This is a genomic window from Serratia proteamaculans (assembly GCF_004684015.1).
Classification (GTDB): Bacteria; Pseudomonadota; Gammaproteobacteria; order Enterobacterales; family Enterobacteriaceae; genus Serratia; species Serratia proteamaculans_F.
On record NZ_SRIA01000018.1, the window covers coordinates 56,826 to 286,226 of the forward strand.

A 229,401-nucleotide genomic window follows, 5' to 3' on the forward strand; every position below is an offset into this window, starting at 1 on the left:
GGCTGTCACGGCAGCAGGGCTGCGCGTTGTGGGTATCAGCGGTTGCAGAGATGAGCGGCAAAAACGTGCCATAGCCCGTGCCGGGCTGCCGTTATTGAACGAAGGCAAAGGCCAGAAGATGGCCGCCCCGGAAGCGGCGCCCGCGCCAGCCCCGGTGGTGGATCCCAACGCCCCCGCCAAGACGCGCATCATCAGTACCCCTGTTCGTTCCGGCCAACAGATTTATGCCCGCAACAGCGATCTGATCGTGACCAGCAGCGTCAGCGCCGGCGCTGAATTAATTGCCGATGGCAATATTCACGTTTACGGCATGATGCGCGGTCGTGCGCTGGCTGGTGCTTCAGGTGATACACAGTGCCAGATTTTTTGCACGCACCTGGGTGCTGAGCTAGTCTCTATCGCAGGGCAGTACTGGTTGAGCGACCAAATCCCGTCCGACTATGTCGGGCAGGCAGTACGACTCAGCCTGTTGGATAACGCTTTAACCATACAACCTTTAAATTAAGCCCTTTTGACAAGGAATCCATTTCATGGCACGCATTATTGTTGTTACATCGGGTAAAGGGGGCGTTGGCAAGACCACTTCAAGCGCGGCCATCGCTACCGGCTTAGCCCAAAAAGGGAAGAAAACCGTGGTGATCGATTTCGATATCGGTCTGCGGAATCTTGACCTGATCATGGGCTGTGAACGCCGGGTTGTTTACGATTTCGTTAACGTCATTCAGGGTGATGCCACACTGAACCAGGCGTTGATCAAGGACAAGCGCACAGATAACCTGTTTATCTTGCCAGCTTCGCAAACGCGCGATAAAGACGCGCTGACCCGCGAAGGCGTTGAGAAGATCCTCAACGATTTGGGCGAGATGGATTTTGACTTTGTGGTCTGTGACTCTCCGGCAGGTATCGAAACCGGCGCGCTGATGGCCCTGTACTTCGCGGATGAAGCCATCATCACCACCAACCCGGAAGTTTCCTCAGTACGTGACTCCGACCGTATCCTGGGCATTTTGTCTTCCAAATCCCGTCGCGCTGAAAGAGGCGAATCGGCGATTAAAGAACACCTTCTGCTGACTCGCTATAACCCGGGCCGCGTGAGCCGTGGGGATATGCTGAGCATGGAAGACGTACTGGAAATCCTGCGCATTCCTCTGGTCGGTGTTATCCCGGAAGACCAGTCCGTGCTGCGGGCCTCCAACCAGGGTGAGCCGGTGATCCTTGATGCCGAATCAGACGCTGGCAAGGCCTATGACGATACCGTTAGCCGCTTGTTAGGGGAAGAACGCCCCTTCCGCTTCATTGAAGAAGAGAAGAAGGGTTTCCTGAAACGCCTTTTTGGGGGATAAACCATGGCATTACTAGACTTCTTTCTGTCCCGCAAAAAGCAGACAGCCAATATAGCCAAGGAACGGCTGCAGATTATCGTCGCGGAGCGTCGTCGGGGGGACAGTGAGCCCCCGTATCTGCCTGATTTGAAACGCGATATTCTGGCGGTAATTTGCAAATACATTCAAATCGACCCTGAAATGCTGCACGTGCAGTTTGAGCAGAAAGGGGACGATATTTCGGTGCTTGAACTCAACGTGACATTACCGGAATCGGAAGAAGTAACTAAATGAGCGTGACGCATTAATTACCCCCTGTGTATTTCATACAGGGGGTAACTGTATGCATAACCAGTTATTGAGATGAAAAAGAGTTAATAATCGTTTTTATCCTTTGGGATTAATCTCAATTAATCTTGCGTCACGGTTGTTTAAAGTAAATGCTGCCGGTAAGAGTCTCTACTTCGATTATTTATAATAAATAATCAGAGCAGAGTTTCCTTACCCTGCCCCAACGTTTTCACAGCCCGATTAATAATCCTTCAAAATGTCCTGAAGGGGGGCCGCTAATAAATCACCGCGCCATCCGCTGACTAATTCTGGCAAATTGTCGCCAACCTTCAATTTCCAATGCCAGTTAAGCAACTGGTTAATCTGCCGACGCGATGCCAGCAATTCGCTGCTCAACCCGCTTTGCTCACTGGCAATGACGATCGCCGCTTTGATTTCCTTAAACACTTTCTTATAACCCGGCTGATCGATCAGGTTCGGTAACGGCTCCGGCAACGCCGACTCTTCCAGCTCAGCGGCCTCTGCCACCAACGCCACCAGCGTTTTACCGTGATAACGAATTTCCGGGCCGCTCAGCCCCAGCGAGTCCAGTTCACCCAGCGAGGTCGGCATATGACGCGCTACCTGCCAGAGGTTCTCCTCACGTACCACGAAGTTCACCGCCAGGTCACGCTCACGCGCCTGACGCAGTCGCCATTCGGCCAGTTTCTGCAAGCAACCCAACTGGCGTGGACGTAATTGCCAGGCGTTGGTGATTTCACGGTAGGCCAATTCCGGCGCCAGCGTCTCGCTACGGCGTTGACACAACAGCAGGCATTCATTGCTGGCAGCCGCCGTCCAACCGACCTCTTCCGTCTCCTGCACCAGCCGTTTGGCCATTGGCAGCAGATAGAACACGTCAGCAGCGGCGTAGACGCACTGTTTTTCCGTCAGCGGACGCGCCAGCCAGTCGGTCCGGGCTTCGCTTTTATCCAGTTCCACCTGCATATACTCCGCCACCAGGGTAGCGAAGCCACAAGACATCGGACGACCGGTAAAGGCTGCCAGGATCTGGGTATCCACCATTGGCGTCGGTAGCGTTTTGAACGCGTTGAGGAACACTTCCAGATCCTCACTGCCGGCGTGCAGGAATTTCACCACCTGAGTGTTGCTCAGCAGCTCGATAAACGGCTGCCACTGCTTGATTGGCAAAGGGTCAATCAGGGAGAGTTGTTCACCATCGTATAACTGAATCAGGCCTAACTGCGGATAGTAAGTGCGCGTTCTGACAAATTCGGTGTCCAGCGCAATCTGGGCATGGTTTTTCGCCTGCTCGCAGACCTGCTGCAATCCGGCATCGGTAGTGATCAACTGATAGTTCAAAACGTCATTCTCTTGGTCGCTTTCATGATTCAAACACAACAACGCCGGCATTCACCGGCGTTGTTGATCTGTAAGGCGTAGATGATAGCCTAGGCGGCATCGGCCGCCACAGGTTTTTTCTGCTCATCACGCAGTTCTCGCCGCAAAATTTTACCGACGTTAGACTTCGGTAACTCATCGCGGAACTCAACAATTTTAGGCACTTTATACCCGGTAAGCTGCCGACGACAATGGGTCAACAGCTCTTCTTTGGTCAACGAGGCGTCTTTCTTCACCACGCAGATCTTGACCGCTTCACCGGAGACGTCACTTGGCACGCCAATCGCCGCGCACTCCAACACTTTAGGGTGCTGACTGACCACGTCTTCAATCTCGTTCGGGTATACGTTGAACCCGGAAACCAGGATCATGTCTTTCTTACGATCGACGACGCGCACAAAGCCCATCTCATCCACTGTAACTATATCGCCGGTCGCGAGCCAGCCATCTTTCAACACTTCATCAGTGGCATCCGGCCGCTGCCAGTAGCCTAACATAACTTGCGGCCCTTTAACCCACAGTTCGCCCGGCTCGCCGACCGGCACATCATTGCCGTTATCATCCACCAGCCGAATATCGGTGGAAGGCACCGGAAGACCGATGCTGCCGCTGTAGTGTTTCAAATCGTGCGGGTTACAGGTCACCAGGGGGGCGCATTCAGTCAGGCCATAGCCTTCCAGCAGGTGCTTGCCGGTGGTTTTCTCCCACTTGTCCGCCACCGCTTTCTGTACCGACATACCGCCACCGACCGAGAAGCGCAGCGTCGAGAAATCGAGCTGATGGAAGTCAGCATTATTCAGCAGCGCATTGAACAAGGTATTCACCCCACTTAATGCAGTGAACGGATAGCGTCCCAACTCTTTCACTAGCCCCGGAATATCACGCGGGTTGGTGATCAACAGATTACGGCCGCCTAATTCGATGAACAGCAGGCAGTTAACCGTTAACGCAAAGATATGGTAGAGCGGCAATGCGGTGACGATCAGTTCCTGACCGTCGCGGAACAGCGGCTCGTAGGCGGCTTTGGCCTGCGCCACGTTGGCCTGCATGTTACGGTGCGTCAGCATCGCGCCTTTCGCCACGCCGGTGGTGCCACCGGTATATTGCAGGAACGCCAGGTCGGAGTTGATGATATCGGGTTTGACATACTGCAGCCGGCGTCCGCGCTGCAAAGCGCTGCGGAAAGAAATGGCGGCCGGCAGATGGTATTTTGGCACCAGCCGCTTGATGTATTTCACCACAAAGTTAACCAGTGTACCTTTGGCGGCGGACAGCTGGTCGCCCATGCGCGTCAGGATCACGTGTTTTACCTGGGTGTTGAATACCACTTTTTCCAGCGTGTGGGCGAAGTTGGAGACGATCACGATGGCACTGGCACCGCTGTCGTTCAGTTGGTGCTCCAGTTCACGCGGCGTGTACAGTGGGTTAACGTTGACCACCACCATACCGGCTCGCAAAATGCCAAACAACGCAATCGGATACTGCAACAGATTCGGCATCATCAGGGCAACGCGGTCACCCTTCTGCAGACCCAGTTCATTTTGCAGGTAAGCGGCAAAAGCTCGACTGCGCTCTTCCAGCTTGCGGTAGGTCATGACCTCACCCATGTTCATGAAAGCGGGTTGATCCGCGTAACGCTTAACCGCATTTTCAAACATTTCGACCAAAGATGAATAACGATCGGCGTCGATCTCTGCCGGAACATCTGCCGGGTAACGTTTTAACCAAACCTTATCCAAGGTATTACTCCTGAAATCATTATTCATTATCATCGCAGCCCCTAAATATGCAGCTAAACCATAACAATATTTTAACTCAGCAGACCAGTTTGAGTTTTAAACAATATTAAGGTTGCGATGTACATCACTAATTGGCGCCGTTTCCCTGCACCAAAAGAAAAAGGCGGCCAGAGCCGCCTCAAATTGCTAACAATGTTCTTTACGATTACAAGCCCTGATCTGAGGGCTGATATAAACAAAGAATTATGTCTTCTGATTTACCCCAAACACCCGAAAACCACGTTTTTCGGGTGTTTGTCATTAGACTAAGGCGGCCGGAGCCGCCCTATCAAAATTGTTAACTTCTCGCGAACACTACTCGGTAACGATGGTTTGCACCTGCGCCGGACCAGGATTGTACCATCCGTAGCCCACGCCCCAGCCGGGTCCCCAGGTACCGCTACGCCAGCCCCATGGCCCCATCGGCGCCGGCGGCATCATCACCTGCTGGCTAAGGTGCCAGCGTTTATAACCGGTGGCGTTCATGGTGACAAACTTGTACGGCGTCATGCCAATCTTGCCGTCTCTGACGCCGGTAATTGGTCCCACCACGGTAACCAGCTGACCTTTGAAATCAACCGGCTCCAGGAAACCGTTAACCGAGGCCAACAAGCGCCCCCGTGACGGCTCGCCCAAAATCGGCCGGGCACCGGAATCGAGCGGTACGGCGGCAATTTCCAACACCGTACGCCCCTGCTCATTGGCGACATTCACCACGGTGCCACCAAAGCGGGCCTCTGCTCCCACAAACAGGTTCGGCGCATTCTGCACCGAGGACAACTGCTGCACCGGCGTTTCTGTGCTGCCTTTAATTGCGTCGGGTACGGTAACACAGCCCGACAGTGCCAGCGCGCCACCGGCAATAGCCAGTAGCGCCATTTTTTTACTTACAGTGCGGGTTAGCATCGTCGCAATCTCCTGAAATAGCTGTAACTTTGACATCAGTTCACCGAGCAAGTTGCAGTTCATTCGTATGCCGATCGCCAGCAAAGCACAATAGGTCGCGCTATTCACGCCCCGGCAATTTTTTCCAGGTGACTTCATTACGCAGGTAGGTCGGCTCGGCATTTTCTACCGCGACCGCCTGCCCCTGTTGCCAGGCATGCAATGCCAACGGCAGCATATCTTCCGCCTGCGGCAATAACATTTGACCATCGCTCAAGCTTAACGAGGAACCGGTGACCAGATCCGGATAGGTTTGCCAGCCGGTACCAACATGCGCCCAGTGCCCCTGCAGACCTTGTGCACGCACCAGCGCCTGCGGGGGTGAAAGTACCGCTTCACCTTCGCTTTCCAGCCAATGGCCGTCTTGCTGACGTTCAAACTGGCCCCAGTAAACTTCACCCATGCGCGCATCTATCGCCGCCAGCACACGATCAGCCCCGGTGACGCGCCAGGCACCTTGCGCCATGGTCTGCAACGTGGAGATACCCAATAACGGCAAGCCGGCACCCAGTGCCAAACCCTGCGCGATACCGATGCCAATACGCACGCCGGTAAAACTCCCCGGCCCACGGCCAAAGGCCAAAGCATCAAGTTGATTAAGCGTGACGCCGGATTCCGCCAGCACTTGCTGCACCATAGGTAAAATGCGTTGCGTATGCTCACGTGGGCACAGTTCAAACAGGGCGTGGATTTCGCCTTGATTCCAGATGGCAACGGAACAGGCTTCCGTCGCCGTATCGATCGCTAAAATTCGCGTGGACATGCCAACCTCAGGCGGGAAAAAAACAGGGTTTTTCATACAGGGCGCGCATTGTAGCACAGCCCTGTGGTCACGCCTATCCGCTAGCGCTCCGCCTGCAGGAAGGCAATCGCCTGGGCAATATCACGGGTGCGTGGCGTCGGCGGCAGGCTGTTGAGGAACACTTCGCCATAGGGCCGCATCACCAGGCGGTTATCACAGATCACCAGCACGCCACGGTCATCGGTATCGCGGATCAAGCGCCCAACCCCTTGTTTCAACGTGATGACCGCATCCGGCAGTTGCACGTCGTTAAACGGATCGCCACCGCGCAACCGGCAGTCCTCAATCCTTGCCTTCAACAAGGGATCGTCCGGCGAGGTAAACGGCAGTTTGTCGATGATCACGCACGACAGGGCATCGCCACGCACGTCGACCCCTTCCCAGAAACTGCTGGTCGCCACCAGTAACGCATTGCCGGACTCAACAAACTGCGCTAACAGTTGGCCCTTACTGGTTTCCCCCTGCAACAGCACCGGTAAGGTCATGGTTGCACGGAATTCTTCCGCCAGTTCACGCATCATCTGGTGCGAGGTACAGAGGAAGAAACAACGGCCGTTATTGGCCTCAATCAACGGCCGCAGCATACGCGCCAATTGCCGGGCACCACCCGGTTGGTTCGGTGACGGCAAAAAGCGCGGCACACACAGCAATGCCTGTTTGGCATAGTCGAACGGGCTGGCCAGCAGCAAGGTTTTGGCCTTATTCAGGCCCAGACGGTCGGTAAAATGCCCCATTTGTTCATTAACCGACAAAGTTGCCGAGGTAAAAATCCAACTGCCTGGTTTCTCATCCAGCAACTCACGGAAACGATCGGCCACCGTCAATGGCGTCAGCGCCAAAACAAAATGGCGCGAGTTGCACTCGTACCAGTAGCTGAAACCCGGTTCTGTCACTTCTTTCAAACGTTTGAGCCGTGCACGGTACAGCGTGGCGCGTTCGAAGGCGGCATCCAGCAAGGCTGATCGCCCAAGGGACAGCTTGACTACGTCGTAGCAGAGTTCGAGCGCATCATCGAGCAACAGCAAGGCGCGCTGCACATTAGGTTGGCTTAATACCTCACGCAGATTGCCGCGAAAACCTGGCTCACCCAGCATTAAGCGGAAATCCTGCGTACTTTGGCTAAGACGGTCGGCGCTTTTTTGAAGCTGCGCCGCGTCACGTACTTCGGTACGGTAAGCAATGGAAATGTCTTTGGCCAGATCCAGCAACTGGCGGCTGGTTAGCTGTTTGCCGAAATACTGGCTGGCGATGTCCGGGATCTGATGCGCTTCATCGAAGATCATCACATCGGCCTCGGGGATCAGTTCGGCAAAGCCGCCCTCTTTCACGACCATGTCCGCCAGGAACAAATGGTGGTTCACTACCACCACGTCCGCATCCATAGCACGGCGACGGGCTTTGACCACAAAGCAATCTTTATACAACGGACAGTCGCTACCCAGACAGTTATCGTTGGTGCTGGTCACCAGTGGCCAGACAAAGCTGTCTTCTGCCACGTCGCTGCAGCTGCTGATGTCGCCCTCTTTGGTCATTGACGACCATTTGCGCAGATGAACCAGGTCGATCAGCGCCTGTCCGGCCAGTTCACCACCGGCCATCGACTGCTGTTCCAGACGCTCCAGACACAGGTAGTTGGATCGCCCCTTCAACAGCGCCATCTTGCCTTTGTAGTTCAGCGCCTTGGCAACGGTGGGCAGATCGCGTGCATAAAGCTGATCCTGCAGTGCTTTTGAACCGGTGGAAATAATCACTTTGCGATCGGCCCGCAGTGCCGGTGCCAGGTAGGCGAAGGTTTTACCGGTGCCGGTGCCCGCTTCGACCACCAACTCCTGCTTGAAGTTAATGGCTTCGGTGACCGCTTCCGCCATCTGCCGCTGTGCTTCACGCGGTTTGAAACCCTTGATTGCCTGCGCCAGGGCGCCGTCTGTTGCGAAATCGTCTGTCACGCTATCTCTCTGCCGGTATTATTCAGCGTTGATTATGCCAATCCTGCCGCGCGGCTACCACCGACTTTAACGTCGAGTATTTCTGCCGATGGCTGTGATACCCTACACGCGACTATGATATGGAGATAACCGAATGAATATTGAACGAATTGATCCTGCCGATCGCTGGTCTGAAGCCGTAGTTCATAACGACACTGTTTATTACACCAGCGTGCCGGAAAATCTGGATGATGATGCGACCGCGCAGACCGCTAACGCCCTGGCAGCGATTGACATGATCCTGACCCGTGTAGGCTCCGATAAAAGCCGGGTGCTGGACGCCACCATTTTTCTGGCCGACGGCGCTGACTTTGCTGCGATGAATGCCGCCTGGGATGCCTGGGTGGTTGCCGGTAGCGCCCCAGTGCGCTGTACCGTGCAGGCCAAATTGATGAACCCGAAGTACAAGGTTGAAATCAAAATTATTGCCGCGCTGTAAAGTAAAAAACCGCAGACGATAACGCCTGCGGTTTTATTTTGTCGCATTTGCTGCTGATTAAGCCAGTTTGATGATCACCATTCCCGCCAGTAACAGCACCAGACCAATCCAGCCTTTGGCATTCAATCGCTGACCAAACAGGATCCAGCCGGCAGCGATTGTCGCGGCGATACCGAAACCGCCCCACAGCGCATAGGCAACCGACAGGTCAATCCCCTTCACCGCCTGCGCCAGCGCACTGAACGCCCCCAGTACCGACAGCAGAGACAACAGACCCAACCAAATTTTGCGGAAACCGTCCGACATCTTCAGGAAAATGTTGGCGATAATCTCCAGCACGATCGCCAACCCCAGAAAAGCAATGTGGTACAACTCAAGCTGTTGCATGGTTGTCACCTCGCGGAGTTGCCTGTTTTCGTGGTTTGCGGGTGCCGGACTTCACCAACATGATACCGGCAATCAACGTCACCAGACCCAGCACCTTCAATGCCGAGATAGGTTCGTCAAACCACAGCACGCTAAACAGGGTAATAAACAGGATACCGATACCTTCCCACAGCGCATAGGCGACGCCCAGAGCAACTCGTTTTACCGCCATCGACAGCATCACATACGACGCGGTGATCATGACATACATCACTATATGGCCGGTCATGCCGCCGCTGACGCTGGCGTATTTCATTGACAGGGTACCGATAATTTCGGTGACGATGGCCAAACCTAAAAAGATCCAATAAATCATAATTTCTCTCCAAAACGGCGAATAACGCACGCTAAGGCATATTTATCCCGATTTATCTCGTCAGACAGGCGTAAACAGGCGCTGAAGACGCAGAGATCCCTGGGGATAAACTGACCCAAACGTAATAAAAATGTTTGCCCGGTTACGCGAAATGACGGAGGACTGAGCCTGTCACCAGCACCGGTTAAGGGAGAAAGACGCTATAGCTCGCTGCACCAGTGATGCTCACTGGCAAGGATGGCAGACAGGAAAAGCTGGCAGGTAGAGGTTCTGAGGGTAATTCCATTAGTTGTCATCATAAGTATTCTCTATTCTCAGCCGCACATAATCTTGTTACACGGAGTGCGATTTGCCCAATATCCTCATCAAGTAAAATTTCAACTGCAATAGTTGTACCATAGCAATAATCATAAAGCAAACCGCCATTTTCACAAAAACAGCAAAAAAATAGTCTATAAATAAGAAAGTTAACTAATTTAAAAATAAAAAAAGGCCCAACAAGCCGTTGAACCTTCGTTTAAGTTTGGCCGACCAAATAATCGCCAAAACCAGGCCCGGTGCGGGTTACGCCGTGGCGCCACTCACCGCAGTACGTGCCAGTTCAGTGATGCGCGCGTAGTCACCATTTTCCAACGCGTCGGCCGGGACCAACCAGGAGCCACCGATACACAATACGCTTTTCAGCGCCAGGTAATCACGGTAGTTACTTGGGGTGATGCCACCGGTCGGGCAGAAACGTACCTGCGGAAATGGGCCGCCGATCGCCTGTAGTGCCTTAACCCCGCCGTTGGCTTCAGCCGGGAAGAACTTGAACTCACGCAGACCGTGATCCAAACCCAGCATCAGTTCTGAAACGGTGCTGATACCCGGAATCAATGGAATGCTGCCCGCGGTAGCAGCTTTCAGCAGCGCCTCGGTCAGGCCAGGGCTGATGGCGAATTGCGCACCGGCTTCGGTCACCGCCTGCAACTGCTGCGGGTTAAGCACCGTACCGGCACCAATAATCGCCTCCGGCACCTCAGCCGCGATAGCGCGGATCGCGTCCATAGCGCAGGCGGTACGCAAAGTGACTTCCAATACACGCACGCCACCGGCGACCAGCGCCCTGGCCAGCGGCACCGCATGTTCCAGCTTATTAATCACAATCACCGGAACTACCGGACCGGCGGTCAGGATCTGTTCTGCGCTGGTTTTCCAGTTTTTCATCGTTACTTCTCCATTACTTACGGGTTATCAATGGCACGCCCCTGCCACAGGGCCCCACGGAGTCTCGCGGGCGTCCGGCCGTACCCCAAGTGATGTTGCGCCCCGGTCGTGCGGGCAAAAAAATGCCGGCAGATAAACTGCCGGCCGGGTGGTTATTCGAACTCGTTCCAGGAACGGCCATCGCGGGTGATCATCGCCACCGAGGCTACCGGGCCCCAGGTACCGGACTGATACGGCTTCGGCGCTTCGTTATCCGCTTTCCACGCGTCCATGATAGAGTCTACCCACTTCCAGGCTTCTTCCACTTCGTCACGGCGCACAAACAGCGCCTGGATACCACGCATAGTCTCCAGCAACAGGCGCTCGTAGGCGTCTGCCACGTGCTCCTGGTTGAAGGTCTCTGAGAAACTCAGATCCAGCTTGGTGGTTTGCAGACGATGTTTGTGATCCAGGCCAGGAACCTTGTTCAACACCTGGATCTCGATGCCTTCATCCGGCTGCAGACGAATGGTTAATTTGTTCTGCGGCAACTGCTGGTAAGAATCGCTGAACAGGTTCAGCGGTGGGTTCTTGAAGTAGACCACCACTTCGGAGCATTTGGTCGGCAAACGCTTACCCGTACGCAGGTAAAACGGCACACCGGCCCACTGCCAGTTGTCGATATCGACACGGATAGAAACGAAGGTTTCGGTGTTGCTGCTTTTGTTCGCCCCTTCCTCTTCCAGGTAGCCAGGGACCTTTTTGCCCTGCACAAAACCGGCAGTATATTGGCCGCGCACCGTGGTTTCGCGCACATTGGTCTGATTGATGCGACGCAGTGAGCGCAGCACCTTCACTTTCTCATCACGAATACGGTCGGTGGTCAGATCCGCCGGGGGTGACATGGCGATCATGGTCAGAATTTGCAACAGGTGGTTCTGGATCATGTCGCGCATCTGGCCGGCCTGGTCAAAGTAACCCCAACGACCTTCAATACCCACCTCTTCCGCTACGGTAATTTGCACGGAGTCGATGGTACGGTTGTCCCAGTTGGAAGCAAACAATGAGTTGGCAAAACGCAGCGCCAACAGGTTCAATACCGTCTCTTTGCCGAGATAGTGGTCAATACGGTAAACCTGAGTCTCGTTGAAATACTCCGCCACCTGATCGTTGATCACACGGGAAGATGCCAGATCGGTACCGAGCGGTTTTTCCATCACTACGCGTGCCGGCTCGTGGTTCAGCTTGGCTTCGCCCAACCCCTTGCAAATTGCGCCGAAAGTGCTGGGCGGCATGGCAAAATAGTTGATGGTGGTGCGATGTTTCTGGTCCAGCATTTTGCCCAATTTGGCAAAGTTCTTGCTGTCGTTGACATCCAGGTTGCAGAAATCCAGGCGCGCACTCAGCGTGGCCCAAAGTTCGTCATCGAGTTTTTCTTTCATAAAGGTGCCAAGCGCTTCCTTGACCACCTTGATATAGGCTTCTTTATCCCACTCGGCACGGCCGACGCCGATAATACGGGTATCCGGGTGGATATGACCGGCTTTCTCTAACTGGTACAGGGAAGGCAACAGCTTACGACGCGCCAAATCGCCTTTCGCGCCGAAAATAACCAGGTCACACGCCTGGGCTGTAGAGGTTACCGCCATGTTCATCTCCTCGTTGCAGGATATTTGTAATTTTCTTACATTACTAATGTACTCTCTTTGACTACGGCCAGTAAACCCGGATCAAAAGTAGAAAAAAAGCCCCAAAAATTGCAGTGTTATGCGCTATCGGTAGGAAACGCCGCTGGCTGAACTAAAAACTGTAATTTTCTGTCTTTTTTGATGCTCTTTTACCATTATGAAAGTTAGACACAGGTCATGTTCTGATGAAAAAACTCTGCATACCCTCTGTCGACACTGCCAACGGTTACCAGCACGTAGTATATTTTCACTAAACCGGCATTGATTTCTCCTTTGATTGAAATCGACAAAACCCATGAGTGACTCTCGTTATATGAATACGCTGGAAAAAATCCAGAGCCATCTGGAGCTGCTGAGCAAATCTGAACGGAAAGTCGCCGAGGTGATCCTCGCCTCCCCGCAGACCGCCATTCACTCCAGTATCGCGACGCTGGCCAGAATGGCGGACGTTAGCGAGCCCACCGTCAACCGCTTTTGTCGCCGTCTCGATACCAAGGGTTTTCCCGATTTTAAACTGCATCTTGCCCAAAGCCTGGCCAACGGCACCCCGTACGTAAACCGTAACGTGGAGGAAGATGACAGCGTGGCTTCCTATACCGGTAAAATTTTCGAATCCGTGATGGCCAGTCTTGATACAGTAAAGGCAAATTTGGATATTGCAGCAATCAATCGTGCGGTTGACTTGCTTACCCAGGCAAAAAAAATCTCTTTCTTCGGTTTGGGTGCCTCGGCAGCCGTGGCCCACGACGCGATGAACAAATTTTTCCGCTTCAATATTCCGGTGGTCTATTTCGATGACATCGTCATGCAACGCATGGGATGCATGAATTCCAGCGAAGGGGATGTAGTGGTACTCATCTCACACACTGGTCGCACCAAGAACCTAGTGGAAATGGCGCAACTGGCACGTGAAAACGATGCCACGGTCATAGCCATTACCTCCCGCGACACCCCACTGGCTCATGAAGCCACGCTGGCATTATTGCTCGATGTACCGGAAGACACCGACGTTTATATGCCGATGGTATCGCGAATTGCGCAATTAACGCTCATCGACGTGCTGGCCACCGGATTTACCTTGCGTCGAGGGGCCAAATTCAGAGATAACTTGAAGCGGGTCAAGGAAGCGTTGAAAGAATCGCGCTTTGATAAGGGTGTAGTTATCCCCAACAGTTTCGACTCGTAACCGATGTGAAAAAAACCTGTCGTTCAAAGTCATCTGAACGGCAGCATTAGAGGCAGTACCCTGTAAAACGCTCATGCGGGTAACCCGAGTGAAATATCAGTGTAGTAAAATTACATTTCACTCCTGGTTTCGTTATCCGACGTTATCGCAACACCAATAATTTGCTTCACCAGTCAACGGAGTAATACATGTCCAGACGGCTCAGAAGAACCAAAATCGTTACCACCCTGGGTCCGGCTACTGACCGCGACAATAATCTGGAAAAGATCATTGCCGCCGGCGCTAACGTAGTTCGGCTTAACTTTTCCCACGGCACTGCAGAAGATCACCAGATCCGCGCTGACAAAGTGCGCGAAATTGCTGCCAAGTTGGGACGCCACGTCGCTATTCTGGGTGACCTGCAAGGGCCGAAAATTCGTGTTTCCACCTTTAAGGAAGGCAAAATCTTCCTTAACATCGGTGATAAATTCCTGCTTGATGCCAACATGTCCAAGGGCGAAGGCGATAAAGAAAAAGTCGGTATCGACTATAAAGGCCTGCCTGCCGACGTGGTACCCGGCGACGTACTGCTGCTCGATGACGGCCGCGTACAGCTGAAAGTGCTCGAAGTTCAGGGCATGAAAGTGTTTACCGAGGTCACCGTTGGCGGCCCGCTGTCCAACAACAAAGGCATCAACAAACTCGGTGGCGGCCTGTCAGCTGAAGCCCTGACCGAGAAAGACAAGGCCGATATCGTCACCGCGGCAAAAATCGGCGTCGACTACCTGGCGGTTTCCTTCCCGCGTACCGGCGAAGATTTGAACTACGCACGTCGTCTGGCGCGTGATGCTGGCTGCAACGCCAAGATCGTGTCCAAAGTCGAACGTGCCGAAGCCGTTTGCAGCGACGAAGCCATGGATGACATTATCCTGGCCTCCGACGTAGTGATGGTGGCCCGTGGCGATTTGGGCGTCGAAATCGGCGATCCGGAACTGGTCGGCATCCAGAAAAAACTGATCCGCCGTGCCCGTACGCTAAACCGCGCCGTGATTACCGCGACCCAGATGATGGAGTCGATGATCACCAACCCGATGCCGACCCGTGCCGAAGTGATGGACGTGGCAAACGCCGTGCTGGACGGTACCGATGCCGTAATGCTGTCTGCTGAAACCGCGGCCGGTCAGTACCCGGCAGAAACCGTGGCGGCGATGGCACGCGTTTGTCTGGGTGCAGAGAAAATCCCAAGCATCAATGTCTCCAAACACCGTCTGGACGTGCAGTTCGACAACATTGAAGAAGCCATTGCCATGTCTTCAATGTACGCGGCCAACCACCTGAAAGGGGTTACCGCCCTGATCGCCATGACCGAGTCAGGCCGCACCGCGCTGATGATGTCACGTATCAGCTCCGGTCTGCCGATCTTCGCCATGTCACGCCATGAGCACACGTTGAACCTGACGGCGCTGTACCGCGGCGTGACGCCAGTGTACTTCGACAGCCATAATGATGGCGTTATCGCGGCCAATGACGCAGTTAACCGTCTGCGTGATAAAGGCTTCCTGGTCTCCGGCGATCTGGTGATCGTTACCCAGGGCGACGTGATGGAAACCGTGGGTACCACCAATACCAGCCGTATCCTGCGCGTCGAGTAAAATACCCTGCTGCCGACCGTTAACGCGGTCGGCATTTTTTTACGCTCCCCCTTCCCCCTGATAAACTCATCTCCAGTCGCCGCTACGGCGAGCGGACAGTCATCGATTGCACATTTAAGTAAGCTGCCATAACGAAAAGGCCAATCCCCCTGAGAGAACTGGCCTTTGGCGTAGAGAAAGAATGTCGCTTAGCGGTATAAATCATCGCGTGAATAAGGTTCAATTTCACCTTCTTTACGCGTTTTCAATAGTTTGAGGATCCAGGTGTATTGTTCCGGGTTCGGCCCCACCAGGTTCTCCACTTCTTCATTCATCCGACGCGCAATAGTGTGGTCATCGGCGGTGGCCAAATCGTCCATCGGCGGGCGAATGTAAACATCCAGCATGCTGGTTTTGCCGTCGTAAACCGGGAACAAGGGCACAATGGCCGCGCGGCAGACCTTCATCAGTCGTCCCACTGCCGGCAGCGTCGCCTTATAGGTGGCGAAGAAGTCGACGAACTCACTGTGTTCGGCACCGTGATCCTGGTCGGGCAGATAATAGCCCCAATAGCCCTGGCGCACTGAACTGATAAAGGGTTTGATGCCGTCATTGCGCGCATGCATCCGGCCGCCAAACTTGCGACGCACCGTATTCCACAGGTAGTCAACCAACGGGTTGCTCTGGTTGTGGAACATCGCCGCCATCGGCTGACCGCGAGCCGCCATTAACATCGCCGGAACATCCACTGCCCAGCCATGCGGCACCAGAAAAATCACGTTACGGCCTTCTTCACGGATTTTATCCAGCACCTCTTCACCGTGCCAGCGAACGCGCTTCAACACTTTTTCCGGTTTGGTGCAGGCCAGTTCGGCCATCAGGATCATCGACTGCGGTGCGGTGGCAAACATTTCATCAATGATGTGCTCACGCTCATTTTCCGGCACTTCCGGCAGGCAATACAGCAGATTGATGCGCGCACGACGTCGTGCACCTTTAGCCACCTTGCCGGCCAGCTTGCCAACGGCACCCAGCACCGGATCGCGCAAGCGCGCAGGCACCAATGAAATACCGGCCATCAGCCCGGTTCCCAGCCAAACGCCCCAGTAGCGCGGGTGGTAAAAGGCTTTCTGAAATTGCGGGATGAACTCTGAGTTAGATTTTTTTTCGTTTTGCATGCACAAGCTCTTAACTTAGCGGTTCGGCTAATCATAATTGCAAAGGTTGATTTTGCAATTATCCACGGCGAAGCGCCAATATAAAACAACATCGGCCCGAAATCAGGCCGATGGTATCACTGGCGCACAGCGCCCAAACAAGGGATTAATCCAGCTGCAACTGCGGGGTGACTTCCTTCACCTGCGCCAGATAATCACTGCGATCTTTACCGGTCAGCCCTTCAGAGCGCGGCAGTTTCGCCGTCAACGGGTTCACCGCCTGTTGGTTGGTCCACATTTCAAAGTGCAGATGTGGGCCGGTAGAGCGGCCGGTGTTGCCGGACAACGCAATACGATCGCCACGCTTCACTTTCTGACCTGGCTTAACCAACAGTTTTTTCAGATGCATATAACGCGTGGTGTACTGGCGACCATGACGGATAGCCACATAGTTACCCGCAGCACCACTGCGTTTGGCGATCAGTACTTCACCGTCACCCACGGCCAGCACCGGGGTGCCAACCGGCATCGCGAAGTCGACGCCTTTATGCGGCGCAATACGCCCGGTGACCGGGTTAACCCGGCGTGGGTTGAAGTTTGAGGAAATGCGGAATTGCTTCATGGTCGGGAAACGCATAAAGCCTTTCGCCAGGCCTGAACCCTGACGATCGTAGAATTTACCGTCTTCGGCACGAATAGCGTAGTAGTCCTTACCGCCGGTGCGCATGCGCACACCCAGCAACTGGCTCTGCGCACTCTTGCCATCAAAGTGTTCGCGAGACATTAATACCGAGAATTGATCGCCCTTGCGCAGTTTGCGGAAATCCAACTGCCATTGCAGTGCTTTGATCACCGCATTGATTTCAGCACGGCTCAGGCCGGCGTTAGCGGCGCTGGTGACAAAGCTGCCGTTGAGTCGGCCGCTGATCACATTATTGCGCCATTCACCCTGTTGCGATTCCTGACTTTCTTTAAAACTGTTGCCCGCACGATCGTAAGTGCGGGTTTCACGGCGGGACACTTCCCAGGTCAAACGCTGCAGGTCACCGGCATCATTCACTGTCCATGACAGCTGTTGACCAATTTTCAGATTACGCAGATCACGGTTCTGCGATGCCAACAGGGTGACGTCCGACATATCGATGCCATATTGGGTCAGGATACTGCCCAGGGTATCGCCAGTGGAAACCACATATTCATGCACGCCATCCTCGCCGGCGACCTTCTGGTCCAGCTCATCCTGTGGGATGTCATCATCGGGGGTGGCTTGGTCAAGATCGATCGGTTCACTGGCTTCTGGCAGCAAGGATCGTAACTGGCTGGACTCTAATTCGATACTCTTAACGATGGGGTTATGTTCTGGGTGATAAACAAAAGGCCGCCAGACGGCAACGGCCAATGTAACCACTGTCAACGACCCCAGCATGACGCGGTGGGGCCGTGGCAGGTTGTTATACGCCAGAGCGATAGTTTTGACTATCTGCTGCACTCGATTTTATCCTCATAATCTTTACTTCAGGCAGCTCACGTACTGGTTTGACAGCTGTGTCAGGAAGTTCCCGTAGCTGTCTTTCCCCAGTGCGATGCCGGTGCCCAGCGGATCCAGCGTTCCAGAACGCACTTTGGTCCCCTTGGCAACCGCATTGATTACGGCTGGCCTGAATTGTGGCTCAGCAAAAACGCATACTGCTTTCTGCTCAACCAACTGTGTTCGAATTTGGTGTAAGCGCTGTGCCCCAGGCTGGATTTCGGGATTAACGGTGAAATGGCCCAACGGGCTCAAACCGAAATGTTTCTCAAAATAGCCGTAAGCATCATGAAAAACAAAATATCCCTTGCCTTGCACAGGCTTGAGCATGTTACCAACATTTTTGTCAGTTTGCGTCAGCAGATTCTCGAACTGGCGCAGGTTTGCGTCTAATTTGTCTTTATTTTGCGGCATAAGTTCCAATAACCTGTCGTGAATCGCGATCGCGGTCACTTTTGCCACTTCTGGAGACAACCAAACGTGCATGTTATATTCGCCGTGATGGTGTCCATCCCCCTCATCACTTTCAGCATGATTATGCGTATCTGCTGCATGATCATGACCGTGTTCATGGTCATGGTCGTCGTCTTCGCCCTTCATCAGCAGAGGTTTCACCCCACTCAATTCACTGATGGCTACCTGGCGATTAGCCGATATGGAGACTAAAGGCTTGGCCAGAAAAGCTTCCATATCCGGTCCCACCCACACCACCAGATCGGCGGCACGCAGGCGCTGGATATCGGAAGGCCGCAGCGCGAAATCGTGTGGCGATGCGCCATCCGGCAGCAACACTTCGGTCGGCGTCACGCCATCGGCTATCGCCGCGGCGATAAAACCCACTGGCCGTATAGAAGTCACCACCGCCGCAGACGCGCTGCTCAGTGGCCCGGCCATCATCAATGCGCTGGCCAGCAGCGTGCGCTGCAACCATTTATTTTTCTGTGCCATTATCTGTAATCCCGTCGTTTTCATCAGCGAGGCGTGATATTATAACATTCGGTTAGTTCTGCAAAATGTAATCATGAGATGTCCACACTGACAACGCTAAAAAATATCTCCGTCTCCTTTGGTAACCGCAAGGTACTGTCGAATATTTCGCTCAGCCTGCAGCCGGGCCGTATTCTGACGCTGCTCGGCCCCAATGGCGCGGGCAAATCCACGCTGGTGCGAGTGGTTCTGGGGCTGATTGCGCCCACCGAGGGAACACTGGAACGCGAGCCTGGCCTGCGCATTGGTTATGTGCCGCAAAAATTACACCTCGATGCCACCCTGCCGCTGACCGTCAGCCGCTTTATGCGCCTGAAGCCCGGCGTCAAAAAGGCCGATATTCTGCCAGCGCTTAAGCGCGTTCAGGCGGCCCACCTGCTCAGTCAACCCATGCAAAAGCTTTCCGGGGGTGAAAACCAGCGCGTATTGCTGGCTCGGGCGCTGCTGAACAAGCCACAGCTGTTGGTGCTGGATGAACCCACCCAGGGCGTTGATGTTAACGGCCAACTGGCGCTGTATGACCTGATCGACCAGTTGCGTAAAGAGTTGGGCTGCGCGGTATTGATGGTGTCTCATGACCTGCATCTGGTGATGGCGAAAACCGATGAAGTGCTGTGCCTCAACCAACACATCTGCTGTTCCGGCGCGCCGGAAGTGGTTTCGATGCATCCTGAATTTATCGCCATGTTCGGCAATCGCGGTGCGGAACAACTGGCGGTCTATCGCCACCACCATAACCACCGTCACGACCTGCAAGGACGAATTGTGTTGAAGAAAACCGGGGGCCGTGAGGCATGATCGAACTGTTATTACCCGGCTGGCTGGCCGGAGTCCTGCTGGCCTGCGCCGCCGGTCCGCTTGGCTCATTTGTGGTCTGGCGACGGATGTCCTATTTCGGCGATACCCTGGCGCATGCCTCATTGCTTGGCGTGGCTTTCGGTCTGCTGCTGAACATCAATCCCTTCTATGCGGTGATTGCCGTGACGCTGGTGTTGGCTCTGGTGCTGGTGTGGCTGGAGCGTCGCCCGCAGCTTTCCGTTGATACCCTGCTCGGCATTATGGCGCACAGCGCACTTTCATTGGGGCTGGTCGTGGTGGCGCTGATGTCGAACGTGCGGGTCGATCTGATGGCCTATCTGTTTGGCGACCTGCTGTCGGTCACCCTCACCGATATCTGGATGATTGGCATTGGCGTGACTGTCGTGCTGCTGATCCTGTGGTGGCAATGGCGCAACCTGCTGTCGATGACCGTCAGCCCGGAGCTGGCGCATGTCGACGGTGTTAATCTGGTGCGTGCGCGCACCGTGTTGATGCTGGTGACGGCCTTGACCATCGGCCTGGCAATGAAGTTCGTCGGTGCGCTGATCATCACTTCACTGTTGATTATTCCTGCGGCGACTGCACGCCGCTTCGCCCGCACGCCGGAGCAAATGGCCGGATACGCGGTGCTGGTTGGTGTGCTTGCCGTAACCGGCGGGCTGACCTTTTCGGCCTTCTACGACACCCCGGCCGGTCCGTCGGTGGTCTTGAGCGCCGCGGTGCTGTTTGTTTTAAGCTTATCCAAGAAGCAGCAAGCCTGACCTCGGCTGCCACCGATGTCAAAAAGGGCCGCAATTGATTCAATTGCGGCCCTTTTTTAATGCAGAGAGTTGTCTTACTCTTCGCGCACCATGCCAAAGTGTTTATAAGCATGATTGGTCGCCATGCGCCCGCGCGGTGTGCGCTGGATAAAGCCCTGCTGGATCAGGAAAGGCTCGATAACGTCTTCGATAGTTTCCCGCTCCTCACCAATCGCCGCCGCCAGGTTATCCAGGCCAACGGGCCCGCCAGTGAACTTGTCGATAATCGCCAGTAACAGCTTGCGGTCCATATAGTCAAAACCTTCGGCATCGACGTTCAACATATCCAGCGCCTGCATCGCCACTTCGCCATTGATTACACCATTGGCGCGAACTTCGGCAAAGTCACGCACCCGACGCAGTAAACGGTTGGCGATACGCGGAGTACCGCGCGCGCGACGAGCTACCTGATGGGCCCCCTCTTCCGACAGATCCAGTCCCAGGCAATTAGCGCTGCGTGAAACGATGTGCTGTAAATCGGCGATCTGATAAAACTCCAGACGCTGCACAATACCGAAGCGGTCACGCAGCGGTGAAGTCAGTGAACCGGCACGGGTGGTTGCGCCCACCAGTGTGAACGGCGGTAAATCGAGTTTGATCGAGCGAGCGGCCGGGCCTTCGCCAATCATGATATCCAGTTGGTAATCTTCCATCGCCGGATACAACACTTCTTCTACTACCGGAGAGAGGCGGTGGATTTCATCGATGAACAGCACGTCGTGTGGTTCGAGGTTGGTCAGCATTGCCGCCAGATCGCCCGCCTTCTCCAATACCGGCCCGGAAGTGGTGCGCAGGTTAACGCCCATTTCGTTGGCAACAATGTTGGCCAGCGTGGTTTTACCCAGCCCCGGCGGACCGAAAATCAGCAGGTGGTCCAGCGCGTCGCCACGCTGCTTGGCCGCCTGAATAAAGATTTCCATCTGCTCGCGGACATGTGGCTGACCGACGTACTCCGTCAGCAGCTTCGGCCGGATGGCGCGATCAAGAATTTCTTCTTCATTGATCGGTTCGGCAGAAATCAGGCGATCGGCTTCAATCATTCTCTACCCCTTATCGGCGCTTACAGCGCGGCGCGCAATGCGTCGCGGATCAGGGTTTCGCAATCGGCGCCAGGCTTGGCGATTTTGCTGACCATACGGCTGGCTTCCTGCGGTTTGTATCCCAATGCCACCAGCGCCGAGGCAGCTTCGGCTTCGGCATCCACTTCGGCGACTTGCGCTGCGGTGGGCAGCGCAATTTCACTGCTGCTGTTGAACAGATCGCCATTAAGCCCTTTGAAGCGGTCTTTCATTTCGACCACCAGGCGCTCAGCGGTTTTCTTACCGACACCCGGCAATTTCACCAGAGACGTGATCTCTTCGCGTTCAACGGCACTGACAAACTGCTGTGCAGACATGCCGGACAAAATAGCCAGCGCGAGCTTTGGCCCTACGCCGTTGACTTTGATCAACTCGCGGAACAGCGCACGCTCTTGTTTATCATTAAAGCCGTACAGCAATTGTGCATCTTCGCGCACCACGAATTGGGTAAACACGATAGCCTCTTGCCCCAGTTCCGGCAGCTCATAAAAGCAGGTCATCGGCATATGCACTTCATAACCCACACCGTTTGCCTCCAGTAACACCAGCGGCGGCTGCTTTTCCAGAATAACTCCTCTGAGACGACCTATCATTTACCCTCCTGCAGAATTCATGAGCATGACCTGCTGTCATGCCGTGCTGGTAAAGCTTATAACATAAAAAAGGCTGGATGAATATCCAGCCTAAGTTTAATAACAAAGTGGCCTTCAAGCCCGAGATACCCGGGCCTAGCGCACCGAGGGGCGCTCCGGCGGACAAGCCGCTACGACCCCTTCGGCACGCTCTCCCTAATAACAAACTTTATCTGGAGCCTGTATATCACCGATCAAGCGCTACTTTAAACGCCCACGCGCCAGGTTCAATCGCCCTTCACTCATCCGCAACACGTTTTGGCTGAGATGGCAGTGGGTAATGGCGATGGCCAGCGCATCGGCGGCGTCAGCCTGAGGATTGGCCGACAGTTTAAGCAAGGAGCGCACCATGTGCTGCACCTGCGCTTTTTCTGCCGCGCCGGTACCCACCACCGTTTGTTTGACCTGGCGTGCCGCATACTCAAACACTTCCAAATCCTGGTTCACGGCAGCGACAATGGCCACGCCGCGCGCCTGTCCGAGCTTGAGCGCCGAATCCGGGTTCTTCGCCATAAACACCTGTTCGATGGCAAAAAAGTCCGGTTTGAACTGGGTGATAATTTCGCTCACGCCCGCATAAATCAGCTTTAAACGGGTCGGCATGTCATCCACCACGGTGCGAATACAGCCGCTGGCCACATAGGTCAACTGGCGGCCTTGCTGGCGAATAAGGCCGTAACCGGTGATGCGCGATCCGGGATCGATACCGAGAATGATCGTCATCCCTACACCCACCTTGCGTTAAGCATTAACTTCGCCAGGCGCTGCCACCAGACAGCGCCGTACCTCAAGCCGATTACAGCGTTGCTGCAACTTCGTCGGAGATCTCACCGTTGTGGTAAACCTCCTGCACGTCGTCACAGTCTTCCAGCATGTCGATCAGGCGCAACAGTTTGGGTGCGGTTTCCTCATCCATATCGGCCTTGGTCGATGGGATCATGGAAACTTCTGCCGAGTCGGCAGTGAAACCGGCGGTGGTCAGGGCATCTTTCACTTCGCCGAGGTTTTCCCAGGCGGTGAAGACGTCAATGACGCCGTCGTCGTAGCTGACGATATCTTCGGCACCGGCTTCCAGCGCCGCTTCCATCACTACGTCTTCATCCAGACCCGGTGCGTAAGTGATGACGCCCTTCTTGGTGAACAGGTAAGCTACGGAGCCGTCGGTACCCAGGTTACCACCGCATTTGGTGAAGGCATGACGCACTTCGGCCACGGTACGGTTACGGTTATCACTCAGGCATTCGATCATGACGGCAGTGCCGCCCGGGCCGTAGCCTTCATAAATGATGGTTTCCATGTTGGAATCATCATCACCACCCACGCCACGCGCGATAGCACGGTTCAGGGTGTCGCGCGTCATGTTGTTGGACAGCGCCTTGTCAACTGCCGCACGCAGACGCGGGTTAGCCCCTGGATCGCCACCGCCCAGTTTCGCGGCGGTCACCAGCTCGCGAATAATTTTGGTGAAAATTTTACCGCGCTTGGAATCCTGCGCTGCCTTGCGGTGCTTGGTGTTGGCCCACTTACTATGACCTGCCATAAAAAATCTCCGAAAAAAATTACTGGACTGAATTAATCACAAACTCTTCAATCGCCTGCTGATTGCTCCAGGACTTGGTCAACTTCACGGCCTGCGCCGCCTCAAGCCACTGGTAGGCGTGATGTTCGGTAATCACCGGATCGCGCTCTTCAGGCAAAGCCAGACAGAACCAATGCTCTTTATTGCGCGTGGTTCCCGGGGCATAGCGATGTCGCAAATGGACAAAGAGTTCAAACTCCACACAGCGCTGGCAATCGAACAACGGCAGATTCTCTGCTTCGATATCGATGCCGACTTCTTCCATGACCTCACGCCGGGCGGCATGCGGCGGCGACTCATCTTCCTCCAGGCTGCCGGTCACCGACTGCCAGAACTCAGTATCATCGCGCCGCTGTAACATCAGCACCCGGCCACTGGAGATGGCATAAATCACTACCAGAATAGACTCGGGTCGCTTGTAGTTCATCACTCGCTCTCTTGTTCAGAGGCTTTCTTCACCACACAAATGCCCAACTCCTGCAGCGACGCCGGGTTGGCGAAGCTCGGCGCTTCGGTCATCAGACAGGCCGCCGCGGTGGTTTTCGGGAAGGCGATGACGTCACGAATGTTGTCGGTACCGGTCAGCAGCATCACCAGACGGTCCAGACCAAAAGCCAGGCCGGCGTGTGGCGGCGTACCGTACTTCAGCGCGTCCAGCAGGAAGCCAAACTTCTCGCGCTGTTCGTGCTCGTTAATACCAAGAATGCTGAATACCGTCTGCTGCATTTCGCTGCGGTGAATACGCACCGAACCGCCGCCCACTTCGTAGCCATTGATGACCATGTCGTAAGCGTTGGCAATCGCCGCGGTTGGCGTGCTGGCCAGCTCTTCCGGGCTCATGTCACGTGGTGCAGTGAACGGATGGTGCATCGCCGCCAGACCGCCCTCGCCGTCCTCTTCGAACATTGGGAAGTCAATCACCCACAGCGGTGCCCAGCTATCGAGTTTGGTCAGTTGCAAGTCACGACCCAGCTTCAGACGCAGTGCGCCCATCGCATCGGTCACAATCTTGAAGCTGTCGGCGCCGAAGAACAGAATGTCGCCGGACTGTGCGTTAGTGCGCGCCAGGATCGCTTCCAGCACTTCGGCGCTGAGGAATTTGGCGATCGGGCTCTGTACGCCTTCCATGCCGGCAGCACGGTCATTGACCTTCAGCCAGGCCAGACCTTTGGCGCCATAGATGTTAACGAAAGCGCCGTATTCGTCGATCAGTTTACGAGTCAGCTGCGCGCCGCCAGGAACGCAAATCGCGGCTACGCGGCCTTTGGCATCGTTAGCCGGGCCGGAGAACACTTTAAACTCGACGTCTTTCACCAGGTCGGCCACGTCCACCAGTTCCAGTGGGTTACGTAGATCCGGTTTGTCCGAGCCGTAGCGACGCATCGCTTCTTCGAAGGTCATGATCGGGAAATCACCCAGATCTACGTTCTTCACGTCCAGCCACAGTTCGCGCGCCAGTTTCTCCATCACTTCACGCACCAGTTCGGCGGTCATGAATGAAGTTTCCACGTCGATCTGGGTAAATTCTGGCTGACGGTCAGCACGCAGGTCTTCGTCGCGGAAGCATTTAACGATTTGATAGTAGCGATCGAAACCGGACATCATCAGCAACTGCTTGAACAGCTGTGGTGACTGCGGCAACGCATAGAATTTGCCTTTATGTACGCGGCTCGGCACCAGGTAGTCACGGGCGCCTTCCGGCGTGGCTTTGGTCAACATCGGCGTTTCGATATCGAGGAAGCCATGGCTGTCCATAAAGCGGCGCACAAAGCTGGTGATTTTGGCGCGGGTTTTCAGACGGTCAGCCATTTCCGGACGACGCAGATCCAGGTAGCGATATTTCAGACGCGCTTCTTCACTGTTGACCTGGTTGGAGTCCAGCGGCAGAGGCTCGGAACGGTTGATGATCTCCAGAGCGTGGGCGAACACTTCCACTTCGCCAGTGGCCATATCTTTATTGATCTGGCTGTCCGGACGAGCACGCACGGTGCCGACGATCTGGATGCAGAATTCATTGCGCAGGTCATACGCCTTATCGAACGCGGCCTTCTGGTCCGGATCGAAAAACACCTGCACGATGCCTTCGCGGTCGCGCATATCAATAAAGATCAGGCCGCCCAGATCGCGACGACGGTTGACCCAACCACACAAAGTGACTTCCTGGCCCACGTGAGACAGATTCAACTGCCCGCAATATTCAGTACGCATACGCTATCCTTTTGGCTTAAGCCGATGCCGCGCGGGCTTTAGCGCCTGCCACGCGGCTGATTTCTGATAATTTCTGATGAACTCTACTTATTACCCGGTTTGAAGTCTGTTGCATACCAACCTGTACCCTTTAACTGGAAACCGGTGGACGAAATCAACTTGGTTAACGCGGGCTGCCCACACGCCGGACAATCTGTCAGCGGCGCATCGGAAAATTTTTGCAGTTTCTCTAACCGAAGGCTGCAAGCACCACATGCATATTCATAAATCGGCATAGGTCGTCGGAGTAAAGTGTGTTGAAAAAAGGCGATCATTATAAAGGAAATTCATGCGCCAGATAAGTGCGAACACAGCTTTGTTGCAGCACTAAATGACGTGTTTTTGCCCGAAGTAACACATTGATTAACAAATTTCCCATTAACCCGTGACGCTTTTTTCACGTAGCCTGAATCAACTCCTGTTTAGCGCGCCAGCTCACCTGCGCGTATTTTATCCACCTCGTAACGAGATATTCCCATGTTAAAACTTGATGCTCAAACTACGGCCCTGGTATTGATTGATTTGCAAAAGGGCATTCTGCCTTACGCCGGTGGACCGCACAGCGCCGAGAGCGTGGTTGCCCATGGCGCTCAACTGGCGGCACATTTTCGTTCGCTCGGTGCGCCGGTTGTTCTGGTACGCGTCGGTTGGTCAGATTCCTTTGCCGAAGCGCTGAAACAACCGGTGGACCAACCCTCCCCAGCGCCTGCAGGCGGGTTGCCGGCCAACTGGTGGGAATTCCCTGAATCGCTGGCGGTTAGCGACAGCGATATCCTGGTGACCAAACGCCAATGGGGCGCATTTTACGGCACCGATCTGGACCTGCAACTGCGTCGCCGCGGCATTAAATCCGTCGTATTGGGCGGCATTTCCACCAACATTGGCGTGGAGTCAACCGCCCGCGCCGCCTGGGAACACGGCTACGAGTTGGTGATCGCCGAAGACCTGTGCAGTGCATCAAACGCGCAAATGCACCAGTTTGCCTTCGACAACATCTTCCCGCGTCTGGCACGCGTTCGCAGCACCGGCGAAATTCTTGCCGCATTCGGCGAGTAACGCTAACTTGTAGGGGCGCCGCATGCTGCGCCCGCGTTTGACTGACAGGGATAATTAAGGAAGATGCCAGCTTGATGTATATCGGACTCCCACAGTGGCAACACCCGGCCTGGAATCGTATCGGACTGCGCGATCTGGCGGATTACAGCCGTTACTTTAACTGCGTGGAAGGCAATACCACCTTCTACGCATTACCGAAACTGGAAATCGTCCAGCGCTGGCGCGACATGACCACCGATGATTTTCGCTTCTGTTTCAAGTTCCCTGCCACCATCAGTCATAAGGCGGCGCTACGCAACTGTGACGCCGATCTACAGGCCTTTTACCAATGTCTGAGCCCGGTGCATCAGCGCATTGGTCAACTGTGGCTGCAACTGCCTGCCGCGTTTGGCCCGGCGGAGTTACCGGCACTGTGGCAATTTTTCGACGCCTTGCCAAAAGAGTTTACCTACGGGGTGGAAGTCCGCCACCCGGCATTCTTTGGCAAGGGTGAAGAAGAACGACTGCTGAATCAGGGGTTGCATCAGCGGGGGATCAACCGGGTGATCCTCGACAGCCGCCCGGTGCATCACGCCCTGCCCAACAGCGCGGCAGTGCGCGATGCCCAACAGAAAAAACCCAAACTGCCGGTACACGCACTGGTTACCGCCAACCATCCGCTGGTGCGTTTTATCGGTGGCGACGTGTTGCAGGATAATCTGCGCTGGTTCGACGCCTGGCAACAGAAACTGCCCAGTTGGCAAGCCCGGCATCAGCCCTTCCTGTTTATCCATACGCCGGATAACGGCGATTCTCCGCAACAGGCGCAGAAAATCTGGCAGCAACTGCATCAGGCTATTCCGAATTTACCGCCCCCACCGGACTGGCCCGAGCAGGATGCACTGTTTTGACCTATTAATCTGACCAATAGCATCAGATTTTTCCTCGCGACAGTGAATGCAATGGCGGCTATGATGCTGGCTGCCAGTTTTGGTTAGGGAATGGAGTTAAAAATGGTAAGCGCGCTTTATGTCGTGCTCGGCGCACTGTTGTTGATCAAACTCTCTTATGACGTGGTTAGGCTAAGGATGCAATACCGTGTCGCTTACGGAGACGGCGGGTTTTACGAGCTACAAACCGCCATCCGCGTTCACGGCAACGCCGTAGAATACATCCCTATCGCCGCCGTTTTGCTGGTGATTATGGAGATGAACGGCGCTGAAGTCTGGATGATCCATATTTGTGGCCTGATGTTGATGGCTGGTCGTCTGGTGCATTATTACGGTTTACGCAATCGTGAAGTCCGCTGGCGTCGTTCCGGCATGGCTGCCACCTACCTTTCGTTGGTGTTAATGGTGCTGGCTAATATTTTCTATCTGCCGTGGGACATTATTTTCAGCCTTCATTGATCCCCGTTCGACCTCAGGCGGTTACGCCGCCTGCTTCCGCTGCTCTTTCCTGCCATTTTCTGTTAGCATATGCGCCTTCGAATTCTGAACTGATTTGCCGCCATGCCAAACCGCGATACTCTTTTTTCTGCCCCAATCGCCAAACTGGGCGACTGGACCTTCGACGAACGCGTCGCTGAAGTCTTCCCTGACATGATCCAGCGTTCCGTTCCCGGCTATTCCAATATCATTTCGATGATTGGCATGCTGGCCGAACGTTTCGTTCAGCCCGACAGCCAGGTGTATGACCTTGGATGTTCACTGGGCGCCGCAACGCTGTCGATGCGAAGGAATATCAAGGTGGCGGGTTGTAACATCATTGCCGTCGACAACTCCCCGGCCATGGTTGAACGCTGCCGCCGCCATATTGACGCCTTCCGCGCTGAAACGCCGGTCGAGGTGATTGAGGCCGACATCCTCGATATCAAAATCGAAAACGCCTCGATGGTGGTACTGAACTTCACCCTGCAATTCCTTGAGCCGGCGGACCGTCTGCGTCTGTTGGAACAGGTGTACCGCGGGCTGCGTCCGGGCGGCGCACTGGTGCTGTCGGAGAAGTTCAGTTTTGAGGATGCCGACGTCGGCGAGTTGCTGTTCAACATGCACCATGATTTTAAACGCGCCAACGGCTACAGCGAACTGGAAATCAGCCAGAAACGCAGCATGCTGGAAAACGTCATGCTGACCGACTCCGTAGACGCCCACAAAACGCGTCTGAAACAGGCCGGTTTTGAACATGCGGAAGTCTGGTTCCAATGCTTTAACTTCGGTTCACTGATCGCCCTGAAATCGGGAGCCGCCGCATGATTGAGTTTGGTGATTTTTATCAGCGCATCGCGAAAAGCAATCTCAGTCACTGGCTCGATACCCTGCCTGCGCAGCTCAGCGCCTGGCAGCGTGAGTCGCTGCACGGCAAGTTCAAACAGTGGTTTAATTCAGTTGAACACCTGCCGGCACTGACGCCAACCCGTTTGGATTTACTGGATGGCGTGCGTGCCGAGATGGACCCTCCTCTGTCACCAGGTCAGTTGGAAGGCATCGAAAAGATGCTGCGCACCATGATGCCGTGGCGTAAAGGGCCGTTCTCACTGTATGGCATCGATATCGACACCGAATGGCATTCCGACTGGAAATGGGACCGCGTTTTACCGCACATTTCACCTCTGGCCGGTCGCACCATTCTTGATGTCGGCTGCGGCAGCGGCTATCACCTGTGGCGCATGCTTGGCGCTGGGGCACATCTGGCGGTCGGCATCGACCCGATGCAGCTGTTCCTGTGTCAGTTCGAAGCGGTACGTAAACTGCTGGGCGGCGATCAGCGCGCTCATCTGTTGCCACTCGGCATTGAGCAACTGCCGGAACTGGCCGCCTTCGATACGGTATTTTCGATGGGCGTGCTGTATCATCGTCGTTCGCCGCTGGATCACCTCTACCAGTTGAAAAACCAATTGGTGAGCGAAGGTGAATTGGTGTTGGAAACGCTGGTGATAGAAGGCGACCGCAATCAGGTATTGGTACCCGGCGATCGCTACGCGCAAATGCGTAACGTCTATTTTATTCCGTCGGCCGAAGCGCTGAAGTGCTGGCTGGAGAAGTGCGGTTTCGTCGACGTGAAAATCGCCGACATGTGTGTGACCAGCACTGAAGAGCAACGCCGCACCGACTGGATGACCAGCGAGTCACTGGCCGAGTTCCTCGATCCTAACGATCCGGGTAAAACCATCGAAGGTTACCCTGCTCCGCTGCGTGCCGTATTGGTGGCGAGAAAGCCTTAAGCCAAAATGAAAACAGCGTCATCATCCCCTATGCTAGCGGAGTGATGACGCCATCCTTTCTTACTTTCGTAAGGCTTCCAGTAAATCCTTTTCCAGCACACCGCTGGATTTGCATTCGAATGGTTTAACCTTGTCATTACCGTCCGACGTAGTCAGCCCCGCCACACCGGTAACCTGTACCATGACATGGCTGCCTTCTCCGGCAGAATAAACCTGTACCAGAATGCGGTACTCCTGCGTCAAATTTGAAGGCGTCGCTTGCACGCTACAATCCAGATAAAGCCCTGCCAGCTCGCTATCGCTGCCGGAGAACCCGACAACCCCCAGGTGGCGATCCGTCAGCGTTGGCGTTATCCCTTTATCGCCAAGAACAGCCACCACCCGGTCAAGCAGTTCATCGGGTTTTCTATTGCCGATTAACGCGGCATTGGCGGAGTCGGGCAAGCCAGGGTCAGTGGCAGTGCTGCCGCCTGCGGGCTGATTGCCGGTTTTTGTCGGCCCATAAACCGATACACACCCCGTCAGCATCAGCATCAGCATCATTGTTAGTCGTCTCATCGCTCACCTGTAATACAAGGTTGCACAGGCGCTTAAGCTGCAAACCAGGCATAAAATAATCATAAAACGCATACGCTCTCCTTAGCGATAATAGGCCGCGACACAGCCGGATAATGAAAGGCAGGCCACCAGCAGGCAAATAAAATAGAACTTCATACTTCCTCCTTAACTACACAGTTTCCCTATGATGAATTCGGCCATTCAACGTGGCTCGTAGCAAAGGTTACTGCATCAGGAGGTAGGCGGTCGCGCCAGGACGTTTGTGCCAGCCATGGCAGGACGATGTGGAGGGTTTTGTTCGATACCAGCTTGATTTATAAATGTAAAAAACCCGGCAACTTGCCGGGTTATGGTGTTCATTTACGGGCCAATCGACCTTTCAGTCTGAAAGCGGCTTAGCTATGCGGTTTGCGCCAAGGGATCGACCAATGCCAGTGAGTTTTTCATCGCCTCGACCATTTCGCCATCCACGCAATAATGGCTAAATTCATCAAACTCACTGTCTGAACACATGGTCACGCCGGCTTTGCGATAACGCATGGTCGAAGGCACCGCATGACCGGATGAACTGTGCAGCTCCTGAATACCGATATCGACAAATTTATGCAGATTGCTCAAGCGCACGCCGGCACCGGCCATAATGACCGGCCCCTGACTGGCCTGCAGCAGGTCACGCAGCAAGGGTAAACCCAGCTCCGCATTTTGCTGCTGGCCGGAAGTCAGGATCCGCGCCACGCCCAACTGAGTTAGTTGACTGAGCGCGACCATCGGGTTCTGGCACATATCAAACGCGCGGTGAAAGGTCACCGCCATATTGCCACTCAAGCGCATCACTTCGCGCATGCGCGGCAGGTCGATATGCCCTTCTTCATCCAGCATGCCGACCACCACACCGGCAAAACCCATATCGCGGATCTGTGCAATATCATGCTTGATCACATCAAAATCTACCGCACCGTAGCAAAAATCCCCACCGCGCGGACGAATAATAGGATGCACCGGCACGCTGACTCTGTCGCGCGCCAGGCGTAATGAGCCGTAGCTGGGTGTCAAACCGCCCTCGCTCGGGCTGGAGCACAATTCTATGCGATCGGCACCTGCCCGCTCAGCCGTCAGCGCGCAATCGACGCTATAGCAACAAACTTCCAGTTTTATCATTGTCACCCCCAGATGACGGCTAACCTGCGACGGCAATTGTTAATTTTTCAATTTATCTCTTAGGCTGATAAAGAGGTATCAACCTATACAGGGTAGTAACTATGGCATTCAATTTTGATCAATGGGTAGACCGTAGTCACAGTGACAGCGTTAAGTGGGATAAATATCGCGACCGTGACATTATTCCACTCTGGGTCGCCGATACCGACTTCCCGTCACCGCCGGCCATCATCGACGCATTACAGCAGCGCGTAGCACATGCGGTATTCGGCTACAGTCATCCCTCACCCGAACTTATTGAGGTTTTTACCCGCCGCATGCTGGAACATTACGGCTGGCGTATCAACCCCGAATGGCTGATTTTCCTGCCCGGTCTGGTTTGCGGTCTTAATTTATGCGTGCGCGCTTTTACCACTGAGGGCGAAGGCACTCTGGCACCCTCCCTGATTTACCCCCCGTTTCGCAAAGCGGCAAAATTCGCCGGACGCACCCAGTTGCCGGTGCCGTTGACGCTGCATGACCGTCGCTGGCTGTTAGATTTCAGCTCTATCAGCGGGCAGCTCAGTGGTAAAGAGAAATTACTGTTGTTGTGCAACCCGCAAAACCCGGGCGGCACGGTTTATCGCCGGCAGGAGCTATTGCAGCACCATGAATTTGCCCTGGCCCATGAGCTGATAGTCTGTTCGGACGAAATTCATTGTGACCTGTTGCTTGAGCCCGGCTGCGAGCACATCCCCTTTGCCAGCTTGAATGAAGACGCCGCCCAGCGCAGCATCACGCTGATGTCACCGTCTAAAACCTTCAACATTGCCGGGCTGGGTGCCTCTATGGCGATTGTTCCCAACCCGCAGTTACGCCAGAAGCTGACCCGCGCACGCAGCGGCATCGTGCCGGAGGTGGACGTACTGGCGCTGGTTGCCGCCCAGGCTGCCTACCAGCATGGCCAAGACTGGCTGGACGCGCTGTTGATTTATCTGCGCGACAATCGTGATTTGGTGACCGAGCGTATTAATGCCATGCCCGGTCTGTTGCTGCAGCCCATTGAAGCCACTTATCTGGCCTGGATTGACTGTAGCCAACTGGCGGTCGATAACCCGCACGCCTTTTTTGAACAGGCTGGCGTCGGGTTGAGTCCGGGGCTGGATTTTGGTAACCGCCATTTTGTTCGTTTGAATTTCGGTTGTCGGCGCGAACTGCTGACTCAGGCGCTGGATCGCATGATGCTGGCGACCCAGACGCTGATGCCAAATTAGGCTTGCTCGCTGGCAACGATCTCCCGGATGGAATAAGGATGAAATTTGATAGTCACCGTCCCATCGGTGATCGCCAGCGTCGGGTTAGGCAAACGTTCGCCCTCACCCTGCGGTGAACTCTGTTTCAATTTAATCCCAGGTGCCAACAACGCTTCATCGGGCAGATGACTCAACGCTCGCGCATACAAGGTGGCAGGTTCACCACTCAGCACCAGCTCCACATGTTCCCAGCCCTCGTGCGGATAACGTTTATCGCCGGGATAAGGCAGCTCCACGCAGTCGATCAACCATGGTCCAACCTTGAGCGGTTGCTGGAGATCAAACAAACAAATAGGACGGCCATTAATCATCGATTCTGACAACAGTGAGCCGCACTGCAGCAGCCCCTGTCGCCAGCGATCGGCCGTGGTGTTTTGATGGCAACGTACCGAGATATGATCCGCCGTAAACTGGGACAAATCCAAATGCAGCTTTTCGGCGAACCGGCTCAACGCCAGTTCAAAGCGGGGTAAATCCAGCGCTAAATCGTTAAGTTCGGCCATCGCCGGGAGAGTGCTCATAACGTCCTCGATACTGCGGAAAGCGGTTTTCAGGAGGTGTAATTTACACGTCTGAGGCGCTGCTAGCCACCCGGCTGACGCGGCAAGTTAATCTTTTTTGCTCTCAAATGGCACGACAAGATAAAGTGGCGACTCGCTGAACATAAAAAGCACAAAAGAATAATTTTCACGTTTTTTATTACACTGCGATTTTACTTTTTAAGATTTTAATTCCTGATAAAGGCTATGGCATAAGTTTATAGCTTTTTCTTATGACCAAAGCACTGAAGATATTGCTAACTTATTAAGCCAGATCATTCACACTTGCCGATATTCATAAATGCTTAAAAAATAGTTAATTCATACGTAGCAAAAAAACGATTCAGAATGAATGCCCATTAAAACAGAAACATCAACAACTTGTTAACTAAAGGCTTTGTAATAAACCAGACATGAGAATCTTCCTAAACGCGAGCGCGGTAATTGCTTGAAAATATCAATTGAGCTACTTTAGTGAAAATTGAGTCAGAGATAATCACTTATGTTCCTTTTAATAGTTTCTTTGCTATTGGTAGTTATTGCTGCCTATGCGATATATCGTCACTTTAAATCACGTCGTAATAATACGCTGGATGCCGGCCGCCGAAACAAAAAACACTAGTCCTGCTGATTCCATGTTATCCCACCCCTATTTTTCTCGTATGCCGTTCACTCTGCCGCCATCACTCATTGCAGGCAGGCATTAATGAATCAGGACTTTCACCTAATCCCCCCGCGCCAACTGCTGACGTAACCCACCAAATCAGTTACAATTACAGGCTGTTTTGTGGTGGGCCGCCGTCTTGACGCGCAGCCAAAAAACCACCTTTGAATCCCGCAGGGGCATGGCATACGGCCCCTCGTTCGTCATTAAGGTAACCCGGTGAATATTCAGGTTCTTCTTTCAGATAAAGTCAGCCAGGCGCTGATTGCCGCAGGCGCGCCAGCCGATTGCGAAGCGCAGGTCCGTCAATCAGCCAAAGCACAGTTTGGTGATTATCAGGCCAATGGCGTGATGTCCGTCGCCAAAAAACTCGGCATGCCGCCGCGCCAGTTGGCGGAAAAAGTGGTGCAACTGCTTGACCTCGGCGACGTCGCCGGCAAAGTGGAAATCGCCGGCCCCGGCTTTATCAATATTTTCCTGAACAGCGAATGGGTTGCCCAGCAAGCCGATCGCGTGCTGAGCGCGCCAAAACTGGATATTGCGCCGGTCAAACAGCAGACCATCGTTATTGACTACTCTGCCCCCAACGTGGCGAAAGAAATGCACGTCGGTCACCTGCGCTCCACCATTATCGGTGACGCCGCCGCACGTACCCAGGAGTTCCTGGGCCATAAGGTGATCCGCGCCAACCACGTTGGCGACTGGGGCACCCAGTTCGGCATGTTAATCGCCTATCTGGAAAAAATGCAGAACGAGAACGCCAGCGATATGGATCTGTCCGACCTGGAACAGTTCTACCGTGAAGCGAAGAAACACTATGACGAAGACGCCGATTTTGCCGAACGCGCTCGCGCCTATGTGGTGAAATTGCAAGGCGGCGATCAATACTGCCTGAAGATGTGGCGCAAGCTGGTCGACATTACCATGGCGCAAAATCAGCTGACCTATAACCGTCTGAACGTCACCCTGACCGAAGACGACGTGATGGGTGAAAGCCTGTACAACTCGATGCTGCCGGGGATTGTTGCCGATCTCAAGGCCAAGGGTCTGGCGGTGGAAAGCGAAGGCGCCACCGTGGTATTCCTCGATGAATACAAGAATAAAGACGGCGAGCCTATGGGCGTCATCATCCAGAAAAAGGATGGCGGCTACCTGTACACCACTACCGATATCGCCTGTGCCAAGTACCGTTATGAAACGCTGGGTGCCGATCGCGTGCTGTATTACATCGATTCGCGTCAGCACCAACATCTGATGCAGGCCTGGACCATCGTGCGCAAAGCCGGCTATATACCGGACTCGCTGTCGCTGGAACACCATATGTTCGGCATGATGCTGGGTAAAGACGGCAAGCCGTTCAAAACCCGTTCAGGCGGCACGGTGAAACTGTCCGACCTACTGGATGAAGCAGTGGATCGCGCCGGCAAACTGATCGCCGAGAAAAACCCGGATATGCCGGCAGAAGAAATGCAGAGCCTGGCCAATGCGGTTGGCATCGGTGCGGTAAAATACGCCGACCTGTCAAAAAGTCGGACTACCGATTACATCTTCGACTGGGACAACATGCTGGCGTTTGAAGGCAATACTGCACCTTATATGCAGTATGCCTATACCCGCGTTGCCTCGGTGTTCAAACGCGCCGGTGTCGATGAAAGCAATCTGACCCTGCCACTGGTAATGACCGAAGAGCGTGAAATCACGCTGGCAACCCGTCTGCTGCAGTTTGAAGAAGTGATCACCACCGTGGCGCGTGAAGGCACCCCACACGTGATGTGTAGCTACCTGTATGACCTTGCAGGCCTGTTCTCCGGCTTCTACGAACACTGCCAGATCCTCAATGCAGACAGCGAAGAAGCGCGTCAGAGCCGCCTGAAACTGGCACTGCTGACCGCCAAAACGCTGAAGGCCGGTCTGGATACGCTGGGTATCGAAACCGTCGAACGTATGTAACCTCTCGGGGTTGAATACTAGAAAGGGTCGCCATGGCGACCCTTTTTTATGCTTTGGCGACGGCAATATCCGTTACGCCACCCGGCGGGCAAAGTCGCGTGGCCGGAAACCCAGCCCAGCCAACACGCCAAAGTAAGCCACCACGCCGGTGACCACCACGACCGCCAGACGCAGCAGGCGTTCCAGCATATTGCCCTGATCCCAGGCCGGCATTAGCCACATCACGCCGACCAGCACCACCGACATCACCAGCACCGCGATCACCAGCTTGGTCAGGAACAGCGCCCAACCCGGCTGCGGGTGGAAAATCTTCTGTTTACGCAATTGCCAGTACAACAGCGAAGCGTTAAGGCAAGCCCCGAGACCGATCGACAGCGAAAGCCCGGCATGTTTCAGTGGGCCGATAAACATCAGGTTCATCACCTGGGTCAAAATCAGCGTGATGATGGCGATTTTAACCGGCGTTTTAATGTCCTGGCGCGAATAGAATCCTGGTGCCAACACCTTGACCACGATTAACCCCATCAGCCCGACCGAATAGGCCACCAGCGCACGCTGAGTCATGGCGGCATCAAAGGCACTGAACTTGCCGTACTGGAACAACGAAACGGTCAACGGCTTGGCCAGAATACCCAGCGCGATAGCACTCGGCAGCGCCAGCAGGAAGCACAGCCGCAGGCCCCAGTCCATCAGGCGGGAATATTCGTCGTGGTTACCGCTGGAGAAACTTTTTGCCAGCGACGGTAACAAAATAGTGCCCAATGCCACACCCAACACCCCTGAAGGAAACTCCATCAGACGATCGGCATAGTACATCCAGGAAACCGACCCTGAGACCAGGAACGAGGCAAAAATGGTGTTGATAATCAGTGAAATCTGACTAACCGAAACGCCAAAAATCGCCGGTCCCATCTGACGCATCACACGCCATACGCCGGCATCACCAAGTTTAATGCGCGGCAGCACCAGCATGCCGATCTTCTTCAGGTGCGGCAGCTGATAACCCAGCTGCAGTACCCCACCGACCACCACCGCCCAGGCCAGCGCCATCACCGGTGGATTGAAGTATGGCGCGGCAAACAGCGCGAAACCGATCATGCTGACGTTCAGCAAGGTTGGCGCAAACGCCGGGATCGAAAAACGGTTCCAGGTATTGAGGATCGAGCCGACCAGCGAGGCCAGCGAAATCAGCAAAATATAGGGGAAGGTAACGCGCAGCAGCGACGACGTCAGAGCAAACTTGTCCGGTGAATCGACAAAGCCCGGTGCGGTAATGTAGATAACCCAGGGGGCGGCCAGCATGCCCAACACCGTGACCAGCGCCAGTATCAGCGTCAACAGCCCAGAAACGTAAGAGATAAAGGTACGCGTCGCCTCTTCACCCTGCTGGCTTTTATATTCGGCCAGGATCGGCACAAAGGCTTGAGAGAAAGCGCCTTCGGCAAAAATGCGCCGCAGCAGGTTGGGCAGTTTGAACGCCACGAAGAAGGCATCTGTTGCCATTCCGGCACCAAACACCCGCGCCACGATAGCGTCACGGGCAAAGCCCAGCACCCGCGAAAACATCGTCATAGAGCTGACGGCGGCCAACGATTTTAGTAGGTTCATGTGGTTTTTCTGATGTGCCCTGTAAATGTCGACGCCTGCATCAGCAGGCGTCAGTAAAACTATCGGCTAAGTTTACTCATCCGCGGCAGAATAGCTACCGCCATATGTTACATGGGGTTACCTTATAATCCGGCATCAAGCAGCAGTTTTTCAATCACCCTTTGAGCAGCAATCGCCTGCTCTCCGGCGGTTTCCGGCACCGTCTGGTTGCTGACGGAAGTGATGAAATGGCGAACTGCACCGTCAAAACCGCGCTGTGCCAGGGTGGTCTGCCAGCCTGGTGCCGGTTGCTCCAGCACACCTTGCGAGTCTTCCCGCAGCCACTGGCGCATATCGTTCAACTGATAGACCGCGCTGCCGGTTACTGCCTGCACGCTTTCGCGCTGGCTGCCGGCCCGGCGATGCATGCTGGTGGTCACCAGCGTTTCACCGCACTCAAAATGATGCTCGGCATACATCAACTCACCGGCCGCCGTGGCTCGCAGGCTACCGCTGAGTAATTTTCCTTCATTGCCACCCAGCCACAGCGCGGTATCCACCACGTGCAGATAATCGTCCAGCAGGGTAAAGCGCAGGCTATTTGGCCCAACGCTGTCGGCACGGTGTTTGTCCATGCGAATCGATGCCGGTTGCTGCATCTGTTGCTTCAGCTGACGATACAACGGCGCAAAGCGACGGTTAAAACCCACCATCAGCGTTTTACCCTGCTTTTCAGCCAGGGCGATCAACTGCTCGCCCTGCTCTACCGTCTCCGCCAGGGGTTTGTCGACATAGACGTGAACGCCGTAACGCAGTAATTCGCTAATAACCTGAAAATGGCTGGCGGTACTGCTGTGCACGAAAACGGCATCGCATTGCTGAGCCAAAGTGTCCAGCCCGGAAAAACAGGCCATCCGATAGCTGTCGCAAAGCGGTTGTGCCTTTTGCTGGTTGGGGGAAAAACCGCCGACCAGCGTCCAGTCCGCCGCCTGACTCAGGATCGGCAAATAGGCTTTTTGTGCAATGCCGCCCAACCCCACGACGCCAACGCGTAACTTAGTCATTCGCTCTCCCGCAGCAATAGCGCCTGCAATTGCTGTTTTAACTGTGCCACTTCGTTTTCCAATACGCTGACGCGCTGGCTCAATTCAGTGTCATTGGCCGGTGCTGCTTCTGCCGGTGCCTCGTCAATCTCGCCGCTGAACAAATGCATAAATCGGCTTTCACGCTTACCCGGCTCGCGCGCCAGACGCACCACAAAGGGGCCATCCTCCCGGGTGCTCAGGTTCGTCAGCACCTGCTCCACTTCAGTAACGTCATTAAACTCATGCATGCGGTTAGTGCGGGTGCGAAGTTCACCGGGAGTTTGCGCGCCACGTAACAACAAGGTGGCGATCACCGCCAACTCGGCGGCAGACAGTTTTAGCTGACCAAATTCCGAATTACAGAAGCGGTGCTCATACTTGACCACTCGATTACCGAAGCCGCTGAGGGTGCGCAGAAAATGTTTCTTTAGCAACAGGTCGAGAATTTGCTGAACTTCGCTTTCCGTCAGTTCCATCACCGGCTCGCGGTTGGTTTTCTGGTTGCAGGCAAGCTGGATGCCATTGAGGGAAAGGGGATATTGGTCCGGGGTAGTCACCTGCTTTTCCAGCAGGCAGCCAATCACCCTGGCTTCTTTAGCGCTTAATTCATATTTCATTATTTGGCCTCAGCGTGGCGGTAGCCATTCTTTATTGGTTAATGCCGTCAATACGTGATCCTGCCACTGCCCGTCGATCAGCAGATAGTCCTTGGCATAACCTTCACGTTCAAATCCCAGGCGGGTCAGCAACGCGCCGCTGCGCTGATTGTGCGGCATATAGTTGGCCATAATGCGGTGCATTCGCTGCTGACGCACCATATAACGGATAGCGGACTGCAGCGCTTCATACATCAGCCCTTGCCCCTGCCATTTTTCGGCCAGCGAATAGCCAAGGAAACAGGCATGGAACGAACCGCGCAGCACATTGCTGAAGTTCGCCACGCCCTGCACTTCATGTTCTTCCGGATCGAGCAGGATAAAGTAGTAGGCGCTGCCCTGCTTTTGCATTTCGGTGATCATCCCCAGCCGCGCCTGCCAGCCGGAAGGATAACAATGGCTTTCATCCCGCACCGGTTCCCAGGGCTTAAGGAAGGCTCGGTTTTCGGCATAGTATTCGGCCAACCGGTAGGCGTCGCGTTCATGGACTAAACGGACAACCAGCCGATCGGTGGTGAGGCGTACTTTTGGTGATGCAGAGCGGTAGCCAAACATCATTTCCCCCGCGGTCAGAACGGTTCGATAAGAAGTATTTATTGGGCGCATGTCTGGATATTCATCCTGCGACGAACCTATCATGGGCCATTATTTTTTAAACAGCGGCGCAGAACCGCACTTACCCTCATTTAATATAACCGTAGCCTGCCCCGGAGGTAAAACCCCGACAGCTCAGTAAATAAGCGATTGGCTATTTTACGGCTATTTTCGTGCTGTTTTGCTGCTTAGCTAACGTATTGACGATAAAAAAATATTATCTTCCCCGCCCCTATCGGCAATCCGGGATTGGGTACAAACTAGAGCGGTCGCACTCCTCTCCCCCTTAATTGCTCGTGGTGAAGCATGTCTCTGGTATCGCAAGCTCGGAGCTTGGGTAAGTATTTTCTATTACTCGATAACCTGTTAGTGGTTTTAGGTTTTTTTGTGGTTTTTCCGCTTATTTCGATTCGCTTTGTCGATCAGCTTGGCTGGGCGGCCGTGGTGGTCGGTGCCGCTCTGGGTTTACGGCAATTGATCCAGCAGGGGTTGGGCATTTTTGGCGGGGCGATCGCCGACCGATTTGGTGCCAAACCGATGATCGTCACTGGCATGCTGATGCGCGCTGCCGGTTTCGCCACCATGGCCATGGCCGATCAACCCTGGTTACTGTGGTTTTCCTGCGCCCTTTCCGCCCTCGGTGGCACCTTGTTTGACCCACCGCGCACCGCGCTGGTGATTAAGCTCACCCGTCCGCATGAGCGTGGCCGTTTTTACTCCCTGTTAATGATGCAGGACAGTGCCGGGGCGGTGATTGGCGCCCTGATCGGCAGTTGGCTGCTGCAATATGATTTCCACTTCGTTTGCTGGGTCGGCGCAGGCATTTTCGTGTTGGCCGCGGGCTGGAACGCCTGGCTGCTGCCGGCATACCGTATATCTACCGTCCGCACCCCAATGAAGGAAGGCATGATGCGCGTACTGCGCGACCGCCGTTTCCTGACCTACGTGCTGACGCTGACCGGCTACTACATGCTGTCGGTACAGGTGATGCTGATGCTGCCGATCGTGGTCAATGAAATTGCCGGTTCACCCACGGCGGTAAAATGGATGTATGCCATCGAAGCCGCGCTGTCGCTGTCACTGCTGTACCCACTGGCTCGCTGGAGCGAAAAACGTTTTCGGCTGGAACAGCGGTTGATGGCCGGCCTGCTGCTGATGACCCTCAGCCTGATGCCGGTTGGGCTGGCAACCAGTCTGCAGGGCGTGTTTACTCTGATCTGTTGTTTCTATCTCGGCTCCATCATCGCCGAACCTGCGCGTGAAACCCTCAGCGCCTCGCTGGCCGATCCACGCGCACGCGGCAGTTACATGGGGTTCAGCCGTCTGGGGCTGGCATTGGGCGGCGCTCTGGGCTACACCGGTGGCGGCTGGATGTACGACACCGGTCATGCGATGAATATGCCGGAACTGCCGTGGATACTGCTGGGTATCGTGGGCTTTATTACCCTGTTCGCCCTTTACTGGCAGTTCAACCCACGCAGCAGCGCGCCGGCGATTGCTCCAGGAGGCTAAGGTTTATCTCTAAGTTGCCAGAAAATCAGCCAAATTTCCGATAGCTGCTATCCTGATAGTAAAAACATAAACCGGAGAAGTTGGCGATGACCGATGAATCAAAATTACCGCAGTTGCTGGAACACATGGTACTGAACCTGCGTATGCTGTACGCGCGCTCAACCCTGGTAGAAAAAGCGCTGGCCCATATCATTGCAGGAAATGCCGACCTGAAGAGCGACATCATCAAACAGTTGCAGATAGTCAACGCCAGCAACGAACGGGATAAAATCGATCTGGAAGAGGCTCGTATGCACCTGATAGAAGTGATCAATTCGGTTCCAACCAAAAAATAACGCCTGCTTTGGCCCGCGTATTTTGCGCGGGCCATCCAACAATTACGCACCTTCCAACAAGAACTCTTCGCGACAGCCTCAGTATGCTGTGATAACTATTGCTGTTAAAACCTGACAACGGGAGCAAGCATGAAACTGTTTATCTACGATCATTGCCCATTCTGCGTTAAAGCCCGCATGATTTTTGGCCTGAAAAATTTGCCCGTCCGCCTGGTCACCCTGCTCAATGATGATGAAGCGACACCAGTCAGCATGATTGGCAAGAAAATGGCGCCTATTTTGCAGAAGGATGACGGCAGCTACTTACCGGAAAGCATGGATATTGTGCATTACGTCGATCAACTCGACGGTAAACCCCTGCTGACCGGTAAAACCAACCCGGCGATCGCCGACTGGCTACAGCAGGTCGGTAGCTACAGCCTCAACTTACTGTGGCCGCGCTTTGCCAACGCCGACTTCGAAGAGTTCGCCACTGATCGTGCACGCCAGTACTTTACCGATAAGAAGCAGGCCTCAATCGGTGACTTTTCCGCGCACCTTGCCGACAGCGCCGATCTGATCGCTCAACTGGAAGCCGACCTCCAGGTGCTCTCCGGGCTGATAGCCTCCCCTGATGCAGTGAACGCTACCCTGTCGGAAGACGATATTCACCTGTTCCCACTGCTGCGTTCGTTGTCGATCGTCGCCGGGCTTACGCTGCCGGATAACGTAGAAGCCTATCGTAACCATATGGCGCAGCGCAGTGATATTCCGCTGCTGTTCGATATGGAACAGTGATCCCCCGCAATAAGGATATAGCGCGCAAATGTTGAAAATGGTGTTGGTTACCGCCCGCGATCGGGCGAGGCTGAAAGAAATCTCCGCAGTGTTGATCCGCTACGGATTGCAGGATGTGATTCGCCTGCTGGGTCTGGGCACCCTGTTGAGTGCCGCTGAGGGCGGTGGCGAGTCGCAAGATAGCCAAACCCTGCCGCAACGCTTGCGTGCCGCGCTGGAAGCGCTGGGTCCGACCTTTGTCAAATTCGGCCAGATCCTGGCGACCCGCTCAGACCTGTTGGACTCAAGCTGGACCGACGAACTGGATCGCCTGCACAGCCAGGCGACCACCCTGGCCTGGAGCGAACTGGCACCGCAAATCAACGCCGATTTGGGCGGTGACCCACACCACCTGTTTGACGAGTTTGACGAAACCCCACTGGCTGCCGCGTCAATGGCACAGATTTACCGCGCCCGCCTGCACAGCGGCGAAAAGGTGGTGATCAAGGTGTTGCTCCCTGGTCTGGCGAAAACCATTCACGCCGACTTACGCCTGCTGGCCTACCTGGCGGAAACCGTCGAACAACAGAGTCCGGCACTGGCCCGCTACCGGCCACGCCAGATGGTGCGAGCGCTGGCAACCGCGCTGAATCACGAGCTGGACTTGACTCATGAAGGTAATAACTGCGAACGAGTCGCTCAGCAATTTGCTCCGCAGCCCGAGGTGGTGATCCCGAAAATTTACTGGCAGTGGTCATCGAAACGTCTACTGGTGCAGGAGTTTTTGCCCGGCATCGCGCCGGAAAATCCGCAGCAATTGGCCAGCGCCGGTTTTGATGGCCCGCTGCTGGCAAGGCGTGGCGCACAGGCCTTTATGAAAATGGTGCTGGAGCACCGGCTTTATCACGCCGACCCGCACCCGGGTAACGTGATGGCGTTAGCGGATAACCGCGTCGGCTTTATCGATTTCGGTATGGTCGGCCAACTTTCCGAACGGCGGCGCAATCAGTTACTGCTGTTGCTGCAGGCCATTGCCGAGCGGGAGTCCGGCGGTATCGTCAATACCTTGATCGCCTGGTCGGACAGCGATCCTCTGGATCTGCTGGATTTGGAACTGGCGGCGCAAAACTTTCTCGATAAGCAGGCTTCAGCCACCCTGACGCTGGGTAAGGCGTTGACCGACTTACTGGTGATGGCACGTGAACATCAGTTGGCACTGCCACCGGATCTGGTGTTGCTGTTCAAGGCGTTAATCACCGCAGATGGCGTGTTGCACCGGCTGGATCCCAACTTCGATATCATCGCCACCCTGAAACCGATGCTGCAACAGGTGATGCTGCAGCGTTACACCCCTGAAGCGGTGCGTCGGCGGATGCTGGCGCTGGGCGGTGAAGCACTGGACGCGGGCGAAGAACTTCCGCAAACCCTGCGCCTGCTGATGCGCCGACTAAAACGCGGGCAGATCAGTGCCGATATCAACCTCAAGAACATCAGCCAGCTAAGCCATGCGCTGGAGCGGGCTGCCGTCACCCTGGCCATTGCCATAGTGACCGCTGCCTTCACGCTGGGCCTGGCACCCTACCTGATGCAATCCTCAGTGCGGCTATGGGGCATTCCACTGTTTCCGGCACTGGGTGCGCTAGCCTGTCTGGGGGGAGTATTGTTGCTGGCATTGCGTTTACGCCGCTGAACAGTTTCGGTGTTATCCGATAGGTCGTGACAAGTTTCCCGCGCATTATCAATATTATCCCATGTTCTGAAAGTGGCGCGGTATACTGCGCCCATGTCAATCGGGGCGGATAGATAGGCCCCCTACACGTGAGTACTTATGAAAAAAATTATGATGGGTGTGGCAGCCCTGGCATTTGTTGGCGCATTGGTCGGCTGCAATCAGCTGACCCAATACACACTTAGCGAGCAGGAAGTGAACGACTACCTGCAAAAACATAATGATTACCAGAAGCAGATAGGCGTGCCGGGATTACTGGACGCCAATATCGTGCTGACGCAGTTACAGAGCCAAATTGGTCGCAGCGAGCCAGGTAAGGTCACCCTTTCCGGTGACGCGAAAGTGAATATCACCTCGATCCTCGGCCCACAGACTGCGGATCTGAAGCTGACGCTGAAGGCACAGCCGGTCTATGACCGCGAGCAAGGCGCGGTATTCCTGAAGGACATGGAATTGACCGACTATAGCGTGCAGCCGGAGAAAATGCAGACGGTGATGAAGGCACTGACGCCTTATTTGAATCAATCGTTGAAATCCTATTTCAACCAGAAACCGGCCTACGTGCTGAACCCGGATAACAGTAAAACCGAGGCGATGGCGAAGAAACTGGCGAAAGGACTGGAAGTGAAACCGGGTGAATTGGTGATCCCGTTCACCGACTAAGGCCGGCAGTTTGCAACAAAAAGCCCGCTGATAAGGCGGGCTGAGTATTTCCAGTCAGGTAACCAATACCGGCCCCCGCTGAAACTTGCGTTACTACTGTGGTTCGCTGTAGGTAATCTTACCGGCGTTACAGTCCAGGACCACGTTATAGGTTTTATCCTGTTTGGTGCCGCGAACCGTTAAAGGCACCTGCCAGACGGCATCTTTACCGGTAATGGCCTCTGGACTAATCCAGGCTATCGGGGTGGCCGTGCCCAGCAGCTTTTTATCAGCTTCCCAGCGCGTGATGCGGTTTTGCAGAAAATCGCGTTTCACCTGAGCGGCAACGTCCGCCGGTTGCAGGCCCGCGCATTGCGCGACTTTGGCGCTACGTTGCTCCTGCGCCTGCACCGTGGTGGTTAACCCCGCCATGGCCAACAGTGCTACCGCCAAACTCAGTCCCGTTGTTTTCATATTCCCTCCAGTTGTGATTAACGCTATCCGCAGGCGCTGGCCCTTGGCTCACAACTGGTCTGGCTAAAGATCAGCGTTTGGCGAAGGTGATGACAAACAGCTCATCGAGCCCCGGATAGATTTCCTTGATCACCTGCTTCAGTTCGCTGAGCGACATGTTTTCCTGCCGGGCATGCAGCTCGGTTAACCCGTCCAGGCGCACCGGTGTGACTGACAGCACTTCAATCTGGCAGAAAAATACGTTGTCTTCATTGCGGCTTACGCGCAATACCTCACCGGGCTGAAAGTGGGATTCACTGGCGTCCCTAATGGTAATGGTCTTGCGCCCGGTCAGAATGTCTGGCTCAAAACGACTGAAGAAAGTTATTCCACGGCTCATTCTAGATCCTTTTTCATCACATTGCCGCAACATAAGTCATTATGCTGCCTGCTTTTCTGACGCAGATCCCTCTTTAGTGGTAGCGACAGATTTTTCCGTTTTCACTTTGGCAGTTTTCTTGGGTGCTTCTGTCGGCGCAGCGCCACGCAGAATTTGCCCCAACACGTCTTTATTCTCCGCCAGGAAGAAGCTCAGCCCTTCACGCTGCTCATCATCCAGAGTCAGGGGTGACTGCTGCAGCCATTCACCGAGGCTATCCGCCAGATCCAGCATTTTGTCGTAAGCGTCGGCTTCTTTCTTGGTTGCGAAAGTCATCTTTTCCTCACCGTTTCTCACCACCACATATTTAACTTCTACGGCCATGTGTGCATTCCTCAAAGGTTAGAATACTGTATTTTTATACAGTATAAGGTGATTTTACGCAGGGATGCAAGCGCCCCCCTGACGCGACTTATTTCAACAACTGCACCTTGCAGTTCTTACCCTTGATTTTGCCCTGCTGAAGCTGTTGCAGTGCCTTGCGGGCGCTTTCCTTGCGGATCGCCACATAGGCATGCACCGGGAACATGTCGATTTTGCCCACTTCCGCCGCCGTCAGCCCGGCATCGCCGGTTAATGCGCCAAGAATGTCGCCTGGACGGATTTTTGCCTTGCGCCCACCGTCGATGCACAGGGTGACCATTTCGGCTTCCAGCGTGGTATTGCCCGCCCCGCTCAGCTCAGACACCGGTGCCCACTTAACCTTGGTTTGCAAATAGTCTTCAATGGCATGTGCACGCGTCATTTCCTGCGGTGTACACAGGCTGATCGCCTTGCCGCTCAAACCGGCACGGCCGGTACGACCAATGCGGTGTACATGCACTTCCGGATCAAATGCCAGCTCGTAGTTGACTACCAGCTCCAGCTCTTTGATATCCAGCCCGCGCGCGGCGACGTCGGTTGCCACCAACACTCGGCAACTGCGGTTGGCAAAACGCACCAGCACCTGGTCACGATCGCGCTGTTCCAGATCGCCATGCAGCGCCAGCACGTTAATGCCGCGAGATTCCAGCGCCTCATATACGCTCTGACAGTCACGCTTGGTGTTACAGAACACCACGCAGGAAGCAGGTTGGTAATGGCGGATTGCCGATACCAGCACTGCCGGGCGCTGATCGCGGGTGGTTTCGTAGAAACGTTGTTCGATGGTGGTTTGTTCTTCACCGTCGTCCACTTCCACATTTAACGGGCTGCGCTGCACGCGGGCGCTGATACGTTCAATACCGCTCGGATAGGTTGCCGAGAACAGCAGCGTTTGGCGCTGTGGCGGCGTGTAGCTGATCACGTCATCGATGTCATCGGCGAAGCCCATGTCCAACATACGGTCAGCTTCATCCAGCACCAGCACTTTCAATTCGTCCAGTACCAGCGTTTTCTTGCGCAGGTGCTCCTGAATGCGTCCCGGCGTCCCCACCACGATATGCGGAGCGTGCACCAGCGAGTCAAGCTGCGGCCCCATCGGCTGGCCGCCGCACAGGGTCAAAATTTTGATGTTCTGGGTGAAGCGCGCCAAACGGCGCAGTTCTTTGCTCACCTGATCAGCCAGCTCACGTGTCGGGCACAGGATCAGCGCCTGCGCAGCCACCTGGGCGACGTTAATTTTGTCCAGCAAACCGATGCCGAACGCCGCCGTTTTACCGCTGCCGGTTTTTGCTTTGGCACGTACGTCCTGCCCATTGAGGATAGCGGGCAGTGCGGCGGCCTGCACCGGTGTCATTTCGGCATACCCCAGTTCGTTGAGGTTGGCCAACTGTTCGGCTGGCAGCGGCAGGGAAGAAAAAGATACTGTGCTCACGGCGATAACTCTTTATGGCAAATGGAATGGCGGCACGCTCAAGGCAGCACCGAATCAGCCGCAGATGATAACAGAGATAGGCTGGATTACGGATTTCACGCATAAAAAAAGCCACCTGGGGCCGTTTTTGGCCGCCATAGCGGTCGGCGGATGGCCTTCGGCTTCACACGCAAACGTTTTCGTATATACTACTGGCCCATTATCAGACCGCGTTACACGCCACAGATCCAGGTACGAGACTATGTTAACTATTGGAACCGCCCTGCGCCCGTCCGCCACCCGCGTTATGTTGCTCGGCTCCGGCGAGCTGGGTAAAGAAGTGGCTATCGAATGCCAGCGTTTGGGCCTCGAAGTCATCGCCGTCGATCGCTATGCCGACGCCCCCGCCATGCATGTGGCACACCGCAGCCACGTGATTAACATGCTGGACGGCAACGCGCTGAAAGCCGTGATCGAGCAGGAGCGTCCTGACTATATCGTGCCGGAGATCGAAGCCATCGCCACCAGCATGCTGGTTGAACTGGAACAGCAAGGACACCGCGTGGTGCCCTGTGCCGAGGCAACGCGCCTGACGATGAACCGCGAAGGCATCCGCCGCCTGGCTGCCGAAACCCTCGGGCTGCCCACCTCCAGCTATCGCTTTGCCGATGGCGAACAGGCTTTCCGGCAGGCGGTCGAGCAAATCGGCTACCCGTGCATTATCAAGCCGGTGATGAGCTCTTCCGGCAAAGGCCAGAGCCTGATCCGCAACCCGGAACAGCTGAAAACCGCCTGGGATTACGCCCAGCAAGGCGGTCGTGCCGGTGGTGGCCGGGTGATTGTTGAAGGGCTGGTGAAATTTGATTTTGAAATCACCCTGCTGACCATCAGCGCAGTCGATGGCGTGCATTTCTGCGCACCGATCGGCCATCGGCAGGAGGACGGCGATTACCGCGAATCATGGCAACCGCAGCAGATGAGTGACCTGGCTCTGAGCCGCGCGCAGGCAATTGCAGAAAACGTGGTGAAGGCGTTGGGCGGTTTTGGCCTGTTCGGCGTTGAATTGTTTGTCTGTGGCGACGACGTGATCTTCAGCGAGGTTTCACCACGCCCGCACGATACCGGGATGGTAACGCTGATTTCACAAGACCTGTCAGAGTTTGCGCTGCACGTGCGCGCTTTCCTCGGTCTGCCGATTGGTGCCATTCGCCAGTTTGGCCCTTCTGCTTCGGCGGTGATCCTGCCGCAGCTAATCAGCAGTGACCTGCGCTTTGGCGGTCTGGATCGCGCGCTGGTCGGCCACAATCAACTGCGTTTGTTCGGCAAGCCGGAAATTAACGGTCAACGTCGGATGGGGGTTGCGCTGGCTACGGCAGAAAATGTAGAGCTGGCGGTGGAATCGGCCAAACGTGCCGCGGCTGCGGTGGTGATTGAAGGTTAACGCTTTGGGGCCGGTTTGCCGGCCCCGGCAACATCAATAGTTTTCGTCTTCTTCCGAGTCATCATCAGCCTGGTCATCCGGCCGTTCCTGATACTCTTGCTCGTCGTCTTCGTCATCAAACATGACGCTAACCTGGTCACCCTGATGTTTTTCGCGGATTTCCTGCGCGACGCGCGCGATGGCTTCACCACTGCTCATGCCTTGTTCCATCAACAGATGGATACGATCTGCAGCTTCCTGCTGCTCTAGATGACTCAGTGACGGCATACCTGCAAGCATGTGTTTCTCTCCGGCAAAATGGAGGCTGAGTATACGCCTTAAACCGACGGATCCCAACGCCTGTTATTCAGTAGCCTGCAGGGAATGAGGATCGCCATGTCGCCATTGCTTCAGGCGATGGAGCCAGAGGAAAACGTGCCAGCCCTGTTTGAGGCCGCGCGCGTTATCAACCATCGCCCTATCGATGCCAAGCTGAAAGAATTCATCGGTGATGCGGCACTGGGCCGCTAACTCGGGTTCACGGCGAATGCTGTGACAAATGCCCAGGGCTTCACGGGTAATCTGCCAGTGGAAGGCTGGCCGGATGTCAATTTTATCGGCATAGCGACGGTTCAGCGCCACCAGCATAGCCACTATTTTCATGTAATGGCGCTGATACTCGACGTTGGCCTTGCCTGTGCGGCGGCGATTACTGATCGATTGGTCATGCACCCGCTGGCGATACAGCGCTTTGCTAAGGTATTTAACCCGCTGCGCATTGAACATCACCTCAGTCGTCCAGGGAATATCCTGGTGGTGCAAGCCCGGTTCGAAATACAGTTGGTGCTGCTTAATAAAATCAAGACGATAAACCGCCAGCCAAACCACATGAATAAACTTTCTTGATTTCAGTGCGCGCTCCAGCCATTGCACGCCGCTAATAACATCGGTATCCCCCAATCGATTTTGCGGAATAATCGGCTGCAATTCATCGGCATCGGTGAAATAACGTTCACCATTACACTGCATGACATCCAGTTGATTTTTCTCGGCCATTTCAATCAACGTTGAATACATATCAGGCGCCAGTAAATCATCAGCATCGGGGAATGCTACATATTTACCTTGTGCAACCGCCAGTCCGGCATTACGCGCACAGGATACGCCGGCATTACGCTGGTCAATCACGGTAATATGCGAGTATTGCTGCGCATAGCGGTGGGCGATATCACCAGAGCCATCGGTGGATCCATCATTGACGATGATTACCTCCAAACGACGCTCTTTCTGGGCCAGCAGTGACGCCAGAAACGGCTCAAACAGTTCACCCACGTTGTGCAACGGAACAATGACACTTAGCATTAGGGACATAGGCAGCTCTTCGCAAAAAGTAACGAATGAATATTTCTATTTTTAAAAATATCAGGGTGCATTTAAATTAAATAAGGCACTTGCCAAGCGACAGCGTCACAGGCATAAATGCGTCTTGTTACCATTTATATTTTAAGATCTGTGTTTTCACAGACGAGTGATAACAAGCAAAAACAATAACCGAATGAAACTAATAGTGAAGTTTAGGATTTGAAATTGAAATCAACGAATCCAAGAATTGTCTTAACCACTCACTGATGTCGTTTTTAACATATTGGATTATAGCCAAAGTCGCAAAAAATGCTTCATTTGCAAAATTGTTTACTCATCGTTTATGTGAAGTGTGCTTATGCGCCTGATGCCAGAGCATGCGTCAGCCGGTTGAATATGGCAGAATAGCGGGCAGAAACCGCCGCCCCGCCAGTCAGGTTTATTGAGGCCCATGAGCACAACCGCACCGAATCTTAAGTCTTTACCCTACACCCGCACCGCCCTGCTGGAGCTGTTTGCCCCACTGGCCTCACAGCCTTGGGCGATGTTGCTCCATTCCGGTTTTGCCGAGCACTCACATAACCGTTTCGATATTCTGGTGGCGGAACCCTGTGCAACCCTGACCACACGCGGCCCCGTTACCGAGATCCGTCGCGGTGAAGAGCATTGGTCGTCGCCGGAAGATCCTTTCAGCCTGATCCAGCAGCAGTTGGAACAGCAGAACCTGCACCCGGATGTGAATGCCAGTCTGCCGTTCCAGGGCGGCGCCCTCGGGCTGTTCGGTTACGATTTGGGCCGCCGGGTAGAGAAACTGCCGCAGTGGGCACAGGCAGATATCACGCTGCCGGATATGGCAGTCGGCATTTATGACTGGGCGCTGATAGCCGATCACCACCGACAGACGCTGACATTACTCAGCTATGATAATGCAGAACTGCGCTGGCAATGGCTCCACAATCAGCAGCCTGCGCCAGGGGCAACATTTACCCTGACCAGTCCCTGGCAGGCTAATATGACGCGGCAGCAATACGGGGAAAAGTTCCAGCGAATTCAGCATTACCTGCGCAGTGGCGACTGTTATCAAATCAATCTGGCGCAACGTTTTGCTGCCGATTATCAGGGCGATGAATGGCAAGCCTTTCAGCAATTAAGCGCCAGCAACCGCGCCCCCTTCTCAGCTTTCCTGCGCCTGCCGGATAACGCCGTGCTGAGCGTTTCACCCGAGCGTTTCTTGTGGCTGGAAAACCAACATATTCAAACCCGTCCGATCAAAGGTACCCTGCCGCGGCTGGCTGATGCCGGGCAGGATGCGCAACAGGCGCAACGTTTGGCAAACTCCAGCAAAGACCGCGCAGAGAACCTGATGATTGTCGATCTGCTACGCAATGATATCGGCCGCGTCGCCGAACCGGGCAGCGTCGAGGTTCCCGAACTGTTCGTGGTCGAACCCTTCCCGGCAGTACATCATCTGGTCAGCACCATCACCGCCACTCTGCCGCAATGCACTCCGGCGACCGAACTGTTGCGCGCCTGTTTCCCTGGGGGATCCATTACCGGGGCGCCCAAGGTACGAGCGATGGAAATTATTGAAGAGCTGGAGCCGCAGCGACGCAACGCCTACTGCGGCAGCATTGGCTATATCAGCGCCTGCGGTACCATGGACACCAATATCACTATCCGCACCTTGATCACCGAAAACGGCCGTATTTACTGCTCCGCCGGGGGCGGTATCGTGGCCGACAGCCAGGAACAGGCGGAATATCAGGAAACCTTTGATAAGGTCGGCCGCATTCTGCCGCAACTGGGGGAGTTTATCGCTTCGTGAACCAACCCACTTATCCGGCCTCGCTGGCGGCCTTTATCAGCCGCTTTCAGCTGCAACTGCCACAGGCCTCGCAGATTTCACATAACGTTCGTCCGGCCGCGGTGTTGATCCCGATTATTTGCCGCCCCGAACCCACCCTGTTGCTGACCCGCCGCGCCGACACGCTGCGCAAGCATCCGGGCCAGGTAGCGTTTCCGGGCGGTAAAACCGACGCTGAAGACGCCTCGGCGATTATCACCGCCCTGCGTGAAGCTCAGGAAGAAGTTGCTATCCCCCCCCAAGCCGTGACCATTCTGGGTCAACTGGCCCCGCTCGACAGCAGCACCGGTTTTCAGGTGACCCCGGTGGTTGGCTTGATCTCACCCGATGTGCAATTTTTCGCCAATGAAGACGAAGTGGCCGAGGTTTTTGAAATGCCGCTGCACGAGGCGTTGACGCTTTCGCGCTATTATCCGTTGGATATTCACCGCGGCGGTCATTCACACCGCATTTATCTGTCCTGGTATCAAAGCCAATTTGTCTGGGGAATGACCGCCGCCATCATTCGACGACTGGCACAGCAGGTCAGCATTTAACGCCAATAATGTGACACTGATCACAAGCCAAACGGTTACCTGCGCAACAGGCGTGGGTAAAGCGATCGGCATCACTTCATCGGTGTGCTTTTTAAACTACCTTTCTGGCTATCAGAGTTTTAAAAAAACTGTAAACCCTCTCTTCAACCTTACGAAATACCTGTAAAATAGCGCAGTCCGGAATAAACCACTATTTCAGCAGGGTTTAAGCTGGCCGCGTTCAGCAACGGAAGCTGGCGCGATTGCCATTAACCGAGTTTAGGCAACGGATGTTCCACGAGCGGCCGAATGCCTGCGGCAATCAGTAAAAAACTAACACCAAGGATTATTTTATTTCATGCGAAAAAGGCAGCCAAACCCGTGCGGCCCTTTTACAATATCGCAGTTCCCTGCGCGGTTTTTAACCGCTGCAGCCATAACAATATGCCTCTAAGGAGTTTTAGCGTGATTAGCGTTTTCGACATGTTTAAGATCGGCATCGGCCCGTCCAGCTCTCATACGGTTGGACCGATGAAAGCCGGCAAACAGTTTGTCGACGATCTGGTAAATCAAGGCCTGATGCCTTCTATCACGCGTGTTGCCGTAGATGTTTACGGCTCACTCTCATTGACCGGTAAAGGTCACCATACCGATATCGCTATCATCCTCGGCCTGGCCGGTAATATGCCGGATACCGTTGATATCGATAGCATCCCGGGCTTTATTCGCGATGTAGAACAACGTCAACGCCTGATGCTGGCCAACGGCCTGCATGAGGTTGATTTCCCGCGTGATGGCGGCATGGTTTTCCGCAGCGACAATTTGCCGCTGCATGAGAACGGCATGCAGATCCACGCCTTCGCCGGGGATAAACAGGTTTACAGCAAGACTTACTACTCACTCGGCGGCGGTTTTATCGTCGACGAAGAGAACTTCGGCAAAGCCGACGCACACGAGCTGAGCGTCCCTTATCCGTTCAGTTTTGCTCGTGACATTCTCGCCCACTGCCGTGATACCGGGCTGTCCTTTTCCGGCCTGGTGATGCAGAACGAATTGGCTCTGCACAGCAAGCAGGATATCGAAACCTACTTCGGTAACATTTGGCAGACCATGCGCGCCTGTATCGATCGCGGTCTGAACACCGAGGGCGTACTGCCGGGGCCACTGCGTGTGCCACGTCGTGCCTCCGCGCTGCGCCGCATGCTGGTGTCTTCCGACAAGCTGTCCAACGACCCAATGAACGTGATTGACTGGGTCAACATGTTCGCACTGGCGGTCAACGAAGAGAACGCGGCCGGCGGCCGAGTCGTCACCGCACCGACCAACGGCGCCTGTGGCATCGTGCCTGCCGTACTGGCTTACTATGACCACTTTATTGAATCCGTCAGCCCGGATATTTATATTCGTTACTTTATGGCAGCGGGCGCAGTAGGCGCACTGTACAAGATGAACGCCTCTATCTCCGGTGCCGAAGTGGGTTGCCAGGGTGAAGTGGGCGTGGCCTGCTCGATGGCCGCAGCCGGCCTGGCCGAACTGCTGGGTGCCAGCCCGGAGCAGGTTTGCATCGCGGCAGAGATCGGCATGGAACACAACCTGGGGCTGACCTGTGACCCGGTTGCCGGCCAGGTTCAGGTTCCTTGCATTGAACGTAATGCCATTGCTTCGGTGAAGGCGATCAACTCAGCGCGTATGGCGCTGCGTCGTACCAGTGAGCCACGTGTCTCGCTGGATAAAGTCATCGAAACCATGTACGAAACCGGCAAAGACATGAATGCCAAATATCGCGAAACCTCTCGCGGTGGTCTGGCAATCAAAGTGCAGTGTGACTGACCCGCTAACCCCGCCTTCACGGCGGGGTTTTTCTTGCTGTAACCCCCGGCTAATCAAATCATTAGCGCCACTTAGTGACAACGTCACGTAGAATATTCAAAAAACCTGTTCCCCCTATCCCACAGTTAACCAACAATTTAGCCCTCTGTTTCACCAAATTTAAATAATTTACTGGGTTAACATCACTCTTGTATAACGACAGGCTAGAATTAGCCAAGTATCATTCAGGGCAGTTTGGCCTGACGGTGATTCAGGGCTGGCTTACCGAACAAGGATTTAGCGATGTTGATGACCCAATTTGCCGTGACCAAATACCGCTATTACCGTTGGCTACTGGCCGGGGCGGTCGGGTTGGCTATTTTGCTGTTATCGCTCTACACCCGTTATTATCAAGAGATTGGCACCATTGAACAAAACCGGCAGGTGCTCGCCACCCGTACCGTCGCCAAAATTAACGATCTGCTGACACCGGCAAAGCAACAGGCCGAGCGCTCCATGCCACTGCTGGACTCCCCTTGTGAGGCCGTGATGCCAACGCTGCGTTTTCGCGCTGCGCAAAACCAGGCCCTGCGGGCAATGCTGCTGGTTAAAGACGGCGTTATTTACTGTTCCAGCCTGTTTGGCACCCGTAAGTACGTTTTCAGCGCTATTTTGCCCAGCGTAGCAAACGATGACGCGAAGCTGGTGTTGCGCCCTTCACTCTCTGTCGCCAAAGGCGTACCGACGCTGATCATGTGGACTCCGACGCAGACTGATAACCACAGTAACGGCGTGTTGCACGTGTTCAATATTGAGCTATTGGCGAACTTCCTGCTGGAGCCTCAGGAACCCTATGCACAGCGAGTGGTGCTGAACGTCGGCAACTACAGCCTGGAATATGGCCGCCGGGAAATCTTGCGCAGCGATACCCTGACAGCCGACCTGCGCTATACCGCAAAATCTACTCGATATCCGTTTTCTATTTCACTGTTCGGCCCTCAGGCCAGCATGTTGGCGCTAGCGGCGCTGCCGCGCCATATCCCGCTGTCGTTGCTGATCAGCCTGCTGGCAGCCTATGTGGTGTATCTGCTCACCGCTAACCGCATGAGCCTGTCGTACCATATTGGTCACGCCATTTCCCACCGCGAATTCCGCGTTTACTGTCAGCCAATCATCAATGCTGAAACCGGCCGCTGTGTCGGGGTTGAGATGCTGCTGCGCTGGAAAAACAAGCGCCAGGGCTGGATCTCTCCCGACGTGTTTATCCCGCTGGCGGAGCAGCATGGCTTGATTATCGCCCTGACCCGTTACCTGATGAACACCGTGGTGGAAAACCTGCAGTTGTTCCCCCCACGCCCATCGTTTTATATCAGCATCAACGTCGCGGCTGAGCATTTCAACGGCGTGACCATTATCGATGATATCCGCCGCCTGTGGCTTCCCGCCCATCCCATGCCTTCGCTGATGCTGGAACTCACCGAACGTACCGCCTTGTCGGAAATTCAGTATGAGCAAATCAAAACGCTGAAAGAAATGGGCATCATGCTGGCCATCGACGACTTTGGTACCGGGCACAGCTCACTCAGCTATTTGAAAAAACTCAGCCCTGATGTCTTGAAAATCGACCGGGGTTTCACCGCCGCCATTGGTACCGATGCGATTAACGCCACCGTCACCGATACCATCATTACCCTGGCACAACGGCTTAAGCTGAAACTGGTGGCTGAAGGGGTAGAAACCGCTGAACAGGCCGATTACCTGCGCTCACGCGAGGTCAATTCATTGCAGGGATTCTATTTCGCCAAGCCAATGCCCATCAATGTCTTTCCATTGTGGTTACAGCAGTATGAGTCTCGGTTGAGGGCGGCAAATCAGCGGAAGGAACAGGAAAGCAAGCCGGAGGCGTGATGCCTCCGGCCCGTAGGTTACTGGTGCTCCTCGTCGTGAGGCTCAACTTTGGTAATACGCACCAGTTCAATGCGGTACTCGGACAGGGCAACGACTTCGAAACGCAGTCGGTTAAGCTCCACCGTTTCGCCCACTGCCGGCATTTGGCCGTAATGGGACAGCAGGAAGCCCGCCAGAGTGGCGAAGTCCTCCGTCGGACTGACCAGATCGTCGCAGTTCAGCGCCTGCTCCAGTGAGTGCAGATCGGCGCCGCCCTTCACCAGCCAACTGGCGTCTTCCACCACGATATCCGGCGTTTCATCCTCGTCCGGGAATTCACCGGCAATGGCTTCCAGCACGTCCAGTGGCGTGACCAGCCCCTGCACAACACCAAATTCATTGGTGACCACCACCAGACGTCCCTTGGCACGGCGCAATACCGCCAGCAGGTTAATCACGTCCATGGTGTCCGGCACCACAATCGGTGGCGTACGCGCGGCAAACTCGGCGATATCTTCGCCCCGCTCGACTGCCACCAGCAGATCCTTGGCACGCACCACGCCGATAATGTCATCCAGCGAGTCGCGGCAGACCGGGAACAGGCTATGCGGCGTATCCAGCAGTTGTTCACGCACCTCTTCACGGGAACGATCGCAATCCACCCATGAAATATCGGTGCGCGGCGTCATCACGCTACGCAGTGAACGCGAGGCCAGCGTCAACACGCCACTGATCATATAACGTTCTTCCTCGGCGAAGGTTTCATTCACCGGTAGCGGTGCCGCTTCGTCCGTTTGCTGCGCGCGCTGCTGCCCCATCAGGCGCATGATCGCCTCTGCGGTGCGTTCACGCATCGGACGATGAGCCTGATGTTTGATAAAGTTACGACGGGCAATTTGGTTAAACAGCTCGATCAGGATCGAGAAACCAATCGCGGCATACAGGTAACCTTTAGGAATATGCAAACCAAAGCCTTCGGCGATCAGGCTCAGACCAATCATCAACAGGAAGCTCAGGCACAGCACCACAATAGTCGGGTGCGCATTGACGAAGTTGGTCAGCGGTTTGGAAGCCACCAGCATCACCACCATGGCGATGACAACGGCGGTCATCATGACCGGCAGGTCGTTCACCATGCCCACCGCGGTAATCACCGCGTCGAGTGAAAACACGGCGTCAAGGATCACAATCTGTACTACCACCGCCCAGAATTTGGCGTAGCCCCGGTTGGCGCCATCCTGATGCGTTTGCCCTTCCAGCCGTTCGTGCAACTCCATGGTGGCCTTGAACAACAGGAACACACCACCGAACAGCAGGATCAAATCACGACCGGAGAAGCTGAACTCCCCGACGCTAAACAGCGGCGTGGTCAGCGTCACCATCCAGGAAATGACCGACAACAGGCCCAAACGCATAAACAGCGCCAGCGACAGACCGAGTATACGTGCTTTATCACGCTGCTTCGGCGGCAGTTTATCGGCCAGAATGGCGATAAACACCAGGTTGTCGATACCCAGTACGATTTCCAATACCACCAGTGTCAGTAACCCAGCCCAAATTGAGGGGTCCATTAAAAATTCCATATCAGACTCCGAAAAAAAGACAGGATGGCCGAGCGGTGCTCAGGCGTGACGATGCCGACGCAGGAAAGGCGCGGACAGAAATAGCAAGATATCGGGATTGCAGTACCGGGGGATGGCCGAACGGCCGTGTGACTTGTACTACGCCAACAGGTGGCGGGTGGAACCTTGAAAAACAGTAACTTCGGTGACAGTCCATAGGGTGGGCTGAGGCCCTTCACTCCTAAATATGAAAGAAGAAATACTCTAGCAGGAATTTTTTTGCCGGCAAAGAAGCTTTTTTACCTTCTGCATCGTCTTGTAACAGCTCTGTTGTTTAATTCCGCAAACACCGGGTTAGGAGTAATCCGAGCGCTCAATAGCAGAGCAATGTCACAAAATTTATTTTTTCACTCACTAAAATAAATGGCGCTGACGTGGATTCACGCGCACAGGCTTTTGAAACTGCGCGAGAAATGTTAACGGCGGGTTTCCAAATTTCTACCATAATGTATCTGAACCACGGAAGTGACTGCCAGCAAGAAAATGAACTGAACAAACACAATCCGTGCATGAAGTTCAATGAGGAGGTAGCGAGTGGCAATAGCTATTATCATCGGCACACACGGGACCGCAGCAGAACAATTGCTGAAGACCACGGAAATGCTATTGGGCGAACAGGATAACGTCGCTTTTATAGATTTCGTCCCCGGTGAAAATGCCGAAACGTTAATCGAGAAATACAAGGGTAAAATCAGCGGGCTCGACACCAGTGGTGGCGTCCTGTTCCTGGTGGATACCTGGGGCGGCAGCCCGTTCAACGCGGCCAGCCGCATCGCCGTCGATAAAGAGAACTATGAGGTCGTCACCGGGGTTAACATTCCGATGCTGGTGGAAACGTTCATGGCACGAGACGACAACCCTGGCTTCGACGAACTGGTCGCGCTGGCGTTGGAAACCGGCCGTGAAGGCGTAAAAGCGCTGAAAAAACCGGCCGAAGAGAGTGTTAAGCCCGCGGCACCACAAAGTGCTCCTACCGCAAAACCCGCCGCCCCTCAGGCGCCGCTGGGTCCCAATGACCATATGAAAATCGGCCTGGCCCGTATCGATGACCGTTTGATCCACGGTCAGGTCGCGACCCGCTGGACCAAGGAAACCAACGTCAGCCGCATCATCGTGATCAGTGACGAAGTCGCCGCCGACCACGTTCGCAAAACCTTGCTGACTCAGGTTGCCCCGCCGGGCGTCACCGCACACGTGGTCGACGTGGCGAAAGCCATCCGGGTGTGGAACAACCCGAAATATGCCGGCGATCGTGTGATGCTGCTGTTCACCAATCCGACCGACGTCTGGCGTTTGGTGGAAGCCGGCGTGGATATCAAGTCGGTGAATATCGGCGGCATGGCGTTCCGCCAGGGCAAAACCCAGGTGAATAATGCCGTCTCGGTTGACGAAAAAGATATCGAAGCGTTTAAGAAATTAAACGAGCGCGGTATTGAATTGGAAGTTCGTAAAGTCTCGTCCGACAGTCGGTTAAAAATGATGGACCTGATTAACAAACTCAATTAATGGCGACAGCCAATAATTATTTTACTCAGAGATCTTTGGTCATAGGAGAAGTGCAATGGAGATTACCACTCTTCAGATTGTACTGATATTTATCGTTGCCTGTATCGCCGGGATGGGTTCCGTCCTCGACGAGTTTCAGTTCCACCGTCCGCTGGTCGCCTGTACCCTGATCGGCTTTATTCTCGGTGACATGAAAACCGGTATCATCATCGGCGGTACGCTGGAGATGATCGCCCTGGGCTGGATGAACATCGGTGCGGCGGTAGCGCCAGATGCGGCGTTAGCGTCAATCATTTCCACCATTCTGGTTATTGCCGGCGGACAAAGCGTCGGTGCCGGTATCGCCCTGGCCATTCCGCTGGCGGCGGCCGGGCAAGTGCTGACCATCATCGTGCGTACCCTGACCGTGGCCTTCCAGCACGCGGCAGACAGCGCGGCGGAGCGCGGCAGTTTGCGGGCCATTACCTGGCTGCATATCTCTGCCCTGCTGCTGCAGGCGATGCGTATTGCCATCCCGGCGGTTATTGTCGCTATCTCGGTGGGCACCTCTGGCGTTCACGCGCTGCTTAACTCGATCCCTGAAGTCGTCACCAGCGGCCTGAACATCGCCGGCGGGATGATCGTGGTGGTAGGTTACGCCATGGTGATCAACATGATGCGTGCCGGCTACCTGATGCCATTCTTCTACCTCGGCTTCGTTACCGCTGCCTTCACCAACTTTAACCTGGTCGCCCTCGGCGTGATTGGCGTGGTGATGGCGGTGCTTTATATCCAGCTCAGCCCGAAATACAACAAGTCTCAGGTAGTCCAGGCTGGCCCGGCAAATGCCAACGACCTCGATAACGAACTCGACTAGGAATAGGTGAGAGAAATGGTTGATACAACAGCTCAAAAGAAACTCACGCCGGCCGATATTCGCGGTGTGTTTATGCGCTCGAATCTGTTCCAGGGTTCATGGAACTTCGAACGTATGCAGGCGCTGGGTTTTTGCTTCTCGATGGTGCCGGTGATCCGTCGCCTGTACCCGGAAAATAACGACGATCGCAAACAGGCGATCAAACGCCATCTGGAGTTCTTTAACACCCACCCTTACGTGGCGGCACCGGTACTTGGCGTTACCATGGCGATGGAAGAACAGCGTGCTAACGGTGCACCTATCGACGATGCGGCCATCAACGGTATCAAAGTCGGTTTGATGGGGCCTTTGGCCGGTGTCGGCGACCCGATTTTCTGGGGCACCGTACGTCCGGTGTTCGCTGCGCTCGGCGCCGGTATCGCCATGAGTGGCAGCCTTCTGGGCCCGATTTTATTCTTCGTCCTGTTCAACCTGGTGCGCCTGTTGACCCGCTATTACGGCGTGGCCTACGGTTATCGCAAAGGGGTGGATATCGTTAATGATATGGGCGGCGGCTTCCTGCAAAAACTGACGGAAGGAGCGTCCATTCTTGGCCTGTTTGTCATGGGGGCGTTGGTTAACAAGTGGACGCACATGAATATCCCGCTGGTGGTGTCGAAGATCACCGACCAGACCGGGCATACCACGGTAACCACGGTGCAAACCATCCTCGATCAGTTGATGCCGGGCCTGGTGCCGCTGCTGCTGACCTTCGGCTGTATGTGGCTGCTGCGCAGAAAAGTGAATGCGCTGTGGATCATCATTGGCTTCTTCGCCATCGGTATCTTCGGTTACTGGGTAGGTCTGCTGGGTCTGTAAGCGTTTAACCGCCGGGGGGAAACCCCCGGTTTTTTTATTTGTGGAGTTGAAAGATGTCGCTGACCGATGGCGTATTACTGATTTTCACCGCGCTGATGCTGGTGTATGCGATTTACGACGAGTTCGGCATGAACCTGCTGAAAGGCAAAACCTTGCTCAAGGTGCAGTTAAAGCGCCGTAATCGAATTGACTGCCTGATTTTTGTCGGCCTGATCGCCATTCTGCTCTACCGAAATGTCACCACCCAGGGTGCGGTATTAACCACCTGGCTGCTTATTTCTTTAGCACTGATCGCAATTTATATTTCTTATATCCGTTGGCCCAAGATGTTGTTTAAGGCGCAAGGTTTCTTTTATGCCAATGCCTTTATTGAATATAACCGGATTAAAGCCATGAATTTATCCGAGGATGGCATCCTGGTGATAGATCTTGAGCAGCGTCGGTTGTTGATTCAGGTTACTCAATTAGACGATCTGGAAAAAATCTATCATTTTTTCGTTGAGAATCAGTGAGTAAAAATAGCCTTAATCCTGCCCCGTGTTGCCCTGCGCTGTATGTGGATAATTAATCATCAGCGCACATGGCTACCTGATGATTATTTACGCAATATTGTTGCACTCGCCTACATTATATTCCTTCCTATACACTTCATTAATGAAAACCATTATCAATTTCAAACCAATGTCCATGGGGAATAAGGGTTGTTGGTAACGGAATTAATATGCTATGGTTGCGCCGTCATTGGGGAGTAGCCGGTTTCTGGACAATAAAGCGCCAGAAACGCCCGTATCAACATACTCGTTTTATTCATTAAAACGTGGTGCGGGCAGCCAGGTAAGGTTGGCGAGACCATAGACACGTAACTCCGTCGTATGGTTGGGGGTGGGTTACGTGTATATGGAGCCGCCCGGCCGAGGTTATTTCACATGAACTTGTCAGCTACACTCATTCTCGCTTTTGGCATGTCTATGGATGCGTTCGCCGCATCGATTGGCAAAGGTGCCAGCCTGCATCAGCCCCGTTTTCGTGAAGCGCTACGCACCGGACTTATTTTCGGTGTGGTAGAAGCCATTACGCCGATTATCGGTTGGGGCATCGGCTTGTTCGCCAGCCAATACATTATGGAATGGGATCACTGGGTTGCCTTCTCGCTGCTGTTTATCCTCGGTATGCGCATGATCGTCGAAGGCGTCAGGAACCGGCCTGACGAAGTGGAAAAAGTGAAGCGTCACGGTTTCTGGTTATTGGTCGCCACCGCCATCGCTACCAGTCTCGACGCCATGGCTATTGGTGTCGGCCTGGCCTTCCTGCAAGTGAATATTGTCCATACCGCCATGGCCATTGGCTGCGCTACCATGATTATGGCCACCCTGGGCATGATGATAGGCCGCTTTATCGGGCCATTGCTCGGCAAGCGCGCGGAGATCCTCGGCGGCGTGGTACTGATCGGTATCGGCTTCAATATTCTGCTGGAGCATTTGGGCTATCTGGCCTGATAACGCTGAACCCAAAGAAAAACCTGCCAATGGCAGGTTTTTTCGTTTCTGGACGGTCAATCAATCAGGCTGGCGACGGTACAGCGCTATAACAAAATCGGTTTCGCAGGCAAAGGCTTCACAACCACTCAAATGCTGCTGCACCTCAGGAGAGGCACGCCAGGCGAAAGGCGTCATCTGCAGCAGGTTGGCCGCCTGCTCACCCGGCAGCGTCATCGGGTACGCCAATGACTCAACTCGTTCGCAGTCAAAACCGGCAAACTGCTCATCCTGTTCGACATGCAGTTGCACCTGCTGATACACCTGCTCTTTCAATTGATACAGATGACGCGGGCCAGGCGATACCGTTACCACCACACCACCGGGTTTCACTACCCGAGCCAGTTCTTCGGCTTTGCAAGGGGCGTAAATACGCAGTATGGCGTCCAGAGAAGCATCGGCAAACGGCAGACGATGGCTCGACGCCACGCAGAATGAGACTGCCGGATAACGCTTGGCCGCATAGCGGATCGCCACCTTGGCGACGTCCAGACCATAAACGGTGATATTACGCTGCTGTGTCAGCCGGGCAGCCACTTCCGCCGTGTAATAACCCTCACCACAGCCGATGTCCAGTAACGCCTGCGCATCACTCGCCAACGCCTGATCCAACAGTTCGGCCACCCGCTGCTGCAAGGGTTGATAGAAACCCGCATCCAGGAACGCACGCCGCGCCTGCATCATTTCCGCGCTGTCTCCGGGCTGCTTTGAGCGCTTGTGCTGTACCGGCATCAGGTTGACATAGCCTTCTTTGGCGCAGTCAAACTGATGGTTAGCGTCGCAACGCCATTGCAGATGAGAAAGGTGAAGCGGCTGATGACACAGAGGGCACTGATAAGACATGGCTTGGATTCCAGAGAGATACGGCGCGGCTAGTCTAAAGAAGCCTTCTGTACGATGCAAGGCAGATGCCGCAAGCCCCTAGCCAGCGAGGAAAAAAACTGGCTACACTGACGTTAACTTTTCTGATGCAGGTAAAGACGTGATATGACCGATTTTTCCCCACTGCTCAACGCCATCCCGGCCATTCAGCACGGTTTCGGCAACAAAAGTGCGCTGCTGCCAGGCCATCTGTTGGCCTATCGTTCTACCCTGCCGGAAAAAAAACAGGTGCATGGCACTCGCATTGTTGACGTGACACAGGCGACGCAACAATGCGGAGAAGCCGATGGCTTCTATACCACTGAGCCCGGCATTCTGCTGAGTGTGTTAACGGCAGACTGCCTGCCGGTGATTTTCAGCCGCAACGACGGCTCTGCGATTGCTGCCGTCCATGCCGGTTGGCGTGGCCTGCTGGATGGCATACTGGAGCAATTGGCAGCGCGTATCAGCCGTGATGACTCAACGGCCAACTGGGTGGCTTCCATCGGCCCTGCCGCCGGCCCCTGCTGTTACGAGGTCAACGAGGAACTGGTCGCAAGGTTCAAGCAACAGCTACCCCTGCCCGCAGCCTTAATCAGCCCCCGCTATCGCCATCTGGACCTGGCCGCCATTGCCGAATCCAAACTGCGTGAACTGGGTTTTGCCGCCGTTGACCATGCAGGGAGCTGTACCATCTGTACCCCCAATACCGATCCGCACCAACCACAGCGATTTAAATACACCAGCTACCGTCGCAACAGCCACCGACGCGAGCAAGATCCTGCCCATCCGGGCATTACCGGGCGAAATCAGTACGCAGGGATTATTATTACCCGCGGATAACAGAAACGAAAAAACCCGCACTAAGGCGGGTTTTTTGTACAGCTGACGCTGATTAGATTGCAGTAACGTTTACTGCAGATGGGCCTTTCTGGCCATCTTGGATTTCGAACTCAACGTTCTGGCCTTCAGCCAGGGTTTTGAAGCCGTTACCCTGGATTGCAGAGAAGTGTACGAACACGTCTTTGCTGCCGTCAGCTGGAGTGATGAAACCGAAACCTTTAGATTCGTTGAACCACTTAACTTGACCTTTGATCTTTGCCATCTTGAGTATTTCCTTTGGATTGTTTAAACCGCCCGGAGGCGTTACATAGACAAACTAGAGTCGTTACTGCTTGAGGCACTAAGATAAGGATCGGCAGAGAAGCGGTATTCAACGCTAACGTTTTTACTCAGAACTTCTTTACTGAAAATGCCACACATATACAGAACTGTACCTCGTTTTACCCAGATGCGTTATCACATACTCTGTATTCGATGGCAAGCCATTTTTAATCACTGGTGGAGCTGTCGCACATATTTGAAACGGTCGAGAGCAACATAAGCTTAAATAGACTAAAAGATGTTGAAGCCTTAGCTATTTTCTGCTTAACAGTGTCGCCCCGCTACACTCCGCACCCTGACTGAATTTTAACAATTCTTTCATCCGATTGACCAATGTATGTTGCAACATATAACGCCGGACAGGCGCTTAGAACGTTAAAAATTTTGAATCTTTATGGAATTTCTTATAAAACTTTTGAATATCGATGAACGGGTACATTTGATATCGGATGATCCGACCATTGGGTCGCCATCCGGACGGCCCAACGCTGGCACCGCCTCACGTCTGCGAGCTCACCCGCATGTGAAAACGAAATAATACTGAAGATCATTATTGCCCTCAGCGAGGGTGAGCACAATTTATGCAACAGGGAACTCGCGACAAAAATCAAATAGCGTGCCACTTTTGGGTGCATAAGCATGCAAAATCAGAATTTACGCACTATTGCCGTGCAGTGGTAGAGAAATACATTACTGATTAAGGGGGATAAATAACGGCAATAATCCTGAGAACAGTGGGAATCCATAGCTGAATTAAATCTTGAAATCCGCATAGGTATTTACTCGGTCAATAACAATGCCCTGTGAACATATTTATTTTATCTTTTCCTGCGCTTTGTCCCTATTCATGCCAACAGGTTAGGTCAGGTGCCGGATAAACTGGGCCCTGCACCAGCGAATGGCTACAACCCGCATTGGGACTGGCCTGCAGGCGGTGACGATAACCGTCCCCGCCACACAGAGCCAGAAATAACGCTTAAGAGTTAGCTTCAAGCGCAATGCGCTCGCCAATTTTGATGGGCCGGAACTGATGCTGCTCAATTCCCGCCGCACTCAGAGCCAGATTTAATTGCTGCGGCGGTTCATCCAATGACTCATCGGCCAATTCAAAAACCCCCCAATGGATCGGGATGACCCGCGGTGCATTTAATTGTTGATACAGCGTCACCGATTGCTGCGGATCCATATGCTGTTCCTGCATGAACCAACGTGGTGCATAGGCGCCAATCGGTAATGCCGCCACGTCAAACGGCCCTAAACGGGCTCCAATATCAGCCAGGCGATCCGAATAACCGCTGTCTCCGGAAAAATAGAAACGCAGCGCCGGGTGATGGATCACCCAGCCGCACCAGAGGGAACGATTACGGTCCCACAGGGTGCGCATGCTCCAGTGACGCGCCGGCGTGCAATGGAAAGTCAAATCACCCAACTGCAGGTTATCCCACCAGTCCAGCTCTTCGACCCGCTGCAGCCGGTAACGCCGGAACCAATTTTTCAGCCCCAGGGGCACAATGAAGGTCGCGTGCGGAAAACGCCGTGCCAACTGCCGCACGGTGCGCCGATCGAGATGGTCATAGTGATTGTGTGAAATTAAAACCACGTCCACCGTCGGCAACTGTTGCACCGTCAACGGCGGCGGTGTCTTACGCTTCGGGCCATAGAAACTCAGTGGCGATGCACGTTCAGACAATACCGGATCGATCAGGATGTATCGACCATCGAGACGCAGCAGCATTGAGGCGTGCCCCAGCCACCAAATGCTGTTATCACTGCCGCCAAGGTCGGCACGTTGCCACCAGCGCTGGGTAAACTGCTGATAGCCCATCTGTGGTGGTTTGGGCAATCCTTGCTGTTTACGCTCATCCTGCCAGCGTTTCAAATCCCCATCCTGGCGCTGTGAAGGCTCCGGGTTGCGGAACCCCTGCGGGGTATGGTGAGTTTTGCCGGCATCATAGTAACGATTGGTTATCTTCAAATTGCTCTCCCGACCACTGCGGACACCCAACACGGGCAGATGGATACCATAACAAGATACTCGATCAGCGTGCTTTGTGAACCGTGCTCACCTTGGAGTGACCTTTTCGGGTTTTGTGTTGTCACAGTCCCTGTGAGAATGCCAGGGCCGACTAGAGCCTGTTAAGCATCTCTTAAGATCCTTGTGATTTACTTATAGGACATTCAGAAAAGGAGAAGTTATGAGCCGTTCTACATCACGCAAGTCAGGTGTTCGACTGGGCCGTATCCGCAGCGCGATGCTGGCACAGATGCAGTATTGGAAAATGTATGCCGCGATGAAACTGCGCCGGGTACGCGTACCGGCACCGCTGGTGCTATTGTTTGGTGCGCTGGTGAGTTTCTTCATGCTGGGCGTGCTGATGTTAAGCGTGGTGGCTATCGATGTCATCACCACCCTGTTCCTGCTGTGCAGGAAGCTGTTGGGATTGGGCCGCGCCACCCCAGGCAATGCCTTTATGCCACGCAGCTAATGGATGGAACGGAGGCGCCAGATAGCGCCTCCGTTAAAAATTACCGTCTTACTTTAGCGCCCTTGCGGCGCGTCAGCATAAAACCAATCCACAACAGCAAGATCCACACCGGCATCAGTAATACCGAGATACGGATCCCCTCGCTGAAATACATGATCACCAGAATCAGGCTCAGGAACACCAGGCACAGGTAGTTGCCGAAGGGGTACCACAAGGCCTTGAAGACCGGGATCACGCCCTGGCGGTTTTTCGCCGCACGGAATCGCAGGTGTGCCAGACAAATCATCACCCAGTTAATCACCAGGGTGGACACCACCAACGCCATCAGCAACTCAAACGCCTTGCCTGGCATGACATAGTTGATCAGCACGCCGACGGAGGTCACCAGCGCCGACAGTGCGATTGACAACACCGGCACCCCGCGTTTATTTACCCGGGTCAACGCCTTGGGAGCATTCCCCTGTGTCGCCAGGCCAAACAACATACGGCTATTGGCATAGACCCCGCTGTTGTACACCGACAGCGCCGCTGTCAGCACCACCACGTTCAGCAGGGTCGCCACCAGGTTGCTGTTCAGCGCATGGAAAATCATCACGAACGGGCTGCCGCCTTCCACCACTTTGTGCCAGGGATAAAGTGAAAGCAGTACCGTCAGCGAGCCGATATAAAAAATCAGGATGCGATACACCACCTGATTGGTGGCCTTGGGAATACTGCGGCGCGGATCGGCCGCTTCGGCGGCGGTAATGCCCACCATTTCCAGCCCACCGAATGAGAACATGATTACCGCCATTGCCATCACCAACCCTTCGATGCCGTGTGGCATAAAGCCGCCCTGCTCCCACAGGTTGTTGATACTGGCTTGCGGTCCCCCGTTGCCGCTGGCCAATAGCCAGGCACCGAAAACAATCATGCCAACAATCGCTACCACCTTGATAATGGCAAACCAGAACTCGGTTTCCCCGTACAGCCGTACATTCACCAGGTTGATCAGATTGATCAGGACAAAGAATACTGCGGCGGAAACCCAGGTCGGGATGTCCGGCCACCAATATTGAATATAGATCCCAACCGCGGTCAGTTCGGCCATGCCGACCAAAATGAACATCGCCCAATAGTTCCAGCCGGAAAGAAAGCCAGCGAAATCACCCCAGTATTTATAGGCAAAGTGGCTGAACGACCCGGCGACCGGCTCTTCAACCACCATTTCCCCCAACTGACGCATGATCAGAAAAGCGATAAAACCGCCGATGGCATAGCCCAGCAGTACCGAAGGGCCCGCCATTTTAATGGTCTGTGCAATGCCGAGAAACAGGCCGGTACCAATGGCGCCGCCCAGGGCGATAAGTTGTATATGTCTGTTTTTTAAACCGCGTTTTAGCGGGGTATCCTGCTGCTGACCGCCCATCTTATCCTCATATGGCGTGGGATCCTGTCGCTTTTGCACAAGATTTCGCCAATCAATAAATGTATCTGCGGGCGGCTTTTTAACACTTAACCCCGTGAGCATCAAGGAGTAGCGCCCCGGCAAGGATGGCCAGGGCGCTATTTTATACTGGGAAGAATCATAAAATGAGGAGGTTTTTAGCCGGACAGGCCGCACAACTTGGTCAGATTGCGCGCACCAATCATCAGCGTGGCGACGTAGGATTGGCGGCGTGTCACCACCTCTACCGCTACACGATCGTTTTGATATTTTATCAGATAGGTTGATGGCCAGCCCTGTCGGCGCTGACCAAAGCTTTCGGCGTGACGATCGATTGCCGCATGGGCAACCACCAGATGAGACAAGTTTTTATCACCTTTAATAATGCGCTTCATAAACAGGCTCCGCCAGAGACAAGTTCTGTTGTCATAAAAAGGGAAAGTCATCAGTAATTCTGGTGTTTCAACATACCACTTCGTTAGTTTGCTGGCTCAGCAGGAAGCAGATCATCGCTGCGCGCAGTGGGCTATTGCTGTCCGCCTGCCACTCGCCACGCTGGGTGATCATGCGCGCCTGCCATTGCGGATTATCGCTTTGGGCATCGGCATTCAGACTGATTTTATTGGCGCAGATAATCGGCCAGGCATCGGAGGGATTCTTGCAATAATCTTTACCTTTAACGCCGCCGTAGGGATACCATTTATCCGGGTTTTCTCCGGTAATCAACGCAATGCTGCGATTCACTTCGGCGTCGCTTTCTTCGTACCATTTAATCATCGGCTTTATCCATCTTTCGTAGAGTTGGCGCTACATTACGACGTCAATACGACAGATTTATGACAGTACGATGGCTTTTCATATTATCTATACTAATGTTTTTCGGAGCAACGCGGGTGGCAACACCACCCGGCAGGAAGTTTGATTAACGCTCGGGGATAAAACCTTTGAAATCCAGCGCTGGACTGAGATCGTCATCGTCCGCCACGCCATCGCCGCGCGCGCTTTGCGCCAGGCTTTTCAATAATGCGGTTTGTTGACGCTGTTGCTCGGCAATTTCCTGCAGCAGGCGGATCTGCTCATTGGCTCGCACACTGGCGCGATTCACCAGGAACCAGATCCATAATCCCACCAGGACTGCCAACAAGGCGATAACCAGTGACCCCAGACTATTTGGACCAAAACCTAAATCGTACATGGACAACCCTATCTACTGCTAAAAACAGGCGGACATCTTAGCACTCCGGGCACCGGCACGAACATCCTGATAGAAAATTGTTACGCACCGCTACGCAACTCACCAGGGAACGAAACGGGTAACGGAGCAAACTCCCAACGCAAATGTGCCCCCCTCATCGCAATAGCTATCTAACGCCAACAAGTAAAAGAACAGGCAGGCAGCAAGGAAAGCTATTATCACGAGGACTTTTTTCCGTAACAAATTTAGCAGCCTCATTGTTATCTTGATAATTTGTTCCGAATGTATCACAGCCAACTTAAACGAACTTTAACCTGTCGTTTAGAAACCAGCGTCAGAACCACTTTTCAGATTGTTACCATTGCAGCCGGTTCTTCCGCATGGCTATATCGCAACGACGATAAATAACAAGGAGTCACAATGGGTAAGCTGATTAAGTGGGCGGTTCTGCTGGCGGTGGTTTATGGCGCGTTTTTGTTCTCGGGATATGGCGTATTGGTCGGCAGCAATAAAAACGTCGGGGGATTGGGATTGCAGTGTAAGTACATGACGGCACGCAACCTGGTGATAGCCCAGTATCTGCATGGTGACAACGGCCTGATTGGCGTTGCCGACTGCCCGCTATTCAAGAAAGTCGAAACGGTGGTGGATTAATCACCACCGCTCAAACCGTCGCTCAGCGGCGGTTCCCCATCAATTGCGGGTAAACTTCATTTCAATCAGCGCGATCGCTTTTTCAATCGCCCGCCGGGTCACGGGATCGGCACCGGCTGGGTGAGTGGTAAAATCGATGCTTTTCAACTGGCTGGCCATCTTGTCCCGCACCTCGGTAGGCGCGATGACATCGATAACATCCAGGATCTGTTTGATCACCAATTGGCAGGCAACCAGGTCGGAAGCCAATTCCTGATCGTTGTTCAGCATGTCGGACATAATACCTTTCCTTCTTGATTCAGACGCCGCACACAATAGCATGCCAACTGGCGCTTTGCTGCCCCTTGGCGGTTTGCCGCTGAATTTTCAGCGTTATTGCGCATTGGCCGTCAAAACACCCGGCTGAATTGACCTATACTTGAGGCTTGAGCGACGCGCATTTCGGCGTCTCCCTCCCCCCAACAGGAGAAAGTTATGGCAAACCACAATGTGAAATCCTGGGCTACCGTGCGTGAGACCTCGGTTGAGATCGCCGAGGCTATTTTTGAATTGGCGAAAAATGACGAGGTTTTGGCTCAAAAAATCTGGGAAGAAGGTAGCGACGAAGCGTTGCAAATGGCCTTTGCCAAAACCAGCGCCGACCAGCTGTACTGGGGCGAAGAAACCGTGGAGCGGAAAAACGTCTGATCGGCAAACGCTCACCAATAAAAAGCCCGGGTCACTGATTGCCCAGGCTTTTTCGGTAGTCTGTCAAACCCCTTTTGGGGTCATGTTCTGCCCTGATTTCACGGCTCTTCACCTCCCACACCTTCCGCATTATTCATTCTCATCACCGGTGTCACCATAAAAGCGGCTACACCTACAATTACAACCAGAGTAATAATCACTGTCATTAACATGCGATCACCCCATCAACGCTGAATTGTCACGGCTGACTCTGCTTAGGCTGTTATTTGTTGCGACCTGACCCACTTCGGTATCAGCGGCAGCGGGCAATCCCAGATTAGCCGTTTTTCGTTTCGAATGACAAGCCACCTGACGATGGTTTTTCCGAATAATTTCACCCTGATGTCGGCGGCTTTTTTGTCCGGGGCAGCAAGTTGTGTATACTTCAACGCTATGTAGATCTCACACAGACGCACTGATGATACAAGAACACCACCTCTCATTAGTCTGCGCCCTCAGTAAATGGGTCGAAACTCACCTTGGAAGAGTGATCCATCTCGAAGAGTTGGCCGAGTACTCCGGCTACTCTCTGTGGCACATGCAGAAGTTGTTCAAAGAAGCGACCGGGATTTCGCTGGGCAAGTACATCCGCGAACGCAGGCTGGCCGGCGCGGTTTACCAGTTGCGTAGCAGTGATGCCTCTATTTTCGACATCGCGCTCGATTTTGGTTTTGGCTCACAGTCACACTTCACTTATATGTTCAGAAAGCGCTTCGATATCACGCCTTATGATTTTCGTCAGGATTTAAGCGTGGATCTGCATATCGCCCCACCGCTGCACGTCATTCATCAAAAAACTGCCTGACCGACTTTCCCGCCATCGTTAACGGCGGGTTAATGCACCCACAGCACCACCACCAGACCAATCAACGCGGGCAATGCCTGTACCCTGAGAATTTTACGGCTGGCCGTCAGCCCGCCAAATACGCCCGCCACCAGCACGCAGCCGAGGAAAAATAGCTGCACTGCAGGCTCGTCTCGCCAGACGCCCCATGCCAGTCCTGCCGCCAGAAAGCCGTTATACAGCCCCTGATTGGCCGCCAACACCCGCGTTGCCGCAGCAAACTCGGCGGTAGTGGCGAACACGCGTCTGCCCGTGGGCTTCTGCCAAAGGAACATTTCCAGGATCAGGATATACAGATGAATCGCGGCAATGAGCAGCACTATAATATTAGAAATAATTATCATTTTATTTTACAGGGTTAATCAGGTATCAGGTTTAACAAGTATAACCACACTCTGAACATTGCGAATATATAGACATAAAAAAACCCGCCAGGGCGGGTTTATTGCATAATCATTCAGAGTTAGTTTAGTACAACAACCAGCATCGCTGCGATCGAGATCCAAAACGCCGCCGTTGCAATAACAACATGGGATAATCTTGCACGATAGAGTACTTGGCTCATAATGACCTCACAGGCTTCTGACTAGCGGTGGACAACATCACTTCTTGAGATTTATCTTAATCCACTGCTCCGACCTTTTATTTGCGCCAGATCACTATTTACCAGATAAACTATATTTACGCCAAAACATGGAATTTCGATCACATTAATTTAACGTTAATAGAGCGAAATGAATAAAACCATTAGTTTGTTATAGCCTGATGATATCAAACATCGCTCCAGGGCAGGCGGGGCGCGGCCATACGCGGGCCACAATAGCCAACAACATCGGGAAAACGCCTATTCCCCTGCTCCCAGTCATGCTGCGCACGGGCAATCTCAACCTTGTTGTGCCCGACAAAATTCCACCAAATGAGAATCTCTTCGCTTAATGGGACTCCGCCGATTAATAATCCCCGACTTCCTTTGTTGGCATGTAACCCGATACGGTTAAGATTCTTACCTAAATAGGCAAACTCATCGGGTGAAAATTTTTCATCATTAAGCTCAAATGCACCAACAAGGGGCAAAAAACCTATTTCAAAATCCTCTCGCAGGGGTAACTGCAAATAGCCGTCGGCCTGCCATTCCAGGTCAATGGCGATTAATGGTGAAAAAGTAATCACCGGGGAGTGATATTGTTCAAACTCCCCGACCAGTAAAGTATGTTTGACGCCTTCACGTTGCCAGCTCGGCAAGTCCGGATAATGATCAAAGCGCGGTGCCATATCGGCATGTTCAGCGGGTAACGCGATCCATAATTGCGCAGCATGCAAGCGGCGTTGTTCCCCTGTCGATTGTTCGGTATGCGCGATACCGCGCCCTGCGGTCATCAAGTTAACCTGTCCGGGACGTATCACCTGTTCACTGCCCAGGCTGTCACGGTGCAATACTTCCCCTTCAATCATCCAGGTAAAGGTCTGCAGACCGATATGCGGATGCGGCCCAACGTCCATACCGGGTGAAGCGCCGCTGAAGACCGAGGGACCAGCATGGTCGAGAAAGCACCAGGCTCCCACCGTGCGCCGTTCACGGGTAGGCAAGGCACGATTAATCCCTATGCCACCGACTTCGGCGTTGCGTACGGCAATACGTTGGATCTGACGGACACCGTCAACCACGGGACAATCACGGGAAGATGAAGAATGAGTTGGACGGGAATTGCTCATGATAAAACGCCTCCAGAACGTCACACAGGTAAGTGAACAGCTGGATGCCAGCTTAGCATGAGCCGGCATCCAGAACGCAACCTGTGCGGCCCTGGCGCTAAGACGACTTGATATAGCAGCCTTTTACATCGACTTCATCGCGCGCATGCTTCAGATCGGAGAAGTAAGTCACACCAAAGAGTATTGATACCACCAGCAACACGGAAACCAGTAAGCCGATAACAGCCAACAGCTTGGTCTCGTCGTGGAGATTATGCTCCATTTTATCCCCTGCATTAAAAGACGTCATGTCAGCCACAGTGTCACTGACAGCGTAAAGATGATCAGGGAGCATGACGCTATCGCCAGCACAATGACCGCAAATTGCGCATCTCCCAAAGTTTCACGGTAGTTTTTATCTTGTGAGGTATTACGTTGTTGTTTCACAGAATCTATCTTAACTCATCACGCGTTAACGTTTTTGTGAGGGATACTTGATAAACAGTCCGCCATTGCGGGTTTGTCAGATTCCGCGTCCAATACCGCTCAGACCTCAAGAGTGGCAAGACGCTATCAACTTTCTTCGCCAGGGTCAACATTGCCCCAGACTGAGATAGCGAAGACCCTATCGCATTCCAAAATCTTATTACAACAAGAAAATAATTAGCCCAACTTATACCAAATCAAATAAAAAAGCCCGACCAAAGATCGGGCTGGGAATCAATCTATGGCGTTACTGCGGAATACGCAGTACCTGCCCTGGATAGATTTTGTCCGGGCTAGACAGCATTGGCTTGTTCGCTTCGAAAATCTTGTTGTACAGATTGGCGTTGCCATAGACTTCTTTGGAAACCGCGCTCAGGGTGTCGCCCTTTTTCACGGTATAGAAGCGGCTTTCTGCCGCAGCCTGTTCAACCGATACCTTGTCTTCCACACCGCTGATGCCGGCCACATTACCCACCGCCACCAGGATCTTCTCTTTCAGTTCCTGACTGACTGCGTCGCCGGTCACCACGGCTTTACCGTCAACCACCTGCACATCAACCTTATCGATACCCGGCAAACCGGTTTTATTGAGGTGATCCTTCAGCTTGGCGCTTTGGTCTTCGGCAGTGGCATTGCCGGTCACTGTGTCCCACAGTTTTTCGCCCGCTTCTTTGACGAAGTTAAACAAACCCATATTCACTCCTTTCGATGGTTACAATGTTGCATTGACTTAAGGCTTGTTAAGCTTAGCACTGCAAGAGGGATATTCAATTGGCCCTGAGGTATTAAGCGGTTAGAGTAATCCGAAAGTGCCCTCTTTAGCTGCCAATCTGTCCAGTTGCACATTCCCCAAGATGAAACAATCGCCGACTTTACCTACAATAGGGTTACGGAAGGATGGGTGAAGGACGTGAGACGCGATGTACGCCTTGGTGATGTTTGTCTGTTATCTGGATGGTGGCTGCGCCGATATCGTGGTTGACGTACTGCGCGATGAACGCCAGTGCCTGATCAGCATGAAAGAACAGAACCTGCGCCATGCCGGTTGTTTTCCGTTTGAAGATTTTATCGACGGTTTCTGGCTCCCTGCCAACGAATATGCGCCGATGTAAAACTTTGGCCGTCTTTTCCGCTATTTTCATCTGAGGAATTTCTGAATTCGCCGGAAAAGTGCCACGCCGACAATGCTTTATGCCGCCAGTTTGCTAAATTGCTTCACCCGAACGATATGGAGACGGCGTGATGCCTGGATCTACCTCCTCAAACGAACATTATGAAGCCCTGTTACGCGACGTCAGCCTGGTAGTGGGCGGCGCGGTGATCCAACTGATCAATCTCAATAAAAAAATTTCCGGCAATAATATTTTGGCCCATTTGGTCAACGAGATTGAGCATGAGACCAATCAGCAGCGCTTTGTCACATTGCGCTCGGCAATTGAAGTGATGGGGCAAGCCCCGAAAGGATAACCGCCCAATAATAGAAAAGGCAGAGCTTGCGCTCTGCCTGGTTACCTTTTAGATCCCGACACAGGAAAGAAGGTAATAGCGTTGAAACTTAGAAGCGATAAGTCAGGTTCACTGCCACGATATCGTCGGTGCTCAGTTTCAGCTTGTTATCGTCGTTCAACTGGTTGATTTTGTAGTCAACATAGGTGTACATGTTTTTGTTGAAGTAGTAAGTCGCACCCACTTCCACGTATTTCACCAGATCGACATCGCCAATCCCTTCGATATCCTTGCCTTTGGACTGCACGTAGGCCAGAGATGGGCGCAGACCGTTTTCAAACTGGTACTGGGCCACGACTTCGAAGTTCTGCGTTTTGTTGGCGAAGCCCGCCACACTGTTGACCTCAATAGGCGTCATATTACGCGTTTCGGCATACATGGCAGCCAGGTATACCTGGTTGGCATCATATTTAACGGCCGTAGTCCAGGCTGTTGCACTGTCGCCTTTGCCGTAAGCCAGTTCTTTCTGCTTACTGGTACGGTTGGAGTCGGAGAATGCCGCCGCCACGCCAATGCCAGAACCACCGATGTCCTGGTAATCCAGGGACATACCGTAACCGTCACCGTTTTGTTTGGTCACGCCACGGCCATCACCGTCGTTTTTACCCTGGTACTGCAACGCAACACTCAGACCTTCAACCAGGCCGAAGAAATCACGGTTACGGTAAGTTGCCAGGCCGTTGGAACGTGCGGTCATGTAGTTGTCGGTGTAGCTATAGGAGTCACCGCCGAATTCAGGCAGCATGTCGGTATAGGATTCTGGGTCGTACACCACGCCGTAGTTACGGCCATAATCGAATGAACCGTAGTTGGCGAATTTCAGCCCGGCAAAGCCAAGACGGGTTTTGGTGCCCGCAGTACCCTGCGCTTCGTCGTGGTTGGCCTGAACGTTGTATTCCCACTGGCCGTAACCGGTCAGTTGGTCATTGATTTGCGTTTCGCCTTTAAAACCGAAACGGACATAAGTCTTGTCGCCATCTTCGGATTTATCATCGCTGAAAACATGTTTGGCCGATACGCGACCATACAGGTCGAGTTTATTGCCATCTTTATTATAGATTTCAGCCGCATTGGCAAAGGAGGTGATTGCCCCGAGGGCAATAGCTAAGGCTAATACACTGCGTTTCATCATTTATTTTCCTAGATATTATAATTTTAATTCCTGCCCATCACGCCCAATTTATGATTTGGGCTGTGATCTTTATCATTTAGCGTTTTATGAGCGCCCCTAATAAAGGAGCCATGTGACATTAGCATCATGAATCCCAACTTCAAATAAAAAAGTTCATAAAACACCGTGGATAAAGCATGTTTATTTGTAAAAAAATATTACAATCACCACATCAATCAAACCATTGATTATCATTGAATTTTGCCACATAACTTATAACCAAATTGGTGCATTGCACCATTATGGTGCAATTTAGTTTCTTTTTGTATGCTTTCCACGCGATTCATAAATACCATGAAACTTAGCATGGTTATGAATAACGTTACTTATTTCACATTTTTATCTGAGTAAAGTCATTGAGTCGATTTAGGGTTGTCTCTCGGGTTTTAAGGCAAGCTTTTACCGATTCGAATAATTAATTCGATTCAAACGACCAAAAATCAAAATGGGAGAGAGGTAAAGATAAAAAAGAAAAAATAAATCACAGGATATAAATCAGAAGGAATAAGAGAAATGAGCAGCATGATATACCGGATTTATTTAAGGCTGCAGCCAACATCGCTACAGCCTTAAATACCACAAGAATAAAACCGATTTATAAAACGTCTGTTCAATACAGCGTGCTACGTGGTGCCTCCACCAGCACCATGCCGGCACGCAACCCAAGCGCAACCCCAGGATTAGGGAACAATATCCATTCGCTGGCATGCTGAACCCGGTACTCTTCTCCCGGTTGCTCACACAGCAGCGTTCCCTGCTTCAACTCGGTAAAGTTGGCAGTATCATCACTGAGATGCAGCCTGAAGTCTTCACTACGCTTGATCAGCGAACGCTCAACGCGGAATAGCCGCAAAGCATCCCCCGTTCGTTGCGGTAAAGGCTCATCACTCACCGCCGTCTGCAAAGCACGGTTAATCGCGGCAAACTGCTGTAGATCGTTGTTGCCAAACGGCCGCGCCTTGCCCAGCTCCAGCGTGCAGCTGGCAGCACCGGCATGCTCGCTGGAAAAATGACTGAAGGTGCCGCCCGGCGCACTGTGGATCACCAAGGCATCCAGACCGGCCGCATCCAGCATGGCCAGCATGTCTGCACTGTAAGGCCGCATCTGGAAGGGCAGAATGCCAAACCGCGGCAGGTGCGAGTCGCGGATTGCCGTATGCAGATCATAATGGAAGCGAGCAGCGCCCTCATCGGCGAAAAACTCCGTGACCGTCTGCTCCAGTTGCTGTGCCCGGGCGGTTTCACCACTGTGGTCAAAATCACGATGGCGGCCGCCAAACATCCGGTTCATGTCACTGTGCAGATAACGCTTTCCGGCGCGCATCGCCGCCGGGTTACCCAGCACCACCAGCAGTCGAACCGCCAAGGGGCGATCGCCGTTGAGCAGGTCTTTGACCAACTGATTCAACAGCTCAATGGGGGCAGTTTCATTGCCGTGGATGCCGGCAGAAACCACCACCGCCTGCTGATAATCCTGCTTAGGGCTTATCTCCAGCAAGCCCTCCCCCAGCCAGCGCCAGCGCAAATTCGCATTCTCACCCTGTTGCTCAGCGGGAACCTGTCCCGCCAGTGTCAGGGCCAACAAATCAAACATGGTGGCTCCACCTATTGTTGGAAAGGATAAACCGAGCCCAGCCCGAGGATGGTCGTCAGGGCATCCAGCGCATCGCGCCCTTCGCGCAGCAGTTGCGGGTCGGCCAAATCATTCTGCGTCAGGCGATCGCGGTAATAACGATCAACCCACTCATTGAGCGTGGCGAACAGACTGTCGTTCATCATTACGCGCGGATTAACCGCCCGCAGCTCCTGCTCATTGAGCGCCACACGCAGCCGCAAACAGGCTGGTCCGCCGCCGTTACGCATACTTTCACGCAGATCGAACACCTTGATTTCATCAATAGGTCCGCCGCTGGCCACCATCTCGCTCAGATAGCTCCAGACGCCGCTGTGCTGACGCGACTCTTCCGGCACCACGATCATCATCTTGCCGTTGGGCTTGGTCAGGATCTGACTGTTAAACAGATAGGTTGCCACCGCATCCGCCACGGAAACCCGCGTCGTCGGCACCTCAATCGCCACCAGTTCACTGTCCAGCGTCGCCATCTTGCGGCGCACTTCATCCAGTGCCTGTTGCTGCCGATAAAAAGCCTGCTGATGATGGAACAGCACGTTCTGGTTGCTGACGGCAATCACGTCGTTATGGAACACGCCCTGATCGATCACCTCCGGATTCTGCTGCACAAACACCGTGTGCTGCTCGTCCAACTGGTGCAGACGGGCAATCGCCTCCCCGGCTTCACGCGTCTGGCGCGCCGGATAACGCGTTGGGGCAATTTCGCCGCCAAACTCCTGACGGCCGTAAACAAACATCTGCACGCTGCGTTTAGCGTAGTCGCCGCCCAGGCGGTTGTGGTTAGCCGCACCTTCGTCGCCAAACAGCGCCACCTGCGGCAAAGCCTCATGGTGGGCGAAATGGCGCGGGTCGTTAAACATGGCTCGCAGTACGCCAGAGGTGGTTTCAGCCTCAATCGCGCGATGGAATTTATTGTTCAGATTAGCGGCGGTGAAATGCACCTTGCCATCATGACTGTCCGCCGAAGGTGACACCGTGGCCGCATTGGCGGTCCACATGCAGGAAGCGGAACTGAGCGCGGACAGCAGACGTGGCGACTGCTGCATGGCTTGCGCCAACACGCTTTCATCGCTACCGCTGAAGCCCAGTTTACGTAACATCGGCACATGCGGGCGTTCCTGCGGCGGCAATACCCCCTGCTGGAAACCGAGATCGGCCAACGCCTTCATCTTCAGCAAGCCCTGCTTGGCCGCCAGCTTCGGGTTCGACACGCTATTTTGGTGTTGGGTCGAAGCCTCATTACCAAACGACAATCCGGCATAGTGATGCGTCAGGCCCACCAGACCATCGAAATTGACTTCATATCCTGACATGCTGTTCTCCTGATATTGTAGGGGCGCTGCATGCTGCGCCCCTACAGTAACAACGCTGCGGCTTGAAAAGCGGCGGGTAAAACTTAATTAAATGACAGCCCCGGCGACAAACTGGTCGGTAACGTCAAACTTTCGCTTTCCAGCGACGCCATTGGCCAGGCGCAATAATCCGCCGCGTAATAGGCGCTTGGGCGATGGTTGCCCGAAGCCCCCACGCCGCCGAACGGTGCCGCACTGGACGCACCGGTCAACGGCTTGTTCCAGTTGACGATACCGGCGCGCGCTTCCAGCAGCAGGTGATCAAAGCGCTCACGCTGCGGCGATACCAGACCGACCGACAGGCCATAACGCGTCTGGTTGGCGATACGCACCGCTTCATCAAAGTCGTTATAGCGAATGAGGGTCGTCAGTGGGCCAAAGTACTCTTCGTCCGGCACGTCACGCACGCCGGTCACGTCAATAATGCCGGGGCTGAGCAACGCGCTGCCGCTTTCCAGGCGCTGCATGGTCAGCAAGGCTTTGCCGCCCAGTGACAGCAGGTGATGCTGTGCCGCCAGCATTTTTTCTGCCGCCGCTGAAGAGATCACCCCGCCCATAAACGGCTGAGGCTCCGCATCCCAACGTCCGATGCGCAACGCACTCGCCACCTGCACCAAACGCTCGATAAAGGCATCGCCCTCACTGCCGCGTTTCACCAGAATGCGGCGTGAACAGGTGCAGCGCTGACCGGCGGAAATAAACGCCGACTGGATCGCCAGGTTGACCGCCGCATCGCAGTCTTCAATCTGGTCAACAATCAGCGCGTTGTTGCCGCCCATTTCCAATGCCAGGATCTTTTCAGGCTGCCCCGCCAACTGACGATGCAGGTGATAACCGGTGCCGGCGCTGCCGGTAAACAGCAGGCCGTCGATATCGGTGCTGGCGGCCAGCGCTTCGCCGGTTTCACGTCCGCCCTGCACCATATTGATCACCCCGGCAGGTAAACCGGCCAGTTGCCACAGCTTCAGCGTTTCCTCGGCGGTTTGCGGCGTCAGTTCGCTCGGCTTGAATACCACCGTGTTACCCGCCAGCAGGGCCGGTACGATGTGGCCATTAGGTAAATGGCCGGGGAAGTTATAAGGCCCAAACACCGCCAGCACGCCGTGTGGCCGGTGGCGCAGCACCGAAGCGCCATCCGCCATCGCGGTTTGGCTAACGCCGGTACGTGCCTGGTAAGCGTGCAGGGAAATCGCCACTTTGCCGATCATCGCCTGAACTTCGGTCAGCGTTTCCCAGCGCGGTTTGCTGGTTTCACGGCTGATGGTGGCCGCCAAATGCGACTTGTGCTCTTCCAACAGCGCAGCAAAACGTTTCACCAGTTGTTCGCGTTGTTCAAACGGAGTGCGCGCCCAGGCAGGAAATGCAGCACGAGCCGCTTCGCAAGCGGCGGCCACATCGCTGCCGTCGGCGGCGTTAGCCTGCCACAGCGGCTGATTGTCGACCGGGTCGGTTTTGCTGAACTCAGCACCACGGCCCTGCTGCCAGGCGCCATTAATAAACAGTGCAGGATGTGACATTACGCTTTCTCCTGTGCAATAAGGGGGATAACCCGCACCGGGCTGCCTTGCTCAACGCCCAGCGCCGCAGCGGTGGCCGCATTGAGGTGCAGACGATCGTCATACAGCTCGGCATTGACCAGCAGTGCGCGGTAATTTTGATAATGATCGTTGGCCACCAGATGAACCGGCGCATCGGCGCGCATCGGCGTTTCATCCAGCACCACTTTAACCAGGCGGCTTTGCTTGACCGCGCGGATATGGTCGATTTCCGCTTCCAGCGTCGGGCCACCGTCGAAAATATCGACATAGCCTTGGTAACGCAGGCCTTCCGACTCCAGTACCCGGCGCGCCGGTACCGTCTGCGGGTGCACTTCACCAATCACTTTTTGCGCGTCTTCGGCCAGGAAATCGACATACAGCGGGTGTTTCGGCATCAGCTCGGCGATAAACGCCTTCTGACCGGTGCCACTCAGGTAGTCCGCCTTGGCGAACTCGATGGAAAAGAAATGATTGCCAACGCTCTCCCAGAATGGGGAACGGCCGTTTTCATCGGAGAAGCCACGCATTTCGGCAATCAGGCGCTCAGAGAAACGCTCACGGAAGGCGGCGATAAACAGGAAACGCACCTTCGACAGCAGCTTGCCGTTTTCGCCGTGACGGTAGTCCGGATCGAGGAACAGCGTGCACAGTTCGGAATGGCCGGTGTGATCGTTGCTGAGGAACAGCGTCGGCACCGATTTATACACATTCAACTGCTTGGAGGCATGCACCTGAGTGCCAACCCGGAAGCTGTACCAGGGTTCGGTCAGGCCAACGGCCACTTCAATGGCGCAAACCCCGACCGCCTGTTGGCGATCCGTGTCTTCCAGCACAAACAGATAACACTGCTCACCACGCGGAAGTTCGCCTTGCCAGGTTTTTAACGCCCGCTCAATGCGTGCCAGCAAGGTATCTTCGTCTTGCGGCAGGGAAGTGAGACCGATGCCGGACTTACCGGCGAGCGTCAGTAAATCAGCCAAATCGCGACGCTCTATAGGGCGAATAATCATCATAATGCGAACCTCTTCTTAAACAGGCTGCGCCGGTGAAGGCGCAGCCCCGGTATTAGCTGCAAATTCGCGCCACGGCTCGCGCGAATCGCGCCAGCCCCTCTTTCACATCCTGCTCAGGAATGATCAGCGAAGGAGTGAAACGCACCACATCCGGGCCGGCGATCAAGGCAATCACGCCTTCTTCGTTGGCCAGTTGGGTGATCTGTTTCGCTTTACCGGCGTAATCCTGAGTCAACTGGCAGCCAATCAACAGGCCGCCACCGCGGATTTCAGAGAAAATCGGGTATTGTTGGTTAATCTTGTTCAGGCCATCGAGGAACCACTGATGCCGTTGCTTAACCCCTTCCAGCACTTCCGGCGTGTTGATGATAGAGAACACCGCCCCCGCCACCGCCGTCGCCAGCGGGTTGCCGCCGTAGGTGGTGCCGTGGGTACCGACGCTCAGGGTTTTAGCCAGTTCGTCCGTGGTCAGCATCGCGCCGATAGGGAAGCCGCACCCCAACGCTTTCGCGGTAGTCAGCACGTCAGGCACCACACCGTATTGCGTATAGGCGTACAGCTCGCCGGTACGGCCCATGCCGGTTTGCACTTCGTCAAAAATCAGCACCGCGTCGTGACGGTCGCACAGCTCGCGCAGCCCCTGCAGGAAGGCTGGATCGGCCGGCAACACGCCGCCTTCGCCCTGAATCGGCTCAACGATCACCGCGCAGGTGTGGTCGCCTATCACTTCAGCGGCCGCCGCCAGATCGTTAAACGGCGTGTGGGTGATGCCGCCCGGCAATGGGGCAAAATCTTTCGAATATTTTGGCTGGCCACCGGCAGACACGGTAAACAGCGTGCGACCGTGGAAGGCGTTGTTAAATGCCACAATCTGGTTCTTGCTGCTGTTGCCCTGGTCCAGCGCACGCTTACGCGCCAGCTTCAACGCCGCTTCGTTGGCTTCCGCCCCGGAGTTACAGAAAAACACTTTGTCGGCAAAGGTGGCGTCAATCAGCTGTTTGGCCAAACGCAGTACCGGTTCGTTGGTGTAGCCATTGCCCAGATGCCACAGCTTGCCCGCCTGCTCCACCAGCGCCGCCGTCACCACCGGATGAGCATGGCCCAACGCGTTGACCGCGATGCCGCCGGCAAAATCGATGTAAGACTTACCCTGTTGATCCCAGACCTGCGAACCTTCTCCCCGTACCAGAATAAAATCAGCGGGGGCGTAAACCGGGACCATCCAGTCATCGAAAGACTGGCGGGTAACTGCGATTGGCTGTTCCATAATGACCTCATAACTTCAGCAAAGACTGAATTTTGACTGTAAGGGCCGCTCCAGCCCGCATGTCCCGCAACAAAACAACAAAAACTGCGCCGTGAGTTCGACTTTTCGACCGGTGATAACTCTGCCTTTCACCGTCTATTCAGAAACAAATCTGTTACATCAAACGCGTTTTTCGCTATTTATGCCGGGTATCGGGTCCTGGAACGGGGAATAAATGTTAACGAGCAGTTAAAATACATGCCGTTTGATAAAGAGTGTAGAGCAGCTATCGTGCCAAACTGGGATTTTTGGCGAATTTTGCGTTTTTTTTCGCTAAAACAACGGCTTACAATGCATACTTATTCAATAAATATGCATTGGTAATGAATAATTGAAAAAATAAGGCTAAAAATCATCGTTGACCGCGAAATCCTATTCAATTACAAAAAACTTCAATATTTCTGATCGCGCTCGCAAAAATAATTTGACCCGATCTGCGCCCGATCACACTTTCGCCCCACTTCGGTGCACAGAATGCACCAAACACGGGCAAAGCCGCGCCAGTTCAGGCTCGGCGTGCTCCTGTGTGAACCATCATCGGGCGTATCTGCGAGTAACTTCCGCGCCAGATCTCATATTTGTTAACTTACTGAACAAATTGTTGACAGTCCGGGGGCGCAATAATAGGTTAATTTCAATGGAACACGTGTTCCATGATGAAAAAACACACACCACATCGACTGCACAGCATCGGGGTTATCATGGCTCATTTCTGCTTGCGTACTAACCATAGGATCACCGGGGCCGCACTGGCCGTGCTGCTGGCTCTGCCCGTTTCCGCCAGCGCCAACACCCGCATTACCTTCGCCAACTATTTGCCGAATGATTACATCAACAAGGTGATTAAAGACTTTGAGGCGGCACATCCGGACATCCAGGTGCAGTCGTTCAAATGCGGCTTCGCCGACTGTCATCAAAAACTGACCACCGCGCTGGCCGTCGGCCAAGGCGCCGCCGATATTTTCAGCGTCAGCACCATCAAGCTGGGCAGTTTTGCCAACTCCGGTGGCCTGAACAACCTGAGCGCTCCACCGTTCAGCATCGATAGCCAGGGCTGGCAGTTTGATCCCTCGATGATCAGCCTGGCGAAGGGCAACGATGGCAACATCTATGGTGTACCTTACGACACCGGCCCGGTGATCATGATCTACCGCAACGACATGGTGCAGAAGGCTGGCGTGAAGATTGAAGACATCACCAAAAGCTGGGACAGCTTTATCGCCTTTGGTGAAAAACTGAAAAAAGAGCAAGGCGCCTATCTGCTCCCGGCGGCCACCAGCCTGATCAACCCGCTGGTGGTGGGCATGAACAGTGAACCGGGCAAGCCGGTATACACCAAAGACGGCAAACCCAATCTCGACTCCCCGCAGATCAAACAGCTGATGACGGTGATTAAAACGCTGTATGACAAAGGGCTGGCGGCCTCGCTTGACGGCTCCACCAACTCGCAGGAATACATCAAACTGTACCGTCAGGGGAAACTGTTTGCCGATATCGACGGCCCCTGGGACGAAGGCCGCATCGAGCAGGAATTGGATCCGGACGGTGCCAAAGCAGGGTTGTGGCGCGTGACCGGCGTGCCGGGCAATATCAAGGTCAATGCCGGTGGCACCACGCTGGTGATCCCGAAGCAGAGCAAAAATGCCCAGGCGGCCTGGCAGTTCATTCAATACTTTATGCAGCGTGACGTAGTGATCGACGCGGCGAAAACCGCCGGTACCCTGCCTGCCCGCCTCGACGTGTATAACGCCCCCTACTTCGACACACCGAGCAACATACTCGGCGGTCAACATTCGATGCGCTACTACGCCAGCCTGGTGCCGGATCTGAAACCGGTCGCCTCATCGCCGGAAGATAACATCGCCAACGAAATCCTTAACGAAGCGGCGAAGAAAATTCTGGTGCAGCATCAGGACATCGACAGCACCCTGCGCGATGCCAACAAGCTGCTCGAGCGCCGGATGCGCGCTTTGTAATCATCAGATACGGCGGTCAGTCGGCCGCCGACTTTATGTTTTCCGTCGGTTCGGGGAGTCTATGCGTAAGCGATTTTTCAAAGGGCTGCTGCACGATCACCGCACCGCCTACCTGCTGCTGCTGCCGTTTATGCTGCTGTTCGCGGTGTTCAACGCCTTCCCGATCTTCTTCTCGGCGTTTCTGTCCTTTCAGTCGTGGAACCCGGTTAAAGGCCTTAGTTCGATGAAGTTTGTCGGGCTGGACAACTTTTACTATGCCTTCACCGACGATGCCTTCTGGGTGTCGCTGGTCAACACCATCAAAATTACGCTGGTGTCCGGTATTTGCCAGCACCTGTTTGCCATCACCCTGGCCTATTCATTGCTGCACATCATCGTGCGCGGCAGACGCTTTTTGAAGGCGGCGATCTTCCTGCCCTACATCACCTCTTCCGTCGCCGTCAGCTTGATTGTGTTCAACCTGTTCTCCCCGGTCGGCATGGTTAACGAACTGCTCAGCGGGTTAGCCACCCGACTGCACCTCGGCGCGCTGGCGGCTGCCTTGCCGATCAACTTTTTTGACAGCGACTGGATCCGCTTCACCATCGCCAATCAGGTGACCTGGAAGTTTACCGGCATCAATACCGTCATCTACATGACCGGTCTGGCGTCAATCTCACCGGACCTGTACGAAGCGATAGAACTGGACGGCGCGGGCCGCTGGCAAAAATTCCGCTATATCGCCCTGCCGCTGTTGGCGCCCTTTATCTTCTTCGCCACCTTGATGACGCTGATCGGCAATATGCAATTGTTCAATGAACCGATGATCCTGACGCAAGGCACCGGCGGCGTCGACAACAGCGGCCTGACGGTATCGATGTACGTGTACAAAACCGGTTGGTCCTATCTGGATATGGGCACCGCTTCGGCGATCTCCTGGATCCTGTTCCTGTTGATTGCCGCAGTCAGTGCTCTGGTGTTCTGGGGCTTTGGCAAACGGGGAGGATTGAACAATGAACGCTAACGGCCGCCGTTTTGACACTGGCAAACTGGTGATTTACCTGCTGGTCTCACTGTTTGCTTCGCTGTCATTATTCCCGTTCTATTGGTCGGCCCTGCTGGCGACGCAGGACACCCGCAGCATCATGGGCATGTCGCTGCGCTTTGGCAGCCATCTGCTGGAAAATTATCGCGGGCTGGAACAGCAAGTGCCCTTCACCCACGCGCTGCTCAATACCCTGTATGTCACTGCCATGGCGACGCTGACCAGCGTGCTGGTGTCCGCCGCCGCGGGCTACGCCTTCAGCGTTTATCAGTTCAAGGGCAAAAAGGTGCTGTTCACCACCCTGATGCTGACCATGATGGTCCCCAGCGTGGTCAACCTGGTGCCCTATTTCTTCGTGATCAAAAGCGTTGGCCTGCTCGATCAGTTCGCCGCCGTCTGGCTGCCCGCCGGGGTCAACATCTTCGGCATTTTCCTGGTACGCCAGTACGTCAGCTCCTCGCTGCCCAGCGAAATCCTCGACAGCGCACGTATGGACGGCCTGAACGAGCTGCAAATCTTCCTGCGTATCGGCTTGCCGCTGATGCGCCCGGCGCTGCTGACGGTGGCGATCGTGGTAGTAGTCGATACCTGGAACAACTTTATGCTGCCGCTGGTGGCGTTGCAGTCGCCGGATAAACAAATTCTTCAGTTGGTATTACGCAGCCTAAGCGGTGCCACTGCCACACCGTGGAACCTGGTGATGACCGGCAGTTTTCTGGCGATCGTGCCGCTGCTGATCGCCTTTATCTTCTCGTCCAAACAAATGATGGAGAGCCTCACCCGTGGGGCGGTCAAAGGGTAACTTATGCAATCAATCGATATTTACCGCGTTAACGGCGCGGCCGAGCGCCAACAGGTGATCCTGTTTGCCAGCGCAGAAAGCCAACTGCCCGCCACATTGCAAAATGCCGGGCTGCAACAGGCAGCCGTCGGCAGGCTTTATCCGCTGGGCGAAAACCGTTTTGCCCTTAATATCGGCACGCTGCTGACCCCTGCCGCGCTGCAGGATGCCGGGGCGGTGATCGCCGCCGGGCAAAAAGACTACGGGCTGCAACAGCTCCGCCTGACGCTGGCCCCAGAGCTGCCGGCAGATGCCGAGAACTGGCGCTGGTTACTGTTCGGCCTGCGGCTGGGCGCTTATCATTATCAGCATCACGCCAGCGCCCGGCTTGCCGACCCAACCCTGCCACTGGGCAGCGAGGATGCGGCCACCCAGGCCCTGTGCGACTGGGCCAATCTGCATGCCGAGGGCGTGATCATTGGCCGCGAACTGATGAACAAACCGGCCAACATTCTCTACCCGGAAAGCTTTGTAGAAGCGGTAGCACAGTTGCCCTTCCGTCATCTGCGCCAGGAGGTATTGGGGGATGAACAAATGGCGGCACTGGGCTTCGGCGGCCTGCTCGGCGTAGGCCAGGGCAGCGCCCGCGCCTCGCAGTTGTTAATTCTCGATCACCGCCCGGCCAACGCCCGCCACACGCTGGCGCTGGTCGGCAAAGGCGTCACCTTCGACAGCGGCGGTATCAGCATCAAAGGCGCGGCACGCATGAGCACCATGAAGTTCGATATGGGCGGTGCCGCCGCAGTGGTGGGTGCAATGCGCATTATCGACGCATTGCAATTGCCAATCCGCGTCATTGGCCTGTGCGGGCTGGTGGAAAACATGCCCTCCTCCCGTGCCCAGCGCCCCGGCGACGTTGTCACCATGCACAACGGCAAATCGGTGGAGATCATTTCCACCGACGCCGAGGGCCGCATGGTGCTGGCGGACGTCATCAGCTATGCCCAGCAACGCTTCCAGCCGGATTACCTGCTGGATATCGCCACCCTGACCGGCGGTGCCGGCGTGGCATTGGGCAAGGAATATGCCGCCATGATGGGCAACGATCCGGCTTTTCTGGCACAGGTCACCCAGGCGGGCCAGGCCAGCGCAGAACCGGTGTGGCCGATGCCGCACGGCGGCTGGTATCACGGCGTGCTGAAGTCTGAATTTGCCGACTACCGCCACGGCGGTGAAGATCCGCACGGCAGCCCGTGCGTGGCGGCGACCTTTATCAGCGAGTTCGTACAACCGGGCCAACGTTGGGCGCATCTGGACATCGCCGCCATGTCGACCGATATGCCGCACCGCAAGCTGTATGCCAACGGCGCGTCCTCATTCGGCGTGCTGCTGCTGGCACGACTGAGTTCCCTGCTTGCCGAAACGGAGCACTGATGGCTTACGTAGAATTGCTTGATATCAACAAACGTTATGACAACGGCTATCAAGCCGCCAGCAACGTGAATCTGCAGGTGGAAAAAGGTGAATTTGTGGTGCTGCTCGGCCCGTCGGGCTGCGGAAAATCCACCACCCTGCGGATGATTGCCGGGCTGGAAACCCTGTCCTCCGGCGAATTGCGCATCGACGGCGAACGCATGAATGAAGTGCTGCCCAAATACCGTGATATCGCCATGGTCTTCCAGAGCTATGCGCTGTACCCGCACATGACGGTGTACGACAACATGGCGCTGTCGCTGAAAATCAAAGGCATGGCCAAAGCAGAGATCGCCAGCCAGATTGCCGCCGTCGCCGAAATGCTGCATCTGAGCGAGTTTCTGCAGGTCAAACCCGGCCAGCTTTCCGGCGGCCAACGGCAGCGGGTGGCGCTCGGTCGGGCAATCGTCCGGCGGCCGAAGGTATTCCTGTTCGATGAACCGCTGTCCAACCTCGACGCCAAACTGCGTAACCGCATGCGTCAGGAACTGTCGGCGCTGCACAAGGCCATCGGTGCCACCATTATCTACGTCACCCACGATCAGGTGGAAGCAATGACCATGGCGGATAAAGTGGTGATCATGAACCAGGGCAAAGTGCAGCAAATCGGCACGCCGCTGGATCTCTACCACCGCCCGGTTAATCGTTTTGTCGCCGAGTTTATCGGCTCACCGCAGATGAATCTGTTTGAAGTTCAGCTACAGGTGCAGGGGGATCAGATTATGCTGCAAGGCGATTCTGGCCTGGTGCTGCCGCTGGCCGCCGCCGACTTTCCGGCGCTGAGCAAGCGGGACGGAGCCTGGCTGACGCTGGGCTGCAGACCGGAAGCCTGTCGTATCAGCGAGCCGCTGGCAGAACCGCATCTGACCGGGACGCTGGTATACAGCGAAAATCTGGGAGCAGAGAGCAACCTGTTCGTGCAAGGCGACAATGGCGCGCAATACATCGTGAAGCAGCATACTCAGTTGCAGCACGCTCAAGGGCAACCGCTGGCGGTAACGCTGGACACCACTGCGCTGCACTTTTTTGATTCGCAAACCGGCGAACGGCTGGCATCACAGGGGGAAACAGTGTTACCGAGCAGCATTCTGTGAGATCCTGTTACCGCTGTGCGACCCGACCGCAGCGCCCTGTTTTCTGTTGAGTATGCGCACCATGTCGATTAAAAAAGTCACCTCTCACGATGTCGCCCGCGTTGCCGGCGTTTCACGCACCGTGGTTTCCCGCGCCTTTTCCAATCAGGGCCGGGTATCGCAGAAAAACCGTGAGCTGGTCATGCGCGTTGCTGGCCAACTGGGCTACGCCCCGGATGCCATCGCCCAGAGCCTGCACACCGGCAAAACCGGCTTTGTCGCGGTGGTGGTAAACCACTTTCATGACCTGTCCGACCTGGAGTTTTTCGACCGTTTGGTGGAGCAGTTGCAAAACAGCAACCGGCAGGCGGTGATGATCCGGCTGGAAGGCATCGAAGATCCGGCCGGCTACCTAAAGCAAACCATTTCCTATCACGTGGATTCTGCCGTGGTATTCGCCGACCATATCAGCGCCCGCGCCGCCAAGGACCTGTTTCGCGTCGCCACGCCGATTATGCTCAACGGCCTGGCGGCTGATGCCCTGTGCGATGCGCTCAACGCCGATGAGGCCCCCAGCCTGCAACAATTGGCGGCGCTGATGGCGCAAAAGGGTCAACAACGGGTGGCGGTGCTTGGCGGACGCAGCAGCGCCAAAGGGGAACAACTGCGCCAACAGACCTTTTTAGCCCAGGCGGCGCAGCAGCACTTGCAGATCGTGGCCCAGCTCAGCGGGGATTACAGCTATCTGAGCGGTTTCAAACTGGCGCCGCAGCTGCTGGCGGCACAGCCGGCTCCGCAGGCGATCTTCTGCACCGCAGACTCCATGGCGATGGGGGTGATGGATTATATTCGTTTGCATACGTCGCAGCAGATCCCGCAGGACGTCGCGGTCTACGGCTTCGACGATATCCCGATGGCCGCCTGGCCAAGCTACCAACTGACCTCGGTACGGCGGGATATCAGTGCGATGATCGCCGCCATTGTGCAACTGATCGAACTACGCAGCAGCAGCCCGCAGGCCGCGCCGCAGCAGGTGACCATTCCCACCGAACTGGTGGTGCGCGCCTCCTGTTAATTAACCCCGCCTTTCAGCGGGTAGTCATCATCTCGGCGTCGCGTAATTCCGGTGCTGCCATGCCGGTTTGCCACAGCCAGTATTGGATCGGGCCGGGGCAATTAAGGCTGACCACCTTGTGGTTGCCCTGCTTATCAACAGCATGGATCGTTACCCCTTCGGTATAACCGTCTTTCAGGTAGTCCAAATCCTCTATCGCTTCATACACCGCCTGATCCAGCGTCATGCCCATCTTCATGTACAACACCACGGCGCGACTGGTGCCGCAGCGGATGGTCATTTCCCCGGTGTGAGTGCAGGCGCAGGCTCCATAGCGGCTGTCGGCATAGGAGCCGCTGCCGATGATTGGACTATCCCCCAAACGCCCCGGATATTTCCATGCCCAACCCGAAGTGGACGTCGCGGCGCTGAGCGTGCCGCCACCATCCTGCGCTAAAAATACCGTGGTATCCCGCACCCGCTCCGGGTCAGTGGCGTTATTCGACAGCCCGGCCAGCGGAATATTCGGCCAGTCACGGCGCTGCTCGGCACTCATCGCCTGCTCCAGCTTTTCCCACCAGACGCGTTTGGAGTCGGCAATCAGATTGTCACCGGCCAGCGCACCGATTTCGGCGGCAAAACGTGCCGCCCCGGCACCGACCAGGATCTCGTGATTAAGGTCTTCCATCACCCGATACGCCACCTCCACCGGATGCAAATAGCCCTGCAATGCCCCTACTGCGCCGGTGCGCAAGCTGTCGCCGTCCATCACCGAGGCATCGAGTTCCATCTCACCCAACACGTTGGGCCAGCCGCCATAGCCAACGGTGCGCACACTCGGATCCAACTCCACCAGCTTGATGCCGTCAACGATAGCCCGCAGGCCGTTGTGCCCCTGCTGCAACCGTTCGGCCGACAGACCGATGCCCGGATGTCCTTCAGAGTTTGCAATCACAATCATAGGGTTCTGTTTCCTGCACGGCGTTAAGCGCCAAAAAGAGGCACCGGGTTATCCGGTGATCGACGTCAATGGAACACGTGTGCCATTGGTGTTTAAAAAGTATCTTCGCCCCGTAGAAAAGTCAAACTCAGGCGGCCGAAAGCGTGGCTTGGCACGCCTTTTCTCAACGTGCTGTCGGCCCAGCAAACGTGCATCCTTCAACTACACTGTGATCTCGACCGAAAAGCGCTTGAGGAGCCATGATGTCCAAGAAAACTGTAGATCCCACCCAACCGGCCGCACAGCATGATATTCGCACCTTTCTGGATGCGTTGAACGCCGGTGGTGGCAAGCCGATGGAACAAATGAAACCGAAAGAGGCGCGCAAAGTGCTGGAGGGCGCGCAGCGTAGCGTCGAAGTGCCGCTGCACGAGGTCGAAATCAGCGAGAAAACCATTCATGTCGAGGGGCAGGATATCCTGCTGCATATCGTACGACCGGCCAGAATCAAGGAAGCACTGCCGGTGTTTATGTTCTTCCACGGCGGCGGCTGGGTGCTGGGCGACTTCCCGACCCATGAACGACTGGTGCGTGATTTGGTTTACAGCTCGGGTGCCGCGGCGGTGTTCGTCAACTACACCCCGTCACCGGAAGCCCATTACCCGACCGCCATCAACCAGGCCTACGCCGCCACCGAATGGGTGGCCGAATACGGCGAGAAAATCAACGTTGACGGTTCGCGCCTGGCGGTGGTCGGCAACAGCGTCGGCGGCAATATGGCGGCGGTGGTCAGCCTGATGGCCAAAGAAAAAGGCACCCCGGCGCTGCGCACTCAGATCCTGCTGTGGCCGGTAACGCACGCCAGCTTTGATACCGACTCTTATCACCAGTTCGCCGAAGGCCACTTCCTGACCCGCAATATGATGAAGTGGTTCTGGGATAACTACACCACCGATAAAGCGCAGCGCAAAGAAATCCACGCCTCGCCGCTCAATGCCACGCTGGAACAGCTAAAAGGCCTGCCGCCGGCACTGGTGCAAACCGCTGAACTGGACGTGCTGCGTGACGAGGGCGAGGCCTATGCCCGGCTGCTGAATGCCGCCGGGGTTGAGGTCACTTCCACCCGCTACAATGGGCTGATCCACGATTATGGCCTGCTAAACCCTATCGCCCATGTCCCGGCGGTGCATTCCGCCCTCCATCAGGCCGGACGAGCGCTGAAGCATTATCTGGCCTAGAGCCTACCGGGCAGCCTTGCCTGCGGGTTCGAGCTGCCGGATCAGTTTGGCCAGGGTTTTGATCGCCGCCTCGTGCTTGTCGCTCCAGTCAAAAGAGGCGTTCAAACGGAAGCAGTGGTTGAAATGGTTGCCGGTGGTGAACATTCTGCCCGGCGCGATACTTACCCCCAATGCCAGCGCTCGCTGGTAGAGTTCCATCGACGACAGTGCCGGATCCAGCTCCAGCCACAGGAAGTAGCCACCGTCCGGCTGGCTGACTTTGACGGTCGGCGGGAAATGGTGGGCGATCGCCTGGCGCATCATGCTTTGGCGCTGCGCCAGCAAGCGGCGCAGACGCCGTAGGTGGGTATCATAGCCGCCGTGCAGCAGATAGTCGGCAATCGCCAGCTGGGTCGGCACGCTGGTCGAGACGGTACTCATCAGCTGCAACCGTTGGATCTGCTGCGCGTAGCGCCCCGCCGCCACCCAGCCAACACGGAAACCCGGAGCCAGACACTTGGAGAATGACGAACAGTGCAAGACTTGCCCATCGTTGTCCCACGCCTTGGCCGGCTGCGGCCGCTCGGCGCTGAAATACAGCTCGCCGTAAACGTCGTCCTCAATCAGGGAAATCTGCCGCTCACGCAGTAAACTCACCAGCCGCTGCTTGTTGTCGTCCGACAGGCTGGCCCCCAGCGGGTTTTGGAAGTGAGTCATCAACCAACAGGCCTTGATCGGGTACTGCTCCAGCGCCTGCTCCAGTGCATCCAAATCGATGCCGTCTTGCGGGTGAGTGGCAATCGCCACCGCCTTCAGACGCAGCCGTTCCAGCGCCTGTAACGCGCCATAAAACGCCGGTGACTCAATCGCCACGTAGTCCCCCGGCTGGGTCACCGCCTGCAGGCTGAGGCTCAATGACTCCATCGCCCCGGCGGTTATCACGATTTCGTCCGGGGCCACCTGCATACCGCTCAGCGCATAACGCTGGGCAATATGACGCCGCAATGCTTCATTGCCGGGCGGCAGATTGGCCAGTGAACTGTGCGGCGTAAACTTGCGTGCCACGCTGCTCAGCGCCCGCGCCAGCTTGGGTTGAGCAAATAAGGTGGCATCGGGAAACGCCGAACCAAAGGGCACAATCGCCGGATCCTGGCACGCCTGCAGCACGTCGAAAATAAAGGTGTTGATATCCACCTGCTCGCTCAGCAACAGCTTCTCGCCGTGTACCGGCTGCGGCAGCGGCTGCGGGCGCGCCGCCACGTAATAACCGGACTGCGGCCGCGCGACGATCCAGCCCTGGCTCTCCAGCAATTGATACGACTGCACCACCGTCATCAGGCTCAGTCCGGCACGCTTGCCGCTCTCACGCAGCGACGGCAGCTTGTCCCCCGCCCGCCATACCCGGTTTTGGATTTGTTCACGAATCTGTTGCGCAAGCTGCTCGTATCTGGTCATAGGCCTTAACTGTTATATGAAAAAGTGAAATAACTGTCACTATTATAGCCACTGTACTCCGTGCTTAACTTGGCGCCAAGCTTTCCACCAAAAAATTACCGCTATACTGAAGAGGCCATTTTATGTACAACCCAAGGAGGCGCCATGCTGGGTCTTGATGCACTGGAACTTGCCAGAATACAGTTCGCCTTCACCGTTTCTTTCCATATCATTTTTCCGGCGATTACCATCGGCCTGGCCAGTTATCTGGCGGTACTGGAAGGGTTGTGGCTGAAAACGCGTAACGAAACCTACCGCGACCTCTATCATTTCTGGTCAAAGATTTTCGCCGTTAACTTCGGCATGGGCGTGGTGTCCGGTCTGGTGATGGCCTATCAGTTCGGCACCAACTGGAGCTTCTTCTCCGAGTTTGCCGGCAGCATTACCGGCCCATTGTTGACCTATGAAGTGCTGACGGCCTTCTTCCTCGAGGCCGGTTTCCTCGGGGTGATGCTGTTCGGCTGGAACCGTGTTGGCCCCGGCCTGCACTTCTTCGCGACCTGCATGGTGGCGCTGGGAACGCTGATTTCCACCTTTTGGATCCTGGCCTCCAACAGTTGGATGCAAACGCCACAGGGCCACGAAATCATCAACGGCCAGGTGGTGCCGGTCGACTGGCTGAAAGTGATTTTCAACCCGTCATTCCCATACCGGCTGTTGCATATGTCGACCGCCGCCTTCCTGTCCTCAGCGTTCTTTGTCAGTGCCTCCGCCGCCTGGCATCTGCTGCGCGGGCGTGACACTCCGGCAATGCGCAAAATGCTGTCGATGGCAATGTGGATGGCACTGATTGTCGCGCCGATACAGGCGATGATCGGCGATGCCCACGGCTTGAATACGCTGAAATATCAACCGGCAAAAATCGCTGCTATCGAAGGCCACTGGGAAAACCCGCCGGGTGAAGCCACCCCGCTGATCCTGTTCGGCTGGCCGGATATGCAACGTGAGGAAACCCGCTTCAAGCTGGAAGTCCCTTACCTTGGCAGCCTGATCCTGACCCACAGCCTGACCGAGCAGGTACCGGCGCTAAAATCCTTCCCACCGGAGGACCGGCCGAATTCCACCGTGGTGTTCTGGTCGTTCCGCATTATGGTGGCGCTGGGCATGCTGATGATACTCGCCGGGGTCTGGAGCCTGTGGCTGCGCTGGCGCGGTGGCCTGTATCAGTCGCGGCCGTTCCTCTACTTCATTTTGTGGATGGGGCCTTCCGGTTTGCTGGCACTGCTGGCGGGCTGGTTCACTACCGAGATTGGGCGTCAGCCGTGGGTGGTGTATGGCCTGCTGCGCACCAAGGATGCGGTCTCCGCACACGGTGACCTGCACATGAGCATCAGCCTGCTGGCGTTTATCCTCGTCTACTGTTCGGTGTTCGGCGTGGGCTACTCCTACATGATGCGGCTGATCCGCAAAGGGCCGCAGCAGCATGAAGTGCATGAAGATGACACCGAAGGCCGACCGGCGCGTCCGCTGTCTGCGGTGAAAGAAACTCTGGATGACAGGAGCTGAGCATGGGCATTGATCTTCCGCTGATTTGGTTTGTGATCATCGTGTTCAGCACCATGATGTACGTGGTAATGGACGGCTTTGATTTGGGTATCGGCATCCTGTTCCCCTGGGTTAAGGACAGCGGTGACCGTGATGTGATGATGAACACCGTCGCCCCGGTGTGGGACGGCAATGAAACCTGGCTGGTACTGGGGGGTGCGGCACTGTTTGGCGCCTTCCCATTGGCTTACGCGGTGATCCTCGACGCGCTGGCCATTCCGCTGACCCTGATGTTGTTTGGCCTGATCTTCCGCGGCGTGGCCTTTGAGTTCCGCTTTAAAGCCACGGCAGAAAAACGCCACATCTGGGACAAGGCGTTTATCTGGGGCTCCCTCTTCGCCACCTTCAGCCAGGGGGTAGTGGTAGGTGCCATTATCAACGGTTTCCCGGTCAACGGCCGCACCTATGCCGGTGGCGCTCTCGACTGGCTGACCCCGTTCGCGCTGTTTTGCGGGCTGGGGCTGGTGGTGACCTATGCATTGCTCGGCTGCACCTGGCTGGTGATGAAAACCGCCGGTGACCTGCAGGCCCGCATGTACCGGTTGGCAACCCCGCTGTTGGTCATCCTGCTGCTGGTGCTGGCGGTGGTCAGTATCTGGACGCCGATGGCCCACCCGGAGATCGCCACCCGCTGGTTCTCACTGCCGAATCTGTTGGTGCTGCTGCCGGTGCCGATCCTGGTGTTGCTCAGCGCCTGGGGCATTCAACATGGGGTGAAAAATGCGGCGCACTACTCGCCCTTCTTGCTCACCCTGCTGCTGGTGTTCCTCGGCCTCAGTGGTCTGGGCATCAGTATCTGGCCGCTGTTGATCCCACCGTCCATCACTCTGTGGCAGGCCGCCGCGCCACCGCAAAGCCTCGGCTTTATGCTGGTGGGTGCGCTGTTTATCATTCCGATTATTTTGGTTTACACCTTCTGGAGCTACTACGTGTTCCGCGGCAAGGTCAGCCATGAACAGGGTTATCACTGATGAGGGAAGAAACTATGCAGGATAAAACCGCACCTGTACCGGCGCCCTGGTGGAAACGCATTGGCTGGCTGGTGGTGATCTGGAGCGCCAGCGTGCTGGGGCTGTTCGCAGTCGCTTCAATGTTCCGCCTGCTGATGAATGCCGCGGGCATGAGATCGCATTAACCCAGGCGTTGTCTGGCAAGCGTGGGCGGTAAAATGCCCACGCTAATAACTAAACCGGTTTACGCCCCATCGCACTGAGAAAACGCTGTTGCAGGCGCAGCAACTCCCCCAGTTCCAGCACGCGATAGTCGATACCAAAACGCGGTGCCACCTCGGCAATGATACGGCTTAATGCCGGGTAATGCCGGTGACTCCAGTGCGGGAACAGATGGTGGGTCAGGTGCAGATTGGCGCCGCCCAACCAATAGCCCAGCCAGCGCGGTCGCGGGAACCAGTCAAAGGTCGTGGCGAACACATGATGATACCAGCCATGCGCTAATGGTCCCTGATCCGGTGCCTGATAAAATTGCGCCTTGGCCCAGTGGGTGCCGATAATCAACATCACGAACAGCAATGAGGACAACATCTGGCTGAGCAGATAAACCAGCAGGATCTGCCCCACGCCGATCGCCGGCGGCAGCAAATAGCACGGGATCGCCAGCGCCAGTATCAGGTGCGCTGCTTTGCCCGCCAGAAAAATGCTCCAGCCGCGTAGACCCTGTTGTGCCATCCTCGCCCTGACCCGGGTTCGCCCTGCCCGATCCAGCCAGTCGAAAAGCCAGATGTAATACGGAAAGGTCATCGCCGCCACCAACGGCCAGTAAAAGCGCTGCGCGCGCATAAAGGGCCGCCAACGCTGGAACGGCGTCTGGCGCAATACGCCATTGGCGTCGATATCGGGATCGTAATGTTCGATATTGTTGTGCGCGTGGTGAAAAATAACGTGCCGTACCCGCCAGCAATCGGGATCCAGGCCGAGCGGGATACTCACCAGGCCATTCAGCCAGCGGTTGGCCCAGGGCTGCCGGAAAAACGCGTTGTGCGACGCGTCGTGCACCACGTTGACCGTGAGGAACATGCCGATGAAAATAAAACCGAAGTAGCAGGCAAAAAAGCCCCAGAGATTCTGTTGCTGCAGGCTCACCCCATAGCAAAGCGCGCACAGCGCCAGCAGAGAAAGCACTTTCGCCAGCATGCCGCGGTCGGCAAAACGATGGTCGTGATGATCTTTCAGATACTCCTGCGCGGCCTGCATCAGCGCACGATGCAACCCGCTGTCATCCCGCTTGAAGGCCAACGGACGCAATGGCTTCATGGCTGCCCCATCCGGCGTAAGAACTGCTGTTGCTGCGCCAGCAGTTCGCGGTAACCGATGCAGCGGTAATTCATGCCGTGCTCAACCGCCAACTGCGCCACCATGGCGGCCAGCGCCGGATAATGGCGATGATTCCAGCCGGGAAACAGATGATGGGTCAGGTGATAATTCAGCCCACCGGTCAGGTGCTGCAACCCACTCGGCGAAGTCTGCCAGTCGCAGGCGGTTGCGAAATTATGGCGATACCAGCCATGTGGCATGCTGTCGCCCTCCGGGGCCGGATAAAATTCGGCCTGAGCCCAATGGGTACCCAGCAGCAGAAACACCACCAACAACGAGGCGCACATCTGGCTAAGCGCATAGGCCAGCAACACCCACGGCCAACCGATACCGTTCTGCTGGCACAGCACCAGAGGTATTGCCAGAACCAGCAACAGATGGCCTATCTTGCACAGGATAAACACAGCCCAGCCGCTACGGCCCGGCAAAATGTTCTTTTCATGCAGCGGGGTTTTACCCAGGCGATCCGACCAGTCGAATATCCAGGCGATATAGGGCAAGGAGAGTGCAGCAATCAACGGCCAGTACAAGTGCTGATAACGCATATGCTTGCGCCAGCGCTGGAACGGGGTCTGGCGGAAGAAACCATTCTCTTCGGTATCCAGATCGTAGTGTTCAACATTGGCGTAAACATGGTGATATTCCACATGGCGCACCCGCCAATAATCCGGATCCACCCCCAGCGGCAGCGTCACCAGCCGCCCTGCCAGTCGGTTGGCCCAAGGAGCACGTAGAAAAGCATTATGCGAAGCATCGTGGTTAACATTCACGTTGAGCAACATGCCCATCATCACGAACAAGAAATAACAGGCCAAAAATGTCCAAACCTGCTGCTGCATCAGGCTCAGCGCATAAAAGCCCACGCACAGCACCAACAACAGCGCCGCCTTCGCCAGGCGCCAACCGTCGGCATAGCGATGGTCACCGGCCAGATAGGCATGAGCCGCCCGTTTAAGCGCACGATGGAACGCCTGTTCACCGTCGGCGGGAAACTTCAATGGTGCCAGTGTGTCAGCCATGGGGTTCCTCCACCGGCGCCGGAGCGCTTGCCCGACCCCAGCCCAGCGCCACGCAAACACCGTGCAATGTGAGTAGGGCCATCGCGAGATGCCAATAAAGCGGCGACCAGCCCAGATAACCGATAAACAGCAGCGGAAGAGTCAGGGTAATCATCAACCAGGCAACAATCGCCCAACGATGCCCTTCGGTCATGCCGCCCAGCGCCATAGAACCCAACGCCAACAACACCAGCAGCGCCATCTGCGGCCAGCTGATATCGCTGTAGCCATAGCCGTACTGGTCAACATAACCAATCACCAGCGCAAACAGCAGCATTGCGCCGCTGAACACACTAAGCGCCGAGTAGTGAAAACGGCCGCTGCTCGCCCTGGGCCGCCAGCGCAGACGGAAATAGCGCAGGAATGGCAGATTGCTGGCCCAAAACGGATTGGCGGACGGCTTATCGCCGCTGACGCCATACACAAACGGCGTTTGCGGCAGGCTGGGGCAAAAAGTGCCGAACAGCTTGTCCCAGAAAATAAAGCTGCCGCCGAAGTTCTGGTTCGAATAGGCCATATCTTTAACGTGATGCACCCGATGGTGCGCTGGCGTCACCAGTATGTACTCCAGCCAGCCAAGTTTGGGGGTCAGCGCATTATGGTTAAACAGCTGGATGCTGTAGTGCAGGATTGAGACCGTGACAAACACCGACAACGGCACACCCAATACTGCCAGCAGCAAAAAGAATGGGATCGAAGTCAGTGACGAATACCAGGAGTTGCGTACCCCCAGCGACAGATTGAAATGCTCGCCCTGATGATGCACCACATGCACCGCCCACAGCACACGCAGGTAATGATGCAAGCGATGCAACCAGTAAAAACCGAAGTCCCATGCCAGCAGGGCAAACAACCACATCAGCACCGGTGGCCAACTACCGAACAAATCCAGGCTGAAGTGCGCCGCCACATAGCCGTAGCAGGTGATTTCCAGCCCGCGGAACAACCACAGCATGATATGGCCGGAGTTCAGATTGAACACCAGATCGTGCCAGTTGACCTGCCGCCGCTGTGCATACTGCAGCACCAGCGCCTCGCCAATGACGACAAACAGCATGAACAGGATCGGCATCGCCAGTTCGCTCATCCTATCTCTCCTTTAGTGACGTTACGTCGCCAGCTTTCTTTACGCTGAACCAACCAGCCGGCCAGAAATGCCAGCAACGCCCCGCTAACCAGATCGACCAGCAGATGGCGGCGCAGTTGCAGAATGGAAAAGGCAATCGCCAGCGCCCATAACATTAACAGTGCCGTTCTCGCTTTACGTTGCCGACAGCTCAGCGCCCACACCGCCAGCACCGTCAGCGCCATATGTAACGACGGCAGGCAATTTTGCAGCGAATCCACCTGGGTCAGCGCCGCCAGCAGTTTTGAACTCGCGCCGACTCCGCTGTCCGGCGGATAAGCCATAGTGGTCGGCCACAGCAGGTAGACCGCCCCGGCCCCCAACGCCGCCAGCTGCATCGCGGCACGCAACCATTTAACCCGCGGGATGGGTGCCAGCAAGTAGCCCAGAGGAATAATGATAAAGAAAGACAGGTATAGCCAAATCGCCGTCGGGCTAAAGGGGATCCAGCGGTCAATCGCCGAAGGTGGGAGCAGCGTGCCCGCGCCCTGAAAGTGGTCGGTAAAGCTATAGACTATCCCGACAAATCCCCAGCCCAACAGCATTTGCCACAGCCGGTACGGCAGCGTTTTCATCATGCCGCTACCTGCCGGATAATCCGCCTTCTCTTGAGATCAAACTGCGGCATCACCGCCTGCGTACTCAGTTGCCACTCCAGCCCTGCGCTGGCGATGCCGTGGCGTTCAAACAAGGCAGCCAGCTGCTGCTGACAGTGTGCCAGCTCTGTCTCGCTACAGTCGGCAATCAGTTGCAACTGCCGCACGCCAGACTGGATGAGGCGATAATCGCTGGTCAGCGGCAGTGCATTGGCAATTGCCCGGCTGCACAGATCGGCAAACACCACCTGCGGCCGACCAAAGGCATCCGGCAACATCAGTTGATCGTCACGCCGTCCTTCTATACGGGCAATCGCCATTGACGACTGCCCACAGGGGCAAGGCTCCGCCTGCCTGACCAGCACGTCGTCCAGCCGATAGCGCACAATCGGTTGGGTGCTACGGGTGAAGTCGGTGATCAACGGCGTAAAGCGCTGCTCATCAATCCATTGGGGTTCGATATGCAAAAACTCTTCGTTCAGGTGCAGGGTGCCGTGCGCGCAGGTGGCGGCGAGGAAGCCTTCGGTAGCCTGATAGACCTCCCCCACCGCCGGGAACACCTGCGCCAGCAGTCGCCGGTCTTGCTCTTCCAGCACCTCGGCTACCGAAATCACCTTTTTAACCTCGAGCCGAATTTTTCTGGCCAACACCGCCAGCGCCAATGCACGTAGCACCTGCGCTGGTGCGACGATAATCGTCGGTGCCTGTTGCTCCAGCCGCGAGAACTGTTCGGCAAAGGGAGCAAAGAGATCGTAAAACTCCAGGCTCAGCCAGCGGTTGTTGACGCTGTGATACAGGTTATTGTCCGCCCGCAGAAACAGCGCCACGCGCTCACCGGCAAACAGCCCATCCGGCAGCATTTTCGCCAGCATGCCACCGGCCCAAAGGCTTTGTTCATGCGGGCTGACGACAAAAATACCGCGTTGGCCGGAAGTGCCCGACGACAGGCCCACGCTGTATTTACCGATTTTCGGGCTGAAATCCCGCTGTTGTTCGCTGCGTCGTGCGCAGGCCAGCAGTTGATCGCGCTGCAGCCCGGCGGTATTCATTTGGTCGAATTGCGCCATCATCAGCGCCTTGTCCATCTGCGGCCAGGTGGCGATGGCTTGCCGGTTGAAGCGGCTGAAATAAGGACTCTTCGCCAGCACACGGCGTGCAAACCGCCTGAGTCGTTTGGCCTGGTATGCCTCCAGCGCCTGGCGGTCAGCAAAAGTTAAGCGACGGGTACGGAAGTAATACCACAGCGTCATCAGCAGGTTCATAAATCCCCCTCATGACAGAGTAAAATATTCGCGTTGCCGCTCGCCCACAGCTGATTCAGCCGCTCCAGCGTACGGTAATAGGCGTTGGCATCGTCCATCACCAGATTGGCCAAGCGCGAAGGCCCGCGCAATTGCTGATAACTCAGCGGCGACCAGGCCGCGTCGCTGGCCAGCAGCGTCCAGCCATCCTCGGTGAGGATAAACGCGCCAATATGCCCTGCCGCATGCCCCGGCAAATCAACCAGCAGGATCTGCCCTTCACTGCCCGGCAGCACATAGCCGCGCTCGAAAGGGGCCAGTAGCGCAGGCAGACTGACCGGTGGGAAACCCTCGATAAACTGCTGACGGCTCTCGAAATCTTCTGGGATCAGGCCAGGGATAAAAGCGCGTTTTAACGCTGCAAAGCCGCGTAAAGTGCGGGTTCGCCGCCAGCCTTCGCCAGAGCAGATAAAATCGAGGTGTTTGAAATCACGCAGCCCGGCAATATGGTCGGCGTGAAAGTGCGAAATAATCAGCGCCTGAATATCATTGGCGGCGTAACCGGCAGACAGCAACTGCTGGCTCAGCGACTCACGCGGGTCGAAATACACCGGCGTCATTTGGCGATAGATACGGAAAATGCCAGACTGCGTCTGCTGCTGGAAATAGTGCGCATAACCGGTATCCCACAGCCAGCGGCGCTCTCCCACCTCCAGCAAATAGGCACGGGCCGGGAATTTACACACCCGAAAACCGGCACCGCGCAGCGCCATACAGCCGATATGGGTACAGTAACCCACTTCAAAAACCGTAACCTTAGCCATGGGGCTGCTCTCCTTGCCGTTTGAGCCAGTCGCCGGTGATGCGGATCCCCTCTTCCATCGAATAGCGCGGCCGATAACCCAACTGTTCCACCGCAAGGGTTTGGCTCAGCGTCATGTCAAAATGCACCGCCGCCACGCTATAACGCGTCAGCATGGGTTCTCTGCCGGTAAAACGGGCCAGCAACTCCAGCCCGCCCGCCAGAGCGTACAGCAAGGAATAAGGCACCGCCTGCAGCCGATAACTCAGCCCCAGTTGCTGACGCAGCAGCGAATCCAGCATATCCGCCAACCGCTGCGGTTGGTGATTGGTGATGTTGTAGGCCGCGCCGGATGGCAACCCGTGCTGGCGGCTGGCCAGAACCATCGCATGCACCACGTTAAGTACAAAGGTCAGATCCAATACCGCTTTACCACCGCCAGGCAACCGTAATACTCCGCGGTCGCGATCCAGCTGTTGCAGCAGCCGTGGCACAATCACCCGGTCGTGCGGGCCGAACAGCCCTCTGGGCCGCAGAATGATATAGGTAGTTTGCGGGTAACGCGGCACCAGTGCCTGCAGCCGCTGTTCCGCGGCATACTTGCTGGCAGCGTAATGGTTGGCGAAACGCCGGGCACGGTAGCCTTCTTCAATATTCTGCTGCGGCCGAAAATCGAAATAGATTGCCGGGGTGGAGATATGAACAAAACGCCGGACGCCGCAGTCCCCTGCCGCCTGCGCCAGTTTTTCGGTCGCAACCTCGTTAGCCTGACAGAACTCTGCCTGACTGCCCCAGGGGGAGGATTTTGCCGCGCAGTGCCAGACCCAATCGCAACCGGCCATCAGTTGACGACACTGCTCCGCCGTGGCCTGCGTTAAATCCAGCGGGCTGAACTCGGCCCCCAACTCACGCAGTGCCTGCCCAGCGCGGCTATCGCGCCCGGTGCCATGAACCTGATGGCCCGCCTCCAGCAACCACTGCGCCGCGTTACGGCCCAGTCCGCTGGTGGCCCCGGTGACCAGCACCTTCATGGCAGCAGCACCATGCCGGCCAGCGACAGTCCGGCGGCGGTGCCGATCAGCATCACCGGTTTGCCTGGGTTAAATCGCCCGCAGGTAACCGCAGCGTGTAGCGCCGTGGGGATAGACGCCGCCACCTGATTACCGTGAAACCGATAAATATCCACCAGTACCTCAGGAGGAACGTGCAGCCGCTTGCGCATATGTTCGAGCGACAGGTGGCTCGCCTGATGCGGCACCACCGTGGCGATCTGCGCCAGCGTCAGGCCGCTGGCGGCCAGCAACCTGGCAAGATAATCCTCGATCAATGCCGATGCCTGGCGGAACAGCTGTTTGCCCTGCATATGAAACAGGAAATCGCTGTTATTCATACCGGCGCGCGGGTTGCGCCGCGTACCGCCGGCCCGGATCTCGCACAGTTCACTGCCCTCGGGATAGGTTTCCACCAGACTGGCCAGAATACCGCTGCTACCGTCGCCGCGCTCGACGATGACACAGGCCGCACCGTCGCCAAATATCAGCGAAGATTCTTCGTGCTGCCAGTCAATACCGCGCGAAGCCAAATCGGCGGAGACAATAGCAATGCGCCGGTAGGTACCAGCATTCAGCAGCCCGGCGGCCACCTGCATGGCAGAGATAAAACTGACGCAGCTGCTGTTGATATCGAAACCGGCGGTGCCCGGTGCCAAACCGGCCACTTTAAGAATATGCGCAGCGGTGCAAGGCAGGGCCTGCACTGAAATTGCGGACGCGGAAATCAGCAGATCGATTGATTGTGCATCGATGCGGCAACGGGTTAAGGCATTCTGCAATGCGGCGACAGCCAGCTCAGCCTGGCTGGCATCATCGGCGGCGTGAAACCGGTAACTGATACCGGAGCGTTTCTCGACGTAGCCGGCCGGTTTGCACAGCAGACTGTCCAGCGCAGAGGAGTCGACTCGGTTGGGTGGCAGTGCTGCTCCCGTGGCAATGACTTTCAGCGGCAGCAACGCGGGTGAACAAGATTGTATTGTCATGATTATTGTTAACTAACCTGAATATCCATAAAGCGATCTCCCGGCGCTATCCTGGCGGCAGCGGCGAGTCATCCCCGGTTTTAAATCCCAAAGTGCCCGCAAACGCGAGCTATTGATTGTTGTTATGCACTGCAAACAGCCGGCAGCCGCCGACGAATAATTGTAACAATACTGAGATAGCAAGTTTACGGCAAGGAAGCAAGAATGGGCAAATCGGTGGGAATTATCTGGCGTGGCTATTAGGGAAGTAAAAGGAGACAACCAATGTGACCAACGGCAGGGCGCCAATCTTCAACAGTTCAAACACCTGCCTGATGGATTCATTTTGATCCCAATACGCGTGGGCAACAAAAACGCCCACGCTGATAACGAAGATACCGCACAACACCTGGCGCGCCAGACGAAGACGTTCCATTTCGTCAAACACCAATGCTGGATCCAAATAAAGTGTTTCCGCATCCACCTTCGCATTTTGATTTTGGATGCTCATGGGAAAACCCCCACCACCTGACCTACCGCCTCCAACACCTCACCGTTCTCGCGCACAATGCCAAGAGAGGAGCCGTCTTGTTTCACCCACTGCTTGTCAGCAATACTGATTAGCGCAAAAGCCAAGCGGATCACATCCGTTTTCTTCATCCCATGCCGCTGTGCAATATCGTTCAGATTGTCATCAATTTCATTTGATAACCGAATTGGCAAACTACGCATACCCCACCTCCTGTGGCTGTCAGTTAGTGGAGAAAAGCTTACTTCACCAGCAATTATTGTTCAATTAGCGAACTGCGTAACGCTTCGCAAATTCAGCAGGTTGCGCTAAAAAAATGCCTTATCGAACTGGCAAATATGAAAAGCCAACCTATTGCTGTCAGGTATTAAAAGAGATCGGATTTTCCTGCCCACAGACTGCCGCTCACAGCTGCCAAACCTGCACTATACTCCCTGTGCATCGTCAATGATTGACGGACGACGCCAAGGGTCGGCCTGTTGCCGGCCTTTGTCTTTTTTGAGGATAAGCAATGCAAAAATCCCCCGCTCACCGCAAGCACCTGACGCGCACCGAGGTTACACGTCTGCTGCAACAGGCCGCTGCCGGCCGCGCCCCCGAGCGCGACTGCTGCCTGATCTGGATGGGTTTTATCCACGGTTGCCGCGTCAGCGAACTCAACGGCCTGCGCCTGGCTGACCTGGATATGGAAAGCGGTTGTGTTTACATGAACCGGTTGAAAAATGGCCTTTCCACCATTCATCCGCTGGAAGCGACCGAAAAACAGTTATTGACCCGCTGGCTGGAGAAGCGCCAGTCGTGCCGCAATCTGGAAGATGAAGAGTGGCTGTTTTTGTCGCAAAAGGGTTACCGGCTGTCGCGCCAGCGTATCTACCGCATGTTGCAGGCCTACGGTAAACAGGCCGGATTGGCGGTGGCTGCGCACCCGCATATGCTACGCCATGCCTGTGGCTATGCTCTGGCCGATAACGGGGCCGATACACGAGTGATTCAGGACTATTTGGGGCACCGCAATATTCAGCATACCGTGCTGTACACCGCCGCCAATTCAGGCCGGTTTAAACATCTTTGGAAGGATGAAAAAACAGAAGAAAATGTTACTTTTTGAGTCAAACTGACACATAACTTAAGAATGTCCTGAAAAAAAGTCAACAACTGACGAAGGGTTATTTTATTTTTTTTTAAAATTCTATGATTATCAATTGATTAAGTAGTTGCCTGCATTATACCAAACTCATCACCCGCATGAAGTTTCAGCCGAAAACAGCCTATTGCATTATTTATTAATTTTAAAAAAAAATAACAAACCAGCAATTACCTCTGTTAAAACACCTTCCGTGGTGTTTTACACTGCTAAAACCACAAAATAACCCAGTGAACAACACTACTCACTTAATGTGACATTATGACTCAAAGTGTCACTTTTTCAGCTGAGCGCCAGCCTGCCGGGCCAGCGCGCAGCAAAAAAACTAGCGGCGGTTACGCACCAGTTGGTAGCGGCGAGTCAGATACTCCAGCGGTACGCTCCAGATATGTACCAGACGGCAGAACGGGAACAGCACGAACAGCGTCATGCCCAGCACCATATGCAGTTTAAAGATCGGCGCAACCCCCACCAGATACTCTGATGCACCGGCGTGGAAGGTCACCACCGCCTGCGCCCAGCCCACCAGCTTCATCATCTCGCTGCCGTCCATATGTTGGGCGGAGAACGGAATAGTCAGCAGACCAAGGCATACCTGCACCACTAACAGCGTCAGGATCATGATATCGGCAAAGCTGCTGGTCGCCCGTACCCGTGGGTTGGTCAAACGGCGTTTCAGCAGCAGCGCACCACCGATCAGGGTCATCACGCCGCAGGCACCCCCGGCGATCATCGCCAGCTTCTGTTTCACATCAATCGGCAGGAAGGATTCGTACATCCAGTGCGGTGTCAGCATACCGAGGAAGTGCCCGGCGAAGATACCCAAAATACCGATATGGAACAGGTTGGAGGCCAGCCGCATGCCCTTTTTGTCCAGCATCTGGCTGGATCCGGCGCGCCAGGTGTATTGGCCGTAATCGTAACGCAGCCAACTGCCGATCAGGAAAATCGCGCCCGCCAGATAGGGGTAAATATCGAAGAAGAACTGATTTAAAAATTGCATGATTAGCGTCCTTTGGTTCCGGTTAGCGCATCCGTCAGGTTCAGGTATTGCGGGGCCACCGCGCCGGCGAAACGCCGTTGGTGGGCTGCCTGTTGGGCCGAAGCACACCCTTCGTCACCGAGAAACTTGATCTGTTCCTCTTCCCATACCGCGTCCAGCGCCTGCGGCGTGTCATCGCGGGCTTCTTTGGCTACCTGGGACGCCAGCGTTTGTGCCTGTACGTCACTGCCGGACAGCGCCAGCAGCAGATCAAACAGCACCGCATACGGGCTTTCCCGCTGTTGTAATCGCGCGCCCAGCAGCGCCAGGATCGGCGCGATGTCCTGCAACCCTTCGGTGGCCTGTTGCTTGCTGCGGCTGGCAAGATACTCCAGATACAACGGCAGGAAGTCCGGCAGTTCGCGGCTGTCGATCTCCAGCCCGGCTTCACGGTATTGCGCCATCAGATCGACCATGGCCTGGCCGCGATCGCGCGACTCACCGTGCACATGTTCAAACAGCAACAGCGAGGTGGCTCGCCCCCGGTCGAACAGTTCACAATATTCGGCCTGCACGTCCAACAACGGGCGGGCGCAAAAACGGCGAATAAACAGGATCAACTGCGCGCTGCGGTGTAAATCCAGTTCGCTGGCCGGTTCCAGCGCTTCCACCAGCGCCTGTTGATGGTCAAACAACGCCTGCTCCGGGTAGTCCAGCAGGCGGGCAATCACTTTCAGGCTGATCATGAGGCATCCTCCTGACGAGTCGTTTTTTGGCTCACATCAATAGCGTCAATGCGGCGGCTGTTGAACAGGTTGAATTTACCGTCGCTGCCGTGGCAGCCGTCGCCAAAGCTAAAGCCGCAGCCTTTGCTTTCCGGGAAGGCTTCACGCGCCAGTTCGCGATGGCTGGACGGGATCACAAAACGGTCTTCGTAGTTGGCGATCGCCAGGTAGCGATACATCTCTTGCGCCTGCGCTTCGCTCAGTCCCACCTGCTCCAGTGCGCTGGTGTCCAGCACGCCGTCAACGGTTTCTGCCCGTTTGTAATGGCGCATCGCCAGCATGCGCTTGAGCGCCAACAGCACCGGCGCGGTATCGCCGGCGGTCAGCAGGTTGGCCAGGTACTGCACCGGAATACGCAGGCTTTCCACGTCCGGCAGTACGCCACTGTGCGCCAGCTCACCGGTATCGGCGGCGGATTGAATTGGTGACAATGGTGGTACGTACCATACCATCGGCAGCGTGCGGTATTCCGGATGCAAAGGCAGCGCCAGCTTCCAGTCCATCGCCATTTTGTATACCGGCGACTGCTGGGCAGATTCGATCACCCCTTGTGGAATGCCGTCGGCCAACGCCTGGGCAATCACCGCCGGGTCATGCGGGTCGAGGAAGATATCCAGTTGGCTCTGGTACAAGTCTTTGTCATTTTCGACCGCTGCCGCCTGCTCGATGCGGTCAGCGTCATACAGCAGCACGCCCAGATAACGGATACGCCCCACACAGGTTTCCGAACACACCGTCGGCTGGCCGGATTCAATGCGCGGATAGCAGAAGATGCATTTCTCGGACTTGCCGCTTTTCCAGTTGAAGTAGATTTTTTTGTACGGGCAGCCGGTCAGGCACATGCGCCAGCCGCGGCATTTATCCTGATCGATCAGCACAATGCCGTCTTCGCCACGCTTGTAGATAGCGCCACTCGGGCAGGTCGCGACACAGGCCGGGTTAAGGCAGTGTTCGCACAGGCGCGGCAGGTACATCATGAAGGTGTTTTCGAACTGGCCGTACATCTCCTTTTGCATATTATCGAAGTTTTTGTCCTTCGAACGCTTGGAGAATTCGCCACCGAGGATCTCTTCCCAGTTCGGGCCATTTTCAATCTTCTTCATGCGCTGGCCGGTGATCAGCGAACGCGGACGGGCGATCGGCTGATGCTTGCCCTGCGGCGCGGTATGCAGGTTCTGGTAGTCGTAGTCGAACGGCTCGTAATAGTCGTCCAGCGCCGGGACGTCCGGATTGGCGAATATCTTCGACAGCAGACCGACGCGGCCGCCCATGCGCGGCTCCAGCTTGCCGTTGATTTTACGGATCCAACCGCCCTTCCACTTCTCCTGATCTTCCCAGGCGTGCGGATAGCCCACACCTGGCTTGCTTTCCACGTTATTGAACCAGGCATACTCCATACCCTCGCGGCTGGTCCAGACGTTTTTGCAGGTCACCGAACAGGTGTGGCAACCGATGCATTTGTCCAGGTTCAGCACCATGCCAACTTGTGAACGAATTTTCATTTTGCTTTCTCCTGCTGGCTACCCTGCGAGTCGTCATTGCCTTCACCGTCTAACCAGTCGATGCGGTTCATCTTGCGCACCACCACAAACTCATCGCGGTTGGAGCCGACGGTGCCGTAATAGTTGAAGCCATAGGCCAGCTGCGCGTAACCGCCGATCATATGGGTCGGTTTCGGGCAGACGCGGGTCACCGAGTTATGGATACCGCCGCGCTGGCTGGTGATTTCCGAACCGGGAATATTCACGATGCGTTCCTGCGCGTGGTACATCATGGTCATGCCAGTCGGAACGCGCTGGCTGACTACTGCCCGCGCCGTCAACGCGCCGTTGGCGTTAAAGGCTTCAATCCAGTCGTTGTCCTCAATGCCCAGATCTTTGGCATCTTCTTCACTCATCCAGACGATCGGCCCGCCGCGCGACAGGGTCAGCATCAGCAGGTTGTCGCTGTAAGTGGAGTGAATGCCCCACTTCTGGTGCGGCGTCAGGAAGTTCAGCGCCTTCTCCTTGTTGCCGTTCGGTTTCTGGTTCAGCAACGGCTGCGCGGCACGGGTGTCGATCGGCGGGCGGTACACCAGCAGGCTTTCGCCAAAGGCACGCATCCACTCATGGTCCTGATACAGTTGCTGACGGCCGCTGAGGGTGCGCCATGGGATCAGCTCATGCACGTTGGTATAACAGGCGTTGTAAGACACATGTTCATCTTCCAGGCCTGACCAGGTCGGGCTGGAAATGATCTTGCGCGGCTGGGCCTGAATATCACGGAAGCGGATTTTTTCATCTTCCTTGTTCAGTGCCAGATGGCGGTGGTCACGACCGGTCATCTTGCCCAGCGCGTCCCACGCCTTGACCGCGACCTGTCCGTTGGTTTCCGGCGCCAGCGCCAGGATCACTTCGGCGGCATCGATGGCGGTTTCAATCTTCGGCCGACCGGCCGCCGGGCCATCCGCCTTCACGTAGTTGAGTTTTTTCAGGAAGTCGACTTCGGTCTGGGTGTTCCAGCTAATCCCTTTGCCACCGTTACCCAGCTTGTCCAGCAACGGCCCCAGCGAAGTGAAACGCTCGTAGGTAGCCGGGTAATCACGCTCCACCACCATAATATGCGGCGCGGTAATGCCCGGGATCAGATCGCACTCGCCTTTCTTCCAGTCTTTGACGCCGTAAGGCTGCGCCAGTTCGGCGGCCGAGTCATGCTGAATAGGCAGCGTCACCACGTCGGTTTCCTGACCCAAATGCCCGACACACACCTCGGAGAAGGCTTTGGCGATGCCCTTGTAAATCTCCCAGTCACTTTTCGAATCCCAGGCCGGATCGACCGCCGCCGACAGCGGGTGAATAAACGGATGCATATCCGAGGTATTCATGTCGTCTTTTTCGTACCAGGTGGCGGTCGGCAACACGATGTCGGAGTAAAGACAGGTACTGGACATGCGGAAATCAAGCGTCACCACCAGATCCAGTTTGCCTTCGCCACCGTTATCCCGCCATTCCACTTCCTCGGGTTTGGCGCCGCCCTGTTGGCCCAGATCCTTGCCCTGAATGCCGTTTTCGGTGCCCAGTAAATACTTGAGCATGTACTCGTGGCCCTTGCCGGATGAGCCCAACAGGTTGGAACGCCAAACGAACAGGTTACGCGGGAAATTCTGCGGATTGTCCGGCTGTTCGGCAGCAAAGTTCAGGCTGCCTTTTTTCAGTCCTTCGACGGTGTAGTCCAGCGGCGACTGACCGGCGGCTTTCGCCTGCGCCGCCAGATGCAGCGGGTTGGTGCCCAACTGGGGGGCCGACGGCAGCCAGCCCATGCGCTCGGCGCGCACGTTTAGGTCAATCAGGCTACCGCCAAAGTGGGTCTTGTCCGCTAACGGCGACAGCAGCTCTTCGGTGCCGACGGTTTCATAGCGCCACTGGCTGGAATGGTTATAGAAGAACGAGGTGCTGTTCATATGGCGCGGCGGACGTTGCCAGTCAAGGCCAAACGCCAGCGGCAGCCAACCGGTCTGCGGCCGCAGCTTTTCCTGGCCGACGTAGTGCGCCCAGCCGCCGCCGCTCTGGCCGACGCAGCCGCAGAAGATCAGCATATTGATCAGGCCGCGATAGGTCATGTCCATGTGGTACCAGTGGTTGACACCGGCACCGACGATAATCATCGAACGGCCATGGGTTTTCTCGGCGTTATCGGCAAACTCACGGGCAATGCGGATGATATTGTGGCGTGACACGCCGGTGATCTGCTCGGCCCAGGCCGGGGTATAGGCTTTGATGTCGTCATAGTCGGTGGCGCAGTTGGCGTCGTTCAGACCACGATCGAGGCCGTAGTTGGCCAGGGTCAAATCGTAAACGCTGGTCACCAACGCCTCGCTGCCGTCCGCCAGGCGCAGGCGTTTGACCGGCAGCTTGTGCAGCAGGATCTCGTCCAGCGCCACGCTGTTGAAATGTTCGCTCTCGGTACTGCCGCTTTTGATACCGCCAAAATAAGGGAAGCCGACTTCGGCCACGTCGTCATGTGCGCCCAGCAGGCTGAGTTGCAACTCGACTTCCTGCCCGTCTTCACCGGCGCGCTGTTCCAGGTTCCATTTGCCCTGCTCGCCCCAGCGAAAGCCAATCGACCCCTGCGGTGCCACCAGCTCACCGTTGCGCTGATCTATGGCGACGGTTTTCCACTCAGGGTTGTTTTCCTGCCCCAGGCCATCCACCAGATCGGCGGCACGCAGCAGGCGACCGGCGGCGTAATAGCCTGCTTCACGCGGTTCGAGCATCACCAGCATCGGCATATCGGTGTAGCGGCGCACGTAGTCACGGAAATAGCCCACCTCACGATCCAGGTGGAACTCTTTGAGCATCACGTGGCCCATGGCCAGCGCCATGGCGCTGTCGGTGCCCTGTTTCGGATTGAGCCACTGGTCGCACAGCTTGGCGACTTCGGCATAGTCCGGCGTCACCGCCACGGTTTTGGTGCCTTTGTAGCGCACTTCGGTGAAGAAGTGGGCGTCCGGGGTACGCGTCTGCGGCACGTTGGAGCCCCAGGCGATAATGTAGGAAGAGTTGTACCAGTCGGCGGATTCCGGCACGTCGGTCTGCTCGCCCCAGGTCATTGGCGAGGCTGGCGGTAAGTCGCAGTACCAGTCGTAGAAGCTCAGGCAGGTGCCGCCAATCAGCGACAGATAGCGGGCGCCGGCGGCGTAGGACACCATCGACATCGCCGGGATCGGTGAGAAGCCGATAATGCGATCCGGGCCGAAGGTTTTGGCGGTGTAGACGTTGGAAGCGGCAATCAGTTCGTTCACTTCCTGCCAGCTGGAGCGGACAAAGCCGCCGCGTCCGCGCGCGACCTTGTAGCTTTTGGATTTTTCCGCATCGCTGACGATCGAGCCCCAGGCATCGACCGGGTCACTGTGCAGCGCCTTGGCCTCCCGCCACAGTTTGATCAGGCGTTTGCGCATCAAGGGGTATTTCAGTCGGTTGGCGCTGTACAGATACCAGGAGTAGCTGGCGCCACGCGGGCAACCTCGCGGTTCATGGTTGGGCAAGTCTGGCCGGGTACGCGGGTAATCGGTTTGCTGGGTTTCCCAGGTCACCAGGCCGTTTTTCACATATATCTTCCAGCTACAGGAGCCGGTGCAGTTCACCCCATGGGTGGATCGCACAATCTTGTCGTGCTGCCAGCGGCTGCGATAGCCGTCTTCCCAGTCGCGGTTGGTGTTCAGCGTCTGGCCATGTTCGCCAGAAAAGGGTTCCGCCAACTGCTTAAAATAGCGGAATCGGTCTAGAAACTTGCTCATCCGGAGTTCTCCTGAAAGCTTTTAATATTTTTACCGTTAAAGGAACGGCATTGCTCAATCTGCCGCCAGCCTACTGAGGCCAGAACTGGGGCAAATTGATTGCGATCAAGAGAACGGAGGGAGAATAACGGTGGCGGCGGCGTGCCTACCCCTAAAGTATCAGGGCATAAAGTGGCGTTAATTGATTGAAAATAGAATAAAAATCATGATTTGGATATTCGAGGGGATGTACTGCGAAGTGAGTCAGGGTATTTGGGGGTAGGATGCGGGCGCGTGCCCGAGATACCCGGGCCTAGCGCACCGAGGGGCACTCCGGCGGACAAGCCGCTACGACCCCTGCGGCACGCTCTCCCTAATAACAGGCTTGTGAGTCTGCTTACTGATTAACCTGCATCCATCTCATGGCCGATCCACTCGCCACTGTCGCGATTAATCACCCGCAGATACTGCTCATACTCCTGTTCACCGTAGAACAGGTTCAGCAACGGCGTTTTATAAAATGACTGCCACATTTGCCCCAGCATGATTGGCCGACGCGGCACATAAATGTTCTCGATCAGGTTATAGCCGGTGGCCATCAGCATGAAGCACAAGAAGAAGTAGTTAAACCTGCCGCGAATGAACGAGCTCTGATGAGCCACGTAGTAAAACAGCAGGAATACCGACGCCACGCTGGCATAGCGACTGGCCGCCTGCAGCGAACTGGAACACAGGAACACAAACACCACCAGCCAGGCTGCGGTGTTTTTGATGTCCCCCGCCTGGTTACGCATCGGATTCGCCAGCATGAAGATCCCGAGAAACAGCGCCGGGAACAGCACGATCAGGAAGTTAATCATCCCATTGGCATTGCCGGAGGTCAGGTAATCGCTGGCATACATGCCGGAGGTATAAACGTCGGAGTAACTGTTAATGCCAGAAATCGTAATATGAGAAAGGATAAACGGCAGTGCGAATTTGGCGGTCAGCAACGCAATGGCGCTAAACACCACCGTCAGCAGGCGATTTAGCCGCATGACCCGGCTACACAGAAACACCCCGACCAGCAGCATGCTGGAAAAGTGAGTCAGCATGGCAAATAACATCAGGCCGGCGGCCAGCGGCCGATGCTGCTTATGGCAAAACAGCACCATCGCCAGCGTCATCACCGCCATCGAAAAGCCAAAACGCAGCCCCATGCCGATGATAAACGGGTTGATCAGGAACAATACCGCCAAATGCAGCAATACAAACTGCCTGGCTGAAAACACCTTGCCGGAGTGCAGCATGACAATATTAAGCGCGGTGAGATAACAGTAAACCGACAGGCCCACGTACAACCCTGGAATGACATAAAAAGGGATACCCAGGGTTTTGAAAATATAAAAGTTGGCGTACAGCACCACGTCCACCTTGCCCGCAATGACATCGCCCAGGCGGGTGGCCGAGTTAATCGCATCATAGTTGGCAAAGTGACGGTAGAGATCGGCCAATGGCGGGATCTTGATAAAGAAGAAGAAAAAACACAGTGCAATCAGCAAATAAGCCACCGTGTTTTTCTTTCCTGCCCGCAGCGTGCCTATGCTGTGCAGCAAGGCAAACAGCGGTACCGTCAGCAGCAGCACGCTGCCAATCAGCGTAGAACGTTCAAAGCGCATAATCATCCTCTGGAAAGGGTTGTTCTCTTATCTGTGTCACCGGCAATTCAGAACGGCACGCCACGGAAAAACACATTGCGGATGATATTTTTCATATACACCCCTGCCATCAGGCCGCTATTGACGTAGATAATGCCCTTCAGCCCATACAACACCCCAGCCAGAGGGTTCTTGCCGTCGGTAATGATGCGCGAGTTAATGCAGGTGTGGCGCAGACGCATGATGTTGCGCGCCCGGGGCGATATCTGCGGCATCAATCGCTTTTCAAACTGCATTTTATTGCGGTATCCCAGGATGCCTTTCGGGCTGGAGGTAATGCGCTCCCCCTCATGGTCGTTGTGCACGGCCAGACGTTCATGCAGCGTGCCGATGTTCGCCCCGGCCGCCAACAGCCGGTACAGGAAGATATGATCCTGATAGCGCGGAGTATTGAAGAAGCCGCGCACGGCGATCGCCATGCTACGCCGCAGCATGATCATCGGCGTGTAGGCCACACCGGCCAGCATAAAGTCTTCCAGCCCTGCGCAACGCGCCCGGTAATAATGCTCGGCGCTGATCTGCCCATCTTTTAGAATATCCATGTCGCACAGGCTGACGTCGTAATTGCCCTGCTGCATAAACGCCAACTGGCGGGCGATTTTCTGCGGGTGGTAGTAGTCGTCATCATCCAGAAAGGCAATGTACTCGCCGCGTGAGCGCAGGATCCCGCTGTTACGCGCCTGCGCGCCACCACCGTTGTGGCGACGTGGGTAGTAAATGATCTGTCCCTGCTCGATATAACCGGCCAGGCGTTCGCGGGTCGCCAGGCGTTGTGCATCGCCCTGCGGATTGTCATCCACCACGATAATTTCCAGCGGACGATGGGTTTGCGCCAGCACGCTATCAATGGCGCGTGCCAGCAGTTCACTGCGGCCATAGGTGGGTATGATGACGCTGACGGTAATACTCATAGTTTGAATTTGCCTGTAGGGGGCGAATAAATTCGCCCCGATTGACATGGGCGCTACATGCTGCGCCCCTACACGATGGAGAAATAGACGCAAGCGGCGCCGCTATCCGCGCAGGTTATACAGCCGGGCCATCAGGTAGTAAGCCAGCGGGCTGCGGTAGAACAGCCGGTTCTTGCGGCTCAGCATTTTGCGCTCTTCGGCACGCAGACCGGAGTAGCGGCGTTTCAGCTCGCGGGTTTCGCGCAGCGCGTCACGCAGCCCGAAAAAGTCCAGCCCCACCAACAAACGTGCCTTCAGCGTGGTGACAAAAAGTACGGAGTACAGCCCGTGTCCCACGCCCTCACGGCGGCCCGTGTCGGCGCCGTCGAGCGCATAATCCAGGTCATCCAGATCGCGTCGTTTGGGCGCGCGGGTAATACCGTTCGGATTGGCACGGTAACCCACCAACGGCGTGTCGCAGACCACGATGCGTTGCGCCTTCAGGTACAACTGCGGGATTAACTGAATATCTTCGAAATTGCGTCCCGCCGGGAAGCGTGCCTGATCGAACAGCGTTCTACGGTAAATACGCGCCCAGGCGAACCACATACTGCGGTTGAAGCTGTCTGCCAGCAGCGCCATATGCGTATCATGCTGCTGGGGGGCGGCATTGCCGGGAACGATCGCCATAGTGCCGTCCGGCTGGATCTTGCCGTTATTGATCGCCGAGAAACGCTGGGCGTTGAAAGCCACGATGTCTGCCTGCGGGTTATCTGCCAGCAAGCGCCCCAAAATGCTGAAATACCCTTCCAGCAGCACATCGTCAGAGTCGAGAAAGCCAACATAGCTGCCCTGCGCATGGGCAATGCCACTGTTACGCGCCTCGCTCAGCCCCTGGTTTTGCTGACGCAGAATGCTGACCTGCAGTTTGTGCTGCGGATAGCGGCACAGCACCTCTTCGGCAATGCCGATGGCGTCATCCGGGCTGCCGTCATCCACGATGATCACTTCCGCCCAGTCCGGCAGCTGTTGCAGCACTGAGCACAGGCAGGCCTCAATATAAGCCTCGACCTTATACACCGGAATAATCAGGCTCAGAGTGGTATTCATGATCGGTTATCCTTGGTTTTCTTTTTGACGTTGCACCCACACCGCCCGGCTGCCCATCGACGGCAATTGGGCCTCAATCTGCCGCTGCCCCTGTGCCTGCCAGCCGCTCGGCAGGTCAAAGCGCGCTGACATTGGCCGGTAGTAAGGGTTAGCGATCAGCACCAGCCCCTGCTCGCCATTGATAAACAGCCTGGCCGGAATGGCGGTATTGTTGCCCTGCAGCAGGGTGCTTTCGCCGGAAAGCAGGTAAGGGTTAAAGCTGACAATCTGCTGCGCCACGCTGGCTACCCCCTGCCAGATAGCATCAAACTCCTGCTGGCTAAAGCCACCGCGTTGGCGCTTGTAGAACAGGTCGGTATAGGAATAAAACAGGATGCCTTTAGCGCCGCCAATCAGCCCCAACCAGGCCTGATTGCGCATTTCCGCCTCGGTGGGTTGGCGCGGTTTGCGGCCAGGTGCATAAGCGGCGTGATCCATAATCTGCATCACCAGCCAGGCTCCTTTGACCTGCCGCGCGACCTGGCTGGTAATGCGGCTGTACTCCAGCGTACGCGTCAGATCGGCGTCTCTGCCAACCGGGTAAGGATCGCTGGCCAACACGTCCGAACTGTTGAAATAGGCGTTGAGCGTGCCGGTCTTGTCCAGCACCTGGAACGTCAGGTGATCCGGATCCAGGCGTTTTACCTGCAGATGCTTTTGCTCAATCTGCGGCACATATTCCGGCCCCAGTTCGTCGTTGATATACCAGGCCAGCAGGTTCGGCTGGTGTTTGAACCTTTCCACATAGCTCGCGGTCAGTTGCGGGTAGCTCATTTGGGTTTCCGGCGCGAACCGGGTACCGGCGTACATGTCCTTGAGCGAGAAAATGACCTGCAAGCCATACTGCTGGGTTTTGCGGAAATAGTTATCAGGATCGCGACCGGTCCCGTAGTTGTAATTGAGCAAGGTGTTGAAACCGGCATCGCGGATGCGCGTCAGATGCTCATCCGTTACCATCTCACCGTACATATAAATACCGAGCGGGAAGAATCGCTTGCCCTGTTTCAGGGTATAACCCTGCGCATCCAATGCCACTTTGGCCTGTTCACGACCGACGCTGATCGGCATTTCGCTTCGCTGGCTGCGCTGGGAAGCCACATCCGTCACCTGCTGCTGCAGCCGATACTCCCCGGCGGCCAAATCGGCCGGCAGTGGGAATTCCACCTGCTGTTTGCCACTAATACGGTAACGGCGGCTGTCGTGCTTCACGGCCGTGTTTTTGTCGTCGACCAGCGTGCTATCCACCTGCACCTGCTGTGGATCCACCACTTCGATCAGGCTCGATGCCGTCCCCTGGCCGCTGCGCATCTGGTATAACTCCGGTGCCACCGGCTGCTGACAGGCATAGACGTCATCAAACCAGGCGCTGCCGGTGGTACCCCGGCGCAGATAAACACCCAGCACCACCTTCACCGCGCGCGGCGGCACCCGAAAATCCCCCGTGACCGGCTGCCAGCCGCTGGTGCCCAACAGGCCCTGCGGATAGCTGCCGGCTAAAAAACGCTCCTGGCTGTCGTAACTTTCGATAAACACCCCGGCGCCCTGATTCTCCCCTTTGCCCTTCAGGTTCTCACCGCGCACCCAGGTGCCAAAGGCCAGTTGCTGACCCGGTTTGACCGACAGCGTCTGCAGCATGTTGTGGTAGTTGGCGGGGTTGTGATTTTGATAAAACAGGCTGCTCTGACCACCATGACCGCCCGCCACCACCTGTGCGGAAGCCAGTGACCAGCCCGCGCCGCCCTGCTCAAAGCCGGGATCCTGCAGCAGGTTGTTGCTGCAGGGGGCAGCAGTAGCCAGCCCGGATCCCGCCAGCAGGCAGGCGGTGGTTAGCTTGCTGAGTTTCATTGTCTTTTCATCACCGCGTTGTACAGATAAGAGAAAAACAGATAGCAGGATTTCTGGTAGGAAAGCCCCAGATGACGGCGATAAATCTGCCATTGCCAGTCGGCCGCCTGAATTTTATTGCCGGATAACGACTGCGCAGAAAGACGGTAAAAGGCCAGCGGCTCGGGAATGCAATACGCCAGATGGTTACGCGCTTTTTCCAGCACCGACAGCCACATCACGTAGTCCTCGTGACCGACCTTGCTTTGGTACACCTTGCCAACCTGGCGCTGGTTGTACATCCCGGTCAGGTTGCCGATCCAGTTGCTTTTCAGCATGTCCTGGTAAGCGATGATCTCCCCGGAACCCCGGTAGTTTTTCACCCGCGCCGGATCATCTTCGAAGGTGTAATAGTGTGAGCACACCACGTCATAGCGGTCGGTTTTCAGGATGCCGACCTGGCGTGCCAGCTTGTTGGGGTGCCAGACATCATCACTGTCGCAGAAGGCAATATAATCGCCGCGCGCCGCTTCAATCGCGATATTGCGGGTTTCGGCCACGCCCTGGTTGGTGCTGTTGCGGATGTAGGTCAGACGATCGTGAATAAAGGGTTTCACCACCTCGGCGGTCTGATCGGTGGAGGCATCGTCGATCACATACAGGTGATAATCCTGATAGGTCTGGTTGAGCACCCCGAGGATCGACTGTTTGATAAAACCTGCGGCGTTGTAAGCCGGCATGATAACTGAAACTTTTTCCATCTTAACCTCCAGCGATAAGCTGTTGCCATTGGGGATAAATCCGCTCAGGGATGAACTGCTGCGCCCGCTCCAGCGAGTGCAGAGAAAAGCGCTGCCGCAATTCGCCATCGTCGATCAGCGCCAGCGTGCGTTGGCTGAAGGCCTCGATATCGCCCTCCGCCACCAGATAGCCATTCCTCGCGTCATCGATCAGCTCGGCCGGCCCGGTCAGGCAGTCAAATGCCACCAGCGGCAGGCCGAAGCTCATGGCTTCAATCAACACCATCGGCAGCCCTTCGTAACGCGAGGTCATCAACAGCATTGCCGCCTGTCGATAGTGGCCGGCAATGTCCTGGGTCGCCGGCAGCAACTTCACCTGTTCAGCCAACCCGGCGGCATCAATCTGCTGCTGTAACGCAATGCGATCCGGACCATCACCGACGATATGCAGTTGCCACCCTGCCGTTTGCTGTGCCACCCGTTGCCAGGCGGCTATCAGGCGATCAAATCCTTTCTGATGGCACAGCCGACCGACCGCCAGCGCCACCGGCTGTTGCAGCTTCGGCTGCGGCGATTGCACCGGGAAGGGGGAAACGTTTTCGATCACCTGACATTTGCGTTCCGGCACCCAGCGGCTGATGGTGGCCAGATCTTTCTTCGTCAGCAGTACCGTGCGGTCGCCCAACCGATAAACCAGCACCTTTAGCCACTTCATCGGCCAGGCATATTGATGGAAGCTGACGTGTTCACTCAGCAGCAGGCGGCTGTGCGGGCAAAGTAAACGCAGGTAGGGCACCATCAGCGACGAGAGTTTTCCCATCGAAACGGTGACTATCACGTCATAACGGCCACGCCGCAGAAACCACGCCAACCGCCAGGGCCACAGCAGCGTTCTGCCGGGCATAAAGCGCAAGTTCACCGCAGAGTTCAGCGGGTAAAAGGCCCGCTCACCGCTGATCGACACCAGATCCACCTGATGCCCCAAACGCGTAGCCAGCGCATTGGCCAGGCTGCTGGCGACCCGCTCGGTACCGCCTTTTTCGGCGATGTTCTCAATCACAATCGCTACTTTTCGTTGCTGCATGTCATCTCCGAAATCCCTCACGGGCGCTGCGTAACAGACGTCCCCCCAACGGAAACAGCCCTAGCCTGGCCAGGCAGTCACCGTACAGTTTGATCGCCCTGAACTTGCTGCTCAGAGCCTGGCGTTCCGTACGCGATGAGTAATAGTTGAAAGCCTGCAGGTTCTCGCTATACAGCGAGGCCAGCAGATGTTTGCAGGCAAACCCGCTGATATAACGGCCACTGGCGTGCAGGTAGGCATCAATAAACTGTTCGCTGTCGTCCAGGTTCATCCGGCAACGATCCGTGTCGGCATCGCCGCAGCGGATAAACACCCCAAGCCCTTCGTCGAAGGCCACTCTGGCCCCCAGATTGGTGGCATTGACCAAAAACCCCCAATCCTGGTACTTGTAGAGGAACTCCGGGAATAGAAACCGTCGGTCATCTTTTTTACGCAGGCTGATGGTGGAGGTGCGAATATCCCCCATGTCGAGAAATAAAAAATCCGCCCCTGCCGCCCCCTCCTTGTAATCGAATCGATAGCTGCGAATATTTTTGTCACTCACCGTGGCGTAATTACCAAAAATAATGTCCAGCCGGGTGTCCTGATGGCGTTCCAGGCGGCGGATAATATAGTTGGTACTAAAGGAGTCCTCCGGCTCCAGAAAGAAAACCACTTCCGCACGCGCCAGACGAAAACCGGTATTACAGGAAACCGCCGTGTTACTGCGAATTTTATTTTCATGTAATCGTGCCCGGCGGTTGGCGGCCAATAAGCCGCGCATATTATCCAGTTCTGATTTATCGGAAGCATTATCAACCACGATAATTTCATAATCGAACCCCGAGCAGGCACTGGTCATCCGGACTAGTGTGGCGGCCAAACTGGCTGAGTTATTAAAAACGGGCATGACAATCGATAAGTCCATTTATTACCTCAACAATATATTATCATTTGGCAAAACAGCATTATTGCCAACGGAATAGTTTGTTATCCCAGAATTTCCTTGTCCGGTTATTACCCCCCGTCCTGACGCGGATAAAATCCGCGCAGCCTACCGGTTATTCAACTACTCCTGGAAATAACCTCCCCACTCCTGTTCTATGGTTTCTGGCGTCAGCCTTTGCAGACCGGCCCCCGGGGTGAATGTCAGCTCGCCAAAATAGATACGTTGCTGCACCTGATAAAAATCGACACGTACATAAGAGAATTGCTCGGCGACCTGGTGTGCCAACGCCAGCATCTGTTCCAGCCGGCAGGGTTTATCCATCGGCACTTCGCTGTTGGGCACGCCCAGGCGGATTTCGGTGCGGTTCCAGTCGGCGTCAAAAAAGTCACGCCGGTGATCAATAAAACGCTGATAATCAATCTGGATGAAAAACCGCACTTCACCGCCGCGGTTAAAGCAGTGGACCTTGATGTCATTCGGCGTCTTGCCGTCTTCCAGCAACATTTTTTCCACCATCACACAGGGCGGAATATCCTTATAATGGCGCTCGCGGTAAACCTGATAAAAATTCTGTCGCAGCCAACTGTTGGTCAGCACTCTTAACTCATTAAAACTGGTCTGGCTTTTATCAAATACCAATTTGTTATAGCCACTGCCGTGGTTGGCTTTAATAACGAATGCATCAGGCAATGCCTCATACATTTCCTCAGTCAATTCTTTTCCCTGTGCGTAAAGCTCAATCAGGTACTCTTCCCCCCACAATTTTTTAATATACTCCCGCACCTGATACTTATCAGATAATTGCGTGTACATCGCCAGAGGATAGACTTTTCTTCGCATCAGTTTTTCGCTATACCCCACCGGCTTGGCCAGATGCGGCATCTTGCGAAAAAATAATGCGTACTTTAACTGATGATATAGTGCATCGGGTATATTACGGTAAAAACCCTCCACCAGATTATTTAGCATAAAGTTCTCGCACCTTTCCTATTAGTTGAGGTAAACAACGGTAGCAGGTCACCTGCAGCCGGGTAATTTGTCCTCTCCTGAAAAAACCATTAAGTACAAAAAATGAAATAAACTCGGTGATCAGCGTGGCAACCGCCGCGCCCGCAATGCCGTAACGCGGGATCAACACCAGATTCATCAACACATTGGCCAAGGCGGCCAGCGGCATTTTTATCGCGATAAACCGGTAGCCGCCAAACAGCACAATCGCCCGATAGGACACGGTGCCCATCACCGAGAACAACGACGTCACCGAACACAACGCCAGGATGGTGGCAGTTTCACGGTAACTGTCGCCAAACATCAGCGCCACTATTGGCCCGGGAAGCAGCGAAAGCAGCAAAATCACCGGCATCGAAAGCAGCAGCACCACCAGATACAACAGCCGGATCTGCCCTTCCTGTTCGACCTGCGTGCGGGCATTCGCCACCCCAGGCATCATCGAGGTGATCAGCGCAATCGGCACGAAGATCCAGCCCTGACTCAGGGTGATGGCGGCGCTGTACAACCCAACGCTATGCTCCCCCAGATAGTTGCCGATCATGATCTGATCGATTCGGGTGTAGATGACTATCGACAGACCCGAAACCGCCAGCGGCAACCCCACTTTCAGCAGGTAACGCCCATAACGCCGTTGATGCCGCCGACCGATCGGCCGCATACCCCCTTGCTCACGACGAAACAGCACCCAGCGCACCGCGTAGGGGAGCAGGCTGCTGAGCACATAAGGCACGGCAAACCACTCCAGCGGCAGTTTGGCATGCACCAGCGCCAGCCGCACAATGATCGACAGCAACAGCGCCAGGTTGTTGATCAGCGTATTCAATTTCGATTTCAGCAGGGCGTCGTAATAAATTTTATAAACGTCCTGTACCGAGAAATAGGCGCTGATCAGCATCAACGCCATCATGATCTGGCTGGTACGATCCTGCGTCAGCAGCGCCCAGGCCATCAGCGGTATGGCGATCAACGCGAACAGTTGCCGTCGCAGACGCATCGAGGCCAGCATCAGCCGGATGCCGCTGTGTCGATGCCGGGCGACACGGTTAAACAACACCGCGTCGGCCCCCAGCTGTACCAGCGGTACGGCGATGGCGATCACCGACAGCAGGTAGTTAATCAGCCCGTATTGCGCCGGCCCCAGGTAGCGCGCTACGTATACCGAAACAAAAATGCCTGACAGGCTCAGCGATATCCGTTCCAACATCAGCCACAGGGAGTTCATCAGCATCGCTTTCATGCGGTTACTGGACCTTTTCCTGATGGCTGGGGTAAGCAAAGGCATAGTAACCGGCATCGGTGGCGGTTTTCTTCACCATACCGTTGAGGATCACCCCTTTAATCGTCACCCCGTTCTGCTCGAAGCGACGGATACTGGTCTCAATCTGTCTGACGGTGTTGACCTCAAAACGCACCACCATCAGCGCCGTACCGGCATGATGGCCCACAATGGCGGCGTCGGTTACCGCCAGTACCGGCGGCGTATCGATCAGCACCAGATCGTAGTTTTGCCCCGCCCAGCGCAGGAAGTCGGCAAAGCGCTGATGCATCAGCAGTTCAGACGGATTCGGTGGCACCTGGCCGCGTGGCACAAAGTCCAGATTGGCAATATCGGTTTTCTTCACCGCCTGGTCTGACGCGACCAGTCCGGACAGCATGTCTGACAGCCCATCCTTGGCGCTGTTGTTCAACCAGCGGTGCAAGAAGCCTTTGCGCATGTCGGCGTCGATCAACAACACCCGCTGCCCTGCCTGAGCGATCACCACCGCCAGGTTGGTGCTGGTAAAGCTTTTGCCACTGGCGGGGCTGGCACCGGAAACCATCAGAATATTGTTTTTGGCCTCCATCATGGCGAAATGCAGGCTGGTGCGCAGGCTGCGGATCGCCTCGACGGATAAATCTTCCGGTTGCTCTTGCGCCAGGATTGGCAACTTGCCGCTGCTGCTTTTGGTCAACAACTGTTGCTGAGTGCGATTACGCTTTTGCTGCCATGGCGACAGCGGCACCGTGGCGTACACGCTGATGCCGCGTTTTTCCAGCGTATCGGTGTCACCGATGCCGCGATGGAGCGCCGCGCGCAATACCACCACCGAGGCTGACAGCACGCCCCCCATCAACAGGGCAAAGAAAACGATCATCGCTTTTTGCGGTTGCACCGGGCGCAGACCGGTTTCCGCCTCATCGATAATGCGGATGTTGCCCACCGTGCCGGCCTTGCTGATGCTCAACTCCTGCTGTTTGTTCATCAGTTGCATATAGACCTGCTGGTCCACCTGCACGTCCCGGGTTAAACGCAGAATTTCCTGCTGGGTTTTCGGCAGGCTTTGTACCTGCTTGCCCAGGCGGGATTTCTCCGCTTCCAGCGTGGCACGCTTTTCCAACAGCGCCCGATAGGCCGGATGCACGCGGGTATAAAGCTTGGAGATTTCCGCTTCTTTGAAGGTCAGCTCATTCAACTGACCTTCCAGTTGAACCTGGGTATCCAACACCGATTTAGCCTCAAGCGACAAATCCACCGAGTCGTTTTGCTGACGGAACTGATTAAGCTGATTTTCGGCGTTGTTCAGCGAGCTTTGAGTACGCGGCAACTGTTCGTGCAGGAAGGCCAGCATGCGCTGGGCCTCCTCGGTTTTGCGATCCACATTCTGTTGCAAATAGTTGTCGGTGATGCTTTTGAGCACCGCCTCCGCACGCTGCGGATCCTCCCCCGCCAGGCTGAAGGTCATGATGCCGCTTTCCTTGCCGCCGGGGGCGACGTCGAGCATGTTGCGCAGGTCGTCCACCGCTTTCTGGCGCGGCACGTTAACCAGGGTGAAGGTAGTACCCGGCAAGGCTTCCAGCGCGGTCACATTGATGGCCCAACCGCTTTGCTGCAAGGCTTGTCCCACGCTGCCGCTGAACAATTTCTTGCCGTCATGGCTCAGGCTGTAACGCTGTTGATCTTCTGCGGTCAGAGTCAGTTCCTGGCCCTGCATGACCGCCGGCACCTTCATGCCGGAGATGTTCAGCACCGGCGGCGTTTCACCGCTCAGGCGGGCGATGCCCTTGCCAAACAGCGGGAAGTAGTCCGGGCTGATACGCACCGTCAGACCAAGATCGTCGACGGTTTTGCCAATCACGTAGCGCGATTTCGCCAGCGAAACTTCGTCCTGAGTCGCCGAGTTCTGCCCGATAGATCCACCAATAGAGCTGTCCAGCGTTTCACGCAGCAGTGAATCGCCCGAGAGCTGCTTTTCCACCTGCACCAGTGCGGTGGCCTGATAGATGGGCGTCGCCATCAGCGCATAAGCGCAGCCCAGAATACCGGCGACGCCGGTGACCAGCAGAATGCGCCAGCGGTTATCCCACAGCGGGCCAATCAGGCGTTCCCACTCCAGTTTGTCGTCCTGTTCAGCCATCACAATTGGCAGTGCGTTGTTTTTCATCATCAGTATTCCTTAAGTCACCGTTACGGGTTTACCAATTACGGACCCGCAACGTGGCCTCGCTAAGGTCGTTAAAGCTGGAAATGGTCGGTGCCAACTGGCTGATCAAACGGTTCCAGCGCGCGATCGGCGCCGCAGTGACGTACACCACGTCGTAAGGTTCCAACTGGAATTCGGTGCCCATCGCCAGCGCGGAGGCATCAGACAGATCAAACTGGTACAGCGACGCCAGCCGCTGTGGCTGTTTGCCGCCATTCGGGCGGATCACGAACACGCCAGTGGCATCGGCCACCGTTTGACTGATCCCTTCGGAGCTGCCCAACGCCTCGGTCAGCGTCATGCCACTGCGATCCATTTTCAGCGTCGACTGCTTACCGACCTCGCCCATCACAAAGACTTTCAATTCGTCGTTGCGCGGCACATACAAAATATCGCCCGGCTCCAGCAGATGGTTCTGGCTGATATCGCCGCGCTGCATCAGTGCCTGCAGGGAAATCGGCTGCTCTTTGCCCTGATGCGTCAGCACCACATTGCGCCAGTCGGCGTTATCGGTCAGCCCACCGGCGGCATTGATTGCATCAAGAATGGTCAGCGGCACGTTGGTCACCGCCTGCTGCCCGGAGGTTTTCACTTCGCCGGTCACATAGACTTTCTGCGAGCGGAAGGCGGCAATGCTGACGTCGACCTGTGGACTTTCCACATAGGTCGCCAGGCGTCCGGCGATCTGACTGCGCACTTCGCTGACGGTTTTACCTGCTACCTTCACCCGGCCGATGTAGGGGTAGAAGATCGCCCCGTCGGCATGCACCCAGTTGCCGGTGTCGCTGGCGCTGCGGTATTGCCCCGCCGGGGTGGTCAGTTCCGGGTGGTCCCAGACGGTAACGTTAAGCACATCGCCGATACCGATACGGTACTGATAGCTTTGCAGACGCTGATCCAGCGCCAGATTTGGCCGCGCTACCGGTTCTACCCGGCGCATTTTTTGCAATAGCAGCGGCGTAACGCGATACACCTGGACCTGCTTGTTCAAATCGAAGTCTTCGTCCTGCTGAGTCACCTTTTCTTTGCCCTGTGTCGGCAGGTGGGACCCTGGAAATGCGGTGCAACCGCTAAGCAAGGCGCAAGACAGCACCAAAGGCATCAAGTGAAGGTTCATAGCTGTACTCGGAGAAAACGGGCCGCCTTTGCAGCCCGTCAGATGAATGACAAAGTTGTCTTTAAAAACTGAGATACCCGGGCCTAGCGCACCGAGGGGCGCTCCGGCAGCTAAAGCTGCTACGACCCCTTCGGCACGCTCTCCCTAATAACAGGCTTTGTCAGAAGCCCGTTGGGGATTAACGATCGGCGGTAGGATTATCGGTAAAGATTCTTGCCTGGCGCGGTTCATGCAACAGGGCAAAATAACCGAAGAAACAAAATACAAAGGCCAACAGCATCAGGTGGTCCGGTGTCTGCAGCACTTCACTGCAGATGCCGACACAGGCCAGTGTGACCGCCAACATGCAGCTCATCGCCAGCGCCTGGCGTGCATTGAGGCCACGGCGCATCAGAATATGATGCAGGTGATCGCGTCCGGCCTTGAACGGGCTCTGGCGACGTATCAAACGGCGTACCATCACGGTCACCATGTCCATCAGCGGGATGGCGATTAACCACAGTGCGGTCACCGGTCGTATTACCGCGTCCTCACCCTGGGTGGCGACAATCAGCAACCACAGCACGCTGAAACCAATCACCATGCTGCCGGCATCACCCATGAATATCTTGTTACGCGCACCGAACACGCTGAGGTTGAACAGCAGGTAGGCCGCCAGGGCCACTATCAGGCTCAGGCACCACAAGGCCTGAGCCTCATGCCCGGCCAGCCCGAACAAAATGGCCAACGCCATAAAGGTGACACAGGACAGCGCGCCAAGCTGACCGTCGATACCGTCAACCATGTTATAAGCGTTGATCGCTCCCCATACCGCCAGGGGCGTTACCAGCAAAGCCGCATAACCCAGCAACACCTCCTGGTGGCCCCACAGGAACCCAAACGAAGAGAGTTGCATCCCTGCCGCCAGCATCATCGCCAGCGCAATCCCTCCCTGCACAATGACGCGCGGCGCCACCGGCAGATCAAAACGGTCATCAAGCACCCCCAGCATCACTAATGCGGTGACGCACAACAAATAGGTGGTGCTGTGCGGCAACCAGTCCGGTTGCCAGAAAGTCACCAGCGTCATGATCAGGTAGATAGCGATGCCACCGACCAGCGGTACATGCCCCTGATGGCGTTTGCGGGCATTGGGTTTATCCACTAACCCCACCGCCAGTGCAGCGCGGCGGGCAATAACTACCAGCATCAGCGCCAAAATAAATATCACACTCAGTTGATATAACATGGTTCCTCCAGCGAATAAGCACGCTACCGCCCTTGAGTTACAGCTCCCAATGCGCTATTAACGAAACATTTGTAGGGGCGCCGCACGCCGCGCCCGTATTGCATACGATCCCACTACATTTAATTTCCACATTCGTAGGAGCGAATTTATGCGCCCCCTACAGTCAGCAGAAAAGAATAAAAACCCTTAGCGTTGAATAAAGGTATCTCTAGGAAAATTCGTACTTAATCGTTTTTTCGATCGCCAAATTAAGATCGACCGGCGCCACGAAATCATTTTGCACATTGCTTTTAAATTGCGTTCTGGCGCAGAATTTTTGCACCCGCACTCGGCTAATTGGGAATTTACGGTGACTTATTTTGCTCACCACATCCAATGCCGTTGCGCCACAGAGACCAAATAAATAGGGAATGCGAATAGTCTTATTACTTTTTCCTAATGAAGAAGAAATAACGTCGACCAGTTGATTCATGGTGAAGTCAGGCTTATCAACATAATTACTGACCTGATAGGTTGCCTGCTGATCCAACGCATGCTCCAGTCTGGCGGCAATATTTTCCACATAAGCCATGGACTTCATATTATTGCCACTGCCGATCATTACAAAGCGGCCGCTGGCGATTTGCCGGAACAGGTTATAGACGTTGCCGCGATTATTTTCACCAAACACCACCGTTGGGCGGATGATGGTTAATTTGTTGCTGCCATCCGCTTTGCGCCAGGCTTCGTAAACATACTCGGCCTCCAGCTTGGATTTGCCGTAATGGTTAAAGGGTTCGAAAAGCCCTTCCTCGCCGGTTTCCTGAGTCACGAAGCCGTAAACCGCCACCGAGGAGGTAAAGATGATTTGTTTGATATTCAACGCCGAGGCTGTCATGCAAACATTGCGCGCACCGTCAACGTTAACCTGATAGTACAGTGAGACAGGATCGACATTATCCTGATGCTCGGCCGCAAGATTAATCACGGCGTCACAACCGGCCAGCGCCTGCCGCAGTGTTTCTGGCTGGGTGACATCGCCAAACTGATAGAGCTCAGGAAAATGCTCACTCGGCTTTTTATCCACGATGGTCAACACCAGGTCGTCACGCGCACTCAGACGTTTAACCAAACGCGTCCCGATAAAGCCGGAACCCCCGATGATCGCTACTTTACGCTTATCCATAATTTGTCACTCAATCCGGTTTTCCATTATTCCCTACCGCACCATGAGGCAGGACGCTAATTGGCGTTAGAACATGGAAACCAGACTGGACAAAACAGACCGGGCTTTCAAATAACAAATAATGAAATAAAAATATTAGCCGAATGTAAAATTATCGATAAAGGTGAAATATCATCTGGTGCTAATTTTTAACATCGTAAGCAACTTGATATTCCATGGTTTTGTTCGGCAATATAAGATTAATCTTACCCATACCCTGTGCGTCCGAAGTTTCGTATTTCACCGGCTGTTTAAACTTCCCCTGTTTGGGGTCGACACACTCAATGGTCGCCTGCTCCAGGCTTTCCCCCTGATACAAACAAAGCAAGCTTTGCGGACCGTTGGCTCGAGGGTTGTTCAGCGTCAGAGTGAGTACCACGCGGGTATTGTTTTGAATATCATTGATAATTGGCGGGCGAGTTTGGTTCCCCAGTACATATGAGAAATGTGAAATAACCAGCAGTGACACGAATACCGACAGGTATTTCACTACTCTGATGGCTGGAACTGAGAAAAAACCTGCTGAAACCGGAATCTTGTTTCTTATTGTCGTATTTTTAAGCGGTGCGGGCGTGGCAGACGAAGAAACCTGAGCAATAGCCTCCTCCGGCTGTTCTATTTCCTCAGTAAGGATTTCATCATCTTTATTGTTACTTTCAGAAAGTTCCGCTTGAATATCTTTATTAACATCACTTTCGATATTCCATAATTCATCGGCGACGTATTCATCCTCTTCAGAAATAAAGTGAAAAACAGCCTTGTTTTCCACCTTATAACCCAGGCGTGGAATAGTTCTGATAAGTGTATGCTCCGCATCACCTATTTTTTGACGAATAGATTTAATTGTTTGATTTATCGTTGAATCCGAACAGTAAGTTCCTTTCCAAATGTTTTCTATAATTTCTGTACGGCTAACCAGTTCTGGGGATCTGGCGACAAGAAGGGAAAGTATCTGATACTCCTTCCAACGTAGGCGAAATTTTTCCCTGGACGGTGTCAGAACATCTAGATTCCTAATCTTTATTCTTTTATCAAGATTCACTTTTAATTTCCTTAGCGTGCCTGTCCTGCACACTTTGTATAGAAATATGAAAAAATGTTCAAGAAATTAAATGTAAACTCAACAGGTTGCATTCATCAGATATTTATTTTTATAAAAATTTACTGATTTCATTTTTTACATACCTCCTTAAATGAAGGTTATGATTCTTTGAATGTCTTTATTTCCCTGTTGGAAACATGGTTTCTTATCATGTTTACCGGCAATAAAATACATATAACAATCTGTTTTCAAATGAAAAATACAAGAATGTTATAAAATTGTTAGTTAAGTGAAATTGTGAAATTTCATCCAGTCAGTGAAGGATATCACCTGTTTTTCCACCTAATCCGATTGCCAGATAGCCTACAAAAAGCCTGTCAAAACAGAATGAGAGTTATCTGATTTAATCCTTCGCAGAACACCAGGTTAAAATATAGCACCAAATACAAAGGCCCCTTGTTAACTTGATGGGATAATTCTCGAAAAACGGAAAAACCAAAATTTATTACCAGGCAGCGCGTCATACACAGTGCTTTATTTTCGTAAAAAATTCGACTGAAAAATGAAAAATAACCAACAGAAATAATTCGCCTAGGGAAAGCAGGAAATCACAGTTTGAGAGAGACGCTTATAAACAAAGGGAAAAATGGCGAGCGGTAATAAGAATATTACCTAAAGCGACAGGAATTTCACTGAGGGAGTAAAACTTCACAGAGTAAAGCCGGGAAATAGCTCCTCCCCTGCCGGGGAGGAACTGGGGATATGTGAACTATTTTTTACGGCCGTAGACGACCCAGGTGACCAGCACACAGACCACGTAGAACACCAGGAAGATTTTCATCGCCCCCGCCGGTGAGCCGGTCAACGCCAGGGAAGTGCCGAAGGCTTTCGGAATAAAGAATCCGCCTGCGGCCCCGATCGCCGAGATGAAGCCCAGGGCTGCCGCGGAATCGGTAACCGCTTCGCGTTGAGCACTTTCGTCACTGCCGCCGCTGGCCTTGACCCGATCTACGGTAATTTTACGGAAGATCACGGCAATCATCTGGAAGGTAGAGCCACTGCCCAATCCAGCCGTGAGGAACAGCAGCATAAAGACGCTATAAAATGCGATAAACGAGCCGGTATGCCCTGCCCCCGGTAAAGTCAGGAACAACAAGGCAGCAAATACGGCCATCAGCACAAAGTTAATCAGCGTGACGCGAATGCCGCCGAAGCGATCGGACAGCGCCCCACCCACCGGCCGTGCCAGAGCGCCGAGGAACGGACCAAAGAAGGCATAATGCAAAATCACCACGTCCGGGAACTGGGTTTTGGACAACATGGCAAAACCGGCGGAAAAACCGATAAAGGAACCAAAGGTGGCGAGATACAGCAGGCTCAACACCCAAAGGTGACCGCGTTTGAGTACCGGCAGTTGCTGACGCAGCGACGCTTTGGAAGCCGCCAGATCGTTCATACCGAACCAGGCCGCCAGCGTACCGACCAGCAGGAAGGGCACCCAAATCCAGGCGGCGTTCTCCAGCCACAGTGAACTGCCATCAGCCTGTACCTGACCGGTTCCCCCAAAGGCGCCAAAGATAGCAACAGAGATGGCCAGTGGAGCCACCAACTGCATCACGCTGACCCCCAGGTTGCCCAGGCCGCCATTCAGGCCCAGTGCGCCGCCCTGTCTGGCCTTTGGAAAGAAGAAGCTGATATTGGCCATGCTGGAGGCAAAGTTGGCCCCGGCAAAACCACACAGCAAAGAGATAATCACAAACACGCTATAGGGCGTGGTAGCGTCCTGCACCGCAAACCCCAGCCACAGGCAGGGTATCAGCAGCAGGCAGGTGCTGATCGCCGTCCAGCGACGGCCGCCGAACATCGGGATCACGAAGGAATAAGGCACGCGCAGGATAGCACCGGAAACGGAAGGTAATGCGGTGAGCATAAACAGCTGATCGGTGGTGAAATTAAAACCTACCTTATTTAAATTGACCGCGACCGCGCTAAACAGCATCCAGACGCAGAAAGCCAATAGCAGGCAGGGAATGGAAATCCACAGGTTGCGGTTGGCAATGCGTTGGCCGCGTTGTTGCCAGAATGCGGCATCCTCAGGTTGCCAGTCCTGAATAACCGCGCCTGTTTGTTTTGATAATGACGTTGCAGATTGCGACATAAAAACCTCAGACACAGGATGATAACTTCGCCCACCCTAGGCGGCGCCCCCTGCGGCAAAGTTGATGTAAATCAACCCGGATGCAGGTAGCCAACCGTCCGAGAAGCCCCGCCATCCCTTTATGAGTAACTCTCCGCATAGATTTAAAATCATGAAAATCAATCCATTGCCTATTACTCAACGCCGCTGGCAGCGGCAGGCAAGGCAGACGGGAAACTAGTGGGTACTTCGTTAGAGGTATGGGGTTATCGCCGGGTATGATGAAAAATAACGCTGAATCGTTACCACACCCGCTGATACCACCTGCGCTTGTCCTCTGGTTACCAGCCGTATCTTGCTCTGCCGTCGGGGATCCAAAACCTATGAAACGCCTGTTAGCACCGCTTTCCATCGTGAACCAGGTGGCCGTCCTGATGTTGCTGCTGGGGGTACTGGGCGTGGCCGGTATGAGTATTTCCGCCTGGATGTCACAAAGCATTCAGGGCAACGCGCATGCGATCAACAAAGCCGGTTCGCTGCGGATGCAAAGTTACCGCCTGCTGGCTCAGGTGCCGTTGAATGCTCACAGCGAAGCACTGATCCACGAGCTGGATCAGGATGCCAACAGCCCCGATCTTCAGCGTTCGGTGACGCAAGAGCAACTGAGCGAACAGTTTCAGGCGCTGAATAATTACTGGCAAAAAACCCTGTTGCCACAGTTACGGGCGGCGCGGCAACCGGCGGATGCAACCCCGCAGGTGGTGCATTTCGTTTCCCTGCTCGATACGCTGGTCTCGGATATCGACCACCATACCGAACGTCGGCTGCTGACGGTGACGCTGGTACAGGCGGTGTTCATCGCGCTGACGCTGCTGCTGCTGGTGGGGACCATCTGTTACCTGCGCCGTCGTCTGCTGCATCCGTGGCGCCAACTGGTGGCAATGGCGCTGTCAGCAGGCCGCGGCGATTTCAGCCGCCGTTTTGCCCAGCGTGGCCATCAGGATGAAATGGCCTCACTCGGCGGCGCGTTAAACACCATGTCCGACGAACTGGCCACCATGTACAGCGGGCTGGAGCAACGGGTGGCAGAAAAAACCGCCGATCTGCAGCAAAAGAATCAGGTGCTGAGCTTTTTGTATCGCGCCAGCCGCCAATTGCATGCCAATGAGCCCTTGTGCAGCCGCCTGACGCCGATCCTCAATCAGTTGCAAACCCTGACGCCACTGCGCGCCATCCAGGTTCGTCTGTACGAAAACAACAGTCAGGAACAGTTTGTACAACTGTGCGGCAACCAGCCGCTGCGGCCGGAATATTGCAATAACCCGGTGTGCAGCGCCTGCCTGAGCGAAGACGATCAGCAGCAAGCCGATCATCCTTCGCTGAGCTGGAGCCTGAGTGACAAGCTGGGCGATTATGGGGTGATTGTCGCGCAACATGCCCCACAGTGCCCGCTGAATGACGAGCATCGACAATTGATGAGTACCCTGGTCGAACAGTTGACCAGCGTACTGGCAATTGAACGCCAGGTGGACCATCAACAGCAGTTGATGCTGATGGAAGAGCGCGCAGCGATAGCCCGTGAACTGCATGACTCCATCGCCCAGTCATTGTCGTGCCTGAAGATGCAAACCAGCTGCCTGCAAATGCAGGGGGCCGAACTTTCACCCGCCAACCTGGCGCTGGTACAACAGATGCGCGAAGAGTTAAACATCGCCTACCGCCAGCTGCGTGAACTCTTGACCACCTTCCGCCTGCGGCTGACGGAGCCGGGACTGCTGGCCGCCTTGCAGTCGACGGTGCAGGAATTTAACCAACGACTCGGCATTTCTATCCACCTCGACTATCAGTTAACGCCACGTACGGTGCCCGCTTATCAGGCGATCCACCTGTTGCAGATTGCCCGCGAGGCGTTAAGCAACATCAACAAACATGCCCAGGCCAGCCAGGTGAGTATTCAGGTGGTCAATCAACGGGGCGAAGTCACCCTGAGCGTCTGCGATAACGGCCGCGGATTGCCGGAAGATACCGATCGCCCCGATCACTACGGCCTGATCATCATGCGCGATCGCGCCAAAAGCCTGCACGGCCACTGCGAGATTTTACCCCGCAGCGGCGGCGGCACTGAGGTCCGGGTGGTCTTTAAACCGGACAACCACGCCATCGACTAATGGGAGAAACCATGACCACCGAAACTGCCGCCACTATTTTACTGATTGATGACCACCCGATGCTGCGCAATGGCGTAAAACAGCTCATTGCCATGGACTCACGCCTGCAGGTGATCGCTGAAGCCGGCAATGGTGAGCAGGGTGTCACGCTCGCCGAAGAGCATGATCCGGATCTGATCCTGCTTGATCTGAACATGCCGGGCATCAATGGTCTGGAAACGCTGGATCGCCTGCGCATGACCGCGCTCTCTGGGCGCATCGTGGTGTTTAGCGTGTCGAATCACGAAGATGACGTAGTCAGCGCGTTAAAACACGGTGCCGACGGTTATCTGCTGAAGGATATGGAGCCAGAGGAACTGCTTAAGGCGCTGCATCAGGCCGCAGCGGGTCAGATGGTGTTAAGCGAGGCATTGACACCGATCCTGGCGGCCAGCCTGCGTGAGAACCGCCCCAGCGCCGAACGCGATATCCAGCAGTTGACGCCACGTGAGCGCGACATTCTCAAGCTGATCGCCCAGGGTCTGCCGAACAAGATGATCGCCCGTAAGCTGACCATCACCGAAAGCACCGTCAAGGTGCACGTCAAACACCTGTTGAAAAAAATGAAGCTGAAATCACGCGTTGAAGCCGCCGTCTGGGTGCTGCAGGGAAAAAACGGTTAATTACCACCGTTCAATGGTCCGGTTTCCGCCGGAATAGTCGGTGGTTGCAGTATTTTAGCCGGTGGCAGCCCGTGATCAGCGTCTGAAGAGGCCGTCAGCGGCGGCGTCACCTGCAGCTGGATCCAGTTAGAGGTCACCAACTGCTGTTTATCGTCTTCCAGCGTCACCGACAATTGGTAACGATTAGTAGCATCCGGCGAGACATCCCATTGCGGCACAATCAGGCTCCAGCCGTGCGGATCATTGCTGTTGTGTGAGGGTGTCAGACTCAGGACTTGCGTATCGCCCTGCCAGCTGACGCGGGTAATTTTGTTGCTGGTTTTGATTTCCAGCACCAGCGGCAGGGTTTCCCCCGGTTGCAGGCGCCAAGGCGGCGTAGCCAGGAACACTTGCAGCGTTTTGCGCTGCTTAAACGCCATCACCGGCACATTTTTCCGTTCGATGTTGTCATAACGGCTGCCACGCAACGACTTGGCCTGAGCGACATATTCCGGTGATATCTGCTTGACCAGTGGCACGCCCAAACGATAGCTGAGCGCCAGTTCGACCTGATCCTGACTCACCCCGCCTTCCCCCATCTTGTGTAACGCTTTCACCGTCACCAGCGGCACCGGGGTGTAATTCACCCCCAGTTGCATGGCACGCGGGTCATTTTGCTTTTTGCCGCTGCCAAACAGATCGACGTTCTCACCCCAGTACTGTTCATAGCTGAGCGAGCCGCCAATCTGGCGGTAAAACGGCAGATAACCCTGAGTGGTGATGTCATACCCGCTCGCCGGACGGCTGAGGAACTGGGCGTTATCCTTCTGTTGCGCCAGCGCCGACAGCGGATAGTAATAGTTGGCGGAAAAGCGCAGATAATCGCCCCAGGCTTCGGCCCCCAGGCTGGCGCGGTTATGCTGACGCGCAAAATCGCTGTCGAGCACCGTGTTATACCCCAGCAACCAATCGCCGGCGACCCAACGCTGGCCGAGGCCAAAGTTGCCCAGCGAACCGTCTGTTTGCTGCAGCAGGCCGATCTGACTGTAGGTCAGCAAGCCGTTAACATCATACAGCGGGCTGAACAGCTGGCCGCTACTGCCGGAAAAATCCCCCTGGTCGGACATCACCAGTGACAGTTTGGCGTTACCCAGTGGTGAAAGCAGCTCCTGGGCCTGCTGTTGTAACACGCTGCTGGCTTGCCCCACGGCATAGCTCTCGGCGCGGGTGCGCACCTGTTGGCTCGAAACGTTATTCAGGTTACGTTCACCCAGCTGTTTGGCCATGGTAGCCCACTCTTTTTCGCGCTCTGCGTCACTCGACGCACTGCCGCCCAATTCCGGCAAGTCATTGGCCGGTTGATGAGCCACAGAGTCCGGTGCGGGGGGCGATTCGGCATAGGCGGGCAACGCGCCACACAACCACGCCAACCCCATAACCGGTAAATAACCCGCGGCAAAAGGCACAACTTTTTTCAATCGGTAACGCGCTTTATGAATAACGTCTGTCATTACACCGTCGCCGCCCCTTGATCCAGAGGGTTGGCAAATAGACCTTTTCTTGCTGCCATCACTCCAGAAGGCAGAATACCCAAGCTTTGCACAGTCTGACATTTTCACCCTTACAGGCAACTGTCCGCCAAACTGCATCACGAACCCTAAAGTCTAATGGGTTTCTCATCAGAAACAATCGGATAAACCTCATTCGGCAGAGTGACAACGTAACATTAAACCCAATGACTTCAGCCAGAGACGTGGCGGCCAGGGCAACGCTAAAGCTCTTTCGGGTGGAAACAAAAATTCACTTTATTTCATCGCTGATTTTGCCGAAAAAAAACGCACATTAAAATTCACCAAGAGATTAATCTATTGATTATGCGTAGTAATCCGCAATTTCAGTGTATTTCACCCGGCATTTAACAACATCTTGCGGACCCCTGCGCAATACCGATAATCGATAAGTCATTCGCTCTGCGTGAAAGCCATTTTGCCGCTATGTTGAACGCTAATTTCACGCCAGCAGGGACGTTTTTATGTTCGATAATCCCCAGATCGATTTCTGGTTTCGCGGGCTGTTTGTCCCGGCCATGTTGCTGCCTGCCACCCTCGCCACCCGGCTGATTGACTCCCTGTCGCCAGGCTTGACACAGCCTTCGCTACTTAAGGCACGCACAGTGATATTGATTGCCGTCGGTGCCGGACTGGTGGCCCTGCCTTTCACTATCCCCCTGCTGCACCGGCTATTGTTGCTGCCGGTAGCGGCGCTATTGCTGGCGCTGGCACTCATTGACTGGCAGTACCGGCTGCTGCCGGATCGTCTGACGCAGCCGCTGCTTTGGGCCGGGCTGTTGGTCAATCAGCAAGGCTATTTTGTTTCGCTGACCGAGGCGGTGACCGGGGCCAGCGCCGGTTATCTTTCGCTGTGGTTGCTCAATGCGGCCTATCGCCGCAGGCGGAAAACGGACGGTATTGGTCAGGGGGATTTTAAACTGTTGGCGGCGCTGGGTGCCTGGACCGGCTGGGCCGCGCTGCCGATGCTGGTCACCGGTGCTGCGATTGCAGGACTGTGCGCTTCGGCAATGGCCGTTTTACTGCACAAATCCGGCAGGCAGGATACGCTGCCCTTTGGCCTTTATCTGGCGCTATCCGGCTGGCTGGTTCTGCTGTTGACCGCCGATATTGGCATTTCACCCTTCAGCGGAGAAATCACGCTATTTCATCTAATTTCACCCTGACATCCAGCCTTTTTCCGCTGTTATAGCTGGCTGTTAATATAGCTGTTATGGCGAGCATCCCTCTGCGCCACTATGATTTATTTAATCAAACACAGGAGGTTGTATGTCAGGTCGTGGTTTATCTGCACTCGCGCTCAGCGCGGCATTGGCTACCGGTTCGCTTTCGTTCGCGGCACAGGCCGCCGGCACCTTTACCCTCAGTTCACCGGCATTTCAGGATGGTGGCACGCTGGCACAGAAATATGCCGGTGCCACACCGGGCAACGCCAGTTGCACCGGCGACAACGTTTCGCCACCGCTCAGTTGGGCCAACCCACCGGCAGACACCAAAAGCTTCGCCCTGCTGCTGTCCGATCCCGAGGGCCGGGCCGGTCTGGGAGTCAGCCATTTAGTGGCCTATGGCATCCCAGCCAGCGCCAGCGGCTTCGCCGAGGGCGATCTCACCCAGGGCAAGGGCTTTGTCGGTGGCAAAAACTCGCCCGGCACCGCAGTTTATCATGGCCCCTGCCCACCGGCTGGCTCTGGGCAGCACCACTATACCTTTGTGTTGATCGCCACCGACCTGCCGCCCCACGCGCTCGGTCCGGGACTCACCCGCGAACAGTTACTGGAGAAATTACAGGGCCACGCCAAGGGCGGTGCGGGCATTATCGGTCGCTTCGGCCAATAATCGTTCAGAGGGTCAGCACGCCTGCCGGTGTGTCAGACAGCCCCCAGCGCTGAGGTAATCTGGGGAGTGGGTTACTTACTCACGCGATCCAGATACAGCATGCTGTTGGCGATATCCACTTTGGCGTCTTTAACGTTGTCGCGCAGCGCCACCAGCGTTTGCCCCTGCAATGCCACCACGTAAGGTGAACTGGTTTGGAGTTCGCGCTGTAAGCTGGCGTAGTGGGCGGCGCGTTTTGCCCCGTCACCTTCCGCCGCCGCTGCGCGGGTTTCCGCACTCAGCGCCGGGATGTTCCACTGGGTACGCCATGCCAGGGTTTTCGGCCCGTTTGGCACGTTATAGGCAAAGGCGCTGGCGTTAGTGTTCGGATCCAGATAGTCGGCCCCCCAGTAGGTGAAAATGGCCTGGAAATCACGGCTGCGCATCTTGCCCCACAGATCGCTTTCCACCACCGGGTGGATATCCAGTTGCAAACTGGCCCTGGCAAAGCTGGCCTGGAGCGCCTGGGCAATATCGGTGTACGGTGGCTGATTGATGACGATCAGGTCAATGCGCGTGCCCTCGGCGATCCCGGCGTCATGCAAAATCTGTTTGGCCCTGGCCACGTCGAGCTTGAACGGTTGGTCGTCGATCGCGCCATCCAGCCCCAGCGGCAGAAATGCCTGATGGACGCGGTACTGCCCCTTCAACAGGTTGTCGGCAATGGATTGATAATCCACCAGCCAGCGCGCCGCCTGCCACAGGGCCGGGTTGCTCAACGCCGGCGTCTGCTTGCTGCCGGTGTTGAAACCGAGATAATAGACCTTGGATGAGTCCTGCTGCTCTATCCTGACCCCAGGCTCTTTACGCAGCGAATTGAACTGATCGGCACCCAGATCGTAAGCCACGTCGGCGTCCCCTTTCAGCAGCAACAGGCGCCGGGTTCCGGCATCGCTAACGTTCTTCAGCAGCACCGTTTTCAACTTCGCCTGCGGCTGGGCGTAGTCGTTACGACTGAACAACAGTGCCTCATGCGGCACATAGTTACTGACGCGATAAGGGCCTGCACCGGCTGAATTGGAACGCAGCCAGGCATTGCCGAAGTCCCCCTGTTTGCTGTGCTCATTCAGCAGCTTTTCATCGACTATCGACGCCACCGGCGCGGTCAATAGCCGCAGTGCCAGCCCGCTGCCAATATTGGCCGACCAACTTAACTGCAGCTGGTTATCGCCCAACTTTTTTAACTGGCTTTCGACGTTTTCCGGCGTCCAGCCGAATTCGCCAAGAATGAACGACGGCGCCTTGTTCAGTTTTACCGCCCGCACCAGCGAGAAAATTACATCCTCTGGCCGCACCGGATTACCGGAAGCAAAGCGCTGATTAGCCTTCAGAGTAAAAATCAGGCTGCGACCGTCCGTCCCCGCCTGCCAACCACTGGCCAGTTCCGGGGCCAGTTTTTCCGGCGTGCTGCGATCCGGCGTCAGTAACCGTTGATACAGATTGACCAGGTTGGCCGAGCTGACGGTTTCGAAGCTTTCCGCCGGATCCAGACTGATGATGCCTTCCAGCGAACTGACTACCACCAGCGTGTCTTTCGGGGTGGCCGCCTGCGCGCCAAAGCTCGCCGCCAGGGCGCTGAACAATAAGGTGGGGATTAACCGTTTCATTGATGCACTCTCCAGGATCACGCGGATGCGTTATTTTTCGAGTGTAGGGGCAGCGGCTTAGCAGAAGAACGACTATAAATTGCTTTATTTATTACGCAGATGAATATACCCGCCGGGTTAGCGGCGGGCAGTTTTCAGCTCACCAAACGGCCGTGCGCCATCGCCACCGAGCGATCGCACATGTGGTCAATCACATCGGCGTCGTGACTGACCAGGATCATCGTCAGGTCACCCGTCTGTTTCAGCTCGTTGAGCAGATTGAGGATCTCCGCCTGCACCGACATATCCAGCGCCGAGGTGGGCTCGTCCAGCAACAGCAGTTTGGGTTTTAACAGCAGTGCGCGCACTATCGCCACCCGTTGACGTTGACCGCCGGAAAGCTGGTGCGGATAACGATCAAGCAACCGGGGATCCAACCCTACCTGACGAAAACCGGCGCTAATCTTCTGTTCGATACCACTCTCTTTGAGCAATTTCAGCGGCTCCGCCAGGGTACGCAGCAACCGGTGTTTGGGATGCAGCGAAGCATAAGGATCCTGAAACACCATCTGTACCTCACGCCGCAGCGTACCGGTGAACGGACGCCCCGGCTGCAGATCGCGCCCCAACAACTGGAAACCGCCGCTCCAGTTTTCATTCAGTCCGGCCAACACCCACAGCAGCGACGATTTACCGCAGCCGGAAGGGCCGACCAAACCAAAACACTCGCCCGATTCGATATGCAGGTTGACCTCATGCACCACGGTACGCACGTCATAGCCCTGCCGATGGCTGACGCTGAGATTATCCAGAGTAATCAGGCTCATTTCAGCGACTCCAGCAGCGCACGATCCAATACCGGCAAGGATTTGCCATGGGTTTCCTTACTTGGCCGACACGACCACAGCGTGCGGGTATAAGGATGGGTGGCCGAGGCCAAACGATCGGCAGGCAACTGATCAAGCAGTTCACCCTTGTACATCACCAGCACCCGCTCGCAGTAGTGCGCCACTTGCTGTAAATCGTGGCTGATCAAAATCAGGCCCATATTGCGTTGTTCCACCAGATTTTCGATCAACTGCAATACCTGATCGCGCATCTGGTGATCCAGGGCGGACGTGGGTTCATCAGCAATCAGCAATTGCGGATCGTTAATCAACGCAATCGCCAGCATCACTCGTTGTCCCATGCCGCCAGACAGCTGGTGTGGGTAACGTTGACGCAGCGCGGCGGGATCGGGCAAACCAACAGCCGCCAGCATGTCCAGCACCTTCTCCCGCCGTTCGGCGCGGCTCAGACGGGTATGCAGCAACAGCGGCTCTTCCACCTGATGACCAATCGGCTGGGTCGGGTTCAGCGCATGCTTGGGATCCTGCATCACCATCGCCACTTTATTACCGCGCAGACGGTTCCACTGGCGCTCGTTCAGGCGTGTCAGATCGTCCCCGTCCAGGGTTAAACGCTGCGCCTGCAGCTGCAAGGGTGACGGCAGCAGCCCCATCAAGGCCCGCGCAGTCAGGGATTTGCCGGAACCGGACTCGCCGACCAGCGCCAGTCGCTCCTGCCCCATGGAAAATGAAATTTCTTTGACCAGCGGCGGCGAAGCCGGCAATGCCACCGACAGACGTTCAACGGTCAATAAAGGGGTATCAATGCCCATGACGAGGATCCATTTTATCGCGCAGGCCGTCGCCCAGCAGGTTAAAGGCCAGGCTGGCAAACAATATTGCCCCACCCGGTACCGCGGCGACCCACCATTGGTCGAAAATCACTTTGCTGCCCTCGGCCACCATCGAGCCCCATTCGGCGGTTGGCGGTGCCACCCCCATGCCGAGAAAACCCAAACCGGCGGCGGACAGGATAATACCGCCCAGACTCAGTGCCGCACGCACCACCGCACTCGGCAGGCACAACGGCAAAATGTGCCCGGCCATCAGCCGCAAGCCACCAATGCCCTGCATCCGCGCCGCTGCCAAATAATCACTGCGGCGCAGCGCCAGGGTCTCTGCCCGCGCCTGTCGGGCGAAAGAAGGCCAACTGGTTAACGCCAGGGCCAGTGCGCCGTTCATTAGCCCCGGCCCCAACACGGCAACAAACGCCAAGGCGATCACCAGGCTGGGCAACGACAGAAAGATATCGGTTATACGCATCAGAATACGCTCTACCCAGCCACCGAGATAACCGGCGCTGATGCCCACCAGCAGGCCAATCGGAATGGTCAGCAGCAGGATCAATGACACCAGGATCAGCGTTGGCCTGGCCCCGTAAATCACCCGCGACAACAGGTCACGGCCAAAGCCGTCGGTGCCCAGCCAATGGCCGGAAGAAGGCGGCAACAGCCGCAGCTCTATGTGCTGCAAATTGGGATCAAAAGGGGCCAGCCAGGGGGCCAGCAGCGCAGTGAGGATTAAAATAGCCACCAGCGTTGCGCCAATTGTCAGCGTGGTCAGCCGGCCGCGTGGGCGGTAAGCGGTGGCCGGTTCGCTCTGGGGTTCATGTTCAGAAAGGTATTGGCTCATCGGGTTCGCGGGTCCACTAAATAGGTCAGCGCGTCGGCCAGCGCATTAAGCACCACAAAACAGGTGCCAATCAGCAAGGTGGCGCCAAGGATGGCCGGCGTATCGGCGGCAAACAGCGCGGTGGTCAGATAACGCCCTACACCGGGCCAGGCAAATACCGTTTCGGTCAATACCGCGCCCTCCAGCAGGCTGGCGTAGGACAGCGACAGTACGGTAATTAGCGTGCCCAACACGTTGGGGAACACGTGACGCACCAGAATGCGTGCGCGGCTGGCCCCTTTGGAACGCGCCAGGGTAACGTACTCTTTATTGCACTCTTCCAGCATCGCGGCACGCAACAAACGGGTGATGCCCGCCATCGACAGCAGCGCCAGCGCCACCACCGGCAGCCATAGGTGGCTGATGGCGTTGTAGAACATTTCGCGATCGCCGGACAGCCAACTGTCGATCAGAATAAACCCGCTGTGCGGCTCCATGCTGTACAGATAGATATCATCCAGTCGCCCCGGCCCTGCCGACCAGTGCAATGTGGCATAAAACAGCAGCAGCCCCAGCAGGCTGAGCCAGAAGATCGGCACCGAATAGCCGATCAGCGACAGCAGACGCGCCACGTTATCCAGCCAGCCGCCCGGTTTGATCACCGCCAGAAACGCCAGCGTAATGCCGCCAACGGCACCGAGGATAATCGCGCAGGTCGCCAGCTCTACCGTTGCCGGGAAGGTACGCAGCAAATCGCTCAGCACCGGTTGCGAGGTAATGCGCGAGATGCCCATATCCCCGTGCGCCAGATGCACCAGATAACGCCAGAACTGCACCGGCAACGGCTGATCCAGCCCCAAATCGTGGCGCACCTGAGCATAGGTGGCTTCGCTGGCGTGATCGCCGGCAATCTGCAGCGTAGGATCGATCGGCGCCAGGTGCGAGAGCATAAAAGTGAACAGCAGCAGGCCAAGCAGCGTCAGCGCCAACGACAGCAAGCCGGTAAACAGCCTGCGGCCCCAGCGCCAACCGTGCCGGACGAACCCGGCGGAAAAAGTACGGCTGATCATTACTTGCTGACCTTGCTGTAGAACACCATGTCTGGGTTGATACCCTGCTCATAGCCTTTCAGGTTGTCGCGCACCGCGATCAGGCTGCGCGCCTGCAGACCGATCACAAACGGCGAGTTTTTCTGAACGGCTTGCTGCAACTGTTGGTAATCCGCCACCCGTTTGGCGGTGTCATTTTCCGCCGTAGCCGCCAGCGTCAGCTTGTTCAACGCAGGGATCTGCCAGTTGGCGCGCCAGGCCAGCGTTTTGCTGCCGTCTTCCGGGTTATAGGCGAAGGCGGCGGCGTTGGTATTCGGATCAAAATAGTCCGGCCCCCAGGAGGTCAGGACCGCATCGTAGTTGAGGGACTTGACCTTGGTGGAGACCTGCGCGCTGAGGCCCGGCACCAGGCTCACCTTCACCCCGCCCTGCGCGAAACTGGCCTGCAATGCCTGCGCGATATCCAAATACGGCGGCTGATTGTTGACCTCTAGCTTAAAACTGACGTCTTTCAGACCGGCCTTGGCCAGAATTTCTTTGGCCTTGGTCGGATTAAAGCTGTAAGGCTTATCCTTTAACGCCCCCAGGTAACCCTCCGGCAGGAACGCCTGATGGTTCTGGAACTGGCCTTTCAGCAGGTCGTCGGCAATGCCTTTATAGTCGAACAGCCAACGCGCCGCCTCCCAGAATGCCGGGTTACCCAACGCCGGTGAAGCCTTGGCGTTGAACTGCAGGAAATAGAGTGAGGCATAGGGGATCGCCAGTGGCTTAACGCCCGGTTTACCTTTCAGCGCCGCCATCTGGTCTGCACCGAGGTTACGCGCGATATCGGCATCGCCCTGTTCAATCAGCAGGCGGCGAGCGGCCGGATCCGGCACGTTCTTGATCAGAATGGTTTTCAGCGTGGGGGCGCCCTCTGGCGAACCTGGGTTGGCGTCAAGCACCACCACTTCATGCGGCACATAGGTGCGAATTTTATACGGGCCGCTACCGGCGGAATGGCTGTTCAGCCACTGGTGACCCAAGTCATCGCCCTGCTGATGTGTCAGTGCTTCTTTGGCATCAACAATGGACGACACCGGGGCCGAAAGCAGGCTAAGCACAAACGCCGGGCTGACATTTTCGCTCCAGCTGATTTTGACCCGCTGGTCATCCACCTTACTCAGGTATTGGTCAACATTTTTAGCGTTCCAGCCCAGTTGCGTGAGGATAAACGACGGTTCCAGATTCAGCTTCACCACCCGCGACAGCGAAAAGATCACGTCCTCCGGGCGCAGCGGATTGCCGCTGGCAAATTTGGCGTCCGGGCGCAGGGTAAAAGTCAGGCTGCGGTTATCGCTGCCCGCCTGCCATTCGCTGGCCAGCGTCGGTTTAAGCTCAATCGGGTTTTGCGGATCGGACTGGATCAGGCGTTGGTACAGGCTGTTGAACGACTGCACCGTGGTTAATTCAAAACCCTGGGCCGGATCAAAGCTGACAACGTCATCAATCGACTGGGCGATCACCAGCGTATTGGCTGGAGTTGCTGCCTGCGTGCTGAAACTGGCCGCCACGGCCAAAAATACCAAAGAAGGAACGAACGCTTTCATCAAAACTCTCCAAGCGGATGGAATTTATAGTAATTTCGCGAGTGTATGTGAGAGCCATCGGCAGACGAAGGTACTTAAATAACTATAGATATTCTTTTTATGTCTATAGCTGCGATTTTGATTATTAAGCAGGCGGGGTTTTGCGGGTGGCGACGCAGAACAGGAAGTCTCAACAGGATAGGATGTGTACAAATAATGTTCAAAAGGAAGAGGCTATGAAACAGAAGGATCTAACCGACCCAACGCTAACCATTCAAGAACAAAAAGAAATCGCAATCGAAATTTTGCAGCAACATCTTCGCTGGCAAATGGCGAATCCACTGCCTCCTGAAGAGATCCCCATTTTGGAAGTCATTGGCCCAGTGCAAAAAAGCAAACGCCGTATGGTGAGAAAACTGTTGAGAAAACAGCTTTAACTTTATCTATCGCCGGGCGTATGCCCGGCGCGTTTTCGCCGGCGTCTGAACTAAATCTGGTAATCGATCACCGTATCGAGCTGTGAGGAAAATACTTTGTCCTTGATTTCGGTTAGCGATAGCGTCGGGTTACACAGCTGGATAAATCGCCAGGCATAGTTACGTTGTAACTGACTGCGTTTCAAACCTAACCAAACGGTATTGGGTTCGAACAGATGCTCGGCGTTAAGGCTGACCAGCCCATGATCGCGTTCCTTCTCGTAAGACATATCCGCCAACACTCCCACACCCAGCCCCAGTTCGACATAAGTCTTGATCACATCCGAATCCTGCGCGCTTAAGGCGATATCCGGCGTCAATCCGGCGGCTTTGAACGCACTATCGAGCCGTGAACGGCCGGTAATGCCCTGTCGGTAGGTGATCAGCGGCAAGGTGCTGAGCATTTCCAGCGTCACCTGTGGCTGACGAGTCAGTTCATGCCCCTCCGGCACCAGAATGGTGTGATGCCAACGGTAATACGGGAACGCCGCCAGAGACTCATCACTCATCAGCCGCTCACTGGCAATGCCGATATCGGCTTCACCGGAAGCCAGCATGCCGACGATCTCTTCAGGACTGCCCTGATTCAACACCACTCTCACCCGTGGATACAGCGCCCGGAACTCTTTAATCACCCCCGGCAGGCTATAGCGCGCCTGGGTATGGGTCGTGGCGATGTGCAACTGACCGGAGTCGTTACTGCTGAAGACGTCCGCCAGACGGCGGATGTTATTGGCATCATTCAGGATGCGCTCCGCCACCACCAGCAGCTCTTTACCCGGTTCGGTCATGCCCAATAAACGCTTGCCGCGGCGAATAAATATCTCGATGCCCAGCTCTTCTTCCAGTTCCCGAATATGACGACTGACCCCAGATTGTGAGGTAAATAAAGTGTTGGCCACCTCGGTCAGGTTGTAGTTGCAGCGCGCCGATTCCCGAATAATTTTTAATTGTTGAAAGTTCATCCACTCCCCCGGTAGAACAATTATTGTTAACACAGTGATACGGAGTCTGCCGTGAGGGGACAAATAAGAAATAACCTTTAGTTATGCATTTTCATGCTAAGTGAATTTTTCACCGCTATGAATTAACCGTTTCTTATCCTGAAATTAACCAACCTCTTTAAAATTAAAGAGATAAATACCCATCATTAAATTGTGGCTTAAATATTCATGCAGAATAAAGTTATTAAATATAGGTATTAGATATATGAAACACAAAAGGCTCAACATGTTGAGCCTTTTGAAAACGCGGTGCGGGGATTAGGCCGTCGCCTCTCCAGCAACAGGGCCGGAGGTATTCTGCTGCAACCACTGCTGCACATAGCAGACCAAATCACCAACACAGTCATCCTTCATACCGTGGTTTTTCAGCTCGGTATCGAGTGAGAACAGGTACTGAGCGTTGGTGCCCAATGGCCCACTGGCGCTGGCGATCAACGGGGCAATCACCTGGTGGCTGGTATCCTCTTCAAACAGCGGGTGCTGCGGGTTCATCACAAACACCAACGCGGTCACCACTTGGCCATCGGCCAGGGTGAGGTCACACCAGGTCGGCAAATAACAGCCGGTCAGCATTTCTCGTTTCCACAGCAGTTCCAGCTCTTCGCGCAGCTTGGCTTCCGGCAGGCGAAACGCCAGGCCGGTAGTATGGCCGCCCTCTTTCAGCGCCAGCATACGCCCCGGCTGATGCAAGGTGCCACGTCCGGCAGTCAGCCGTAAACAGAAGGCACGGTGCCAGCCCTGCAGCGTGGCCGGTCGCACCTCTTCGGATTCAAACACCGGGTTCCACATCAATGAACCATAACCGAAAACCCACACCGGGCTGTTATCCGGCCGACGGGATAAAGTACAATCCAGTGAGGCCGCACGCTGCTCTGATGTCAGTAACAACGACTCCTCAATGGTGCCGAATGCTGTTTTGCAATCCGCATTTTGCAGAAAATCTCGCGTTAACACCTTAACAACCTCCCGGGAATAAGATTGCTCATACTCCCTAGCCACTGTTCATCTTTATTATTGAATGCGGATTTTTATTAATTCTATAACCTTTCCCGCGATAATAATGACCTTATTCTTTTCTCGGGGAGCAATCAAGTTTCAAGCGTGGTTTAAAGTGAAAAAGTATTTGTACTCAGCAGCAATAATATTAATTGCCAAGCTGTAGCTTCAAAACGCAGGATTTACCGGCGCACCGATGCGCCGGATGAAGAAGTTACTTTTTATGCCAGTGGCCATCATCGCCTTTGTGGTAGCTTTGCTTGACTGCGGCCCAAGCCACCTTATGTGCCGTTTCCTCACGGCTGTCGTCACCGCGTCGGTCGTCCGGATCGCGGTATTGTTGCCAGGCGCTGTTGAATGCTTCCTTGTAGATCTCTTGCGCATGCGCCGGCAATACATTCTTCACATTGTCAGGCAAGGCATTGGTGCTGTTATAGGGCATCACTTTCCTCCAGTAAATAGTCAGTGAACCTTAAGCTTAGATGCCCCATCCTCTCGCTTCAATTAGCAAACAATTCTCATTATCAAATGGCGTGATATACTCAGCGCCAAACGAACATAAGGAGAACCCCGTGACTACCGAAGCCCCACGCTCACGCGCACCCTACCTGATTGCAGTCAGTGCCATTCGCGATATTACCCCGCACCTGCGTCGCATCACCTTCACCGCGCCGGACTTGCGCTATTACCCGGCCAACGCCGCCGCCGCACACATTAAGGTTTTCCTGCCGCTTGCAGGCCAGACACAGCCGGATCTACCGACGCTGACCGAAAATGGCCCACGCTGGGCAGCAGACGCGGTTCGGCCCATTGTGCGCACCTATTCCATCCGTGCAGTACGTCCGGAGTTGGCAGAGATCGACATTGAATTCGCCATTCATGACCACAGCGGCCCGGCGGTTGACTTTGCGCGCGCGGCAAAAGCTGGCGATAAAATTGGTATCAGTAACCCCGGTGGCCCGAAACCCATGCTGCCAGAGGCCGATTTCTACTACCTGGCCGGTGACCCTTCTTCTTTACCCGCACTGGCGGCTTTGCTGGAAGGTCTACCGGCACACAGTGAAGGTTATGCCTTTATCCGCGTAGATAGCTCAGCCGACGTGATCGAACTGAAAAAACCTGCTGGCCTTGAGCTAAGCTGGATCATTGGCGGCACCGAGAAAACGGCAGAGCTGATCACCCAGTTTTGCGCCTTGCCGCAGCCGCAGGCCGAGATCCAATACTGGCTGGCCGGTGAAGATCGTCTGGTGGTTGAACTGCGACGCTACCTGCGCCGCGATCGCCAATGTGAGCGTAATCGGCTTTATGCCGTCCCTTACTGGCGTGAGGGATTAAATGAAGAGGGTTATCATAATAAACGGCATGAAATTATGGACAATATTGATGACTGATGAGGATTTTTTCCTTTGTTAACGGTGTAATACAACCACAAACTGCAATTTACGTGCCGTTAATGAAAAAAATGAGTCTCAATACGTAAAAGTAAGTAAAGAAAACCGCATCCCGTGCGGTTTTTTTGTTAACCTAGTCACAGTTTGCAAGCATTTGCTTTTGCAACCAGAACAACATCACATCATTCCCCGGCACGCGCCACTGGGTGTATCCTATTATTATTAAATATAATTACATTCTGGATGCGCAGAGTTGCCTTTAACGGCAGTCAGCGATGACGGGACCACGCTGTTTGAGAAGGAGTACCATCGAAATGAAGTCGCAAAACGATCCTGGCCGATCCAAATCCCGCCACACTGAGTATTCCCTGCTGCTCCCCATTGCCGCCCTGGTGGTGCTGAATCTGTGGGGCAACACCACTAACTTTCCGCTGATCGTCGGTATTAACATCATTGCCCTGATCGGTATTCTCAGCAGCGCGTTCAGCGTAGTGCGCCATGCCGACGTGCTGGCTCACCGTTTGGGTGAACCCTATGGCTCGCTGATCCTCAGCCTGTCGGTGGTGATCCTGGAAGTCAGCCTGATTTCAGCGCTGATGGCCACCGGCGACGCCGCGCCGGCGCTAATGCGCGATACGCTTTACTCAATCATTATGATTGTCAGTGCCGGATTGGTCGGTTTTGCCCTGCTGCTTGGCGGGCGTAAATTCGCGACCCAGTATGTAAACCTGGGCGGTATTAAACAGTATCTGATGGCGATTTTCCCGCTGGCGGTGATTGTGCTGGTGTTCCCGAGTGCGCTGCCGGGCGGCAATTTCACTACCGGCCAGGCACTGCTGGTCTCGGTGATTTCTGCTGCCATGTACGGCGTGTTCCTGGTGATCCAGACCAAAACTCACCAGAGTCTGTTCGTCTATGAGCACGAAGATGACGATGGCGACCCGCACCATGGCAAGCCTTCCTCGCACAGCAGTGCCTGGCATGCCGGTTGGTTGATTGTGCATCTGGTTGCGGTGATCGCGGTGACCAAGTTTAACGCCAATCCGCTGGAAGGTTTGTTGACCAAGGTGAATGCCCCGGCGCAATTTACCGGCTTCCTGGTCGCCCTGCTGATCCTGTCGCCTGAAGGGCTGGGGGCACTGCGTGCGGTATTGAATAATCAGGTACAGCGCGCCATGAACCTGTTCTTCGGTTCGGTGCTGGCTACCATTTCCCTGACGGTACCGGCGGTCACCGTCATCGCCACGCTGACCGGTCAAACCTTGATCTTCGGTTTGCAGACACCGCATATTGTGGTGATGCTGACGGTGTTGCTGCTGTGTCAGCTTTCGTTCTCCACCGGCAGAACCAACGTGCTGAACGGGACTGCGCACCTGGCGCTGTTCGCCGCCTATATGATGACTATCTTTGCCTGATTAATCGATGGGCGCCCTGCTGGCGCCCATCGCCTTTATACCGCGAAAGCTTATATTGCGAAGAAAATGCCCGCCGCAATCCCACCAAACAAAATCCATTTAATGATGTAATACCCGGTACGGTTCCACGCCTTCAGCCGTTTCCCCACTTTACGCACCGCATAAATGTACTTGAACAGCTTGTTGACGCCACCGGTGCGATCGCCCTCTTCATTGGGTGCGGTAGCCGCGCTCATCAGGTTGCGCCCCAACCAGTGATTGATGCCCTGCGCCCAGCGGAAGCGCATCGGCCTTTCGATATCACAAAACAGAATCAGCCGGTTTTGCCCACTTTGGTTTTCGGCGAAATGCAGATAGGTCTCGTCAAACATCACCCCCTCACCATCGCGCCAGCTGTAGCGCTCACCGTCCACTTCGATAAAGCAGCGGTCGTCATTCGGGGTAATCAGCCCCAGATGATAACGCAGCGAACCGGCGTAAGGGTCGCGGTGACGCGGCAGGCGGCTGCCGTCCGGCAGTTCGGCAAACATCGCCGCCTTGACCGAAGGCAGGCTCCGTAACAAAGCCGTAGTCTGTGGACACAGGCTCATCGCCGACGGGTGGCTGTCTTCATACCATTTTAAGTAAAAGCGCTTCCAGCCGGTTTTGAAAAACGAATTGAAACCAGCATCGTTAAATTGATCCGAGGCTTTGATCTGCTGGATCGCCATCAGTTGCTGCCCTTCATCACGAATGGTTTGCCAATTCTCCCGCAGCACCTGCAGCTCAGGGAATTGCTCCGGCTGCAAATAAGGGGTGGTCGGCACGCGTGAGAACAGATACATGAAAACGTTCAATGGCGCGGTGAAGGTGGAATGATCGGAAAGCTGCCGCCAGAAGGTGTAACGCACCCTGCCACGGTAATGAACATACACAACGCACAAAATAAATAGCAATAAAATAATATATTTCATGATTGAACCGCTTTGAAGATCCCAATGCTCAGTACGCCAACCTGGCATACTCCCCCAGATATTTCCTTTTGGCTGATGAACCCCTGCGCCCGTCTGGAACCCCACTAATCATTAACGCTAATCCAACTAAAATCTATACAAAAAACCACAATAATTTACACAAAAGCTAAACAAACGCAGATAAACCGCCCCTACCGGACCACCCGCGGTAAACCGTCAAAAAACAACATGAGCTAGTTTATATTTGCATTTCAGTTATTAGCGAGTCGGGTAAGTTGCCACAACACTATAAATTATTAATTTGATTTCGATCAGTACGCAATAATTCACTCATGATTAACTCAGCGTGTTTTTAATTAAAAAAACCTCGAAAACAATAATAAAAACAAATAATACACGCGGGAAATATCATGAAAAACATATCAGATATCAGAATGAATCGCAGGACCTTGTTAAAGGGGCTGGGAGTAATTGGGTTGGCCAGTATCTCACCCTGTGTATTTTCGATGGCTATGGATAACGGTAAACCCTTGCCTCGCGTGAGGCTTAAACTAACCGACTATCAAACGTTTAGGTCAACCTGTGCGATGGAGTGTCTGCACTGTAACTTAACGGCTTATGTCTACCAGGGTGAGCTAAAGAAAATAGAGGCCAGTAAAGATTTTAACGTCAAGTGCTGCCTGCGCGGTATGAGCCGGACCAAATGGGTGTATCACCCATTGCGGGTTAAAACACCTCTGCTTAGGGTCGGGAAAAAAGGCGAAGGAAAATTCAAACCCATATCCTGGGATGAAGCGCTGGATCTGATTGAGCTAAATATCCGTAACACCATTGCCAGCCACGGGAATAAGGGTCTGCTGATTTCAAGCAGCTCCGGCAATATGGACTCTATTAAGAACGATATGGCCAAGGCCTTTTTTGATTACCTCGGCGGTGCCACCAAACGCAGCGGATCCTTGTGTTGCTCTGCGGTGACCGCCGCCATGATACCGATGCTTGGCCTGCGCTATGCGGATATGCGCGACACCATTAGCGATAGCCGCTACATCCTGTGCTGGGGCAATAATCCGGCGGTGACCATGCAGGCCTACTTCAAAGAATATATCAAGGCGCAGAAACGGGGGGCACGCCTGATAGTGATTGACCCTCGATTTAACGAAACCGCAGCCAAGGCCGATGAATGGATCCCGATTGTTCCTGGCACAGACACCGCGTTGGCACTGGGGATGATCAAAATCATTATCGATGAACAGCGCTATGATGCCGAGTTCCTGCGTCAACACACCGGGGCAGTTTATCTGGTGGATGCTCAGCAAAAACAGCTTAGGGAAAACCCGCAGGACCAAGAAAGTTATCTGGTCTACGACCAGCTAAGCCAGCGCCTGGTACGTCACGATACGCCCGCCATTGTTGCTGCGCTGACGCGGGCAGAACTGCCTGCGGATGCCGCTTATACCACGGTGTTTGAATTGATTCGCCAGGAAGCCGCCGCCTGGAATCTTGAGAAAGTGGCGGCGGAAACCGATGTTCCGCCGGCCCCCCTGCTGCGGTTGGCGCGGGAATATGCCAGCAATAAGCCTTCGATGATCGTACAGAACATGTCCGGTGCTCAGCGTACCGAGTTTGGCACCTATGTGGCCGCCAGCCAATTTTATCTAGCGCTGCTGACCGGCAACATGGGCAAAGCCGGTGGCGGCGTCTGTGATGCCGGTGGGGCAAGACAGATGATGAAATTCAATCCGCCAGTGCCTCCGGCACCCAATGTCCAAAAAATCCCGCCGATACCGGTGGCCAAAACCGGTGAATGGATCGTCAACGACCGCCCTCACCCGATTAACTTCTGGTGGATTATGACCCTGGGTGCCCTAACCCAGTTACCCAATACCAATATGGTCAAGAAAGCATTGAAGAAAGTGCCTTTTGTGGTGGTGGCCGATAACCTGATGAGTTCCACCGTCTTATATGCAGATCTGGTGCTGCCGGTGACCACCATATTTGAAGATCTCAGCCTGATGGCCGGCGTTCGCAGCCACTACGTGCAACTGATGGAAAAAGCGGTAGAGCCGGTGGGCGAAGCCAAAGCAGATTATTGGATCTTTGCCCGGCTGGCCGAACGTTTCGGCTTTGGCGAAGTGTTTAATCAGCCGATCGAACAGTATATCGAAAACTGTCTGGCCGGTACCGGTATCACGATTGAACAACTGCGCCAGGGGCCAGTCAAGCCGGTTCCGGTACCGTGGATCCCGTTCAAAGATGGCATCTTCCGCACGCCGACTAAAAAAGCCCACCTGTTTATTGAAGCCTGGCAGAAAAAGGACTTCTCGCCGATTGTCACCTATATGCAGGTTAAAGAGTCGCCGAAAGGTTCGCCCGAGCTGGCAAGCCAATACCCACTCATGGCCGTGCAGCGCAAGCTGGCCCGCAGTATTCACTCCAGCCACGGCATGAATGAATGGATCCTCGAGGTGCAACGCAATCAGCCCAATATCATGATCCACCCGGATGATGCCGCCAGCCGCAATATCCAGAACGGCGCATGGGCCATTGCTTTCAATCACCGTGGCGAGCACCGGGCGTTGGCCGTGGTGACCCGCCAAATCAAACGCGGCGTGGTGTGTCTGGATAATGGCTGGTGGGAACAGCAAGGAGGCAGCAGTAGCCATGTGACTAACGATCATGTGGAAGTGCTGGGCACCGGCCATTGCTGTAACAGCACCCTGGTTGACGTTCGGGCGGAGGCATAATCATGGTCAGACAATACGGATTCTTGGTCGATATGCGCGGCTGTTACGGCTGTAAAACCTGCTCGATGGCCTGTAAATCCGAAAATGCCACCCCGGCGGGCGTGCTTTGGCGACGGGTCAGAGAATTTAGCTTTGATGACCCTAACGCGATGGCGTTTATCTCGATGTCCTGCAATCACTGTGACGATCCGCAGTGTATGAAAGTCTGCCCTGCCGATACTTACAGCAAACGAGCGGACGGCATCGTGGTGCAGGATCACGACAAATGCATTGGTTGCCGGATGTGCATTATGGCTTGTCCCTATAATGCGCCGGTATTTGACCCGGTCGAAGGGAAAACCAGCAAGTGCAATCTGTGTGCCGAACGGCTGGATGAAGGGCTGCAACCCCGTTGCGTCGAGTCCTGCCCGGCCGGGGTACTGCAGTTTGGTGATATTGACGTGCTGCGCGTGCAGTACTCGGCTGACTTAACACGCATCGAAACCCGTTACTCACTGCCGAACCATCAAATCAGCCATCCCAATATCGTGATTATTCCCGCCGGTAATAAGGAATAGAAGCCATGTCTGAATATGAACTTCCCCTGGTCTTTTTTACCGTATTTTGTCAGTGGGCGGTGGGCACGATGGTGGCCATCACAGTATTAATCCTCGCCCAGCCGATATGGCTGACGGAACAAAAACGCTTTAATGCCCTGCGCAAAATGGCGGTGGTTATTCTGGCCGTCAATATTGTCGGTTCGATGTTGTCGCTCTTGCATCTGGGTTCGCCAACCGGTGCCTACCGCGCCATTTTGGGTATCGGTCATTCCTGGTTAAGCCGGGAAGTCGTCGCTTTCTTCTTGCTTAATGCGGTGGTGTTTAGCTGGGCTGTCATCCTGTTTCGCTTTAACCGCAGCCATGCATTTATCCGCGGCGTTAGCCTGCTGGCTTCCGTTGCCGGGCTGGCTGCCATTCTGGTTTCGGCACAGGTTTATTACCAGATGAGCAGCCACCCGCTGTGGCACTCGCCCATCACCCATCTCAGCTTTATTACCACGGCACTGCTGTTGGGTTTTGCCACCCTGGGCCTGAGGATCAGTGTCTTCAATGCGGCACTGGATGAGCATCAGAGACAGCTGCCCACGGAGCTGCCGGGCGGCATTTTGCTGGCGGTGGCACTGATGTTGGCGGTGATCCTGGGGTACAGCGCAGGCTTTAGCGAACAGGGCAAAATGTTGGCCAGTGCCATCGCCATCTTTGGCTCAGGCCTGATGAGTTGGCTGATTTTTGCCGGGCTGATTATCGCCACCGGACTGGCGACCTATCTTTATCGCCGACCGGTGTTGTCAGTAGGAACCGCCAGCGTGCTGATGCTGGCCCTACTCTGCGCCTCAGTGAGTGGCCGGATGCTATTTTACGCTGGCGTGATGAGCCAGTATCCTTGGTTTTGAGATGATCAGTCAGACCCATTTCCAAGGCAACAAAAAGGCCGCCGAGGCGGCCTTGAATTAGCGGGCAGGTTTTAACTGTAGGCGTTGAGCGTACGCTGGCACAAGGCGGAGCGGACGCAGTCTTGTTTGTCAAAGCGGATGATGCCGATCATTTCATCCTCCTCGAATCGTTCCATCGCATCGCTGAGGCCGGACTTCACGCCGCGTGGCAAGTCGCATTGGGTGACGTCACCATTAACGATTACCGTTACGTTCTCACCCAAACGGGTCAGGAACATCTTCATCTGGCTGGCGGTCACGTTCTGGGCTTCATCCAGGATAACGACCGCATTTTCGAAGGTACGCCCGCGCATGTAGGCGAAAGGCGCGATCTCTACCTTGCCGATTTCCGGGCGCAGGCAGTATTGCATAAAGGACGATCCTAAACGGCGCACCAGAATGTCATACACCGGACGGAAATAAGGGGCGAACTTCTCAGAAATATCCCCGGGTAAGAAACCGAGGTCTTCATCCGCCTGCAGAACCGGACGAGTAACAATAATCCGATCCACTTCTTTATGTATAAGGGCTTCTGCCGCTTTCGCAGCGCTGATGAAAGTTTTGCCGCAGCCGGCTTCACCGGTGGCAAAAATCAACTGCTTCTTATCTATGGCGATTAAGTAATGACCCTGAGCTTCGGTTCGTGCCTCTATGGGAGAGCTATCGCGCTTGTCACGTGCCATGCCGATAGACTCAACACCACCCATTTGTACCAGCGAGGTTACAGACTCTTCTTCAAGCTGGCGATGACTACGAGCGTCACGACGAATAACGCGTTTCGCTTCACGACGTGCTTTGATCACTGCTTTTTGTCTCATAGTGGCACCTTACAGTTTGTTTCACCTACCGCAACGGCCAAGCCGCGCGATTATGTTTCACACACAGATTAGGTTTCGGCTTCCTTTCGAGCCAACAATAGCCAATTGAAAAAGTGAATATACGGCGGGCGTGATAGCACACCGATGTTTCACGGGATAACGCGATTGCGTAATTAAAACCTGAGTAAAAAGTGACAAGAATTTGGAATGACGGGAGTGCGGAGTAGCCAGGAAAAGAGAGTCGGAAGCAATGTCCTCGTTACAACGAGAAATCAGGGAAGGTCTGTTATTTGTTCTTTCTAGCCCAACCAAGGACTTTACCATTAGCGATCCCCGCAGTGTTATTTACAGCTTCGAGCTGTGCACCTTGTGAAAACTACCGCCAGATGATTACAGTATAATGACATTCAACCCTGCCGCGTTACTAAAATGTAAAAAAATTTAATCTTTTTTGTTTTAACGTGGCGCAAGAACACTATATCACGCCGATTACGTCATTCAACGGAATTTTTATCCACTGTAATATCAATTTGTTATGATTAAAACTGACGAATGACATTTTGGTTTCCTGATTAAATTTTGCACACTTCAGAACCGGTTCATCCCCCGAAATTTATAATTAAAAAAGGCGGGAAAGCTCCCGCCCTGATGCTGAATGATTACGCCGAAAGGCGAATCCTGCCGTTACTCGAAGGTATAAGAGACGCTCAATCCGCCGCCCCAGTTTCTGCCCGGCGCCGGTTCGTAGTAACGGCCATTGCCTTCATTAACGATCACCGACCCCACATATTGTCGGTCAAACAGATTATCTACCCGACCGAAAACGTTAAGCATCCAATTGCCCAGCGGATAGCGGTAGCCAGTATTCAAACCGACGGTAGTATAAGCCGGGGCCTGCTCCGTGTTGGCATCGTTAACCTCGATATCGCTCATATAGCGCACCTCTGCACCGGCATACCAACCTTCCGGCGGTGACCAGGCCAGCGAAGCATAGCCCATATTACGTGCAATGCCCGGCATGCGGTTGCCGTTGGGTACCATGTTGGCCGCTGAACACTGGCTGTCGCCGCACACATCATCGCGATAACGTGCATCCAGCAACGTCCAGGCCAACTGCACCCGCCAGTCATAAGCGAATTGCTGATCCAGCGCCAGCTCCAGGCCACGCCTGCGGGTCTGTCCGGCGTTTTTGTAGCTGGTGCGGCCATTGCTGCTTTCATCCACCACGATTTCGTTACGGGTGTCAGTCTGGAAAACGGCAGCGGTCAGCAGGCCATTGCCAATGCGGGTTTTACTGCCCAACTCCACCGTGTCGCTGGTTGAGGGATTTAGCCCGAAGTTCAGCCCGGCCTGATCGCCTGAACGGTAAGACAGTTCGTTAATGGTCGGCGTCTCAAAACCGCGACCGGCGGAAAGATACAGGTTCCAGCCGCTCATCACCGCATAGTTGAGGGAACCGGCAGGCAGCCACTGATGGTAACTGGCACTGCCGCTGTCATCGCCATTGGCACCGGTGACGTAGTGATCGTTAGAGTCGAAATTGACGGTGCTGTAACGCATACCGACATCCAGCGTCAGCTGTTGCGTCAACTGCCATGAGGTTTGCAGGTAAGGATCCACATTCCACATCAGGTTGCGTTCGTTACGGCGCAACGCCCCCTCGGTACCCAGCTCGGTGACTCCATTGACCAGGGTAAAGTTTTCATACCCTTTGCGCTGCTCGGTCATGGTTTCATAATCCAGCCCGCCAGTCAGGGTGTAAGGCACGCCCAGCTCGCCACGGTGCGTCCAGCGGGTATCAATCCCCTGATAATGGCGCGTCAGGTCAATCACCCCACCCGGATGCTGCGCACTGCGCTGCTGTACCGCGACCGGGATCGACTGGTACTGAGTGGTTTCACGCTCACCGGCATACATCATGATGCTGAGATCGTCATCAACGCCCATCTGGCGTTCATAATGCAGCCCGGCCTGGGTTTGTGAGGTGGTTTTGCACGTATTGTACTGATCGGCTCGCGGTGCCTGGCGCGGATTATCATGCCATTCGGCGGAGGTCAGGCCGCCCGGATCGTTGGCGTTGATATCAACACTGTTAAACAGCAGCGTGAGCGTGCTGACATCGTCGATGCGAACGCCCAGCTTGGCATTACCCAGATTTTTCTGCGCGCCACTGTGGTCGCGGAACCCCTGAGTGGTGAAACGGGTGCCGGAAATGGTGTAGTTAACATCGCCGGCATGGGTGCCGTCACCGGTCGCTCCGGTGGCCTTGACGCCATAGCGCCAGGTGCCGTAACTGCCAAAGTACGAACTGGCTTCAAGGCGGGGCGGCTGTTGGCCGGTTTCGGTTTCCACATTCACCATACCGCCGGAGGCATTACCGTAGAGGGCGGAAAACGGCCCGCGCAGCACTTCCACCTTTTCGACCGAGTTAAGGTCAATGTTCGAAGTCTGCCCCTGCCCATCCGGCATGGTGGCCGGAATGCCATCGACATAGATACGCACACCGCGCACGCCATACATTGAGCGCGCGCCGAAACCCCGCACCGAGAGCTGCAAATCCTGCGCATAGTTTTGGCGGTTCTGAATTTGTAAACCGGGCACGCTGCCCAGGCTTTCCGACAGGTTGATCTGTGGCCGTGCCTCACGGATTTGATCGCCCGCGACCACGCTGACGGCCGCGGGGGTTGAGAGTTCAGAAAGACCGCTGCGCTTGGCGGTGACCACCATGGTCTGTTCGCTATCCTTGTCCTGCGCAAAGCTGGCAGAAACAGGCAGTAGGGCTGGAATAACCAGCGCTGAAACTGCCAACCGGTTTTTATGAGTGCTTTTCATCAAGGGATTGCCGTTAAAGGGATCGAATTATATGAACCATTTGGAACGTTATGGCCGACATGTTAATGCTTTTAACAAAAAATGAAAATAGTTAGCGTGACTGCTCCCCGGCGTAAACGGCGAGGCTTCCCACTTCTCAGGCCGCAACCGTCTGTGCGACGGATTTACGCTGGCCTCCATGGGCAGAGACGACGAGACCCGCCGCCTGTAAATCCGTTATGCCCTTGCGCTGGATGTTAATGGCCGCGTTAATATCGCGGTCATGCTTAACACCACAGGCCAAGCATGGCCAGATACGTTTATTCAGCGGCATTTCTGCCATTTTATAACCGCAGCAATGGCAGGTTTTAGTGCTGGCAAACCATTGATCAATTTTCACCAGATGTTTGCCAGCCTGCTCCGCTTTGTATTCCAGTTTCATGATAAATCCTGACCACGACGCATCAGCGATATGCCGCGCCAGCCGGTGATTTTTCATCATATTTGCTGCTTTCAGTGTCTCAACAATGACCGCTTGGTTTTCGTCAACCAGTGTACGAGACAATTTATGCTGGAAGTCAGCGCGAGAATTCGCCACATGCTCGTGACATTTCGCTACCTGTAAACGCGCTTTTGCCCGATTTGCACTGCCTTTTATTTTCCGTGACAGCGCTTTTTGTTTGCGCCGCAGATTACGGCTGGCGCGTACCAGAGGCCGCGGATTGGCTATTTTTACGCCGCCCGACTGAGTTAGGTAATGGGACAAACCCAAATCACAACCGGTTACGCGAGTTATCAATGTGGTTTTGGCTGGCGCGGCCAGTCCATCGTCACAGAGTATGGCGGCATAATATTTTCCTGACGCGCCACGACTGACGGTGATGCTGGACACCTTTCCGATAATATCGCGATGAATGACCGCTTTAATGGGTGCCATTTTTGGCAACTGGATCGCGTCGGTTAACACTTTGCCGTTAGGGTGATAACTGGATTGTTTGCCCTGCTTGCGCTTAAAGGTGGGGAAACGAGCACGTCGCTTGAAAAAGTGTCCAAAAGCGGTATCAAGATTAATCACCGCCTGTTGTAACGCCAGTGAGTCATAGTCTTTCAGCCAATGGTAACGGCGGGATCTTTTTCCTACAGCCAGTAACGGTTTCAGGTCACGCTTAATACTGACCGATACGCCGTGTCGCTGGTACTTGTGGCGGCTGATATGCAGAGCTTTATTGTACGCAAAACGCACCGCGCCAAACTGGGCATTTAAAAATGCTTCCTGTTCGGTGGTCGGGTACAGGCGTACTTTAGCTGCTCTTTTCATCGTAACCACTCATATATCATAGGACTGTACTTTATGACCCTGGAAGGTATTTGAACAGAAAATATACATTAACTATCGCAGAAAATTCCTGATTAGCTCCCCTTATATCCCCGCCCGAAGGGGCGAGGGTTTACGGGGCAAATGCTAATTAAAGCCCGGCCCCACAATTGCGCAAGGTCACTATTGATTATAATTAACGATGGTTTGTCGTGAATGGCTGAAAAATCAGGCGGGGATCCCCCGCCTTGTAAGAAGTGGCTTAGGCTTTCAGCAGGCCGCTAGCCAGGTAATCATTGGCGTCTTTTACCCCCGGTAGCGCAAAGAAATAGCCGCCGCCGATCGGTTTGACGTACTCTTCCAACGCTTCGCCATTCAGGCGTTTTTGCACCGTCAGGAAGCCTTTTTCCAGATCGGCCTGATAACAAACAAACAGCAGCCCCATCTCCAACTGGCCGGAATTGGACACGCCAAGTGAATAGCTGTAACCACGGCGCAACAGTAAGTTGCTCTGGGTTTGCGGCGTGCGCGGGTTTGCCAGGCGAATATGCGCGTCCATCGGGATCATTTTCCCTTCAGGATCTTGCGCGTAGTCCGGCTCGTCGTGCTCATGCTTCATGCCGAGTGGCGCACCACTGTGCTTGTCGCGGCCAAAGATGGTTTGCTGTTCCTGCAACGGCGTGCGATCCCAGAATTCCACATGGAAACGGATAATACGCGCGGCTTGGTAGCTGCCCCCCACCGCCCATGCCGGTTCCCCGACGTTGTCGGCGGTCCACACCACCTGATCCATCAAGGGCTTGTCGCTGGTTTTCGGGTTGGCGGTGCCGTCTTTAAAGCCCAGCAGGTTGATCGGCGTTTCTTTGCCTTTGCTACGTGCGGCATGAGCAGAAATAAACCCTTCCCGCTTCCAGCGCACGCTGAGCAGATCCGGCGAATGCTTGATAATGTCGCGCAGCGCGTGGATCACCGTTTCATTGGTATTGGCGCAAATCTGCAACACCAAATCGCCGTGGCACAGGCTGGCGTCCAGCGAGTCGTTAGGGAAGCGCGTCATTTTCTGCAGCCGCAGAGGTTTTTGTGCCTGCAGACCGAAACGTTCGTCAAACAGCGAGCTGCCGACCGACACGGTAACCGTCAGGTTATCCGGATAAATCTCCGGCCCCATGATGCCCGAATCAAGCGGTGGCAACTTGGGATCCACCTCCGGTGCCCTGCCACCCGTGGTCAGGAAGGCAATACGGGTGGTCAGCAGCCGGAACAAACGCTCCAAATCCTGCTTGTTACTCGCCAGCACGTCGAACGCCACCAGCATCATCGCGGCTTGCTGCGGCGTGAGGATCCCGGCCTGATGCACGCCATAGAAGGGTTGCTTCTGCCAACGTTCATCCTGCGGTACTGCCAGCGGATCGGCGGTTTTATCCGCCGCCTGGGTCAGACGGCTGCCGCCCAGCGCCAGTACGCCCAGCCCCAGGCCCTGCAACAAACGACGACGCGACGGTGACGCCGCGCCTTGTGGATGCGGCCCGTTTTCCGGGCCGATCTTGTTACTCATTATGCTTTGCCTCAATCCAGACCCAGAACGCCACGCAGTTGTGACAAGTCTTCCGCCAGAGTCGTGATCGGCCCTTTCATGGCATTGCGATCGGCATCGGTCAGCTTCTCGTAAGACTCATAACCCTCTTTGGTTTTGTACTTCGCCAAAATGGTATCAACGGTTTTAAAGTTGGCGTCGATCTTGTCCAGCAGCGGTTTGTTGGCCTTGACCAGCAGCGGGCGCAGCAGGTTAACGATTTTCTGCGCACCGTCGACGTTAGCCTGGAAGTCCCACAGGTCGGTACGGCTGTAACGGTCTTCTTCACCGCTGATTTTGCTCGCCGCCACTTCTTCAATCAGACCGGCCGCCCCGCCCACCACTTTGCTTGGCGGGAAGGTCAAATCGGTCACGCGTTTTTGCAGCTCGAGGGTGTCGTTGTACAGTTGGTCGGCGTATTTGCTCATGTCTTTGGTGGTGTTATCGGCAAACAGCGCTTTTTCCAGGCGGTGGAAACCGGTGAACTTTGGATCTTCCGCTTTCTTCTCGTAATCGTCTTCACGGGCGTCGATGCTACCGTCCAGGTCGGAGAACAGTTCGGCAATCGGTTCAATGCGCTCGTAGTGCTGGCGTGTCGGCGCATAGAGTTTACGCGCCTGTTCCACGTTGCCGGCTTTGATAGCGTCGGTGAACAGCTTGGTCTGCTTGACCAAACCTTCCACTTCTTTGGTCACGTAAACCTTGTATTCGGCTATCGGCCCGACCAAATCCATCGCATTCGGTTTGCCGTCGGTGGCGGCACCTGCGGCAGCGGTCACAGTCAGCTTGCCCTTCGGATTACTGAGCAGCCCGCAGGTCATGTCATATTCGCCCGCATCCAGATTGGCGGTCATCTTCTGGGTGAAGCCCGGCGCGATATTCTCACGCTCTTCCACCACCATCACCCCTTTGAGGATTTCCCACTCAACGTTTTTCTGGCTGGTGTTGTGAACCACAAACTGAGTTTTACCGGCCGGCACCGTCAACTGCATCGGCTCACACTGCTTGTCGTTAACGGTGATCTTCACCTGCGGCACGTCTGCCGCCTGAGCGTTGATGCTAAGCGCGAACGCCGGCAGAGCCAGTAATGCTGCGTGCAACGCCTTGCGGCGGAATAATGGAGTAGACATACAAATTCCCTATTAAAATTAATGATTGATTTTACGTTGCGCCGAAACCGCTGCCGGTTCCGCACGCTGCGGCAGGAAAAAGAAAATCAGTGTTGGGATCAGATACAGGAAATAGACCGCCACTTCGCTTACCGTTGGTGCTTCCTGATAGCCGAAGATACCTTCGAGCAGGGTGCCAAACAGCGAATGGGTCGACAGATGGTTACTGAAGTCGAAGGCGATATCCTGGAAGTGGTTCCACAACCCGGCTTCATGGAAAGCGCGGATCGCCCCGGCAGCCAGACCGGCGGCCACGAACAGAATAAACAGGCTGGTCCACTTGAAGAACTTGGCCAGGTGCAACTTAACGCCGCCCCAGTAGATAACCATGCCCAGCACGATGGCTGCCACCAGGCCGAGCACCGCACCGATCGGCGCCGCAATGCCAACGTCTTGCTGGAAGGCTGCCAGCAGGAAAAATACCGATTCCAGGCCTTCGCGGGCCACGGCAAAAAACACCATCGCCACCAGCGCCCAGCCCTGGCCTTTACCGGAGCTGAGTGCGTTATCGATAGCGCCTTCCAGATGCACCTTGACCGACTTGGATACTTTGCGCATCCAGAACACCATATAGGTGAGGATCAGCACCGCCACCACCGCAACAATGCCTTCAAACAGCTCTTGTTGTTTCTGCGGGAATTCGCCGGTGGTTTCATTGATGAAAATACCGAGCGCCAGGCACAGGGCAGCGGCAACAATCACCCCTATCCATACCACGCCTAACCATTGACCGCGCTGCGTGCGTTTCAGGTAACTGGCAATCAGGCTGACGATCAACGCCGCCTCCAGCCCCTCACGGAACATGATAAGGAAGGGAACAAACATAATTAATAACCCCTAAAAAGGCATCTGCTGCGAAGCGTCTGCACGCCAGAAATGGCGGCAACGCCAATGTAAAGAAAAGTAAAACACAACGATAGTGATTATCATTCTGGCTGGAAGAAATACAAGAGCCGCAAGGGTGATTTTTTCTAATCAAATGTCGCCAGGTGTTTCAGGCAGATGACAGAAAACCACGGAATAGAAAATGACAAAGGGCGCATTAAGCGCCCTTTGAGATTCGCGGTGCGAGAAGATTAAACGGTTTTGAACTCGGTTTCTGCCTGATCAAAACGTTCGGTGATGGTTGCCGAAGGCTGACGCCCCATCAGGCTCACCACCACGATGGCGATACAAGCGAACAGGAAGCCAGGGATAATTTCATACAGATCCAACCAGGCAAACTGTTTCCAGACGATCACCGTTACCGCACCCACCAACATACCGGCCAACGCGCCGTTACGTGTCATGCGTGACCACATTACCGAGATCAACACCACCGGACCAAAGGCCGCACCGAAACCGGCCCAGGCGTAGCTCACCAGACCCAGCACGCGGTTTTCCGGGTTTGCCGCCAGCGCGATGGCAATCAGCGCCACCAGCAACACCATGAAGCGCCCGACCCACACCAGCTCACGCTGGCTTGCGCCTTTACGCAGGAAGGCTTTGTACAGGTCTTCGGTAATCGCGCTTGAACACACCAGCAACTGGCAGCTCAGGGTACTCATTACCGCGGCCAAAATGGCCGACAGCAGAATGCCCGCTACCCACGGGTTGAACAGGATCATCGCCAATTCGATAAACACGCGCTCACCGTTCTGCGATACATTGCCCGCTTGATCCGGGTTATTGGCGAAGTAGGCAATACCGAAGAAACCGACGGCAATGGTACCGGCCAGACACAGGATCATCCAGGTCATGCTGATGCGACGTGCACTGCGAATGGTACGGTGAGAGTCTGCCGCCATAAAGCGTGCCAGAATGTGTGGTTGACCGAAGTAACCCAGGCCCCAACCCAGCAGCGAGAGGATCGCTACAAAATTCAGGCCTTTGAGCATATCGATATTGGCCGGGTTCTTGGCCTCAATCACCAGCATCGAGGTATCGATACCGCCGACCGCGAAAATAACAAACACCGGCGTCAGGATCAGCGCGAAAATCATCAGGCTGGCCTGCACGGTATCGGTCCAGCTTACCGCCAGGAACCCGCCGATAAAGGTATAAAGGATAGTGGCTGCAGCACCGGCCCACAGCGCAGTTTCGTAGCTCATCCCAAAGGTGCTTTCGAACAGACGCGCACCGGCCACGATGCCGGAAGCACAGTAGATAGTGAAGAACACCAGAATAACGATGGCGGAAATCACCCGCAGCAGTTTACTGCTGTCTTCAAAACGGCTGGTGAAGTAATCCGGCAGCGTCAGAGCATTATTGTTGGCTTCGGTATGCACACGCAGCCGCCCCGCCACCAGTTTCCAGTTGAAATAAGCGCCGATTGTCAGGCCAATGGCAATCCAGCTTTCGGAGATGCCGGACAGGAAGATGGCACCCGGCAGGCCCATCAACAACCAGCCGCTCATGTCTGATGCGCCGGCAGAAAGCGCGGTCACTACGCTACCCAGGCTACGACCGCCCAGAATGTAGTCGTCAAAGTTATTGGTTGCCCGATAGGCAAGTAAGCCGATTAACACCATCCCGAAGATATACACCAGGAAGGTCACCAGCATCGGTGTGCTCATTATCATGAAATTCTCCACTCTCATTATTATGTCGCGCTGTATTGCGATAGTTACTGCTTGCCAATCCGCCGGAACGTGGCGAAATTGCGGGCCCCCGCAGGTGAAAATAGTTTCCGCCCGCAATTGTCTGACTGCCGGCTATCCTAGATGACCCATTCATTATCCAACAAGATATTTAACAACAAAGTTACACAAAGTTTACCCTGCGTCACATTTAACCGCTCTCAGGGTTACACCTGACAGCATCAAACGGAGTTGCACCTAATAAAAATCTGATGTTAGCCCTGATATCACTGGGGATAACACACTCAAGCCCTCCCTCTCCCCCCTGTAGTGCCAAAGGCCACGCAAGAACCATGCCGGTTATTGATGTTAAAAAATCGATGGAACTCACACTTCGCTCATCCGCCTGATTTAACACGGTTGCACAAAGTTGCAACATGCTGGATATTGTCTGCATTCATCACAGCACACAACGCACGAACCTATCCCAGCAGCCTATCTGGCCCGCCGTTTGTATATAGGTTCTTAAACACAGGAGTTGGATTGGCATGGGCACTACCACCATGGGCGTAAAGCTCGACGAGGCAACTCGCGATCGCATCAAAAGCGCAGCACAGCGTATCGATCGCACGCCGCACTGGCTGATCAAGCAGGCCATTTTTAATTATCTCGAGCGTCTCGAGAGCGGTTCCGAACTTCCTGAAATTCCTGCCATTGCCGCTGCCGGCCAGGCCGAAGCGGACGACATTATGCCGCAACTGCAGGAAGAGTCCCACCAGCCATTCCTTGAATTTGCTGAACAAATTCTGCCGCAGTCGGTCAACCGCGCGGCGATCACCGCGGCCTATCGCCGTCCTGAGACCGAAGCGGTGCCGATGTTGCTCGAACAGGCGCGTTTACCTGCCGATCTCGCCAAAGCCACCCATAAGATGGCTTACGATATTGCCGAGAAACTGCGTAACCAAAAGAGTGCAAACGGCCGCGCCGGTATGGTGCAAGGCCTGCTGCAGGAGTTCTCACTTTCCTCACAGGAAGGCGTGGCACTGATGTGCCTGGCGGAAGCCCTGCTGCGTATTCCTGATAAACCAACCCGTGACGCGCTGATCCGCGACAAAATCAGCAACGGTAACTGGCATTCTCACCTCGGCCGTAGCCCGTCGCTATTCGTTAACGCGGCCACCTGGGGCCTGCTGTTCACCGGCAAACTGGTCGCGACCCATAACGAAGCCAATCTGTCGCGTTCACTGAACCGTATTATCGGCAAGAGCGGTGAACCGCTGATCCGTAAAGGCGTGGACATGGCGATGCGCCTGATGGGCGAACAGTTCGTGACCGGCGAAACCATCGCCGAAGCGCTGGCCAATGCCCGCAAGCTGGAAGACAAAGGCTTCCGCTACTCCTACGATATGCTGGGTGAAGCCGCCCTGACCGAAGCCGATGCTCAGGCCTACCTGGTGTCCTACCAGCAAGCGATTCACGCCATCGGCAAGGCCTCTAATGGCCGTGGGATCTATGAAGGGCCGGGCATTTCGATCAAGCTTTCTGCCTTGCACCCGCGCTACAGCCGCGCGCAGTACGAACGCGTCATGGAAGAGCTTTACCCTCGCCTGCTGTCATTGACCCTGCAAGCGCGCCAATATGATATCGGCATCAATATCGACGCCGAAGAAGCCGACCGCCTGGAGATCTCACTCGACCTGCTGGAGAAGTTGTGCTTTGAACCACAGTTGGCCGGTTGGAACGGTATCGGCTTCGTGATCCAGGCTTATCAAAAGCGCTGCCCGTTCGCCATCGACGCCGTGATCGACATGGCGCAACGCAGCCGTCGTCGCCTGATGATCCGTCTGGTGAAGGGTGCCTACTGGGACAGCGAAATCAAACGCGCCCAAATGGACGGGCTGGAAGGCTATCCGGTTTACACCCGCAAGGTTTATACCGACGTTTCCTACCTGGCCTGCGCCCGTAAACTGCTGGCGGTGCCAAACCTGATTTATCCGCAGTTTGCTACCCATAACGCCCACACTCTGAGCGCGATTTACCATATGGCAGGCAACAACTACTACCCAGGTCAGTATGAGTTCCAGTGCCTGCACGGCATGGGTGAACCGCTGTATGAGCAGGTGGTAGGTAAAGTAGCCGAAGGTAAGCTCAACCGCCCTTGCCGCATCTATGCGCCGGTCGGTACCCATGAAACGCTGCTGGCGTACCTGGTGCGCCGCCTGCTGGAAAATGGGGCCAACACCTCATTCGTTAACCGTATCGCCGACGCTACCCTGCCGCTCGACGAACTGGTGGCCGATCCGGTCGGCGCGGTCGAAGCCATGGCCGCCAGCGAAGGGCAAATTGGCCTGCCGCACCCGCGTATCCCGCTGCCGCGTGAGCTGTATGGCGAGAAACGCACCAACTCCAGCGGCCTGGACCTGTCCAACGAACAGCGTTTGGCATCACTGTCCAGCGCATTGCTGACCAGTGCCACACAGCCATGGCGCGCAGAACCGATTATCGATGCCGAGCTGGATCAGGGTGTGGAACAACCGGTGATTAACCCCGCCGAACCGGGCGATATCGTCGGATACGTGCGTGAAGCCACCGAAGGGGAGGTCAGCCGGGCGCTCGACGCCGCTGCCGCTGCCGGCCCAATCTGGTTCGCGACCCCGCCGTCCGAACGCGCCGCCATTCTTGAACGCGCCGCTGAACTGATGGAAGGCCAACTGCAAAGCCTGCTGGGTATTCTGGTGCGTGAGGCGGGTAAAACCTTTAACAACGCCATATCTGAAGTGCGTGAAGCGGTCGATTTCCTGCATTACTACGCCGGTCAGGTACGCGATGACTTCGCCAATGACAGCCACCGCCCACTGGGCCCGGTAGTTTGTATCAGCCCGTGGAACTTCCCACTGGCGATCTTTACCGGCCAGATTGCCGCTGCGCTGGCTGCAGGCAACAGCGTGCTGGCCAAACCGGCTGAGCAAACCCCGCTGATCGCCGCACAAGCAGTACGCATTCTGCTGGAAGCCGGCATCCCGCAAGGCGTGCTGCAACTGCTGCCAGGCCAGGGTGAAAGCGTCGGCTCAGTGCTGGTCAATGATGCCCGCGTGCGTGGCGTGATGTTTACCGGTTCTACCGACGTTGCCGGTATTCTGCAACGCAATATCGCCGGTCGTCTGGATCCGCAAGGTCGCCCAACGCCGCTGATCGCCGAAACCGGTGGTCTGAACGCGATGATCGTCGACTCTTCCGCCCTGACCGAACAGGTGGTGACGGACGTGGTCGCCTCCGCCTTCGACAGTGCCGGCCAGCGTTGTTCTGCCCTGCGTATCCTGTGCATTCAGGAAGACGTGGCAGAGCATACGCTGCAAATGCTGCGCGGCGCGATGGCCGAGTGCCGCATGGGTAACCCGGAGCGCCTGTCTACCGACATCGGCCCGGTGATCGACGCCGAGGCCAAAACCGGTATCGAACGCCATATTCAGGCAATGCGTGCCAAGGGCCGCAAGGTCTATCAGGCGGCGAAAGGTAATGCGCAGGATGAGAAAGAGTGGTCACGAGGCACCTTTATCAAGCCAACGCTGATCGAACTGGACAGCTTCGATGAGCTGCAGAAAGAGATCTTTGGCCCGGTACTGCACGTGGTGCGCTTCCAGCGCTCCAATATGGAATCGCTGGTCGATCAGATCAACGCCGCCGGTTATGGCCTGACGCTGGGTATCCACACCCGTATCGACGAGACCATCGCCCGCGTCACCGAACGCGCCAAGGTCGGTAACCTGTACGTTAACCGCAACATGGTTGGTGCCGTGGTCGGCGTGCAGCCGTTTGGTGGTGAGGGCCTGTCCGGCACCGGTCCGAAAGCCGGTGGCCCACTGTATCTGTACCGCTTGCTGGCCAACCGTCCGGATGACGCGGTGCTACGTACCCTGAACCGTCAGGACGAAGAACGCCCGCTGGAGGCTACCGCACGGCCACAACTGCTCAAAGCCCATCAGGCGCTGGAGCAATGGGCAGTGGCCGAAAAACAATCCGAGTTGGTGACGCTGGCACAACGCTACGCCGAACTGGGTCAGGGCGGCACCCTGCGCCCTCTGCCAGGCCCGACCGGCGAGCGCAATACCTACGCCCTGTTGCCGCGTGAGCGGGTACTCTGCCTGGCCGATAACGAAGCCGATGCCCTGACTCAGTTGGCTGCGGTACTGGCCGTGGGCAGCAGCGTGCTGTGGCCGGAAGCCGAGCTGCAACGCGACCTGTATCGCCGCCTGCCGGCTGCGGTTCAGGCCAGCATCAGTTTCAGCAAGGACTGGCAGCAGGACAAGGTGGAGTTTGACGCCACCATTTACCACGGCGACGCCGATCAGTTGCGTATCCTGTGCGAGCAAATCGCCCAGCGCAGCGGCGCGATCGTTTCGGTGCAGGGCTTTGCCCACGGCGAAACCAATATCCTGTTGGAACGTCTGCTGATCGAACGCTCGCTGAGCGTCAACACCGCCGCCGCCGGCGGTAACGCCAGCCTGATGACCATTGGTTAACTCTCCCCGTTAATCAACCTTGGGGTGCAGTTCATAATGGCTGCGCCCCTTTTTATTGGTCGGCATCCGGTGGGCCGAACATGTTCCGTCCCCACAACGTACTTTGCGAACCTGTAGGGGCGCTGCATGCTGCGCCCTGCACATGACAACTGTTTCCTGCAAGATCCCCCGCATAACCGCTCTTCGAACATGTTCTATCCAACCAAATTCTGGTTAGGTATCCAAAATTCAGGAGGACAAATGACACATTTCCGATCGAGAAAAACCCTTCGCTTGCGCCATTATAACTATGCCTCTATCGGTATCTATTTTGTGACGATTCGCGAAGAAACAGGGGTGACCATTTCTATAATTATTCGCAATTACAAAGCGGCTGTTACACGCCAATTGCAACACCCTACATGGCAGCATAGTTACTGGGAAAGAGTCATCCGAAATGAAAGGGAATTGGCGTTAACGCGGGAATATATTGCGAACAATCCCGCACAATGGGGAACGGATAAAGCTGAGGATTATTAATTTAAAGACTGAACACGTATGACCGATCTAACCCATTCATTATACAACAGGGCGCAGCATGCAGCGCCCCTACCATAGAACAAAGGGGCACTTTGCCAACGACCACAGGCCGAACATGTTCGGCCTCTTCATGTTACTGATTCAGGAATTTATCGAGGAATTGCCGGGTGCGCTGGTGTTGCGGGTTAGCGAACAGCTCTTTCGCCGGGCCCTGCTCGACGATACGGCCATGGTCCATAAAGATGGCGCGGTCGGCCACATCACGGGCAAAGCTCATCTCGTGTGTCACAATCACCATGGTGCGCTTTTCTTCCGCCAGCGAACGGATGGTATTGAGCACCTCGCCCACCAGTTCTGGATCCAGCGCAGAGGTCGGTTCATCAAACAGGATCACTTCCGGTTGCATCGCCAGCGCGCGGGCAATCGCCACCCGTTGCTGTTGACCGCCGGAAAGACGACGCGGATAAGCGGACTCTTTGCCGTTCAACCCTACTTTCGCCAACAATGCCCTCGCCCGCTGTTCAGCACTGGCTTTTGACTCACCTTTAACGATAACCGGGCCTTCAATGATGTTCTCCAGTACCGAACGGTGTGGGAACAGATTGAAGCTCTGGAACACGAAACCTACTTGCTGGCGTAACGCCCGCACCAAATTTTTCTGTTTGCTCAGCGATTTGGAACTGTCGATCTGAATATCGCCGACGCGAATGGTGCCGGAATCCGGTATTTCCAGCAGGTTGATGCAGCGCAACAAGGTGGTTTTACCCGAGCCGCTGGGCCCGATAATCGCCACCACTTCACCCGCGCCGACTTCCAGATCAATCCCATGCAGCACCGTTTGACCCTTGAACTGCTTGATCAGCTGTTTTACTTCGATGGCACTCATGGGTTACTCCTGATCCTGGCGGTTGACGTGGGCTTCCAGACGATTTTGCAGCGCAGAAAGCAGCGTCGCCATCACCCAGTAAATCAGCGAGGCCGCCAGATACATGGTAAACACTTCCAGCGTGCGCGAGGTAATCAACTGTGCCTGACGGAACAGTTCCGGTACCTGAATGGTCGCTGCCAGCGAGGTGTCTTTCACCAGGCCGATAAAGCTGTTACCCAGCGGCGGCAATGCAGTACGTGCCGCCTGCGGCAAGATCACCCGGCGCAGCGTCTGCCAGCGGGTCATACCGATGCTGGCCGCGGCTTCCCACTGCCCTTTTTCGATTGACGAGATCGCCGCACGCAGGGTTTCCGAGGTATAGGCCGCGGTATTGAGCGACAGACCAATCAGCGCCGCCGGGAAGGGATCAAACTCGATGCCGAACTGCGGTAAACCGTAGTAAATCATGAACAGCTGGGCGATCAGCGGCGTGCCACGGAACAGCGACACGTAGAAGCGTGACAACCAGGACAGCGGCCACAACGGCGAAAGGCGCATCAGCGCCAGCAGAAAACCGAGCAATAAACCGAGCGCCATGCCCCCCAGACTGAGCTGGAGAGTAAGTATCGCGCCCCTCAATAAAAATGGCGCTGAATCCAGCGCCAGTTGAATACTTTCGTGCATTATTTAGTTACGTCCGCACCAAACCATTTGTCAGAGATCTTCGCCAGCGTGCCGTCTTTTTGCATTTCGGCAATCGCCTGGTTAATCGCGGCCAGCAGTTCCGGGTTGTTTTTACGTACCGCAACGCCAGACTCCTGACGAGAGAACGCCGGGCCGGCGACCGCCAGCGTATCGCCGGTTTTCTTCACCAGATCCAACGCTGCCAGACGGTCAACCAGAATGGCATTGATACGGCCTACGCGCAGATCCTGGTATTTGGTCGGGTCATCATCATAGGTACGCACGTCCACGCCCTGCACATTGTCGCGCAGCCACTGTTCGTAGTTGGTGCCCAGGCCGACGCCGACCTTCTTGCCCTTCAGATCTTCCGGCTTGGTGATGGTGCCTTCATTGCCCTTCTTCACCAGCGCCTGAATACCGGAGACGGTGTAAGGGGTGGAGAAATCATACTTCTTCTGGCGCTCAGGCGAAATGGTCACCTGGTTGATCACCACGTCGATACGTTTTGAATCCAGCGAGGCCAGCATGCCGTCCCACTTGGTCGGGTTCAGCTTGGCTTTAACGCCAAGATGCTGCGCCAGCGCGTTGGCAAAATCCACCTCGAAGCCGGTCAGTTTACCGTCTTCCCCCTGGAAGCTGAACGGCGGGTATGTGCCTTCCAGCCCTACCACCAGGGTCCCGTGATGCTTCACCTGCTCCAGCAGGTTATCGGCGGCATAGGTTTGCGTGCTCAAACCGGCGGTCAGCGCCACGCCCATCACACCCAGCAGCAATTGACGACGAACTTTAGAAAACATCATAAACACCCCATCTGTTGTTTATCTTTTTTGATATCAGCACTTTAACAGCCACAACATCTGAATATAGGAATATAACATTATAAATATAGTTCAAAATGGAATAACCAAGCACGGTCACACCTGTGGATGGTAGGCAAATAACGCCGGTGCCCCGCCGGTGTGAATGAACAGAATCGGGCCGTCATCACGGAAACGTTGCTGGGCTACGCCGTCGATCAGCCCGGCCATTGCCTTGCCGCTGTACACCGGATCCAGCAACACGCCCTCCTGTTGCGCCAGCAATTGAATTGCCGCCAGGCCTTCTTCGTTCGGCATGCCGTACTGCGGCGCAAAGTAATCATCCCACAGTGTGATAGGTGCCAGTTCATCGATGGCCAAACTGCTGGCCAGCGCTTTTTGGATCAGTTCCACCTTGGGCAGTTGGTCGATGACTTTGCGTGAAACGGTTACGCCGACAAGTTCAGTCTCTGGCAACAGTTGCTGCAGACCGACCGCCAGCCCTGCATGGGTGCCGGCACTGCCAGACGCCACCACGACCGAGCTGAAAGCGACATTGCTGCGTCGACTCTGCTCGGCAATTTCCAGCGCACACTGTATGTAACCCAACGCGCCCAAGGCATTAGAGCCACCAACCGGCACCACATAGGGGCGGAAACCTTGTGCTTCGAGGCGTGTAGCCAGATCGGCCAACTGCTGCTGCGGATCGTGCAACGCTTCGCACATTTCCACCTGCGCGTTGAACAACCCGAGCAGCAAGCGGTTGCCGTTGGTCAGGTAGTTTTCTTCCTGGGTGTCGATCGGATTTTCCAGCAGCGCCACGCAGTGCAGGCCCAGCTTGGCCGCCACCGCCGCCGTTTGGCGCACATGGTTGGATTGAATAGCACCGGCGGTAACCAGCGTATCGGCTCCCTGGCGCAGGGCATCGGCGGCCAAAAACTCCAATTTTCTCAGTTTGTTACCTCCCATCGCCATCGGTGTGACGTCGTCACGTTTGATGTAAATTTCACGGCCAAGGTAGTCTGAGAGGCGAGACAGCTTTTCGAGCGGTGTGGCAGAGCCGACTAAATCGAGACGCGGGAACTGCGCCAATTTTTGTTGCAGATTCACAACTTCCCCCAGGGAATCAGGTATCAATAGCTAAAGGATAGATTTAGCAGATGTGAACCTAATAATCACTCTTTATTAGTGATGGGAGAGCGGTGAAAACCCCGGCAGGCCGGCCGGGGAGGCAAGGTCAGTAGCTTCTTTGCCAGGCGAGATATTGGTCGTATTTACGCAGGGCAATGCGGTAATTGTTGTGTGCCGCAGAAGGCAAGTCTTCGATAATGCGTTGATGGCTGGCGTTGCTGGCAAACTTGTCGGCCGGGTAGTTGCGCTCCACCAGCATTTCGTCCAGTCGGCGCAGGCGCACCACGTACTCGCGAATGGTGCTGTGGCTCATTTCGGTCTGTTCAAACAGATACTGCTTGAAGGCCATAATGTCGAAATAGCTCGGGTGGCTGTTGCAGGAAATTTCACTGCAGAAACGGCACAGTGCGGTCAGCTCATTCTGCACGTTCAGCCAGACGTGATCGTCAATCGGCTGATCCATACGCGCGATGGCGTCTTTATTGATGATCTTGCCACGGAACACCAACGCCATGCGATCCAACAACTTGCCGCACTGGGAGCAATGAGTCTGGCTGTGTTTGTAATCTTTCAAATAACGGCTCAGCGGCCGCTTTTTCAACAATATTCCTGGCATTAGGCAGTCCGGTTTTCGCAAGGGTGGCAAGGTTGAAGGTTCAGAGTTGAATGCATGTCAGTTTTCGCTCGCCAAACGGGCGCGCAGGCGTTTGATCGCCTGACTGTGCAGTTGGCTGACACGCGACTCCCCCACGTCCAGCACGGCACCGATCTCCTTCAGGTTCAACTCTTCCTGGTAATACAGCGTCAGCACCATTTTCTCGCGTTCCGGCAACGCCTCGATGGCGTCGATCACCCGTTGGCGCAGATTGCCCTCCAGCAGATGATGTAACGGATTGGCCTCTTCGTGCCCTTCCAGCAGCGGTTCCGCGCTTTCGCCATGCTCTTCCCGCCATTCGTCGTAGGAGAAAAGTTGGCTGTTATTGGTGTCCAACAGAATTTGACGGTACTCATCCAGTGACAGATTCAGCGTCTGCGCAACTTCCACTTCGCTGGCCGGGCGGCCCAGTTGCTGTTCCAATTGCCGCATGACCTGCGCCACTTCACGCGCATGGCGACGCACACTGCGTGGCACCCAGTCTCGGCTGCGCAGCTCATCCAGCATGGCACCACGAATACGTTGCACCGCGTAGGTGGTAAAGGCCGTTCCCTGCATGGCGTCATAACGCTCAACGGCGTTCAACAGGCCGATGCCTCCGGCCTGCAGCAGATCGTCGAGCTCCACGCTGGCGGGCAGCCTGACCTGCAGGCGCAACGCCTCGTGGCGCACTAACGGAACGTAGCGTAGCCAGAGAGAATTTTTGTCCATCACGCCTTCGGCGGTATACAAATCGCTCACTATGTCTAAAACCTGCGGATAAGAGAGTCAGCGCTATTATCCGTAGGGGGCAAAATGCCAATCGGCTGAACAGTCGTACAAAACAGGCCTTATTTGCGCCATGCACTATCTGCACAACTCGCCATCATAAAAAAACCCCGCCGAGGCGGGGTTCTTTGCGACAGGTTAATCGGGGAGAGTCGATTAACGCAGCAGGGACAACACGTTCTGAGTAGACTGGTTAGCCTGTGCCAGAACAGAGGTGCCAGCCTGTTGCAGGATGTTGGCACGGCTCATGTTGGACACTTCGGTCGCGTAGTCAGCATCCTGAATACGAGACTGGGAAGCAGACAGGTTGTTCACGGTGCTGTTCAGGTTGTTGATAACAGAATCGAAACGGTTCTGTACCGCACCCAGGGAAGAACGCAGACCGTCAACCTGAGACAGTGCCTTGTCCAATACTGCCAGCGGGTTTTCAGTTTTTGGTGTGGTGCTCATTTCAGCACCTTTAGTTACTTTACCAGCGCCGTCTGCAGTGGCTTTAAAGTACTTGGCATCTGCGCCAGTGCCTTCCTGAATAACGTAAGATTTGCCACCGTCGTAGGATTTCAGGTTAGCAGCATCTGGGCCTGATGCGGCCACTTCCTGCTTAACAGTACTGGTTGCGCTAGTGCCGGTCAAACCCGTGGTTTCAGTTGCAGCAATCGCAGTGATATCACCAGAAGTTTTATCAATGGTTGCTTTATAGTTCTTACCATCGGTACCCACAGCGTAAACATCACCGCTCGCATCATCTTTGATGAAACTGGCTGGTGCAGCACCGTTAGCCTGTTTGTTGGTGGTGTTGGTGATAGCAATATCTTTACCGGTAGTGATAGTGGTTACCGCAGCACCCACTTTGGTAGGGTCAACGCCATCAGCAACGCTGAACTTGTCCAGGCCCAGAGTTTGAGCATTGATGTTTTTCAGATCGATATCGATGGTTTCGTTATCGTTAGCGCCCACCTGAATGGTCAGTTTCTGGTCGCCGCTCAACACTTTCACGCCGTTGAAATCGGTTTGTTCAGAGATACGGTTAATCTCGGACAGACGCTGAGTGATCTCGTCCTGGATAGACTGCAGGTCGCTGGAAGAGTTGGAACCGTTCTGAGACTGTACGGTCAGACGACGGATGTTTTGCAGGTTGTCGTTGACTTCGTTCAGTGCGCCTTCAGTGGTCTGCGCCAGAGAGATACCGTCGTTGGCGTTACGAGAAGCCTGAGTCAGGCCCTTGATGTTAGCGGTGAAGCGGTTAGAGATTGCCTGACCCGCGGCGTCATCCTTGGCGCTGTTGATACGCAGGCCAGAAGACAGACGCTCAATCGCAGTACCCAGAGAAGACTGTGATTTGTTCAGGTTGTTCTGCGCCATCAGCGACAGGCTGTTGGTGTTAATTACTTGTGCCATTGTATGCTTTCCTTACGAGTCAATTGCGATCTTCGCAACAGGGTTTAAATGGTTCGGGCTGCTTTGCCCACGGCGTCAACCACCGTCCCATCAGGTATCGGCCCTCCCCCTGCAACCTTTAGAAATTTTTTGTTTTTTTTTCGCTTGGCGGCAATGGCAGAAATAACGCCCATTTTCCTTCTTCTATTGCGTCATCAGTTTTTTATTTTTTCGGTAAACTTTTTCTCCACTGGGCCGATAACGCGTAAAGCGAATAAAGTCATAATCAAGGAGAATTACCCATGGCATCGATCAGCTCATTAGGCATCGGCTCAGGACTTGACCTCAACGGCTTGCTGGACAAGCTAACCAAAGCGGAACAGCAGCGGCTGACGCCTTATACCACCCAGCAAACCAGCTATAACGCCCAATTGACCGCTTACGGCACCTTGAAAGGTTCGCTGGAAAAGTTCGATAACTTAAGTAAAGAACTGGCGAAACCGGCATTTTTCAACAATACCACCGCCAGCAAACACGACCAGTTCACCATCACCACTACCGATAAAGCCGTGGCGGGCAACTACATTGTTAAAGTGAATGCACTGGCTCAGCCGCAAACGCTGACCACCCAAACCCCGATTGCCAATCAGACCGATACACTGGGCACACCTGGCAGCAGCGACCGCTCCATTACCATCACCGCAGGCAATCCGCAAAAAGACGTGAAGATCCCACTGAGCGATGAGCAAACCTCGCTGGTGGAAATGCGCGATGCGATTAACAACGCCAAGGCCGGCGTCAATGCCACCATCATGCGCGTAGGGGATGACGACTACCAACTGGCACTCAGTTCAACCACCACCGGCGAGAAAAGTACTGTTTCGGTGCAGGTCAATAATGACGATAAGCTCGGGGCCATCCTCAACTATGACAACAAGGCCAAAAGCGGTTCGATGAAGCAAACCGTGGCCGGTCAGGATGCTTTGATCGAGGTCAACGGCACGCCGATCAAACGCAGCACCAACTCGATTGTTGATGCACTGCAGGGTGTGACAATTGATCTGAAAGCCGTCACCAAAGCCGACGCACCACAGAACCTGGTGATCAGCACCGATAAAGCCGGTACCGCCGATAAAATCAAAGAGTGGGTCGATAACTACAACACGCTGCTGGACACCTTTAACTCGCTGAGCAAATTCACCCCGGTCAAAACCGGTGAAGCGCAGAATGCCAAAAACGGCGCACTACTGGGCGATAACACCCTGCGCGGTATTCAGTCGTCGATTAAAAGCGCGCTCAGCGCTGCGCAAGACAACCCGGAACTGAAAGGTCTGGGCAACCTGGGCATCTCGACCAACCCCAAAACCAATAAACTGGAGATCGACAGCACCAAGCTTAACAAAGCCATTGATGAAAAACCGGCACAGGTGGCCAACTTCTTCGCCGGCAACGGCAAGGACACCGGTATGGCCACCGAGATCCACAACGAGATCCAAAATTACATCAAGGCCGGCGGCATCATCGAGAACTCGACCAAAAGTATTAATACCAATCTCGATCGCCTGAACAGCCAGATAACGACAGTAACCGCCAGTATTCAAAACACCATAGATCGCTATAAACAACAATTCGTTCAACTGGATACCATGATGTCCAAGTTGGGCAGCACCGGTAATTATTTAACCCAACAGTTCAAATAAGAACTTTTTAACCAGGTAATAAATCACATGTATAACCGAAGCGGAACTCAAGCCTACGCCCAGGTCAGTCTGGAAAGCGGCGTAATGAGCGCCAGCCCGCATCAGTTAATCGTGATGCTTTTCGACGGGGCGCTTAGCGCCCTGTTACGCGCACGGATACTGATGAACCAGGGTGATATCGCCGGCAAGGGGCTGGCATTGTCTAAGGCCATCAATATCATCGATAACGGCCTGAAAAGTGGTCTCGACCCCCAGCAGGGCGGCGAAATGGCCGATAATCTGGCGGCGCTGTATGACTATATGAAGCGGCGCCTGATGCAGGCCAACCTGCATAATGACGAGGCGGCGATCACCGAAGTGGTCAAGCTGCTGGAAAATATTGCCGACGCCTGGCGCCAGATTGGCCCCAATTATCACCCCTCTCAGGACGCCGTATAATGGAACGTCAACAGCAATTGCTAGCCGCGTATCAGCAAATATATAGCCTGAGCAGCCAGATGATCGCCCTGGCGCAAACCGAACGATGGGAGGACCTGGTCGAACTGGAACTGGCCTATGTCACTGCGGTGGAAAGCACGGCCGCCTTTACCGGTCAGGCCGGTCCATCAATGGCGTTACAAGAATTATTGCGCCATAAGCTGCAGCAAATCCTGGACAATGAAACCGAACTCAAACGTCTGCTGCAACAACGTATGGACCAATTGAAGGAGTTGATCGGTCAGTCCACGCGTCAGAACGTGGTTAACAGCACCTATGGCCAGTTTCACGATCGCGCCCTGCTGCTGGGAGAGCCACAAATCAGATGAGTTGTTAACAATAACGGAAAAAGTAGAATAAATAGCAGTATGCACTATTATTCTGCGGTTAAGTCAGGATATTAATCCGTAGCATTTGAATTATTTACACCCATAATATTTATCACCCGGTGAATAGGGAGCGAATATATTCGCCCCAGCTGATGCGGGTGCCGCATGCAGCGCCGCCAGGATACGGATAGATATTACGCCGACACGGACGTTTTCTGTTCAGCAGGAAATTGATTTTTGAGAGAAAAAACACGTCGTTGTGTTTCACAACGCATGGAAAAATGTTGCTCCAACGCCAATCAAAGCGTAAAGATATTCTCAGATACTGGCTGCGAAATGAATATCGATGGAACGTACAATTAATCTTTGTCCAGGAATTGGTGCCTCAGCACACATCATTCAGCATACTGAATTATTATTCCCTTCAGTTTATTTTGAACAACCTCACCTGTATTTGGTACAGCAAGGTCACAAACGCGTGCGCTGGCAACAGCGTGAAGTGGTGGCCCATACCGGGGAGTTGTTGATTATCGACGGGGGGCAAACCGTGGATATTATCAATGAACCCTCTGAGGAAGGGGTGTTCAGTTGCCAGTTGCTGACCTGCGATCCGTCGCTGCTCGCCGCGGCACCGGCCCAGGTTGAGCCCCAGCCCACCACGGCTTTCGACGCGGTGCTGGCGTTATGCAACCTGCCCTGCGCGTTGATTCACAGTTTTGAAACCACCAGTCTGGCGCTGGCACTCAAACATCGTTTCCCCGCCGTCATCATTCGCCACAAAATGCTGGAAATTCTGCTGTGGCTCAAACAGTTCAATATCAACTTCATACATAACGAGGCCAGAAATTTAACTCAGCGGGTGCGCCGCTGCCTGGCAACCGATCCGCATAACATCTGGACGGCGGCCGAGGTGGCAGACACCTTGTCGATGAGTGAGGTAATGCTGCGCCGTAAGCTGTCGGCAGAAAATACGTCGTTGCGTAATCTGATGATCGACGTACGCATGAGCAGCGCACTGGCCTTGCTGCAATCGACTGACTGGCCCATCTCCGCCATCGCCCAGCACGTCGGTTATGAGAGTTCTTCACGGTTTGCCGAACGTTTTCGCAAACGTTTTGGCTTTGCGCCCACCGCCATTCGCGGCCACCAACGGGCAATGGAGTCCGGCGCTATTCGCCCTGATCATCTCAGTATGATGGAAGCGCAGGAATGACAGCCACAGGCATAAGTTAAATCATTGAACAACGGGAACCTCGTTTATACAGGCCGGGTTAGCGGAAAACAGCCGGGTGAGATAGCATCGACGGGCGTTAAAACTATCAGGTGTGATAAACCATGCTCAACGAAAAACTGCTGTTTTCCCTGGCCATATTGTTGCTCGGTTTGTGGCTGCTGGGCCTGACCTACGAGGAAGACGTCATGCGGATACTGGCGGGAAAATAAATCGGCAAGGCCACAAAAGTGGCCCGGGTTTTTTAGCTTTGTTTAATTAAAACGATTATTAATACGACTAAAATGGCCAGAATTAAAATACTCAACAGCCGCCATCTTTGTTCACTTTTGCTGCTCATTGTCTTTCCCGGTAATAAAAATAGCCTTAACCCGGAAATTATAACTCCATGACAAGTGCCGCAATGTGAGTTGAACCGGGGTTTCTGCCCTGTTACTCCAGCGATTGGTGATCGCTATACCAAGGGTAATACGCCTAATATGCTAATTCAGTGTTCAAAACCCCACCACTAAAAACCCGTCATCGCACCTAAGGTCCGACCTGCGCCAATCTGGCCGGCAGTTGCGCCAGCAAGTGATCTACTGCCAGCCGGACTTTTAAGGGTTGATAAACGGCATAAGGCCAGACGGCATTAACCGGAAAATCTACGCTGTGGTAATCGTGCATGATAGCCGCCAACCGACCGTCGGCAAGCTGCTCGCGAACCAGCCAGTAAGGCAGCCAAACCACGCCGGCACCGCTGACAGCGGCATTGGCAATAGCCTGCATATCATCCATGACTATTCTTGCCTGTGGCCTGATTTCCTGCAGGTGACCACTGGTGTCTCTGAGCTGCCATTTCTGCAAGATACCGGCCCGCAAATAACCCACCGCCTGATGCTGGCCAAGCTCTGCTGGCGATTGCGGCTCACCATAGTGTTGTAAATAGGCCGGTGACGCGCAAAACGTCATGCCGTGCTGGCCTAGCTGACGGGCAATCAGACTGCTGCTGTCCGGCAAGGCGCCAATGCGAATAGCCAGATCGAAACCCTCATCAATCAGATCCACCGTTCGATCGCTAAACGACAATTCCAGGGTCAGTTGCGGATGCTGTTGTGCCAGGTCCGTCAGCAAGGGGGCAATGCACAGATGACCAAACAGCACCGGCATCGATACCCGTAGTCGCCCGCTGACCTGCACTTTACCGCTGTCCAACAAGCTCTCTGCACTGTTAATGGTTGCCAATGCTTGCCGGCAGTGCTCATAGAACAACACCCCTTCATCCGTCAGGCTTTGGCTGCGGGTAGTTCGCAGAAACAGCATCACCCCAAGCCGCTGTTCCAGCCGGGAGATGATTTTACTGATGGCGGAGCGCGTCAGATGCAGTTTTTCCGCGGCGTTGGCAAAGCTGCCGGCTTCCGCCACGGCAACAAATACCGGTATCCCATTGAGTTCAGTTCTCATCTTATTGCGTCCAAAATGACATCAATGATGTGAAACACTATCACCATTGGTGAATCACAAGCAATGCTAGCATGGGTTATCTCAAATGCCCCGGCGGCAAAGTAAACGCCATGGCATTTAGCCAAACCACGAACAGGAAAATATTATGAGCAATATTCTGGTACTCAAATCCAGCATCATGGGTGACCAATCTCACACCAATGGGCTTATCGACAGCTTGTTGAGCGAACGTAGCGCCAGAGGGATGCAGGACAACGTCGTGGTACGCGATTTGGTGGCACTCAACCTGCCAGTTCTCGACGCTGAATTATTCAGCGCGCTGCGCGGCGGCGAAATATCGAGCCAGCGGATCAAGGATGGGGTAGCGCTTTCCGACCAATTAATTACCGAACTCAAGGTCAGCGATCTGGTGGTGATTGGTGCACCTATGTACAACCACAACGTACCGACACATTTAAAGAACTGGTTTGATTTGGTGGCACGGGCGCGCGTGACATTCAATTACACCGCGACGTATCCGATCGGTCTGGTGGAAGGCGTGCAAGCTCTGGTGATCAGTTCCCGTGGCGGTGTGCATGTCGGACAAGAAACCGATGCGGTCACGCCCTACCTGCGTTCCGTTTTAGGTTTGATGGGTATCAGTGAGGTGCAGTTCGTTTATGCTGAAGGCCTCGATATGAAACCGCATGGCCGAGACAGCGGCCTGGCTGCGGCCCGTAAGCAAATCGTTGAACTGATCTCCTGAAGCAAACAGTCTATAGATCCCGGCCTCAACCTCGGGCCCATTCCATCACACCGCCATATTCATTACCTCTTGATAGGCGGAAACCAGCTTATTACGCACCTGCACGCCCATCTGCAGCGAGATTGATGACTTTTGCAGATCGACCATCACGTCATTAAGGCTGAGGCCCGGGACGCCAATCTCAAAATTCTGCGCCTGCTTGCGTGCGGCCTGCTGGGTATCGCTGATCTTGTCAATAGCCGTTTTCAGCTCGCTGGCGAAACTGACGCCCGGCGCGGCAGCACCGCGATCCATTTGCCCAGCCTGAATCGCGGTGGCTTGCAACTGCTGCAATACCCCTTCAATACCCTGAATTACCATGGTGACTCCAATAAAAACGCGGCGGCCGGACGCTATGGCGACAGGCACTACTTTGATGCTGCACACCCTAACACAGCATTTTTGTCCTAAAGCGGCTAATTAACTGCAAAAAACCCGGCTTTTCGGGCCATCGAAATAGTGAGTAAGGGGAAATAATGGCATGCCCAGAAATGGGAGCGCCGCTATTTAGAAGAAATGTGTATCAGGGAGTCTGTTTTGTCACACAACGCTAACCACATCGTTCATCAGCCTGGCAGGGAGCTACGCCGTGGCCCGAACCGGATCCTGAGCGTCATTGAAGGACACTGGCTAAAATGAGTGCTTCAATCTCCGCCACCGAAAGCCGCGATAATGGCCTGCAAGCCATGTGGAACCGTCTGCGCGCCAACCCGAAAATCCCACTGCTGATCGCCGCTTCCGCCGCCATCGCCATTGTGGTTGCGCTGCTGTTATGGGCAAAAAGTCCTGATTACCGGGTGCTGTACAGCAACATTAACGATCGCGACGGCGGTGCCATTGTCACCCAGCTGACGCAGATGAACATCCCCTACCGCTTTGCCGAGAACGGCGCGGCGTTGCTGATCCCGGCAGACAAAGTGCACGAAACCCGCCTGCGGCTGGCGCAGCTGGGCCTGCCGAAAGGCGGTGCCGTAGGCTTCGAACTGCTGGATCAGGAAAAATTCGGCATCAGCCAGTTCAGTGAGCAAATCAACTACCAGCGTGCGCTGGAAGGCGAATTGTCGCGCACCATCGAATCACTGGGGCCGGTACAAAACGCCCGGGTGCATCTGGCATTGCCAAAACCCTCGCTGTTCGTGCGCGAGCAAAAATCCCCTTCCGCCTCGGTGACCCTGACGCTGCAACCCGGCCGCGCTTTGGATGACGGTCAGATCAACGCCATCGTTTATATGGTCTCAAGCAGCGTCGCCGGCCTGCCACCAGGCAACGTGACCGTGGTCGATCAATCCGGTCGCCTGCTGACCCAGTCTGACGGTGCCGGACGCGATCTGAACGCCGCACAGCTCAAGTACGCCAACGAAGTGGAAAGTCGCTACCAGCGCCGTATCGAAGCGATTTTGGCGCCGATGGTCGGTAACGGTAACGCGCGCGCCCAGGTTACCGCGCAGATTGATTTTGCCACCCGCGAACAAACCGACGAAGAATATCAGCCGAACCAACTGCCCAATAAGGCCGCCGTCCGCTCCAAACAAATGAGCCAAAGCGATCAGATTGGCGGGCCATTGGTCGGTGGCGTACCGGGTGCCTTGTCCAACCAACCTAGCGCACCGGCTACCGCGCCGATTGAAACTGCTAAACCGGCGGCCGGCGGCAATAACGCCAATGCCCCGCAACCCAATGCCGCGACCACCCGCAGCGCAAACTCGGGGCCGCAGAATTCTCGCCTGGATGAAACCACCAATTACGAAGTCGATCGCACCATCCGTCATACCCAGCAAAAAGCCGGGACGGTACAGCGGCTGTCGGTGGCGGTGGTGGTCAACTATCGCGGTACTGATAAAGACGGTAAACCACTGCCAATGAGTAAAGAGCAGTTGGCGCAGATCGAATCGCTGGTGCGCGAGTCCATGGGTTTCTCCAGCAGCCGCGGCGACACGCTCAACGTGGTCAACACGCCGTTTACCGAAAACGAAGTCACCGGTGGTGAGCTGCCGTTCTGGCAAAGTCAGGCGTTTATCGATCGTCTGTTCGACGCCGGGCGTTATCTTCTGGTGTTACTGGTCGGCTGGTTGCTGTGGCGCAAACTGGTACGTCCGCAGTTGCAAAACCGTCAGGCGGTACAAAAGGCCGCTATCGCCGCCGCCAATACGCCAATGGCCAAACCGGCAGAGAGCAATAAACAAAGTAATGAGGAGCTGGCGCAGCACCGCAAATCACAGCAGCGCGTCAGTGCAGAAGTCCAGAGCCAGCGGATCCGCGATATGGCTGATAAAGACCCACGCGTGGTCGCTCTGGTAATCCGCCAATGGATGAGCAACGAATTATGAGTCTGACCGGAACCGAAAAAAGCGCCATCCTGCTGATGACCCTGGGTGAAGATCGCGCCGCCGAGGTGTTCAAACACCTCTCCTCGCGGGAAGTCCAGCAGTTGAGCGGCACCATGGCCAGCATGAGCCAGGTCTCGCACAAACAACTCAATGAAATACTGCGCGAATTTGAAGATGACGCCGAACAGTATGCGGCACTGAGCGTCAACGCCAGTGACTACCTGCGTTCGGTGCTGGTTAAAGCGCTGGGCGAAGAGCGTGCCGCCAGCCTGTTGGAGGATATTCTCGAATCCCGCGAGACCACCACCGGCATGGAAACGCTCAACTTTATGGAGCCGATGAGCGCCGCCGATCTGATCCGCGACGAACACCCGCAGATCATCGCCACCATTCTGGTCCACCTGAAGCGTGGCCAGGCGGCGGATATTTTGGCGCTGTTCGACGAACGCCTGCGCAACGACGTGATGCTGCGTATCGCCACCTTCGGCGGTGTGCAACCGGCAGCGCTGGCGGAACTGACCGAAGTGCTGAACAACCTGCTCGACGGCCAGAACCTCAAGCGCAGCAAAATGGGCGGGGTACGCACCGCAGCCGAGATCATCAACCTGATGAAAACTCAGCAGGAAGAAGCGGTTATCGACGCCATGCGCGAATACGACGGCGAACTGGCACAGAAGATCATCGACGAAATGTTCCTGTTCGAAAACCTGGTGGAGGTCGACGACCGCAGCATCCAGCGCCTGTTGCAGGAAGTGGAAGGCGAATCCTTGCTGGTGGCGCTCAAAGGGGCGGAACAGCCGCTGCGCGAGAAGTTCCTCAAGAACATGTCGCAACGTGCCGCCGACATTCTGCGCGACGATCTGGCCAACCGTGGCCCGGTACGCATGTCGCAGGTCGAGAACGAACAGAAAGCCATCCTGCTGGTGGTCCGTCGTTTAGCGGAAAGCGGCGAAATGATTATCGGCGGTGGCGAGGACACCTATGTCTGATCGCATTAACACCCTGCCCTGGCAGCCCTGGTCGCTTAACGATTTGACCGAGCCGAAAGCGGTGGTCGAACCGCTGCCGTTACCGCCAGTAGAGTCTTTCGGCACACCACTGGACGACACCGTGGTTCAGGAACAGCAATTGGCCCAATTGCGCCTGCAGGCAGAGCAGCAAGGCCAGCAGTTGGGCTATGCCGACGGCCAGCAAAAGGGTTACGAAGCCGGGTTCCAGGCCGGCATGGAGGAAGGCCGCCAACAGGGATTGCTGGAGGCGCAACAGCAACAACAACCGCTGACCGCCCACTGGCAACAACTGGTGACAGAATTCCAGCACACGCTGGACGCGCTGGACAGCGTGATCGCCTCGCGCCTGATGCAGTTGGCGTTGACCGCCGCCAAACAGGTGCTCGGTCAGCCGCCGGTGTGTGACGGCACTGCCCTGCTGGCGCAGATACAGCAGTTGATTCAGCAGGAACCGATGTTCAGCGGTAAGCCTCAGTTGCGCGTACATCCGGATGATTACCAGCGTATTGAACAACAACTGGGCGCCACGCTCAGCCTGCACGGCTGGCGGCTGCTGGCCGATGGTCAACTGCACCCTGGCGGTTGCAAGGTCAGTGCCGATGAAGGCGACCTCGACGCCAGTCTGGCAACCCGCTGGCACGAACTCTGCCGCCTGGCGGCTCCGGGAGAAGTGTAATGACGCTTCGACTCGGCCGCTGGCTGACCTCACTGGATACGTTGGAGAAACGCATCACGCACGCGCCGAAGGTTCGTCGTTACGGCCGCCTGACGCGCGCAACCGGGCTGGTACTGGAAGCCACCGGGCTGCAACTGCCGATCGGCGCGACCTGCCTGATCGAACGTCACGACGCGGGTGAAGTACAGGAAGTCGAGAGCGAAGTGGTCGGTTTTAACGGCCAGCGACTGTTCCTGATGCCACTGGAAGAAGTGGAAGGCATTGTGCCCGGCGCACGGGTGTATGCCCGCGTCTCGCCGGAAGGGCAAAGCGCCAGCAAACAGCTGCCGCTCGGGCCGGCATTGCTGGGTCGGGTGCTGGACGGCAGCGCCAAGCCACTCGACGGCCTGCCCGCACCGGAAACCGGTTATCGTGCGCCGCTGATCACCGCCCCTTTCAACCCACTGCAACGTACGCCGATCGAACAGGTACTGGACGTCGGAGTACGCACCATTAATGGTCTGTTAACCGTCGGCCGTGGTCAGCGCATGGGGCTGTTCGCCGGTTCCGGCGTCGGTAAAAGCGTGCTGCTGGGCATGATGGCGCGTTATACCCAGGCCGACGTGATTGTCGTCGGGCTGATCGGCGAACGTGGCCGCGAGGTCAAAGACTTTATCGAAAACATCCTCGGCCCCGAAGGCCGGGCACGTTCGGTGGTGATTGCCGCCCCGGCCGACGTCTCGCCGCTGCTGCGCATGCAGGGGGCCGCCTACGCCACGCGTATTGCCGAGGACTTCCGCGATCGCGGTCAGCACGTGCTGCTGATTATGGATTCACTGACCCGTTACGCCATGGCCCAGCGTGAGATCGCCCTGGCCATCGGCGAACCGCCGGCCACCAAAGGTTATCCGCCTTCGGTATTCGCCAAACTGCCAGCGTTAGTCGAACGCGCGGGCAACGGCATCAGCGGTGGCGGTTCAATCACCGCCTTTTATACCGTACTGACCGAAGGCGATGACCAGCAGGATCCGATTGCCGATTCGGCGCGTGCCATTCTCGACGGCCACGTGGTGCTGTCACGACGGCTGGCGGAGGCCGGTCACTACCCGGCAATCGACATTGAAGCCTCGATCAGCCGCGCCATGACATCGCTGATCGATGAGGAACATTACCGCCGGGTGCGTAATTTCAAACAGATGCTGGCCAGCTATCAACGCAACCGCGATTTGATCAGCGTCGGCGCCTACGTCTCAGGCAGCGATCCTTTGCTGGACAAGGCGATGGCGCTGTACCCGCAGATGGAAGCTTATCTGCAACAGGGCATTTTTGAACGCAGCGGTTATGACGACGCTTGCCAACAGTTACAGCAGTTGATCGTTTAACGTCACCAAAGGCGAAAATCCGATGAAACCACAGTCACCCCTGATTACCCTGCGCGATTTGGCGCAGGACGCAGTAGAACAGGCGACGCAGCAGTTGGGCCAGGTGCGCAAGGCACAGCAGGCGGCAGAGCAGCAGCTTTCCATGCTGCTCAATTATCAGGATGAGTACCGTCAGAAGCTGAATAATCAACTGAGTGGCGGCATGGAATCGTCCAACTGGCAGAACTATCAGCAGTTTATCGGCACGCTGGAGCAGGCCATCACCCAACATCGCCAGCAACTGATGCAGTGGGGGCAAAAAGTCGAGAGCGCGGTTAAACACTGGCAGGACAAGCAGCAACGGCTGAATGCCTTCGAAACCCTGCATACCCGTGCCCAAAGTGCGGAACTGCAGTTGGAGAATAAACGGGATCAAAAACTGATGGATGAGTTTGCTCAACGCAGTGCACAAAGGAATATCCACCCATGAACCTCAACCTATTGTCAGGTCTGTCGACCCCAGGCGACAGCGGATTACTGCCGGACACACAGTTGCCGCTGGATGAATCCTCCCTGTCGTCCGCTTTCGCTCAACTGCTCGGTGCACGTGTGCTGCCGGCCGATAAGGCTGCAGGCAAGCTGTCGCCGATGACGCTGAGTGCAGACGAGGACTCCGCGCCGCTGAGCCGCAACCAGTTAACCCAGCTACTGACCACCTTCGGCGAACCTGATGGGCTTTTGGCACCGTCGCTATCAAGCAGCGCTCAGCAAGCAGCCGTCACGCCGGGTGAAGAGCCGCTGAAAGATCAAACTGCGGAAAATACGGCCCTGCGCCCCGCCGGTGAAATCGACGCGGCCACCTTACAGGCGCTGTTTGCCATGTTACCGATCGCCGTAACGCCGGCTACCGCGGCGGGCACCGGAGAACTGAACGTTGAAGGCGAACCGGGTGCAGTGCAATCTGCCGCCCTGCCAGGCGCAGCGCTGGGTCGACACGCGGAGGTTTCGGCATCCCAGATGACGGAGGTTCAGAAAGCCCCGGCAGCCGCGAGCAAAGATCCGCTTACTGCTGCAAGCCGTGCCGACGCCCCACAACAGTTGGCGGCCACCCACGACAAGCCGGATGCAAGCGCGTTGAAATTCAGTACCGATACCCAGCAGCCAGTCAATCACCTGATGGCGCCGCCCGTCTCCAGCCCGACGGTGGCAGCCGCTCCAGCCTCTTCGCTGGTCACCGCCCCGCCTACGCCACAGCTAAATGCCCAGCTTGGTAGCCCCGAGTGGCAACAGGCGCTCAATCAGCAGGTACTGATGTTCCATCGCAACGGCCAGCAAAGCGCAGAACTGCGTCTGCATCCGCAGGAACTGGGGGCATTGCAGATCACCCTCAAGCTCGATGACAGCCAGGCACAGTTGCACATTGCCTCCGCCCACGGTCAGGTGCGTGCCGCCGTGGAAGCCGCCATGCCGCAACTGCGCCATGCGCTGGCAGAAAGCGGCATCAATCTGGGACAAAGCAGCGTCGGCAGTGAATCCATGCCACAGGGGCAACAGGCGCAACAACAAAATGCCGGGCAGCAGGGCCAACCGAGTTATCGCGATAGCCACGCAGGTAGTGAACCTGCCGCAGAAGCCCTCAGTGCCCCACAGGCATTGCAGGCGATGGCTCGGGCCGTCAGCGGCGTTGATATTTTCGCCTGACTGACCGCAAACGCCCAAGCTGGCACGCTTTTCCCCGCCTATTCTGGCTATTGCACGCCGGAATAGACGGGATAATACCGCTACATGTCATGCGTGCGGTTTTCATGTACGCAGAAAACAGGAATTTGGCTTAGCAATGTCTCAGAACTCCCTTCCAACAGCCTCAAATAAACGTCCGTTACTGGTGATCCTGCTGGTGTTGATCACCGTAGCCGCCTGTGGCGCAGCCGGCTACAGCTGGTGGCAGCTCAAACAGCACCAGAACGGCGCACAGCCCGCAGACAAACCGCAACCTCCGGCTGCACCGGTGTTTATGCCGCTGGATACCTTTACCGTCAATCTGATGACGCCGGATAACAACCCCGATCGCGTGTTGTATATCGGCCTGACATTACGCTTGCCGGACGAAAACACCCGCCGCCAACTGAACGATTTTCTGCCGGAGGTACGTAGCCGTCTGCTGATGCTGCTGTCCCGTCAGGAAGCGGGTCAGTTGAGCAGTGAACAAGGGAAACAGCAACTGGTGGCGCAGATTAAGGACGTACTTAGCCCGCCGCTGGTTAAAGGACAACCGAAGCAGGTGGTCAGCGACGTGCTGTTCACCGCCTTCATATTGCGGTAATCACTATGGGCGACAGCATTCTTTCACAGGCAGAGATCGACGCCTTGCTCAACGGCGACAGCGCGGGGGATGAACCCGTCGCGGTCACCAGTAACGAGAGCGAGGTCAAGCCGTACGATCCGACCACCCAGCGCCGCGTGGTGCGCGAGCGTCTGCACGCGCTGGAAATCATCAACGAACGTTTTGCCCGCCAGTTCCGCATGGGGTTATTCAACCTGCTGCGTCGCAGCCCGGACATTACCGTCGGCCCGATCAAAATTCAGCCGTACCACGAATTTGCCCGCAACCTGCCGGTGCCCACCAACCTCAACCTGGTGCACCTGAACCCGCTGCGCGGTACCGCGCTGTTCGTGTTCGCGCCGAGCCTGGTGTTTATCGCAGTCGATAACCTGTTCGGGGGCGACGGCCGTTTTCCGACCAAAGTGGAAGGCCGCGAATTCACCCCGACCGAACAGCGGGTGATCAAGCGCATGCTACGTCTGGCACTGGATGCTTACGGCGACGCCTGGAGCGCGATTTACAAGATCAACGTGGAATACGTGCGCGCCGAAATGCAGGTGAAATTCACCAATATCACCACCTCGCCGAACGACATTGTGGTTACCACTCCGTTCCAGGTGGAAATCGGTGCGCTGAGCGGTGAATTCAACATCTGTATTCCGTTCGCGATGATAGAGCCACTGCGCGAACTGCTGACCAACCCGCCGCTGGAAAACTCACGGCAGGAAGACAGCCACTGGCGCGAAACGCTGGTGAAACAGGTGCAGCATTCCGAACTGGAGCTGATTGCCAACTTCGTCGATATCCCGATGCGGCTGTCAAAAATTCTGAAGCTGCAACCGGGTGACGTATTACCGATTGATAAACCGGATCGCCTGATTGCCCACGTGGACGGCGTACCGGTACTGACCAGCCAATACGGCACGTTAAACGGGCAGTACGCCCTGCGTGTTGAACATTTGATTAACCCTATTTTGAATGCTCTGAGTGAGGAACAGCCCAAATGAGTGATCCTAAGCAACCGTCTGGCGAAGGAAAGGAATCCGTGGACGACCTGTGGGCTGATGCGTTTAACGAGCAGCTTGCGACCGATAAAACCTCTGCCAGCGACGCAGTGTTCAAATCGCTGGAACCTCAGGAGGCCGGCGGTAGCCTGCAGGACATCGATCTGATCCTGGATATCCCGGTCAAACTGACCGTCGAACTGGGCCGCACCAAAATGACCATCAAGGAACTGCTGCGTCTGTCGCAGGGTTCGGTCGTGGCGTTGGACGGGTTGGCGGGTGAACCCCTGGATATCATGATCAACGGTTATCTGATTGCCCAGGGCGAAGTGGTGGTGGTGGCCGACAAGTTCGGCGTGCGTATTACCGACATCATTACCCCATCCGAACGTATGCGCCGCCTGAGCCGCTGATGAACCCAAACGCCACCGCGCCCGGCCAGGGCACTTTGCAACCCGCCACCCCGGCACTGCCGGCCGGTTCGGTGCTGACACAGGTCAGTACCGCACTCGGCGGGATCCTGCTGCTGATCCTGCTGGTAGGTTGGCTGTTTCGCCGATTGGGGTTCGCCCCACAGGCACGCAACAGCAAACTGTTAAACCTGCGGGCCAGCTGCCAGGTTGGTCAGCGTGAGCGCGTGGTGGTGGTCGAAGTGGACAACACCTTGCTGGTGCTGGGCGTCACCGCCCAGCAAATCACCCCGCTGCATACCCTGCCGGCCCCTGCGCAAGATGGCAGCGCAACCGACAGCGCAGCGCCGGCTGATTTTCGCCAACTGATGCAAAAAGTTTTGAAACGTCCGGAAAAATCGGCATGACTCACACTCAACAATCAGCATCCCCGGCTTTTGCCCCCCTCGGCTCGAATTGCCAGAAGGTCACAGCCGTCCCCCTCTCCTGCCGGGAGAGGGCCGGGGTGAGGGGAAAACACCTTTTTGCCGCTGCCCTGCTGCTAATCAGCCCGGCGACTTTCGCGCAGTTGCCTGGCCTTATCAGCCAGCCGTTGGCGGGCGGTGGCCAAAGCTGGTCGTTGCCGGTGCAAACGCTGGTGTTGCTGACCTCGCTCAGCTTCCTGCCTGCAATGCTGCTGATGATGACCAGTTTCACCCGCATCATCATCGTGCTCGGGCTACTGCGCAACGCGCTGGGCACTCCTTCCGCTCCACCGAATCAGGTGATGCTGGGTCTGGCGCTGTTCCTGACCTTTTTCATCATGTCGCCGGTGTTCGACAAGGTCTATCAGGACGCCTACCTGCCGTTCAGTCAGGACAAAATCAGCCTGGACGTCGCAATGGATAAAGGTTCGCAGCCGCTGCGCGAATTTATGCTGCGCCAGACGCGTGAAACCGATTTGGCCCTGTACGCCAAGCTCGCCAACCTGCCGCCACTGGCCGGGCCGGAAGCGGTGCCGATGCGGATTCTGCTGCCGGCTTACGTCACCAGCGAGCTGAAAACCGCGTTCCAAATTGGCTTCACGGTATTTATTCCGTTCCTGATTATCGATCTGGTGGTGGCCAGCGTGCTGATGGCGTTGGGGATGATGATGGTGCCCCCGGCGACTATCTCGCTGCCGTTCAAACTGATGCTGTTTGTGTTGGTGGATGGCTGGCAGTTGCTGCTTGGCTCGCTGGCACAAAGTTTCTATTCATAACCGGAGCCGCCAATGACCCCTGAATCCGTAATGGCGCTGGGCACCGAAGCGATGAAAGTAGCGCTGGCGCTGGCTGCCCCGATGCTGCTCGCCGCGTTGGTCAGCGGTCTGGTGGTCAGCCTGCTGCAGGCCGCCACCCAGATCAACGAAATGACGTTGTCGTTTATCCCCAAAATTCTGGCGGTGGTCGCCACCATCGTGATTGCCGGGCCCTGGATGCTCAACCTGCTGCTGGACTATATGCGCACGCTGTTCACCAACCTGCCGAATCTGATTGGTTAACCATGCTCACATTTGACAGCGCGCAGTTCGGCGTCTGGCTTAGCCAATATTTCTGGCCGCTGCTGCGCATTCTGGCGTTGATCAGCACCGCGCCGGTGTTCAGCGAAAAGCAAATCAGCAAGAAGGTAAAGATTGGCCTGGGCGGACTGATCGTGATCCTGATCGCCCCTGGATTGCCCATCAGCACCGTCCCTATCTTCTCCGCCGCCGGACTATGGCTGGCCGCACAGCAGATCCTGATCGGCGTGGCGCTGGGCCTGACCATGCAGTTCGCCTTTGCGGCAATCCGCCTGGCCGGCGAAGTGATCGGCATGCAGATGGGCCTATCGTTCGCCACCTTCTTTGATCCCAGCGGCGGGCCGAACACCCCGGTGCTGGCGCGGCTGCTCAACCTGCTGGCCATGCTGTTGTTCCTCAGTTTTAACGGTCACCTGTGGCTGATTTCGCTGCTGGTCGACAGCTTCCATACTCTGCCTATCCAGGCTGAGCCGCTCAATGGCAACGGTTTTCTGGCACTGACCCAGGCCGGTTCGCTGATTTTCATCAATGGTCTGATGCTGGCACTGCCACTGATTTGCCTGTTGCTGACGCTGAACATGGCGCTCGGCCTGCTCAACCGCATGACGCCGCAACTGTCGGTATTTGTCATCGGCTTCCCGGTCACCATGACCATCGGCATTATGACCATTGGCATGATGATGCCGATGCTGGCGCCGTTTTGTGAGCACCTGTTCGGTGAGTTCTTCGACAGGCTGGCTGATGTCATCGGCAGCATGACCCCCTAGCGTTACCCTCATTCGTGCGGCTTAACGGCCGCACCTCGCCGGACAAACTGGCAGTAAAACCCCTTTCTCGCTATAAAAAGTTGGAAAAGCCCAATAAACACGATTTGGCTTCGATTATTTTTATGGCCTTGAATAATAAAATACCCACCTTAGAATGGCCTTGTTAAATATAAAGCCATCAGTAATAACAGCCGTCGAACAATTAAATAAAGGAGTAAATTTAAATATAAATTAACGCACAGGGAAGTTAAATAAAACTCTGACGACCATCATCCGCAGGGATAAAAATACTTTTCACCGGGGTCAGCCGGCGGGACAGGCATATTTATTATCTGCGGTTTTACCTCTACCCTCAGGAGCACGGAAATGAAAGCCAAAACCAACCGAAGAGCACGCAGAGCCTTAGGCATGGCGCACTGGGCAACCAACCGTATTCAAATATCACTATCCTCTTCGCCGAACGGTGAAAAATGGACCATGGTGAAAAAGAAAAAATAACCGCTACGCTATAAATAAAAATATAGCCTCTGGTATTACTCCCCTTTCCGTCTGAATATTTTAACGTTTCCCGACGTTAAATCAGGCGAAAAAAAAGCACGTCACTCAAACCTTAGTGGGGGAAAGAGTGACGTGCCAAAAAAGTGCGCCCGGTTTCAAGAAGGCTCTACAGAGATAGCGCCTTCTAAGCACACCCAAAGAGTGACCCGCCATGGCTTCACAACGGATGTTTATTATTGCCATTCATTCGGTAGGGGCGCTGCATGCTACGCCCGCTTTAATCGGGGCGAATGTATTCGCCCCCTACCATATCAGTGCAGGTAACAACGCTGCAGCTTGAAAGACGACGGGTATCAGCGGTTCATCTGGAACAGCGACATACCCTGCATATCACCGAAGGTTTTGTACGACGCCTGCAAGGCCGCCTGCTGCATAAAGTAGCTCGATATCGACTCGGCCAGGTCGGCATCCGTCAACGCACTCATTTGCGTTTGGTTGATCAGGTCGCGATCTTTGCCGATGCTGTCCAGCGTATCCATTTCCTGCAGTTGGTTACCCAGTTCGGCACGTACGCTGAGCACTTTGTTGTAGGAGTTGTCCAGGCCACGGTTGGCCTTGGCCAGCGCATCGTTCACCTGCTGTTTGGTGGCGTCGTCCGCGTCCTTCAAAGGGGTTTTCAACGCCTTCAGCGCGATATCAATGCTTTCAAACACGTTAGAAACCGGCGCACTGCCGTCCGGCTCTGGCTTCGGGTTGCTGGTCAAGGACATAAACACTGTATCGCCGGTATGGCCAATGGTCATGGTGCGGTTGGCGTCCACTTTCTGCTCGACCGCCTGGTTACCACCGGCGTAGCTGATCGTCCCGCCGTTATCGACAAACGGGGGCTTGTCATTGACGAAGCCGCCAAACATGTAGCGGCCGTTGCCGTCGGTGCTGTTCGCCTGGTTGAGCAGTTGGTCTTTCAGCCCCTGCAGTTGGGTCGCCAGCGAATCACGGTCGTTATCGCTTTCGGTACCGCCGGCATTGACGATCAGCGCCTTCATATCGGCGATGGTACTGGTTGCCCCGCCCAGCACCGTCTCTTCCATCGACACACTTTGGCGGGCAAAGGTTCGCGCCAGGGCATACTGGGTGTTTTCCGACTGGGACTGGGCCAACATCACCGCCTGCGATGCCGCCAGCGGATCGTCAGACGGATTGCTGACCTTTTTGCCGGTAGAAAGCTGCTCTGCCGCCTTCATAAACAGTGATTGGTTGCCGGTAATGCCGGACATGTTCTGTTGGTACATCATGCTGGTGCTCATGCGCATGGTGCAGGCTCCTCAAAATCGGTGACCGGAGCCAATGCGGCCCCGGTTAAAAGGGAAATCAACGGATATTCAGCAGCGCATCAAACATCGAGCTGGCGGTCTGGATCACCTGCGCATTGGCCATGTAATACTGCTGGAAACGCAGCAGTTCACCGTACTCTTCATCCAGGTTAACGCCGGAAACCGACTGCTGTTGGATAGTCAGCTGCTTGACGATATTGTTCTGTGAGGTCACCGAAACCTTGGCCGATGCCGTTTGGTTACCCACGCTGCTGACCATACTGGCGTAAGCACCGCTGAAGGTGGCTTTGCCGTCGACCAGTTTCTTGGTTTGCAGGTCGAGCAGTTTTTTGGCGTTTTCGTTATCGCCGCGGCCGCTGTCATCCTTACCGGCAGCGGCAATGTTTGAAGAGTTGGTGATGGCGACCTTCAGGCTGCCCGCGACGTCGCTGACCGGCTTCACGGTAAAGCTGTCATTCTTTTGCGCGTTGCCCTCAATGCCCACCTTCAGGCCGTCAAAACTTAGCGTCGCTTTGCCATCGGCATCGGTACCCGCGGTGGCGTTAACCTTCACGTTGTCCGGCAGACGGCTTACCTGCCAATTGCTGCCGTCAAACTCTACCCGGTAATCATTGGCTTTCACCTTGCCGGTATCGGTGTAGGACACCGACAGCGCCGCATCACCGCTATTGCGGCTGTTATCCACCACGCGCCCACCGCCAAAGTTGAAGAAGTCGGTCCCGGCGTCACCGTTAAGATCGAACCCGGCGCGGTGTTGCTGGTTAAAACTGTCCGCCATTACCAGCGCCAGTTGCCCCAGTTGGTTACGTGTGGCATCCAGTGATTCACTGCGGAATTTCAGTACGCCGCTAACGCTGCCGCTGGTAATTTGCCCTTCAGGCACTTCGCTGACGCCGTTACCGCGGTTATAACCCAGAGTCAGGCGGGAAGGGTCGCCGCTGGAGGGGATGGCTTCAACCTGATAGCTGTTGCTGCCCTGCACCAGGGTCAGGCCGTTGGCGAAAGAGACCGTATAAGCATCGCCGTCCTGCTGGGTCACCTGCACCCCCACCACCTGGTTTAGCTCGGTGACTAACTGGTCGCGCTGATCCAGTAAGGCATTCGGCTCACCGCCACTGCCGCGCAGGCGGGTGATTTCATCATTGAGTTTGGCGATCTGCTGGCTGTAGCTGTTGATCTGCGTCGCGCTATCGCTGAGCTGCTGATTAACGCCGCTGTCCATATCGCGCAGATATTTATCGGTGTTATTGAACTGATTGACCAGGCCATTGGCTTTGCCCAGCACCGTCTGACGCGCTGCGTCATCACCGGCGTTGCTGACCAGATTCTCCAGGTTACTGAAGAAGTCCTGCATGTTGGTCGACAGAGTATTGGTCTTACTGGCCAGCAGGTTGTCGATCTGCGAAATTTTCTCGAAATAGGCGTTCTGCGCCCCGGCCTGGCTCTGCGCGCCGCGCAGTTGGTTGGTAATGAACTGATTGTATTCGCGGTTGACGCTGGTCACGGTAACGCCATTGCCAATAAAGCCGTTCATGGTGCTCATGCCGCCATTTTGCGCCAAAATCGCCGTCTGGCGGTTATAGCCCGCCACGTTGTAATTGGAGATGTTGTTACTGACGGTGCTGAGCGCCACCTGAGCCGCATTCAGCCCGCTCATCGCGGTATTGATTAAGCTATTGGACATAGAAGTTCCTTTTGCTGCGGTGCCGCTGGCCCACAGAAGTCAATTAATCTGCTGAACCCATCCGCCCAGCCTGTGTTGGTTATCGGCAAAAAGCGGGGAAACTTGAGGAAAAAAACCGGGTCCAGCATGCTGAACCCCTACGTTTAAATACGGCCTATTGCGTAGGGGCGCTGCATGCCGCGCCCTGTGGCTAGAACAGATCCTTCAGGTCATGGGTATAAGCCTTGACCACCTGTTCGCCGCTGTTTTTCATCTGCTGGATCACGCTGACCAACTTGTTGGCGTATTGCGGATCGGTAGCGTAACCGGCCTTCTGCAACGCATGTGCCGCCTGTTCGGGGCTGCGCGCATTGGCCACTTCGGCGTAGCGCGGGTTATTGGTCAACAGCTTGACGTAGTCGGCAATCGCTTCAACATAAGAACCGTACACTCGGAACTGCGCCTTGATCTTCTTCGCTGCTCCCTGCTCAAACTCGGTGGTGGTGACCTCGGTAACCGGCCCGTTCCAACTGCTGCCGGCCTTGATGCCAAACAGGTTGTAGCTTGGCGTGCCGTTGGCAGTCGGGATTTCGCGCTGGCCCCAGCCCGATTCCAGCGCGGCCTGCGCCACAATCAACTGATGCGGAATGCCACTCTGCTGACTGGCAACGCGCGCCGGAACGGACAGCCGGGCGACAAAGTTGCCGTTATTGAGCGACAGCGGCGACGCGGCAGGCGCTTTCGGCACCGCACGACGAATCATTTGCTCCAGCGCCTGATTCGGCAGCGTTTGCAGTACCTCGTTGTCCAGCGCCATTGGTGACATGCCCGCCGTCTCACTCGGCACCGCGTTGGCGTTGCTCATCTGCCTGACCATCATGTCGGCCATCCCCAGCCCCTTCTGCGACATCTGCTGGGCAATCTGCTGGTCATACATTGAGGTATAGAGCCGCGACTGATCGCTGCTCAGTACCCCGTCTTTGGGTAGCGCGGCACGCATGCTTTTGAGCATCATCTGCACGAACATGCCTTCAACCTGTTGCGCCACCTGTTTCAGATTGCCCTGCGGATCGCTCGCCGCGTCACGCTTCAGCCCGTTTAGCGCCTGCGCATCATAAGCGGCGCCCGACATCGCCATCAGATCGCCGGCCATCAAATGATTTCCAACTTGGCGCGCAGACAGCCGGCGCTTTGCATTGCCTGTAGGATCGACATCAGATCGATCGGTGTAGCCCCCAAGGCATTCAGCGCGCGGATCACGTTGTTCAGATTGGCGCTGGCATTAACCTTCTGCAGCGAACCGCCCTGCTGCTGCACTGAAATCTGGGTATTCGGCGTCACCACGGTCTGCCCGCCGCCAAACGGCGTCGTTGGTTGGCTGACGGTATTTTGCCGATCGACCACCACCGACAGATTGCCCTGCGCCACCGCACAAGAATCCAGGATCACGTCGCGGTTCATCACCACCGACCCGGTACGTGAGTTGATGATCACTTTGGCATCCATCGCCCCGACGCTGACGTTAATGTTCTGGATCTCCGCCAGGAAACGCACCTGCGAACTGTTGCCCTGCGGCACCAGTACCTGAATGGTGCGGGCGTCCAACGGTGAGGCGGTACCACCACCGCGCTGGCGGTTGATGGCATCGCTGATCTGCTGCGCCAGGGTGAAATCCTCATCGTTCAACTGCAGATTAATCACACCACCGGCACCGAAGGTGGTTGGCAGTTCGCGTTCAATGGTGGCCCCGTTACTGATGCGGCCACCGGCCAGTTGGTTGACCTGCACGCTGCTGCCGCCGGACGAGGCACCGGCACCGCCTACCAGCACGTTGCCCTGAGCCAGTGCGTAGACCTGGTTATCAACGCCTTTCAGCGGCGTCATCAGCAAGGTACCGCCACGCAGACTCTTGGCGTTGCCCATGGAGGACACCACCACGTCAATATTCTGTCCGGTACGCGAAAATGGCGGCAGCTTGGCGGTCACCATCACCGCCGCCACGTTTTTCAGCTGCATATTGGTGCCCGGCGGCACGGTGATCCCCAACTGCGACAGCATATTGCTCAGGCTCTGGGTGGTGAACGGCGTCTGCATGGTTTGGTCACCGGAACCATCCAGCCCGACCACCAACCCGTAACCGATCAGCGCGTTATCACGCACGCCTTGCACCGTGACCAGATCGCGAATGCGCTCCGCCGTTGCCGGTAGACACACCAGCCCAATCCACAGCGTAAGCAGTATTTTTTTCAGCATCGGTCAATCCTTAGAACGGTGAGACATTTAAGAAGAAGCGTTGCAACCAACCCATGGTCTGCGCCTCGTTGATATAGCCGTTACCGACGTATTCAATGCGCGCATCTGCCACCTGAGTAGAAGTGACCGAGTTACTGCCGCTGATGGTGCGCGGATTCACTACCCCGGAGAAACGAATGAACTCGGTGCCCTGGTTGATGGCGATCTGTTTTTCGCCGACCACGTGCAGATTGCCGTTAACCAGCACCTGATTGACCGTGACGGTAATGGTGCCGTTAAAGGTATTGTTGGCATTGGCTCCGCCCTTGCCGCCGAAGGTGCTGTCGCCGGACATCTCCATGTCGGCACGCGCATTGCCCAGCAGGCCATCGAGATAGCGCGGTGCAGTGGCAACGCCAAACTTGCTGGCACCATTGCGGCTGGCATTGGCGGAAGAACTTTTGCTGGCGCTGACGTTTTCCTGCAGTGCGATGGTCAGGGTGTCGCCGACATTACGCGGGCGGCGGTCTTCAAACAGAGGCTGATAGCCGTAGTTCATCGGTTGTACCGTCTGGAAAATCGAGCCGTTCGGTACCGGTGCGCCCGCCGGAGCCGGTTGCGCCGTGGTCGTGCCATCCACCAGCGGTTTATGCGGAATATAAGCACAGCCGCCCAGCGTCAGCATCACCATCGCCGCCAACCAGCGTTTGCCTTGCGGCGGCACGTTTGCCATCAGAGTTGTGGTTACCACGGGTATCGCCTTTGTTTCACAAAATCTTGAGGTTTGTTAGCTGTCTGACGGGCGCAGCCGCGCCCGTCAATTACAGTTGCGTCAGTTTTTGCAGCATCTGATCGGAGGTCGATACCGCTTTGCTGTTGATTTCATAAGCACGCTGGGTCTGGATCATATTGACCAGCTCTTCCGCCACATTGACGTTGGAGGTTTCCACATAGCCCTGATACAGCAGACCGGCCCCGTTTAACCCTGGCGTACTCTCGTTCGGCGCGCCTGAGCTCTCGGTCTCCTGGTACAGATTCTCGCCCATGCTTTCCAGGCCGCTGTCGTTGATAAAGGTGGTCAGCGTCAGTTGGCCTACCTGCTGGGCTGCGGTCTGGCCCTGCTGGGTGACGCTGACAATGCCGTCGCGGCCTACGGTGATGCTCAGAGCATTGGCCGGAATGATGATCGCCGGTTGTACCTGGAAGCCGCTGGCGGTCACCAGTTGACCGTTCTGATCTCGCTGGAACGATCCGTCGCGGGTGTAGGCCAGGGTGCCGTCCGGCATCATCACCTGGAAAAAGCCTTGCCCCTTGATGGCGATGTCTTTGCTGTTATTGGTCTGCGACAGATTGCCCTGGCTGTGCAGGCGCTCGGTCGCCACCGGACGCACACCGGTACCAATCTGCAAACCGGACGGCAGCGTAGTCTGCTCGGAGGACTGCGCCCCCGGCTGGCGCATGGTTTGGTACAGCAGATCTTCAAACACTGCACGCTGGCGTTTGAAACCGTTGGTGCTGACGTTGGCCAGGTTGTTGGCAATCACGTCCATATTGGTCTGCTGCGCGTCCAGACCGGTTTTGGCAATCCATAAAGATGGGATCATGGGCTATTTCCTTGCGGCTTAACTCATTGATAACAACGAGTTGGCGCGTTGTTCATTTTCATCCACGCTGTGGATGACCTTCATCTGCATTTCAAAGCGGCGGGCGTTGGCAATCATGTCGACCATGGTTTCCATCGGCTTGACGTTGCTGCCTTCCAGCACCCCCGGCATGACCCGCACCAAAGGATCGTTCGGTAACTGATTACCACGTTGCTGCTGGGTTTCCGGCGTCAGACGGAACAAACCGTCATCACCACGCATAACTTCGCGCGCGTCGGCCTTGACCAGTTTCAGCCGACCAATCTGTGCGAGGGTATTCGGCGGATCGCCCGCATTCAGTGCCGAAATGGTCCCGTCGGCGGCAATGGTGATCTCTGCCGACGGCGGCACCTCAATCGGCCCGCCATCGCCCATCACCGGCCGCCCCTGCACCGTCAGTTGCCCGGTGGAGGAAATCTGAAGATTGCCGTTGCGGGTGTAGGCTTCAGTGCCGTCCGGCAGGCTGACCGCCAGAAAACCGTCTTGCTGCAACGCCACGTCCAGCGGGCGCGCGGTATAGTTCAGCGCCCCCTGGCTCATGTCGGCACCCGGCGTTGACGCGGTAACCAGCGTACGCGTCGGCAGGCTTGGCCCGTCTACCGGCACCGCACGCAGCGCCGAAAGCTGAGCACGGAAACCCGGCGTCGAGGCATTAGCCAGGTTGTTGGCAGTCACCGATTGCTGCTCCAGCGTCTGCCGCGCCGCACCCATCGCGGTATAAATCGCGTGATCCATAAATCAATCCTATTAGCGCAGGCTGACCAGCGTTTGCAGGATCGAATCCTGCGTTTTGATGGTCTGGGCGTTCGACTGGTAGTTACGCTGAGCAACAATCATATTCACCAACTCCTGGCTCAGATCGACGTTGGAGGCTTCCAACGCGCCGCTGGTCAACTTGCCGAAACCACCGCCGCCCGCAATACCCACACGCGGCTGGCCCGATGCACCGGTTTCCTGCCAGACGTTATCGCCCTGCGAGGAGAGGCCTTCCGGGTTGGAGAAGTTGGCCATCACAATCTGCCCCAGCACCTGAGTCTGCTGGTTGGAATAGATGCCCACCACCGTACCGTCGTTGTTAATCTGGAAATTGGTGTACTCACCGGCACCATAGCCGTCTTGCGATACCTTGCTGACCGAGTCGGCGCTGACGCTCTGCTGCATGCTCTTGGCAAAGCTCAGGCTGAGGTTCTGCGCCGGAGCACCGTCTTTGGCGGACATCGGGATCAGCATGCTGAACTCGGCGGCGGTGCCTTGTTTACTGGTGGTGCCGGTCAGGTTGCCGCTGGTATCAAAGGTCATGGTGCCGGCATCGACAGCCGCAGCGGAGCCATCCTGGGTATACACCTGCCATTGGTTTTCGTCAGTCTTCACGAAGTAGGCATTGATGTTATGCGCATTACCCAATGAGTCGTAGGCAGTGATGGTGTTGACGTAGTTATAAGAATCCTGCTTGGTCGGATCGAAGGTCTTGTTGTCCGGTACCTTATGGGTGGATTTCAGGTTGGTTACCATGGTGCCGGAGGTAGACGCCTTGGCGTTCATCATGCCTTCAGGAATGCTCAATGGCACCGGGTTGGCGCCCTGCTGAATGGTCGGCGGCGTGCCGGCAGCCGGATAACCGGTCAACTGCAGACCCTGCATGTTGGTCAGGTTGCGGTTTTCATCCAGCTTGAACTGGCCGTTACGGCTGTAGAACACGCCACCGTCCTGGTCCTGCATGCGGAAAAAACCGTTGCCGGAAATCGCCACGTCCAGCGCACGGCTGGTCCCGGTGGTGGTGCCGCCCTTAAAGTTCTGGGTGATGCCCGCAACCTTGACGCCCAACCCTACCTGCGAACCGGCGAACATGTCGGCAAAGGAAACGGTGCCTGATTTAAAACCGGAAGTGGCGGAGTTAGCGATGTTGTTACCGATCACGTCCAGATTGGTTGCTGCTGCGTTCAAGCCGCTTACTGCCTGAGAAAAGGCCATGTCAATCTCCGAATAATGTTTAGGCTATCGTCCGATAACGCCCTGTGAATAGGTGAAATAAAAAAACGAATTAAAGAATTTGGCGGACTTCTTCCAGCGTGGTGCTCCCCGCCAGGCCCAGATCCAGCTTCGCGCCGTTCGCGTCGCGGATAACGCCATTGACCATGCCAAAGTGCAGGCTGCGCGCCACCAACTGCTCACCGTTACCCTTGGCGTTGATGGTGAAGCTGTAGGCTCCGTCGGGTGCGGTGGTGCCGTCCGTCATCGAACCGTCCCAGCTAAACGAATGCACCCCGGCGGTCAAACCACCGAGTTCGATAGTGCGTACCGCTTTGCCGGTGGCATCAGTAATGGTGGCGGTTACCGAGTCGGCCGCACGCTCCAGTTCCACACCAAACGGCGTGGTGCTGACCTTGCCGTCTTTGCTGCCGGCCAGGATGTTGCTGCCGGGAACCATCACGCCGTGACCGATCAGGGCGCTGGCCTGCAGGGACTGATTGCTGTTGATCTGGCCGGAAATCGAGCCCAGCGTGGTATTGAGTTTCTCGATGCCCTGAACGGTGTTGATCTGCGCCAATTGGCTGGTCAGTTCATTGTTCTGCATCGGGTTGGTCGGATCCTGGTTCTTCAACTGCGCTACCAGCAGCGTCAGGAAGCTGTTGCTCAGATCCTGGCTGGTGTTGTTTTTGGCGTTAGCGCCGATGACGCTGTTATCCAGCGATTCATTGGTTGTTGCGGCAATGGCCATGGCAAGCTCCGGTTATTGACCCAGCGTCAGGGTTTTCATCATCATCGACTTGGTGGTGTTGAGCACCTCGACGTTGGCCTGATAGCTGCGGGAAGCGGAAATGGTATTGACCATTTCCCCCACCACATCCACGTTCGGCATACGCACGTAGCCTTTGCCGTCCGCCAACGGGTTACCCGGTTGGTAAACCAGACGCTCCGGTGCCGGGTCGTCAACCATCTGCGCTACGCGTACGCCCCCGGTCGGCTGCCCGGCACCGGCAGCGACTTCAAACACCACCTGTTTGGCGCGATAAGGCTGGCCATCCGGGCCGGTGACGCTGTCGGCGTTGGCCATGTTGCTGGCGCTGACGTTCATGCGTTGCGACTGGGCTGACAGCGCCGAGCCGGAGATATCAAAAATATTCAGTAGCGACATGCGCCTTATCCTTGTTGTAACACTGACATCATCCCTTTGATCTGACCGTTGAGCAGCGTCAGGTCGGTCTGATATTTCAGGCTGTTATCGGCGAAGTTGGTGCGTTCGCGATCCATGTCCACCGTATTGCCGTCCATAGACGGCTGATCCGGCACGCGGAACAGCAAGTCGAGCTGTGGCGGCTGCATGTTCTGCGCCGGAATGTGGCGCGCGGACGTCATGTTCAGCGCAATGCCACTGCCGCTGACGCGGCCCTGTTCCAGCACCTTGTTCAATTGGCCGGCGAAATCGATGTCCCGCGCCTGATAGCCCGGGGTGTCTGCGTTGGCGATGTTGGCGGCCAGAATTTCCTGCCGCTGGGCGCGCAGGTTCAGCGCCTCTTGACCAAAGCGCAGAGCAGCGTCCAGTTTGTCGATCATGCTCCCTCCGCGAGGTTAGAATTTGGAGCCGACAGCATAAACGCCCCTTCCGCCAGCCTATCGTGGGAATAAGAGCAAAATGCGTCGCTATTTATCTGCTTAGCCTGAACACAGTCCGGGTACACTTACGCGTATCCTGATGGTTGTGGTGGAAGCGAAGATGAAAGGTAAAATGCTGCTGTTGGCAGCGCTGCTGTGCAGCCTGAACGCACGGGCCGAGGATCTGGCGGCGCAGATTGAAAGCTTCGTCACCAGCCAATTCAGCGGCAGTCCGGTGCAGGTTAAAGTGCTGGTGCGCACGCCTGCGACCCTGTGGCCACCGTGCGAATTTCCACAGCTTTCTCTCGCCTCCAATGCCCGCCGTTGGGGTAACATCAGTATTTCGGCGCGCTGTGGACAGGAACGGCGTTTTATCCAGACGCAGGTTCAGGTGATCGGCAAATACCTGGTGTCGGCTCGCTCAGTCAATGCCGGCAGCAAGCTGACGGCGGCGGATATCAAGTTGAAAAGTGGCCGGCTCGATACGCTGCCCCCCCGTACGCTGTCTGAAGCCGGCAAGGCTCTGGGCGCCGTCAGCCTGCGCAATATCAGCCCCGGCCAGCCACTGACCCTGGCCATGCTGCGCCGCGCCTGGGTGATCAAGGCCGGTCAGGCGGTGCAGGTGACCGCGCAGGGGGAAGGATTTAACATCAGCGGATCGGGCAAGGCGATGAACAACGCCGCCACAGAAGATAGCGTCCGCGTGCGCATGTCCTCTGGGCAAATTGTTAACGGTATTGTCGGTGACGACGGCGCAATTCGCATTAGGTTATAAACAGGTAAAGGTTTCTCAAAACCTGCCGATAATAAAATCATAAGCAGTATTTTACTGGCCGCCAGGGCCACAAAAAGTATCAGCCATTGCCTGCCAGGTGACGGCATTGATGGAGATTGACCATGAGTATCGATCGCACCCAGCGGCTGCAACCCGTTCCCACGGTGCAACCGCGTGAGACGCCGGCGGAGAATCCACTTCAGCCACGTAAAGCCGTCCAGACTGAAAACACCGTCAGCGGCACCCAGGTAAAATTGAGCGACGCGCAAGCTCGCCTGATGCAACCGGGAACGCAGGATATTGATATGAACCGGGTGGACGCCATCAAACAGGCGATCCGTAACGGTGAGCTGAAAATGGATGCCGGTAAAATTGCCGATGCACTGCTGCAGGACGCGCAAAGCGATGCCCAGTGGATGTCGAACGGCAACCCAACGCCAAAGGGCTAACCCTCGGGTTAACCACCTGGGAACTCTTTGAAAGGTGATTTATCGTCATGGAAAATCTGGCGCAACTGATTAATAAGCTGCTGGAAACCCTGCGAGCACTGGATACGGTGCTGGCGGAAGAACATCATTTGCTGTGCTCCGGCCAATTGCCGGGCGTGGCGCTGCAACGTGCCACCGATGCCAAGAGCCAACTGCTGGCCACGGTAAACTACCTGGAACAACAGCGACTGCAGTTGGAAAAGGCGCAGGGACAACAGGCGCCCTATTCCGCTCACCCGCCTCTGGCAGACGCTTGGCAACAAGTGCAGGCGCTCAGCCAATTGCTGCGGGAAAAAAACCAGCATAACGGCATGCTGCTCAATCAGCAGATCGACCACAACGCCCAGGCGCTGGCGATCCTGAGCAAGCAAAACAAATCGCTGTACGGCCCGGATGGCCAGTCGCGTAACGCCAGCCTGTTGGGCCGAAAAATCGGCGTTTAGATCCTGCTGAACGGGGCAAAAAGCCCCTTCACTTTACAGCCTGCCTCGCAATTTTTTTTCACCTTGCCGAAAACTCAAAACCCTGACGCGAGGCTCTTCGCAGCTCAGAGAATCACAGCTTCTCAGCCTGCAAAACACCCGTCATACTGCGCTCAATGGTTAATCGCTTGAAATCTACCCAAGGTAGGTATAGCGTGCACAGGGAGTGTAAAAATTGAATATCTACCATGTAATGAATTAAGGAAGATTTATTATGAGCAAGATACTCGCTGAGATTCATCAGGAAATGAAAAGTCTGTACGACGGTGGTTTTTTGGACGAAGCGACCATGGGTGGCTTTGAACTGCTGTGCAAGAAAAGAGTTAAACACTACAGTCCCAATCAAATCAAACGGTTGCGCAAGCGTGAAAAAGTCAGCTCGCACACCTTTTCTGCCTATCTGAATGTTGATTATGAAGAGATCGAAGCCTGGGAGCGTGGCGAAGCCGTCCCCAACTCCGCCGCAATGAAACTGCTTTCGCTGGTCGACCGCAACGGCCTGGCGATCCTCGCCTAAACCATTACTGGTAATTGACAATCACCTGATTGCTGATCACCCGCAGCGGCGGGTTCAAACTGCCGCGCGCCTGCACGTAATAAACAAAACGCAGTTCGGCGTTCGCCGATTCGCCCTGCAACCCGGTGCTACTGCCACTGCCGCCGCTCAGCGCAATGCAGCGGGTCTGGGTACAAAGCTGCACCTGCATACCGGCCGGTTCGGCGGCCAGCAACCGGTAACGCCAACTGACGCTGGTAATACGCGCATTGGCATTCGGTAACTCGTTAGGTGCACGCAGCCCTGGTGATTCTCCCCGCTCTCCGCCATGTTCCAGCGTGGCGCCGACGCTGTCGGCTACCCAGGAACCGGACGCCGCCTGCAAGCTCAGCGGAGCCAACAGGCAGATTACCGCCATGCTGTATTTCATTATGCGGCCCCAATGGTCGAGGTCATGCGGATTTGGCGGTCGTCGTTGATTTCCAGATTCGACAGCACCACCAGTTGCGGCAGGCTACGGCGCAGGAAGCGTGCCAGCAAGGCCCGCAGTGCATGATTCACCAGCAGCACCGGTGGCGCACTGAGCATTTCCTGACGCTGTAACGCCTGTTTGGCCTGATCCAGCAGACGGTCCGCCAGCCCTGGCTCCAGACCACCACCGCCCTGCAATGCCTGCAATAACAGGCGCTCAAGCTGGGTGTCCAGACCAATGACCTGAATTTCACCGTTGCCCGGGAACCACTGCTGGGTGATGGCCCGTCCCAACGCAACCCGTACCACGGTCGTCAGTTCATAGGGATCGGTTTGTGTCGGTGCATGCTCCGCCAGAGTTTCGATAATGGTGCGCATATCGCGGATCGAAACCCGTTCAGTCAGCAGGTTCTGCAACACCTTGTGCAAGGTGGTCAGCGTCACCACGCCCGGCACGAAATCTTCGGTCAGTTTCGGCATATCCTGCGCTACGCGATCCAACAGCTGCTGCGTTTCCTGTCGACCAAACAGCTCGCTGGCGAACTGACCAATCAAATGATTCAGGTGGGTTGCTACCACGGTGCTGGCTTCTACCACGGTAAAGCCCTGGATCTGCGCCTGCTCACGCAGCGCGCTGTCAATCCATACCGCTTCCAGCCCAAACGCCGGATCGGTGGTTTTATCCCCCGCCAATTCACCTACCGCGTTGCCGGGGTTAATTGCCAGCCAACGTCCAGGCTGCGCTTCACCGTTGCCGATCTCTACCCCCTTCATCAGAATGCGGTAACTGGCAGGCGGCAATTCCAGATTGTCGCGAATATGCACCACCGGCGGCAGGTAACCCATCTCCTGCGCAAACTTTTTACGGATGCCGCGGATACGGCCGAGCAGTTCGCCGTTCTGCTGGAAATCCACCATCGGGATCAATCGGTAACCGACTTCCATACCCAGCGGATCTTCCAACTGTACGTCAGACCAACTGGCTTCCACGGCCTGCGGGTTATCCTGCGTTATCGGCGCCTCCTGCTCTTTGGGGGCTTGCTGATCCCGCCCACGCAGCCACCAGGCCAATCCCAACAGCCCGGCGGTGAACAGCAGGAAGACCAGGTTCGGCATCCCCGGCACCATACCAAGCAGGCCGAGCACGGCGGCGCTGAGCAACATGACGCGCGGATTGTTGAACAGTTGGCCGACCATTTGTTCGCCAACGTCCTGATCAGTCGCCACGCGGGTCACGATAACGCCGGCCGCGGTCGAAATAACCAATGCCGGGATCTGCGCCACCAAACCGTCACCGATAGTCAGCAAGGTATAGGTTTCCGCCGCCGTACCCACTTCCATCCCGTGCTGGATCACCCCGACCAGCAGACCCCCGACCACGTTCAGTATCATGATCATCAGGCCGGCGACCGCATCACCACGAACGAACTTACTGGCACCGTCCATCGAGCCGTAGAAGTCGGCCTCCTGCGTGACTTCAGAACGGCGTTTTTTCGCTTCTTCTTCACCGATCAAACCGGCGTTGAGATCGGCATCGATCGCCATCTGCTTGCCCGGCATACCGTCCAGCACAAAACGCGCGCCGACTTCGGCGATACGTCCGGCACCCTTGGTGATCACCATAAAGTTGATCAGCACCAGAATGATAAACACCACAATACCGATGGCGAAGTTACCGCCTACCAGGAAGTGGCCGAAGGCTTCTACCACACGCCCGGCAGCGGCGGAGCCGGTATGCCCTTCCATCAGGATGATGCGCGTCGAAGCTACGTTGAGCGACAGGCGCAGTAAGGTCGAGAACAGCAAGATGGTGGGGAATGCGGCAAATTCCAGCGTGCGCTGGGTAAACATCGCGACCAGCAGCACCATGATCGACAAGGCAATATTGAAGGTGAACAACAGATCGAGGATAAATGCCGGCAACGGCAGCACCATCATCGACAGGATCATCAGAATCAGTATCGGGCCGGCCAATACCTGCCACTGTGTATCTTTAAAACTGCCCGGCAAACGAAGCAAGGCGGCCAAATTAGCCATTAGTGTCACTTTCTCCAGCAAAATCCAGTGCTTCCGGCACCGGTAAACGTTCAGGTTTTTTCGGGATCAGCCCGCCTTCGCGCCGCCAGCGTCTTAGCTGGTAAACCCAGGCCAGAACTTCGGCCACGGCGGCGTACAGGGTGGCGGGAATGTGTTGTCCAATTTCGCTGTGTCGATACAGCGCACGTGCCAGCGGCGGCGCCTCCAGCATGGGAATGCGGTGTTCCGTACCCAGTTCGCGGATACGCAGCGCAATTTCGCCGGCCCCCTTGGCCAGCACCTTCGGCGCGCTCATTTTTTTGTCGTTGTACTGCAGTGCGACGGCGTAATGAGTTGGGTTGGTGACGATAACGTCGGCCTTCGGCACGTCGGCCATCATGCGCCGCCGGGCTATGGCACGCTGCTGTTGGCGAATACGCCCTTTAACGTGCGGATCGCCCTCCTGGTCCTTGAACTCGTCGCGGATGTCCTGCTTGGTCATCTTCAACTTTTTGAAGTGGCTCCACAGCTGGTAAAACACGTCAAACGCCACCATCGGCGTTAGCGCCAGCACCACCAGCAAACCGCAAAAGATGATCATCTGCAGCGCATTGCCGAGCGCATCAAGTGGTTGCTGGGTTATCAGGTGCAGCATCGCTGCCCAGTTGTGCCACAGGTATAAACCGGTGACCCAGCCCACCAGTGTCGCCTTCAGGATGCCCTTCAGCAGCTCCGCCAGCACCTGACTGGAAAAGATCCGTTTTAGCCCGGACAAGGGATTCATGCGCTTTAAATCGAACTTGAGCGATTTACCGCTGAGCAGCAGGCCGCCCAACAGCATCGGCGCGGTGATGGCCACCAGCGTCAGCCCCGCCATCACCGGCAACAGCGCCCATACCGCCTGGCGTAACAGCATCCCCAACTGGCGCAGCATCTGTTTATCGTTGCTGACCATGCTGTGATCGAAATTCAGGCCCTGCGTCAGCATCATCGCCAACTGGTGCGACATATTGCTGCCGGCAATCCAGATGATCGATAAGCCCGCCACCAGCATCAACACCGACGTCAACTCGCGCGAACGCGGGATCTGGCCATCTTCACGTGCCTTTTCCACCCGGTGGGGTGTGGGGGCCTCGCTCTTTTCCAGATCGCTGTCTTCAGCCACGGATGCGCTTCCTGTGCCGGGAGGGAATAAAATTGCCGCCAGCATGCCAAAAAATCACGGATTTCATTGATGGAACAGCGGGGAAAAAGGCGGGTTATTTGCGGGATGAGTGAATGGTGAAACGTTAAAACCCTTTCTGATACCTGGGACGCAGCAAAGCCGCGCCCCAGAGAACATCAGAAACCGAGGCTGTCGAGCAGGTCGTCCACCTGTGCCTGGTTGGCTATTACACCGGCACCGTTCTGGTCGAGCTGCGGGCCATTGAGCAGGCTGTCGTTCGGCTTTTTCTCTTTCGCCGGCTGTTCAGGAATGTTTTCCATCAGCACCATCAGCAACTGTTTTTCAATCTCCTGCACCACATCCATCATGCGCTTGATCACCTGACCGGTCAGATCCTGGAAGTCCTGTGCCATCATGATTTCCAGCAACTGGGCATTGGTGAATGCCGTATGTTCCGGCACCTGCTCCAGGTACTGGCGGGTGTCGGTGACCAGTTCGCGCGCGTCGTCCAGTTCGATCGGATCGGCGAACCAGTCGTCCCAGCGGCCTTTTAATGCCTTGGCCTCTGACTCCAGCGCCGCCTGACGCGGCTGCGCGGCTTCCACACAGTTCAACGCCCGTTCCGCTGCCTGCGCCGTCATGGTGACCACGTAATCCAGACGATCGCGTGCATCCGGGATTGCCTCTGCCGCCTGGGCGATCGCCTGATCAAGCCCCAGTTCGCGCATGCTGTCGCGCAACATGCGCGTCAGTTGGCCAATGCGGGAGATAATCTCTCCCGCGGTTGCCGCATCGCTGGCAGGCATTGGAATGTCTCTCATCGCCCCTCTCCTTACATGCCCAGTTTTTCAAAGATCTTGTTGAGCTTTTCTTCCAGCGTTGCCGCCGTAAAAGGTTTCACCACGTAACCGCTGGCACCGGCCTGCGCCGCCGCGATAATGTTTTCTTTCTTGGCTTCCGCCGTGACCATCAATACCGGCATGCTCGCCAACGCGCCGTCGGCACGAATGGTTTGCAACAGCTCCAGGCCGTCCATGTTCGGCATGTTCCAGTCGGAGACCACAAAGTCGAAATCACCGGCACGCAGTTTGTTCAGTGCGTCCGCACCGTCCTCGGCTTCTTCAACGTTGTTGAATCCCAACTCTTTCAGCAAGTTTCTGACGATGCGACGCATAGTGGAAAAATCATCGACCACCAGAAACTTGAGGCTCTTGTCTGCCATTTTTATTCCCAACCTTTAAATTATTCAAAACAACGGCCACCTCGCGGCGGCCATTAGCGATAGCCCTGTAAAAAGGGCATAAAATCAAATACGTAATGCTTGACCACCGGCAATTTGCGCCAGCATGCGTTGGCTCATGCGATCCAGCTCTACCACTTCGTTGACGCCACCGGTGGCAATCGCCTCGCGCGGCATACCGAACACCACGCAACTGGCTTCGTTCTGCGCCAGGGTATAAGCACCGGCACGATGCATTTCCAGCATGCCCATCGCGCCGTCATTGCCCATGCCGGTCAGGATCACGCCCACGGCATTGCGCCCGGCGTACTGCGCAACCGAGCGGAACAGCACGTCCACCGAAGGCCGGTGGCGGTTGACCGGCGGACCATCATGCAGTTTCACCTGGTAATTCGCCCCGCTGCGTGACAATTCCAGATGGCGATCGCCCGGTGCGATATAGGCATGGCCCGGCAGCACGCGTTCGCCGTCCTCGGCCTCTTTCACCGTGATCTGACATAGCTTGTTCAGCCGTTCGGCAAACGAACGGGTAAAGCCCGGTGGCATATGCTGGGTGATCAATAACGCCGGGCTGGTGGCCGGTAGCGGCTGCAACACCTGGCGAATAGCTTCCGTTCCGCCAGTAGAGGCGCCGATGGCGATCAGTTTTTCACTGCTCAACAGCGGTGCGTGACTGAGGATCGCCGGGGCTGGGCTAGTGGAACGCTGTGGTAGCCGCGCCTTGGCCGCCGTGCGGATTTTCTCGGCAATCAGTTCGCTGTAGGCCAGCATGCCTTCACGAATTCCCAACTGCGGTTTGGTGACGAAATCCACCGCCCCCAGCTCCAGCGCGCGCAGCGTAATTTCTGACCCTTTGCCCGTCAGTGACGACACCATCACCACCGGCATCGGCCGCAGACGCATCAGTTTCTCAAGGAAGTCGAGGCCATCCATGCGCGGCATTTCAACGTCCAGCGTCAGCACCTGCGGATTAAACTTTTTGATCAGATCGCGTGCGACCAGCGGATCCGGCGCGCTCGCCACCATCTCCATATCAGGGTGACTGTTGACAATTTCGGTCATCAACTGCCGCATCAGGGCCGAGTCGTCCACGCACAATACTCTGATTTTATTCATTACCTCTCCTTGGTCAGGCCATACACGGTCTGCCCACGCAAGTAGAAATCCCGGCTGATCTGGCTGAAGTTCTCGGAGTGCCCGGCAAACATCAGGCCCCCCGGTTTAAGCAAGGGCACGAAGCGACGCAGAATGCGCTCCTGTGTCGCCTTGTCGAAATAGATCATCACGTTGCGGCAGAAAATGGCGTCAAATTGCCCCGGCAGTGCCCATTCAGGGGCCAACAGATTGAGCGACTGAAAATTCACCCGCCCCGCCAGCTCCGGTCGCACCCGCACCAATCCCTGATGCGGCCCGGTGCCGCGCAGGAAATAACGCTGCATCTGCGTCGGCGTCAGGGTGCGCAAGTCTTCCTGGCGATAAACCCCCGCTTCGGCCTTTTCCAGTACCTGGGTATCGATGTCACTGGCCCACACCTGGCAACCGGTGGCACGTTGCCCCAGCACTTCACTGAGCGTGATGGCGATCGAGTAAGGTTCTTCACCGGTCGATGCCGCAGTGCTCCACACGCAATAACCATTCGGCCGTGAACGCGCATGCTCTGCCAGGATCGGGAAGTGATGCGCTTCGCGGAAAAAAGCCGTCAGGTTGGTGGTCAGCGCATTGATAAACGCCTGCCATTCGGCGCTGTTCGGATCGCTTTCCAATAGCGCCAGATAGTCACCAAAATCGTTCAGACCCAACAGTCGCAGACGTCGTACCAAACGGTTGTAAACCATCTCGCGTTTGTGCTCTGCCAGCACGATACCGGCGCGCTGGTAAATCAGCTGGCTGATACGGCGGAAATGCACATCCAGCAACGGCAGACGCTGCACCATCTGCGTCAATAAGGTCGCAGGGTCCCGGTTAGGGGTCGAGGGTGCCGGCTTCATACCATGTCACTCAAAAAAAACGGGCTGCTTATGCGGTTTGACAATCTGGGGCTTCCTTTACCACGGGTGAAACTGCGTTTTGAGAGTTGGCCGGGGCGGTGAAGTTATCGTCCGCCAGGCGGAATACCGCTACCGCGTCGGCCAGGGTTATCGCCTGTTCCTCCAGCGCGATGGCCGCCGAGGCCGCTTCCTCCACCAGTGCGGCGTTTTGTTGTGTTACCTGATCCATCTGGGTTACTGCCTGCGTCACCTGTTCAATACCGCGGCTTTGCTCATCAGATGCCGAGGCGATTTCACCCATAATGTCGGTAACCCGGGTGACTGAACGAACGATGTCCTGCATGGTGGCACCGGAGTTTTCCACCAGCACCGACCCTTGCTTGACGCGGCTGACCGATTCGTCGATCAGCCCTTTGATTTCTTTCGCTGCCTGCGCGCTACGTTGCGCCAGATTGCGTACTTCACCGGCCACCACCGCAAAACCTCTGCCCTGCTCACCGGCGCGCGCCGCTTCTACCGCTGCATTCAGCGCCAGAATATTGGTCTGGAAAGCAATGCCGTCGATCACGCTGGTAATGGCGCCAATCTTCTGCGAACTGTTGGCAATGTCATGCATGGTAGTGACCACGTCGCCCGCCAGCTCGCCGCCTTTGGCCGCCGTGGTGGAAGCATCACGCGCCAGTTGCGAAGCCTGACGTGCGTTATCGGCGTTCTGTTTCACCGTGGCGGTCAGTTGCTCCATGCTGGCGGCGGTTTCTTCCAACGAGGCGGCCTGCTGTTCGGTACGGGAAGAGAGATCGTTATTGCCCTCGGAAATTTCCTGCAGGCCGATCAGGATCGACTCCGCCCCGTCGCGCACCGCACCCACGGTGCCAATCAGCGATTGCTGCATACGCTGCAGGCTGGCGAACAGTTGGCTGATTTCGTTACGGCCATACACCTGGATCGGCGTAGCCAGATCGCCGGCGGCAATGCGGTCAAAATGACTGCGCATAATATCCAGCGGTCTTACCAACATATTACGCAGCCACCACATGGCGCTGCCGGTGACCACAATCAGCATCAGCACCGCACCGGCCACCAACCAACCAGACAGGGTAAAGGAGCGCTGATTCGCCGCGTTGGCATCGCTGACGTTGGCACTGACCAGTTGCAGATACTGGACAAAATCGGCTTCGAACAGGTCCTGGGTTTTCTGCGTCGGCTGGTCCATAAACGCCTGCAGGTTATCGTTCTCCAGGAAGCCAATCAGCTCACGCAGTGCGCCGCGCAGCCGGTCATAGCTGGCCTTGGTGGTTGCGGTCAGTTGCTGTTCCTGTTCGCTGTTGCGCGGTACTGCCAGGAACTGGTTGAAATAGAGGTCGGCTTTTTGCAGTGAACTGCGCGCGTTGCCCATCAGCGCATTGACCTGATCCTGCGGCAGCTTGAGCGCCGCACGGGTACCGGCGCGGTTGAGCGTATTGCGAGCCTGTAACAGCGATACCCAGCTCAGGCTAAGAGCATCGCGCTGCTGGCTGCCGAGGGTGATCAGATTCAGGTTGTGGTTATCGGAACGAAAAGCGGTGTACGACAAGCCGCTGGTGGCCAACTGCATAACACAAAAAGTCATCAACAACAGAAACAGACTGGTAGAGACGCGGATTCGGTTAAACACTGTGAACCTCCTTGCAGCCGGCCGATGGCCAGCTCAGATTTCTGGCAAAGCAGACGGGGAATCGGCCTCCCCCTAACAGGAGGAGGCCTAATGCCGGTTAGAACGTTTCCCAGTTATCCTGCGGATCGCTGGCGTTCATTTTTTTATGATTGAGTACCGGAGTGACTGTTGCCTTGCTGCTGACAGGCATTTTGAATTCGTCCTGGCCTGCCGCTTTTAAACGGAACACCGCCACCGACTGGGTCAGCATGCTGGCCTGCTCTTCCAACGCTGCGGCCGCAGAGGCGGACTCTTCCACCAGTGAGGCGTTCTGCTGGGTGACGCGGTCCATTTCCGCTACCGCCTGGCCGACCTGATCGATACCACGGCTCTGTTCGTCGGACGCCGAAGCGATCTCCCCCATGATGTCGGTAACGCGGGTGACGGCATTGACGATATCGCCCATGGTTTCACCGGCGCTTTCCACCAGTACCGAGCCCATATCAACGCGATTGACGGAATCTTCGATCAATCCTTTGATTTCCTTCGCCGCCTGGGCACTGCGCTGTGCCAGATTGCGCACTTCGCCAGCGACCACCGCAAAACCACGGCCCTGTTCACCGGCGCGTGCCGCTTCTACCGCTGCATTCAATGCCAGGATGTTGGTCTGGAAGGCAATACCGTCGATCACGCCGGTAATGTCGGCAATTTTCTGCGAACTTCCGGCGATGTCATGCATGGTTTGCACCACATTGGCCACCACCTTGCCGCCTTTCTGCGCGGTTTCGGAAGCGCTCAACGCCAGTTGGCTGGCCTGACGGGCATTTTCGGCGTTCTGTTTCACGGTGGCGGTCAACTGCTCCATGCTGGCAGCGGTTTCCTCCAGTGAGGCGGCCTGCTGTTCGGTACGTGAAGAGAGATCGTTGTTACCGGCGGCAATTTCGGATGCGCCGCTGTAGATAGCGTCGGCCCCCTGGCGCACACCGCTGACGGTGTCGATCAGTTCGTTTTGCATATGTTTGAGGCTGGCGGCCAGCACGCCCATTTCATTGCGGCTGGTCACGGCGATCGGCTGGGTCAGATCGCCGGCGGCAATCATTTTGATGTGTTCAATCATGCGGTTCAGCGGACGCACCAGAATGTGGTGAATACCGCTCCACACCAGGACAATCACCGCCAATACGGCCAACAGCACCACCGCCAACGTCCAGATAGCGAAGTTGAAGGAGTTGTTACTGTCTTCCACTGCGTTCTGGTAAAGCTTGTCGTTCTGCGCCAGGTAGGTGTTGTAGATATCTTCGAACGCGTCCTGATAGCTTTGTGTCGGCTGGTCAAAGAAGGCGTTGATTTTGCCTTCACCCAGTAACACGGTCAGTTCGGTCAAGGCGCCATGCAAAATGCCGTATTGCTGCTTGAGTTTTTCGGCCGACTGCACGTCCTGACGGGCATTGAGAGGAATTTTGTCATAGGCGGCGTAGTGTTGCTCTGCCACCACCAGGTTGCTTTTGGCTCGCGCCAGCAGCTCGGCGACGGTGGCGCCGCTGCCAATATTGTTGGTGTCCATCATGTGGCGGATACCGGCACGGTTTAGTGTGTTGCGAGCCTGCAGCAGGTTGACCCAGCTTTCGTTCAGCTCGGACTGTTGCTGACGAATGGTCTGCAATACGGTGAAGTTTTCTTTGTCATTCTTCAGTGAGGAGAAGAAGAGCCCGCCTGAAACCAGCTGCAAGGCGCCAAATAACACCAGCACCAGTAACAGGCTGGTGACCACCTTCATACGATTAAACATGTTTTCCCTTGATAAACGCCCGCGCGGACAGGCCCTGATTACGTTGATTGACAGAGTTATCGGCGCGGCGGGAAAGAACTTTATGCGGGGAGGTAACTATTTTTATGTAGGGTTTTGATGCAAAGGTTGCCTTTAAGCCTGAGATACCCGGGCCTAGCGCACCGAGGGGCGGCTCCGGCGGACAAGCCGCTACGACCCCTTCGGCACGCTCTCCCTAATAACGGGCATTGTTAGCCGCCTTAAAGGCGCGGCATGCAGCGCCCCTACAGAGGATTCGACAGATCAGGCGCTTTTCGCCACGCTGTCGACCAGGGACATCTCTTCGCTGCTCAGCAGCTTTTCGATATCCACCAGGATCAACATACGGTCACCCAGCGAACCCAGGCCGGTCAGGTACTCGGTCGCCAGGGTCACGGCAAATTCCGGTGCCGGACGGATCTGCTCGGTGGTCAGCGACAGCACGTCGGATACGCCGTCAACCACAATACCCACCACCCGTTGACCAAAGTTCAGTACGATCACCACGGTGTTTTCATCGTAAGACACATCCTGCTGAGCAAACTTCACCCGCAAGTCGATAATCGGCACAATCACGCCGCGCAGGTTGGTGACGCCCTTGATAAAGGCCGGAGTGTTGGCGATGCGAGTCACCTGATCGTATCCGCGGATCTCCTGCACCTTGAGGATATCAATGCCATATTCCTCATTGCCCAAGGTAAAAATCAGGAATTCTTGCCCTACCGTTTCGCCAGCCAGTTTGCTGACGGTTGCCAGTCCTGCCATGTCATTCACCCTTCAAATCAATAGATTAATTATTATGCGGCTGCGTCGGTCTGACGCTGTTCACGGTTCAGCGTTTGCAGCGCCGAGACATCGACAATCAGCGCCACGCTGCCATCGCCGAGAATAGTGGCGGCGGAAATACCCGGCACTTTGCGATAGTTGCTTTCCAGATTCTTCACCACCACCTGATGCTGACCGACCAATTGATCTACCAGTAACGCATAGCGACGACCGGCACTTTGCAGGATCACCACAATGCCCTGAGTGGCATCGGTTTTGGCACCTGCCACTTCGAACACCCGGAACAGTTCCACCAGCGGCAGATATTCACCGCGCACCTGCAACACCCGCTCGCCACCGGCCAATGGATGCAGGTCTTCGGCCTGCGGCTGCAGTGATTCCATCACCGCGTTGAGCGGCAGGATAAACACTTCGTCGTTCACCTTGACCGACATACCGTCGAGAATGGCCAGCGTCAACGGCAGCAGGATACGGATCGCGGTGCCCTTGCCTGCCTGAGAATGGATTTCTACATGCCCACCCATCTCCTGAATATTTCGCTTCACTACGTCCATGCCGACGCCGCGACCGGACACATCGGTGACCTGTTCTGCAGTGGAAAAGCCCGGCGCAAAGATCAACATGCCGACGTCTTCATCGCTCATGCTGTCACTGACGGCCAGCCCCTGTGAGGCCGCTTTGGCGAGAATTTTCTCACGGTTCAGACCGGCGCCGTCGTCGGTCACCTCGATGCAGATATTGCCGCCCTGATGTTCCGCCGACAGGATCAGATTACCCACCGCCGATTTACCGGCCGCGACGCGCGTATCCGGATCTTCAATGCCGTGATCCAGACTGTTGCGCACCAGGTGGGTCAAGGGATCGATAATGCGTTCGATCAGGCTTTTATCCAGTTCGGTCGAGCTGCCCTGGAGCTGCAACTCCACCTGTTTATTCAGTTTGCCGGCCAGATCGCGCACCAGTCGAGGGAAGCGGCTGAACACGTACTCCATCGGCATCATGCGGATCGACATCACCGACTCTTGCAGGTCGCGCGCGTTGCGTTCCAACTGGCTCATGCTGTTGAGCAGGTCACCGTGATTCACCGGATCCAGGCTGCCCGAACGTTGCGCCAGCATCGATTGGGTGATCACCAGTTCACCGACCAGGTTGATCAATTGGTCCACTTTCTCTACCGCTACGCGGATGCTGGTGGATTCACTGGCCTTGGCCCGTGGTTTGGCGACTTCGACAGCCGCAGGAGCCGGTTTGACCACTGGAGCTACCGAGGCGGCAGGCGCTGACTGTACCGGTGCGACTGGCGCGACTTCGGCCTGCGGCGGTGTGGCGAAGCTGATTTGCTCCGGCTCCAGCACAAAACAGAGTACCGCGCTGATGTCATCTTCGCTGGCGGAGGTCAGCAGCGTCACTTCCAGGCTGTTTTCGGTCTGCTGCGGATTTTTCACCTCGCCCAGATTCCCCAGCTCTTCGAGCATCAGCGGGACTTCGCTGGGCTTGAGGCCACTCAGGCAAATTCGCATTCCGCCTTCAATAGCTGCTGGGACTGCGACGGCCTGTTCCGTGGCCGGATGCGCTGCGGGGGCATCCTGTTGCTGTGCGTCCAACGCCAGCTGCCGCAACGCCTGGCAGATGTATTCAAAGCTGTCGGCGTCAGGTTTTTGCGACGTCTTATAGGCGTCCAGTTGCTCCTGCATAATGTCTTTGGTTTCCAGAAACAGGTTGATAATCTCGGTGCTCAGGCTCATTTCCTGACGCCGCGCACCATCGAGCAGGTTTTCCAGCAGATGGGTGGTTTCCTGCAGTACCGTAAAGCCAAAGGTCGCCGCACCACCTTTGATGGAATGCGCTGCGCGGAAAATGGCGTTCAGCGGCTCAATGTCCGGCGCCAGCGGATCCAACTCCAGCAGGTGTTGCTCCATATCGGCCAGCAACTCGTCTGCTTCATCAAAAAAGGTCTGATAAAACGCACTAATATCCATGCTCACGGGATCACCTCTGCTGTGAGTCGCTGTTAGTCGGTACTGGGTCAGCCGCCGGCTGCTCCGGTGCAATGAGGGTGGCCGGAGCCGTCGCCGCTGGGGCCAGCGACTTTAGCTCGACCGGCTGAGCAACATCCATTGCGTTGCTTTCGCCATTTTCGTGTTCAATGCCCTGTTGGGTTTGCTTGTTCAGCACCAGCACGGTGATACGGCGGTTGATGGCATCATCGGCGCCGTGCTGTTTCAGGCTCATGGTGGCAGCCATGCCCACCACCCGCAGCACCTTCCCTTCCGACAACCCGCCGGCAATCAGCTCACGCCGTGAAGCATTGGCGCGATCGGCCGAAAGCTCCCAGTTGCTGTAACCCCGCTCACCCGTGGCGTAAGGAATATCGTCGGTGTGGCCGGACAGGCTGATTTTATTCGGCAGATCATTGAGGATCGGGGCAATCGCCCGCAGGATGTCACGCATATAGCTTTCCACCTGCGCACTGCCGGTTTTGAACATCGGGCGATTCTGGCTATCGATGATCTGAATGCGCAGACCTTCATCCATCATGTTGATCAGCAGATGCGGGCGCAGCGCTTTCAGCCGCGGATCGGACTCAATCAGCTCATCGAGCTTTTCCCGCAGCTTGTTCAACCGCAGTTCCTCGTCGCGTTTCTCCAGCGTATCGATCTGCCTTTTCACCAGTCCGTCCTGCTGAGTCGGGTCATCGCCTCCTCCGGGAATCGGGCTGCTTTCCGAACTGCTCTTGTCACCGCTGGTCAGCGCCACTTTTAACGGCGTGCGGAAATATTCGGCAATTTGCGTCAGCTCCTGCGGGCTGGCGATAGCCAGCAGCCACATCACCAGGAAAAACGCCATCATCGCCGTCATAAAATCGGCGTAAGCAATCTTCCAGGAGCCGCCGTGATGGCTGGCCTGATGCGACTTGCGTTTTCTGACCAAAACAACCGGGTGATTCTGTTTCATGCCTGTTCTTCTTCCGTCGCCTGCTGTGCCGGCGCTTTCACCCGGCGCACATGTTCTTCCAGCTCGACGAAGGACGGACGCTCGGTGGTGTACAAGGTTTTACGGCCGAATTCGACGGCAATCTGCGGTGCGTAGCCATTGAGGCTGGACAGTAAAGTGACCTTGATGCACTGCATCATTTTGACGTTTTCGGCGCTTTTCTGGCGCAGCAAGGTAGCCAGCGGCGAGATAAAACCGTAGGCCAGTAAAATACCGAGGAAGGTGCCGACCATGGCGTTGGCGATCAACGCGCCCAGCTCGGCTGCCGGGCGATCGGCCGAGGCCAGCGCATGCACCACCCCCATCACCGCCGCCACAATACCGAAGGCCGGCAACGAGTCACCGACCATCGCCAGACTGCCTGCCGGGACTTCGCTTTCCTGTTCAAAGGTTTCGATCTCTTCGTCCATCAACGCTTCGATCTCAAACGCATTCATGTTGCCGCTCACCATCAGCCGTAAGTAATCGGTAATAAACTCTACGAGGGTGTTATCGGCAAGAATGCGCGGATAATTAGAGAAAATTTCACTTTCTTGCGGATTATCAATATCGAATTCGAGGGACAGCATGCCCTGCTGACGAGATTTGGCCAGCAGCAGGAACAGCAGCGCCATCAGGTCCATGTATAAATCTTTACTGTATTTCGAACGACGCATCAGCTTGGGGATGGCGCGCAGCGTGGATTTTATCGCCTTACCGTTGTTGCCCACGATAAAAGCGCCGATACCCGCGCCGCCGATAATCAAAAATTCTGCCGGCTGATAAAGCGCGCCCAGATGGCCCCCCACAATCAGGTAGCCCCCAAAGACCGCACCCAATACCACGAGATAACCCAAAATAACTAGCACACGCATTCCTTAAATTAACAATGTGGATGGAAGGTGGGATAAGCGCGCGTTTGAGACGCACCGACGCAGCAGGCTGGGCTGCGTCGATAGGCTCGGCATGCCGAACCCTGCGTGTCACAAATCGATTTATGTCTGGATAAACCGGCGCTGTCGCCGGCTCAAATCGCGCGTTTAACCTGCTCGTCCAGCAGTTGAGGAATAATATCGGCCAGTTGCGGCGAAAGTTTACGTCTTTTTACTGCGCGGGATGGGGGCTGGCATAAACTGCATACAAAACTGTTCAACGGTTGGTGCGCGTGGGTGATGAAAGTGCCGCCACAGCAGTTACAGGCAGAGAGCTGCAGCATGCCGCTATCGACGAAACGCACCAGCGTCCAGGCTCGGGTCAGCGCCAATAACGGTGCCTCTCCCGGTTGGTGTGGACACTGTTCCAGATACAACCGATAGGCTTTAATCACCGCCTCAACGCCAGTGCAGTGCCCACTCTTCATCAGGAAGCTGTAGGCGTTATAAAACATCGATGAATGGATGTTCTGTTCCCAGGTCATAAACCAGTCGGTCGAGAACGGTAACATCCCTTTCGGCGGTGGGCTGCCGCGTAATTCTTTATACAGTTTGATCAAACGCCCGCGGCTGAGCTGAGTTTCGCTTTCCAGCATCTGCAAACGGGCGCCCAGCGTAATCAGCTCCATTGCCAGCTGAATATCCTTGGCTTCCTGAACAATACTTTTCTCTGCCATCTTCAAGCTCTTTTCTTCGTCGCACTACCGTCTTTAGCCGATAGTTCTTGCAGTAAATGGCTTGATAGCAAAATGCCGGTATGGATTTGCTGCAGATCGTCCACACGCGATTCTTTCGTCAGGCGCTCGATCGTCTGGTGATCGTTAAAACGGAAGTGACAAACCAACTGGTTGGTCTCAGCCAGTTTAACCATTTGTGGCAACGTGAGCTGAGCAAGTGCATCAGCCATAGTCTCGTCGATCCCCAGACGGAACATTGCCGATGCTTTCTCATCATTAATCAGACGCTGTGCTAAAAGTAAATATGACAAATTGATGTCATAAATATGCTTAAGTAATTCAGACGTACCCATATTCCCCATCCCGACAGACTATGTTTAAAAACATACGCTGGGTGATAATTTTTATCGCCCGTGACCTGGGTTTGTTCCCTAAGTTGGCAAATGAATCCCTGAATAACGTCCGTTATAAATTTATCAACATCACTAATTTCGAACCGTCATTCAGTATTTGATACGTGCGTAAACCTACGTGTATGGATGTACAGCATTTTGCTTCAGCAGTGTGTAATCACTGTGAAACTATTTTTACAAAATTAATAAGATTATTCCTAATGCAGCGCAACTCTACCCCCGAACCGTTAGCACACACAATGTAAGTAAGAGGCAATTTTAAATACAATGTGATCTAAGTCACAAAAATAAAAAATATTTAAGCCAAATATCTCGATCGCCGCCTGTTTTTTAACCTTGTTTTTGACCAAAAAACAACCATAAGTAAAAAAACGTCTTAAAAACAATGTATATAAGCCAAAAAAATATCTTTTTTAGATCAATTCGAACAAAAGCATTACCAAACTAAAATAACAGAACAAAAATCTGCTCGTAGCCGATAAAAGCAGTACAAATAACCATTTAATAAGCCATAAACTATCCACGTTGAAAAATAACGCACGTGAACTATAAGGCTATTAGGTTTCGGATTTGACTTAAAATCGGTGCCATTGGTTGTTTTAATTTTCATCTATTGTTCTTATTTGGTTAACAATAGCTCGCTTAGGTTGTGAACAAGAAAACAGACGTAACGATATATTTCCAAGCTGAGCGGATGAAAGTAGCAGGTTTCGATATTTTTTTGCGAAAAGTATTCCAGAACGTTTTATCGGCAATACTCATTTAAACTTTAATGATTTTTTATCGAAAATTAAAAATGGCTGAAAGCTCCGCTGATATTTATCAGTCAATAAAGGTCACTATCACTCTTATAAATCAAAATGCAGTTTCGTTTTATTTTATACCCGCGTTTCATCTATACACCCTGGATAGGAAGTGACTGCCAGACGGCCGGCCAACCGTTTTGCTCAGTGGCGGGTATACCCTATGTGACATCCTCACTAAAGGAATGGAAAGATCCCATTGAGTGGTTGCGGGATCTTGGGGCCAGCACGCCGCAGCACGCATTGGTCGGGGGAAGCCTTTCCTGCCTCTAGCCACCTGGATTGCTGGGGCCTGAGACTTTCCCTATTTTGCATGCCGATCGACAGCCAGGCATTGCCGACAATCCACGGGCATATTATTATTCGCAACGCAGGGTCACCTCGTACTCAGCCATCTATTACCGTATTGAAATTTATTTATTTGAAATTAATTTTTCAGGTCCCACATCACACTCTTTTGCTACTGTCTTGATGACAGGGTGATGTTTCTTCGTCCAACTACAACTATTAACAGGTTATATTTTAATCATGACAGATACCCTGGATTACCTGATGACATTCCGGAAATGCACCAGCCTGGACAGCGTTGAGAAAGTGTATGACAAGCTTAACTATTCTATTGATAATGATATTGAAATCAGCAACATGTACCGTGCTGCCGATCATCGCCGGGCGGAACTGGTTGCCGGAAAACTGTTCGATTTGGGCAAGGTACCCAAAACACTGTGGGCACAGGTGCTATAATTTTCTTTAATTGCGCGCGCGTGCCTGTTTATCATTTATTGCTAAATAACGGCAATGTCCCATGATTTATTGACGCGCGTGATACAAAACACATTTATTAGTTTCGCCAGGCTCTACTCTTTTACCTTAACGACAGGAAACAGGAGCGGAAGATGGGATATCAAAACGTTTTGGTTACCGTCGCCGTGGCGGCAGACAGCCATCGCCTGGTTGAAAAAGCCGTTTCCATCGTGCGCCCCTACAACGGAAAAATCACCCTGCTGAGCATGATCGCCAATCCAGAAATGTACAATAACTTCGCCGGGCCGATGCTGGGCGATCTGCGTGCATTAATGGAGGAAGAAACACTGCTGTTTATGGAGGAATTACGCCTGCGGGCCGATTATCCAATAGCCGATACGTTGATCGTCCACGGCGAGTTGGGGGATAGCCTTAACTACGCCAGCCGTCAGCAACCTTTTGATCTGGTGGTTTGCGGCAATCATAGCGACAGCATGATGAACAAGGTTTCCTGCTCTGCTGCACGCTTTATCAATACCAGCCATATCGACGTACTGATCATTCCTCTTTAACGCTGAGCACATTCGGCTATTTGCTCTGGTCAATGATTGACTAGACTTGGGACTCCATCCGCATAAGGAATGTCTGATGTCCCAGTCTATGCAACACAACCGCCGTTTTTTACTCGCCTCACGCCCGCACGGTGAGCCTACCGCAGACAATTTCCGCCTGGAAAACGTGGCTACGCCGCAACCCGCCGCTGGCCAGGTGCTGTTACGTACCGTCTATCTGTCACTGGATCCCTACATGCGCGGCCGGATGAGCGATGCCCCTTCTTACGCGCCACCGGTAGAGATCGGTGAAGTGATGGTTGGCGGCACGGTATCACGTGTTGTTGCGTCACAACATCCCGACTTCAAACCCGGTGACTGGGTGTTGGGCTACGACGGCTGGCAGGATTATGCTTTATCTGACGGCAGCGGCTTGCGCAACCTCGGTCCGGAGCAGAAACACCCTTCCCGCCTACTCGGCGTGCTGGGCATGCCGGGCTTCACCGCCTATATGGGCCTGTTGGATATTGGTCAGCCGAAACCCGGTGAAACCCTGGTAGTCGCTGCCGCCAGTGGCGCCGTCGGTTCAGTCGTCGGGCAGGTCGCCAAACTGAAAGGTTGCCGCGTGGTCGGTGTGGCCGGCGGTAAAGAAAAATGCCGCTATGTAGTAGAAGAGCTGGGTTTCGACGCCTGTGTCGATCACCGGGCGTCTGATTTTGCCGAGCAGCTGGCCGCCGCCTGCCCGCAGGGCATCGACATTTACTACGAGAACGTCGGCGGTGCGGTGTTTGATGCGGTGATCCCACTGCTCAATACCCAGGCGCGTATTCCGGTGTGCGGCATTATCGCCCACTACAATGCCACCGACTTGCCTGCCGGCCCGGATCGCCTGCCGATGCTGCAGGGGCTGATCTTGCGTAAACGCATCCGCATGCAGGGTTTCATTATTTTTGATGACTATGCAGAAGGCTTTGGCGAATTCCTGCAGCAGATGGGCGAGTGGGTTGAGCAGGGAAAAATCAAATTCCGCGAAGATCTGGTCGACGGACTGGAAAATGCGCCACAGGCATTTATCGGCCTGCTACAAGGCAAAAACTTCGGCAAACTGGTGATCCGCGTCGGCGACGAGTAACGCTAAATCGGCAGGGGTCGAACATGAGTTCGACCCTATTTAACCCATTGATTATGCGAAAGGGCGCAGCATGCGGCGCCCCTACCATGAAGCACTGAACACTTCACCGGCACCTCAA

Annotated in this window: 224 protein-coding genes and 1 riboswitch (2 of these 225 running past the window's edge); of the genes, 86 read left to right on the forward strand and 138 right to left on the reverse strand. The window is 55.4% G+C overall.

The window, feature by feature from the left end; genetic code table 11:
• The 3 genes in view from minC to minE are tightly spaced (at most 25 nt apart) and all read left to right on the forward strand, a layout consistent with a single transcriptional unit that may run on beyond the window.
• Positions 1–505, forward strand: the 3' portion of a protein-coding gene (gene minC / locus E5C26_RS14075; RefSeq protein WP_135316865.1) for a septum site-determining protein MinC. Its footprint begins 197 nt before the window's first position; 505 of the gene's 702 nt are visible here — the last part of the coding sequence; its start codon lies off the left edge, out of view; its stop codon occupies positions 503–505.
• 25 nt (positions 506–530) lie between these two features.
• Positions 531–1,343: a septum site-determining protein MinD gene (minD, locus tag E5C26_RS14080; protein ID WP_135316866.1), complete on the forward strand. Its 813-nt coding sequence runs from the start codon at positions 531–533 to the stop codon at positions 1,341–1,343.
• A gap of 3 nt (positions 1,344–1,346) precedes the next feature.
• A complete protein-coding gene (gene minE, locus E5C26_RS14085; protein ID WP_012145482.1) occupies positions 1,347–1,616 on the forward strand; it encodes a cell division topological specificity factor MinE in 270 nt (89 codons plus the stop codon).
• 237 nt (positions 1,617–1,853) lie between these two features.
• Here minE and rnd read toward each other — a convergent pair whose 3' ends face one another.
• The 5 genes from rnd to E5C26_RS14110 form a co-directional block, all read right to left on the reverse strand.
• On the reverse strand, positions 1,854–2,975 hold the full coding sequence (gene rnd, locus E5C26_RS14090) for a ribonuclease D (protein ID WP_135316867.1): 1,122 nt from the start codon (positions 2,973–2,975) through the stop codon (positions 1,854–1,856).
• Positions 2,976–3,064: 89 nt separating this feature from the next.
• Positions 3,065–4,753, reverse strand: a complete 1,689-nt coding sequence (gene fadD, locus E5C26_RS14095; RefSeq protein WP_135316868.1) for a long-chain-fatty-acid--CoA ligase FadD — start codon at positions 4,751–4,753, stop codon at positions 3,065–3,067.
• 354 nt (positions 4,754–5,107) lie between these two features.
• Complete coding sequence (locus E5C26_RS14100; protein ID WP_135316869.1) at positions 5,108–5,698, reverse strand: Slp family lipoprotein; 591 nt, start codon at positions 5,696–5,698, stop codon at positions 5,108–5,110.
• 100 nt (positions 5,699–5,798) lie between these two features.
• Entirely contained in the window at positions 5,799–6,500 is a 702-nt protein-coding gene (tsaB, locus tag E5C26_RS14105; RefSeq protein ID WP_135316870.1) for a tRNA (adenosine(37)-N6)-threonylcarbamoyltransferase complex dimerization subunit type 1 TsaB, read from the reverse strand.
• A gap of 80 nt (positions 6,501–6,580) precedes the next feature.
• On the reverse strand, positions 6,581–8,485 hold the full coding sequence (locus E5C26_RS14110) for an ATP-dependent DNA helicase (RefSeq protein WP_135316871.1): 1,905 nt from the start codon (positions 8,483–8,485) through the stop codon (positions 6,581–6,583).
• Positions 8,486–8,618: 133 nt separating this feature from the next.
• On the opposite strand from E5C26_RS14110, the gene E5C26_RS14115 reads away from it, so the two are divergent.
• Positions 8,619–8,963: a RidA family protein gene (locus E5C26_RS14115; RefSeq protein ID WP_135316872.1), complete on the forward strand. Its 345-nt coding sequence runs from the start codon at positions 8,619–8,621 to the stop codon at positions 8,961–8,963.
• Positions 8,964–9,020: 57 nt separating this feature from the next.
• Here E5C26_RS14115 and mdtI read toward each other — a convergent pair whose 3' ends face one another.
• The 4 genes from mdtI to zwf form a co-directional block, all read right to left on the reverse strand.
• Positions 9,021–9,350, reverse strand: coding sequence for a multidrug/spermidine efflux SMR transporter subunit MdtI (gene mdtI, locus E5C26_RS14120; RefSeq protein ID WP_135316873.1), 330 nt, complete (start codon positions 9,348–9,350; stop codon positions 9,021–9,023).
• A complete protein-coding gene (gene mdtJ, locus E5C26_RS14125) occupies positions 9,337–9,705 on the reverse strand; it encodes a multidrug/spermidine efflux SMR transporter subunit MdtJ (RefSeq protein ID WP_167796655.1) in 369 nt (122 codons plus the stop codon). The genes mdtI and mdtJ overlap by 14 nt, the downstream gene beginning before the upstream one ends.
• 564 nt (positions 9,706–10,269) lie before the next feature.
• Positions 10,270–10,911, reverse strand: coding sequence for a bifunctional 4-hydroxy-2-oxoglutarate aldolase/2-dehydro-3-deoxy-phosphogluconate aldolase (locus E5C26_RS14130; protein ID WP_135316874.1), 642 nt, complete (start codon positions 10,909–10,911; stop codon positions 10,270–10,272).
• Positions 10,912–11,063: 152 nt separating this feature from the next.
• Positions 11,064–12,539, reverse strand: a complete 1,476-nt coding sequence (gene zwf / locus E5C26_RS14135) for a glucose-6-phosphate dehydrogenase (protein WP_135316875.1) — start codon at positions 12,537–12,539, stop codon at positions 11,064–11,066.
• Positions 12,540–12,891: 352 nt separating this feature from the next.
• Here zwf and E5C26_RS14140 point away from each other — a divergent pair, with 352 nt between their 5' ends.
• Entirely contained in the window at positions 12,892–13,764 is an 873-nt protein-coding gene (locus tag E5C26_RS14140; protein ID WP_012145493.1) for a MurR/RpiR family transcriptional regulator, read from the forward strand.
• 188 nt (positions 13,765–13,952) lie between these two features.
• The gene (gene pyk / locus E5C26_RS14145) at positions 13,953–15,395 is read left to right on the forward strand and encodes a pyruvate kinase (RefSeq protein ID WP_012145494.1); all 1,443 of its coding nucleotides are present in this window, start codon (positions 13,953–13,955) and stop codon (positions 15,393–15,395) included.
• A gap of 188 nt (positions 15,396–15,583) precedes the next feature.
• Here the strand turns inward: pyk and lpxM are convergent, their stop codons facing one another.
• From lpxM to znuA, 3 genes are all read right to left on the reverse strand, one after another.
• Complete coding sequence (gene lpxM / locus E5C26_RS14150; RefSeq protein ID WP_012145495.1) at positions 15,584–16,552, reverse strand: lauroyl-Kdo(2)-lipid IV(A) myristoyltransferase; 969 nt, start codon at positions 16,550–16,552, stop codon at positions 15,584–15,586.
• Between the two features lie 145 nt (positions 16,553–16,697).
• Positions 16,698–18,020, reverse strand: a complete 1,323-nt coding sequence (gene mepM, locus E5C26_RS14155; RefSeq protein WP_135316876.1) for a murein DD-endopeptidase MepM — start codon at positions 18,018–18,020, stop codon at positions 16,698–16,700.
• A 21-nt stretch (positions 18,021–18,041) separates the two neighbouring features.
• Complete coding sequence (gene znuA, locus E5C26_RS14160) at positions 18,042–19,007, reverse strand: zinc ABC transporter substrate-binding protein ZnuA (protein ID WP_135316877.1); 966 nt, start codon at positions 19,005–19,007, stop codon at positions 18,042–18,044.
• Between the two features lie 78 nt (positions 19,008–19,085).
• Between znuA and znuC the strand changes: the two genes are divergently transcribed.
• Both znuC and znuB read left to right on the forward strand, forming a co-directional pair.
• A complete protein-coding gene (gene znuC / locus E5C26_RS14165) occupies positions 19,086–19,844 on the forward strand; it encodes a zinc ABC transporter ATP-binding protein ZnuC (protein ID WP_135316878.1) in 759 nt (252 codons plus the stop codon).
• Positions 19,841–20,626 carry a zinc ABC transporter permease subunit ZnuB gene (znuB, locus tag E5C26_RS14170; protein WP_135316879.1) on the forward strand — a complete coding sequence of 262 codons (786 nt, stop codon included), beginning with the start codon at positions 19,841–19,843 and terminating at the stop codon, positions 20,624–20,626. Before znuC ends, znuB begins: the two co-directional genes overlap by 4 nt.
• A gap of 74 nt (positions 20,627–20,700) precedes the next feature.
• Here the strand turns inward: znuB and ruvB are convergent, their stop codons facing one another.
• The 7 genes from ruvB to E5C26_RS14205 all read right to left on the reverse strand — a co-directional run bounded on the left by ruvB (position 20,701) and on the right by E5C26_RS14205 (position 26,477).
• Positions 20,701–21,705, reverse strand: a complete 1,005-nt coding sequence (gene ruvB, locus E5C26_RS14175) for a Holliday junction branch migration DNA helicase RuvB (RefSeq protein ID WP_135316880.1) — start codon at positions 21,703–21,705, stop codon at positions 20,701–20,703.
• Positions 21,706–21,725: 20 nt separating this feature from the next.
• Positions 21,726–22,337, reverse strand: a complete 612-nt coding sequence (ruvA, locus tag E5C26_RS14180) for a Holliday junction branch migration protein RuvA (RefSeq protein WP_135316881.1) — start codon at positions 22,335–22,337, stop codon at positions 21,726–21,728.
• A gap of 240 nt (positions 22,338–22,577) precedes the next feature.
• Complete coding sequence (gene ruvC / locus E5C26_RS14185) at positions 22,578–23,099, reverse strand: crossover junction endodeoxyribonuclease RuvC (protein WP_135316882.1); 522 nt, start codon at positions 23,097–23,099, stop codon at positions 22,578–22,580.
• Positions 23,100–23,172: 73 nt separating this feature from the next.
• A complete protein-coding gene (locus E5C26_RS14190; RefSeq protein ID WP_135316883.1) occupies positions 23,173–23,916 on the reverse strand; it encodes a YebC/PmpR family DNA-binding transcriptional regulator in 744 nt (247 codons plus the stop codon).
• Positions 23,917–23,935: 19 nt separating this feature from the next.
• A complete protein-coding gene (gene nudB / locus E5C26_RS14195) occupies positions 23,936–24,382 on the reverse strand; it encodes a dihydroneopterin triphosphate diphosphatase (RefSeq protein WP_099064270.1) in 447 nt (148 codons plus the stop codon).
• Entirely contained in the window at positions 24,382–26,163 is a 1,782-nt protein-coding gene (aspS, locus tag E5C26_RS14200) for an aspartate--tRNA ligase (RefSeq protein WP_135316884.1), read from the reverse strand. Before aspS ends, nudB begins: the two co-directional genes overlap by 1 nt.
• A gap of 83 nt (positions 26,164–26,246) precedes the next feature.
• Positions 26,247–26,477: an FmdB family zinc ribbon protein gene (locus E5C26_RS14205; RefSeq protein ID WP_331251156.1), complete on the reverse strand. Its 231-nt coding sequence runs from the start codon at positions 26,475–26,477 to the stop codon at positions 26,247–26,249.
• Positions 26,478–26,679: 202 nt separating this feature from the next.
• Between E5C26_RS14205 and E5C26_RS14210 the strand changes: the two genes are divergently transcribed.
• From E5C26_RS14210 to cmoB, 5 genes are all read left to right on the forward strand, one after another.
• Complete coding sequence (locus tag E5C26_RS14210; RefSeq protein ID WP_135316885.1) at positions 26,680–27,258, forward strand: hydrolase; 579 nt, start codon at positions 26,680–26,682, stop codon at positions 27,256–27,258.
• 74 nt (positions 27,259–27,332) lie between these two features.
• A complete protein-coding gene (locus tag E5C26_RS14215; protein WP_135316886.1) occupies positions 27,333–28,148 on the forward strand; it encodes a DUF72 domain-containing protein in 816 nt (271 codons plus the stop codon).
• A 102-nt stretch (positions 28,149–28,250) separates the two neighbouring features.
• Positions 28,251–28,646: an MAPEG family protein gene (locus E5C26_RS14220; protein WP_135316887.1), complete on the forward strand. Its 396-nt coding sequence runs from the start codon at positions 28,251–28,253 to the stop codon at positions 28,644–28,646.
• 102 nt (positions 28,647–28,748) lie between these two features.
• On the forward strand, positions 28,749–29,492 hold the full coding sequence (gene cmoA / locus E5C26_RS14225) for a carboxy-S-adenosyl-L-methionine synthase CmoA (RefSeq protein WP_135316888.1): 744 nt from the start codon (positions 28,749–28,751) through the stop codon (positions 29,490–29,492).
• The gene (cmoB, locus tag E5C26_RS14230; protein WP_135316889.1) at positions 29,489–30,460 is read left to right on the forward strand and encodes a tRNA 5-methoxyuridine(34)/uridine 5-oxyacetic acid(34) synthase CmoB; all 972 of its coding nucleotides are present in this window, start codon (positions 29,489–29,491) and stop codon (positions 30,458–30,460) included. The genes cmoA and cmoB overlap by 4 nt, the downstream gene beginning before the upstream one ends.
• A gap of 60 nt (positions 30,461–30,520) precedes the next feature.
• Here the strand turns inward: cmoB and E5C26_RS14235 are convergent, their stop codons facing one another.
• Both E5C26_RS14235 and cutC read right to left on the reverse strand, forming a co-directional pair.
• The gene (locus tag E5C26_RS14235; protein ID WP_135316890.1) at positions 30,521–31,018 is read right to left on the reverse strand and encodes a hypothetical protein; all 498 of its coding nucleotides are present in this window, start codon (positions 31,016–31,018) and stop codon (positions 30,521–30,523) included.
• A 399-nt stretch (positions 31,019–31,417) separates the two neighbouring features.
• Positions 31,418–32,176 (reverse strand): copper homeostasis protein CutC, encoded by a 759-nt coding sequence (cutC, locus tag E5C26_RS14240; RefSeq protein WP_135316891.1) that lies wholly within the window; start codon positions 32,174–32,176, stop codon positions 31,418–31,420.
• A gap of 101 nt (positions 32,177–32,277) precedes the next feature.
• Between cutC and E5C26_RS14245 the strand changes: the two genes are divergently transcribed.
• Positions 32,278–33,429, forward strand: coding sequence for a MalY/PatB family protein (locus E5C26_RS14245; RefSeq protein ID WP_135316892.1), 1,152 nt, complete (start codon positions 32,278–32,280; stop codon positions 33,427–33,429).
• Here E5C26_RS14245 and E5C26_RS14250 read toward each other — a convergent pair.
• The gene (locus E5C26_RS14250; protein ID WP_135316893.1) at positions 33,426–33,989 is read right to left on the reverse strand and encodes a VOC family protein; all 564 of its coding nucleotides are present in this window, start codon (positions 33,987–33,989) and stop codon (positions 33,426–33,428) included. The genes E5C26_RS14245 and E5C26_RS14250 overlap by 4 nt on opposite strands.
• 901 nt (positions 33,990–34,890) lie before the next feature.
• On the opposite strand from E5C26_RS14250, the gene argS reads away from it, so the two are divergent.
• On the forward strand, positions 34,891–36,621 hold the full coding sequence (gene argS, locus E5C26_RS14255) for an arginine--tRNA ligase (protein WP_135316894.1): 1,731 nt from the start codon (positions 34,891–34,893) through the stop codon (positions 36,619–36,621).
• A gap of 72 nt (positions 36,622–36,693) precedes the next feature.
• Here the strand turns inward: argS and murJ are convergent, their stop codons facing one another.
• From murJ to rimJ, 4 genes are all read right to left on the reverse strand, one after another.
• Positions 36,694–38,229 (reverse strand): murein biosynthesis integral membrane protein MurJ, encoded by a 1,536-nt coding sequence (murJ, locus tag E5C26_RS14260; RefSeq protein WP_135316895.1) that lies wholly within the window; start codon positions 38,227–38,229, stop codon positions 36,694–36,696.
• Positions 38,230–38,351: 122 nt separating this feature from the next.
• Positions 38,352–39,272, reverse strand: coding sequence for a Gfo/Idh/MocA family protein (locus E5C26_RS14265; protein ID WP_135316896.1), 921 nt, complete (start codon positions 39,270–39,272; stop codon positions 38,352–38,354).
• Positions 39,269–39,910: a YceH family protein gene (locus E5C26_RS14270; RefSeq protein ID WP_135316897.1), complete on the reverse strand. Its 642-nt coding sequence runs from the start codon at positions 39,908–39,910 to the stop codon at positions 39,269–39,271. The genes E5C26_RS14265 and E5C26_RS14270 overlap by 4 nt, the downstream gene beginning before the upstream one ends.
• Before the next feature lie 9 nt (positions 39,911–39,919).
• Positions 39,920–40,504, reverse strand: coding sequence for a ribosomal protein S5-alanine N-acetyltransferase (gene rimJ, locus E5C26_RS14275; protein WP_085117187.1), 585 nt, complete (start codon positions 40,502–40,504; stop codon positions 39,920–39,922).
• A gap of 345 nt (positions 40,505–40,849) precedes the next feature.
• Between rimJ and mdtH the strand changes: the two genes are divergently transcribed.
• The 5 genes from mdtH (at position 40,850) to E5C26_RS14300 (ending at position 45,538) form a co-directional block, all read left to right on the forward strand.
• Complete coding sequence (gene mdtH / locus E5C26_RS14280) at positions 40,850–42,055, forward strand: multidrug efflux MFS transporter MdtH (RefSeq protein WP_135316898.1); 1,206 nt, start codon at positions 40,850–40,852, stop codon at positions 42,053–42,055.
• A gap of 86 nt (positions 42,056–42,141) precedes the next feature.
• Positions 42,142–42,390 (forward strand): hypothetical protein, encoded by a 249-nt coding sequence (locus E5C26_RS14285; RefSeq protein ID WP_135316899.1) that lies wholly within the window; start codon positions 42,142–42,144, stop codon positions 42,388–42,390.
• 129 nt (positions 42,391–42,519) lie between these two features.
• On the forward strand, positions 42,520–43,167 hold the full coding sequence (gene grxB, locus E5C26_RS14290) for a glutaredoxin 2 (RefSeq protein ID WP_135316900.1): 648 nt from the start codon (positions 42,520–42,522) through the stop codon (positions 43,165–43,167).
• Between the two features lie 28 nt (positions 43,168–43,195).
• Positions 43,196–44,836 (forward strand): ABC1 kinase family protein, encoded by a 1,641-nt coding sequence (locus E5C26_RS14295; protein ID WP_135316901.1) that lies wholly within the window; start codon positions 43,196–43,198, stop codon positions 44,834–44,836.
• Between the two features lie 138 nt (positions 44,837–44,974).
• Positions 44,975–45,538, forward strand: a complete 564-nt coding sequence (locus E5C26_RS14300; RefSeq protein ID WP_135316902.1) for a lipoprotein — start codon at positions 44,975–44,977, stop codon at positions 45,536–45,538.
• 93 nt (positions 45,539–45,631) lie between these two features.
• Here the strand turns inward: E5C26_RS14300 and yebF are convergent, their stop codons facing one another.
• The 4 genes from yebF to dbpA all read right to left on the reverse strand — a co-directional run bounded on the left by yebF (position 45,632) and on the right by dbpA (position 48,204).
• The gene (gene yebF, locus E5C26_RS14305) at positions 45,632–45,991 is read right to left on the reverse strand and encodes a protein YebF (protein ID WP_135316903.1); all 360 of its coding nucleotides are present in this window, start codon (positions 45,989–45,991) and stop codon (positions 45,632–45,634) included.
• A gap of 70 nt (positions 45,992–46,061) precedes the next feature.
• Positions 46,062–46,370, reverse strand: coding sequence for a N(4)-acetylcytidine aminohydrolase (gene yqfB, locus E5C26_RS14310; protein WP_135316904.1), 309 nt, complete (start codon positions 46,368–46,370; stop codon positions 46,062–46,064).
• 39 nt (positions 46,371–46,409) lie between these two features.
• Entirely contained in the window at positions 46,410–46,733 is a 324-nt protein-coding gene (locus E5C26_RS14315; protein ID WP_135316905.1) for a YebG family protein, read from the reverse strand.
• 88 nt (positions 46,734–46,821) lie between these two features.
• The gene (gene dbpA / locus E5C26_RS14320) at positions 46,822–48,204 is read right to left on the reverse strand and encodes an ATP-dependent RNA helicase DbpA (RefSeq protein ID WP_135316906.1); all 1,383 of its coding nucleotides are present in this window, start codon (positions 48,202–48,204) and stop codon (positions 46,822–46,824) included.
• 241 nt (positions 48,205–48,445) lie between these two features.
• Between dbpA and purT the strand changes: the two genes are divergently transcribed.
• Positions 48,446–49,624, forward strand: a complete 1,179-nt coding sequence (gene purT / locus E5C26_RS14325) for a formate-dependent phosphoribosylglycinamide formyltransferase (RefSeq protein ID WP_135316907.1) — start codon at positions 48,446–48,448, stop codon at positions 49,622–49,624.
• A gap of 33 nt (positions 49,625–49,657) precedes the next feature.
• Here the strand turns inward: purT and E5C26_RS14330 are convergent, their stop codons facing one another.
• Positions 49,658–49,903, reverse strand: coding sequence for a YoaH family protein (locus E5C26_RS14330; protein WP_135316908.1), 246 nt, complete (start codon positions 49,901–49,903; stop codon positions 49,658–49,660).
• Between the two features lie 63 nt (positions 49,904–49,966).
• The gene (locus E5C26_RS14335) at positions 49,967–50,974 is read right to left on the reverse strand and encodes a glycosyltransferase (protein WP_135316909.1); all 1,008 of its coding nucleotides are present in this window, start codon (positions 50,972–50,974) and stop codon (positions 49,967–49,969) included.
• Between the two features lie 442 nt (positions 50,975–51,416).
• Between E5C26_RS14335 and pabB the strand changes: the two genes are divergently transcribed.
• The 4 genes from pabB (at position 51,417) to E5C26_RS14355 (ending at position 57,061) form a co-directional block, all read left to right on the forward strand.
• Complete coding sequence (pabB, locus tag E5C26_RS14340) at positions 51,417–52,790, forward strand: aminodeoxychorismate synthase component 1 (protein WP_135316910.1); 1,374 nt, start codon at positions 51,417–51,419, stop codon at positions 52,788–52,790.
• Entirely contained in the window at positions 52,787–53,365 is a 579-nt protein-coding gene (locus tag E5C26_RS14345) for a CoA pyrophosphatase (RefSeq protein WP_135316911.1), read from the forward strand. Before pabB ends, E5C26_RS14345 begins: the two co-directional genes overlap by 4 nt.
• Before the next feature lie 444 nt (positions 53,366–53,809).
• Entirely contained in the window at positions 53,810–55,174 is a 1,365-nt protein-coding gene (gene sdaA / locus E5C26_RS14350) for an L-serine ammonia-lyase (RefSeq protein ID WP_135316912.1), read from the forward strand.
• Positions 55,175–55,456: 282 nt separating this feature from the next.
• On the forward strand, positions 55,457–57,061 hold the full coding sequence (locus tag E5C26_RS14355; RefSeq protein WP_135316913.1) for an EAL domain-containing protein: 1,605 nt from the start codon (positions 55,457–55,459) through the stop codon (positions 57,059–57,061).
• Between the two features lie 17 nt (positions 57,062–57,078).
• Here E5C26_RS14355 and E5C26_RS14360 read toward each other — a convergent pair whose 3' ends face one another.
• Entirely contained in the window at positions 57,079–58,623 is a 1,545-nt protein-coding gene (locus E5C26_RS14360) for a TerC family protein (RefSeq protein WP_135316914.1), read from the reverse strand.
• 573 nt (positions 58,624–59,196) lie between these two features.
• On the opposite strand from E5C26_RS14360, the gene manX reads away from it, so the two are divergent.
• The 5 genes from manX to mntP all read left to right on the forward strand — a co-directional run bounded on the left by manX (position 59,197) and on the right by mntP (position 63,378).
• A complete protein-coding gene (gene manX, locus E5C26_RS14365) occupies positions 59,197–60,168 on the forward strand; it encodes a PTS mannose transporter subunit IIAB (protein WP_135316915.1) in 972 nt (323 codons plus the stop codon).
• 55 nt (positions 60,169–60,223) lie between these two features.
• The gene (locus E5C26_RS14370; protein ID WP_017893113.1) at positions 60,224–61,024 is read left to right on the forward strand and encodes a PTS mannose/fructose/sorbose transporter subunit IIC; all 801 of its coding nucleotides are present in this window, start codon (positions 60,224–60,226) and stop codon (positions 61,022–61,024) included.
• Between the two features lie 15 nt (positions 61,025–61,039).
• Positions 61,040–61,882 carry a PTS mannose transporter subunit IID gene (locus tag E5C26_RS14375; protein WP_135316916.1) on the forward strand — a complete coding sequence of 281 codons (843 nt, stop codon included), beginning with the start codon at positions 61,040–61,042 and terminating at the stop codon, positions 61,880–61,882.
• Positions 61,883–61,935: 53 nt separating this feature from the next.
• Complete coding sequence (locus E5C26_RS14380; protein WP_135316917.1) at positions 61,936–62,394, forward strand: DUF986 family protein; 459 nt, start codon at positions 61,936–61,938, stop codon at positions 62,392–62,394.
• Positions 62,395–62,613: 219 nt separating this feature from the next.
• Positions 62,614–62,797, forward strand: a riboswitch (yybP-ykoY riboswitch).
• Positions 62,798–62,808: 11 nt separating this feature from the next.
• Entirely contained in the window at positions 62,809–63,378 is a 570-nt protein-coding gene (mntP, locus tag E5C26_RS14385; protein WP_085117194.1) for a manganese efflux pump MntP, read from the forward strand.
• Positions 63,379–63,438: 60 nt separating this feature from the next.
• Here the strand turns inward: mntP and rlmA are convergent, their stop codons facing one another.
• Positions 63,439–64,260 carry a 23S rRNA (guanine(745)-N(1))-methyltransferase gene (gene rlmA, locus E5C26_RS14390; protein WP_135316918.1) on the reverse strand — a complete coding sequence of 274 codons (822 nt, stop codon included), beginning with the start codon at positions 64,258–64,260 and terminating at the stop codon, positions 63,439–63,441.
• A gap of 144 nt (positions 64,261–64,404) precedes the next feature.
• Between rlmA and pgeF the strand changes: the two genes are divergently transcribed.
• The gene (pgeF, locus tag E5C26_RS14395; RefSeq protein ID WP_135316919.1) at positions 64,405–65,121 is read left to right on the forward strand and encodes a peptidoglycan editing factor PgeF; all 717 of its coding nucleotides are present in this window, start codon (positions 64,405–64,407) and stop codon (positions 65,119–65,121) included.
• A gap of 52 nt (positions 65,122–65,173) precedes the next feature.
• Here the strand turns inward: pgeF and cspE are convergent, their stop codons facing one another.
• The 3 genes from cspE to E5C26_RS14410 form a co-directional block, all read right to left on the reverse strand.
• On the reverse strand, positions 65,174–65,383 hold the full coding sequence (cspE, locus tag E5C26_RS14400; protein WP_002221949.1) for a transcription antiterminator/RNA stability regulator CspE: 210 nt from the start codon (positions 65,381–65,383) through the stop codon (positions 65,174–65,176).
• 41 nt (positions 65,384–65,424) lie between these two features.
• Positions 65,425–65,541, reverse strand: coding sequence for a DUF2627 domain-containing protein (locus E5C26_RS14405; protein ID WP_071593021.1), 117 nt, complete (start codon positions 65,539–65,541; stop codon positions 65,425–65,427).
• Between the two features lie 877 nt (positions 65,542–66,418).
• Positions 66,419–67,417, reverse strand: coding sequence for an MBL fold metallo-hydrolase (locus tag E5C26_RS14410; RefSeq protein ID WP_135316920.1), 999 nt, complete (start codon positions 67,415–67,417; stop codon positions 66,419–66,421).
• Between the two features lie 220 nt (positions 67,418–67,637).
• On the opposite strand from E5C26_RS14410, the gene E5C26_RS14415 reads away from it, so the two are divergent.
• The gene (locus E5C26_RS14415; RefSeq protein ID WP_135316921.1) at positions 67,638–67,928 is read left to right on the forward strand and encodes a hypothetical protein; all 291 of its coding nucleotides are present in this window, start codon (positions 67,638–67,640) and stop codon (positions 67,926–67,928) included.
• Between the two features lie 40 nt (positions 67,929–67,968).
• Here the strand turns inward: E5C26_RS14415 and E5C26_RS14420 are convergent, their stop codons facing one another.
• From E5C26_RS14420 to E5C26_RS14440, 5 genes are all read right to left on the reverse strand, one after another.
• A complete protein-coding gene (locus E5C26_RS14420; protein WP_135317135.1) occupies positions 67,969–69,336 on the reverse strand; it encodes an amino acid permease in 1,368 nt (455 codons plus the stop codon).
• A 176-nt stretch (positions 69,337–69,512) separates the two neighbouring features.
• Complete coding sequence (locus tag E5C26_RS14425; RefSeq protein ID WP_012145549.1) at positions 69,513–69,749, reverse strand: DUF4060 family protein; 237 nt, start codon at positions 69,747–69,749, stop codon at positions 69,513–69,515.
• Between the two features lie 67 nt (positions 69,750–69,816).
• On the reverse strand, positions 69,817–70,131 hold the full coding sequence (locus E5C26_RS14430; protein WP_135316922.1) for a phage protein NinX family protein: 315 nt from the start codon (positions 70,129–70,131) through the stop codon (positions 69,817–69,819).
• Positions 70,132–70,276: 145 nt separating this feature from the next.
• Complete coding sequence (locus tag E5C26_RS14435; protein ID WP_135316923.1) at positions 70,277–70,549, reverse strand: YebO family protein; 273 nt, start codon at positions 70,547–70,549, stop codon at positions 70,277–70,279.
• Positions 70,550–70,648: 99 nt separating this feature from the next.
• Entirely contained in the window at positions 70,649–70,807 is a 159-nt protein-coding gene (locus tag E5C26_RS14440; RefSeq protein WP_135316924.1) for a PhoP/PhoQ regulator MgrB, read from the reverse strand.
• Positions 70,808–70,969: 162 nt separating this feature from the next.
• Between E5C26_RS14440 and E5C26_RS14445 the strand changes: the two genes are divergently transcribed.
• Positions 70,970–71,203, forward strand: coding sequence for a YobH family protein (locus E5C26_RS14445; RefSeq protein ID WP_012145553.1), 234 nt, complete (start codon positions 70,970–70,972; stop codon positions 71,201–71,203).
• Positions 71,204–71,242: 39 nt separating this feature from the next.
• Here E5C26_RS14445 and E5C26_RS14450 read toward each other — a convergent pair whose 3' ends face one another.
• On the reverse strand, positions 71,243–71,482 hold the full coding sequence (locus E5C26_RS14450; protein WP_012145554.1) for a DUF2766 family protein: 240 nt from the start codon (positions 71,480–71,482) through the stop codon (positions 71,243–71,245).
• Positions 71,483–71,677: 195 nt separating this feature from the next.
• Here E5C26_RS14450 and E5C26_RS14455 point away from each other — a divergent pair, with 195 nt between their 5' ends.
• Together E5C26_RS14455 and E5C26_RS14460 are read left to right on the forward strand one after the other, a co-directional pair.
• On the forward strand, positions 71,678–71,890 hold the full coding sequence (locus E5C26_RS14455) for a YccJ family protein (RefSeq protein ID WP_012145555.1): 213 nt from the start codon (positions 71,678–71,680) through the stop codon (positions 71,888–71,890).
• Positions 71,891–72,347: 457 nt separating this feature from the next.
• Complete coding sequence (locus E5C26_RS14460) at positions 72,348–72,734, forward strand: helix-turn-helix domain-containing protein (protein ID WP_012145556.1); 387 nt, start codon at positions 72,348–72,350, stop codon at positions 72,732–72,734.
• 29 nt (positions 72,735–72,763) lie between these two features.
• Here the strand turns inward: E5C26_RS14460 and E5C26_RS14465 are convergent, their stop codons facing one another.
• The 4 genes from E5C26_RS14465 to lysM all read right to left on the reverse strand — a co-directional run bounded on the left by E5C26_RS14465 (position 72,764) and on the right by lysM (position 75,645).
• Positions 72,764–73,117: a DUF1304 domain-containing protein gene (locus E5C26_RS14465; RefSeq protein ID WP_135316925.1), complete on the reverse strand. Its 354-nt coding sequence runs from the start codon at positions 73,115–73,117 to the stop codon at positions 72,764–72,766.
• Positions 73,118–73,544: 427 nt separating this feature from the next.
• Positions 73,545–74,486 (reverse strand): pirin family protein, encoded by a 942-nt coding sequence (locus E5C26_RS14470; protein ID WP_135316926.1) that lies wholly within the window; start codon positions 74,484–74,486, stop codon positions 73,545–73,547.
• 97 nt (positions 74,487–74,583) lie between these two features.
• On the reverse strand, positions 74,584–74,748 hold the full coding sequence (locus E5C26_RS24640; RefSeq protein ID WP_167796656.1) for a hypothetical protein: 165 nt from the start codon (positions 74,746–74,748) through the stop codon (positions 74,584–74,586).
• 450 nt (positions 74,749–75,198) lie between these two features.
• Complete coding sequence (gene lysM, locus E5C26_RS14475) at positions 75,199–75,645, reverse strand: peptidoglycan-binding protein LysM (protein ID WP_135316927.1); 447 nt, start codon at positions 75,643–75,645, stop codon at positions 75,199–75,201.
• Positions 75,646–75,871: 226 nt separating this feature from the next.
• Here lysM and E5C26_RS14480 point away from each other — a divergent pair, with 226 nt between their 5' ends.
• Together E5C26_RS14480 and E5C26_RS14485 are read left to right on the forward strand one after the other, a co-directional pair.
• Positions 75,872–76,063, forward strand: a complete 192-nt coding sequence (locus E5C26_RS14480) for a YebW family protein (RefSeq protein ID WP_012145560.1) — start codon at positions 75,872–75,874, stop codon at positions 76,061–76,063.
• A gap of 130 nt (positions 76,064–76,193) precedes the next feature.
• Positions 76,194–76,418, forward strand: a complete 225-nt coding sequence (locus E5C26_RS14485) for a hypothetical protein (protein ID WP_135316928.1) — start codon at positions 76,194–76,196, stop codon at positions 76,416–76,418.
• Between the two features lie 88 nt (positions 76,419–76,506).
• Here the strand turns inward: E5C26_RS14485 and E5C26_RS14490 are convergent, their stop codons facing one another.
• The 6 genes from E5C26_RS14490 to E5C26_RS14515 all read right to left on the reverse strand — a co-directional run bounded on the left by E5C26_RS14490 (position 76,507) and on the right by E5C26_RS14515 (position 84,431).
• Positions 76,507–77,589 carry a porin gene (locus tag E5C26_RS14490; RefSeq protein ID WP_135316929.1) on the reverse strand — a complete coding sequence of 361 codons (1,083 nt, stop codon included), beginning with the start codon at positions 77,587–77,589 and terminating at the stop codon, positions 76,507–76,509.
• A gap of 649 nt (positions 77,590–78,238) precedes the next feature.
• Positions 78,239–79,222 (reverse strand): succinylglutamate desuccinylase, encoded by a 984-nt coding sequence (astE, locus tag E5C26_RS14495; protein ID WP_135316930.1) that lies wholly within the window; start codon positions 79,220–79,222, stop codon positions 78,239–78,241.
• A gap of 11 nt (positions 79,223–79,233) precedes the next feature.
• Positions 79,234–80,574: an N-succinylarginine dihydrolase gene (gene astB, locus E5C26_RS14500; RefSeq protein ID WP_135316931.1), complete on the reverse strand. Its 1,341-nt coding sequence runs from the start codon at positions 80,572–80,574 to the stop codon at positions 79,234–79,236.
• Between the two features lie 83 nt (positions 80,575–80,657).
• Positions 80,658–82,130, reverse strand: coding sequence for a succinylglutamate-semialdehyde dehydrogenase (gene astD, locus E5C26_RS14505; protein WP_135316932.1), 1,473 nt, complete (start codon positions 82,128–82,130; stop codon positions 80,658–80,660).
• Positions 82,130–83,164: an arginine N-succinyltransferase gene (astA, locus tag E5C26_RS14510; protein WP_135316933.1), complete on the reverse strand. Its 1,035-nt coding sequence runs from the start codon at positions 83,162–83,164 to the stop codon at positions 82,130–82,132. The genes astD and astA overlap by 1 nt, the downstream gene beginning before the upstream one ends.
• 52 nt (positions 83,165–83,216) lie before the next feature.
• Entirely contained in the window at positions 83,217–84,431 is a 1,215-nt protein-coding gene (locus tag E5C26_RS14515) for an aspartate aminotransferase family protein (RefSeq protein WP_135316934.1), read from the reverse strand.
• Positions 84,432–85,123: 692 nt separating this feature from the next.
• Between E5C26_RS14515 and E5C26_RS14520 the strand changes: the two genes are divergently transcribed.
• From E5C26_RS14520 to E5C26_RS14545, 6 genes are all read left to right on the forward strand, one after another.
• The gene (locus E5C26_RS14520) at positions 85,124–86,446 is read left to right on the forward strand and encodes an ABC transporter substrate-binding protein (protein ID WP_135316935.1); all 1,323 of its coding nucleotides are present in this window, start codon (positions 85,124–85,126) and stop codon (positions 86,444–86,446) included.
• A 61-nt stretch (positions 86,447–86,507) separates the two neighbouring features.
• Positions 86,508–87,449, forward strand: coding sequence for a carbohydrate ABC transporter permease (locus E5C26_RS14525; RefSeq protein ID WP_135316936.1), 942 nt, complete (start codon positions 86,508–86,510; stop codon positions 87,447–87,449).
• On the forward strand, positions 87,439–88,272 hold the full coding sequence (locus tag E5C26_RS14530; RefSeq protein WP_135316937.1) for a carbohydrate ABC transporter permease: 834 nt from the start codon (positions 87,439–87,441) through the stop codon (positions 88,270–88,272). Before E5C26_RS14525 ends, E5C26_RS14530 begins: the two co-directional genes overlap by 11 nt.
• Positions 88,273–88,275: 3 nt before the next feature.
• A complete protein-coding gene (locus E5C26_RS14535) occupies positions 88,276–89,685 on the forward strand; it encodes a leucyl aminopeptidase family protein (RefSeq protein WP_135316938.1) in 1,410 nt (469 codons plus the stop codon).
• On the forward strand, positions 89,685–90,818 hold the full coding sequence (locus E5C26_RS14540) for an ABC transporter ATP-binding protein (RefSeq protein WP_135316939.1): 1,134 nt from the start codon (positions 89,685–89,687) through the stop codon (positions 90,816–90,818). Before E5C26_RS14535 ends, E5C26_RS14540 begins: the two co-directional genes overlap by 1 nt.
• A 61-nt stretch (positions 90,819–90,879) precedes the next feature.
• Positions 90,880–91,872: a LacI family DNA-binding transcriptional regulator gene (locus E5C26_RS14545; RefSeq protein ID WP_240776032.1), complete on the forward strand. Its 993-nt coding sequence runs from the start codon at positions 90,880–90,882 to the stop codon at positions 91,870–91,872.
• Positions 91,873–91,885: 13 nt separating this feature from the next.
• On the opposite strand, the gene E5C26_RS14550 is transcribed toward E5C26_RS14545, so the two are convergent.
• The gene (locus E5C26_RS14550; protein WP_135316940.1) at positions 91,886–92,812 is read right to left on the reverse strand and encodes a N(4)-(beta-N-acetylglucosaminyl)-L-asparaginase; all 927 of its coding nucleotides are present in this window, start codon (positions 92,810–92,812) and stop codon (positions 91,886–91,888) included.
• Between the two features lie 242 nt (positions 92,813–93,054).
• Between E5C26_RS14550 and E5C26_RS14555 the strand changes: the two genes are divergently transcribed.
• A complete protein-coding gene (locus E5C26_RS14555; RefSeq protein WP_135316941.1) occupies positions 93,055–94,029 on the forward strand; it encodes an alpha/beta hydrolase in 975 nt (324 codons plus the stop codon).
• A gap of 3 nt (positions 94,030–94,032) precedes the next feature.
• Here E5C26_RS14555 and E5C26_RS14560 read toward each other — a convergent pair whose 3' ends face one another.
• Positions 94,033–95,463 (reverse strand): aminotransferase-like domain-containing protein, encoded by a 1,431-nt coding sequence (locus E5C26_RS14560; RefSeq protein WP_135316942.1) that lies wholly within the window; start codon positions 95,461–95,463, stop codon positions 94,033–94,035.
• Between the two features lie 144 nt (positions 95,464–95,607).
• Here E5C26_RS14560 and E5C26_RS14565 point away from each other — a divergent pair, with 144 nt between their 5' ends.
• The 3 genes from E5C26_RS14565 to E5C26_RS14575 are packed head-to-tail and all read left to right on the forward strand — an operon-like array spanning position 95,608 to position 98,182.
• Positions 95,608–97,008, forward strand: a complete 1,401-nt coding sequence (locus E5C26_RS14565) for a cytochrome ubiquinol oxidase subunit I (protein WP_135316943.1) — start codon at positions 95,608–95,610, stop codon at positions 97,006–97,008.
• Between the two features lie 2 nt (positions 97,009–97,010).
• On the forward strand, positions 97,011–98,018 hold the full coding sequence (cydB, locus tag E5C26_RS14570; RefSeq protein ID WP_135316944.1) for a cytochrome d ubiquinol oxidase subunit II: 1,008 nt from the start codon (positions 97,011–97,013) through the stop codon (positions 98,016–98,018).
• Between the two features lie 14 nt (positions 98,019–98,032).
• Positions 98,033–98,182 carry a DUF2474 domain-containing protein gene (locus E5C26_RS14575; protein ID WP_135316945.1) on the forward strand — a complete coding sequence of 50 codons (150 nt, stop codon included), beginning with the start codon at positions 98,033–98,035 and terminating at the stop codon, positions 98,180–98,182.
• A gap of 49 nt (positions 98,183–98,231) precedes the next feature.
• Here E5C26_RS14575 and E5C26_RS14580 read toward each other — a convergent pair whose 3' ends face one another.
• The 10 genes from E5C26_RS14580 to E5C26_RS14625 form a co-directional block, all read right to left on the reverse strand.
• Positions 98,232–99,317, reverse strand: a complete 1,086-nt coding sequence (locus E5C26_RS14580; RefSeq protein WP_135316946.1) for a fatty acid desaturase family protein — start codon at positions 99,315–99,317, stop codon at positions 98,232–98,234.
• A complete protein-coding gene (locus E5C26_RS14585) occupies positions 99,314–100,396 on the reverse strand; it encodes a fatty acid desaturase family protein (RefSeq protein WP_135316947.1) in 1,083 nt (360 codons plus the stop codon). Before E5C26_RS14585 ends, E5C26_RS14580 begins: the two co-directional genes overlap by 4 nt.
• Positions 100,389–101,522, reverse strand: coding sequence for a sterol desaturase family protein (locus E5C26_RS14590; protein ID WP_135316948.1), 1,134 nt, complete (start codon positions 101,520–101,522; stop codon positions 100,389–100,391). Before E5C26_RS14590 ends, E5C26_RS14585 begins: the two co-directional genes overlap by 8 nt.
• Positions 101,519–102,136 carry a phosphatase PAP2 family protein gene (locus E5C26_RS14595; protein WP_167796659.1) on the reverse strand — a complete coding sequence of 206 codons (618 nt, stop codon included), beginning with the start codon at positions 102,134–102,136 and terminating at the stop codon, positions 101,519–101,521. Before E5C26_RS14595 ends, E5C26_RS14590 begins: the two co-directional genes overlap by 4 nt.
• Positions 102,136–103,419: a F390 synthetase-related protein gene (locus E5C26_RS14600; protein WP_135316950.1), complete on the reverse strand. Its 1,284-nt coding sequence runs from the start codon at positions 103,417–103,419 to the stop codon at positions 102,136–102,138. The genes E5C26_RS14595 and E5C26_RS14600 overlap by 1 nt, the downstream gene beginning before the upstream one ends.
• Positions 103,416–104,222: an MBL fold metallo-hydrolase gene (locus E5C26_RS14605; RefSeq protein WP_135316951.1), complete on the reverse strand. Its 807-nt coding sequence runs from the start codon at positions 104,220–104,222 to the stop codon at positions 103,416–103,418. Before E5C26_RS14605 ends, E5C26_RS14600 begins: the two co-directional genes overlap by 4 nt.
• Positions 104,215–105,231, reverse strand: coding sequence for an NAD-dependent epimerase/dehydratase family protein (locus E5C26_RS14610; protein WP_135316952.1), 1,017 nt, complete (start codon positions 105,229–105,231; stop codon positions 104,215–104,217). The genes E5C26_RS14605 and E5C26_RS14610 overlap by 8 nt, the downstream gene beginning before the upstream one ends.
• The gene (locus E5C26_RS14615; RefSeq protein ID WP_135316953.1) at positions 105,228–106,235 is read right to left on the reverse strand and encodes a 3-oxoacyl-[acyl-carrier-protein] synthase III C-terminal domain-containing protein; all 1,008 of its coding nucleotides are present in this window, start codon (positions 106,233–106,235) and stop codon (positions 105,228–105,230) included. Before E5C26_RS14615 ends, E5C26_RS14610 begins: the two co-directional genes overlap by 4 nt.
• A gap of 223 nt (positions 106,236–106,458) precedes the next feature.
• Complete coding sequence (locus E5C26_RS14620) at positions 106,459–106,725, reverse strand: hypothetical protein (RefSeq protein ID WP_135316954.1); 267 nt, start codon at positions 106,723–106,725, stop codon at positions 106,459–106,461.
• The gene (locus E5C26_RS14625) at positions 106,722–106,946 is read right to left on the reverse strand and encodes a hypothetical protein (protein WP_135316955.1); all 225 of its coding nucleotides are present in this window, start codon (positions 106,944–106,946) and stop codon (positions 106,722–106,724) included. Before E5C26_RS14625 ends, E5C26_RS14620 begins: the two co-directional genes overlap by 4 nt.
• Before the next feature lie 308 nt (positions 106,947–107,254).
• On the opposite strand from E5C26_RS14625, the gene E5C26_RS14630 reads away from it, so the two are divergent.
• Positions 107,255–107,851 carry a tyrosine-type DNA invertase gene (locus tag E5C26_RS14630; RefSeq protein WP_135316956.1) on the forward strand — a complete coding sequence of 199 codons (597 nt, stop codon included), beginning with the start codon at positions 107,255–107,257 and terminating at the stop codon, positions 107,849–107,851.
• 361 nt (positions 107,852–108,212) lie between these two features.
• On the opposite strand, the gene narI is transcribed toward E5C26_RS14630, so the two are convergent.
• The 19 genes from narI to E5C26_RS14725 all read right to left on the reverse strand — a co-directional run bounded on the left by narI (position 108,213) and on the right by E5C26_RS14725 (position 134,441).
• On the reverse strand, positions 108,213–108,890 hold the full coding sequence (gene narI, locus E5C26_RS14635; RefSeq protein WP_135316957.1) for a respiratory nitrate reductase subunit gamma: 678 nt from the start codon (positions 108,888–108,890) through the stop codon (positions 108,213–108,215).
• 2 nt (positions 108,891–108,892) lie between these two features.
• Positions 108,893–109,615 (reverse strand): nitrate reductase molybdenum cofactor assembly chaperone, encoded by a 723-nt coding sequence (narJ, locus tag E5C26_RS14640; protein WP_135316958.1) that lies wholly within the window; start codon positions 109,613–109,615, stop codon positions 108,893–108,895.
• Positions 109,612–111,156: a nitrate reductase subunit beta gene (gene narH, locus E5C26_RS14645; RefSeq protein WP_135316959.1), complete on the reverse strand. Its 1,545-nt coding sequence runs from the start codon at positions 111,154–111,156 to the stop codon at positions 109,612–109,614. Before narH ends, narJ begins: the two co-directional genes overlap by 4 nt.
• Positions 111,153–114,929, reverse strand: coding sequence for a nitrate reductase subunit alpha (locus E5C26_RS14650; protein WP_135316960.1), 3,777 nt, complete (start codon positions 114,927–114,929; stop codon positions 111,153–111,155). Before E5C26_RS14650 ends, narH begins: the two co-directional genes overlap by 4 nt.
• Positions 114,930–115,312: 383 nt before the next feature.
• Entirely contained in the window at positions 115,313–116,566 is a 1,254-nt protein-coding gene (locus E5C26_RS14655) for an EpsG family protein (protein ID WP_135316961.1), read from the reverse strand.
• 47 nt (positions 116,567–116,613) lie between these two features.
• Positions 116,614–117,516 carry a glycosyltransferase family 2 protein gene (locus E5C26_RS14660; protein ID WP_135316962.1) on the reverse strand — a complete coding sequence of 301 codons (903 nt, stop codon included), beginning with the start codon at positions 117,514–117,516 and terminating at the stop codon, positions 116,614–116,616.
• Positions 117,517–117,618: 102 nt separating this feature from the next.
• Positions 117,619–118,605 (reverse strand): glycosyltransferase family 2 protein, encoded by a 987-nt coding sequence (locus E5C26_RS14665; protein WP_135316963.1) that lies wholly within the window; start codon positions 118,603–118,605, stop codon positions 117,619–117,621.
• 6 nt (positions 118,606–118,611) lie between these two features.
• On the reverse strand, positions 118,612–120,489 hold the full coding sequence (locus E5C26_RS14670; RefSeq protein ID WP_135316964.1) for a carbohydrate-binding protein CenC: 1,878 nt from the start codon (positions 120,487–120,489) through the stop codon (positions 118,612–118,614).
• A complete protein-coding gene (locus E5C26_RS14675) occupies positions 120,486–121,229 on the reverse strand; it encodes a glycosyltransferase family 2 protein (RefSeq protein WP_135316965.1) in 744 nt (247 codons plus the stop codon). The genes E5C26_RS14670 and E5C26_RS14675 overlap by 4 nt, the downstream gene beginning before the upstream one ends.
• A gap of 1 nt (position 121,230) precedes the next feature.
• Positions 121,231–122,292: a glycosyltransferase family 4 protein gene (locus tag E5C26_RS14680; protein ID WP_135316966.1), complete on the reverse strand. Its 1,062-nt coding sequence runs from the start codon at positions 122,290–122,292 to the stop codon at positions 121,231–121,233.
• A gap of 1 nt (position 122,293) precedes the next feature.
• Positions 122,294–123,199 (reverse strand): glycosyltransferase family 2 protein, encoded by a 906-nt coding sequence (locus E5C26_RS14685; RefSeq protein ID WP_135316967.1) that lies wholly within the window; start codon positions 123,197–123,199, stop codon positions 122,294–122,296.
• Between the two features lie 141 nt (positions 123,200–123,340).
• Positions 123,341–124,189 (reverse strand): ATP-grasp fold amidoligase family protein, encoded by an 849-nt coding sequence (locus E5C26_RS14690; protein ID WP_135316968.1) that lies wholly within the window; start codon positions 124,187–124,189, stop codon positions 123,341–123,343.
• Entirely contained in the window at positions 124,179–125,468 is a 1,290-nt protein-coding gene (locus E5C26_RS14695) for a flippase (protein WP_135316969.1), read from the reverse strand. Before E5C26_RS14695 ends, E5C26_RS14690 begins: the two co-directional genes overlap by 11 nt.
• Before the next feature lie 4 nt (positions 125,469–125,472).
• Positions 125,473–127,656: a polysaccharide biosynthesis tyrosine autokinase gene (locus E5C26_RS14700; RefSeq protein ID WP_135316970.1), complete on the reverse strand. Its 2,184-nt coding sequence runs from the start codon at positions 127,654–127,656 to the stop codon at positions 125,473–125,475.
• Between the two features lie 28 nt (positions 127,657–127,684).
• Positions 127,685–128,809 (reverse strand): polysaccharide export protein, encoded by a 1,125-nt coding sequence (locus tag E5C26_RS14705; protein WP_135316971.1) that lies wholly within the window; start codon positions 128,807–128,809, stop codon positions 127,685–127,687.
• Between the two features lie 178 nt (positions 128,810–128,987).
• Complete coding sequence (gene wecA, locus E5C26_RS14710; RefSeq protein WP_135316972.1) at positions 128,988–130,037, reverse strand: UDP-N-acetylglucosamine--undecaprenyl-phosphate N-acetylglucosaminephosphotransferase; 1,050 nt, start codon at positions 130,035–130,037, stop codon at positions 128,988–128,990.
• Positions 130,038–130,245: 208 nt separating this feature from the next.
• Positions 130,246–131,202 (reverse strand): NAD-dependent epimerase/dehydratase family protein, encoded by a 957-nt coding sequence (locus E5C26_RS14715; protein WP_135316973.1) that lies wholly within the window; start codon positions 131,200–131,202, stop codon positions 130,246–130,248.
• A 181-nt stretch (positions 131,203–131,383) separates the two neighbouring features.
• Positions 131,384–132,283: a transcriptional regulator gene (locus tag E5C26_RS14720; protein WP_135316974.1), complete on the reverse strand. Its 900-nt coding sequence runs from the start codon at positions 132,281–132,283 to the stop codon at positions 131,384–131,386.
• 769 nt (positions 132,284–133,052) lie between these two features.
• A complete protein-coding gene (locus E5C26_RS14725) occupies positions 133,053–134,441 on the reverse strand; it encodes a NarK family nitrate/nitrite MFS transporter (protein ID WP_135316975.1) in 1,389 nt (462 codons plus the stop codon).
• Positions 134,442–134,803: 362 nt separating this feature from the next.
• Here E5C26_RS14725 and narX point away from each other — a divergent pair, with 362 nt between their 5' ends.
• Together narX and narL are read left to right on the forward strand one after the other, a co-directional pair.
• Entirely contained in the window at positions 134,804–136,588 is a 1,785-nt protein-coding gene (gene narX, locus E5C26_RS14730) for a nitrate/nitrite two-component system sensor histidine kinase NarX (RefSeq protein ID WP_135316976.1), read from the forward strand.
• Positions 136,589–136,599: 11 nt separating this feature from the next.
• The gene (narL, locus tag E5C26_RS14735) at positions 136,600–137,250 is read left to right on the forward strand and encodes a two-component system response regulator NarL (RefSeq protein ID WP_135316977.1); all 651 of its coding nucleotides are present in this window, start codon (positions 136,600–136,602) and stop codon (positions 137,248–137,250) included.
• Here narL and E5C26_RS14740 read toward each other — a convergent pair.
• Positions 137,247–138,740 (reverse strand): YchO/YchP family invasin, encoded by a 1,494-nt coding sequence (locus E5C26_RS14740; protein ID WP_135316978.1) that lies wholly within the window; start codon positions 138,738–138,740, stop codon positions 137,247–137,249. The genes narL and E5C26_RS14740 overlap by 4 nt on opposite strands.
• 521 nt (positions 138,741–139,261) lie before the next feature.
• On the opposite strand from E5C26_RS14740, the gene E5C26_RS14745 reads away from it, so the two are divergent.
• Positions 139,262–139,963 carry a prepilin peptidase gene (locus E5C26_RS14745; RefSeq protein WP_135316979.1) on the forward strand — a complete coding sequence of 234 codons (702 nt, stop codon included), beginning with the start codon at positions 139,262–139,264 and terminating at the stop codon, positions 139,961–139,963.
• 103 nt (positions 139,964–140,066) lie between these two features.
• Positions 140,067–140,633, forward strand: coding sequence for a YbhB/YbcL family Raf kinase inhibitor-like protein (locus E5C26_RS14750; protein ID WP_135316980.1), 567 nt, complete (start codon positions 140,067–140,069; stop codon positions 140,631–140,633).
• Between the two features lie 71 nt (positions 140,634–140,704).
• On the opposite strand, the gene E5C26_RS14755 is transcribed toward E5C26_RS14750, so the two are convergent.
• From E5C26_RS14755 to E5C26_RS14780, 6 genes are all read right to left on the reverse strand, one after another.
• A complete protein-coding gene (locus tag E5C26_RS14755; RefSeq protein ID WP_135316981.1) occupies positions 140,705–142,279 on the reverse strand; it encodes an ABC transporter substrate-binding protein in 1,575 nt (524 codons plus the stop codon).
• Positions 142,280–142,413: 134 nt separating this feature from the next.
• Entirely contained in the window at positions 142,414–143,085 is a 672-nt protein-coding gene (locus E5C26_RS14760) for an ABC transporter ATP-binding protein (RefSeq protein ID WP_135316982.1), read from the reverse strand.
• On the reverse strand, positions 143,082–143,918 hold the full coding sequence (locus E5C26_RS14765) for an ABC transporter ATP-binding protein (RefSeq protein ID WP_135316983.1): 837 nt from the start codon (positions 143,916–143,918) through the stop codon (positions 143,082–143,084). The genes E5C26_RS14760 and E5C26_RS14765 overlap by 4 nt, the downstream gene beginning before the upstream one ends.
• Positions 143,908–144,777, reverse strand: a complete 870-nt coding sequence (locus E5C26_RS14770; RefSeq protein WP_135316984.1) for an ABC transporter permease — start codon at positions 144,775–144,777, stop codon at positions 143,908–143,910. Before E5C26_RS14770 ends, E5C26_RS14765 begins: the two co-directional genes overlap by 11 nt.
• Positions 144,774–145,826: an ABC transporter permease gene (locus E5C26_RS14775; RefSeq protein ID WP_135316985.1), complete on the reverse strand. Its 1,053-nt coding sequence runs from the start codon at positions 145,824–145,826 to the stop codon at positions 144,774–144,776. The genes E5C26_RS14770 and E5C26_RS14775 overlap by 4 nt, the downstream gene beginning before the upstream one ends.
• Positions 145,826–147,394: an ABC transporter substrate-binding protein gene (locus tag E5C26_RS14780; protein ID WP_135316986.1), complete on the reverse strand. Its 1,569-nt coding sequence runs from the start codon at positions 147,392–147,394 to the stop codon at positions 145,826–145,828. Before E5C26_RS14780 ends, E5C26_RS14775 begins: the two co-directional genes overlap by 1 nt.
• A gap of 215 nt (positions 147,395–147,609) precedes the next feature.
• Between E5C26_RS14780 and E5C26_RS14785 the strand changes: the two genes are divergently transcribed.
• Positions 147,610–147,810 (forward strand): hypothetical protein, encoded by a 201-nt coding sequence (locus tag E5C26_RS14785; RefSeq protein ID WP_135316987.1) that lies wholly within the window; start codon positions 147,610–147,612, stop codon positions 147,808–147,810.
• Between the two features lie 50 nt (positions 147,811–147,860).
• Here E5C26_RS14785 and cbl read toward each other — a convergent pair whose 3' ends face one another.
• The 3 genes from cbl to chaB all read right to left on the reverse strand — a co-directional run bounded on the left by cbl (position 147,861) and on the right by chaB (position 150,291).
• Entirely contained in the window at positions 147,861–148,814 is a 954-nt protein-coding gene (gene cbl / locus E5C26_RS14790) for an HTH-type transcriptional regulator Cbl (RefSeq protein ID WP_135316988.1), read from the reverse strand.
• 297 nt (positions 148,815–149,111) lie between these two features.
• Complete coding sequence (locus E5C26_RS14795) at positions 149,112–149,807, reverse strand: gamma-glutamylcyclotransferase (protein ID WP_135316989.1); 696 nt, start codon at positions 149,805–149,807, stop codon at positions 149,112–149,114.
• A 256-nt stretch (positions 149,808–150,063) separates the two neighbouring features.
• Entirely contained in the window at positions 150,064–150,291 is a 228-nt protein-coding gene (gene chaB, locus E5C26_RS14800; protein WP_135316990.1) for a putative cation transport regulator ChaB, read from the reverse strand.
• 130 nt (positions 150,292–150,421) lie between these two features.
• Here chaB and E5C26_RS14805 point away from each other — a divergent pair, with 130 nt between their 5' ends.
• Both E5C26_RS14805 and chaA read left to right on the forward strand, forming a co-directional pair.
• The gene (locus E5C26_RS14805; RefSeq protein ID WP_135316991.1) at positions 150,422–151,240 is read left to right on the forward strand and encodes a siderophore-interacting protein; all 819 of its coding nucleotides are present in this window, start codon (positions 150,422–150,424) and stop codon (positions 151,238–151,240) included.
• Between the two features lie 314 nt (positions 151,241–151,554).
• Positions 151,555–152,655: a sodium-potassium/proton antiporter ChaA gene (gene chaA, locus E5C26_RS14810; RefSeq protein ID WP_135316992.1), complete on the forward strand. Its 1,101-nt coding sequence runs from the start codon at positions 151,555–151,557 to the stop codon at positions 152,653–152,655.
• Between the two features lie 50 nt (positions 152,656–152,705).
• Here chaA and lpxO read toward each other — a convergent pair whose 3' ends face one another.
• Positions 152,706–153,608 carry a lipid A hydroxylase LpxO gene (lpxO, locus tag E5C26_RS14815; protein WP_135316993.1) on the reverse strand — a complete coding sequence of 301 codons (903 nt, stop codon included), beginning with the start codon at positions 153,606–153,608 and terminating at the stop codon, positions 152,706–152,708.
• 410 nt (positions 153,609–154,018) lie between these two features.
• Between lpxO and E5C26_RS14820 the strand changes: the two genes are divergently transcribed.
• From E5C26_RS14820 to E5C26_RS14830, 3 genes are read left to right on the forward strand one after another with little or no spacing between them, the layout of a single operon-like run.
• On the forward strand, positions 154,019–156,352 hold the full coding sequence (locus E5C26_RS14820) for a molybdopterin-containing oxidoreductase family protein (protein WP_135316994.1): 2,334 nt from the start codon (positions 154,019–154,021) through the stop codon (positions 156,350–156,352).
• A 2-nt stretch (positions 156,353–156,354) separates the two neighbouring features.
• The gene (locus E5C26_RS14825; RefSeq protein ID WP_206194279.1) at positions 156,355–156,909 is read left to right on the forward strand and encodes a 4Fe-4S dicluster domain-containing protein; all 555 of its coding nucleotides are present in this window, start codon (positions 156,355–156,357) and stop codon (positions 156,907–156,909) included.
• 5 nt (positions 156,910–156,914) lie between these two features.
• Positions 156,915–157,784, forward strand: a complete 870-nt coding sequence (locus tag E5C26_RS14830) for a dimethyl sulfoxide reductase anchor subunit family protein (protein WP_135316995.1) — start codon at positions 156,915–156,917, stop codon at positions 157,782–157,784.
• A gap of 71 nt (positions 157,785–157,855) precedes the next feature.
• Here the strand turns inward: E5C26_RS14830 and phoH are convergent, their stop codons facing one another.
• The 7 genes from phoH to putP all read right to left on the reverse strand — a co-directional run bounded on the left by phoH (position 157,856) and on the right by putP (position 168,070).
• Positions 157,856–158,641 (reverse strand): phosphate starvation-inducible protein PhoH, encoded by a 786-nt coding sequence (gene phoH / locus E5C26_RS14835; protein WP_004945903.1) that lies wholly within the window; start codon positions 158,639–158,641, stop codon positions 157,856–157,858.
• Between the two features lie 684 nt (positions 158,642–159,325).
• A complete protein-coding gene (gene pqqU, locus E5C26_RS14840) occupies positions 159,326–161,473 on the reverse strand; it encodes a TonB-dependent receptor PqqU (protein WP_135316996.1) in 2,148 nt (715 codons plus the stop codon).
• Between the two features lie 136 nt (positions 161,474–161,609).
• Complete coding sequence (locus E5C26_RS14845; RefSeq protein WP_135316997.1) at positions 161,610–162,770, reverse strand: RNA-guided endonuclease InsQ/TnpB family protein; 1,161 nt, start codon at positions 162,768–162,770, stop codon at positions 161,610–161,612.
• Positions 162,771–163,029: 259 nt separating this feature from the next.
• On the reverse strand, positions 163,030–164,322 hold the full coding sequence (efeB, locus tag E5C26_RS14850) for an iron uptake transporter deferrochelatase/peroxidase subunit (RefSeq protein WP_135316998.1): 1,293 nt from the start codon (positions 164,320–164,322) through the stop codon (positions 163,030–163,032).
• An 11-nt stretch (positions 164,323–164,333) separates the two neighbouring features.
• Positions 164,334–165,470: an iron uptake system protein EfeO gene (gene efeO, locus E5C26_RS14855; RefSeq protein WP_135316999.1), complete on the reverse strand. Its 1,137-nt coding sequence runs from the start codon at positions 165,468–165,470 to the stop codon at positions 164,334–164,336.
• Positions 165,471–165,488: 18 nt separating this feature from the next.
• On the reverse strand, positions 165,489–166,334 hold the full coding sequence (gene efeU, locus E5C26_RS14860; RefSeq protein WP_135317000.1) for an iron uptake transporter permease EfeU: 846 nt from the start codon (positions 166,332–166,334) through the stop codon (positions 165,489–165,491).
• Positions 166,335–166,585: 251 nt separating this feature from the next.
• A complete protein-coding gene (gene putP, locus E5C26_RS14865; RefSeq protein ID WP_135317001.1) occupies positions 166,586–168,070 on the reverse strand; it encodes a sodium/proline symporter PutP in 1,485 nt (494 codons plus the stop codon).
• 545 nt (positions 168,071–168,615) lie between these two features.
• Here putP and putA point away from each other — a divergent pair.
• The gene (gene putA / locus E5C26_RS14870; RefSeq protein ID WP_135317002.1) at positions 168,616–172,587 is read left to right on the forward strand and encodes a trifunctional transcriptional regulator/proline dehydrogenase/L-glutamate gamma-semialdehyde dehydrogenase; all 3,972 of its coding nucleotides are present in this window, start codon (positions 168,616–168,618) and stop codon (positions 172,585–172,587) included.
• A gap of 126 nt (positions 172,588–172,713) precedes the next feature.
• Positions 172,714–173,106 (forward strand): hypothetical protein, encoded by a 393-nt coding sequence (locus E5C26_RS14875; RefSeq protein ID WP_135317003.1) that lies wholly within the window; start codon positions 172,714–172,716, stop codon positions 173,104–173,106.
• A 133-nt stretch (positions 173,107–173,239) separates the two neighbouring features.
• Here the strand turns inward: E5C26_RS14875 and tcyN are convergent, their stop codons facing one another.
• The 7 genes from tcyN to E5C26_RS14910 all read right to left on the reverse strand — a co-directional run bounded on the left by tcyN (position 173,240) and on the right by E5C26_RS14910 (position 179,407).
• Positions 173,240–173,992, reverse strand: a complete 753-nt coding sequence (tcyN, locus tag E5C26_RS14880; protein ID WP_135317004.1) for an L-cystine ABC transporter ATP-binding protein TcyN — start codon at positions 173,990–173,992, stop codon at positions 173,240–173,242.
• A gap of 3 nt (positions 173,993–173,995) precedes the next feature.
• The gene (gene tcyL / locus E5C26_RS14885; RefSeq protein ID WP_037419074.1) at positions 173,996–174,658 is read right to left on the reverse strand and encodes a cystine ABC transporter permease; all 663 of its coding nucleotides are present in this window, start codon (positions 174,656–174,658) and stop codon (positions 173,996–173,998) included.
• The gene (gene tcyJ / locus E5C26_RS14890; protein WP_135317005.1) at positions 174,658–175,458 is read right to left on the reverse strand and encodes a cystine ABC transporter substrate-binding protein; all 801 of its coding nucleotides are present in this window, start codon (positions 175,456–175,458) and stop codon (positions 174,658–174,660) included. Before tcyJ ends, tcyL begins: the two co-directional genes overlap by 1 nt.
• Positions 175,459–175,572: 114 nt before the next feature.
• A complete protein-coding gene (locus E5C26_RS14895; RefSeq protein ID WP_135317006.1) occupies positions 175,573–176,565 on the reverse strand; it encodes a D-cysteine desulfhydrase in 993 nt (330 codons plus the stop codon).
• A gap of 127 nt (positions 176,566–176,692) precedes the next feature.
• Positions 176,693–177,202: a flagella biosynthesis regulatory protein FliZ gene (gene fliZ / locus E5C26_RS14900; RefSeq protein ID WP_135317007.1), complete on the reverse strand. Its 510-nt coding sequence runs from the start codon at positions 177,200–177,202 to the stop codon at positions 176,693–176,695.
• 57 nt (positions 177,203–177,259) lie between these two features.
• Positions 177,260–177,982, reverse strand: coding sequence for an RNA polymerase sigma factor FliA (locus tag E5C26_RS14905; RefSeq protein WP_012145661.1), 723 nt, complete (start codon positions 177,980–177,982; stop codon positions 177,260–177,262).
• 183 nt (positions 177,983–178,165) lie between these two features.
• Positions 178,166–179,407, reverse strand: a complete 1,242-nt coding sequence (locus E5C26_RS14910) for a FliC/FljB family flagellin (protein WP_135317008.1) — start codon at positions 179,405–179,407, stop codon at positions 178,166–178,168.
• A 281-nt stretch (positions 179,408–179,688) separates the two neighbouring features.
• Between E5C26_RS14910 and fliD the strand changes: the two genes are divergently transcribed.
• The 4 genes from fliD to E5C26_RS14935 all read left to right on the forward strand — a co-directional run bounded on the left by fliD (position 179,689) and on the right by E5C26_RS14935 (position 183,105).
• Positions 179,689–181,086, forward strand: a complete 1,398-nt coding sequence (gene fliD, locus E5C26_RS14920; RefSeq protein ID WP_135317009.1) for a flagellar filament capping protein FliD — start codon at positions 179,689–179,691, stop codon at positions 181,084–181,086.
• Positions 181,087–181,113: 27 nt separating this feature from the next.
• Entirely contained in the window at positions 181,114–181,524 is a 411-nt protein-coding gene (gene fliS, locus E5C26_RS14925) for a flagellar export chaperone FliS (protein ID WP_135317010.1), read from the forward strand.
• Positions 181,524–181,892: a flagella biosynthesis regulatory protein FliT gene (gene fliT, locus E5C26_RS14930; RefSeq protein ID WP_135317011.1), complete on the forward strand. Its 369-nt coding sequence runs from the start codon at positions 181,524–181,526 to the stop codon at positions 181,890–181,892. Before fliS ends, fliT begins: the two co-directional genes overlap by 1 nt.
• 346 nt (positions 181,893–182,238) lie before the next feature.
• Positions 182,239–183,105, forward strand: a complete 867-nt coding sequence (locus E5C26_RS14935) for a helix-turn-helix transcriptional regulator (RefSeq protein ID WP_135317012.1) — start codon at positions 182,239–182,241, stop codon at positions 183,103–183,105.
• A 546-nt stretch (positions 183,106–183,651) separates the two neighbouring features.
• On the opposite strand, the gene E5C26_RS14940 is transcribed toward E5C26_RS14935, so the two are convergent.
• Entirely contained in the window at positions 183,652–184,566 is a 915-nt protein-coding gene (locus tag E5C26_RS14940; protein WP_135317013.1) for a LysR family transcriptional regulator, read from the reverse strand.
• A 145-nt stretch (positions 184,567–184,711) separates the two neighbouring features.
• Between E5C26_RS14940 and E5C26_RS14945 the strand changes: the two genes are divergently transcribed.
• On the forward strand, positions 184,712–185,311 hold the full coding sequence (locus tag E5C26_RS14945) for an NAD(P)H-dependent oxidoreductase (RefSeq protein WP_135317014.1): 600 nt from the start codon (positions 184,712–184,714) through the stop codon (positions 185,309–185,311).
• 45 nt (positions 185,312–185,356) lie between these two features.
• Here the strand turns inward: E5C26_RS14945 and fliE are convergent, their stop codons facing one another.
• On the reverse strand, positions 185,357–185,671 hold the full coding sequence (gene fliE / locus E5C26_RS14950) for a flagellar hook-basal body complex protein FliE (RefSeq protein WP_135317015.1): 315 nt from the start codon (positions 185,669–185,671) through the stop codon (positions 185,357–185,359).
• Positions 185,672–185,985: 314 nt separating this feature from the next.
• Here fliE and fliF point away from each other — a divergent pair, with 314 nt between their 5' ends.
• The 14 genes from fliF to sra all read left to right on the forward strand — a co-directional run bounded on the left by fliF (position 185,986) and on the right by sra (position 197,245).
• The gene (gene fliF, locus E5C26_RS14955) at positions 185,986–187,677 is read left to right on the forward strand and encodes a flagellar basal-body MS-ring/collar protein FliF (protein ID WP_135317016.1); all 1,692 of its coding nucleotides are present in this window, start codon (positions 185,986–185,988) and stop codon (positions 187,675–187,677) included.
• Positions 187,674–188,666: a flagellar motor switch protein FliG gene (fliG, locus tag E5C26_RS14960; RefSeq protein WP_012145670.1), complete on the forward strand. Its 993-nt coding sequence runs from the start codon at positions 187,674–187,676 to the stop codon at positions 188,664–188,666. The genes fliF and fliG overlap by 4 nt, the downstream gene beginning before the upstream one ends.
• Positions 188,659–189,363, forward strand: coding sequence for a flagellar assembly protein FliH (fliH, locus tag E5C26_RS14965; protein ID WP_135317017.1), 705 nt, complete (start codon positions 188,659–188,661; stop codon positions 189,361–189,363). The genes fliG and fliH overlap by 8 nt, the downstream gene beginning before the upstream one ends.
• Positions 189,363–190,724 carry a flagellar protein export ATPase FliI gene (gene fliI / locus E5C26_RS14970; RefSeq protein WP_135317018.1) on the forward strand — a complete coding sequence of 454 codons (1,362 nt, stop codon included), beginning with the start codon at positions 189,363–189,365 and terminating at the stop codon, positions 190,722–190,724. The genes fliH and fliI overlap by 1 nt, the downstream gene beginning before the upstream one ends.
• A gap of 22 nt (positions 190,725–190,746) precedes the next feature.
• Complete coding sequence (gene fliJ / locus E5C26_RS14975; protein ID WP_135317019.1) at positions 190,747–191,193, forward strand: flagellar export protein FliJ; 447 nt, start codon at positions 190,747–190,749, stop codon at positions 191,191–191,193.
• The gene (locus E5C26_RS14980; RefSeq protein WP_135317020.1) at positions 191,190–192,404 is read left to right on the forward strand and encodes a flagellar hook-length control protein FliK; all 1,215 of its coding nucleotides are present in this window, start codon (positions 191,190–191,192) and stop codon (positions 192,402–192,404) included. Before fliJ ends, E5C26_RS14980 begins: the two co-directional genes overlap by 4 nt.
• A gap of 136 nt (positions 192,405–192,540) precedes the next feature.
• Positions 192,541–193,026: a flagellar basal body-associated protein FliL gene (gene fliL, locus E5C26_RS14985; protein ID WP_135317021.1), complete on the forward strand. Its 486-nt coding sequence runs from the start codon at positions 192,541–192,543 to the stop codon at positions 193,024–193,026.
• Positions 193,027–193,031: 5 nt separating this feature from the next.
• Positions 193,032–194,033 carry a flagellar motor switch protein FliM gene (fliM, locus tag E5C26_RS14990; RefSeq protein WP_012145676.1) on the forward strand — a complete coding sequence of 334 codons (1,002 nt, stop codon included), beginning with the start codon at positions 193,032–193,034 and terminating at the stop codon, positions 194,031–194,033.
• Positions 194,030–194,443 (forward strand): flagellar motor switch protein FliN, encoded by a 414-nt coding sequence (gene fliN, locus E5C26_RS14995; protein ID WP_135317022.1) that lies wholly within the window; start codon positions 194,030–194,032, stop codon positions 194,441–194,443. Before fliM ends, fliN begins: the two co-directional genes overlap by 4 nt.
• The gene (gene fliO, locus E5C26_RS15000) at positions 194,443–194,847 is read left to right on the forward strand and encodes a flagellar biosynthetic protein FliO (protein ID WP_135317023.1); all 405 of its coding nucleotides are present in this window, start codon (positions 194,443–194,445) and stop codon (positions 194,845–194,847) included. Before fliN ends, fliO begins: the two co-directional genes overlap by 1 nt.
• 98 nt (positions 194,848–194,945) lie before the next feature.
• Entirely contained in the window at positions 194,946–195,680 is a 735-nt protein-coding gene (gene fliP / locus E5C26_RS15005) for a flagellar type III secretion system pore protein FliP (protein WP_135317024.1), read from the forward strand.
• Between the two features lie 12 nt (positions 195,681–195,692).
• Complete coding sequence (gene fliQ / locus E5C26_RS15010; protein ID WP_037419012.1) at positions 195,693–195,962, forward strand: flagellar biosynthesis protein FliQ; 270 nt, start codon at positions 195,693–195,695, stop codon at positions 195,960–195,962.
• Positions 195,963–195,964: 2 nt separating this feature from the next.
• A complete protein-coding gene (gene fliR / locus E5C26_RS15015; RefSeq protein WP_135317025.1) occupies positions 195,965–196,747 on the forward strand; it encodes a flagellar biosynthetic protein FliR in 783 nt (260 codons plus the stop codon).
• 366 nt (positions 196,748–197,113) lie between these two features.
• A complete protein-coding gene (gene sra / locus E5C26_RS24715; RefSeq protein ID WP_017893223.1) occupies positions 197,114–197,245 on the forward strand; it encodes a stationary-phase-induced ribosome-associated protein in 132 nt (43 codons plus the stop codon).
• 353 nt (positions 197,246–197,598) lie between these two features.
• Here sra and flgL read toward each other — a convergent pair whose 3' ends face one another.
• The 11 genes from flgL to flgB all read right to left on the reverse strand — a co-directional run bounded on the left by flgL (position 197,599) and on the right by flgB (position 207,672).
• Entirely contained in the window at positions 197,599–198,558 is a 960-nt protein-coding gene (gene flgL / locus E5C26_RS15020) for a flagellar hook-associated protein FlgL (RefSeq protein ID WP_135317026.1), read from the reverse strand.
• Between the two features lie 58 nt (positions 198,559–198,616).
• Positions 198,617–200,263 (reverse strand): flagellar hook-associated protein FlgK, encoded by a 1,647-nt coding sequence (gene flgK, locus E5C26_RS15025; protein ID WP_135317027.1) that lies wholly within the window; start codon positions 200,261–200,263, stop codon positions 198,617–198,619.
• A gap of 190 nt (positions 200,264–200,453) precedes the next feature.
• Positions 200,454–201,395, reverse strand: coding sequence for a flagellar assembly peptidoglycan hydrolase FlgJ (gene flgJ / locus E5C26_RS15030; protein WP_135317028.1), 942 nt, complete (start codon positions 201,393–201,395; stop codon positions 200,454–200,456).
• Positions 201,395–202,495, reverse strand: a complete 1,101-nt coding sequence (locus E5C26_RS15035) for a flagellar basal body P-ring protein FlgI (RefSeq protein WP_135317029.1) — start codon at positions 202,493–202,495, stop codon at positions 201,395–201,397. Before E5C26_RS15035 ends, flgJ begins: the two co-directional genes overlap by 1 nt.
• Positions 202,496–202,505: 10 nt before the next feature.
• Positions 202,506–203,207, reverse strand: coding sequence for a flagellar basal body L-ring protein FlgH (flgH, locus tag E5C26_RS15040; protein ID WP_012145686.1), 702 nt, complete (start codon positions 203,205–203,207; stop codon positions 202,506–202,508).
• 88 nt (positions 203,208–203,295) lie between these two features.
• Entirely contained in the window at positions 203,296–204,078 is a 783-nt protein-coding gene (gene flgG / locus E5C26_RS15045; protein ID WP_012145687.1) for a flagellar basal-body rod protein FlgG, read from the reverse strand.
• Positions 204,079–204,096: 18 nt separating this feature from the next.
• Positions 204,097–204,852, reverse strand: coding sequence for a flagellar basal body rod protein FlgF (locus E5C26_RS15050; protein WP_135317030.1), 756 nt, complete (start codon positions 204,850–204,852; stop codon positions 204,097–204,099).
• 12 nt (positions 204,853–204,864) lie between these two features.
• Positions 204,865–206,088 (reverse strand): flagellar hook protein FlgE, encoded by a 1,224-nt coding sequence (flgE, locus tag E5C26_RS15055; protein WP_135317031.1) that lies wholly within the window; start codon positions 206,086–206,088, stop codon positions 204,865–204,867.
• Between the two features lie 70 nt (positions 206,089–206,158).
• On the reverse strand, positions 206,159–206,836 hold the full coding sequence (gene flgD / locus E5C26_RS15060; protein WP_135317032.1) for a flagellar hook assembly protein FlgD: 678 nt from the start codon (positions 206,834–206,836) through the stop codon (positions 206,159–206,161).
• Positions 206,837–206,848: 12 nt separating this feature from the next.
• On the reverse strand, positions 206,849–207,253 hold the full coding sequence (gene flgC / locus E5C26_RS15065; RefSeq protein WP_135317033.1) for a flagellar basal body rod protein FlgC: 405 nt from the start codon (positions 207,251–207,253) through the stop codon (positions 206,849–206,851).
• A gap of 5 nt (positions 207,254–207,258) precedes the next feature.
• Complete coding sequence (gene flgB / locus E5C26_RS15070; RefSeq protein WP_135317034.1) at positions 207,259–207,672, reverse strand: flagellar basal body rod protein FlgB; 414 nt, start codon at positions 207,670–207,672, stop codon at positions 207,259–207,261.
• A 160-nt stretch (positions 207,673–207,832) separates the two neighbouring features.
• Here flgB and flgA point away from each other — a divergent pair, with 160 nt between their 5' ends.
• The 4 genes from flgA (at position 207,833) to E5C26_RS15090 (ending at position 209,973) form a co-directional block, all read left to right on the forward strand.
• Positions 207,833–208,486, forward strand: a complete 654-nt coding sequence (flgA, locus tag E5C26_RS15075; RefSeq protein WP_135317035.1) for a flagellar basal body P-ring formation chaperone FlgA — start codon at positions 207,833–207,835, stop codon at positions 208,484–208,486.
• Between the two features lie 122 nt (positions 208,487–208,608).
• The gene (gene flgM, locus E5C26_RS15080; protein WP_135317036.1) at positions 208,609–208,935 is read left to right on the forward strand and encodes a flagellar biosynthesis anti-sigma factor FlgM; all 327 of its coding nucleotides are present in this window, start codon (positions 208,609–208,611) and stop codon (positions 208,933–208,935) included.
• Positions 208,936–208,982: 47 nt separating this feature from the next.
• Complete coding sequence (locus tag E5C26_RS15085; RefSeq protein WP_135317037.1) at positions 208,983–209,417, forward strand: flagella synthesis protein FlgN; 435 nt, start codon at positions 208,983–208,985, stop codon at positions 209,415–209,417.
• A gap of 253 nt (positions 209,418–209,670) precedes the next feature.
• Complete coding sequence (locus E5C26_RS15090; RefSeq protein WP_135317038.1) at positions 209,671–209,973, forward strand: helix-turn-helix domain-containing protein; 303 nt, start codon at positions 209,671–209,673, stop codon at positions 209,971–209,973.
• Positions 209,974–209,977: 4 nt separating this feature from the next.
• Here the strand turns inward: E5C26_RS15090 and E5C26_RS15095 are convergent, their stop codons facing one another.
• The 15 genes from E5C26_RS15095 to flhD all read right to left on the reverse strand — a co-directional run bounded on the left by E5C26_RS15095 (position 209,978) and on the right by flhD (position 225,993).
• The gene (locus E5C26_RS15095; RefSeq protein ID WP_135317039.1) at positions 209,978–210,382 is read right to left on the reverse strand and encodes a flagellar protein FlhE; all 405 of its coding nucleotides are present in this window, start codon (positions 210,380–210,382) and stop codon (positions 209,978–209,980) included.
• Entirely contained in the window at positions 210,382–212,460 is a 2,079-nt protein-coding gene (gene flhA / locus E5C26_RS15100) for a flagellar biosynthesis protein FlhA (protein WP_135317040.1), read from the reverse strand. The genes E5C26_RS15095 and flhA overlap by 1 nt, the downstream gene beginning before the upstream one ends.
• A complete protein-coding gene (gene flhB / locus E5C26_RS15105) occupies positions 212,453–213,604 on the reverse strand; it encodes a flagellar biosynthesis protein FlhB (protein ID WP_135317041.1) in 1,152 nt (383 codons plus the stop codon). The genes flhA and flhB overlap by 8 nt, the downstream gene beginning before the upstream one ends.
• Before the next feature lie 176 nt (positions 213,605–213,780).
• A complete protein-coding gene (cheZ, locus tag E5C26_RS15110; RefSeq protein ID WP_135317042.1) occupies positions 213,781–214,425 on the reverse strand; it encodes a protein phosphatase CheZ in 645 nt (214 codons plus the stop codon).
• Between the two features lie 11 nt (positions 214,426–214,436).
• Positions 214,437–214,826 (reverse strand): chemotaxis response regulator CheY, encoded by a 390-nt coding sequence (gene cheY, locus E5C26_RS15115; RefSeq protein ID WP_012145701.1) that lies wholly within the window; start codon positions 214,824–214,826, stop codon positions 214,437–214,439.
• Between the two features lie 84 nt (positions 214,827–214,910).
• On the reverse strand, positions 214,911–215,960 hold the full coding sequence (locus E5C26_RS15120; protein ID WP_135317043.1) for a protein-glutamate methylesterase/protein-glutamine glutaminase: 1,050 nt from the start codon (positions 215,958–215,960) through the stop codon (positions 214,911–214,913).
• Entirely contained in the window at positions 215,960–216,832 is an 873-nt protein-coding gene (cheR, locus tag E5C26_RS15125) for a protein-glutamate O-methyltransferase CheR (protein WP_026142427.1), read from the reverse strand. The genes E5C26_RS15120 and cheR overlap by 1 nt, the downstream gene beginning before the upstream one ends.
• Positions 216,833–216,860: 28 nt before the next feature.
• Positions 216,861–218,486, reverse strand: a complete 1,626-nt coding sequence (locus tag E5C26_RS15130) for a methyl-accepting chemotaxis protein (protein ID WP_135317044.1) — start codon at positions 218,484–218,486, stop codon at positions 216,861–216,863.
• Between the two features lie 97 nt (positions 218,487–218,583).
• The gene (locus E5C26_RS15135) at positions 218,584–220,254 is read right to left on the reverse strand and encodes a methyl-accepting chemotaxis protein (RefSeq protein WP_135317045.1); all 1,671 of its coding nucleotides are present in this window, start codon (positions 220,252–220,254) and stop codon (positions 218,584–218,586) included.
• Between the two features lie 282 nt (positions 220,255–220,536).
• Complete coding sequence (gene cheW / locus E5C26_RS15140; protein WP_012145706.1) at positions 220,537–221,037, reverse strand: chemotaxis protein CheW; 501 nt, start codon at positions 221,035–221,037, stop codon at positions 220,537–220,539.
• A 32-nt stretch (positions 221,038–221,069) separates the two neighbouring features.
• On the reverse strand, positions 221,070–223,043 hold the full coding sequence (cheA, locus tag E5C26_RS15145) for a chemotaxis protein CheA (protein WP_135317046.1): 1,974 nt from the start codon (positions 223,041–223,043) through the stop codon (positions 221,070–221,072).
• Between the two features lie 4 nt (positions 223,044–223,047).
• A complete protein-coding gene (gene motB, locus E5C26_RS15150) occupies positions 223,048–224,013 on the reverse strand; it encodes a flagellar motor protein MotB (RefSeq protein ID WP_135317047.1) in 966 nt (321 codons plus the stop codon).
• Complete coding sequence (motA, locus tag E5C26_RS15155) at positions 224,010–224,900, reverse strand: flagellar motor stator protein MotA (protein ID WP_017893240.1); 891 nt, start codon at positions 224,898–224,900, stop codon at positions 224,010–224,012. Before motA ends, motB begins: the two co-directional genes overlap by 4 nt.
• Before the next feature lie 158 nt (positions 224,901–225,058).
• Positions 225,059–225,640, reverse strand: coding sequence for a flagellar transcriptional regulator FlhC (gene flhC / locus E5C26_RS15160; RefSeq protein WP_037418921.1), 582 nt, complete (start codon positions 225,638–225,640; stop codon positions 225,059–225,061).
• 2 nt (positions 225,641–225,642) lie between these two features.
• Positions 225,643–225,993 (reverse strand): flagellar transcriptional regulator FlhD, encoded by a 351-nt coding sequence (gene flhD, locus E5C26_RS15165; protein ID WP_044552100.1) that lies wholly within the window; start codon positions 225,991–225,993, stop codon positions 225,643–225,645.
• A 1,391-nt stretch (positions 225,994–227,384) separates the two neighbouring features.
• On the opposite strand from flhD, the gene ydgT reads away from it, so the two are divergent.
• The 3 genes from ydgT to E5C26_RS15185 all read left to right on the forward strand — a co-directional run bounded on the left by ydgT (position 227,385) and on the right by E5C26_RS15185 (position 229,283).
• Positions 227,385–227,600, forward strand: coding sequence for a transcription modulator YdgT (ydgT, locus tag E5C26_RS15175; protein WP_012145712.1), 216 nt, complete (start codon positions 227,385–227,387; stop codon positions 227,598–227,600).
• Between the two features lie 152 nt (positions 227,601–227,752).
• Positions 227,753–228,172 carry a universal stress protein UspC gene (gene uspC / locus E5C26_RS15180; RefSeq protein WP_135317048.1) on the forward strand — a complete coding sequence of 140 codons (420 nt, stop codon included), beginning with the start codon at positions 227,753–227,755 and terminating at the stop codon, positions 228,170–228,172.
• A gap of 76 nt (positions 228,173–228,248) precedes the next feature.
• Positions 228,249–229,283 (forward strand): NADP-dependent oxidoreductase, encoded by a 1,035-nt coding sequence (locus tag E5C26_RS15185; RefSeq protein WP_135317049.1) that lies wholly within the window; start codon positions 228,249–228,251, stop codon positions 229,281–229,283.
• A 114-nt stretch (positions 229,284–229,397) separates the two neighbouring features.
• Here the strand turns inward: E5C26_RS15185 and pcp are convergent, their stop codons facing one another.
• On the reverse strand, positions 229,398–229,401 hold the end of the coding sequence (gene pcp, locus E5C26_RS15190; RefSeq protein WP_135317050.1) for a pyroglutamyl-peptidase I. 644 nt of this gene lie beyond the right edge of the window; the window shows 4 of its 648 coding nt (coding positions 645–648); its start codon lies off the right edge, out of view; it ends in the stop codon at positions 229,398–229,400.

Coding starts and splice junctions, on each gene's coding strand:
- fliO (WP_135317023.1), top strand. CDS start 194,443: ATGAACCCAAACGCCACCGCGCCCGGCCAGGGCACTTTGCAACCCGCC.
- ydgT (WP_012145712.1), top strand. CDS start 227,385: ATGACAGATACCCTGGATTACCTGATGACATTCCGGAAATGCACCAGC.
- E5C26_RS14630 (WP_135316956.1), top strand. CDS start 107,255: ATGCAAAAATCCCCCGCTCACCGCAAGCACCTGACGCGCACCGAGGTT.
- fliD (WP_135317009.1), top strand. CDS start 179,689: ATGGCATCGATCAGCTCATTAGGCATCGGCTCAGGACTTGACCTCAAC.
- narJ (WP_135316958.1), bottom strand. CDS start 109,615: ATGATCAGCCTGAAAGTGATTGCCCGCCTGCTGGACTACCCGGAGCAG.
- E5C26_RS15035 (WP_135317029.1), bottom strand. CDS start 202,495: ATGCTGAAAAAAATACTGCTTACGCTGTGGATTGGGCTGGTGTGTCTA.
- E5C26_RS14220 (WP_135316887.1), top strand. CDS start 28,251: ATGGTAAGCGCGCTTTATGTCGTGCTCGGCGCACTGTTGTTGATCAAA.
- flgL (WP_135317026.1), bottom strand. CDS start 198,558: ATGCGCATGAGCACCAGCATGATGTACCAACAGAACATGTCCGGCATT.
- flgC (WP_135317033.1), bottom strand. CDS start 207,253: ATGTCGCTACTGAATATTTTTGATATCTCCGGCTCGGCGCTGTCAGCC.
- E5C26_RS14820 (WP_135316994.1), top strand. CDS start 154,019: ATGAAAAACATATCAGATATCAGAATGAATCGCAGGACCTTGTTAAAG.
- E5C26_RS14270 (WP_135316897.1), bottom strand. CDS start 39,910: ATGAAATATGAATTAAGCGCTAAAGAAGCCAGGGTGATTGGCTGCCTG.
- zwf (WP_135316875.1), bottom strand. CDS start 12,539: ATGGCGGTAACCTCTACAGCCCAGGCGTGTGACCTGGTTATTTTCGGC.
- chaA (WP_135316992.1), top strand. CDS start 151,555: ATGAAGTCGCAAAACGATCCTGGCCGATCCAAATCCCGCCACACTGAG.
- E5C26_RS14470 (WP_135316926.1), bottom strand. CDS start 74,486: ATGAGCAATTCCCGTCCAACTCATTCTTCATCTTCCCGTGATTGTCCC.
- mntP (WP_085117194.1), top strand. CDS start 62,809: ATGAACTTGTCAGCTACACTCATTCTCGCTTTTGGCATGTCTATGGAT.
- fliM (WP_012145676.1), top strand. CDS start 193,032: ATGGGCGACAGCATTCTTTCACAGGCAGAGATCGACGCCTTGCTCAAC.
- fliR (WP_135317025.1), top strand. CDS start 195,965: ATGCTCACATTTGACAGCGCGCAGTTCGGCGTCTGGCTTAGCCAATAT.
- E5C26_RS14430 (WP_135316922.1), bottom strand. CDS start 70,131: ATGATTAAATGGTACGAAGAAAGCGACGCCGAAGTGAATCGCAGCATT.
- grxB (WP_135316900.1), top strand. CDS start 42,520: ATGAAACTGTTTATCTACGATCATTGCCCATTCTGCGTTAAAGCCCGC.
- E5C26_RS14615 (WP_135316953.1), bottom strand. CDS start 106,235: ATGACAATACAATCTTGTTCACCCGCGTTGCTGCCGCTGAAAGTCATT.
- E5C26_RS14445 (WP_012145553.1), top strand. CDS start 70,970: ATGGGTAAGCTGATTAAGTGGGCGGTTCTGCTGGCGGTGGTTTATGGC.
- E5C26_RS14330 (WP_135316908.1), bottom strand. CDS start 49,903: ATGCTTGCAGGTATGCCGTCACTGAGTCATCTAGAGCAGCAGGAAGCT.
- E5C26_RS14745 (WP_135316979.1), top strand. CDS start 139,262: ATGTTCGATAATCCCCAGATCGATTTCTGGTTTCGCGGGCTGTTTGTC.
- E5C26_RS14455 (WP_012145555.1), top strand. CDS start 71,678: ATGGCAAACCACAATGTGAAATCCTGGGCTACCGTGCGTGAGACCTCG.
- E5C26_RS14750 (WP_135316980.1), top strand. CDS start 140,067: ATGTCAGGTCGTGGTTTATCTGCACTCGCGCTCAGCGCGGCATTGGCT.
- minE (WP_012145482.1), top strand. CDS start 1,347: ATGGCATTACTAGACTTCTTTCTGTCCCGCAAAAAGCAGACAGCCAAT.
- purT (WP_135316907.1), top strand. CDS start 48,446: ATGTTAACTATTGGAACCGCCCTGCGCCCGTCCGCCACCCGCGTTATG.
- E5C26_RS14685 (WP_135316967.1), bottom strand. CDS start 123,199: ATGGACTTATCGATTGTCATGCCCGTTTTTAATAACTCAGCCAGTTTG.
- E5C26_RS14760 (WP_135316982.1), bottom strand. CDS start 143,085: ATGAGCCTGATTACTCTGGATAATCTCAGCGTCAGCCATCGGCAGGGC.
- rimJ (WP_085117187.1), bottom strand. CDS start 40,504: ATGTTTGGCTACCGCTCTGCATCACCAAAAGTACGCCTCACCACCGAT.
- E5C26_RS14695 (WP_135316969.1), bottom strand. CDS start 125,468: ATGAAAGCGATGCTGATGAACTCCCTGTGGCTGATGTTGGAACGGATA.
- cspE (WP_002221949.1), bottom strand. CDS start 65,383: ATGGCAAAGATCAAAGGTCAAGTTAAGTGGTTCAACGAATCTAAAGGT.
- pabB (WP_135316910.1), top strand. CDS start 51,417: ATGAGCACAACCGCACCGAATCTTAAGTCTTTACCCTACACCCGCACC.
- E5C26_RS14380 (WP_135316917.1), top strand. CDS start 61,936: ATGTCGCTGACCGATGGCGTATTACTGATTTTCACCGCGCTGATGCTG.
- E5C26_RS14440 (WP_135316924.1), bottom strand. CDS start 70,807: ATGAGGCTGCTAAATTTGTTACGGAAAAAAGTCCTCGTGATAATAGCT.
- pgeF (WP_135316919.1), top strand. CDS start 64,405: ATGACCGATTTTTCCCCACTGCTCAACGCCATCCCGGCCATTCAGCAC.
- E5C26_RS14770 (WP_135316984.1), bottom strand. CDS start 144,777: ATGAGCCAATACCTTTCTGAACATGAACCCCAGAGCGAACCGGCCACC.
- E5C26_RS15050 (WP_135317030.1), bottom strand. CDS start 204,852: ATGGATCACGCGATTTATACCGCGATGGGTGCGGCGCGGCAGACGCTG.
- E5C26_RS14300 (WP_135316902.1), top strand. CDS start 44,975: ATGAAAAAAATTATGATGGGTGTGGCAGCCCTGGCATTTGTTGGCGCA.
- E5C26_RS14140 (WP_012145493.1), top strand. CDS start 12,892: ATGAATACGCTGGAAAAAATCCAGAGCCATCTGGAGCTGCTGAGCAAA.
- E5C26_RS14100 (WP_135316869.1), bottom strand. CDS start 5,698: ATGCTAACCCGCACTGTAAGTAAAAAAATGGCGCTACTGGCTATTGCC.
- fliT (WP_135317011.1), top strand. CDS start 181,524: ATGGAACGTCAACAGCAATTGCTAGCCGCGTATCAGCAAATATATAGC.
- E5C26_RS14190 (WP_135316883.1), bottom strand. CDS start 23,916: ATGGCAGGTCATAGTAAGTGGGCCAACACCAAGCACCGCAAGGCAGCG.
- flhC (WP_037418921.1), bottom strand. CDS start 225,640: ATGGCAGAGAAAAGTATTGTTCAGGAAGCCAAGGATATTCAGCTGGCA.
- E5C26_RS14130 (WP_135316874.1), bottom strand. CDS start 10,911: ATGAAAAACTGGAAAACCAGCGCAGAACAGATCCTGACCGCCGGTCCG.
- E5C26_RS14590 (WP_135316948.1), bottom strand. CDS start 101,522: ATGAGCGAACTGGCGATGCCGATCCTGTTCATGCTGTTTGTCGTCATT.
- E5C26_RS14705 (WP_135316971.1), bottom strand. CDS start 128,809: ATGAACCTTCACTTGATGCCTTTGGTGCTGTCTTGCGCCTTGCTTAGC.
- E5C26_RS14250 (WP_135316893.1), bottom strand. CDS start 33,989: ATGAGCACTCTCCCGGCGATGGCCGAACTTAACGATTTAGCGCTGGAT.
- flgH (WP_012145686.1), bottom strand. CDS start 203,207: ATGGCAAACGTGCCGCCGCAAGGCAAACGCTGGTTGGCGGCGATGGTG.
- putA (WP_135317002.1), top strand. CDS start 168,616: ATGGGCACTACCACCATGGGCGTAAAGCTCGACGAGGCAACTCGCGAT.
- E5C26_RS14655 (WP_135316961.1), bottom strand. CDS start 116,566: ATGCGCTTTGAACGTTCTACGCTGATTGGCAGCGTGCTGCTGCTGACG.
- E5C26_RS15090 (WP_135317038.1), top strand. CDS start 209,671: ATGAGCAAGATACTCGCTGAGATTCATCAGGAAATGAAAAGTCTGTAC.
- E5C26_RS14670 (WP_135316964.1), bottom strand. CDS start 120,489: ATGAAACTCAGCAAGCTAACCACCGCCTGCCTGCTGGCGGGATCCGGG.
- uspC (WP_135317048.1), top strand. CDS start 227,753: ATGGGATATCAAAACGTTTTGGTTACCGTCGCCGTGGCGGCAGACAGC.
- narI (WP_135316957.1), bottom strand. CDS start 108,890: ATGCAATTTTTAAATCAGTTCTTCTTCGATATTTACCCCTATCTGGCG.
- tcyN (WP_135317004.1), bottom strand. CDS start 173,992: ATGAGTGCCATCGAAGTAAAACAGCTGATCAAGCAGTTCAAGGGTCAA.
- mdtJ (WP_167796655.1), bottom strand. CDS start 9,705: ATGATTTATTGGATCTTTTTAGGTTTGGCCATCGTCACCGAAATTATC.
- E5C26_RS14600 (WP_135316950.1), bottom strand. CDS start 103,419: ATGAACCTGCTGATGACGCTGTGGTATTACTTCCGTACCCGTCGCTTA.
- E5C26_RS14665 (WP_135316963.1), bottom strand. CDS start 118,605: ATGAATACCACTCTGAGCCTGATTATTCCGGTGTATAAGGTCGAGGCT.
- fliF (WP_135317016.1), top strand. CDS start 185,986: ATGAGTGCTTCAATCTCCGCCACCGAAAGCCGCGATAATGGCCTGCAA.
- yqfB (WP_135316904.1), bottom strand. CDS start 46,370: ATGAGCCGTGGAATAACTTTCTTCAGTCGTTTTGAGCCAGACATTCTG.
- ruvA (WP_135316881.1), bottom strand. CDS start 22,337: ATGATAGGTCGTCTCAGAGGAGTTATTCTGGAAAAGCAGCCGCCGCTG.
- E5C26_RS14940 (WP_135317013.1), bottom strand. CDS start 184,566: ATGAGAACTGAACTCAATGGGATACCGGTATTTGTTGCCGTGGCGGAA.
- flgB (WP_135317034.1), bottom strand. CDS start 207,672: ATGATCGACAAACTGGACGCTGCTCTGCGCTTTGGTCAAGAGGCGCTG.
- cmoA (WP_135316888.1), top strand. CDS start 28,749: ATGCCAAACCGCGATACTCTTTTTTCTGCCCCAATCGCCAAACTGGGC.
- E5C26_RS14775 (WP_135316985.1), bottom strand. CDS start 145,826: ATGATCAGCCGTACTTTTTCCGCCGGGTTCGTCCGGCACGGTTGGCGC.
- aspS (WP_135316884.1), bottom strand. CDS start 26,163: ATGCGTACTGAATATTGCGGGCAGTTGAATCTGTCTCACGTGGGCCAG.
- cheR (WP_026142427.1), bottom strand. CDS start 216,832: ATGAAGCCGGCACCCTCGACCCCTAACCGGGACCCTGCGACCTTATTG.
- flhA (WP_135317040.1), bottom strand. CDS start 212,460: ATGGCTAATTTGGCCGCCTTGCTTCGTTTGCCGGGCAGTTTTAAAGAT.
- E5C26_RS14360 (WP_135316914.1), bottom strand. CDS start 58,623: ATGGAATTTTTAATGGACCCCTCAATTTGGGCTGGGTTACTGACACTG.
- E5C26_RS14375 (WP_135316916.1), top strand. CDS start 61,040: ATGGTTGATACAACAGCTCAAAAGAAACTCACGCCGGCCGATATTCGC.
- E5C26_RS14480 (WP_012145560.1), top strand. CDS start 75,872: ATGTACGCCTTGGTGATGTTTGTCTGTTATCTGGATGGTGGCTGCGCC.
- flhD (WP_044552100.1), bottom strand. CDS start 225,993: ATGGGTACGTCTGAATTACTTAAGCATATTTATGACATCAATTTGTCA.
- E5C26_RS14370 (WP_017893113.1), top strand. CDS start 60,224: ATGGAGATTACCACTCTTCAGATTGTACTGATATTTATCGTTGCCTGT.
- E5C26_RS14690 (WP_135316968.1), bottom strand. CDS start 124,189: ATGCTAAATAATCTGGTGGAGGGTTTTTACCGTAATATACCCGATGCA.
- E5C26_RS14460 (WP_012145556.1), top strand. CDS start 72,348: ATGATACAAGAACACCACCTCTCATTAGTCTGCGCCCTCAGTAAATGG.
- cmoB (WP_135316889.1), top strand. CDS start 29,489: ATGATTGAGTTTGGTGATTTTTATCAGCGCATCGCGAAAAGCAATCTC.
- E5C26_RS14585 (WP_135316947.1), bottom strand. CDS start 100,396: ATGGCTGACACACTGGCACCATTGAAGTTTCCCGCCGACGGTGAACAG.
- flgA (WP_135317035.1), top strand. CDS start 207,833: ATGAAAGGTAAAATGCTGCTGTTGGCAGCGCTGCTGTGCAGCCTGAAC.
- E5C26_RS15135 (WP_135317045.1), bottom strand. CDS start 220,254: ATGTTTAATCGTATGAAGGTGGTCACCAGCCTGTTACTGGTGCTGGTG.
- flgG (WP_012145687.1), bottom strand. CDS start 204,078: ATGATCCCATCTTTATGGATTGCCAAAACCGGTCTGGACGCGCAGCAG.
- E5C26_RS14620 (WP_135316954.1), bottom strand. CDS start 106,725: ATGAGCATCCAAAATCAAAATGCGAAGGTGGATGCGGAAACACTTTAT.
- E5C26_RS14295 (WP_135316901.1), top strand. CDS start 43,196: ATGTTGAAAATGGTGTTGGTTACCGCCCGCGATCGGGCGAGGCTGAAA.
- pyk (WP_012145494.1), top strand. CDS start 13,953: ATGTCCAGACGGCTCAGAAGAACCAAAATCGTTACCACCCTGGGTCCG.
- E5C26_RS14115 (WP_135316872.1), top strand. CDS start 8,619: ATGAATATTGAACGAATTGATCCTGCCGATCGCTGGTCTGAAGCCGTA.
- E5C26_RS14405 (WP_071593021.1), bottom strand. CDS start 65,541: ATGTGTGGCATTTTCAGTAAAGAAGTTCTGAGTAAAAACGTTAGCGTT.
- E5C26_RS14515 (WP_135316934.1), bottom strand. CDS start 84,431: ATGGAACAGCCAATCGCAGTTACCCGCCAGTCTTTCGATGACTGGATG.
- putP (WP_135317001.1), bottom strand. CDS start 168,070: ATGATAATGAGCACACCGATGCTGGTGACCTTCCTGGTGTATATCTTC.
- E5C26_RS14580 (WP_135316946.1), bottom strand. CDS start 99,317: ATGAAGCCATTGCGTCCGTTGGCCTTCAAGCGGGATGACAGCGGGTTG.
- E5C26_RS14215 (WP_135316886.1), top strand. CDS start 27,333: ATGTATATCGGACTCCCACAGTGGCAACACCCGGCCTGGAATCGTATC.
- E5C26_RS14205 (WP_331251156.1), bottom strand. CDS start 26,477: ATGATCGCCTTTTTTCAACACACTTTACTCCGACGACCTATGCCGATT.
- murJ (WP_135316895.1), bottom strand. CDS start 38,229: ATGAACCTACTAAAATCGTTGGCCGCCGTCAGCTCTATGACGATGTTT.
- E5C26_RS14415 (WP_135316921.1), top strand. CDS start 67,638: ATGAGCCGTTCTACATCACGCAAGTCAGGTGTTCGACTGGGCCGTATC.
- fliS (WP_135317010.1), top strand. CDS start 181,114: ATGTATAACCGAAGCGGAACTCAAGCCTACGCCCAGGTCAGTCTGGAA.
- E5C26_RS14610 (WP_135316952.1), bottom strand. CDS start 105,231: ATGAAGGTGCTGGTCACCGGGGCCACCAGCGGACTGGGCCGTAACGCG.
- cutC (WP_135316891.1), bottom strand. CDS start 32,176: ATGATAAAACTGGAAGTTTGTTGCTATAGCGTCGATTGCGCGCTGACG.
- E5C26_RS15120 (WP_135317043.1), bottom strand. CDS start 215,960: ATGAATAAAATCAGAGTATTGTGCGTGGACGACTCGGCCCTGATGCGG.
- E5C26_RS14545 (WP_240776032.1), top strand. CDS start 90,880: ATGTCGATTAAAAAAGTCACCTCTCACGATGTCGCCCGCGTTGCCGGC.
- yebF (WP_135316903.1), bottom strand. CDS start 45,991: ATGAAAACAACGGGACTGAGTTTGGCGGTAGCACTGTTGGCCATGGCG.
- E5C26_RS15095 (WP_135317039.1), bottom strand. CDS start 210,382: ATGAAATACAGCATGGCGGTAATCTGCCTGTTGGCTCCGCTGAGCTTG.
- E5C26_RS14935 (WP_135317012.1), top strand. CDS start 182,239: ATGGAACGTACAATTAATCTTTGTCCAGGAATTGGTGCCTCAGCACAC.
- tcyJ (WP_135317005.1), bottom strand. CDS start 175,458: ATGATGTTTTCTAAAGTTCGTCGTCAATTGCTGCTGGGTGTGATGGGC.
- E5C26_RS14550 (WP_135316940.1), bottom strand. CDS start 92,812: ATGATTGTGATTGCAAACTCTGAAGGACATCCGGGCATCGGTCTGTCG.
- E5C26_RS14465 (WP_135316925.1), bottom strand. CDS start 73,117: ATGATAATTATTTCTAATATTATAGTGCTGCTCATTGCCGCGATTCAT.
- E5C26_RS14910 (WP_135317008.1), bottom strand. CDS start 179,407: ATGGCACAAGTAATTAACACCAACAGCCTGTCGCTGATGGCGCAGAAC.
- E5C26_RS14535 (WP_135316938.1), top strand. CDS start 88,276: ATGCAATCAATCGATATTTACCGCGTTAACGGCGCGGCCGAGCGCCAA.
- narL (WP_135316977.1), top strand. CDS start 136,600: ATGACCACCGAAACTGCCGCCACTATTTTACTGATTGATGACCACCCG.
- E5C26_RS14490 (WP_135316929.1), bottom strand. CDS start 77,589: ATGATGAAACGCAGTGTATTAGCCTTAGCTATTGCCCTCGGGGCAATC.
- efeU (WP_135317000.1), bottom strand. CDS start 166,334: ATGTTTGTTCCCTTCCTTATCATGTTCCGTGAGGGGCTGGAGGCGGCG.
- cheW (WP_012145706.1), bottom strand. CDS start 221,037: ATGGCAGGACTGGCAACCGTCAGCAAACTGGCTGGCGAAACGGTAGGG.
- fliN (WP_135317022.1), top strand. CDS start 194,030: ATGAGTGATCCTAAGCAACCGTCTGGCGAAGGAAAGGAATCCGTGGAC.
- flgK (WP_135317027.1), bottom strand. CDS start 200,263: ATGTCCAATAGCTTAATCAATACCGCGATGAGCGGGCTGAATGCGGCT.
- E5C26_RS14540 (WP_135316939.1), top strand. CDS start 89,685: ATGGCTTACGTAGAATTGCTTGATATCAACAAACGTTATGACAACGGC.
- E5C26_RS14235 (WP_135316890.1), bottom strand. CDS start 31,018: ATGAGACGACTAACAATGATGCTGATGCTGATGCTGACGGGGTGTGTA.
- E5C26_RS14765 (WP_135316983.1), bottom strand. CDS start 143,918: ATGGGCATTGATACCCCTTTATTGACCGTTGAACGTCTGTCGGTGGCA.
- fliQ (WP_037419012.1), top strand. CDS start 195,693: ATGACCCCTGAATCCGTAATGGCGCTGGGCACCGAAGCGATGAAAGTA.
- fliH (WP_135317017.1), top strand. CDS start 188,659: ATGTCTGATCGCATTAACACCCTGCCCTGGCAGCCCTGGTCGCTTAAC.
- flgJ (WP_135317028.1), bottom strand. CDS start 201,395: ATGGCCGGCGATCTGATGGCGATGTCGGGCGCCGCTTATGATGCGCAG.
- E5C26_RS14420 (WP_135317135.1), bottom strand. CDS start 69,336: ATGGGCGGTCAGCAGCAGGATACCCCGCTAAAACGCGGTTTAAAAAAC.
- E5C26_RS14355 (WP_135316913.1), top strand. CDS start 55,457: ATGTTGATGACCCAATTTGCCGTGACCAAATACCGCTATTACCGTTGG.
- E5C26_RS14725 (WP_135316975.1), bottom strand. CDS start 134,441: ATGTCGCAATCTGCAACGTCATTATCAAAACAAACAGGCGCGGTTATT.
- E5C26_RS14520 (WP_135316935.1), top strand. CDS start 85,124: ATGATGAAAAAACACACACCACATCGACTGCACAGCATCGGGGTTATC.
- E5C26_RS14780 (WP_135316986.1), bottom strand. CDS start 147,394: ATGAAAGCGTTCGTTCCTTCTTTGGTATTTTTGGCCGTGGCGGCCAGT.
- E5C26_RS14715 (WP_135316973.1), bottom strand. CDS start 131,202: ATGGATAAGCGTAAAGTAGCGATCATCGGGGGTTCCGGCTTTATCGGG.
- E5C26_RS15085 (WP_135317037.1), top strand. CDS start 208,983: ATGGAAAATCTGGCGCAACTGATTAATAAGCTGCTGGAAACCCTGCGA.
- cbl (WP_135316988.1), bottom strand. CDS start 148,814: ATGAACTTTCAACAATTAAAAATTATTCGGGAATCGGCGCGCTGCAAC.
- wecA (WP_135316972.1), bottom strand. CDS start 130,037: ATGTTATATCAACTGAGTGTGATATTTATTTTGGCGCTGATGCTGGTA.
- E5C26_RS24640 (WP_167796656.1), bottom strand. CDS start 74,748: ATGGAGCATAATCTCCACGACGAGACCAAGCTGTTGGCTGTTATCGGC.
- E5C26_RS14945 (WP_135317014.1), top strand. CDS start 184,712: ATGAGCAATATTCTGGTACTCAAATCCAGCATCATGGGTGACCAATCT.
- E5C26_RS15185 (WP_135317049.1), top strand. CDS start 228,249: ATGTCCCAGTCTATGCAACACAACCGCCGTTTTTTACTCGCCTCACGC.
- E5C26_RS14625 (WP_135316955.1), bottom strand. CDS start 106,946: ATGCGTAGTTTGCCAATTCGGTTATCAAATGAAATTGATGACAATCTG.
- E5C26_RS14650 (WP_135316960.1), bottom strand. CDS start 114,929: ATGAGCAAGTTTCTAGACCGATTCCGCTATTTTAAGCAGTTGGCGGAA.
- E5C26_RS14560 (WP_135316942.1), bottom strand. CDS start 95,463: ATGACCAGATACGAGCAGCTTGCGCAACAGATTCGTGAACAAATCCAA.
- E5C26_RS14285 (WP_135316899.1), top strand. CDS start 42,142: ATGACCGATGAATCAAAATTACCGCAGTTGCTGGAACACATGGTACTG.
- cheZ (WP_135317042.1), bottom strand. CDS start 214,425: ATGAGAGACATTCCAATGCCTGCCAGCGATGCGGCAACCGCGGGAGAG.
- E5C26_RS14825 (WP_206194279.1), top strand. CDS start 156,355: ATGGTCAGACAATACGGATTCTTGGTCGATATGCGCGGCTGTTACGGC.
- E5C26_RS14980 (WP_135317020.1), top strand. CDS start 191,190: ATGAACCTCAACCTATTGTCAGGTCTGTCGACCCCAGGCGACAGCGGA.
- fliG (WP_012145670.1), top strand. CDS start 187,674: ATGAGTCTGACCGGAACCGAAAAAAGCGCCATCCTGCTGATGACCCTG.
- E5C26_RS14675 (WP_135316965.1), bottom strand. CDS start 121,229: ATGGAAAAAGTTTCAGTTATCATGCCGGCTTACAACGCCGCAGGTTTT.
- fliJ (WP_135317019.1), top strand. CDS start 190,747: ATGAAACCACAGTCACCCCTGATTACCCTGCGCGATTTGGCGCAGGAC.
- E5C26_RS14425 (WP_012145549.1), bottom strand. CDS start 69,749: ATGAAGCGCATTATTAAAGGTGATAAAAACTTGTCTCATCTGGTGGTT.
- E5C26_RS14605 (WP_135316951.1), bottom strand. CDS start 104,222: ATGGCTAAGGTTACGGTTTTTGAAGTGGGTTACTGTACCCATATCGGC.
- znuC (WP_135316878.1), top strand. CDS start 19,086: ATGTCCACACTGACAACGCTAAAAAATATCTCCGTCTCCTTTGGTAAC.
- fliI (WP_135317018.1), top strand. CDS start 189,363: ATGACGCTTCGACTCGGCCGCTGGCTGACCTCACTGGATACGTTGGAG.
- E5C26_RS14700 (WP_135316970.1), bottom strand. CDS start 127,656: ATGATGAAAAACAACGCACTGCCAATTGTGATGGCTGAACAGGACGAC.
- ruvC (WP_135316882.1), bottom strand. CDS start 23,099: ATGACGATCATTCTCGGTATCGATCCCGGATCGCGCATCACCGGTTAC.
- lpxM (WP_012145495.1), bottom strand. CDS start 16,552: ATGCAAAACGAAAAAAAATCTAACTCAGAGTTCATCCCGCAATTTCAG.
- E5C26_RS14210 (WP_135316885.1), top strand. CDS start 26,680: ATGTTAAAACTTGATGCTCAAACTACGGCCCTGGTATTGATTGATTTG.
- flgE (WP_135317031.1), bottom strand. CDS start 206,088: ATGGCCTTTTCTCAGGCAGTAAGCGGCTTGAACGCAGCAGCAACCAAT.
- fliE (WP_135317015.1), bottom strand. CDS start 185,671: ATGGTAATTCAGGGTATTGAAGGGGTATTGCAGCAGTTGCAAGCCACC.
- rlmA (WP_135316918.1), bottom strand. CDS start 64,260: ATGTCTTATCAGTGCCCTCTGTGTCATCAGCCGCTTCACCTTTCTCAT.
- E5C26_RS14245 (WP_135316892.1), top strand. CDS start 32,278: ATGGCATTCAATTTTGATCAATGGGTAGACCGTAGTCACAGTGACAGC.
- fliL (WP_135317021.1), top strand. CDS start 192,541: ATGTCTCAGAACTCCCTTCCAACAGCCTCAAATAAACGTCCGTTACTG.
- E5C26_RS14575 (WP_135316945.1), top strand. CDS start 98,033: ATGCAGGATAAAACCGCACCTGTACCGGCGCCCTGGTGGAAACGCATT.
- astD (WP_135316932.1), bottom strand. CDS start 82,130: ATGTCACATCCTGCACTGTTTATTAATGGCGCCTGGCAGCAGGGCCGT.
- E5C26_RS14450 (WP_012145554.1), bottom strand. CDS start 71,482: ATGTCCGACATGCTGAACAACGATCAGGAATTGGCTTCCGACCTGGTT.
- E5C26_RS14435 (WP_135316923.1), bottom strand. CDS start 70,549: ATGTACGATTTAGGTTTTGGTCCAAATAGTCTGGGGTCACTGGTTATC.
- motB (WP_135317047.1), bottom strand. CDS start 224,013: ATGAAACAGAATCACCCGGTTGTTTTGGTCAGAAAACGCAAGTCGCAT.
- narX (WP_135316976.1), top strand. CDS start 134,804: ATGAAACGCCTGTTAGCACCGCTTTCCATCGTGAACCAGGTGGCCGTC.
- E5C26_RS14680 (WP_135316966.1), bottom strand. CDS start 122,292: ATGCAGCAACGAAAAGTAGCGATTGTGATTGAGAACATCGCCGAAAAA.
- mdtH (WP_135316898.1), top strand. CDS start 40,850: ATGTCTCTGGTATCGCAAGCTCGGAGCTTGGGTAAGTATTTTCTATTA.
- minD (WP_135316866.1), top strand. CDS start 531: ATGGCACGCATTATTGTTGTTACATCGGGTAAAGGGGGCGTTGGCAAG.
- chaB (WP_135316990.1), bottom strand. CDS start 150,291: ATGCCCTATAACAGCACCAATGCCTTGCCTGACAATGTGAAGAATGTA.
- flgD (WP_135317032.1), bottom strand. CDS start 206,836: ATGGCCATTGCCGCAACAACCAATGAATCGCTGGATAACAGCGTCATC.
- ruvB (WP_135316880.1), bottom strand. CDS start 21,705: ATGATTGAAGCCGATCGCCTGATTTCTGCCGAACCGATCAATGAAGAA.
- astB (WP_135316931.1), bottom strand. CDS start 80,574: ATGTCAGGATATGAAGTCAATTTCGATGGTCTGGTGGGCCTGACGCAT.
- znuB (WP_135316879.1), top strand. CDS start 19,841: ATGATCGAACTGTTATTACCCGGCTGGCTGGCCGGAGTCCTGCTGGCC.
- cheY (WP_012145701.1), bottom strand. CDS start 214,826: ATGGCAGACAAGAGCCTCAAGTTTCTGGTGGTCGATGATTTTTCCACT.
- flgM (WP_135317036.1), top strand. CDS start 208,609: ATGAGTATCGATCGCACCCAGCGGCTGCAACCCGTTCCCACGGTGCAA.
- E5C26_RS14755 (WP_135316981.1), bottom strand. CDS start 142,279: ATGAAACGGTTAATCCCCACCTTATTGTTCAGCGCCCTGGCGGCGAGC.
- tcyL (WP_037419074.1), bottom strand. CDS start 174,658: ATGCACGAAAGTATTCAACTGGCGCTGGATTCAGCGCCATTTTTATTG.
- E5C26_RS14525 (WP_135316936.1), top strand. CDS start 86,508: ATGCGTAAGCGATTTTTCAAAGGGCTGCTGCACGATCACCGCACCGCC.
- nudB (WP_099064270.1), bottom strand. CDS start 24,382: ATGAACTACAAGCGACCCGAGTCTATTCTGGTAGTGATTTATGCCATC.
- astE (WP_135316930.1), bottom strand. CDS start 79,222: ATGTTTGATTTGTTGGCCCTGACACTGGCGGGACAGGTTCCCGCTGAG.
- cydB (WP_135316944.1), top strand. CDS start 97,011: ATGGGCATTGATCTTCCGCTGATTTGGTTTGTGATCATCGTGTTCAGC.
- efeO (WP_135316999.1), bottom strand. CDS start 165,470: ATGTCTACTCCATTATTCCGCCGCAAGGCGTTGCACGCAGCATTACTG.
- E5C26_RS14595 (WP_167796659.1), bottom strand. CDS start 102,136: ATGAAAACGCTGCCGTACCGGCTGTGGCAAATGCTGTTGGGCTGGGGA.
- E5C26_RS14830 (WP_135316995.1), top strand. CDS start 156,915: ATGTCTGAATATGAACTTCCCCTGGTCTTTTTTACCGTATTTTGTCAG.
- tsaB (WP_135316870.1), bottom strand. CDS start 6,500: ATGTCCACGCGAATTTTAGCGATCGATACGGCGACGGAAGCCTGTTCC.
- efeB (WP_135316998.1), bottom strand. CDS start 164,322: ATGAGTAACAAGATCGGCCCGGAAAACGGGCCGCATCCACAAGGCGCG.
- sra (WP_017893223.1), top strand. CDS start 197,114: ATGAAAGCCAAAACCAACCGAAGAGCACGCAGAGCCTTAGGCATGGCG.
- znuA (WP_135316877.1), bottom strand. CDS start 19,007: ATGGCACAGAAAAATAAATGGTTGCAGCGCACGCTGCTGGCCAGCGCA.
- lpxO (WP_135316993.1), bottom strand. CDS start 153,608: ATGAAATATATTATTTTATTGCTATTTATTTTGTGCGTTGTGTATGTT.
- E5C26_RS14265 (WP_135316896.1), bottom strand. CDS start 39,272: ATGACTAAGTTACGCGTTGGCGTCGTGGGGTTGGGCGGCATTGCACAA.
- E5C26_RS14555 (WP_135316941.1), top strand. CDS start 93,055: ATGTCCAAGAAAACTGTAGATCCCACCCAACCGGCCGCACAGCATGAT.
- pqqU (WP_135316996.1), bottom strand. CDS start 161,473: ATGAAAAGCACTCATAAAAACCGGTTGGCAGTTTCAGCGCTGGTTATT.
- lysM (WP_135316927.1), bottom strand. CDS start 75,645: ATGGGTTTGTTTAACTTCGTCAAAGAAGCGGGCGAAAAACTGTGGGAC.
- phoH (WP_004945903.1), bottom strand. CDS start 158,641: ATGAGACAAAAAGCAGTGATCAAAGCACGTCGTGAAGCGAAACGCGTT.
- E5C26_RS14530 (WP_135316937.1), top strand. CDS start 87,439: ATGAACGCTAACGGCCGCCGTTTTGACACTGGCAAACTGGTGATTTAC.
- E5C26_RS14740 (WP_135316978.1), bottom strand. CDS start 138,740: ATGACAGACGTTATTCATAAAGCGCGTTACCGATTGAAAAAAGTTGTG.
- astA (WP_135316933.1), bottom strand. CDS start 83,164: ATGATGATTATTCGCCCTATAGAGCGTCGCGATTTGGCTGATTTACTG.
- E5C26_RS14660 (WP_135316962.1), bottom strand. CDS start 117,516: ATGAGTATTACCGTCAGCGTCATCATACCCACCTATGGCCGCAGTGAA.
- E5C26_RS14565 (WP_135316943.1), top strand. CDS start 95,608: ATGCTGGGTCTTGATGCACTGGAACTTGCCAGAATACAGTTCGCCTTC.
- E5C26_RS14315 (WP_135316905.1), bottom strand. CDS start 46,733: ATGGCCGTAGAAGTTAAATATGTGGTGGTGAGAAACGGTGAGGAAAAG.
- fliZ (WP_135317007.1), bottom strand. CDS start 177,202: ATGCCAGGAATATTGTTGAAAAAGCGGCCGCTGAGCCGTTATTTGAAA.
- mdtI (WP_135316873.1), bottom strand. CDS start 9,350: ATGCAACAGCTTGAGTTGTACCACATTGCTTTTCTGGGGTTGGCGATC.
- E5C26_RS14335 (WP_135316909.1), bottom strand. CDS start 50,974: ATGTCCCTAATGCTAAGTGTCATTGTTCCGTTGCACAACGTGGGTGAA.
- E5C26_RS14785 (WP_135316987.1), top strand. CDS start 147,610: ATGAAACAGAAGGATCTAACCGACCCAACGCTAACCATTCAAGAACAA.
- E5C26_RS14845 (WP_135316997.1), bottom strand. CDS start 162,770: ATGAAAAGAGCAGCTAAAGTACGCCTGTACCCGACCACCGAACAGGAA.
- E5C26_RS14485 (WP_135316928.1), top strand. CDS start 76,194: ATGCCTGGATCTACCTCCTCAAACGAACATTATGAAGCCCTGTTACGC.
- E5C26_RS14875 (WP_135317003.1), top strand. CDS start 172,714: ATGCTGCGCCCTGCACATGACAACTGTTTCCTGCAAGATCCCCCGCAT.
- narH (WP_135316959.1), bottom strand. CDS start 111,156: ATGAAAATTCGTTCACAAGTTGGCATGGTGCTGAACCTGGACAAATGC.